The 226927-nt window shown below is 72.3% G+C and carries 201 protein-coding genes and 6 pseudogenes (2 of these 207 cut by a window edge); 118 read left to right on the forward strand and 89 right to left on the reverse strand.

Translation table 11 applies throughout. The features are described from left to right. Positions 1-206 carry the end of a PDZ domain-containing protein gene (locus FBY22_RS07565; RefSeq protein WP_142143462.1) on the forward strand. It extends 379 nt beyond the left edge of the window, so the window shows 206 of its 585 coding nt (coding positions 380-585); the start codon falls outside the window, past its left edge; it ends in the stop codon at positions 204-206. On the opposite strand, the gene FBY22_RS07570 is transcribed toward FBY22_RS07565, so the two are convergent. Then, entirely contained in the window at positions 199-954 is a 756-nt protein-coding gene (locus FBY22_RS07570; protein WP_142143464.1) for a metallophosphoesterase, read from the reverse strand. The two genes, FBY22_RS07565 and FBY22_RS07570, sit on opposite strands and share 8 nt — an antisense overlap. A 136-nt stretch (positions 955-1090) precedes the next feature. On the opposite strand from FBY22_RS07570, the gene FBY22_RS07575 reads away from it, so the two are divergent. The 3 genes from FBY22_RS07575 (at position 1091) to FBY22_RS07585 (ending at position 3944) form a co-directional block, all read left to right on the forward strand. Beyond that, entirely contained in the window at positions 1091-1717 is a 627-nt protein-coding gene (locus tag FBY22_RS07575; RefSeq protein ID WP_142143466.1) for a LysE family translocator, read from the forward strand. A 117-nt stretch (positions 1718-1834) separates the two neighbouring features. Beyond that, complete coding sequence (locus FBY22_RS07580; protein WP_142143468.1) at positions 1835-2962, forward strand: aminopeptidase P family protein; 1128 nt, start codon at positions 1835-1837, stop codon at positions 2960-2962. Between the two features lie 46 nt (positions 2963-3008). Then, a complete protein-coding gene (locus tag FBY22_RS07585; protein ID WP_142143470.1) occupies positions 3009-3944 on the forward strand; it encodes an aminoglycoside phosphotransferase family protein in 936 nt (311 codons plus the stop codon). 36 nt (positions 3945-3980) lie between these two features. Here the strand turns inward: FBY22_RS07585 and treZ are convergent, their stop codons facing one another. Further along, positions 3981-5726: a malto-oligosyltrehalose trehalohydrolase gene (gene treZ, locus FBY22_RS07590; RefSeq protein ID WP_142143472.1), complete on the reverse strand. Its 1746-nt coding sequence runs from the start codon at positions 5724-5726 to the stop codon at positions 3981-3983. A 173-nt stretch (positions 5727-5899) separates the two neighbouring features. Between treZ and FBY22_RS07595 the strand changes: the two genes are divergently transcribed. The 3 genes from FBY22_RS07595 (at position 5900) to FBY22_RS07605 (ending at position 8395) form a co-directional block, all read left to right on the forward strand. Continuing rightward, complete coding sequence (locus tag FBY22_RS07595) at positions 5900-6451, forward strand: DUF1707 and FHA domain-containing protein (RefSeq protein ID WP_142143474.1); 552 nt, start codon at positions 5900-5902, stop codon at positions 6449-6451. 160 nt (positions 6452-6611) lie between these two features. Next, positions 6612-7976, forward strand: coding sequence for a M14 family zinc carboxypeptidase (locus tag FBY22_RS07600; RefSeq protein WP_142143476.1), 1365 nt, complete (start codon positions 6612-6614; stop codon positions 7974-7976). Then, positions 7973-8395 carry an SSI family serine proteinase inhibitor gene (locus tag FBY22_RS07605; RefSeq protein ID WP_142143478.1) on the forward strand — a complete coding sequence of 141 codons (423 nt, stop codon included), beginning with the start codon at positions 7973-7975 and terminating at the stop codon, positions 8393-8395. The genes FBY22_RS07600 and FBY22_RS07605 overlap by 4 nt, the downstream gene beginning before the upstream one ends. 60 nt (positions 8396-8455) lie before the next feature. Here the strand turns inward: FBY22_RS07605 and FBY22_RS07610 are convergent, their stop codons facing one another. Both FBY22_RS07610 and lpdA read right to left on the reverse strand, forming a co-directional pair. After that, the gene (locus tag FBY22_RS07610) at positions 8456-9706 is read right to left on the reverse strand and encodes a M14 family zinc carboxypeptidase (protein WP_142143480.1); all 1251 of its coding nucleotides are present in this window, start codon (positions 9704-9706) and stop codon (positions 8456-8458) included. A gap of 140 nt (positions 9707-9846) precedes the next feature. Further along, a pseudogene (gene lpdA, locus FBY22_RS07615) lies at positions 9847-11361 on the reverse strand (dihydrolipoyl dehydrogenase). An 89-nt stretch (positions 11362-11450) separates the two neighbouring features. Here lpdA and FBY22_RS07620 point away from each other — a divergent pair. Further along, the gene (locus FBY22_RS07620; RefSeq protein ID WP_142143482.1) at positions 11451-12362 is read left to right on the forward strand and encodes a LysR family transcriptional regulator; all 912 of its coding nucleotides are present in this window, start codon (positions 11451-11453) and stop codon (positions 12360-12362) included. A 20-nt stretch (positions 12363-12382) separates the two neighbouring features. On the opposite strand, the gene treY is transcribed toward FBY22_RS07620, so the two are convergent. Beyond that, positions 12383-14737: a malto-oligosyltrehalose synthase gene (gene treY, locus FBY22_RS07625; protein ID WP_142143484.1), complete on the reverse strand. Its 2355-nt coding sequence runs from the start codon at positions 14735-14737 to the stop codon at positions 12383-12385. A gap of 90 nt (positions 14738-14827) precedes the next feature. Then, positions 14828-16951 (reverse strand): glycogen debranching protein GlgX, encoded by a 2124-nt coding sequence (glgX, locus tag FBY22_RS07630; RefSeq protein WP_142143485.1) that lies wholly within the window; start codon positions 16949-16951, stop codon positions 14828-14830. Between the two features lie 179 nt (positions 16952-17130). On the opposite strand from glgX, the gene FBY22_RS07635 reads away from it, so the two are divergent. The 4 genes from FBY22_RS07635 (at position 17131) to FBY22_RS07650 (ending at position 21497) form a co-directional block, all read left to right on the forward strand. Continuing rightward, positions 17131-17943, forward strand: a complete 813-nt coding sequence (locus tag FBY22_RS07635; RefSeq protein ID WP_142143487.1) for a Tat pathway signal sequence domain protein — start codon at positions 17131-17133, stop codon at positions 17941-17943. Positions 17944-18001: 58 nt separating this feature from the next. Continuing rightward, entirely contained in the window at positions 18002-19321 is a 1320-nt protein-coding gene (locus FBY22_RS07640) for a copper amine oxidase (RefSeq protein WP_142143489.1), read from the forward strand. A gap of 103 nt (positions 19322-19424) precedes the next feature. Further along, positions 19425-20672 (forward strand): SAV2148 family HEPN domain-containing protein, encoded by a 1248-nt coding sequence (locus FBY22_RS07645; RefSeq protein WP_142143491.1) that lies wholly within the window; start codon positions 19425-19427, stop codon positions 20670-20672. Positions 20673-20774: 102 nt separating this feature from the next. Further along, positions 20775-21497 carry a 3'-5' exonuclease gene (locus tag FBY22_RS07650; protein ID WP_142143493.1) on the forward strand — a complete coding sequence of 241 codons (723 nt, stop codon included), beginning with the start codon at positions 20775-20777 and terminating at the stop codon, positions 21495-21497. 25 nt (positions 21498-21522) lie between these two features. Here the strand turns inward: FBY22_RS07650 and FBY22_RS07655 are convergent, their stop codons facing one another. Further along, entirely contained in the window at positions 21523-22443 is a 921-nt protein-coding gene (locus FBY22_RS07655; RefSeq protein WP_142143495.1) for a DMT family transporter, read from the reverse strand. Positions 22444-22537: 94 nt separating this feature from the next. Between FBY22_RS07655 and FBY22_RS07660 the strand changes: the two genes are divergently transcribed. Further along, on the forward strand, positions 22538-23446 hold the full coding sequence (locus FBY22_RS07660) for a LysR family transcriptional regulator (RefSeq protein WP_142143496.1): 909 nt from the start codon (positions 22538-22540) through the stop codon (positions 23444-23446). Positions 23447-23462: 16 nt separating this feature from the next. On the opposite strand, the gene FBY22_RS07665 is transcribed toward FBY22_RS07660, so the two are convergent. Continuing rightward, a complete protein-coding gene (locus FBY22_RS07665) occupies positions 23463-24326 on the reverse strand; it encodes a phosphotransferase enzyme family protein (RefSeq protein WP_142143498.1) in 864 nt (287 codons plus the stop codon). 186 nt (positions 24327-24512) lie between these two features. Between FBY22_RS07665 and FBY22_RS07670 the strand changes: the two genes are divergently transcribed. The 3 genes from FBY22_RS07670 to FBY22_RS07680 are packed head-to-tail and all read left to right on the forward strand — an operon-like array spanning position 24513 to position 27564. Further along, a complete protein-coding gene (locus FBY22_RS07670; protein ID WP_142143500.1) occupies positions 24513-25454 on the forward strand; it encodes a carbohydrate ABC transporter permease in 942 nt (313 codons plus the stop codon). After that, the gene (locus tag FBY22_RS07675) at positions 25451-26284 is read left to right on the forward strand and encodes a carbohydrate ABC transporter permease (protein ID WP_142143502.1); all 834 of its coding nucleotides are present in this window, start codon (positions 25451-25453) and stop codon (positions 26282-26284) included. Before FBY22_RS07670 ends, FBY22_RS07675 begins: the two co-directional genes overlap by 4 nt. Beyond that, the gene (locus FBY22_RS07680) at positions 26284-27564 is read left to right on the forward strand and encodes a sugar ABC transporter substrate-binding protein (RefSeq protein ID WP_142143504.1); all 1281 of its coding nucleotides are present in this window, start codon (positions 26284-26286) and stop codon (positions 27562-27564) included. The genes FBY22_RS07675 and FBY22_RS07680 overlap by 1 nt, the downstream gene beginning before the upstream one ends. An 88-nt stretch (positions 27565-27652) precedes the next feature. Here the strand turns inward: FBY22_RS07680 and FBY22_RS07685 are convergent, their stop codons facing one another. Further along, positions 27653-29908: an MMPL family transporter gene (locus FBY22_RS07685; RefSeq protein ID WP_142143506.1), complete on the reverse strand. Its 2256-nt coding sequence runs from the start codon at positions 29906-29908 to the stop codon at positions 27653-27655. 408 nt (positions 29909-30316) lie between these two features. Between FBY22_RS07685 and FBY22_RS07695 the strand changes: the two genes are divergently transcribed. From FBY22_RS07695 to FBY22_RS07710, 4 genes are read left to right on the forward strand one after another with little or no spacing between them, the layout of a single operon-like run. Beyond that, entirely contained in the window at positions 30317-30865 is a 549-nt protein-coding gene (locus FBY22_RS07695; protein ID WP_142143508.1) for a DUF1697 domain-containing protein, read from the forward strand. Between the two features lie 52 nt (positions 30866-30917). Next, entirely contained in the window at positions 30918-31940 is a 1023-nt protein-coding gene (locus FBY22_RS07700) for a ketopantoate reductase family protein (RefSeq protein WP_142143510.1), read from the forward strand. Between the two features lie 25 nt (positions 31941-31965). Then, positions 31966-32559, forward strand: a complete 594-nt coding sequence (locus tag FBY22_RS07705) for a TIGR03086 family metal-binding protein (protein ID WP_142143512.1) — start codon at positions 31966-31968, stop codon at positions 32557-32559. 55 nt (positions 32560-32614) lie between these two features. Next, positions 32615-33241, forward strand: coding sequence for a DsbA family protein (locus FBY22_RS07710; protein WP_142143513.1), 627 nt, complete (start codon positions 32615-32617; stop codon positions 33239-33241). 20 nt (positions 33242-33261) lie between these two features. On the opposite strand, the gene FBY22_RS07715 is transcribed toward FBY22_RS07710, so the two are convergent. From FBY22_RS07715 to FBY22_RS07775, 14 genes are all read right to left on the reverse strand, one after another. Further along, positions 33262-34011, reverse strand: a complete 750-nt coding sequence (locus FBY22_RS07715) for a sirohydrochlorin chelatase (RefSeq protein WP_142143515.1) — start codon at positions 34009-34011, stop codon at positions 33262-33264. 6 nt (positions 34012-34017) lie between these two features. Next, positions 34018-34902 carry an ABC transporter permease gene (locus FBY22_RS07720; RefSeq protein ID WP_142143517.1) on the reverse strand — a complete coding sequence of 295 codons (885 nt, stop codon included), beginning with the start codon at positions 34900-34902 and terminating at the stop codon, positions 34018-34020. Then, on the reverse strand, positions 34889-35674 hold the full coding sequence (locus FBY22_RS07725) for an ABC transporter ATP-binding protein (protein ID WP_142143519.1): 786 nt from the start codon (positions 35672-35674) through the stop codon (positions 34889-34891). Before FBY22_RS07725 ends, FBY22_RS07720 begins: the two co-directional genes overlap by 14 nt. A 71-nt stretch (positions 35675-35745) precedes the next feature. Beyond that, complete coding sequence (locus tag FBY22_RS07730; protein WP_142143521.1) at positions 35746-37074, reverse strand: sulfate adenylyltransferase subunit 1; 1329 nt, start codon at positions 37072-37074, stop codon at positions 35746-35748. A 2-nt stretch (positions 37075-37076) separates the two neighbouring features. Beyond that, a complete protein-coding gene (cysD, locus tag FBY22_RS07735) occupies positions 37077-38015 on the reverse strand; it encodes a sulfate adenylyltransferase subunit CysD (RefSeq protein ID WP_142143522.1) in 939 nt (312 codons plus the stop codon). After that, complete coding sequence (cysC, locus tag FBY22_RS07740) at positions 38012-38548, reverse strand: adenylyl-sulfate kinase (protein WP_142147428.1); 537 nt, start codon at positions 38546-38548, stop codon at positions 38012-38014. The genes cysD and cysC overlap by 4 nt, the downstream gene beginning before the upstream one ends. Positions 38549-38568: 20 nt before the next feature. After that, positions 38569-39279: a phosphoadenylyl-sulfate reductase gene (locus FBY22_RS07745; RefSeq protein ID WP_142143524.1), complete on the reverse strand. Its 711-nt coding sequence runs from the start codon at positions 39277-39279 to the stop codon at positions 38569-38571. Continuing rightward, positions 39276-39455: a hypothetical protein gene (locus FBY22_RS07750; protein ID WP_142143526.1), complete on the reverse strand. Its 180-nt coding sequence runs from the start codon at positions 39453-39455 to the stop codon at positions 39276-39278. Before FBY22_RS07750 ends, FBY22_RS07745 begins: the two co-directional genes overlap by 4 nt. Then, positions 39452-41149 carry a nitrite/sulfite reductase gene (locus FBY22_RS07755; protein ID WP_142143528.1) on the reverse strand — a complete coding sequence of 566 codons (1698 nt, stop codon included), beginning with the start codon at positions 41147-41149 and terminating at the stop codon, positions 39452-39454. The genes FBY22_RS07750 and FBY22_RS07755 overlap by 4 nt, the downstream gene beginning before the upstream one ends. A gap of 127 nt (positions 41150-41276) precedes the next feature. Continuing rightward, on the reverse strand, positions 41277-41360 hold the full coding sequence (locus FBY22_RS45685; protein WP_309486338.1) for a putative leader peptide: 84 nt from the start codon (positions 41358-41360) through the stop codon (positions 41277-41279). Positions 41361-41487: 127 nt separating this feature from the next. Then, positions 41488-42060: a GNAT family N-acetyltransferase gene (locus tag FBY22_RS07760; RefSeq protein ID WP_142143530.1), complete on the reverse strand. Its 573-nt coding sequence runs from the start codon at positions 42058-42060 to the stop codon at positions 41488-41490. A 17-nt stretch (positions 42061-42077) separates the two neighbouring features. Continuing rightward, on the reverse strand, positions 42078-43343 hold the full coding sequence (locus tag FBY22_RS07765) for a hypothetical protein (RefSeq protein WP_142143532.1): 1266 nt from the start codon (positions 43341-43343) through the stop codon (positions 42078-42080). A gap of 157 nt (positions 43344-43500) precedes the next feature. Continuing rightward, positions 43501-44817, reverse strand: a complete 1317-nt coding sequence (locus tag FBY22_RS07770) for a GAF domain-containing protein (protein ID WP_142143534.1) — start codon at positions 44815-44817, stop codon at positions 43501-43503. 351 nt (positions 44818-45168) lie between these two features. Continuing rightward, a complete protein-coding gene (locus tag FBY22_RS07775; RefSeq protein ID WP_142143536.1) occupies positions 45169-46803 on the reverse strand; it encodes an acyl-CoA dehydrogenase family protein in 1635 nt (544 codons plus the stop codon). A 166-nt stretch (positions 46804-46969) separates the two neighbouring features. On the opposite strand from FBY22_RS07775, the gene FBY22_RS07780 reads away from it, so the two are divergent. Genes FBY22_RS07780 through FBY22_RS07790 form a run of 3 tightly spaced genes read left to right on the forward strand, consistent with a single transcriptional unit; the run spans position 46970 to position 49802 of the window. Next, positions 46970-48106 (forward strand): YihY/virulence factor BrkB family protein, encoded by a 1137-nt coding sequence (locus tag FBY22_RS07780; protein WP_142143538.1) that lies wholly within the window; start codon positions 46970-46972, stop codon positions 48104-48106. A 54-nt stretch (positions 48107-48160) separates the two neighbouring features. Beyond that, positions 48161-49108, forward strand: a complete 948-nt coding sequence (locus tag FBY22_RS07785; protein ID WP_142143540.1) for an AraC family transcriptional regulator — start codon at positions 48161-48163, stop codon at positions 49106-49108. Positions 49109-49118: 10 nt separating this feature from the next. Next, entirely contained in the window at positions 49119-49802 is a 684-nt protein-coding gene (locus tag FBY22_RS07790) for a DUF6597 domain-containing transcriptional factor (protein ID WP_142143542.1), read from the forward strand. Here the strand turns inward: FBY22_RS07790 and FBY22_RS07795 are convergent. The 3 genes from FBY22_RS07795 to FBY22_RS43840 all read right to left on the reverse strand — a co-directional run bounded on the left by FBY22_RS07795 (position 49788) and on the right by FBY22_RS43840 (position 52089). Then, positions 49788-50186 carry a VOC family protein gene (locus FBY22_RS07795; RefSeq protein ID WP_142143545.1) on the reverse strand — a complete coding sequence of 133 codons (399 nt, stop codon included), beginning with the start codon at positions 50184-50186 and terminating at the stop codon, positions 49788-49790. The two genes, FBY22_RS07790 and FBY22_RS07795, sit on opposite strands and share 15 nt — an antisense overlap. Before the next feature lie 700 nt (positions 50187-50886). Further along, the gene (locus FBY22_RS07800; RefSeq protein WP_142143547.1) at positions 50887-51519 is read right to left on the reverse strand and encodes a VOC family protein; all 633 of its coding nucleotides are present in this window, start codon (positions 51517-51519) and stop codon (positions 50887-50889) included. A gap of 54 nt (positions 51520-51573) precedes the next feature. After that, entirely contained in the window at positions 51574-52089 is a 516-nt protein-coding gene (locus tag FBY22_RS43840) for a hypothetical protein (protein WP_160159861.1), read from the reverse strand. 39 nt (positions 52090-52128) lie between these two features. On the opposite strand from FBY22_RS43840, the gene FBY22_RS07810 reads away from it, so the two are divergent. Next, the gene (locus tag FBY22_RS07810; RefSeq protein ID WP_142143549.1) at positions 52129-52785 is read left to right on the forward strand and encodes a ThuA domain-containing protein; all 657 of its coding nucleotides are present in this window, start codon (positions 52129-52131) and stop codon (positions 52783-52785) included. Here FBY22_RS07810 and FBY22_RS07815 read toward each other — a convergent pair. Then, positions 52772-53338 (reverse strand): GNAT family N-acetyltransferase, encoded by a 567-nt coding sequence (locus tag FBY22_RS07815; RefSeq protein WP_142143551.1) that lies wholly within the window; start codon positions 53336-53338, stop codon positions 52772-52774. The genes FBY22_RS07810 and FBY22_RS07815 overlap by 14 nt on opposite strands. Before the next feature lie 66 nt (positions 53339-53404). After that, positions 53405-54457, reverse strand: coding sequence for a LacI family DNA-binding transcriptional regulator (locus FBY22_RS07820; RefSeq protein ID WP_142143553.1), 1053 nt, complete (start codon positions 54455-54457; stop codon positions 53405-53407). A gap of 322 nt (positions 54458-54779) precedes the next feature. Between FBY22_RS07820 and FBY22_RS07825 the strand changes: the two genes are divergently transcribed. Continuing rightward, the gene (locus tag FBY22_RS07825; protein ID WP_174267106.1) at positions 54780-56363 is read left to right on the forward strand and encodes a carboxylesterase/lipase family protein; all 1584 of its coding nucleotides are present in this window, start codon (positions 54780-54782) and stop codon (positions 56361-56363) included. A 107-nt stretch (positions 56364-56470) separates the two neighbouring features. Here the strand turns inward: FBY22_RS07825 and mmuM are convergent, their stop codons facing one another. Together mmuM and FBY22_RS07835 are read right to left on the reverse strand one after the other, a co-directional pair. Continuing rightward, positions 56471-57388 carry a homocysteine S-methyltransferase gene (mmuM, locus tag FBY22_RS07830; protein WP_142143555.1) on the reverse strand — a complete coding sequence of 306 codons (918 nt, stop codon included), beginning with the start codon at positions 57386-57388 and terminating at the stop codon, positions 56471-56473. A 98-nt stretch (positions 57389-57486) separates the two neighbouring features. Further along, positions 57487-59598, reverse strand: coding sequence for an autotransporter (locus tag FBY22_RS07835; RefSeq protein ID WP_142143557.1), 2112 nt, complete (start codon positions 59596-59598; stop codon positions 57487-57489). 188 nt (positions 59599-59786) lie between these two features. On the opposite strand from FBY22_RS07835, the gene FBY22_RS07840 reads away from it, so the two are divergent. Continuing rightward, positions 59787-60872 carry a family 43 glycosylhydrolase gene (locus tag FBY22_RS07840; protein ID WP_142143559.1) on the forward strand — a complete coding sequence of 362 codons (1086 nt, stop codon included), beginning with the start codon at positions 59787-59789 and terminating at the stop codon, positions 60870-60872. 14 nt (positions 60873-60886) lie between these two features. After that, on the forward strand, positions 60887-62296 hold the full coding sequence (locus tag FBY22_RS07845; RefSeq protein WP_142143561.1) for an RICIN domain-containing protein: 1410 nt from the start codon (positions 60887-60889) through the stop codon (positions 62294-62296). A gap of 12 nt (positions 62297-62308) precedes the next feature. Here the strand turns inward: FBY22_RS07845 and FBY22_RS07850 are convergent, their stop codons facing one another. Further along, entirely contained in the window at positions 62309-63985 is a 1677-nt protein-coding gene (locus tag FBY22_RS07850) for a rhamnogalacturonan lyase B N-terminal domain-containing protein (RefSeq protein ID WP_142143563.1), read from the reverse strand. 204 nt (positions 63986-64189) lie between these two features. On the opposite strand from FBY22_RS07850, the gene FBY22_RS07855 reads away from it, so the two are divergent. The 4 genes from FBY22_RS07855 (at position 64190) to FBY22_RS07870 (ending at position 68345) form a co-directional block, all read left to right on the forward strand. Beyond that, entirely contained in the window at positions 64190-65236 is a 1047-nt protein-coding gene (locus tag FBY22_RS07855; RefSeq protein ID WP_142143565.1) for a rhamnogalacturonan acetylesterase, read from the forward strand. 81 nt (positions 65237-65317) lie between these two features. After that, positions 65318-67009 (forward strand): DUF2264 domain-containing protein, encoded by a 1692-nt coding sequence (locus FBY22_RS07860; protein ID WP_142143567.1) that lies wholly within the window; start codon positions 65318-65320, stop codon positions 67007-67009. Positions 67010-67078: 69 nt separating this feature from the next. Continuing rightward, a complete protein-coding gene (locus tag FBY22_RS07865) occupies positions 67079-67447 on the forward strand; it encodes a VOC family protein (RefSeq protein WP_142143569.1) in 369 nt (122 codons plus the stop codon). A gap of 118 nt (positions 67448-67565) precedes the next feature. Beyond that, on the forward strand, positions 67566-68345 hold the full coding sequence (locus FBY22_RS07870; protein ID WP_142143571.1) for an isocitrate lyase/phosphoenolpyruvate mutase family protein: 780 nt from the start codon (positions 67566-67568) through the stop codon (positions 68343-68345). A 3-nt stretch (positions 68346-68348) separates the two neighbouring features. Here FBY22_RS07870 and FBY22_RS07875 read toward each other — a convergent pair whose 3' ends face one another. From FBY22_RS07875 to FBY22_RS07905, 7 genes are all read right to left on the reverse strand, one after another. Next, entirely contained in the window at positions 68349-69164 is an 816-nt protein-coding gene (locus FBY22_RS07875; protein WP_142143573.1) for an alpha/beta fold hydrolase, read from the reverse strand. Beyond that, positions 69157-69744 (reverse strand): TetR/AcrR family transcriptional regulator, encoded by a 588-nt coding sequence (locus FBY22_RS07880; RefSeq protein ID WP_142143575.1) that lies wholly within the window; start codon positions 69742-69744, stop codon positions 69157-69159. Before FBY22_RS07880 ends, FBY22_RS07875 begins: the two co-directional genes overlap by 8 nt. A 109-nt stretch (positions 69745-69853) precedes the next feature. Next, on the reverse strand, positions 69854-70654 hold the full coding sequence (locus FBY22_RS07885; protein ID WP_142143577.1) for an ABC transporter permease: 801 nt from the start codon (positions 70652-70654) through the stop codon (positions 69854-69856). A 4-nt stretch (positions 70655-70658) separates the two neighbouring features. Then, positions 70659-71462, reverse strand: coding sequence for an ABC-2 family transporter protein (locus tag FBY22_RS07890; protein WP_142143579.1), 804 nt, complete (start codon positions 71460-71462; stop codon positions 70659-70661). Between the two features lies 1 nt (position 71463). Continuing rightward, positions 71464-72471 (reverse strand): ATP-binding cassette domain-containing protein, encoded by a 1008-nt coding sequence (locus tag FBY22_RS07895; RefSeq protein ID WP_142143581.1) that lies wholly within the window; start codon positions 72469-72471, stop codon positions 71464-71466. Continuing rightward, positions 72468-73631 (reverse strand): sugar MFS transporter, encoded by a 1164-nt coding sequence (locus FBY22_RS07900; RefSeq protein WP_260844740.1) that lies wholly within the window; start codon positions 73629-73631, stop codon positions 72468-72470. Before FBY22_RS07900 ends, FBY22_RS07895 begins: the two co-directional genes overlap by 4 nt. A 102-nt stretch (positions 73632-73733) precedes the next feature. Further along, positions 73734-74984 carry a D-arabinono-1,4-lactone oxidase gene (locus FBY22_RS07905; protein WP_142143583.1) on the reverse strand — a complete coding sequence of 417 codons (1251 nt, stop codon included), beginning with the start codon at positions 74982-74984 and terminating at the stop codon, positions 73734-73736. 110 nt (positions 74985-75094) lie between these two features. Between FBY22_RS07905 and FBY22_RS07910 the strand changes: the two genes are divergently transcribed. The 7 genes from FBY22_RS07910 to FBY22_RS07940 all read left to right on the forward strand — a co-directional run bounded on the left by FBY22_RS07910 (position 75095) and on the right by FBY22_RS07940 (position 83606). Beyond that, positions 75095-76102: a hydroxyacid dehydrogenase gene (locus FBY22_RS07910; RefSeq protein WP_142143584.1), complete on the forward strand. Its 1008-nt coding sequence runs from the start codon at positions 75095-75097 to the stop codon at positions 76100-76102. Positions 76103-76205: 103 nt separating this feature from the next. Continuing rightward, positions 76206-76868 (forward strand): pyridoxamine 5'-phosphate oxidase family protein, encoded by a 663-nt coding sequence (locus tag FBY22_RS07915; RefSeq protein ID WP_142143586.1) that lies wholly within the window; start codon positions 76206-76208, stop codon positions 76866-76868. 58 nt (positions 76869-76926) lie between these two features. Then, positions 76927-78270 (forward strand): radical SAM protein, encoded by a 1344-nt coding sequence (locus tag FBY22_RS07920; RefSeq protein WP_142143588.1) that lies wholly within the window; start codon positions 76927-76929, stop codon positions 78268-78270. A 217-nt stretch (positions 78271-78487) separates the two neighbouring features. After that, entirely contained in the window at positions 78488-79978 is a 1491-nt protein-coding gene (locus tag FBY22_RS07925; RefSeq protein ID WP_142143590.1) for a cellulose-binding domain-containing protein, read from the forward strand. 216 nt (positions 79979-80194) lie between these two features. Next, positions 80195-81286, forward strand: coding sequence for a ribosome small subunit-dependent GTPase A (gene rsgA, locus FBY22_RS07930; RefSeq protein WP_142143591.1), 1092 nt, complete (start codon positions 80195-80197; stop codon positions 81284-81286). Positions 81287-81716: 430 nt separating this feature from the next. Further along, on the forward strand, positions 81717-83099 hold the full coding sequence (locus FBY22_RS07935; protein ID WP_142143593.1) for a bifunctional transcriptional activator/DNA repair enzyme AdaA: 1383 nt from the start codon (positions 81717-81719) through the stop codon (positions 83097-83099). Between the two features lie 6 nt (positions 83100-83105). Next, positions 83106-83606, forward strand: coding sequence for a methylated-DNA--[protein]-cysteine S-methyltransferase (locus FBY22_RS07940; protein WP_142143595.1), 501 nt, complete (start codon positions 83106-83108; stop codon positions 83604-83606). Positions 83607-83609: 3 nt separating this feature from the next. Here FBY22_RS07940 and FBY22_RS07945 read toward each other — a convergent pair whose 3' ends face one another. After that, a complete protein-coding gene (locus FBY22_RS07945; protein ID WP_142143597.1) occupies positions 83610-84092 on the reverse strand; it encodes a DUF456 domain-containing protein in 483 nt (160 codons plus the stop codon). 365 nt (positions 84093-84457) lie between these two features. Here FBY22_RS07945 and FBY22_RS07950 point away from each other — a divergent pair, with 365 nt between their 5' ends. Beyond that, complete coding sequence (locus tag FBY22_RS07950) at positions 84458-85867, forward strand: protein phosphatase 2C domain-containing protein (protein WP_142143599.1); 1410 nt, start codon at positions 84458-84460, stop codon at positions 85865-85867. 67 nt (positions 85868-85934) lie between these two features. Continuing rightward, positions 85935-87677: a pyruvate dehydrogenase gene (locus tag FBY22_RS07955; RefSeq protein WP_142143601.1), complete on the forward strand. Its 1743-nt coding sequence runs from the start codon at positions 85935-85937 to the stop codon at positions 87675-87677. Here FBY22_RS07955 and FBY22_RS44725 read toward each other — a convergent pair. Further along, the gene (locus FBY22_RS44725; RefSeq protein ID WP_260844741.1) at positions 87674-89644 is read right to left on the reverse strand and encodes a helix-turn-helix transcriptional regulator; all 1971 of its coding nucleotides are present in this window, start codon (positions 89642-89644) and stop codon (positions 87674-87676) included. The two genes, FBY22_RS07955 and FBY22_RS44725, sit on opposite strands and share 4 nt — an antisense overlap. Positions 89645-89865: 221 nt before the next feature. Here FBY22_RS44725 and FBY22_RS07970 point away from each other — a divergent pair, with 221 nt between their 5' ends. The 3 genes from FBY22_RS07970 (at position 89866) to FBY22_RS07980 (ending at position 92306) form a co-directional block, all read left to right on the forward strand. After that, on the forward strand, positions 89866-90486 hold the full coding sequence (locus tag FBY22_RS07970; RefSeq protein ID WP_142143603.1) for a hypothetical protein: 621 nt from the start codon (positions 89866-89868) through the stop codon (positions 90484-90486). 98 nt (positions 90487-90584) lie between these two features. After that, positions 90585-91046, forward strand: coding sequence for a hypothetical protein (locus FBY22_RS07975; RefSeq protein ID WP_142143605.1), 462 nt, complete (start codon positions 90585-90587; stop codon positions 91044-91046). A gap of 777 nt (positions 91047-91823) precedes the next feature. Then, positions 91824-92306, forward strand: a complete 483-nt coding sequence (locus FBY22_RS07980; protein WP_260844968.1) for an ATP-binding protein — start codon at positions 91824-91826, stop codon at positions 92304-92306. 53 nt (positions 92307-92359) lie between these two features. Here the strand turns inward: FBY22_RS07980 and FBY22_RS07985 are convergent, their stop codons facing one another. Then, positions 92360-93394 (reverse strand): DUF2637 domain-containing protein, encoded by a 1035-nt coding sequence (locus tag FBY22_RS07985; protein ID WP_142143607.1) that lies wholly within the window; start codon positions 93392-93394, stop codon positions 92360-92362. A gap of 530 nt (positions 93395-93924) precedes the next feature. On the opposite strand from FBY22_RS07985, the gene FBY22_RS07990 reads away from it, so the two are divergent. Then, a complete protein-coding gene (locus FBY22_RS07990; protein WP_142143609.1) occupies positions 93925-94734 on the forward strand; it encodes a GntR family transcriptional regulator in 810 nt (269 codons plus the stop codon). A gap of 70 nt (positions 94735-94804) precedes the next feature. Here FBY22_RS07990 and FBY22_RS07995 read toward each other — a convergent pair whose 3' ends face one another. The 3 genes from FBY22_RS07995 to FBY22_RS08005 form a co-directional block, all read right to left on the reverse strand. After that, positions 94805-95308, reverse strand: coding sequence for a DUF2231 domain-containing protein (locus tag FBY22_RS07995; RefSeq protein WP_142143611.1), 504 nt, complete (start codon positions 95306-95308; stop codon positions 94805-94807). Between the two features lie 97 nt (positions 95309-95405). Beyond that, on the reverse strand, positions 95406-96188 hold the full coding sequence (locus FBY22_RS08000) for a hypothetical protein (RefSeq protein ID WP_142143613.1): 783 nt from the start codon (positions 96186-96188) through the stop codon (positions 95406-95408). A gap of 151 nt (positions 96189-96339) precedes the next feature. Continuing rightward, a complete protein-coding gene (locus tag FBY22_RS08005; RefSeq protein WP_142143615.1) occupies positions 96340-98013 on the reverse strand; it encodes a PucR family transcriptional regulator ligand-binding domain-containing protein in 1674 nt (557 codons plus the stop codon). A gap of 345 nt (positions 98014-98358) precedes the next feature. Here FBY22_RS08005 and FBY22_RS08015 point away from each other — a divergent pair, with 345 nt between their 5' ends. From FBY22_RS08015 to FBY22_RS08035, 5 genes are all read left to right on the forward strand, one after another. Then, entirely contained in the window at positions 98359-99249 is an 891-nt protein-coding gene (locus FBY22_RS08015; RefSeq protein ID WP_142143618.1) for a xanthine dehydrogenase family protein subunit M, read from the forward strand. Then, positions 99249-99818, forward strand: a complete 570-nt coding sequence (locus FBY22_RS08020; RefSeq protein WP_142143620.1) for a (2Fe-2S)-binding protein — start codon at positions 99249-99251, stop codon at positions 99816-99818. Before FBY22_RS08015 ends, FBY22_RS08020 begins: the two co-directional genes overlap by 1 nt. A gap of 2 nt (positions 99819-99820) precedes the next feature. After that, the gene (locus tag FBY22_RS08025) at positions 99821-102208 is read left to right on the forward strand and encodes a xanthine dehydrogenase family protein molybdopterin-binding subunit (protein WP_142143622.1); all 2388 of its coding nucleotides are present in this window, start codon (positions 99821-99823) and stop codon (positions 102206-102208) included. A 171-nt stretch (positions 102209-102379) separates the two neighbouring features. Continuing rightward, positions 102380-103837 carry an NCS2 family permease gene (locus FBY22_RS08030; protein ID WP_142143624.1) on the forward strand — a complete coding sequence of 486 codons (1458 nt, stop codon included), beginning with the start codon at positions 102380-102382 and terminating at the stop codon, positions 103835-103837. 62 nt (positions 103838-103899) lie between these two features. Further along, positions 103900-105051 carry an XdhC family protein gene (locus FBY22_RS08035; RefSeq protein ID WP_142143626.1) on the forward strand — a complete coding sequence of 384 codons (1152 nt, stop codon included), beginning with the start codon at positions 103900-103902 and terminating at the stop codon, positions 105049-105051. A gap of 31 nt (positions 105052-105082) precedes the next feature. On the opposite strand, the gene FBY22_RS08040 is transcribed toward FBY22_RS08035, so the two are convergent. Beyond that, positions 105083-105523 carry an SRPBCC family protein gene (locus tag FBY22_RS08040; protein ID WP_142143628.1) on the reverse strand — a complete coding sequence of 147 codons (441 nt, stop codon included), beginning with the start codon at positions 105521-105523 and terminating at the stop codon, positions 105083-105085. A 96-nt stretch (positions 105524-105619) separates the two neighbouring features. Continuing rightward, positions 105620-106369 carry a YwiC-like family protein gene (locus FBY22_RS08045; protein WP_260844742.1) on the reverse strand — a complete coding sequence of 250 codons (750 nt, stop codon included), beginning with the start codon at positions 106367-106369 and terminating at the stop codon, positions 105620-105622. Positions 106370-106572: 203 nt separating this feature from the next. Here FBY22_RS08045 and FBY22_RS08050 point away from each other — a divergent pair, with 203 nt between their 5' ends. Both FBY22_RS08050 and FBY22_RS08055 read left to right on the forward strand, forming a co-directional pair. After that, positions 106573-107370: a YqjF family protein gene (locus tag FBY22_RS08050; RefSeq protein ID WP_142143632.1), complete on the forward strand. Its 798-nt coding sequence runs from the start codon at positions 106573-106575 to the stop codon at positions 107368-107370. A gap of 197 nt (positions 107371-107567) precedes the next feature. Then, positions 107568-108506 carry an MIP/aquaporin family protein gene (locus FBY22_RS08055; protein ID WP_142143634.1) on the forward strand — a complete coding sequence of 313 codons (939 nt, stop codon included), beginning with the start codon at positions 107568-107570 and terminating at the stop codon, positions 108504-108506. Positions 108507-108560: 54 nt separating this feature from the next. On the opposite strand, the gene FBY22_RS08060 is transcribed toward FBY22_RS08055, so the two are convergent. After that, a complete protein-coding gene (locus FBY22_RS08060; protein ID WP_174267108.1) occupies positions 108561-109721 on the reverse strand; it encodes a magnesium and cobalt transport protein CorA in 1161 nt (386 codons plus the stop codon). Positions 109722-109865: 144 nt separating this feature from the next. Between FBY22_RS08060 and FBY22_RS08065 the strand changes: the two genes are divergently transcribed. Genes FBY22_RS08065 through dmpI form a run of 3 tightly spaced genes read left to right on the forward strand, consistent with a single transcriptional unit; the run spans position 109866 to position 112201 of the window. After that, positions 109866-111005 carry a winged helix DNA-binding domain-containing protein gene (locus FBY22_RS08065; protein ID WP_142143636.1) on the forward strand — a complete coding sequence of 380 codons (1140 nt, stop codon included), beginning with the start codon at positions 109866-109868 and terminating at the stop codon, positions 111003-111005. 53 nt (positions 111006-111058) lie between these two features. Further along, complete coding sequence (locus FBY22_RS08070) at positions 111059-111925, forward strand: LysR family transcriptional regulator (RefSeq protein WP_142143637.1); 867 nt, start codon at positions 111059-111061, stop codon at positions 111923-111925. 45 nt (positions 111926-111970) lie between these two features. After that, positions 111971-112201, forward strand: coding sequence for a 4-oxalocrotonate tautomerase DmpI (gene dmpI, locus FBY22_RS08075; protein ID WP_142143639.1), 231 nt, complete (start codon positions 111971-111973; stop codon positions 112199-112201). 95 nt (positions 112202-112296) lie between these two features. On the opposite strand, the gene FBY22_RS08080 is transcribed toward dmpI, so the two are convergent. The 3 genes from FBY22_RS08080 to FBY22_RS08095 all read right to left on the reverse strand — a co-directional run bounded on the left by FBY22_RS08080 (position 112297) and on the right by FBY22_RS08095 (position 117107). Next, complete coding sequence (locus FBY22_RS08080; RefSeq protein WP_142143641.1) at positions 112297-113088, reverse strand: trypsin-like serine protease; 792 nt, start codon at positions 113086-113088, stop codon at positions 112297-112299. 209 nt (positions 113089-113297) lie between these two features. Then, positions 113298-116102, reverse strand: a complete 2805-nt coding sequence (locus FBY22_RS08090; RefSeq protein ID WP_142143645.1) for an AAA family ATPase — start codon at positions 116100-116102, stop codon at positions 113298-113300. 168 nt (positions 116103-116270) lie between these two features. Further along, a complete protein-coding gene (locus FBY22_RS08095; RefSeq protein WP_142143647.1) occupies positions 116271-117107 on the reverse strand; it encodes a response regulator transcription factor in 837 nt (278 codons plus the stop codon). A gap of 149 nt (positions 117108-117256) precedes the next feature. On the opposite strand from FBY22_RS08095, the gene FBY22_RS08100 reads away from it, so the two are divergent. Continuing rightward, entirely contained in the window at positions 117257-118930 is a 1674-nt protein-coding gene (locus FBY22_RS08100) for an AMP-binding protein (protein ID WP_142143649.1), read from the forward strand. Positions 118931-118965: 35 nt separating this feature from the next. Then, on the forward strand, positions 118966-120522 hold the full coding sequence (locus tag FBY22_RS08105; protein ID WP_142147438.1) for an AMP-binding protein: 1557 nt from the start codon (positions 118966-118968) through the stop codon (positions 120520-120522). Positions 120523-120597: 75 nt separating this feature from the next. Here the strand turns inward: FBY22_RS08105 and FBY22_RS08110 are convergent, their stop codons facing one another. Beyond that, positions 120598-121314 (reverse strand): hypothetical protein, encoded by a 717-nt coding sequence (locus FBY22_RS08110; protein ID WP_142143651.1) that lies wholly within the window; start codon positions 121312-121314, stop codon positions 120598-120600. A gap of 168 nt (positions 121315-121482) precedes the next feature. Here FBY22_RS08110 and gcl point away from each other — a divergent pair, with 168 nt between their 5' ends. The 10 genes from gcl (at position 121483) to FBY22_RS08160 (ending at position 133554) form a co-directional block, all read left to right on the forward strand. Next, positions 121483-123267 (forward strand): glyoxylate carboligase, encoded by a 1785-nt coding sequence (gene gcl / locus FBY22_RS08115; RefSeq protein WP_142143652.1) that lies wholly within the window; start codon positions 121483-121485, stop codon positions 123265-123267. 567 nt (positions 123268-123834) lie between these two features. Continuing rightward, positions 123835-124911, forward strand: coding sequence for an NAD(P)-dependent oxidoreductase (locus FBY22_RS08120; protein ID WP_260844745.1), 1077 nt, complete (start codon positions 123835-123837; stop codon positions 124909-124911). A gap of 3 nt (positions 124912-124914) precedes the next feature. After that, positions 124915-126432, forward strand: coding sequence for an FGGY-family carbohydrate kinase (locus FBY22_RS08125; RefSeq protein ID WP_142143653.1), 1518 nt, complete (start codon positions 124915-124917; stop codon positions 126430-126432). 206 nt (positions 126433-126638) lie between these two features. Further along, positions 126639-127100 (forward strand): ATP-binding protein, encoded by a 462-nt coding sequence (locus FBY22_RS08130; RefSeq protein WP_142143654.1) that lies wholly within the window; start codon positions 126639-126641, stop codon positions 127098-127100. A 398-nt stretch (positions 127101-127498) separates the two neighbouring features. Continuing rightward, entirely contained in the window at positions 127499-128854 is a 1356-nt protein-coding gene (locus FBY22_RS08135) for a sugar ABC transporter substrate-binding protein (protein WP_142143656.1), read from the forward strand. Between the two features lie 79 nt (positions 128855-128933). After that, a complete protein-coding gene (locus FBY22_RS08140; RefSeq protein ID WP_142143657.1) occupies positions 128934-129893 on the forward strand; it encodes a carbohydrate ABC transporter permease in 960 nt (319 codons plus the stop codon). Next, complete coding sequence (locus FBY22_RS08145) at positions 129890-130777, forward strand: carbohydrate ABC transporter permease (RefSeq protein WP_142143658.1); 888 nt, start codon at positions 129890-129892, stop codon at positions 130775-130777. The genes FBY22_RS08140 and FBY22_RS08145 overlap by 4 nt, the downstream gene beginning before the upstream one ends. Positions 130778-130883: 106 nt before the next feature. Beyond that, positions 130884-131918: a zinc-binding dehydrogenase gene (locus FBY22_RS08150; protein WP_142143660.1), complete on the forward strand. Its 1035-nt coding sequence runs from the start codon at positions 130884-130886 to the stop codon at positions 131916-131918. A gap of 80 nt (positions 131919-131998) precedes the next feature. Beyond that, on the forward strand, positions 131999-132820 hold the full coding sequence (locus FBY22_RS08155; protein ID WP_142143662.1) for a DeoR/GlpR family DNA-binding transcription regulator: 822 nt from the start codon (positions 131999-132001) through the stop codon (positions 132818-132820). Beyond that, a complete protein-coding gene (locus FBY22_RS08160) occupies positions 132817-133554 on the forward strand; it encodes an HAD family hydrolase (protein WP_142143663.1) in 738 nt (245 codons plus the stop codon). The genes FBY22_RS08155 and FBY22_RS08160 overlap by 4 nt, the downstream gene beginning before the upstream one ends. Positions 133555-134130: 576 nt before the next feature. Here the strand turns inward: FBY22_RS08160 and FBY22_RS08165 are convergent. Next, positions 134131-135024: a 2-hydroxy-3-oxopropionate reductase gene (locus tag FBY22_RS08165; RefSeq protein ID WP_142143665.1), complete on the reverse strand. Its 894-nt coding sequence runs from the start codon at positions 135022-135024 to the stop codon at positions 134131-134133. Between the two features lie 25 nt (positions 135025-135049). Continuing rightward, entirely contained in the window at positions 135050-135871 is an 822-nt protein-coding gene (locus FBY22_RS08170; RefSeq protein ID WP_142143667.1) for a TIM barrel protein, read from the reverse strand. A 109-nt stretch (positions 135872-135980) separates the two neighbouring features. On the opposite strand from FBY22_RS08170, the gene polX reads away from it, so the two are divergent. The 9 genes from polX (at position 135981) to FBY22_RS08215 (ending at position 144070) form a co-directional block, all read left to right on the forward strand. Next, entirely contained in the window at positions 135981-137705 is a 1725-nt protein-coding gene (gene polX / locus FBY22_RS08175; protein WP_142143669.1) for a DNA polymerase/3'-5' exonuclease PolX, read from the forward strand. Positions 137706-137751: 46 nt separating this feature from the next. Next, on the forward strand, positions 137752-138003 hold the full coding sequence (locus tag FBY22_RS08180; protein ID WP_142143671.1) for a hypothetical protein: 252 nt from the start codon (positions 137752-137754) through the stop codon (positions 138001-138003). After that, positions 138000-138368, forward strand: a complete 369-nt coding sequence (locus FBY22_RS08185; protein ID WP_142143673.1) for a helix-turn-helix domain-containing protein — start codon at positions 138000-138002, stop codon at positions 138366-138368. Before FBY22_RS08180 ends, FBY22_RS08185 begins: the two co-directional genes overlap by 4 nt. A gap of 124 nt (positions 138369-138492) precedes the next feature. After that, positions 138493-139005, forward strand: a complete 513-nt coding sequence (uraD, locus tag FBY22_RS08190) for a 2-oxo-4-hydroxy-4-carboxy-5-ureidoimidazoline decarboxylase (RefSeq protein WP_142143674.1) — start codon at positions 138493-138495, stop codon at positions 139003-139005. A 3-nt stretch (positions 139006-139008) separates the two neighbouring features. Continuing rightward, positions 139009-139404, forward strand: coding sequence for a hydroxyisourate hydrolase (gene uraH, locus FBY22_RS08195; RefSeq protein WP_142143676.1), 396 nt, complete (start codon positions 139009-139011; stop codon positions 139402-139404). Positions 139405-139408: 4 nt separating this feature from the next. Next, positions 139409-140356: a factor-independent urate hydroxylase gene (gene pucL / locus FBY22_RS08200; protein ID WP_142143678.1), complete on the forward strand. Its 948-nt coding sequence runs from the start codon at positions 139409-139411 to the stop codon at positions 140354-140356. 109 nt (positions 140357-140465) lie between these two features. Then, the gene (locus FBY22_RS08205; RefSeq protein ID WP_142143680.1) at positions 140466-141845 is read left to right on the forward strand and encodes an 8-oxoguanine deaminase; all 1380 of its coding nucleotides are present in this window, start codon (positions 140466-140468) and stop codon (positions 141843-141845) included. Between the two features lie 280 nt (positions 141846-142125). Continuing rightward, positions 142126-143457, forward strand: a complete 1332-nt coding sequence (locus tag FBY22_RS08210; protein ID WP_142147442.1) for a nucleobase:cation symporter-2 family protein — start codon at positions 142126-142128, stop codon at positions 143455-143457. Further along, a complete protein-coding gene (locus FBY22_RS08215) occupies positions 143450-144070 on the forward strand; it encodes a TMEM175 family protein (RefSeq protein ID WP_142143682.1) in 621 nt (206 codons plus the stop codon). The genes FBY22_RS08210 and FBY22_RS08215 overlap by 8 nt, the downstream gene beginning before the upstream one ends. Here the strand turns inward: FBY22_RS08215 and FBY22_RS08220 are convergent. After that, entirely contained in the window at positions 144024-144638 is a 615-nt protein-coding gene (locus FBY22_RS08220) for an exonuclease (protein WP_142143684.1), read from the reverse strand. The genes FBY22_RS08215 and FBY22_RS08220 overlap by 47 nt on opposite strands. A 94-nt stretch (positions 144639-144732) precedes the next feature. On the opposite strand from FBY22_RS08220, the gene FBY22_RS08225 reads away from it, so the two are divergent. Beyond that, positions 144733-145386, forward strand: coding sequence for a GNAT family N-acetyltransferase (locus FBY22_RS08225; RefSeq protein WP_142143686.1), 654 nt, complete (start codon positions 144733-144735; stop codon positions 145384-145386). Here the strand turns inward: FBY22_RS08225 and FBY22_RS08230 are convergent. From FBY22_RS08230 to FBY22_RS08240, 3 genes are all read right to left on the reverse strand, one after another. Continuing rightward, entirely contained in the window at positions 145307-145729 is a 423-nt protein-coding gene (locus FBY22_RS08230) for a thioesterase family protein (protein WP_142143688.1), read from the reverse strand. The two genes, FBY22_RS08225 and FBY22_RS08230, sit on opposite strands and share 80 nt — an antisense overlap. 64 nt (positions 145730-145793) lie before the next feature. After that, a complete protein-coding gene (locus FBY22_RS08235) occupies positions 145794-146435 on the reverse strand; it encodes a hypothetical protein (protein ID WP_142143690.1) in 642 nt (213 codons plus the stop codon). A gap of 101 nt (positions 146436-146536) precedes the next feature. Then, positions 146537-147745, reverse strand: coding sequence for a pyridoxal phosphate-dependent aminotransferase (locus tag FBY22_RS08240; protein ID WP_142143692.1), 1209 nt, complete (start codon positions 147743-147745; stop codon positions 146537-146539). 81 nt (positions 147746-147826) lie between these two features. Here FBY22_RS08240 and FBY22_RS08245 point away from each other — a divergent pair, with 81 nt between their 5' ends. Beyond that, positions 147827-148453, forward strand: coding sequence for a winged helix-turn-helix transcriptional regulator (locus FBY22_RS08245; RefSeq protein WP_142143694.1), 627 nt, complete (start codon positions 147827-147829; stop codon positions 148451-148453). A 46-nt stretch (positions 148454-148499) separates the two neighbouring features. Here FBY22_RS08245 and FBY22_RS08250 read toward each other — a convergent pair whose 3' ends face one another. From FBY22_RS08250 to FBY22_RS08260, 3 genes are read right to left on the reverse strand one after another with little or no spacing between them, the layout of a single operon-like run. Beyond that, complete coding sequence (locus FBY22_RS08250; RefSeq protein WP_142143696.1) at positions 148500-149309, reverse strand: hypothetical protein; 810 nt, start codon at positions 149307-149309, stop codon at positions 148500-148502. Next, complete coding sequence (locus FBY22_RS08255; RefSeq protein ID WP_142143698.1) at positions 149309-150574, reverse strand: VWA domain-containing protein; 1266 nt, start codon at positions 150572-150574, stop codon at positions 149309-149311. The genes FBY22_RS08250 and FBY22_RS08255 overlap by 1 nt, the downstream gene beginning before the upstream one ends. Before the next feature lie 45 nt (positions 150575-150619). Beyond that, positions 150620-152119, reverse strand: a complete 1500-nt coding sequence (locus FBY22_RS08260) for an IucA/IucC family protein (protein WP_142143699.1) — start codon at positions 152117-152119, stop codon at positions 150620-150622. Between the two features lie 94 nt (positions 152120-152213). Between FBY22_RS08260 and FBY22_RS08265 the strand changes: the two genes are divergently transcribed. The 3 genes from FBY22_RS08265 to FBY22_RS08275 are packed head-to-tail and all read left to right on the forward strand — an operon-like array spanning position 152214 to position 154943. After that, complete coding sequence (locus FBY22_RS08265) at positions 152214-153725, forward strand: IucA/IucC family siderophore biosynthesis protein (RefSeq protein WP_142143701.1); 1512 nt, start codon at positions 152214-152216, stop codon at positions 153723-153725. Between the two features lie 22 nt (positions 153726-153747). Continuing rightward, complete coding sequence (locus FBY22_RS08270; RefSeq protein WP_142143703.1) at positions 153748-154653, forward strand: HipA family kinase; 906 nt, start codon at positions 153748-153750, stop codon at positions 154651-154653. Next, on the forward strand, positions 154650-154943 hold the full coding sequence (locus FBY22_RS08275) for a SelT/SelW/SelH family protein (protein ID WP_142143705.1): 294 nt from the start codon (positions 154650-154652) through the stop codon (positions 154941-154943). The genes FBY22_RS08270 and FBY22_RS08275 overlap by 4 nt, the downstream gene beginning before the upstream one ends. Here the strand turns inward: FBY22_RS08275 and aceB are convergent. Both aceB and FBY22_RS08290 read right to left on the reverse strand, forming a co-directional pair. After that, a complete protein-coding gene (gene aceB, locus FBY22_RS08280) occupies positions 154933-156558 on the reverse strand; it encodes a malate synthase A (RefSeq protein ID WP_142143707.1) in 1626 nt (541 codons plus the stop codon). The genes FBY22_RS08275 and aceB overlap by 11 nt on opposite strands. A gap of 184 nt (positions 156559-156742) precedes the next feature. Then, the gene (locus tag FBY22_RS08290) at positions 156743-157342 is read right to left on the reverse strand and encodes an NTP transferase domain-containing protein (protein ID WP_142143710.1); all 600 of its coding nucleotides are present in this window, start codon (positions 157340-157342) and stop codon (positions 156743-156745) included. Positions 157343-157561: 219 nt separating this feature from the next. On the opposite strand from FBY22_RS08290, the gene FBY22_RS08295 reads away from it, so the two are divergent. Continuing rightward, the gene (locus FBY22_RS08295) at positions 157562-157849 is read left to right on the forward strand and encodes a DUF5955 family protein (RefSeq protein WP_174267189.1); all 288 of its coding nucleotides are present in this window, start codon (positions 157562-157564) and stop codon (positions 157847-157849) included. A 42-nt stretch (positions 157850-157891) separates the two neighbouring features. On the opposite strand, the gene FBY22_RS08300 is transcribed toward FBY22_RS08295, so the two are convergent. Next, the gene (locus tag FBY22_RS08300) at positions 157892-158683 is read right to left on the reverse strand and encodes an IclR family transcriptional regulator (protein WP_142143714.1); all 792 of its coding nucleotides are present in this window, start codon (positions 158681-158683) and stop codon (positions 157892-157894) included. A gap of 272 nt (positions 158684-158955) precedes the next feature. On the opposite strand from FBY22_RS08300, the gene allB reads away from it, so the two are divergent. Next, complete coding sequence (allB, locus tag FBY22_RS08305; RefSeq protein WP_142143716.1) at positions 158956-160296, forward strand: allantoinase AllB; 1341 nt, start codon at positions 158956-158958, stop codon at positions 160294-160296. Between the two features lie 49 nt (positions 160297-160345). Further along, entirely contained in the window at positions 160346-161461 is a 1116-nt protein-coding gene (gene alc, locus FBY22_RS08310) for an allantoicase (RefSeq protein ID WP_142143717.1), read from the forward strand. A gap of 223 nt (positions 161462-161684) precedes the next feature. On the opposite strand, the gene FBY22_RS08315 is transcribed toward alc, so the two are convergent. Next, positions 161685-162440, reverse strand: coding sequence for an SDR family oxidoreductase (locus FBY22_RS08315; protein WP_142143719.1), 756 nt, complete (start codon positions 162438-162440; stop codon positions 161685-161687). A 108-nt stretch (positions 162441-162548) separates the two neighbouring features. Here FBY22_RS08315 and FBY22_RS08320 point away from each other — a divergent pair, with 108 nt between their 5' ends. The 3 genes from FBY22_RS08320 to FBY22_RS08330 all read left to right on the forward strand — a co-directional run bounded on the left by FBY22_RS08320 (position 162549) and on the right by FBY22_RS08330 (position 164617). Continuing rightward, entirely contained in the window at positions 162549-163355 is an 807-nt protein-coding gene (locus FBY22_RS08320) for an AIM24 family protein (RefSeq protein ID WP_142143720.1), read from the forward strand. Positions 163356-163472: 117 nt separating this feature from the next. Beyond that, positions 163473-164099: a dihydrofolate reductase family protein gene (locus FBY22_RS08325; RefSeq protein WP_142143722.1), complete on the forward strand. Its 627-nt coding sequence runs from the start codon at positions 163473-163475 to the stop codon at positions 164097-164099. Positions 164100-164230: 131 nt separating this feature from the next. Continuing rightward, complete coding sequence (locus FBY22_RS08330; protein ID WP_142143724.1) at positions 164231-164617, forward strand: ribonuclease domain-containing protein; 387 nt, start codon at positions 164231-164233, stop codon at positions 164615-164617. A gap of 49 nt (positions 164618-164666) precedes the next feature. Here FBY22_RS08330 and FBY22_RS08335 read toward each other — a convergent pair whose 3' ends face one another. Next, entirely contained in the window at positions 164667-164867 is a 201-nt protein-coding gene (locus FBY22_RS08335) for a hypothetical protein (RefSeq protein WP_142143725.1), read from the reverse strand. A 169-nt stretch (positions 164868-165036) separates the two neighbouring features. Here FBY22_RS08335 and FBY22_RS08340 point away from each other — a divergent pair, with 169 nt between their 5' ends. From FBY22_RS08340 to FBY22_RS08350, 3 genes are all read left to right on the forward strand, one after another. Further along, the gene (locus tag FBY22_RS08340; protein WP_399210736.1) at positions 165037-166296 is read left to right on the forward strand and encodes a sensor histidine kinase; all 1260 of its coding nucleotides are present in this window, start codon (positions 165037-165039) and stop codon (positions 166294-166296) included. Between the two features lie 67 nt (positions 166297-166363). Further along, on the forward strand, positions 166364-167044 hold the full coding sequence (locus FBY22_RS08345) for a response regulator transcription factor (protein WP_142143729.1): 681 nt from the start codon (positions 166364-166366) through the stop codon (positions 167042-167044). Positions 167045-167116: 72 nt separating this feature from the next. After that, positions 167117-168301 (forward strand): cytochrome P450, encoded by a 1185-nt coding sequence (locus FBY22_RS08350; protein ID WP_142147444.1) that lies wholly within the window; start codon positions 167117-167119, stop codon positions 168299-168301. A 651-nt stretch (positions 168302-168952) separates the two neighbouring features. Here the strand turns inward: FBY22_RS08350 and FBY22_RS08355 are convergent. After that, positions 168953-169975 carry a Gfo/Idh/MocA family oxidoreductase gene (locus FBY22_RS08355; RefSeq protein WP_142143731.1) on the reverse strand — a complete coding sequence of 341 codons (1023 nt, stop codon included), beginning with the start codon at positions 169973-169975 and terminating at the stop codon, positions 168953-168955. Between the two features lie 129 nt (positions 169976-170104). Here FBY22_RS08355 and FBY22_RS08360 point away from each other — a divergent pair, with 129 nt between their 5' ends. The 5 genes from FBY22_RS08360 (at position 170105) to FBY22_RS08380 (ending at position 177852) form a co-directional block, all read left to right on the forward strand. Next, positions 170105-170842, forward strand: coding sequence for a GntR family transcriptional regulator (locus tag FBY22_RS08360; RefSeq protein WP_174267190.1), 738 nt, complete (start codon positions 170105-170107; stop codon positions 170840-170842). Between the two features lie 174 nt (positions 170843-171016). Next, positions 171017-172165 (forward strand): ROK family glucokinase, encoded by a 1149-nt coding sequence (locus FBY22_RS08365; RefSeq protein WP_142147448.1) that lies wholly within the window; start codon positions 171017-171019, stop codon positions 172163-172165. After that, positions 172162-172743: a sugar kinase gene (locus FBY22_RS08370; RefSeq protein WP_142143733.1), complete on the forward strand. Its 582-nt coding sequence runs from the start codon at positions 172162-172164 to the stop codon at positions 172741-172743. The genes FBY22_RS08365 and FBY22_RS08370 overlap by 4 nt, the downstream gene beginning before the upstream one ends. 100 nt (positions 172744-172843) lie before the next feature. Beyond that, positions 172844-175669, forward strand: coding sequence for a DEAD/DEAH box helicase (locus FBY22_RS08375; protein ID WP_142143735.1), 2826 nt, complete (start codon positions 172844-172846; stop codon positions 175667-175669). Then, on the forward strand, positions 175666-177852 hold the full coding sequence (locus FBY22_RS08380; RefSeq protein WP_142143737.1) for an SWIM zinc finger family protein: 2187 nt from the start codon (positions 175666-175668) through the stop codon (positions 177850-177852). The genes FBY22_RS08375 and FBY22_RS08380 overlap by 4 nt, the downstream gene beginning before the upstream one ends. A gap of 13 nt (positions 177853-177865) precedes the next feature. Here the strand turns inward: FBY22_RS08380 and FBY22_RS08385 are convergent, their stop codons facing one another. Beyond that, positions 177866-178195, reverse strand: a complete 330-nt coding sequence (locus tag FBY22_RS08385; RefSeq protein ID WP_142143738.1) for a cupin domain-containing protein — start codon at positions 178193-178195, stop codon at positions 177866-177868. A gap of 433 nt (positions 178196-178628) precedes the next feature. Between FBY22_RS08385 and FBY22_RS08390 the strand changes: the two genes are divergently transcribed. Genes FBY22_RS08390 through FBY22_RS08400 form a run of 3 tightly spaced genes read left to right on the forward strand, consistent with a single transcriptional unit; the run spans position 178629 to position 181461 of the window. Further along, complete coding sequence (locus FBY22_RS08390; RefSeq protein WP_142143740.1) at positions 178629-178925, forward strand: FeoA family protein; 297 nt, start codon at positions 178629-178631, stop codon at positions 178923-178925. Next, positions 178922-180871: a ferrous iron transporter B gene (locus FBY22_RS08395; protein ID WP_142143742.1), complete on the forward strand. Its 1950-nt coding sequence runs from the start codon at positions 178922-178924 to the stop codon at positions 180869-180871. Before FBY22_RS08390 ends, FBY22_RS08395 begins: the two co-directional genes overlap by 4 nt. Further along, entirely contained in the window at positions 180868-181461 is a 594-nt protein-coding gene (locus FBY22_RS08400) for a NifU family protein (protein ID WP_222127749.1), read from the forward strand. Before FBY22_RS08395 ends, FBY22_RS08400 begins: the two co-directional genes overlap by 4 nt. Here FBY22_RS08400 and FBY22_RS08405 read toward each other — a convergent pair. From FBY22_RS08405 to FBY22_RS08425, 5 genes are read right to left on the reverse strand one after another with little or no spacing between them, the layout of a single operon-like run. Next, positions 181424-182059, reverse strand: a complete 636-nt coding sequence (locus tag FBY22_RS08405) for a vitamin K epoxide reductase family protein (RefSeq protein ID WP_260844747.1) — start codon at positions 182057-182059, stop codon at positions 181424-181426. The two genes, FBY22_RS08400 and FBY22_RS08405, sit on opposite strands and share 38 nt — an antisense overlap. Further along, positions 182056-182838: a respiratory nitrate reductase subunit gamma gene (gene narI / locus FBY22_RS08410; RefSeq protein WP_142143746.1), complete on the reverse strand. Its 783-nt coding sequence runs from the start codon at positions 182836-182838 to the stop codon at positions 182056-182058. The genes FBY22_RS08405 and narI (FBY22_RS08410) overlap by 4 nt, the downstream gene beginning before the upstream one ends. Continuing rightward, the gene (gene narJ, locus FBY22_RS08415; RefSeq protein WP_142143748.1) at positions 182835-183626 is read right to left on the reverse strand and encodes a nitrate reductase molybdenum cofactor assembly chaperone; all 792 of its coding nucleotides are present in this window, start codon (positions 183624-183626) and stop codon (positions 182835-182837) included. The genes narI (FBY22_RS08410) and narJ (FBY22_RS08415) overlap by 4 nt, the downstream gene beginning before the upstream one ends. Further along, positions 183623-185146 carry a nitrate reductase subunit beta gene (gene narH / locus FBY22_RS08420; protein WP_142143750.1) on the reverse strand — a complete coding sequence of 508 codons (1524 nt, stop codon included), beginning with the start codon at positions 185144-185146 and terminating at the stop codon, positions 183623-183625. The genes narJ (FBY22_RS08415) and narH (FBY22_RS08420) overlap by 4 nt, the downstream gene beginning before the upstream one ends. 1 nt (position 185147) lies before the next feature. Continuing rightward, entirely contained in the window at positions 185148-188843 is a 3696-nt protein-coding gene (locus FBY22_RS08425; protein WP_142143752.1) for a nitrate reductase subunit alpha, read from the reverse strand. Between the two features lie 403 nt (positions 188844-189246). Between FBY22_RS08425 and FBY22_RS08430 the strand changes: the two genes are divergently transcribed. The 4 genes from FBY22_RS08430 to FBY22_RS08445 all read left to right on the forward strand — a co-directional run bounded on the left by FBY22_RS08430 (position 189247) and on the right by FBY22_RS08445 (position 193784). Beyond that, positions 189247-190107 carry a DUF2249 domain-containing protein gene (locus FBY22_RS08430; RefSeq protein ID WP_142143754.1) on the forward strand — a complete coding sequence of 287 codons (861 nt, stop codon included), beginning with the start codon at positions 189247-189249 and terminating at the stop codon, positions 190105-190107. Positions 190108-190147: 40 nt separating this feature from the next. After that, positions 190148-190648 (forward strand): hypothetical protein, encoded by a 501-nt coding sequence (locus tag FBY22_RS08435; protein WP_142143756.1) that lies wholly within the window; start codon positions 190148-190150, stop codon positions 190646-190648. Between the two features lie 895 nt (positions 190649-191543). After that, entirely contained in the window at positions 191544-192797 is a 1254-nt protein-coding gene (locus tag FBY22_RS08440; protein WP_142143758.1) for a TIGR04053 family radical SAM/SPASM domain-containing protein, read from the forward strand. A gap of 6 nt (positions 192798-192803) precedes the next feature. After that, positions 192804-193784 carry an Acg family FMN-binding oxidoreductase gene (locus FBY22_RS08445; RefSeq protein WP_399210745.1) on the forward strand — a complete coding sequence of 327 codons (981 nt, stop codon included), beginning with the start codon at positions 192804-192806 and terminating at the stop codon, positions 193782-193784. 24 nt (positions 193785-193808) lie between these two features. Here the strand turns inward: FBY22_RS08445 and FBY22_RS08450 are convergent, their stop codons facing one another. After that, on the reverse strand, positions 193809-194273 hold the full coding sequence (locus tag FBY22_RS08450; protein ID WP_142143760.1) for a pyridoxamine 5'-phosphate oxidase family protein: 465 nt from the start codon (positions 194271-194273) through the stop codon (positions 193809-193811). A gap of 409 nt (positions 194274-194682) precedes the next feature. Here FBY22_RS08450 and FBY22_RS08460 point away from each other — a divergent pair, with 409 nt between their 5' ends. From FBY22_RS08460 to FBY22_RS08495, 9 genes and pseudogenes are all read left to right on the forward strand, one after another. Then, entirely contained in the window at positions 194683-195012 is a 330-nt protein-coding gene (locus tag FBY22_RS08460) for a hemerythrin domain-containing protein (RefSeq protein WP_260844748.1), read from the forward strand. Positions 195013-195020: 8 nt separating this feature from the next. Then, complete coding sequence (locus FBY22_RS44730; RefSeq protein WP_260844749.1) at positions 195021-195164, forward strand: hypothetical protein; 144 nt, start codon at positions 195021-195023, stop codon at positions 195162-195164. Positions 195165-195267: 103 nt separating this feature from the next. Then, a complete protein-coding gene (locus tag FBY22_RS08465; protein ID WP_142143764.1) occupies positions 195268-198975 on the forward strand; it encodes a nitrate reductase subunit alpha in 3708 nt (1235 codons plus the stop codon). A gap of 1 nt (position 198976) precedes the next feature. Next, a complete protein-coding gene (narH, locus tag FBY22_RS08470; protein ID WP_142143766.1) occupies positions 198977-200650 on the forward strand; it encodes a nitrate reductase subunit beta in 1674 nt (557 codons plus the stop codon). Further along, positions 200647-201294, forward strand: coding sequence for a nitrate reductase molybdenum cofactor assembly chaperone (narJ, locus tag FBY22_RS08475; protein WP_142143768.1), 648 nt, complete (start codon positions 200647-200649; stop codon positions 201292-201294). The genes narH (FBY22_RS08470) and narJ (FBY22_RS08475) overlap by 4 nt, the downstream gene beginning before the upstream one ends. After that, a complete protein-coding gene (gene narI / locus FBY22_RS08480) occupies positions 201291-202058 on the forward strand; it encodes a respiratory nitrate reductase subunit gamma (protein ID WP_142143770.1) in 768 nt (255 codons plus the stop codon). Before narJ (FBY22_RS08475) ends, narI (FBY22_RS08480) begins: the two co-directional genes overlap by 4 nt. 148 nt (positions 202059-202206) lie before the next feature. Further along, positions 202207-202314: pseudogene (locus tag FBY22_RS44735) on the forward strand (3-oxoadipate enol-lactone hydrolase); the annotation flags it as partial. A 627-nt stretch (positions 202315-202941) separates the two neighbouring features. Further along, positions 202942-203235 (forward strand): annotated as a pseudogene (locus tag FBY22_RS44740) (hemerythrin domain-containing protein); the annotation flags it as partial. A gap of 485 nt (positions 203236-203720) precedes the next feature. Continuing rightward, positions 203721-203915, forward strand: a complete 195-nt coding sequence (locus FBY22_RS08495) for a DUF2795 domain-containing protein (protein ID WP_142143772.1) — start codon at positions 203721-203723, stop codon at positions 203913-203915. Here the strand turns inward: FBY22_RS08495 and FBY22_RS08500 are convergent. Next, positions 203912-204909: pseudogene (locus FBY22_RS08500) on the reverse strand (IS481 family transposase). The gene FBY22_RS08495 and the pseudogene FBY22_RS08500 sit on opposite strands and share 4 nt — an antisense overlap. 62 nt (positions 204910-204971) lie before the next feature. Here FBY22_RS08500 and FBY22_RS08505 point away from each other — a divergent pair. Further along, a pseudogene (locus FBY22_RS08505) lies at positions 204972-205301 on the forward strand (IS630 family transposase); the annotation flags it as partial. 7 nt (positions 205302-205308) lie between these two features. Here FBY22_RS08505 and FBY22_RS08510 read toward each other — a convergent pair. After that, positions 205309-205800, reverse strand: a pseudogene (locus FBY22_RS08510) (DinB family protein). 344 nt (positions 205801-206144) lie between these two features. On the opposite strand from FBY22_RS08510, the gene FBY22_RS08515 reads away from it, so the two are divergent. Next, positions 206145-208634 carry a molybdopterin oxidoreductase family protein gene (locus FBY22_RS08515; protein ID WP_142143774.1) on the forward strand — a complete coding sequence of 830 codons (2490 nt, stop codon included), beginning with the start codon at positions 206145-206147 and terminating at the stop codon, positions 208632-208634. Next, positions 208631-209122 carry a hypothetical protein gene (locus tag FBY22_RS08520; protein WP_142143776.1) on the forward strand — a complete coding sequence of 164 codons (492 nt, stop codon included), beginning with the start codon at positions 208631-208633 and terminating at the stop codon, positions 209120-209122. The genes FBY22_RS08515 and FBY22_RS08520 overlap by 4 nt, the downstream gene beginning before the upstream one ends. On the opposite strand, the gene FBY22_RS08525 is transcribed toward FBY22_RS08520, so the two are convergent. Further along, positions 209119-210411 carry a PP2C family protein-serine/threonine phosphatase gene (locus FBY22_RS08525; RefSeq protein WP_142143778.1) on the reverse strand — a complete coding sequence of 431 codons (1293 nt, stop codon included), beginning with the start codon at positions 210409-210411 and terminating at the stop codon, positions 209119-209121. The two genes, FBY22_RS08520 and FBY22_RS08525, sit on opposite strands and share 4 nt — an antisense overlap. Before the next feature lie 288 nt (positions 210412-210699). On the opposite strand from FBY22_RS08525, the gene FBY22_RS08530 reads away from it, so the two are divergent. Beyond that, a complete protein-coding gene (locus tag FBY22_RS08530; RefSeq protein ID WP_260844751.1) occupies positions 210700-210870 on the forward strand; it encodes a hypothetical protein in 171 nt (56 codons plus the stop codon). A gap of 49 nt (positions 210871-210919) precedes the next feature. Then, positions 210920-211120, forward strand: a complete 201-nt coding sequence (locus FBY22_RS08535) for a hypothetical protein (protein WP_142143779.1) — start codon at positions 210920-210922, stop codon at positions 211118-211120. A 73-nt stretch (positions 211121-211193) separates the two neighbouring features. Here the strand turns inward: FBY22_RS08535 and FBY22_RS08540 are convergent, their stop codons facing one another. The 12 genes from FBY22_RS08540 to FBY22_RS08595 form a co-directional block, all read right to left on the reverse strand. Beyond that, positions 211194-212090, reverse strand: coding sequence for a glycosyltransferase family 2 protein (locus FBY22_RS08540; protein WP_142143781.1), 897 nt, complete (start codon positions 212088-212090; stop codon positions 211194-211196). Beyond that, positions 212087-212953 carry a glycosyltransferase family 2 protein gene (locus tag FBY22_RS08545; RefSeq protein WP_142143783.1) on the reverse strand — a complete coding sequence of 289 codons (867 nt, stop codon included), beginning with the start codon at positions 212951-212953 and terminating at the stop codon, positions 212087-212089. The genes FBY22_RS08540 and FBY22_RS08545 overlap by 4 nt, the downstream gene beginning before the upstream one ends. After that, positions 212950-213900, reverse strand: a complete 951-nt coding sequence (locus FBY22_RS08550) for a glycosyltransferase family 9 protein (protein ID WP_142143785.1) — start codon at positions 213898-213900, stop codon at positions 212950-212952. The genes FBY22_RS08545 and FBY22_RS08550 overlap by 4 nt, the downstream gene beginning before the upstream one ends. Continuing rightward, complete coding sequence (gene rfaE2 / locus FBY22_RS08555) at positions 213897-215315, reverse strand: D-glycero-beta-D-manno-heptose 1-phosphate adenylyltransferase (protein ID WP_142147453.1); 1419 nt, start codon at positions 215313-215315, stop codon at positions 213897-213899. Before rfaE2 ends, FBY22_RS08550 begins: the two co-directional genes overlap by 4 nt. Positions 215316-215317: 2 nt before the next feature. Continuing rightward, positions 215318-215905, reverse strand: coding sequence for an SIS domain-containing protein (locus FBY22_RS08560; protein ID WP_142143787.1), 588 nt, complete (start codon positions 215903-215905; stop codon positions 215318-215320). Next, positions 215905-217122 (reverse strand): glycosyltransferase, encoded by a 1218-nt coding sequence (locus FBY22_RS08565; RefSeq protein WP_142143789.1) that lies wholly within the window; start codon positions 217120-217122, stop codon positions 215905-215907. The genes FBY22_RS08560 and FBY22_RS08565 overlap by 1 nt, the downstream gene beginning before the upstream one ends. Further along, positions 217119-218075: a glycosyltransferase gene (locus FBY22_RS08570; RefSeq protein WP_142143791.1), complete on the reverse strand. Its 957-nt coding sequence runs from the start codon at positions 218073-218075 to the stop codon at positions 217119-217121. The genes FBY22_RS08565 and FBY22_RS08570 overlap by 4 nt, the downstream gene beginning before the upstream one ends. Continuing rightward, positions 218072-219061: a glycosyltransferase family 9 protein gene (locus tag FBY22_RS08575; protein WP_142143793.1), complete on the reverse strand. Its 990-nt coding sequence runs from the start codon at positions 219059-219061 to the stop codon at positions 218072-218074. The genes FBY22_RS08570 and FBY22_RS08575 overlap by 4 nt, the downstream gene beginning before the upstream one ends. Further along, on the reverse strand, positions 219058-219651 hold the full coding sequence (locus FBY22_RS08580; RefSeq protein WP_142143794.1) for an HAD-IIIA family hydrolase: 594 nt from the start codon (positions 219649-219651) through the stop codon (positions 219058-219060). The genes FBY22_RS08575 and FBY22_RS08580 overlap by 4 nt, the downstream gene beginning before the upstream one ends. Next, entirely contained in the window at positions 219648-220652 is a 1005-nt protein-coding gene (locus FBY22_RS08585; protein ID WP_142143797.1) for a glycosyltransferase family 2 protein, read from the reverse strand. The genes FBY22_RS08580 and FBY22_RS08585 overlap by 4 nt, the downstream gene beginning before the upstream one ends. Positions 220653-220655: 3 nt before the next feature. Beyond that, positions 220656-222290 (reverse strand): carbamoyltransferase C-terminal domain-containing protein, encoded by a 1635-nt coding sequence (locus FBY22_RS08590; protein ID WP_142143799.1) that lies wholly within the window; start codon positions 222288-222290, stop codon positions 220656-220658. 181 nt (positions 222291-222471) lie between these two features. Next, positions 222472-223434: an NAD-dependent epimerase/dehydratase family protein gene (locus FBY22_RS08595; RefSeq protein WP_260844752.1), complete on the reverse strand. Its 963-nt coding sequence runs from the start codon at positions 223432-223434 to the stop codon at positions 222472-222474. 161 nt (positions 223435-223595) lie between these two features. Between FBY22_RS08595 and FBY22_RS08600 the strand changes: the two genes are divergently transcribed. Together FBY22_RS08600 and FBY22_RS08605 are read left to right on the forward strand one after the other, a co-directional pair. Continuing rightward, complete coding sequence (locus FBY22_RS08600; RefSeq protein WP_142143802.1) at positions 223596-224780, forward strand: Vms1/Ankzf1 family peptidyl-tRNA hydrolase; 1185 nt, start codon at positions 223596-223598, stop codon at positions 224778-224780. A 61-nt stretch (positions 224781-224841) separates the two neighbouring features. Next, the gene (locus FBY22_RS08605) at positions 224842-225264 is read left to right on the forward strand and encodes a DUF2795 domain-containing protein (RefSeq protein WP_142143804.1); all 423 of its coding nucleotides are present in this window, start codon (positions 224842-224844) and stop codon (positions 225262-225264) included. A 13-nt stretch (positions 225265-225277) separates the two neighbouring features. On the opposite strand, the gene FBY22_RS44745 is transcribed toward FBY22_RS08605, so the two are convergent. Then, positions 225278-225757: a hypothetical protein gene (locus tag FBY22_RS44745; protein ID WP_260844753.1), complete on the reverse strand. Its 480-nt coding sequence runs from the start codon at positions 225755-225757 to the stop codon at positions 225278-225280. Between the two features lie 300 nt (positions 225758-226057). On the opposite strand from FBY22_RS44745, the gene FBY22_RS08620 reads away from it, so the two are divergent. Continuing rightward, on the forward strand, positions 226058-226927 hold the 5' portion of the coding sequence (locus FBY22_RS08620; protein WP_142143806.1) for a DNA topoisomerase IB. It continues 165 nt past the right edge of the window; only the first 870 of its 1035 coding nucleotides appear in the window; its start codon is at positions 226058-226060; its stop codon lies off the right edge, out of view.

The raw sequence follows: 226927 nt of genomic DNA on the forward strand, positions 1-226927 counted from the left end.
GCGTTCATGTCCCCGGTCCCGGCTACGCGGCCGGCCTGGTCCGCGGTGACGTCCTCCTCGCCCTCGACCGGACCCGCATCGACTCGGCGGCCGACCTCGCCCGCGCGGTCGCCCACGCCCGCCCCGGCACCCGGGTGGCCCTGATGATCCGTCACCGAAGCGGCGGCTACCAGCAGTTGATCGCCGTGCCCGGCGTCGTCACATGACCACCCGGAAGTGCGTGGTCAGGCGCCCGGTGTCGCCCAGCACGTGAAAGGCGAGTCCGACCGGGGCGTCCCGGTCGGCAGCGCCCTCGCCCTCCCACGGCAGGCGCAGCGTCCACGTCACCGCGGGGCCGACGACCAGCGGCCGCCCGGCGAAGACACTCGCGGCGCCGGTGTGCGCGTGACCGGTGATCAGCCCCGCGATCTCCGGCCGCCGCTCCAGCAGTGCCGCCAGCCGGCCCGGTCCGGCCAGCCGGCCGGCGTCGGGCAGGGAGTGGTGCAGGACGGCCGGCGGGTGGTGGAAGGCGAGCAGCACGGGCAGGCTCCCGTCGAGTTCCTGGAGGGTCGCCTCGATCCAGTCGTACGTCTCCTCGTCCAGGGCCCCCTCGTCCCGCCCCGGGATGCTGGAGTCGCACATCAGCACCGCTCCCTCGTCGAAGACGTGCGCGCTGTTGGCCGGCCCGTCCGCCGCCGGACGCCCCAGCAGGGCCTTGCGGTACGGCCCCCGGACGTCGTGGTTGCCGGGGCAGGTCAGCACCGGGAACGGCGCCCCGCCGTCGCGCAGCCCCAGGATGCGGGCCGCCTCCTCGTACTCCGCCTCCGTCCCGTGGTCGGCGATGTCGCCGGTCACCAGCAGTGCGTCCACCCGGCCCGGCAACCCCCACGGCCGGTCCCGCACCCGCTCGGCGCGCTCCGTCGCCCGCCGGCTTCCGTCGAGATGCAGATCGCTGATGTGTGCGAGTACGAGCACGGGCGTGTGCCTCCCGAGAGCTGACTAATGGCTTACGCGCATCTAAGCATTAATGACTAATGGTTGGCGAGGCTCTTGACGTTAGGCGCGGGAAAAGCGCTGGTCCCGGAACCCGGCCCGGGCCACGATGGCCCTCATGCTGAGCACCCTCCTCGCCTTCCTCGGCGCGTGCACGCTCATCGCCGCCTCGCCCGGGCCCAGCACGGTACTGATCGTCAGACAGTCGCTGCGCAGCCGTCGCTCGGGCTTCCTGACCGTTCTGGGCAACGAGACCGGGGTCTTCACCTGGGGCGTCGTCGCCGCCTTCGGGCTGACCGCGCTGCTCGCGGCCTCCGAGGTGGCCTACGGCGTGATGCGCTTCGCCGGCGCGCTCGTCCTGGTCGTCTTCGGCGTCCAGGCGCTGCGGCGGGCCCGGCGTACCGGGGACGGCGAGGAGGCCGAGGACCTTGGCGAAAGTCGCGTCAGGACCGGCTGGGCCGCCTACCGCGGCGGACTGCTGCTCAACCTCGCCAACCCCAAGGCCGCCGTCTTCGCCATGTCCTTCCTGCCGCAGTTCGTGCCCACGGGCGCCCCGCACCTGCCCGCCATGATCGGCCTCGCCGCGCTCTGGGCGGTCTACGAGGTCGGTTACTACGGCCTGTACGTATGGTTCGTGGGCCGCCTGCGCGCCGTGCTGTCCCGTGCCGGGGCGCGCAGGCGCCTGGAGCAGGTCTCCGGAGGCGTGCTGCTGCTCCTCGGTGTCCGGCTCGCCCTGGAGGGCTGAGGCGGTGAGCGACGAGGCGGTCGAAAGATCCGCAGACCGGTCGCGCCGCCCCCGGTGTACGGGCAGGATGCTGCCCGTAGTCCCTTGTGGTCCCTTCACCCGACCAGGGAGGCCCGGATGACCGGCAGCACGCCCGCGCCCTTCACCGCCGACGACTACCGGGCCCGCATGGACCGTGCGGCGCGGGCGGCGGCCGACGCCGGGCTCGCCGGGCTCCTCGTGGCCCCGGGACCGGACCTGGTGTGGCTGACCGGCTACGCGCCCCCCGCGGCCACCGAACGGCTCACCCTCCTGGTCCTCGCCCCCGGACGCGCCCCCGTCCTGGTCGTCCCCACCCTGGAGGCCCCGGACGCGGCGAAGGCGGCCGGCGCCCCGGCCCTGAGCCTGCGGGACTGGACCGACGGCAAGGACCCCTACGCCGCCACCGCCGCCCTCCTCGACGTCGACGGGCGCTTCGGCATCAGCGACAACGCCTGGGCGATGCACCTGCTCGGCCTGCAGCGGGCGCTGCCCGGCACCACGTACGCCTCGCTCACCCAGGCTCTGCCGATGCTGCGGGCCGTCAAGGACGAGGCGGAACTGGAACTGATGGCAGCCGCGGGCGCGGCTGCCGACGCGACGTTCGAGGAGATCCGGAAGGTTCCCTTCACCGGCCGCAGGGAGTCCGAGGTCGGCGCCGATCTCGCCGACCTGCTGCGGCGGTTCGGCCACTCCCAGGTCGACTTCACCATCGTCGCCTCGGGACCCAACGGCGCCAATCCGCACCACGAGGTCGGCGACCGCGTCATCGACCGCGGCGACATGGTCGTCCTCGACTTCGGCGGCCTGAAGGACGGGTACGGCTCCGACACCTCCCGCACCGTGCACGTCGGCGAACCCACCGACGAGGAACGCCGGGTGCACGACCTCGTGCGCGAGGCCCAGGAGGCCGGCTTCCGGGCGGTCCGGCCCGGGGCCGCCTGCCAGGACGTCGACCGGGCCGCCCGCACGGTCATCGAGGCCGCCGGGTACGGCGAGTACTTCATCCACCGGACCGGGCACGGCATCGGCGTCACCACGCACGAGCCGCCGTACATGATCGAGGGCGAACTGCAGCCCCTCGTGCCCGGCATGTGCTTCTCGGTGGAACCCGGCGTCTACCTGCCCGGCCGCTTCGGCGTGCGCATCGAGGACATCGTGACGGTCACCTCGGACGGCGGCCGCCGCCTCAACGACACCGACCGCGAGATGGTCATAGTGGACTGAGCGATCCATGAGCCCCCGTACACCCCCGAGTGACAACGGCGCGACCATGACCCAGGCACCGACACCCACCGCGGACACCGTCCGCCGACTGGTCAGTTCCCTGCTCAAGGACGGCACGGGCGCCGCCGGGCCAGAGGTGCGGCCGGTCGCCGAGGGCGGTGGGCACTCCACCTGGTGGGTCGGCACCCGCCACGTCCTGCGCCTCGCCCCCGACCGCGACGCCGCGCTGCGCCAACGCCGCGAACTGCGCCTGCGGGACCTCGTGCGCCCGCACCTCCCGCTCGCCGTGCCGACCAGCGTCGCGCACGGCGAGTGGGCGCCCGGGCTGACGTACACGCTCGACACCAAGGTGCCCGGTGGCACCGCCGAGCGGCACGACGTGTCGGCCGTCGGCGAGGCCGACCTGGCGGGACTGCTCACCGGGCTGCGCGAGGTGCCCGCCCGGCAGGCCGAGGCGCTCGGCGTCCCGCGTGCCGCCCCGCGCTCCCTGGAGGTGCTGCGCAGGGCCGCGGAGAAGGCCGCCGTGCGGCTGGCAGCGGCCGACGAGTTCGACCCCGCACGCCTCCACCAGCTCACCCCGCCGGCCGCCGTCCAGCTCGCCGCGCAGCCCGGCACCGCGGTCCTCGTCCACCACGGCCTGCGCGGCGAGCACCTGGTCGTCAGCGCCGACGGCCGGGTCCGCGGCGTCCTCGACTGGACCGCCGCGGCGATCGGCGACCCCGCGGAGGACATCGCCGGTCTCGCCGTCGCCGTCGGCTCCCCGGCCGCGGTCCGCGCCGCCACCCTCGCCGGCTACGGCGCCCGCCCCTGCCTGCGAGGCCTGTGGCTGGCCCGCTGCGACACGGTGATCCACCTGGCCCGTCAGCTCGACGCCGGCGACAAGGCCGCACTGCCGCTCCTGCAACTCCAGCTCCGTCATGCCTGGGAGGCCATCCTCCTGGAACGGGTGACGGAACTCAGAGGCGAGGACACGGGGGCGTAGCGCCTGCCGGGTGCCCTGCACCGCCCGCCCCCGCGCTCACCCCTGCAGCAGTACCACCGCGGACTCGCCAGGTACGTGCAGTACGCCGTCGGCGCCCGGCGGCTGAACCGGTTCCCATGCGGCCAGTACGCGCGCGTGGCGCGGTCCGAGCGGGATCGCGGCCGGGGCCTTGGCGAGGTTCACGGCGACGCGTACGTCCCCGCGCCGGAAGGCCAGCCAGCGTTCCCGCTCGTCGTAGGCCACCTTGGTGTCGCCGAGGTCGGGGTCGGTGAGGTCGGCCTGTTCGTGCCTGAGGGTGATGAGGCGGCGGTACCAGGCGAGCACGCGCGCGTGCGGGTCGCGCTCCGGCTCGCTCCAGTCGAGGCAGGACCGGTCCCGCGTCGCCGGGTCCTGCGGGTCGGGCACGTCCTCCTCGGCCCAGCCGTGCGCCGCGAACTCCCGCCGCCTGCCCCGCCGTACGGCCTCCGCGAGCTCGGGATCGGTGTGGTCGGTGAAGAACTGCCAGGGCGTGCCCGCGGCCCACTCCTCGCCCATGAACAGCATCGGCGTGAAGGGCGCGGTGAGGGTGAGCGTGGCCGCGCAGGCCAGCAGGCCGGGGGAGAGCGTCGCGGACAGCCGGTCGCCCTGGGCGCGGTTGCCGACCTGGTCGTGGGTCTGGCTGTAGCCCAGCAGCCGGTGCGCGGCCACGCGCGTGCTGTCCAGGGGACGCCCGTGGTGACGGCCGCGGAAGCTGGAGTACGTGCCGTCGTGGAAGTAGCCGCGGGTCAGCGTCCTGGCGATCGCGGCCAGGGGAGCGCGCGCGAAGTCGGCGTAGTAGCCCTGGGACTCACCGGTCAGCGCGGTGTGCAGGCAGTGGTGGAAGTCGTCGTTCCACTGCGCCTGCAGGCCGTATCCGCCCTCCTCGCGGGGCGTGATGAGCCGCGGGTCGTTCAGGTCGGACTCGGCGACGAGGAACAGCGGCCGCCCCAAGTCCGCGGAGAGGGTGTCCACCGCCGTCGACAGCTCCTCCAGGAAGTGGCACGCGCGGGTGTCCTTCAGGGCGTGCACGGCGTCGAGCCGCAGCCCGTCGATCCGGTAGTCCCGCAGCCACGCGAGCGCGCTCTGCAGAAGGTAGTCCCTGACCTCGTCCGAACCCGGCGCGTCCAGGTTCACCGCGGAGCCCCACGGGGTCTGGTGCGTGTCCGTGAAGTACGGCCCGAACGCCGGCAGGTAGTTGCCCGACGGCCCCAGGTGGTTGTGTACGACGTCCAGGACCACCCCGAGACCCAGCTCGTGCGCCCGGTCGACGAACCGTTTCAGCCCCTCCGGGCCGCCGTACGGCTCGTGTACGGCCCACAGCGACACGCCCTCGTAGCCCCAGCCGTGCCGTCCCGGGAAGGGACACAGGGGCATCAACTCGACGTGTGTGACACCGAGTTCGACAAGGTGCTCGAGCCGCTCGGCGGCCGCGTCCAGGGTGCCCTCACGGGTGTACGTGCCCACGTGCAGCTCATAGAGCACCGCACCCGGCAGCGAACGCCCGGTCCACTCGGCGCGCCAGTCGTACCGGCCGTGGTCGACGACCGCGCTCAGCCCGTCCGGGCCGTCCGGCTGCCTGCGCGAGCGTGGGTCGGGCAGCACGGGACCGTCGTCCAGCGCGAACCCGTACCGCGAGCCGTCCCGCGCCTCCGCCTCGCCGCGCCACCAGCCCTCCCGTTCAGGATCGGGTTCCAACGCGCGCGTGACGTCCTCGCACTGGAGCGTCACGCGGCCGGCCTGTGGTGCCCACACCTCGAACTGCACGGACGGTTCCCCTTCGTCTGCTCACCGTGATGTAGCCCGTCCATGGTGCTTCAAACGAGATCAATCCGCTTTCCAATGACCTCTTTTACGGCGGGTCTCGCCCCGCACGCACGCGTGGCGGCCGTATTCTCGTTTCCTGGACACCCGGGGTTCACTGACCGACAATCACCAACGTGACGTCGTCCTTCGAGTTCAACACGTACCCCGCGCGGCTTTCGGACGCGGAGCGCGACAAGGCGCTGAAGGTGCTCCGCGACGGCGTCGCCATGGGACGGCTGTCGCACGACACGTTCATCCGCCGCATGGAGCTGGCCCTCGCGGCCCGCGGTTCGGACGAGCTCGCCGTCCTCACCGCCGACCTGCCCCAGGAGAGCCGCGTCTCCCGCCTGGTGTTCGGCACCGTCGAGGCCGTCTCCGGCTTCACCGTGCGGCTGCGCAGGGCCTGGCAGGCCGAGCGCCTGCCCAAGCTGCTGCTGCCGCACCCGGCGGGCGGCCACCCGCTGCGGATAGGTCGGGATCCGGCCAACGGACTGCGGCTGACGCACGAGACGGTCTCACGGGTGCACGCCGAGCTCAGCCGGCAGGGCGGCATGTGGGTGCTGCGGGATCTGGGCTCCACCAACGGCACGACGGTCAACGGCCGGCGGGTCATCGGCGCCGCCGTCGTCCGCGAGGGCGACCAGGTCGGCTTCGGACGGATGTCCTTCCGGCTCGCAGTCGACTGACGGGCGACTGAGCCGGACCTTAGCTTTGGCCTGAGCATGACACCGGGTTGACCTGGTGTGATGGCTCAAACCCGGTTCCTCTCCGCGGTGTTGACGTACCCCGCAACTCGTGACTGACTGTGCGTACGCCATGTACGTCAGGTGAACCGACGGCACCGCATTGTGGAGGTGTGCCCTGCCGCCCCTCCAGCGCTACCCGACCGTCGACGAACTCGGCGCCCGGGCGGCCGCACTCGTCGCCCGCCACCCGCGCGACGCACGGCTGCGCCGCGTGGGCACCTCGCGCGCGGGCACTCCCATGTGGCTGCTTTCCATCGGTCACGGCAGCCGCCAGGCCCTGATCGTCGCCGGCCCGCACGCGAACGAACCCGTCGGCGGCGCCACGGTCCTGCGCCTGGCCGAACGCGCGCTCGCCGACCCCCGCTACACCGAGGGCGCCGACGCCACCTGGAACCTGCTGCTCTCCCTCGACCCCGACGGCCTGCGCCGCAACGAGGGCTGGCTACGGGGCCCGTACACCCTCGGCCGCTACTTCCGGAACTTCTTCCGGCCCGGCTTCCACGAACAGCCCGAATGGCTGCCCGACGGCGCCGCGGGCGCCGCGCTGCCGGAGACCCGCACCCTGCTCCACCTCCAGGACGAGCTGCGGCCCTTCCTGCAGTGCTCGCTGCACGGCGTCGACGTCGGCGGCGGGTTCGTCGAGCTCACCCACGACCTGCCCGGCCTCGCCCAGCGCGTCGCCGGCACCGCCGCCCGCCTGCGCGTCCCGCGCGAACTCGGCCCCTACGACACCTTGTACTGGCCCTGCCTGGGGCCCGCCGTCTACCGCATCCCGCCGCCCCGCATCGGCGACCTGGCAGCCGCCATCACCGAGGCCGCCGTCGAGTCGACCTGGTACCACCCCTACCGGTACGGCACGGTGACCGCCATCGTCGAGGCCCCCATGTGGGGAGTGGCCGCCGTCGAGGACGGCTCCCCGCCCGCCGACGCGACCGGCGTGCTGCGCACCGTCAGCCACACGCTGCGCCACGACACACGGTTCCTGGAGCGGCTCCTGGCGGTGGTCCGGCCGCACCTCGCGGACGTGCCGGACGCGGCCCGTCTGCTCGCGCCGGTGGACGACTATTTACTGGTCTGCCCCGGCCTCGCCGACACGTGGGACCCCGACGTCGCCGACGGGGCGCGCCCGCTTCCGCCGATGAGCACCGCCCACCTGGCCGCGCTGCGCATCGCCGGACGGCGGCTCGCCCTGCGAACGGCCGGTCTGCTGCACCAGCTCGTCACGAGCGCCGGACGCGATCCGGCGGACGTACTCCCGGAGCTGGACCGCCTGATCGACGAGTGGTGCGTCGACTACCGCGACGGCTGCGGCGCGCGCTGGATACCGGTCACGCGCCAGGTGGAGTACCAGTCCCGGGTGGTGCTCGCCGCGTTCGAACTCGCCGTCCAACAGGCGCCCGCGTGCTCCCGTTCGGGTGAGTCGGGGTGGGGTTCCCAGGCCGCCGTGCCGATGCATCTGGAATGACGATCAGCACCACAGCGAAAGCGGTACGGGGCGGTCTGCTGACGGCCGTCCTCCTCCTGGCCGGCGCGGCCCCGGCGCAGGCGGCGGCCGCGCCGCCCTACCCGCTCTCCGGCGACTACCTCTACCTCACGGTCACCAAGGGCGACGCACGCTCCAGCGACACGCGGGGCACCCTCCTCATGTGCGACCCGCCCCAGGGGCACACGCTCGCCGCCGAGGCGTGCGCGGAACTGTCCGCGGCGGACGGCGACATCGCGGCACTCCCGCCCAAGAACGTCTTCTGCCCGATGGTCTACGCGCCGGTCAGCGTCCACGCGCGCGGGACGTGGGACGGCCGGCAGATCGAGTACGCGCAGACCTTCCCCAACGGCTGCGCGATGTCGGCGCGCACGGGCTCGGTGTTCGCGTTCGGTGACTGAGGGGCGACCGCCGAGGGCTGACGGCACGCGCGCGTGACCCGCGGTCTCGCGGCCCGGGGCTCAGGCTGTGCGGTCGCGCGCGTGCAGCGCCGCGGCCACGACCGTGCGGGCCTGGTGCTCGATCTGGTGCTCCAGCGGGACCCAGCGGGCGCGGAAACTTTCCGCGAAGGCATCGCTCCACGTCGCCACGAGCCGCTCCATGCGCGGCGCCGCACGGTCGTCACTCTCCTGCAGGACCCGCAGCAGCATCGCCGCCGCCCTCAGCGGCAGCCGCCGCCCGAACGCGTCCACGCTGCCGACGTACGCCATCGTGTCGTCGGCGGGCGGCGTGCGCATCCAGTCCTCGGCCAGCCCCGGGACCAGGTCCAGTGCCCATCTCGCCGCCCGCAGCAGCGGCCCGTCGACACCCTCCAGGCGCGGCAGCGCGTCGGCGAGGACCCGTTCCACCTCCAGGGCGTCCCGCAGCAGCCGGCTCGCCAGCCGTCGTATCGCCTCGGCGGGCGCGGGATGCGGCGCCGGATCGTCCACCAGGTCGCTCGCCCACATCGGCACCTCCACCACCGCGGTCAGACCGCCGTAGCGGTGGGTGCGGTACCAGGTGCTCCGCCGTGCGTCGTCCGGCATGCTCGGATACGCGGCGCCCGCTCCGGGCGAGGGCATCACATGCACGCCGGGCCCGGACGCCGCCCAGCCCACCGCGTCCGAGGCGCCCGTCTCCACCGGGATGTGCAGCTCCGCCGCGGACTTGGCGAACGGCTCGGCGAGCCCCGGCACGTCCCTGGTCAGCTGCACCCAGGTGCCGCCCAGGTCCGTCCCGTGCAACGTCACCTGCAGATACGGGCGCAGCTCGTCGATGACCCGGGTCAGCGTCCGCGTCTCGGGCGGCAACCGGTCCGGCGGCAGCACCGACGGCGCCCACTCCGGCTGCTCCTCGGCCGCCGGCCGGAAGAAGCCGAGGTGGTAGTCGAACAGGCTGCGCGGCGCCGGGGTGACGTGCAGGCTCGCCCCGTCCGGGTCCGCGCACAGCAGGAAGTGCCACGAGGTGTCGGTGCGCAACTCCCGCTCCCGCAACACACGTTCGGCCAGGGCGAGCAGGGTGGGACCGCCCGTGGGCTCGTTGGCGTGGGCGCCGGCGACGACCAGTACGGCCCGCCGGGCACGGCCCACGGACAGCAGATACAGGGGCCTGCCCGCGCGGGAGACACCCACTTGCCTCAGCGCGCACAGGGTGGGTCGATGAGCGGCCAACGCCCTTGCGGAGGAGATGAGTTGGATCATGGTGGGGTAGCGCAGCACCGGCAGGAGACTCACCCCCGTCACATCCGCCCGGCCTCGCAATCCGCAGTACCCCACGGCCGCCGGGAACTGTCAAGCCGGCCCCCGGGTCGGCTCCAGGGGGCGCTCGGATGCATTCACCGCCGACGTGACGGGGCGTCGCCGTGGGACCCGGCTCACTGCTGGTGCAGTCCGCGTCCGGCCAGTGTCAGGAACGCCTCCCCGACCGCCTCGGACAGCGTGGGATGCGGGTGGACGTGCCGGGCGACGTCCGAGGCGTACGCGTCCCAGCCGACGATCAGCTGGCTCTCCGCGATCATCTCGGAGACGTGCGGTCCCACCAGATGCACACCGAGCACCTGACCGCCGCCGGCCTCCGCGACACCTTCACCATGCCGCCCTGCCCGTGCACCATGCCCTTCGCCACCGCCGTCAGCGGCATGGTGTTGACGGCGACCTCGTGCCCACGCGCGCGTGCCTCCCCCTCGCTCAGCCCCACGGCCGCGGTCTGCGGGGACGAGTACGTCAACCCTGGGGACGGACGCGTAGTCGACCGGGACGGACTCCACGCCGGCCAGCGTCTCCGCCACCAGCAGCCCCTCCGCGAACGACGCGTGCGCCAGGCCCAGGGACGGCGGCGGCAGCAGGTCGCCCACGACGTGGACGCCGGACACCGCGGTCTCCAGCCGCGCCCAGTCGGCGGGTGCGACGAAGCCGCGCGTCTCCGTCCCCAGTCCCGCAGCGGCCAGGTGCAGGCCCTCGGTGACCGGAGCCCGCCCCACCGCCACCAGCAGCCGCTCCACCTCGACCGTGCGGGTCTCGCCGCGGGCCGTGCGCACGCGTGCGCGTACGCCGTTGCCCAGCAGCTCGGCGTCCAGCAGCCGGGCACCCGCCTGAACGTCGATGCCGCGCTTCTTCAGACCGCGTGTCAGGTGACGGCTCACGTCGGCGTCCTCCAGCGGCACGATGCGGTCCGCGGCCTCCACGAGCGTGACCTCCGCGCCCATGGAGCGGTGGAACGAGGCGTACTCGACGCCGATCGCACCGCCACCGAGCACCAGCACGGACGCCGGGAGCCCGGGCGCGAAGAGCGCGTCGTCGCTCGTCACCACGCGCCGGCCGTCCGGCTCGAGCCCCGGGAGGGTGCGCGGGCGCGAGCCCGTCGCCAGGACGATGCCGCGGCGCGCGGCGAGGTCGTGCGCGCGGGGCGCGGGTTCGGTGGGAGCGCCGGTCGCCGGATTGTGCGCGCCTGGCGCGTGCTGACTGCTCACGCCGGGCGTGGAATTTTCACGCACGCCCTCGACGCGCACCGTGCGCTTTCCCGTCAGGCGCGCGCTGCCCCGCACGACCCGCACGCCGGCGTGCGCGAGATGCGCCTCCACGCCCCGGTGGTTGCGCGTCACGATGTCGTCGCGCGTCGCGACCAGCGCCGACCAGTCCACGGCGTCCAGGCTCGCCTTCACACCCCACCGTTCGCGCGCCTCGGCGATGCCGTCGACGAGTTCGGCGGCGTGCAGCATCGCCTTGCTGGGGATGCAGCCGCGGTGCAGACAGGTCCCGCCGACCTTGTCGCGCTCCACGAGAACGACGTCGAGGCCGAGGGCGGCGGCGCGCAGGGCGGTGCTGTATCCGCCGGTGCCACCGCCGATGACGACGACGTCCGCGGTGCTGGGGTCTCTTGAGTTGTCCATGCCCCCAACCGTCCGCCCCGCCCTTGCCATAAGTCCAAGGCAATGTTCTTCTGGATCCGATGCAGCATGTTTATGGATCGGGGGCGGCGATGAGCCTGCGGCAGATGGAGTACTTCCTGGCGGTCGTCGAGGAGGCCTCGTTCACCCGCGCGGCCGAGGTGCTGCACGTCTCCCAGCCCGCGCTGTCGCACCAGATCAAGGCGCTGGAGCGTGCGGTGGGCGGCGCGCTCCTGGAACGCATGCCGCGCGGGGTGCGCCCGACCCCGATGGGCCGCGCCTTCCTGCCGCACGCCGAGCACGCCGTCCGCAGCGCCGCCCAGGCCCACCGCGCGGCCCGTGCCGCCGCCGGTGCCGAGGGCGGCGAACTGCACGTCGCCGCCGTCCACTCGGTGGCGGTCGGCGTCCTGCCGGACGTCTTCGCCCGCTGGCGCGCGGCGCATCCCCAGGTCCTGCTGCACCTGCACGAGTACGCCACGACGCAGGCCCTGGAGGAGGAGGTCGAGCGCGGCACCGCGGACCTGGCCGTCGGGCCCGCCCCGTCCGACTGGCCCGGCACCGTCGTGCCCGTCGGCGAGGAGGAGGCGGTGCTGGTGGTCCCCTTCGACGACCGTTTCGCGGGCCGTACGACGGTGACCCTGCCCGAACTGGCCGACCGCCACTGGATCCGCTGCGCGATGGAACCGGTGGTCCACGGCGAGCGCTTCCTCGACCGGGCGTGCGCCCGCGCCGGCTTCCGGCCGCGCACCGCCGTCTGGACGGAGCACACCTCGACGGCCGTGCGGATGGCCGCCGCCGGAGTCGGGGTGTGCCTCGCGCCCTCCCACATCGTGCGCGGCGCGGTCGGCGAGGACGGCGCGGTCCTCTCGCACGCCCCGTCCTGGACACGCGAGACGACGGTCTTCGCACGCGTCCCACCGACCGGCGCCGCCGAGGCATTCGTGGAGCTGCTGCGAGCGACCTGGCCGAAGCCCGCGGCTCCGGGCTCACACGCGCGCGTCTAGCGCGGCCCCACGCCACGCGGTCAGCCCTCGTCGGCCCGCTCCAGCAGCACCACCGGCAGTCGTGCGAAAAGGTCCTCCACGCGTGCGTGGCCCGTGAACTCCCGCTCCGGAGCCAGTACGTCCGACCACCGTCCGGGCGGCAGCGGCAGCAGTGTGTCCTGCCAGCCCCCCGCCTCCGCCAGCCGCAGCGACAGGCGCGTCACGGCCGTGACGACCTCGCCGGAGCGCGCGAACGCCAGACAGTGCTCCGCCGCCGGTCCCTCCGCCGTCAGCGGCGTGTACGTGGCCGTGTCCCCGAAGGCGGCCGGCCGCCGTGCGCGCAGCCGCAGCGCGGCCTCCGTCAGCGCCCCCTTGTCGCCGGGGTCCTCCGGCGGGTACCGCACCGGCCGCCGGTTGTCCGGGTCGACGAGGGCCAGGTACTCGCTCTCGGTGCCCTGGTAGACGTCGGGCACGCCGGGCATCGTCAGATGCACCAGGGCGGTGCCAAGCACGTTGGCCCGGATGTGGGGCTCCAGCTCGGCGCGCAGGGCGGCGACGTGCTCGGCCGGCGCCCCGCACGGGCCCGCCGCCACGAACGCCGCGACGGCCTCCTCGTAGGCGGGCTCCTGTTCCGTCCAGCTGGTGAACAGGCCCGCCTCGCGCACGTGCTTCAGCAGCGCCTGCTGCACCCGTTCCCCGTCCGCGGGGCCGAGCCCGAACACCGTCTGCCAGGCCGCCCACGCCAGCTGCGCGTCCGGCACGCTCTCCTCGGCGTGGGTCACGTCGGCCAGCAGGTCCGCCCAGCGCCCGGGGCACTCCGTGAGCACGGCCAGCGCCGCCCGCACGTCGGCGCTGCGCTTGGTGTCGTGCGTCGAGACGACCGTCCCGGTCGTCGGCCAGTCGCGCTGCACGCGCGCGCAGTAGGCGTGGAAGTCGTCCGGGGACACCGACGGACTCCCCGGCTCGCCGCCGACCTCGTTCGCCGACAGCAGCGGGACGTAGCGGTAGAACGCCGTGTCCTCCACGGACTTGGCGCGCAGGGCCGAGGCCGTCTGGGCGAACCGCGTGAAGAACTCGGCCTGCTCGGGACCGGCGTCGGCCCGCCCGAGCACCAGGTCGCGCACCACGTCGACCGCGCCGGCCTCCTCCGGGACGGCGAAGGCGCCCCGCGCCTCGGCCGCGGCGTCCTCGGTGACGACCAGGGCCGGGTCGCCGGAGGTGTAGGGCCGGTAGACCTCCAGCCGGACCAGGAGTTCCTGCAGAGCCGTGCGCAGCGCCCAGGGGGCACGGTCGCGCAGGGCGGGGTCCGGGGCGGTGGCGCAGACCTTGACCGCCGCCCGGGTCAGCCGGTCGACCTCGGTGGCCAGCTCGTGCGTGAGCACCTTGTACGCCGCCCGCCGCACCGTCGCCGCCCAGTCGCCGCCCCGGTCCGTCTGCGGGGCGGCGAAACGCCGGTACAGGCCCAGCAGCTCCCCGCACCCTGCCGGGTCGGTGAAGAGCCCGTCGATGCGGCGCAGGGCGTCGTAGCCGGTGGTGCCGGCGACGGGCCAGGAGGCCGGGAGGGGCTCCGCGTCCGCGAGGATCTTCTCCACGACTGTCCAGCGGCCGCCGGTCGCCTCGTGCAGCCGCGCCAGGTAGGCGTCGGGGTCGGCGAGCCCGTCAGGGTGGTCCACGCGCAGCCCGTCGACCACGCCCTCGCGCAGCAGCTGCAGGATCTTCGCGTGCGTGGCCTCGAACACCTCGGGGTCCTCGACCCGCACTCCGATCAGCTCCGAGATGCTGAAGAAGCGCCGGTAGTTCAGCTCGGTCCGGGCCAGCCGCCACCACACGGGCCGGTACCACTGGGCGTCCAGGAGCTGCGGCAGGGGCAGCTCCTCGGTGCCTTCACGGAGCGGGAAGGCGTGCTCGTAGTAGCGCAGTACGTCACCGTCGACCCGCAGCTCGTCGACGACCGAGCCGAGCGGGCCGCCCAGCACCGGCAGCAGCAGCTGGCCGTCCTGTGCCTCCCAGTCGATGTCGAACCAGCGCGCGTACGGCGACTTGGGGCCCTCGCGCAGGACCTCCCAGAGGGCGTGGTTGTGGCGCGGGGACATCGCCATGTGGTTCGGCACGATGTCGACGACCAGGCCGAGGCCGTGCTCGCGCGCGGTGCGGGCCAGGGCGCGCAGCCCCTCCTCGCCGCCGAGCTCGTCGCGCACGCGCGCGTGGTCGACGACGTCGTAGCCGTGCGCCGAGCCGGGCACGGCCTCCAGGACGGGGGACAGGTGCAGGTGCGAGACGCCCAGGGAGGCCAGGTACGGTACGGCCGCCGCCGCGGCGGTGAACGGGAAGTCGGGCTGCAGCTGGAGCCGGTAGGTGGCCGTGGGCACCGCGGGGTCGGGTCGCACAGATGTCATGCAGACCTACGTACCCGCCCCGCGGCTCTTCGTGTCATCCCGTGCGCCGAGAGCCCGCGCGGGTGCCCGGCCGGCGGCCGGGCACCCGCTCTAGACCGGCCGCTGCAACACGGTCAGGCTGCGGTCCACCAGGGTCAGCCGGTCGCCGGCCGTCACCTTCGGGCCCTCCGCGGGCGGTACGCCGTCCGCGCGGGCGGTGTCGACGACGACCTGCCACTGGCGGCCGTGGTTGACCGGGACGACGAAGTCCAGCGGCTCGGGCGAGGCGTTGAACATCAGCAGGAACGAGTCGTCGGTGATCCGCTCGCCCCGGGCTCCGGGCTCGGAGATCGCGTTGCCGTTGAGGAACACGGTCAGCGCCGACGCCTGCGCCGAGTCCCAGTCCCGCTGGGTCATCTCCCGGCCCTCCGGGGTGAACCACGCGATGTCGGACAGGTCGTCGTGGGTGCCCTCCACGGGCCGTCCGTGGAAGAAGCGGCGGCGCCGGAAGACGGGATGGTCCTTGCGCAGCCACACCATCGCGCGCGTGAAGGCCGGCAGCCCGCCGTCGTCCTCGTCCTGCTCGGTGGCGGGCCATTTCACCCAGGACAGTTCGTTGTCCTGGCAGTAGGCGTTGTTGTTGCCGTCCTGGGTGCGGGCGAACTCGTCGCCGTGGCTGATCATCGGCACGCCCTGGGACAGCATCAGGGTGGCGACGAAGTTGCGCATCTGCCGCGCCCGGAGTTTCAGCACCTCGGGGTCGTCGGTCGCGCCCTCCGCGCCGCAGTTCCACGACCGGTTGTGGCTCTCGCCGTCGCGGTTGTCCTCGCCGTTGGCCCGGTTGTGCTTGTCGTTGTAGGACACCAGGTCGTGCAGGGTGAAGCCGTCGTGGCAGGTCACGAAGTTGATCGAGGCCAGCGGGCGGCGGCCGTCGTCCTGGTAGAGGTCGGAGGAGCCGGTCAGCCGGGACGCGAACTCCGCGAGGGCCCGCTGCTCGCCGCGCCACATGTCGCGCACGGTGTCGCGGTACTTGCCGTTCCACTCGGTCCACAGCGGCGGGAAGTTGCCCACCTGGTAGCCGCCCTCGCCGACGTCCCAGGGCTCGGCGATCAGCTTCACCTGGGAGACCACCGGGTCCTGCTGCACCAGGTCGAAGAACGACGACAGCCGGTCGACCTCGTGGAACTGCCGGGCCAGGGTCGCCGCGAGGTCGAAGCGGAAGCCGTCGACGTGCATGTCGGTCACCCAGTACCGCAGCGAGTCCATGATCAGCTGCAGGACGTGCGGCGACCGCATGAGCAGCGAGTTCCCGGTGCCCGTGGTGTCCATGTAGTAGCGGGGGTCGTCGGTCAGCCGGTAGTACTGCGGGTTGTCGATGCCCTTGAAGGACAGCGTCGGGCCCAGGTGGTTGCCCTCGGCCGTGTGGTTGTAGACGACGTCGAGGATGACCTCGATGCCGGCCTCGTGCAGCGCCCGGACGGCCGACTTGAACTCCAGGACCTGCTGGCCGCGGTCGCCCCAGGAGGCGTACGCGTTGTGCGGGGCGAAGAAGCCGATCGTGTTGTAGCCCCAGTAGTTGTTCAGGCCCATGTCGACCAGCCGGTGGTCGTTGACGAACTGGTGGACCGGCATCAGCTCCAGCGCCGTCACGCCGAGCTCCACCAGGTGCTCGATGATCACGGGGTGCGCGAGCGCCGCGTAGGTGCCGCGCAGCTCCTCGGGCAGCCCCGGGTGCTGCATGGTGAGGCCCTTCACATGGGCCTCGTAGATCACCGTCTCGTGGTAGCCGCGGCGGGGGCGGCGGTCGTCGCCCCAGTCGAAGTACGGGTTGACCACGACCGACGTCATCGTGTGCGGCGCCGAGTCCAGGTCGTTGCGCCGGTCTGGTGCGTCGAAGTGGTAGCCGTAGACCTCCTCGCCCCAGCGGATCGAACCGCTGATCGCGCGCGCGTACGGGTCGAGCAGCAGCTTCGCCGAGTTGCAGCGCAGCCCGCGCTCCGGGGCGTACGGGCCGTGCACCCGGAAGCCGTAGCGCTGGCCCGGCATGATGCCGGGCACATACGCGTGCCGCACGAACGCGTCGCTCTCGCGCAGTTCCACCGCCGTTTCCGAGCCGTCGTCGTGCAGCAGACACAGCTCTACTCGGTCCGCGGCCTCCGAGAAGACCGCGAAGTTCGTGCCGGCGCCGTCGTACGTGGCACCGAGTGGATACGCCTCGCCAGGCCAGACCTGCATGGATACGACTCTTTCAGGTGGAGCGCGCCCCAGGTGGCGCCTTGGCGTCGAGTCTCCCCGAAAGTGATGGAACCACCTATGACTTACGCCCCTCTTACCGATCGACCTGGCATACGCGGTATGCCGAACCAGTGGGGCAGACACGTACTCCCGTGACCAAGGGGGAGTAGGGGGAAGATGTGCGCAAGATAGTGCACCGCCATCTGGGCAAGGTGGTGGCCGGTGCGGCCATCGCGGTGGCCGGGACCGCCGTGATGGTCGGGATCACGCTGCCGGGGACGGCAGGGGCGGACGAAACGGGAGGGAAGACGGGCACCCGGGCGGGGCAGCAGGCCGGCCAGGGGCAGGACGGGGCGGTACCGGCGGGCGTCGTCGAGCAGGCGCCGGCCCAGGGGGACAAGGGCAAGGGCGGTGATCCGCTGACCGACGACGAGATGAAGCGCGCCGAGCAGATCGCCGCGAGCCGGCAGCTGCTGAAGTCCGCCGAGAACGTCGACGGCAAGCGCGGCCCGCAGCGCCTGACGGTCGACCTCGCCGACCCGGAGAACGACGAGACCGACGACCCGTCCGCGCCGCGGCGGGCCGACGTGACGTTCTACGACTACAGCAACGACACGCTCGTCACCAAGACCGTCAACCTCGACACCGGCAAGGTCGAGGACACCGGCGTGCAGCACGGCGTGCAGCCGCCGCTGAGCCGCGCCGAGAACGCCGAGGCGGCCACGCTGCTGATCGCCGACCCGCTCGGCAAGGGCCTGCGGGCCGATTACAAGGACGCCACCGGCAAGGACCTCACCTCAGCCGACCAGCTGCTGCTCAACGGCGCCGTCTACCGTGCCACGCCGGGCGCCCAGCCCGCCGTGCTCGACAAGTGCGGCGAGCACCGTTGCGTGCGGCTGTTCCCCAAGGTCGTCAACGGCCCGTGGATCGACGCGAGGTCCTTCGTGATCGACCTGAGCGCCCACAAGGTCGCCCAGCTCAAGCGCGGCTGAGCCCGCACTCCATCCACTTTTCCAACTTGCTCCTCCTGTGCAAGGGAGTCACCTCGTCATGCCCGTCAAGAGAATGAGCCGCGCCCGCACCCGGGCGGCCGTGGGCCTGTCGGTGGCCGCGCTGGCCGCCGGCGCGACCACCGGAGCCGCCCCGGCCACCGCCCAGCCGAGGACCGCCGGCGCGGCGGCCGCCGACTGCAGCGCCGCCTACAAGATCGAGCAGAAGCTCTCCAGCGGCACCACCTGGCGGATGTGCTGGCGCTACGACAGCAAGGCAGGGCTGGTCCTCGACAACGTCTCCTACCAGCCCAAGGGCGAGAGCGCGCCGATCAAGGTCCTCAACAGCGCCCGGCTCGCCCAGATCGACGTCCCCTACGACGACGGCAGCGTCGAGTACGACGACCTCACCGGCTTCGGCTTCGCCCAGGGCCTGATGAACCTCGCGCCCGGCGAGTGCCCCGGCGGCACCATCAAGACGGTCAAGGTCCCCGACGCCTGGGACCCGCAGCACCCGAACGTCAACGGCCTGTGCACCACCACGCGCTCGCGCGGGCACGCGTACCGGATGCAGGGCGACACCGCGAACAAGGTCTACCAGGCCCAGGGCAAGGACCTGCTCGTCTACACGGTCAACCAGGTCGGCTGGTACGAGTACATGACCGAGTGGCGCTTCCAGGACGACGGCACGGTCAACATGAACGTCGGCGCCACCGGCAGCCTGTCCTACGACGACTACGACGCCGGCGACGGCCGCGGCTGGCCGCTGGGCAAGGGCGCCAAGGCCTACGCCACCAGCCACAGCCACAACGTCTTCTGGCGGCTCGACTTCGGCCTCGACGGGTCCTCCAAGACGAAGGTCGAGCAGTACGACTCGACCGTCAGCGCGCCCGCGCACGGCCAGGAGGCGCCGAGCGCCAAGACCACCCGCACCAAGGTCGCCAAGGAGCTCGGCGGCGACTACAAGGCCTACCGCTGGTGGCGGGTGGTCAGCGCCACCGGCAAGAACAAGGACGGCCACGCGCGTTCGTACGAGGTCGTCCCCGGCCCCACCACCAAGTACGCGGGCCGCAGCTTCACCAAGCACGACGTGTACTTCACCGAGTACAACAAGTGCGAGCAGTTCGCCACCAACAACACCGGCAACTGCCCCGCCGGAGCGGGCAAGTCGGTGGAGAAGTGGGTCAACGGCCAGACGCTCACGCACCCGATCGTCTGGATGAACGTCGGCTTCCACCACATAGCGCGTGACGAGGACCAGCAGCCCATGCCCATCCACTGGCAGGGATTCTCCATCGCCCCCAGGGACGTGACCGCTATGAATCCGCTCACTCCGGACGAGCTCTCGTGGCAGAACGGCCACTGGCGGCCGCGTAGTTGAGAAACGACCCTGTCCATCCGGCTGCATCGCCGACCGCTCCCGGAGTACCCTTCCTTGATCGTTGGCAAGGGGAGTGCTCGGGGGAGCGGAAGGCGGTGCGCGGGTGGGCTCGGGAGGGCTGGAGTTGCCCCCTGGTGACGAGGGTCACGAGGGGAACTCCGCAGACGTCCCGCCCGGCACGGTGTCCCTGGCCAGGCCGATGGAGACGACGTCCATCGGACCGGAGCTGGACTGGGACGCCGACGCCTGGCGCGAGGTGCGTACGCGCGCCCAGCGGGCCGGCCGGGCCTACATCTGGCTGAACCTCGTCGAACAGCGGCTGCGCGCGGTCGTGGCCGCTGTTCTGCGTCCCATCTACGAACCCGTCCACGGCGACGAGTGGGTGATCGCCGCGGCCGGGCCGGCGGGCCAGGAGTGGGTGCAGCGCGCGGTCGCGGTCCGCGAAGTCAGCCGACGCAAGGGCTACTTGCTCGATCCGGCCGACGACAACGTCCTCAGCTTCCTCACCCTGCCCCAGCTGCGCGAGCTCATGGTGCAGCACTGGCCGTGCTTCGAGCCCTACGTCGACGACCGCCGCGACGTCGAACTCGCCCTGGACGAGCTGGAGGTGACCCGCAACGTCGTCTCCCGCAACCGGGCCCTGTCGGAGGCCGTCCTGAACCAGGCCGAGCGGGCCTCGGCCAGGCTGCTGGACGCCCTCGGCGCGGGCGGTGACGTGCCGTCGGCCCGCCGCCTGCCGGTCGACGCGGTCGAGGACCTGGTGGGCGACCGGTACGCCGACGTGGTCGCCGTACACCCCGACCGGGTGCGGCTGCTGCGTCAGTTCCCCGCCGAGGACATCTTCGGCGGCGCCCGCCGTCTCGACGCCGTCGGCATCGGCCTCAACCTGCTCGTGCAGAACTTCTCCGGCCGCCGTCTGGTCCGTCTTGCCGAGGCCGGCTGCCGGGTGCGGCTGCTGTTCCTCAACCCCGCCTCCAGCGCGGTCAAACGGCGCGAGCGGGAACTCGGCATGAAACGCGGCGAACTGAGCCGCGCGGTCGAGATGAACATCCTGCACATGCGCCGGGTCCGCTCCCGGCTGCGCGACCCGGGCGCCTTCGAGATCCAGGTCTACGACGAGACACCGCGCTTCTCCGCCTACCTCGTCGACGGCGACGGCGCGGACGGCGTCGCCGTCGTGCAGTCCTACCTGCGCCGGTCCCGGGGGATGGAGGCGCCGGTGCTCGTCCTGCGCAACGGCAGCCGCGTGGTCAAGTCGGACGAGAAGAACGAAGGGGTCGACAGTGGTCTCTTCCCGACATACCGCGAAGAGTTCGAAACGACCTGGGTGGATTCGCGTCCCGTGTCCTGAACTGTCCGAAGCGGCAAGCGGAATGCGGTCCTCTGATTGTCAGTGGCGCATGGGAAGGTGGAGACCACTGGGGGAAAGCACGACCAAGAAGGGGGGCCGCCGATGGCCTGGCACCGGGAACTGCTGATCGGCTTCGACCTGGAGACGACCGGTACGGATCCGCGCGAGGCGCGCATCGTCACGGGGGCCGTGATCGAGGTCAGGGGCGGACAGCCCATGGGGCGCCGGGAATGGCTGGCGGATCCGGGCGTGGAGATCCCGGCCGACGCGGTGGCCGTGCACGGGATCAGCAACGAGCGGGCGACCGCCGAGGGCCGCCCGGCCGACCAGGTGGCCGACGCCATCGCGGACGTGCTCACCTCGTACTGGACAGCGGGCGTCCCGGTCGTCGCCTACAACGCCGCCTTCGACCTGAGCCTGCTCTCCGCCGAGTTGCGCCGCCACGCACTGCCCTCCCTGAGCGACCGCCTCGGCGGCCTCGACCCCGCGCCGGTCATCGACCCGTACACCATCGACCGCTGGGTCGACCGGTACCGCCGCGGCAAGCGCAACCTCGAAGCGGTCTGCGCGGAGTACGGCGTCCCCCTGGAGGCCGCCCACGACGCCTCGGCCGACGCCCTCGCCGCGGCCGGCCTGGCCTGCGCGATAGCCGACCGCCACCCCAAGATCGCGGCCCTCGGCCCGGCGGAACTGCACCGCCGCCAGATCGAGTGGTACGCGCAGTGGGCGGCGGACTTCCAGAGCTTTCTGCGCCGCAAGGGCGACGCGACGGCGGTGGTCGACGGGACCTGGCCGCTGCGGCAACTGACGGACGAACCGGTCTGACGGGCGGCCGTCGGGCCGCCCCCGATCAGCCGCCCACGGGGCTCGCGACAAGGAGGTCCGGGCTCTCCGTGCGCCGTCGGCGGTCCGCGCGTTCCACGGACTGCCCCCAGTAGGTGCCGGCGACGAGCAGGGCCGCGCCGAGGACGGTGAGCACACCGTAGCGCTCGCCGCCGAGGGCGACGCCGGCCGCGACGGCCCAGACCGGTTCCGTGCCCAGCAGCAGGCTGGCGCGGCTGGCGGAGGTGCGCTGCACGGCCCAGGTCTGCGCGAGGAAGGCGAACACGCTGCAGAACAGGGCGAGATACACCAGCTGCGTCCAGGTCGCCGCGCCGGCCCGGGACAGCGCGGGCAGACCGTTCGCGGCGCCGGGCAGGAACAGGCAGGTGCCGACCAGAGCCTGCACGGTCGTCAGATGCAGCGGACGGACGGCCCGGCCACCGGTGAGCCGCCCGACGAAAGCGACATGGCCCGCCCGTATCACCGCGGCGCCCAGCATCAGGAGGTCACCGAGGCGTGGGGTGTGGAATCCGTTGCCGGACATCAGCAGCCCGACGGCCAGGACGCACACGCCGGCGGCTGCGAAGTAGGAGGCGGGCAGCGCGCCGCGTGAACGGTCCAAAAGCGGGGTGAGCACGATGGTGAGGCTGATGATCAGCCCCGCGTTGGCGGCACTGGTGTGGGCGACGCCGTACGTCTCCACGACCAGGACCGCGGCCTGCGTCACGCCCAGCGGAAGCCCGGCCCGAAGCTCGTCCCGGGTCCATGGACGCGGTCCCCGGCGGGCGGCGACCAGCCCCAGACAGGCCAGCGCGGACAGGGCGTACCGCGCGAACAGCACCGTCAGGACGGGAAGCGCGAAGGTGGCGGTCTGGGCGGAGAGATAGCTCGAACCCCAGACGACGGCGACAAGGAGGAGCACGGCATCGGTGCGGCGGACGTCGGTCATCCGCCCACGGTGCACCGGAACGGTCCCTGAAGCCCAGTACCACTTCCTGAAACGATCTTTTAGAAGAACTACATCGACTTCCTACACTCGGACCATGGACGAACGTCAGTTGCGGATCCTGCGGGAGCTCGGCGAGCTGGGCAGTGTCACGGCGGTCGCCGAGGCGCTGCTGGTCACCCCTTCGGCGATCTCCCAGCAGCTGCGGCTGCTGCAGCGGTCGATCCCGGTGCCGCTCACCGAGCGCCAGGGGAGACGGCTGGTGCTCACCGACGCCGGTCAGGCGCTGGCGAGGGCGGCGATCGAGGTGGAGACGGCGCTGGCCCGGGCCCGGCACAGCGTCGGGGAGTTCCTGGACCAGGGGGCGGGCGAGGTCTCCGTGGCGGCGTTCCACAGCGCGGGCACGACGTTCTTCCCCCTCCTCCTGCGCGCGCTCACGGGGCCCGGCGCCCCGGTCGTCAGACTCGCCGACGAGGACGTGGCCCAGGAGGACTTCCCCCGGCTCACCCGCGAGTACGACCTGGTGCTCGCCCACCGCCTGGTCCACGCCCCGCCCTGGCCGGACACGGTGACGGTGACCACGCTGCTGCGCGAACCCCTCGATGTGGCGATGCCCGCCGACCACCCGCTGGCCGCCAAACGCCGAGTCACCCCGCGCGATGTCGCCGACCAGCCGTGGATCACCGTCCACGACGGCTTCCCGGTCCTGGCGACGATCGAGGCGATCGCGGCCGCGGCCGGCCGGCGCCTTCGACTCGTCCATCGCATCAACGAGTTCACGGTGGTCGCCGAGGCGGTGGCAGCCGGCGGCGGCCTCGCCCTGATGCCCCGCTGGACGATGCGACCGCATCCGGAACTGGTCCTGAGGCCCCTGAGCGGCGTGCGGGCCAGACGCCACATCGACGTCCTCCACCGCCCCGAACGCGCGGCCCGGGCAGCGGTGCGATGCGTCCTCACCGAGCTTCGCCGGGCGGCGCACACGATCCGGAACGGCGAGACCGCCTAGACCGGCACGGCCTCGGTCAGAACGGATACCACCGCACGCCCTCGTCCCCGTCCCGCAGCGACGCCACCCTGCGCCGGAACTCGGCCAGCGCATTGGGGTTGCTCGGCGCGTGCTGGGCCACCCACGCACAACTGGCCGTCTCCCTGGCGCCGCGCAGGACCGAGCACCCCTCCCACTCCCGTACGTCCCAGCCGTACGCCTCGGTGAACGAGTCGTAGGCCTCGGCCGCCAACCCGTACCGGTCCCGGGAGAGTGCCATCACCACCAGATCGTGCTCACGGAAGTCCGAGGCGAAGGTCTCCAGATCCACCAGCACCGGCCCGTCGGGACCGACGTGCACATTGCGGGGCAACGCGTCCCCGTGGATCGGCCCCGGAGCCAGCCGCGGCGTCAACGCGCCCGCGGCCGCAGCGAACCCGTCCCGCCGCTCGCGCAGATACGCGGCGTCGGCCGGGTCGATCGCGTCCCCCGCGAGCCGCAGCCACCGCTCCACCCCGCCCAGCAGTTCACGCGGCGGCAGCGCGAACGCGGGCGCGGGCAGGGCGTGGACCACCCGCAACAGTTCGGCCAAATCCCGGGGTTCGGCGGGCCGCACCGCGTCCGGCATCCGCTGCCACACGGTCACCGGGTGCCCCTCGACCAGCAGCGGCTCCGGCCGCGCCGCCCGTACCGCCGGCACGCCGGCCTCGGCCAGCCACAGCGCGATGGCCAGTTCGCGCCGCGCCCGGTCGAGCAGCTCCGCGTCCCGGCCCACCTTGACGACCAGGTCACCGGCGGCGAACACGGCGTTCTCGCCGAGGGCGAGGAGCCGCGCGTCCCGTGCCGGGCCGGGCAGCACGTCCGCCGCGGCCAGTACGTCCCGCGCCCGTGCCTCGTCCATCGTCCGCCTCCCATGTCCGCGTATGCACCGGTGGACGGCGTCGAGAACGCGCCATCCATCGGCCAGTCTCGCATTCGCACAGGTCGGGGGGTGTGCGCGCTGCCTTGACGGCGCATGCCTCCTTCACGACCATGACACGGGCCCGCCGGGTGCGAACGTCACGAGCCGTGCGAAGGAGCCGATGACGTGACCTTGGTGACCGCGACGAAGCGGTCGGCGCAGCGCACGCCGCGCGCCGCCGGCGGCCCGGACCGGCCGCTCCGCGACCGCGGGGCCTGGTTCCTCGTCCTGCCCGCGCTGATCCCGATCCTCGTCCTGAGCGTCGGACCGCTGCTCTACGGCATCCTGCTGGCCTTCACCGACTCCCAGTCGGGCCGCACCCAGCCCACTCGGTGGATCGGCGGCCTCAACTTCCAGGACCTGCTGCACGACACACTGTTCTGGGAGTCGTTCCGCATCGGACTGGTGTGGGCGGTCGGCGTGACCGTGCCGCAGTTCCTGCTGGCACTCGGCCTCGCCCTGCTGCTCGGCCAGGACCTGCGGCTGAGGTGGCTGGCCCGTGCCCTGGCGATCATCCCGTGGGCCATGCCCGATGTGGTCGTCGGCATCATGTGGCGGCTGGTCTACAACCCGGACGCGGGCGTCCTCGCCGAGACCCTGCACGACCTCGGCCTCGGCGGCGGCCACGACTGGCTCAGCGGTCTGGGCACCGCCCTGCCCGCGGTGATCGTCGTGGGCGTCTGGGCCGGCATGCCGCAGACCACGGTGGCACTGCTCGCCGGCCTGCAGAACACCCCGCGCGAGCTGCACGAGGCCGCCGCCGTCGACGGAGCGGGCGCCTGGCGCCGCTTCCGCACGGTCACCTGGCCCGCCCTCAGACCGGTCGCCCTCGCCATCACCGCCCTCAACCTCATCTGGAACTTCAACTCCTTCGCCCTGGTCTACGTCCTGACAGGCGGCGGTCCCGGGGGTCGCACCCGGCTGCCCATGCTGTTCGCCTACGAAGAGGCCTTCCGCTACGGCCAGTTCGGCTACGCGGCGGCGATGGGCTGCGTGATGGTCGCCGTGATCTCGGTGCTCCTCGCCCTGTTCCTGGTGGGCCGGCTCAGGGGAGGCGACGACCGTTGAGGACCTCGACGACCGCGCGGGCCGGCCAGTACGCGGCCCTGCTCGCCTATCTCGCCTTCCTGGCCTTCCCGTTCCTCTGGCTGGTCTCGACCGCCTTCAAGTCGCCCCGCGAGCTGGGCAGTCCGCACCCGACCTGGATCCCGCGTCATCCCACCCTCGACAACTTCCGACAGGCCTTCGACGCGCAGCCCCTGCTGCACGCCGCCCTCAACTCCCTGCTGGCCGCCGTCGGTGCCGCCGTCGTCGCCGTGGTGATCGCGACCCCGCTGGCCTACGTCATGGCCCGCCGCCGTACCGCGCTGACCCGGGGCGCCACCGGGTGGGTGGTGGTCAGCCAGGCGTTCCCCCTGGTCCTGGTGATCATCCCGCTGTTCCTGGTGCTGAAGAACCTCCGGCTGATCGACTCCCTGGCGGGGCTGACGCTGGTGTACGTGGTGTGGGCGCTGCCGTTCGCGCTGTGGATGCTCGCCGGGTATGTACGGGCGGTGCCGGCCGAGGTCGAGGAGGCGGCGGCCGTCGACGGCGCCGGGCGGGCCCGCACGCTCGTCTCGGTCGTCGCGCCGCTGCTCGCGCCGGGCATCGTGGCGACGGGGCTGTTCGCCTTCGTCACAGCCTGGAACGAGTTCTTCTTCGCGCTCGTCCTGCTGAAGACACCGCAGAAACAGACCCTGCCGGTCGTCCTCACCCATTTCATCGGCGCCGAGGGTGTCGCGGACCTCGGCCCGCTCGCGGCGGCCGCCTTCCTCGCGACACTGCCCTCGCTGGTCGTGTTCGCGGTCGTGCAGCGACGTATCACCGGCGGCATGCTCACCGGGGCGGTGAAGAACTGATGCGCGCCAGACTCGTGACCCTCGTTGTCCTGGTCCTGCTGCTGGCCGGCTGCACGGGCGGCGGCGGCCCGGCGGACGGCGGCCGGATCACCCTCCGCTTCCAGTCCCTCGCCTGGCAGCAGGAGTCCGTGAAGGCCAACAAGGAGCTGGTGAAGGAGTGGAACGCCGCGCATCCGGACGTCAAGGTCGAGTACGTGCAGGGCAGTTGGGACAGCGTCCACGACCAGCTTCTCACCTCCTTCGAGGGCGGTGAGGCCCCCGACGTCATCCACGACGCCTCCGACGACCTCGCCGACTTCGCCTACGGCGGCTACCTCGCCGACCTGCGCGGACTGCTGTCGCGACGCCTGAAGTCCGACATCCCGCAGCGCAGTTGGCGCACGACGACCTTCGGTGACGGCGTGTACGGCGTGCCGTTCCTCCAGGAACCGCGGGTGCTCGTCGCCAACGCCACCTGGCTGAAGAAGTCGGGAGTGCGCATCCCGACGCCCCAACACCCATGGACCTGGGTGGAGTTCAGGCAGGTGACGAAACAGCTGAGTGGCGACGGCAGGTACGGCGTCGCCTGGCCCCTCAAGGAGCCCGTCTCCGCGACCCTCAACCTCTCCCTGTCGGCCGGCGGCGAGCTGTTCCACCGGGGCGCGGACGGCAAGGTGACCGTCCGTTTCGGGGCGGCCGACCAGGTGGTGCCCCGCACCGTCCACGACCAGGCGAACACCGACCACAGTGCCTCGCCCACGACCCTGGGCAGCGGCGGCTCGGACACCCTGCCCGGGTTCTTCGGCGGCAAGTACGCGATGGTCCCGCTCGGCTTCTCCTACCGCCAGCAGATCGCCCAGCAGGCCCCCAAGGGCTTCGCCTGGCAGGTGCTGCCCGCCCCGGCCGGAGCGGACGGACCCGCCCAGGGCGTCAGCCCGCAGACGCTGTCCATCGCCGAGGACAGCCCGCACAAGAAGGAGGCCGCCGCGTTCGTCGACTTCCTGCTGCGGCCGCGGAACATGGTGCGGCTGGCGCTCGGCGACTGGATGCTGCCCACCGGCACCCGGGCCCTGAAGGACCCCGCCCTGCACACCGCCGAGAACGGCTGGGCCACCGGCACCGCCCTCGCCGCCCACCTCCGCTCGGCGCCCGCGCAGTCCGTCCGCGGCTACCCGGAGTGGAAGGACAAGGTGGCTACCCCCGCCTTCCAGGAGTACTACAGCGGGGCGATCGGTCTCGCCGAGCTGCGCCACCGCCTGGAAAAGGACGGCAACCTGGTCCTCGCCCGTTACCAGCGCTGAACCGTCCACCGAACTCGGCCGCGCGCGGGCGTGATCGAGGGCCCGCTGGTTCCCCCGGGAGACCAACGGGCCCTCAGCATGGGCGGGTTCAGACCCTCACGGGCTCACCCTCGTCCTTTGCCGCGTGCGTGATGGCGTCTGGCGCCTCGTCGTGCGTGAGGTCGGGCATCCGGTGCAGCCACTTCGGCAGGTACCAGTTGCGCTCGCCCAGCAGCGCCATCACGGCCGGCAGCAGCACGCCCCGGATGATCGTCGCGTCGATGAGCACCGCGGCCGCGAGGCCCACGCCCATCTGCTTCATGGACTGCATGGACAGCGTGCCGAAGATCGCGAACACGGCGACCATGATGACCGCGGCGCTGGTGACGACACCGGCCGTGGTGACCACACCGTGGTGGATCGCTTCGTTCGTCGTACGGCCCCGCAGGCGTGCCTCGCGGATCCGGGAGACCACGAACACGTGGTAGTCCATGCTCAGCCCGAACAGGATCACGAACAGGAACAGCGGCAGCCAGGTGATGATCGCCCCGACGCCCTCCGCGCCGACCAGGGAGGCACCCCAGCCGTGCTGGAAGACGGCGACGAGGATGCCGTAGGCGGCGCCCACGGACAGGAGGTTGAGCACGATCGAGGTGATCGCGATGGTCAGCGAGCGGAACGACAGCAGCATCAGCGCGAAGGCGAACACCACGACGAACGCGAAGACCGGGACGACGGCGCCGCCGAGCTGGTCGTTGAAGTCCTTCGAACCGGCCACCTGGCCGGTGATCGGGGCCTGGACGCCGTCCACCTTGCCCAGCGTGGCCGGCCGCACCTCGTCGCGCAGCTTCTCCAGACTGGCGCCCGCCTTGTCCAGGTCGGACCCGCCGACCAGCGGGACGTAGACGTAGGCGATGTTCTGCGCGTCGTGCAGGGTGATCTGGACCGGGCCGCGCGAGGCGCCCGAACTGATCGCCCGCTCCTTGAAGTCGGCGAGCGCGCTCTTGACCTCGGGGGCGTTGATGTCCTTGGCCTTGACGACCGCCTCGGCCGGCTCGGAGCCGCCCGGGAAGGCGTCGTTGACGCGGTTGTACGTCTGCACGATCGGCAGCGAGTCGCCGAACTCCTGGTCCAGCGTGAGGTTCTGGGTCTTCATGCCGAGCGCGGGAGCGGCGACGGCGAGCAGCGCGCCGGCCGCCACGACCACCGACACCAGCGGCCTGGCCAGCACCGCGCGCACGACGGTGCTCCAGAACCGGCTCTGCCCGCCCGAGCGGGCGGCCCGGCGCTGCATGGCCTTGCGCAGGAACGGCACGCGTCCCTTCTCGACCCGCTCGCCCAGCAGCGACAGCAGGGCCGGCAGCACGGTAACCGAGCCGACCATGGCGACGGCGACGACCATCAGCGAGGCCAGGCCCATGCCCTCGAAGGTGGCGAGCCCCGTGAACAGCATGCCCGCCATCGCCACGCACACCGTGATGCCCGAGACGATGATCGCGCGGCCGCTGGTCGCGGCGGCGACCCGCAGTGCCGTCTGTCCGTCGCGTCCGGCGGCCCGCTCCTCCCGCTCACGGCGCAGGTAGAACAGGCAGTAGTCGACGCCCACGGCCAGACCGACCAGCAGCATGACGGAGTTGGCGGTATCGGTCATCGGCTGGACGTGGCTGACGAGGCCCATCAGGCCCATCGTCGCCATGATCGCGGTGATCGCCAGGGCCACCGGCAGCAGCGCGGCCACCAGGGCGCCGAAGGCGATGAGCAGAATGCCGAGGGCCACCGGCACCGCGGAGTACTCGGCCTTCTGGAAGTCGTCCCCGAACGCGTCGTCGAAGGTCTTGCGCATGCTGGCGCCGCCGATCTCCTCGATCCGCAGCGACCCGTGGTCCTTCTGCACCCCGGCGACGGCCTTCAGCACCGGTTCCACCCGGTCGCCCGCGGTCTCCGCGTCGCCGCGCATGTCGAACCGCACCAGCGCGCTGCGCCCGTCCTTGGAGATCGTGTCCGTGGTGTACGGCGACTTCACGTCCGTGACCCGGCCGGTGGCATCCACGGCCTTCACGACCGCCGCGACCGCCGACCGGAACTCGGCGTCGGTGGCCTTCGGGCCGCTGTCCTTCGACTGGATCAGGACGGTCTCACCGGCCGGCTCCTTGATCCCCGCGTCATCGATGATCCGGGCGGCGGTGTGCGTCTCGCCCTTGAGCTGGTCGCTGTCCTTGAGATCCACCCGGCCGGCCGCCGAGCCGAGTCCCATCGCCAGGACGACGAACAGCACCCAGATCCCCACGGCGGCCCATCGGTGCCGGGCACTCCAGCCGCCCGCCCGGGCGGCGATGCCCCGCACCCGCGATTCCTCGTTCCCCATGACGGGCCTGCCCCCTCGTGAGCGGTGACAGCCCCGTGCCGCCACCTTCCGTTTCGAAGGTATGGGCGAGGTAAGGCCGTCTCGTCGTGCTTCCCGGTGAAGTGCCGTGGCCGGAACTCATCCCCACGGACCCGGTGCCCTCACCGCTGGGGAGGACCGCGGCCCCCTACATCTATCCGGGCTACTCGGAGGTAGTGATCAGGGTGGCCGCGCCTGCCGTGGAGTGTCCGGTCCACCGGTCTCGCTCCTCTTTGTGATTACGAAACCTTGTTGAACAAGTCACAGCTGCGTGTAGCTGTTGCCGTGGGCCCACCCGGTCGGCCAGAGTTTCGCGCAGTCCGCCCCCACGCGGACCTGGCCGTCGTGCCCACCCCCACGGGGCACGACGGCCGTCCTAGGGTGTGCGCCATGACGACGACGTACGCGGCGCTGCTGCGCGGCATCAACGTGGGTGGCAAGAAGAAGGTCCCTATGGCCGAGCTGCGGCAGCTCATGGAGGGCCTCGGACACGACGCCGTACGTACCCACCTGCAGAGCGGGCAGGCCGTGTTCGCGTCGGATCACGGCGACGAGGAGTCCCTGGCCGCCGAGCTCACGCAGGCCATCGAGCAGCACTTCGGCTTCCCCGTCGACGTGATCGTGCGCGACCACGCCTATCTGAAGGCGATCGCCGAGGACTGCCCCTTCCCGGCCGCCGACCTGGAGGCCAAGCAGCTGCACGTCACCTACTTCTCCGCACCGGTCACCGCCGACCGGTTCGCGGAGATCGACCAAGAGGCCTGCCTCCCGGAGGAGTTCCGGCTCGGCGACCGCGCCCTGTACCTCTACGCGCCGGACGGCCTGGGCCGCTCAAGACTCGCCGAACTGCTCGCGAGGCCCCGCGTCAACAAGGGCCTGATCGCCACCACCCGAAACTGGAACACCGTGGTGAAACTGGTGGAACTCACGGCGGGTTGAGCGCGCGGGGGCCCGGGCCGCCGGTGGTCGGGCCGTGTGCGAGGCTCCTGCCATGCGCTACATCATCATCGGAGCGGGCGCCGTCGGCGGGGCGATCGGCGGGCGGCTCGCGGGGGCCGGGCACGAGGTCGTCGCGGTTGCCCGCGGCGCGCAACTCGCGGCGCTGCGGGAGAGCGGGCTGCGGCTGACCGTACCGGACGGGCAGCACACCTACCGGCTGCCGGCCGTCGAAGGCCCGGGCGAGCTGGGGGAGTTGCGGGCCGACGACGTCCTCGTCCTCGCCGTCAAGACGCAGGACACGGTGGCCGCCCTGCGGGAGTGGGGGCCCGCGCCGGTCGACGGCGGCGGTACGGCCGCCGAGCGGCTGCCGCTGCTGTGCGCCCAGAACGGCGTGGAGGGACAGCGGCTCGCCCTGCGCGTCTTCCGGCACGTGTACGGCGTCTGCGTGTGGCTGCCCGCGACCTTCGTCGAACCGGGCCGCGTCTCCGCAGCCGGCGCCCCGCTCACCGGCATCCTGCACCTGGGCCGGTATCCCCACGGCACCGACGAGACCGCCCGGCGCATCGCCGCGGACCTGGACAAGACGCGGTTCCTCGAGGCGCCGGTGGTGCCGGACGTGTCGCGCTGGCAGTACGCCAAGCTGCTGTCCAACCTGGCCAACGCGCTGGAGGCGGTCTCCTCGGCCGCCGGTGACAAGGCGGGGGAGCTGTACCGGCGAGTGCGGGCCGAGGGCGAGGCCGTGCTCGACGCCGCCGGGATCGCGTACGCGAGCGTCGAGGAGCAGCGGGCCACGCGCGGCCACAAGGTCGACCTGGTCCCGCTCGACGGCGCGCCGCGCGGCGGCGGCTCCTCCTGGCAGTCGCTCAGCCGGGGCACCGGCACCATCGAGGCCGACTACCTCAACGGCGAGATCGCGCTGCTGGGCCGGTTGCACGGCGTACCGACCCCGCTCAACGACCTCCTCCAGCGGCTCGCCAACACCTTCGCACGCGAGCACCGGGCGGCCGGCTCGATGCCGGTCGAGGAACTGGTCCGGCTCGCCGACGAGGCTGTCGCGTTTGTTCAAGAGTCCTGAGCGCCCCTTTCCTAGCGTGGGGCGCATGACGTACGACGACCCCAAGCACCTGCACACGTACATGACCGAGTGCGCCGCCGAGGCGGCCCGCGTGGCGCGCGGCGTCCCGGCGGCCCGCCTCGGCGAGCCCACCCACTGCCCCGACTGGGACGTCCGGGCCCTGGTCAACCACTGGGTCCTCTACACCTCCCACGGTCTGGAGCACCGCGCCCTGCGCAAGCAGCTCCCCGAGGAGCTGACCGCCCGCGACTTCACCGCCGACCCGGACTGGGCCGAGGCCTACGCCGCCCAGCTGGACCGCGCCGTCGCCGCCTGGGCCGATCCGGCGGTGTGGGAGGGCGAGGTCGACCTGGGTATGGCCAAGATGTCCGCTCTCGACATCGCCTCCATGGTCGTCAAGGAGATGGCGGTGCACGGCTGGGACGTGGCCGCCGCCACCGGCCAGCGGTTCCGGATCTCCGACGACGCGGCCCGCTTCATCCTCCACGTGGTCGAGAAGCACGGCGACATCTACCGGCAGTACGACGGCTTCGCCGACCCCGTGCCGGTGCCGGACGATGCCCCCGTCTTCGACCGGGCCCTCGCCGCCAGCGGGCGCGACCCCAAATTGGGCCAATGAAAACGTGAACAATTGGGGCGGGACCCTGTGCCGCCTCGGGACTAGCGTCGACGGTATGACCGACACCGCACCCATCCCCGTCGACTTCTGGTTCGACCCCGCCTGTCCCTTCGCCTGGATCACCTCACGCTGGCTGCTGGAGGTCGAGCGCGAGCGCGCGCTCGAGCTCCGCTTCCACGCGATGAGCCTGTACCTGCACAATATCGGCAACGAACTCCCCGACTGGTACCGGGAGTTGGTGGACCGTTCGATCGGCCCGGTGCGGGTGGCCGTGGCCGCGGCGGAGCGGCACGGGGAGAAGGTGCTGCGCGATCTGTACACCGCGTTCGGCACCCGCATCCACGTGGGCAAGGCCGACTCCACCGACCGCTTCGCCGCCGTGATCACCGAGTCCCTGGCGGAACTGGGCCTGCCGGCCGAACTGGCCGCCGCCGCGCACGACCCGTCCTACGACGAGGCAGTCCGCCGCAGTCACGAGGCCGGCGCCGAGCCCGACTCGGGCGGTTATGTCGGCACGCCCACCCTCCACGTCGACGGGACGGTGTGGTTCGGCCCCGTGCTGCGGGCCGTTCCCCGAGGGGCCAGGGCGGCCGCGCTCTTCGACAGCTTCCGCGTCCTGGCCACCGATCCCGACTTCTTCGAACTCAAGCGCACCCGCACGGGATCGCTCCGCTTCGACTGACGGCCCGGGCCGAGCGCTGGTCAGGCGCCGAGAGCCGCCAGCGCCGGTGCGCGCACCGCGTCGTAACGTTCCAGCAGCACGCGGGCCACCTCCGGCGCCGGACCGAGGACGTCGGCGAGCACGTCCCCCTCGGCCGCGCCCCGCGCGATGCGGTCGGGAAGGAAGCCGGGGGCCAGGACGTACGGAGCGACGGCCACCCGCGCGCAGCCCAGGGCCCGCAGTTCCCGTACCGCGTCCTCGGTGCGGGGCAGAGCAGCGGAGGCGAACGCGGGTCGCACGGCGCACCAACCGGTGTGCCGCCACTCCCGCGCGATTTCTGCGATCACCGCGATCGCCTCCGGGTCGGTGGACCCCGCCGAGGCCAGCACGACCCCGGTCGAGGACTTGTCGGCGGGCGACAACCCCGCCTCGTACAACCGCCGTTCGAGGGCGGTCAGGAGCAGCGGCGAGGGGCCGAGCACCTCCGCCTGACGGATGCGCAGGCGCGACGGTGCCTCCCGCAGGACCGCCGGGATGTCGGCCTTCGCGTGGAACGCGCGCGTCAACAGCAGCGGAAGGGCCACGACTTCACGGACGCCGTCCGCCGCCAGCGACTCCAGGACTCCCTGCACGGACGGGATGTTGAAGTCCAGGAAACCGGTCTCCACCCGGACCTCCGGGCGCAGCGCGCGCACCTCGCGGACCAGGGCATGCACCGTCGCGGCATGCCGCGGGTCACGGCTGCCGTGCGCGATCACCACGAGGACGGGGCGGGCGGACGTCGTACGCATGGAACCTCAGTTCCTCACGAGCAGGCCGCGGCTGCGCAGGACCCAGCGTTCGAGGGGGCTGAATACGATCAGGTCGATGGCGATGCCGACGAAGAGGATGAGCAGGATGGCTTCGAAGACCATGGCCATGTCGGAGGCGGTGCGGGCGTTTTCGAGGAGTTGGCCGAGGCCGACGCCGAGGTCGGGGAAGCTGGCGATGATCTCGGCGGCCATGAGGGAGCGCCAGGAGAAGGCCCAGCCCTGTTTCATGCCGGCGACGTAGCCGGGCAGGGCGGCGGGCAGGGTGATGTGCCAGGTGCCCTTGAGGCCGGTGGCGCCCATGGTGCGGCCGGCGCGCAGGAAGAGCGGGGGGACCTGGTCGACGCCGGAGACGAGGCCGTTGGCGATGGAGGGGACGGCGCCGAGCAGGATGACGGCGTACATCATGGAGTTGTTCAGGCCGAGCCAGATCACGGCGGGGGGTACCCAGGCGACGGAGGGCAGGGACTGCAGGCCGGACAGGATGGGGCCGATGGCGGCGCGGATGAACTTCACGCGGGCCACCAGCAGGCCCAGCGGGGTGCCGATGAGCAGCGCGAGGCAGAAGCCGAGCAGGCCCCGCGAGACGCTCGTCCAGATGTAACCCAGCAACGTGCCCTCCAGCCACGACTGGCGCAGCACGTGCCAGACGTCGGCCGGCGAGGGCAGCTTGCTCGGGTCGTCGACGATCCCGAAGGAGATCAGTCCCTGCCACACCACGAGCACCACGGCGATCGCCGTGATCGGCGGCAGGACCTTGTTGACCAGGGTCTGGCGCAGGGACGCCCGTCCGGTGGTGGTGGTCTCCAGGGCGTCGAGGCCGGCCTCGACGCTCCCGGCGTCCTGGGCCGGTGTCGTGTCAGTGCTGGCCATGGCGGCGGATCTCCCCACGCAGTACATCGGTGATCTCCAGGGACAGCTCGGCCACGGGTGCGTCCTCGATACGGCGCGGCTGGGGGATGCCGACCCGCCACTCGCGGGCGATACGGCCCGGGCGCGAGGACAGCAGGATCACCCGCTGCGCCAGGCGTACGGCCTCGCGCACGTTGTGGGTGACGAACAGCACCGACAGGCCCGTCTCGGCCCAGATGCGGGTCAGTTCGTCGTGCAGCACGTCCCGGGTGATGGCGTCCAGCGCGGCGAAGGGCTCGTCCATCAGCAGCAGCCGGCTGTCCTGGGCGAGCGCCCGGGCCATGGCCACGCGCTGGCGCATGCCGCCGGACAGCTCGTGCACCCGCTTGCCGTGCGCGCCCTTGAGCCGCACCAGCTCCAGCAGCTCCTCGGCCCGCCTGCGTCGCTCGGGCTTGGGAACTCCGCGGAGTTTGAGGGCGAGTTCGATGTTCTTGCCCGCGCTGAGCCAGGGGAACAGGGCGTGTTCCTGGAACATCAGGGCCGGGCGGCCGTCGGTGGTGATGGTGCCGGCGCTGGGTTCGTCCAGGCCGGCGACCAGGTTGAGCAGGGTGGACTTGCCGCAGCCGGAGGCCCCCAGGAGGGTGACGAACTCGCCCGGGGCGACATCGAGGCTGATGTCGTCCAGGACGAGCTGCTGCCCGGCGGGGGTCGCGAAGGACTTCGAGACGTGCGCGATACGGGCGGCGTGCTCGACCGACTCGTCGGCCTTGGCGAGCGTCGTGATCGTGGCCATGGTCGTCACCTCCTGGGAATCTCGTCGTGGCCGTGGCGGGGAGGGCGGCGGACCGGTGCCGCCCGGGACGGTCAGAAGTCCCAGCCGTCGTCCTCGGACTCGTCCTTGACGGGCTCCGGGGACGCGAACGACTCGCCGACCATGCCCGCGGTGAGCGTGGTGCCGTCGCTGGGGTCGATCAGGATGAACGAACCCGTGCGCCGGGAGTCCGCGTAGGAGTCCACCGGCAGCGGCTCCGCGGTACGGATCTTCACGCGGCCGATGTCGTTGGCGACGAGCTGCCCGGGGTGCGGGTGCAGGGACAGGTCGTCGAGCGTGAGCCGGGACGGGATGTCCTTGACGATCGCCTTCACCGTGCGGGTGCCGTGCTTGAGCAGGACACGGTGGCCGACGGTCAGCGCGGCGTCGGCGACATGGCAGACGGTCGCCTCGATGTCCTGCGTGGTCGCCGGGGCGTCCTTGCTGGGCACGATCAGGTCACCGCGCGAGATGTCGATGTCGTCCTCAAGCAGGAGCGTCACCGACTGCGTCGTCCAGGCGACGTCGACCGGCTCACCGAGCAGGTCGATGCCGGCGATCCGAGAGGCGCGGCCGGACGGCAGGACCGTCACCGCCTCGCCCACGTGGAACGAACCGGCGGCGATCTGCCCGGCGTAGCCGCGGTAGTCGGGGTGCTCGGCCGTCTGCGGGCGGATCACGTACTGCACGGGGAGGCGGGCGTGGCAGTGGCTCAGGTCGTGGGTGACCGGGACCGTCTCCAGGTGCTCCAGGACCGTCGGGCCGCCGTACCAGTCCATGTTCGCGGACGGCTCCACCACGTTGTCACCGGCGAGCGCGGAGATCGGGATCGCGGTGACCTCGGGCACGCCCAGTTCGAGGGCGTACGCCGTGAACTCCTCGGCGATCGCCGCGAAGACGGACTCCTGGTAGTCGACGAGGTCCATCTTGTTGACGGCGAGGACCACGTGCGGGACCCGCAGCAGGGCCGCGATCGCCGCGTGGCGGCGGGTCTGCTCCACGACGCCGTTGCGGGCGTCGACCAGGATCACCGTCAGCTCGGCCCTGGAGGCACCCGTCACCATGTTGCGGGTGTACTGCACGTGGCCGGGGGTGTCGGCGAGGATGAACCGCCGCCTCGGCGTGGCGAAGTAACGGTACGCCACGTCGATGGTGATGCCCTGCTCGCGCTCGGCCCGCAGACCGTCGGTGAGCAGCGCGAGGTCGGGGGCGTCCTGGCCGCGGCTCGCGGAGGCGCGCTCGACGGCCTCCAGCTGGTCGACGAGGACCGACTTGGAGTCGTGCAACAGCCTTCCCACCAGAGTGGACTTGCCGTCGTCGACGGAGCCCGCCGTCGCGAAACGCAGAAGGGTGGTCTCGGAGATTTCCGTGGTCGTGCTCATGCTTAGAAGTACCCCTCGCGCTTACGGTCTTCCATTGCGGCCTCGGACATCTTGTCGTCGGCACGCGTCGCGCCGCGCTCGGTGAGCCGGGAGGCGGCGATCTCCGTGATGACCTGCTCCAGCGTCACGGCGTCCGAGTCGACGGCGCCCGTGCAGGACATGTCGCCGACCGTGCGGTAGCGCACGAGGCGCTTCTCGACCGTCTCGCCTTCCTTGGGGCCGCCCCACTCGCCGGCCGTCAGCCACATGCCGTTGCGGGCGAACACCTCGCGCTCGTGCGCGAAGTAGATCTCCGGCAACTCGATGCCCTCGCGGGCGATGTACTGCCACACGTCCAGTTCGGTCCAGTTGGACAGCGGGAAGACGCGGACGTGCTCGCCGGGCGCGTGCCGGCCGTTGTACAGGTTCCACAACTCGGGCCGCTGGCGGCGCGGGTCCCACTGCGAGAACTCGTCCCGCAGGCTGAACACCCGCTCCTTCGCCCGCGCCTTCTCCTCGTCGCGCCGCCCGCCGCCGAACACCGCGTCGAACTTCTCCGCCTGGATCTTCTCCGTCAGCGGCAGCGTCTGCAGCGGGTTGCGGGTGCCGTCCGGGCGCTCCTTGAGGACGCCGCGGTCGATGTAGTCCTGTACGGAGGCGACGTGCAGCCGCAGCCCGTGCTTGGCCACCGCCCGGTCCCGGTAGTCGAGGACCTCGGGGAAGTTGTGGCCGGTGTCCACGTGCAGCAGGGAGAACGGCACCGCGGCCGGGGCGAAGGCCTTCAGCGCCAGGTGCAGCATGACGATGGAGTCCTTGCCGCCGGAGAACAGGATCACCGGCCGCTCGAACTCGCCCGCCACCTCGCGGAAGATGTGCACCGCCTCGGACTCCAGCGCGTCCAGGTGCGAGAGGGCGTACGGAGCCTCCGTGCCCCCCTCGGTCTCGGCGACGGTCGTCGTCATGCCAGTCCCCTCTCGGTGAGCAGCGCGTGGACCGCGGCCGCGGACTCCTGGACGGTCTGGTGCTGCGACTCGATGCGCAGGTCGGGCGACTCGGGCTGCTCGTAGGGGTCGTCCACACCCGTCAGCCCGGTCAGTTCGCCGGCCGCCTGCTTGGCGTACAGGCCCTTGACGTCACGCACGGAGCACACCTCGACCGGGGTCGCGACGTGCACCTCGATGTACGGCGCCCCGCCGTCCTGGTGGCGCTTGCGCACCGCCTCGCGGCTGTCGGCGTACGGCGCGATGACCGGGACCAGCGCCTTGACGCCGTTGCGGGCGAGCAGTTCGGCGAGGAAGCCGATGCGCTGCACGTTGGTGTGCCGGTCCTCGCGGCTGAAGCCGAGGCCTGCCGAGATGAACTCGCGGATCTCGTCGCCGTCGAGCACCTCGACGCGGTGGCCCTCCTCGCGCAGCCGGCCGGCCAGCTCGTACGCGATGGTGGTCTTGCCGGCACTCGGCAGACCCGTGAGCCAGACGGTGGCTCCGGTCGTCACCTGCAACTCCTCAGTCGTCGTCATGCGTGCAGCCCGCACTCGGTCTTGGCCCGCCCGGCCCAGCGGCCGGCGCGCGCGTCCTCGCCCTCGAGCACCCGGCGGGTGCAGGGGGCGCAGCCGACGGAGGCGTAGCCGTCCATCAGCAACGGGTTGGTCAGGACGCCGTGTTCGGCGACATAGGCGTCCACGTCGTCCTGGGTCCAGCGGGCGATCGGGGAGATCTTGACCTTCTGGCGCTTCTCGTCCCAGCCGACGACCGGGGTGTTCGCCCGGGTCGGGGACTCGTCGCGGCGCAGGCCGGTCGCCCAGGCGAGGTAGTCGGTCAGGCCCCGCTCCAGCGGCTGCACCTTGCGCAGCTTGCAGCACAGGTCGGGGTCGCGGTCGTGCAGCTTCGGGCCGTACTCCGCGTCCTGCTCGGCGACCGTCTGACGCGGGGTGAGCGTGATGACGTTGACGTTCATCACGGCCTCGACCGCGTCGCGGGTGCCGATGGTCTCCGGGAAGTGGTAACCGGTGTCGAGGAACACCACGTCGACGCCGGGCATCGCGCGGGAGGCGAGGTGGGCGACCACCGCGTCCTCCATCGACGAGGTCACGCAGAAACGCTTTCCGAAGGTTTCCACCGCCCACTGGAGGATCTCCAGCGCGGAGGCGTCCTCCAGGTCTCGGCCGGCCTGCTCGGCGAGCGCCTTCAGGTCGTCGGTCGTCCGTTCTTCCGTCACCGCGGTCATGTCCGATCTCCCCCTGCTTCGGAGTGCTGGAGGCCCCGGGCCAGCAGCCCGAGGAACTTCAACTGGAAAGCCCTGTTGCACGCGGCGCATTCCCACGCGCCGTGGCCCTGCTCGCCCGGACGGAGGTCCTCGTCGCCGCAGTAGGGGCAGTAGAAGGGGGCGGCGCGCTCGCTCACGACAGGGCCTCCTCGGAGGCGCGCGCGGCCCAGGCCGCGAACCGCTCGCCCTCCGCGCGTTCCGCCTGGAACCGCTTCAGGACGCGCTCGACGTAGTCGGGCAGCTCCTCGGAAGTGACCTTCAGACCGCGCACCTTGCGGCCGAACCCGGCCTCCAGGCCGAGCGCGCCACCGAGATGCACCTGGTAGCCCTCGACCTGCTCGCCGCGGTCGTTGAGGACCAGCTGGCCCTTGAGACCGATGTCCGCCACCTGGATACGGGCGCAGGCGTTCGGGCAGCCGTTGAGGTTGATGGTGATCGGCTCGTCGAAGTCCGGGATGCGGCGCTCCAGTTCGTCGATCAGCGCGGAACCGCGCTGCTTGGTCTCGACGATGGCGAGCTTGCAGTACTCGATGCCGGTGCAGGCCATGGTGCCCCGCCGGAACGGCGACGGCTTGGCCGTCAGGTCGAGCGCCTCCAGGGCCTCCACCAGCGGCTGGACCTGCGCCTCCTCGACATCGAGGACGATCATCTTCTGCTCGACGGTGGTCCGGACCCGGTTCGAGCCGTGCGCCTCGGCCACCTCGGCGATCTTCGTCAGCGTGGCGCCGTCCACGCGGCCGACGCGCGGGGCGAAACCGACGTAGAAACGGCCGTCCTTCTGCCGGTGCACACCGACGTGGTCGCGCCAGCGGCCCGCGGGATCGGCGGGCGCGGGGCCGTCGACCAGCTTGCGGCTCAGGTAGTCGTCCTCCAGGACCTGACGGAACTTCTCCGGGCCCCAGTCGGCGACGAGGAACTTCAGGCGGGCGCGGTTGCGCAGCCGCCGGTAGCCCCAGTCGCGGAAGATGCCGACCACGCCGGCCCACACCTCCGGGACCTCCTCCAGCGGCACCCAGGCGCCGAGCCGGACGCCGAGCTTGGGGTTGGTGGACAGGCCGCCGCCGACCCACAGGTCGAAGCCGGGTCCGTGCTCGGGGTGTTCGACGCCGACGAACGCCACGTCGTTGATCTCGTGCACGACGTCCAGCAGCGGGGAGCCGGAGATCGCCGTCTTGAACTTGCGCGGCAGGTTGGAGAACTCCTTGCTGCCGATGTAGCGGTCGTGGATCTCCTCGACCGCCCACGAACCGTCGATGATCTCGTCCTCGGCGATCCCGGCGACCGGCGAGCCGATCACGACACGCGGGCAGTCGCCGCACGCCTCGGTGGTGGACAGCCCGACGGCCTCCAGCCGCTCCCAGATCTCCGGCACGTCCTCGATGCGGATCCAGTGCAGCTGGATGTTCTGCCGGTCGGTGATGTCGGCGCTGCCGCGCGCGAACTCCTCGGAGATCTCGCCGATCACCCGCAGCTGCCGGGTGGTGAGGCGGCCGCCGTCGACGCGGACCCGCAGCATGAAGTACTTGTCGTCCAGCTCCTCCGGCTCCAGGATGGCGGTCTTGCCGCCGTCGATCCCGGGCTTGCGCTGGGTGTACAGGCCCCACCAGCGCATACGCCCGCGCAGATCGCTGGGGTCGATCGAGTCGAAGCCACGCTTGGAGTAGATCGTCTCAATGCGTGTCCGCACATTGAGACCGTCGTCGTCCTTCTTGAACTGCTCGTTGCCGTTCAGCGGAGTGAAGTGCCCCGCGGCCCACTGACCCTCGCCACGGTGACGGCTCACCTTGCGGCGGGAAGTCGCGGCGGCAGGGTTCTGCGGGGAGGCGGCCATGGTGATTACGTCCTTCGGGACAGGCGGAAAGCGGCTCTGGCCTGCGCGTACGTGCGCATGGGCATGCGTGCGCGTCTTTGCGCAGGGAAAGAGGAGATGTCAGAAGATGTCGGGCGGCTCTGAGCTGTCAGCTCGCCGGACAGATGGCGCTGGACATGCGGCCGAGGTCGACGTGCCGCCGACTCACCAAGGCAATTCCAGTTCCAGACATGACGGAAGCGTGTCACGGCGATCTGGACACAGTCCAGCTTCGTCCATGATGCGGACACCCTTGTCCCGACAGGTGAGACAAGAGTGTCGTCGATCACATACTGCGCACGGGCTCTTGTCCGTGCAGGTCAGACGCGGTAGGCGCCGGGCCACGGCCCGGGAGCGGCCACCTCGGTCTGCTCCTCGACCTTGGTGTCGAAGAGCCTGAAGCCCCTGCGCAGGTAGTTGTCCATGGCGTGCCGCCCGTCCAGGCTGCAGGTGTGCAGCCAGACCCGCTTCGTGCGGGCCAGCCCCGGCCAGCGGTCCGCGAGGTCCCAGGCGCGGGCGGCGCCGTACGACAGCAGGTGCCCGCCGATCCGGCGGCCCCGGAAGGCGGGGATCAGGCCGAAGTAGACGATCTCCACGACCCCGTCGTCCTGCGGCTCCAGCTCCACGTACCCGGCGGGCGTGCCGCGGTCGTAGGCCACCCACGTCTCCACACCGGCCCGCCCGAGGTGCTCCTCCCATCGGCCGTACGTCCAGCCGAGCCGGTCGATCCAGCGGATGTCGCCGCCGACCGACGCGTACAGGAAGCGACTGAACTCGGGGGAGGGGACCTCGGAGCGCACGATCCGCACGTCTCCCTCCGGCGCGGCGGCCGTCAGGAGGTCGGTCGGGGCGGTCTGCTCCAGGGACCAGGTGGTCACGGGGATGTTCGTCATGCCCGCCAGGGAATCATCTAGCCCAGAGATCTGTCGATCGAGCTCAGCGGCAGCGCGTAGAGCATCCGCCCGGACTGGGACCACACCTCGCCGGTCTCCTCCCAGTAGGACAGGGAGCCGGCCCGGCCGCTCCAGCAGCTGGTGGACTCGTCGGTGCCGCACTCGGTGGCCCGCGCGTCGCGGGTGTTCTGCCGCCACAGCGTGCCGTGCCCGGCCGGGTCGTCCGCGGCGCGGTCGAGATACCAGTTCGAGCCGTACGACAGGACGCCGCCGACGTCGGTCGTCTTCGTCTCGTACGCCCGGGTCGCCGACGCCTCGCCGGCGGCGTCCGTGGCCAGCAGCCCGGCGCGGGCCGGGTCGGAGCTGAACGCGTAGCGCCACAGGCGGGTGTGCCGGCCGCTGTCCGAGGACACCCGTTCGCTCGCGACCAGGCTGTCGGGCGCGGTGCTGCGGTCGAGGGAGATCGCCTCGGGGCGGGCGGCTCCGGCGGCCGCGCGGTAGGTGCCGATGGCCGGCAGCACGTACCGGTATCCGTTTGCCGCCCAGCCGCCGGGCACCTTGCCGACCCGGCCACTGTCGACGGTGGCCCGCTGGACGCGGTGCAGGTCGTAGACGTACAGGCCGTCGGCGGTGGTGACCAGCAGCTTGCCCTGGTACCAGGTCATGCCGGACACGGCGGAGGTCAGCCCCCGGTAGTCGCGGCCGCCGTCGACCGGGACGGCGAGCAGGGCCCAGGTGTAGACGAGGTTGTCGGGGTCGTCGGCGTCGACGAAGGCGACCCGGGCCAGACCCGGCGCGCCCGCCCGGCCGGCGTGCGCCCAGCCGGACAGCAGCACCCGGTGTTCGCCCCAGTGGCCGTCGTCGTCCGCGTCGCCCGAGGTGGTGACCGCTCCGGCCCGCCAGCCGCGGGTGTCGGCGGCGTCCCAGCAGTACGCGCGCGTGGCCGCCGGCTCCACGGGCAGCGCGGCGCGGTCCGCGGTCGTGCAGTCGGCCGGCGTGCGCAGGGAGTGGTCGGCGTCGTCGAGGACGGCGCGCACGCCGACGGGCCTGCCCATCTCGGAGGCGAGCCGGTCCAGCGTGGCCTCGGGCACCAGCCGCTCCCGCAGCCGGAACTCCGCGGCGGAACCGGCGAGGGTCTTCAACCCCCCGGGATCCTTGCTGACCGTGGCCTGTGAGGCGCTGATCATGGTGGCCGCCGCGGTGAGCGCGAGGGCGGTCCCGGCCAGGAAAGCGCGCAGCGCACGGCCCCGCTTCTGCCGACGGTGCCTGCCACGTTGCTTCATAGGTCCTCCCGAGGCGAGCCAACTGCGTTCATTGGTCCGTGTGTTGACCAAAGGAGCAGGTGGGGTGGCCCGTAGAGGGATGCTACGGCAGTTCGGGGCGGCCCAGGGCTAAGACCCTGCAAATATGCGGAAGATGCTCCCTCGATGCCCCGCGATGTCACTCGGAGGGAGCGGAAGGACACATTCCCGGCGTGTCGTCCGGCGTGCGCTGCCCGATCACCGCCGGTGCCGTCGAGTGCGGCAACAGGTCCCGCGGGTTGGCCGGCAACAGCACCTCCACGTCGGCGCCCTCGGCGAAGCGGTAGGGGCGGTGCTCCAGCAGCCCGCCCAGGTAACGCCGTACCCGCGACATCTCGGCCCGGACCGTCACCGTACGGGCCGGGTCCCCGAACACGTCCTCGGCCAGGCCCGCCGCGCTCCGGCCGTCGCGGTGCAGGGCCAGCAGATACAGCAACTCGGCGTGCCGCGGACTCAGTTCGTGACTCCATGAACCCGCACTGCCGGACACCGTCACCGTCCAGCGGCGCGGCCGCGTCAGATCCAGCACCACCCCGGTGGCCGTCCGCGGCACCGGCTCGTCCGAGACCCGGATCAACCAGCCCCCGGCCAGCGGCTCCACCGTGCACAGCCCGAACGGCGGCAGCCACCGACGGCCCGTCGAGAGGGATTTGGGCAGGAAGGTCCGGCTCGTGTACGGCATCCCCGTCACCGCCGCCGTCCAGCCGTCCCGGTCCACCGCCAGGGCCCGGCCGCCCACCCGGGCCAGCACCGGGGCCGCCACCGAGCGCAGCCGTTCCAGTGAGCCCAGATGCAGTTCGCGCAGCTTCGACTCGGCGAGCTTGGCCACCGAGTCGACCCAGGCGAGGGTGGCCGGATGCATCGTCTCCAGCGGCCCGCTGACGTCCACGACACCGAGCAGCCGGCCGTCGCGCGGGTCCGTGATGGGCGCGCCGGTGCAGGTCCAGGACGTCTGCGAGCGCACGAAGTGCTCGGAGGCGAAGACCTGCACGGGCCGGCGGGCCACCACCGGGGTGCCGATGCCGTTGGTGCCGATGACGCTCTCCCGCCAGTCGGCGCCGAGTTCAAAGCCGGTCCCGTCGGCCTTGCGCAGCACCGGCGAACTGCCCTCCCGCCACAGCACCCGGCCGTCGGGGTCGGCGATCACCATGATGTGGTGGGCGGTGTCCGCGACCGACAGCAGGCCCTCGCGCAGCACCGGCAGCACATGTCTGAGCTCCGAGGCCTCCCGGCGGCGCCGCACCTCCTCCTGGGACAGCAGCCCGGTGCGGAAGTCGTGGTCGGGGTCGACGCCGCTGCGCAGCATGCGTCCCCAGGACTGCTCGATGACCGGGCGGGGTGCGACCGGCGCGCGCTGCCCGGAGAGCGCGGCGGAGCGGACGTCGCTGAGTACCCGTGCCGCGCGAGCCGTGTCCACCACCGCGAGTTGCGTCACGTCCGTCGGCGTGAGTGCCACTGGTCCTCCCGGAGGGAACATCCTGACTGTCCGTCCAATAGTGCCGTTCGTTCATGACGGACGGACACAGTCCGGCCACAGACAGCAGCAAGTTGCAACCCCCTGCAACCCTGGTGAACGCTCCCGGCTTGTTTGAATATTGAGCGACGCCGTCCCGAGCGGCGTTCGCGGCCTCGACCGGGCCAGTGCGGCGGGGGTGGTGCCGTGTCGGCGCAGCACCACCCCCGCCGTGTGCCTTCGGCGATCGGGCCGGCCTCGCCTCGGGGGTGGGGGCTTGGGCGCGACGGCGGGTGCGGGTCCGTCGTGGCTGGTCGCGCAGTTCCCCGCGCCCCTGGGTCCGCCGGCCTTGAGTCAGTCGGTAGGCCGGGCCCGATTCACCACCGGCTTCAGGTTCAGGGTGTGGGGCAGGGTGCCGAAGGCCGCGCCGGCGTCGCCGCCCAGGCGGGAGGCGCAGAAGGCGTCGGCCACCTCTGGGGGTGCGAACCGCACCAGGAGCGAACCCTGCAGGACCAGGGCGAGCCGTTCCGTCAGGCGCCGGGCGCGGGCCTCGATGCCGTCCAGGTCGGCCAGGTCGGTCAGCAGGTTCTTGATCGCCTGGTCGAGGCGGTGGTCGGCGCCCCGGGCCCGGCCCACCTCCTGGAGGTAGGCGTTCAGCGCCGTCGGCTCCCGGCGCAGGGCGCGCAGCACGTCCAGGGCCTGCACGTTCCCGGCGCCCTCCCAGATCGAGTTCAGCGGCGACTCGCGCGCCAGCCGGGGCAGCCCCGACTCCTCGACGTAGCCGTTGCCGCCCAGGCACTCCGCGGCCTCGACGACGAGCGGCGCGCACCGCTTGGTCACCCAGTACTTGGCGGCCGGCACCGCGAGGCGCAGCAGTGCCCGCTCCTGCTCGCCGCCGTCGTCGCAGGCGGCCGCGAGGCGCAGCGCGAGGGTGGTCGCCGCCTCGGACTCCAGGGCGAGGTCGGCGAGCACGTTGCGCATCAGCGGCTTGTCGACGAGTTTGCCGTCGAAGGCCTCGCGGTACGTGCAGTGGTGGACCGCCTGCGCCACCGCCTGCCGCATCAGACCGGCCGAACCGAGCACGCAGTCCAGCCGGGTCGCGGCCACCATGTCGATGATGGTGCGTACCCCGCGTCCCTCCTCACCGACCCGCCGCGCCCAGGTCCCGTCGAACTCGACCTCGGCGGAGGCGTTCGAGCGGTTGCCGAGCTTGTCCTTGAGGCGCTGCAGGAGGAAGACGTTGCGGGAGCCGTCATCCAGGACGCGGGGCACGAGGAAGCAGGTGAGCCCCTCCGGTGCCTGGGCGAGGACCAGGAAGCCGTCGGACATGGGCGCCGAACAGAACCACTTGTGCCCGGTGAGCGCGTACGTCCCGTCCTCGGCGAGCGGCGTCGCGGCCGTCGTGTTGGCGCGTACGTCACTGCCGCCCTGCTTCTCCGTCATGCCCATCCCGAACAGGGCACCGGCCTTGAGACGGGCGGGCCGCAGCTCGCGGTCGTAGATCATGGACGTGAGTCTGGGTTCCCAGACGGCGGCGAGGTCCGGGTCGGTGCGCAGCGCGGGGACGGCGGCGTGGGTCATGGACAGCGGACAGAGGTTGCCGGCCTCGACCTGCGTCCACACCAGGAACGCGGCCGCTCTGCGCACATGGCCCGCGGGACGGGCCCAGGCCGCCGTCAGCCCGGCCGCGACGCCCTTGCCGAGCACGCGGTGCCAGGCCGGGTGGAACTCGACCTCGTCGACACGGTGGCCGTGCCGGTCGTGGGTGCGCAGCCGGGGCGGGTTCTCGTTGGCCTGCGCACCCCACTCCTGCACCTGGGCCGACCCGGAGGCCCGGCCGAGCGCGGACAGCTCGGCGTGGATCTCGTCCTGAAGGTCGGGGGAGACATGCCGGTCGACGGCCTCGCTGAGGACGCGGTCGGCGCGGTAGACGTCGTAGCCGGTCAGGGGAGGGGGCTGGTTGGACACGGTGTGCGTGGTGCCTGCCATGCCGCGAAAGTACCCCGTCTCGGCGCCGGCCAGCACAACTCCGCCGAGGACATTCCGGCCAACGGGGACATGACACAGGTGCGGCCGTGCCCCGGGCGCGGGATCCGGCCGTGTCGCCCGGGGCCGGGGGATGAGTGCACTCGGACCTGCCGGATACCGTTAGGTCGTGCAGCCAGCAAGTGAGTCCTCGCAGCGGCCCTCCGGCCGTCTCCACCGGGCGCGTGCCCTCTACCGGAACGTCTCCAAGCGCCGGACCGCCTGGCTGCTGCTCAAGGACACCGTCAACTCCTGCATGGAGTACCGCATCCTCGGCCTCGCGGCGGAGGCCGCGTTCTTCACTCTGCTGTCCGTGCCGCCCCTGCTGCTCAGCCTCATCGGCCTGCTCGGCTACGTCGACGCCTGGACCGGCACCGACAGCATCTCCAGCCTGGAGACCAACATCCTGAACGCCTCGCGGACCGTCCTGTCCGACAAGGGCGTCAACGAGATCGCCGTGCCGATCCTGCACGACGTGATGAAGGGCGGCAGACCCGACGTCATCTCCATCGGCTTCCTGTTCGCCCTCTGGTCGGGCTCCCGCGCGGTCAACGTCTTCATCGACACCATCACCGTGATGTACGGCCTCGACGGCGTGCGCGGCATCGTCAAGACCCGGATCGTGGCGTTCCTGCTGTTCCTCGCGGCCCTGGTGATCGGGTCGGTGGCGCTGCCGCTGATGGTCGCGGGCCCGGACGCGGTGGTGCGGATCGTTCCGTGGTCGGAGACGGTGGTGCAGGTCCTGTACTGGCCCGTGGTCATCATCCTGTCGATCGTCTTCCTGACCACGCTCTACCACGTGTCCGTGCCCGTGCGGTCCCCGTGGATCGAGGACGTGCCCGGCGCGCTGGTGGCGCTGGCGATGTGGGTGGTCTGCAGCTTCGTGCTGCGCATCTACCTCACCAACACCATCGAGGGTGCCTCCATCTACGGCTCCCTCGCCGCCTCCGTCGCCGTGCTGCTGTGGATCGGGGTGGGCGCCTTCGCCGTGCTCGTCGGGGCCGCGGTCAACGCGGCGATCGACCGGGTGTGGCCGGCCGCGGCGACGGCCGCGGCCCGCGCCGCCAACGAGCGGCTGCGCGAGGCCCAGCTGGCCGAGCACGTGGCCCGTGCCGCGGCCGGGCACGACACCGACCCCGAGGACCCCGACATGCCCTCGGAGTTCCCCGAACGCTGGTCCCGCTTCCTGCCGCCCGAGGACGTCACCTCGCGCCTGCGCACCCACGTCAAGAGCACCCACCCGCCGCACAAGCCGGAGAGCTCCTGAAGGCTCACGCCGAGCCGTCCGCCGCCTCGGCCGCGCGCGTCTACGCTGACCGCCATGGACGCCCTCGCAGGTCTGCTGGAAGGCCCACGCGCGCGTGGCGCCTTCATGATCCGAGCGTGTTTCGATCCGCCCTGGGCCGTGCGGGTGGAGGACCGGGCCCCGCTGACAGTGATGCTCATGGTCCGCGGCGACGCCTGGGTCACCCCGAACGCGGGGAAGCCGGTGCGGCTGCGGGCCGGTGACCTCGCGATCGCCCGCGGACCCGATCCGTACACCTGCGGCGACGATCCCGGAACGCGGCCGCAGGTGGTCGTCCTGCCGGGGGCGGAGTGCAGCTACCCCGACGGGCGGTCGCTGAACGGCACCATGGACCTGGGCGTGCGCACCTGGGGCACCCGGCCCGACGGCTCGGCCGTCCTGCTCATCGGCACCTACCTGTGGCAGGGCGAGGTCGGCGGACGCCTGCTGGACGCCCTGCCGCCGCTGCTGGCCCTCACCTCCGACATGTGGCCGTGCCCGCTCACGCCGATCCTCATGGAGGAGATCGTCCGCGACGAACCGGGGCAGGAAGTGGTCCTCGACCGGCTCCTCGACCTGCTGGTCATCGCCGCGCTGCGGGCCTGGTTCGGCCGCCCCGAGGCGGCGGCGCCCGCCTGGTACCGGGCGCTGGCCGATCCGGTGGTGGGGCGGGTGCTGCGGCTGGTCCAGGACGACCCGGCGCACCCGTGGACCGTAGCCTCACTGGCCGCCAAGGCCGGGGTGTCCCGCGCGGCCCTCGCCCGCCGCTTCACCCTGCTCGTGGGCGAGCCCGTGATGACGTACCTGACCGGCTGGCGGCTGGCCCTGGCCGCGGACGCGCTGCGCGACACCGGCGACACCCTGGAGACGATCGCCCGCCGCGTCGGCTACGGCAGCGGGTTCGCCCTGTCCAGCGCGTTCAAGCGGGTCTACGGAGTCAGCCCGCAGGAGCACCGGGAGCGGCCGGCGCAGGCGCGCGCGTAGGCTGGCGGGCGTGTACGAGGAGAGGCCCTCCCGGCTCACCGGAGCGGTCGTGTGGCGCAACACCCCGGCCGAGGCCGGCGTGGGGCGGGTGCTGCCCGACGGCTGCATGGACCTGCTCTGGCACGACGGCCGGCTGCTCGTCGCCGGGCCCGACACACGCGCGTACGTCACCGACGGCGCGCCCGGACTGTGGGCGGGCGTCCGGTTCTTCCCCGGCACCGCGCCCTCGATCCTCGGCGTGCCCGCGCACGAACTGCGCGACCGGCGCGTCGAACTCGCCGCGCTGCGGCCCGCCGCGGAGGTCCGCCGCCTCACCGCACTGGTCGCCGCGGCCCCCGAACCGGCCCTGGGCCTGGAGGAGTCGGCGTTGCGGCTGGCCGATGCCGGCGCGTCCCCCGACCCGCTGCTACGACACCTCGTCACGGCCCTCGACGCGGGCCGTCCCGTCGGCCGGGCCGCCGACGAACTGGGGCTCACGGCCCGGCAGTTGCACCGGCGGTCGCTGGTGGCCTTCGGGTACGGGCCCAAGACGCTGGCCCGGGTGCTGCGGCTGCAGCGGGCCGTGGGGATGGCCCGGCAGGGGGTGCGGTTCGCGGAGACGGCCGCCCGGGCCGGGTTCGCCGACCAGGCCCATCTGGCGCGTGATGTCCGGGAGTTGGCGGGGGTGCCGCTCGGCCGGCTACTGCTGGGGTAGCGGCGCGAACAGGTCGACGCCGTTGCCGTCCGGGTCGTGCACGACCGCGTACCGCTGGCCCCAGAAGGCGTCCCACGGCTTGAGCTCGCCGTGGTGGCCGGCGGCGACGAGGTCCTCGTACAGCGCGTCGACCTCGGCGGGCGACGCGCACCGGAAGGCGAGCGCGATCCGGCCGCCGCCGCTCGGCGGCCGCCACCCGGGGTGGAAGGAGCGGATCGTCTCCTCCGTGTCCAGGGCGAGGGTCGCCCCGCCGGGCAGTTCGGCCTCGACGTGCGGCTGGTCCTCGGCACCGTCGGGGAAGACGAGGCCGAGGCGGCGGTAGAAGGCGAGTGAGGCCGCCATGTCCGAGGCGACCAGGCCGATCACGGCGAATCGTGGAGTCATGCGGCCACCGTAGGCAGAGGGCCGGACGACGGTCTTGAAGGAATCGGACGAACCCGACCGGGATCGTGGCACCGACGGGGAGGGTTGGTGACCGACGGGACGGGGCGGGGTGGGCCGGGATCGATGGAACCGGACGGGGTGGGCCGGTGATCGGGGGGACTGGGCGGGGTGGGGCGGTGATCGGTGGGTCCGGGCGGGGTGGGCCGGTGACCGACGGGACGGGGCGGGGCGGGCCGGGATCGATGGGTCCGGGCGGGGCGGGCCGGTGACCGAGGGGTCCGGACGGGGCGGGCCGGTGACCGAGGGGACCGGACGGGGTGGGCCGGTGACCGAGGGGACCGGGCGGGGAGGGCCGGGAATCGAGGGGACCAGGCGGGGAGGGCCGGGGATCGCCGGCACCGGCCGGGGAGCCGGAGGTCGACGGAACCGGCCGACGGGGATCGACGGGTCCGGGCGAGAGGGCCGGAGGTCGACGGAACCGGCCGGGGGGGGATCGACGGGTCCGGGCGGGAGGGCCGGTGATCGATGGAACCGGACGGGGTGGGTCGGTGATCGGTGGGACCGGGCGGGGAGGGTCGGGAATCGAGGGGACCAGGCGGGGGAGGCCGGAGATCGACGGAACCGGGCGGAGAGGGCCGGGGATCGACGGAGTCGACACGGGCGGCCGGAGATCTCGGGAGTCGTCAGGGATGGCCGAGGTTCAGGAGAAGGTGACGGGGCCGCGCGGGGTGTCCACGGTGAAGGTGAGCGCCACCGGGCCCTCGGTCAGGGGGAGTTCGGCGCCCACGGCGGCCAGCAGTGGGCGGATCTGGGCCGGGTCGGGGGCGCTCGCCGACAGCCGGAGCAGCGGGGTGACGGGCAGCCCGGAGGCCGACGGGTGGACGGCGGACCCCCAGTCGATGAGAAAGGGCACCAGACCGGAGGGGTGCTGGGTGTCACCGTCGGTCAACCGCCACCGCAGCAGGCTGCCGTCGGGTCGGCGGCGGCTCATCGGGCGGATGTCGCCGGGATCGTAGCCGCGGGCCCGGGCGGACATGACCGCGGCGTCCAGGTCGGGCGGGCTGAGGGCCCAGGTCACCGTCCGTGCTGACGCCAGCTCGTCGACCGCGAACGGGCGCGGGCCGTCCGGCTCCGTCTGCTCAGGGTCCGGCCCGATGATCTCCAGGTAGCTCGAACCACCCAGCGCCACAAGGAAATTGCGCGTACCGAGGCCGACATGGGCGCCGCCGGGAGCGGGCGGGACGCCGGTGCGCCGCGCGAAGTCGGCGACCGTCGCCGCCAGGTCGGGGGTGGCGAGGACGAGGTGGTCCAGACGCGCGGGGATGACGTTCATCGAAGTCGAGGCTAGAGGGCGAGGGGCCTGCGATGGAACACCTGTGCGGTGGCCTCAGCAGGAGAACCGGGCGTCGATCTCGGCGGCCGTCATGGGCCCCTCCCGCGTCCAGTACTTCCCCGCGGGGACCCGGGCCGCCCTGACCTTCCGGACCTCGAAGACGTCTCCGGTGCCGTCGTCGCCGCCCGCGTAGACGACGGACACGTCGAGCCACTTCGGCAGAGTCGCGGGGGGCGCCTTCGGATGTGCCGTACGGAAGTCGTCCGCCGCCCACAGCGTCACCGCACCGGTCCGGCCCTCGGCCGTCCTCGGACCCCGCGCCCGCCACAGCAGGTCCTCGGAATCGCTGTCGTACACCTCGACCGTCCGCACCGTGTCACCGGCGCAGACGGGCGCCTTGAAGGACACGCGTGAGCCGTCGACGCGCAGGCCCACCAGGATGGTCGTCTCCGGATCGGACATCCGGTACACCATGTACTCGAAGGCGCCCACGGCGCCGAGCACGACGACGAGGATTGCCGACCCCATCAGCACGAAGGGCCACACGGGTCTCTTCCGGTACTCGTTCACCGGCGGGAACACCCCCGGTCCCCGGCTAGGCTCGCGCTCATGGCCCCCCGACTCCTCGTCTACACGCGCACTGCCGACTACCGCCACGACTCCATCCCCGCCGCCGTCGCCGCCGTACGCGCGCTCGATGATCTCGAAGTGGACCATAGCGAAGATCCCGCCGTCTTCGAGAGCCCTCTGCACGGCTATGCCGCCGTCGTCTTCCTCTCCACCAGCGGCGAGGTGCTCACCCCGGCGGGGCGGGAACGGCTGGCCGCCTTCGTGGAGGGCGGCGGTGGGTTCGCCGGGGTGCACGCGGCAGCCTGCACGGAGTACGAGTGGCCGTACTACGGCGAGTTGCTGGGTGCCCGATTCGACCGGCACCCGGCCCACCAGCCGGGACGGGCCGTCGTGGAGGACCGCGCGCATCCGGCCACCCGCCACCTGCCCGCCGTCTGGGACTTCACCGACGAGTGGTACGACTTCCGTACCAACCCCGGTGACCGGGTGCGGGTGTTGGTGAGCGCCGACGAGTCGTCGTACGAAGGCGGCGGCATGGGTGCCGACCATCCTCTGGCCTGGTGTCGGGAGCAGGGCGCGGGCCGGGTGTTCTACACCGCCCTCGGACACGCCGCCGAGGCCTACGAGTCGCCGGAGTTCCGGGAGCATCTGCGCGGCGGCATCGGCTGGGCGGGGCGGACGCTCACCGAACCGTAGCGCCGTCGGCCGGCCGCGCGGGGCGGTTCAGGCGCCAGACGACGTCGATGCCGACGAGCGAGGGGGTCTCCGGCGCGGCCCGCTCGTGGCCGATCTCGGTGAACCCCAGACGGCGTGGGACCGCGCCACTGGCCGTGTTGGCCACGTCGTGGGTGATCTCCACGTACTCCACGCCCGGCAGGGCGAACATCTCGTCGACCAGGGCCGCCGTCGCTCTCGTGGCGATGCCCCGGCCGGTGGCGGCCGGGTGCAGCCAGTACCCCATCCGCCATCTGACGGGCGCGTCCACGCGGTAGGTCTGGCACATGCCGACGAGCGTGCCGCCCTCCGCGATGGCGTAGTTGTAGGCCTCGTCGGCAGCCCACTTCGCCTCGGCCTTCGCGAGGAAGTCGCGGGTGCTCTCCTCGCCGTGCCGGGCGACCCAGCCCATCCACGGGCGCAGGTGGTCCACGGACTCCTCGATCAGCCTGAACGCCGGGGCGAAGTCGTCCTGCGGCCGCCAGCGTCGCAGCACCAGGCCGCCGCATTCGATGAACTGACTCGGTCGCTCCATGACAGCCATGATCGGTTCGCGGCACGCGCCACCGCAACGGGGTGCGAAAACGGGCCGCATCACCGGTTACGACCGTGTCATCGGCGCGCGTGCCGTGCTCGCCCGCTGCACGAGCCGCGTCGACAATTCCGTACGCGTGCCCTCGGGGCGGTCGCCCTCCATCATGCGGACCAGCAGATGCAGGGCCGTCGCCGCCATCTCCGCAAGGGGCTGACGGACGGTGGTGAGCGCGGGACTGGCCCAGCGGGACTCGGGCAGATCGTCGAAACCCACGACACTGACGTCCTCGGGCACCCTCAACCCCCTTTCGGTCAGCGCCTCGTAGACCCCGAGGGCCATGCGGTCCGAACAGACGAAAACCGCCGTCGGGGGCTCACGCAGGTCCAGCAGGTCCAGCATGCGGCGATGGGCGACCGACTCGTCGAAGCCGGCGTGGCGGACGTACTCGGGACGGTGCCGGATGCCCGCCGACGCGAGGGCGGAGCGATAACCGGCGACCCGCGCGCTGCTGCACATCTTGCGCTGGTGGCCGGCGATCACCGCGATGCGCTCGTGACCGAGCGCCAGAAGGTGCTCGGTCGCCGTCACACCGCCCTGCCAGTTCGCCGCGCCCACGGACACGACACCCGGCGGCGGTTCCAGCACCGGATCGATCAGGACGTAGGGAATGCGGTGCTGGTCCAGCCAGGCGTACTGCGAGGGAGTCAGTTCGGACAGGTTGAACAGCACCCCGGAGGAGCCGCGCGCGATCAGCTTGTCCAGCCAGCCGCGCTCGGGCCGCGCACCCCGGGTCCGGGTCAGCCCCGCCGAGACCACGACCTCCAGCCCGGCGTCGTGCGCCGCCCCCTCGACTCCCTGCAGGATCGCGCCCGACCACGAACTGTCGAGCGAGTGCACGACCAGGTCGACCAGGCCGGGCACCTTCGCCGCGTCGAACCGGGGTCTGCGGACGTAACCGAGGCGGTCCAGCGCCTCCGTCACCCGACGGCGGGTCTCAGGAGCCACGTCCTCCCGGCCGTTGACCACCTTGGACGCGGTCGGCACGGAGACCCCCGCCTCGCGGGCCACCACGGCCAGTGTGGGACCGGCGGCCACGCCGGCACTCCCCGTACGGACCATAGGGAACCACCTCTCCGGCCCGCCCGAGGGCCATGAAAAGTTTCGACAGGTGCGCGACAGTAAGCGCTTCCTACCCTAGGTTCACCGGCTGGGGCGGGGAAGAGGTCGGACTTCGCCAGGTCTTCACAGGCCTTGGCTTTCGAAACTTCGAACGTGGTGGGTGGGGGCCGGGTCTCCGGCGGCCACTACCACCGAAGCGGCCTCGGCTACCGGAATGTACGCCAAGTAGCCCTCGTATCGCACTCTGCACCGGAATACCGCCGGGATCTGTGGTGCTCTGTTGTTACCGGTGCAGTAGCGCGGTGAGGAGGCTGGTGGGCACATGACGGCAGCAATCCAGACGGACCCCGTGGTCGCCACCCCGTACGGGGCGGTACGCGGTCGGTTCGAGCAGGGGATCGCGGTGTTCCGGGGCATCCCGTACGCCGCCCCTCCCTTCGGCCCCCGCAGGTTCCGGCCGCCCGTCCCGCCCGAGCCCTGGGACGGCGTGCGCGACGCGGGTTCCTTCGGGCCGACGGCGCCGAAACCGCCGTACTCCGAAGCCTTCGACAAGTACCTCTCCGACCCCGTCGTGCCGGGCGACGACTGCCTGAACCTGAACGTGTGGACTCCGGAACCGGGCCCGGGGGCCGGGCTGCCGGTCCTGGTGTGGCTGCACGGCGGCGCTCTGACCAGGGGTTCGTCCGGCGTGCCCGTGTACGAAGGGCGGACCTTCGCCCGCGACGGCGTCGTCTTCGTCTCGGTGAACTACCGACTCGGAGTCGAGGGCTACGGACTGTTCCCGGACGCCCCCGCCAACCCCGGCCTGCGCGACCAGCTCGCCGCCCTGCGCTGGGTGCACGAGTCGATAGCCGCCTTCGGCGGCGACCCGGACCGCGTCACCCTCGCCGGACAGTCCGCGGGGGCGATCAGCGTCGGCGCCCTCCTGGCCGCCCCGCAGGCGCAGGGGCTCGTGCGGCGGGCGGTCCTGCAGAGCGGGCCGCCCGAGGCGTTCGAACGGGACAAGGTACGGCGCATGGTGCGCCGTATGGCCACACGCCTGAAGATCCCCGCCACCGCCGCCGCCTTCGCCGACGTCGACCGCGAGCTGCTGCTGCGCACCCAGGCCGAGGTGGGCAGACTCAGCAGCCCCGTCCTCGGCGGCCCCTCCTTCGGCATCGTCGTCGACGGCGACCTCGTCCCGCGCGACCCCCTGGACGCCGTCGTCGACGGCGAGGCGGCCAGCGGCGTCGACCTGATGATGGGCTGGACCAGCGAGGAGTACCGCCTCTGGCTCGTCCCCGGCGGCCTCCTGGAACGCGTCGACCGGCTCGGAGCCGTCGCCCTCGCCGGTGCCATGGCCCGCTGCCGCTGCGGTACCGAGGTGCCCCGCGGCTACCGCGCCCTGCACCCGGGGGCCGGCACCGCCGAGATCGTCGGCCAGATGGTCACCGACCACCTGCTGCGTCGCCCCCTGCACCGCCTGGCCGACGCCCGCCCCGGCGGCTCCTGGGTGTACGAGTTCGCCTGGCCCTCGCGCCTGCCCGGTCTCGGCTCCTGCCACGCCCTGGAACTCGGCTTCGTCTTCGACAGCGGCGATGTACCGGAGTCCCGCAAGCTGGCCGGCGACGGGGCGCCGCAGGAACTGGCCGACGCGATGCACGGCGCGTGGGTGGGGTTCGCCGCCGACGGCGACCCCGGCTGGGAGGCCTGGGACCCCCGGCATCCGGTACGGATCTTCGACGCCGGCGAGCCCCGCACGGCGTACGGCCCGCGCGACGCCGAGCTCGCGCTGTGGACGGCGGCCGAAACCACGCCCGACGAGCCGCCCGGCACCGGCGAGCCCGACCCGACACTCGCACGGGCGGCGGAACTGCGCGCGACGATACGACGGCTGCGCCGCTCAACCGGAGTGCGCCGCACCTGAGCCGGTCCCTGAAGTCGCCGTGCAGGACGAGCGCCGGACCGGGGCCGAGGCCATGGGCACGATGGGCGGCCGGACAGCCGCGCTCCCGGTCCTGGGCAGGTGTTCCGTCAGGGCGTCAGCGCCGCCGCGATCCCGGTGATCGCCTCCGGCCCCACCCGGCAGCACCCGCCGATCAGCCGCGCCCCGGACGCACGCCACCCCGTGACCTCCTCGGGCGTGAAGCTGGAGCGCCCGGCCCAGGCGCGGGCCCCGGCGTCCCAGGCCTCCCCGCTGTTGGGGTAGACGACCACCGGCTTGCCCGTGACGCGCGCGGCGATCCGGACCGCGCCGTCGACATCCTCCGGGGCACAGCAGTTCACGCCCACCGCGATCACCTCGTCCACGTCGGCGGCCAGGGCGAACGCCTCCTCCAACGGCTGCCCGGCCCGGGTGTGCTCGCCGTCCGCGGTGTACGACAGCCAGGCCTGCACCCCCAGCCCCCGCACCACCCGCAGCAGCGCCCGCGCCTCGTCGGCGTCCGGGACCGTCTCCAGGGCGAGCACGTCGGGACGGGCCGCGGCCAGTACCTCCAGGCGCGGCCGGTGGAAGTCGGCGAGCTCGTCCACGCTCAGCCCGTACCGGCCCCGGTACTCGGAACCGTCCGCGAGCATCGCCCCGTACGGGCCCACCGAGGCCGCCACCCACAGCGGCCGGGCGACCCCCTTCGCCGCCGCCCGCCGCGCCGCCTCACGCGCCGACTCCACGCTCAGCGCGAGGAGTTCGGCCGCCCTCTCGCGGCCGATCCCGCGCTTGGCGAAGCCCTCGAACGTGGCCTGGTAGCTGGCGGTGATCGCCACGTCCGCGCCGGCCTCGAAGTACGCGAGGTGGGCCTCGGTGATCGCCTCGGGCCGCTCGGCGAGCAGTCGCGCCGACCACAGCTCGTCGCTCAGGTCGTGCCCGGCAAACTCGAGCTGATTGGACATTCCGCCGTCGAGGACGACGGTTCCGGAGGCCAGGGCGGAGGCGAGGGAGGTGTCGCTGGTCATGCCACGAGGCTAGGCGAAGGGCGGACCGCCGGCCGCGATCGTCCACTCAGTGAGCACGGTGACCAATAGGTGGGATGCCTGGCTGCCGCGCCTGCGGGTCACTCCCGTGCCGCATGTCTCCCGCCGCTCCGGCGGTCGCCGTGCCCTCGCCGTCGGACCACCGGTACCACGAGCCCGAAGAGCATGCCCAGTGCGAGTACGTACGGCCACGAGCCCAGGCCGCTGCTCGCCGTGTCGGCGGGGTGCGGACCGGCCGCCGCGGCCGTGCCGGACGGTCCGGAGTGCCCGGCCTTCGGCGTGGGAGATGGTTCGGCGGCCGTCAGGGTCACGTCGTTGCCGTCGCCGCCCCGGTAGCTGATCCGGTAGGTGGTGCCGGCGAGCTTCAGCCGGGCACCTTCCCCCAGGCCGGTGAACGCGCCCTCGGTCCGCGCCCCGCCGCCGTGGTCGAGGACGGTGATCACGCGCGCCGATCCTGCCGCCGCGGCCGAGAAGTCGAGGGCGCCCGCCAGCCGGACGGCACCGGACACCCTCAACGGCCGCTTTCCCAGCACAAGTTCGCCCTTATGGCGCTGCGTGAAGGTACCGGCGATCCTCAGCCCGCCAGCGACCACCCCGTCATTGGTCACCGCGCCCCGCACGGTGCCCTCACCGCTCAGCGAGGTCGCCACCCGCAGCCCCGCCCGCCCCGCGTCCAGCCGCGCCGACGCCGAGGTGAGCCGAATCGCCTTGCTGTGCAGCAGGGTCGCCCCACCGCGCAGCGCCAGCGTGCCCTTGCTGATGGTCGTGTCACCGGTGTACGTCACCTCGCCGCCGGTCAGCGTGGTCGTCGCCGCGCCCGACTGCACCAGGGAACCCGACCCGCCGATCCGCGACAGGGACACGGGAGTCGACGCGTTCCGCACGACGAGCGTGCCGTCGTCCACCACCCGGCGGCGGTCCGTGCCCGTCAGCAGGGAGCCGTCACGGCTGCCGTCGGCCCCCAGTCCGAGCCGCAGCACCGCGCCCTTCTCCACGGTCGTGGAGCCGTCGTAGTACTGCTTGGCCGCGAAGGTCACGTCGTTCCCGGGGGTTCCCGCGATGACGACGTCCCCGGCGCCGGGCGTGGCGAGCGTGTCGTGGTACCGGCCGCCGCCGATCGGAGCGCCCAGGGTGACCGGCCCGTCGTAGTCGAAGGTCAGCTTCGAGCGGCGGCCGCTTGCCTCGTGCAGGTTGATGTAGACGGTGTCCTTGGTGCCCGGCATGAAGATCCGGTGGGTCGTGCCGTCGCCCCACCGCACGTCCGCGCCTTCGATGTTGGTGCCCCGCTTGTTCAACTGGTGGGCGATGGGGCGCCAGTTGAGGCCCGGGTCGCTCAAGGACGGAGCGGTGTCACCGCCCCGGTCGCTGTAGCTGTACTGGCCGGTGAGCACGACCTTGCTGCCTGGGCGGGTGTGGACGTTGACGTCGCTGCCGTACGCGCGCTCGTAGAAGTTCTGCCGAAGCGTGATCGTCCGGTACAGCGGGGTGTCGATGATCCAGGAGCCCTGGTTGAGGATCGCCCGGGCGCGGGGCAGTGCCACCGGGAACTCGGGGCGCCCGGCGGCCGTGCCGGTGCCGTTGTCGATGACGCCGGAGAAGGGCTGGGTGCCGGCCAGGTCGAGGGTGCCCCACATGCTGCGCGGCTGGGTCACCAGGCCGGAACCGCTGATCGTGCCGATGTTGAAGGTGCGGGTCAGCGACAGGCGCAGGGTGCCGTCGACCCGGATGTTGAGCTGGTTCAGCCGGAAACCGGGGGTGGCGTACGGGAAGTGGCCGATCAGGCCGGTGCCGCCGCCGGTGCCGTACTGCAGGGTCGTCCCGCGCTCGACCGTGATCGCGGGCGGGTCGGGGTCGGCGACCGTGGTGTACGGGTGGTTGCCGCCCGGCGTCCGCACGGTCTGCCGCTGCCGGGAGCGCGGCAGTGTGAAGTCGCTGTCCCTGGTGAGGACCAGGGTGCCGCCGCCGCGCACGGTGAGGGTGCCCTCGCCGCGGAAGACGCCGTCGTACGTCGTCGTCCCGGAGGGCACGGTGACCACCGTGTCGCCGGTGAGCGTCACGTCCCGGTCGGCGAGGACGTCGGCGGTCGCGTCACGGACGCCGGCCGCCGCGGCCGGGCCGCCGGTGGCGAGCAGGGCGGCCACCGCCGCGAGGGCGCCCGCGGCGGCTGATGTCTTGTGGATATGGCTGCGCACGCGGGTGGAGACGTCCCGGGGGCGCCGTCGATAACAGAAAACCGGCGCCACGACAGAAACCGGGAAAGCGCTTCCTGCAACTCACGTCAGACCCGTTGACCTCCAGGTTCCACACCCTTACCTTTTCGGCGTTCGTAATGACAGATGCCGTTTGGTATCTCGAACATTCCCCCCGAGAGGCAAGCCGTATGAGCCGCGATGACGACCTGCCCGCAAGTACCCCGCCCCCCACACGCCGCCTGATGCTGAAGGGAGCCGCGCTGGCCGCGGGCGCCCTGGCGGCGACCCCCGGTACGGCCGGCGCCGCGCCGAGAACGAAGACCGCCCCGCTCGTGAACCCGCTCGTCCGGCAGCGCGCCGACCCCTTCATCCACCGTCACGCCGACGGCTTCTACTACTTCACCGCCACCGTCCCCGAGTACGACCGCATCGTCCTGCGCCGCTCCCGCACCCTGAACGGCCTCGCCACCGCCGCGGAGTCGGTCGTCTGGCACAAGCACGCCACCGGGGTCATGGGCGCGCACATCTGGGCGCCGGAGATCCACCGCGTCGGCGGCAAGTGGTACGTCTACTTCGCCTCCGCCCCCGCGGAGAGCGTCTGGGACATCCGCATCTGGGTCCTGGAGAACGCCAACCCCGACCCGTTCAAGGGGACCTGGGTGGAGAAGGGCCAGGTGAGGACCGCCTGGGAGACCTTCTCCCTGGACGCCACCACCTTCAGTCACCGCGGCACCCGCTACCTCGTATGGGCCCAGCACGAGCCCGGCATGGACAACAACACGGCCCTGTGGCTGTCGAGGATGGCGAACCCGTGGACCCTGACGGGACCTCAGGTCCGCCTGTCGACGCCGGAGTTCGACTGGGAGTGCGTCGGCTACAAGGTCAACGAGGGCCCCGCCGTCCTCGCCCGCAACGGCCGCCTGTTCCTGTCCTACTCGGCGTCCGCCACCGACCACCACTACTGCATGGGCCTGCTCACGGTCGACGCGGACGCCGACCTGATGGACCCCGGCAACTGGTCCAAGTCCCCGACCCCCGTCTTCACCAGCAACGACACCACCCAGCAGTACGGCCCCGGCCACAACTGCTTCACGGTCGCCGAGGACGGCCGCAGCGACGTCCTCGTCTACCACGCCCGCCAGTACAAGGAGATCACCGGCGATCCCCTGAACGACCCCAACCGCCACACCCGGGTCCAGAAGCTCGGCTGGAATCCGGACGGCACCCCCGACTTCGGCATCCCCGTGGCCGACACGGCCGCCGACCGCAGCTGAGGAGAGTGTGTGAGATGAGACGTGTCCACGCGGTACTGCTCGCCCTCTGCCTGGGCCTGTTCGGCGCCCTCGCGACCGCGGGCCCGGCCCAGGCGGCCACCCAGACGATCACCAACGGCACGCAGTTCACCGACACTTCGGGCAACCCCGTGCACGCCCACGGCGGCGGGGTCATCAAGGTCGGCTCGTACTACTACTGGTTCGGGGAGGACCGCAACTCCGACAACACCTTCCGGTACGTGGACGCCTACCGCTCCACCGACCTGAAGAACTGGGAGTTCAGGAACCACGTCCTGACCCAGTCCTCCGCCTCCGAGCTGGCCACCGCCTACATCGAGCGCCCGAAAGTCATCTACAACGCTTCCACCGGCAAGTTCGTGATGTGGATGCACAAGGAGAACGGCGTCGACTACAGCCAGGCCCGCGCGGCCGTCGCCGTCTCCGACACCGTCGACGGCGACTACACCTACCAGGGCAGCTTCCAGCCGCTCGGGCAGTACATGTCCCGGGACATCACCACCTTCGTCGACACCGACGGCACCGCGTACATGGTCTCGGCGGCCAACGAGAACTACGACCTGCACATCTACCGCCTCACCGCCGACTACACGGCCATCGCCGGCCTGGTCGCCAACCCCTGGCCGGGCGGCCACCGCGAGGCTCCGGCGCTGTTCAAGCGGGGTGGCGTCTACTTCATGCTCACATCCGGAGCCACGGGCTGGAGCGCAAACCAGCAGCAGTACGCCACCGCGACCTCCCTCTCGGGCCCGTGGACGTCATGGACGAACGTCGGCGACTCGACGGCCTACAACTCCCAGACCGCCTACGTGCTGACGGTCACCGGCACCTCGGGCACCTCCTACCTCTACATGGGCGACCGCTGGGGCAACTCCTTCGGCGGCACGGTCAACGACTCGCGCTACGTCTGGCTGCCGCTGACCTTCCCCGGCTCGACCTCCATGTCCATGTCCTGGTACCCGGAGGTCACGGTCGACACCACCGCGGGCACGGTCGCCGGGACCGGTGCCACGTACAACACGCTCGTCGCCCGCAACAGCGGCAAGTGCGCGGACGTGCCGAACCAGTCCCTGTGGCAGGGCGTCGCCGTCAGTCAGTACACCTGCAACAGCGGCACCAATCAGAAGTGGTGGTTCAAGGACCTCGGAACCGGTTATTACGAGCTGATGGGCCGAGGCAGCTCCCTGTGCCTGCAGGAGAACGCCTCCAGTGTCACCCAGGAGAACTGCACCGGCGCCACCGCCCAGCAGTGGTCGGTGGTCACCTCCGGCTCCTACGTGAACATCAAGGCCCGCGCCACCGGCGAGTGCCTGGACGTGTCCGGCGCGTCCACCGCCAACTCCGCCGCGGTCATCACCTACACCTGCAACGGAGCCACCAACCAGCAGTGGACGCGCGGCACCTGATGTTCCGTCGGGTCAGGCCAGCAGGTCGATCGCGTCGATCGACGTGCCGGCGCTGAGGAAGGACGTCGTCCCCGAACCGCTCACCACGTTGATCTTCAGCACGTTGTACTGGCCGGTGTCCGTGAGCCAGGCACTCGCCGGAACGCTGTAGGTGAACGTGTGGTTGTTGCCCCGGTAGGAGCCCACGGTCAGCGACCGGGTGCTCGGCTGGGAGGGCGGTGAGGGGATCGACGACGTCCAGTCGTTGACCGAGATCTGCGGCCGTCCGTTGGCGTAGGCCGTCGTCACGCCGATCCGCAGGGTGTGCGCGGCGGCGGCCTGGGCGGCCGTCAGCCTGAAGTAGACGATGATGCCGCTGTTGACGTCCTTCCAGAGGTAGCAGGGGAAGGCGGAGGTCTCGGTGCCGCTGCCGACGACGACGTTCCCGGTCCAGGACGCGGCCCGGACGTCGGACGGGTGGGCGTACGTCATCAGGTCCGCGTTCTTGAAGCCGCTCGGCGTGCCGTTCCACTCGCCGATGCGCCAGATCGCGCTCGCGTTGCCCGGGTCGTTGGAGGCCGGGATCGCGATGGTGTTCAGGGTGGTCGTGCCACCGGCCGCGACCGTCACCGAAGCGGTGTGGACGGCCAGTTCGCCCTTGAAGACGGTCAGCGTGTACGTCCCCGGCAGGACGCCCGCGATGGAGAAGTAACCGTCCGACGACCTGGCCGAACCCCAGTACTGCGCAGTTGAGTTGGCCAGCCCCACGGTGTACGGGAACGCCGTGTTGCGGCCGGTGATGCCGACCCCGGCCACCTTGCCGCGCCCGCTCGCGGCCACGTACCCGGAGATGCCGAGCGCATCAGCCCAGGAGGTGGTGAGGTTGGCGTGGTGGAGCGAGGACGACGGCGCGCCGCCGTCGGTGAAGGCGATGACGTACGGGCCCTGGAGGCCGAAGCGCTGCGACTCCGTCTGGTTCTCGCCGTAGTAGAGGATCTCGTACAGGCCGCCACCGTCGGCGCTCTGGTGGCGCAGCAGCGAGCGGTAGAAGGGGCCGCCGGAGGCCTTCTCGTGGTTGGAGCGGACGACGTACAGGCCGACGCTTCCCGTGCTCCAGCCGATGTAGTCGTAGTCGATGACCCTGAGCTTGGAGTAGTGCTTGGAGCGGGTCTGTCCGTCGGACTTGGCGAAGACGTCCGAGGCCTCGATGGTGCTGGTCGTGTACGTGTAGGAGTCGGGCTCGTCGTTGAGGAACAGGCCCGCTTTGACGCGCACGATGTAGCGGGTCGCGGAGACCGAGTCGTCGGCCTTGTTGGTCCACAGGTAGACGTTGTTCTCGCCGCTGCGGGCCGCGTAGTAGTGCTTGAGCGTGCCGTATGCGACGGAGATCAGGATCGTGGAGCCGGACTGCTTGACGCTCACGGCGGAGGTGCCCAGGCCGGATTCGACGTGGGAGTTCTTGCCGCCGTAGCCCTGGTACTCCGTGCCCTTGTAGACCAGGGAGGTCAGGTCGCCGTTGGTCTTGCTGACCTTGAAGACGAGGCTCGCGCCGGTGTCGACGACGTAGTGGGAGCCGTCGTCGCTCCAGCCGAAGCCCGCGGCGGACGCGGACGGGGCGAGGGGTCCGGCGAGCGCCGCGGTGCCGACGGCGGCCGCGGAGCCGAGGACGAAGGTGCGGCGGCCGACCGGTCTGTTCGCGGTGTCGGACATGGGGGTGCCTCCTTCGGAGGGCGTGTGGGGGTTGCGGATGAGTGTGAGGGTGACAGTTGAATCGATTTTGCGAAAGGGCTTTCACTCAGTGGAGGTCGCCCATCTTGTGAAAATGCCCGAAGGGCTAGAAAGCGCTTGCCAGAGGGGGTACGGTCCAGCCGCCAGCCCTGTCGCCCAGTGGCGTCCCGTCGGAGGGATTCGCGAATGAGACGTTTCAGCCTCACCGTGTCCGCCGCGCTGATCCTGAGCGCCTGCCTGACCGCCCTACCCGCCCAGGCGCACGACGGCCCCGGTGCCCTCGGCATCGACGCCTGCACCGCCACCGCCTGCCACTTCGACGTCCCGCCCGGGACCTACGACGTACGGGTCCTGCTCGGCGGCGACGCCGACTCCGGCACCGCCATCGCGGGCGAGACCCGGCGCTCCCTGCTCCCCGAGACGTCCGTCGCGGCCGGCGAGCGCGTCGCCCGCAGCTTCACCGTCGACGTCCGCACACCGGAGGGCGAGCCGACCGGCCCCGACGGAACCCCCGGCCTGGACCTGGCGGTCGGCGGATCGGCGCCCGCCCTCGCGGACGTCCGCGTCACCCCGGCCGCCCGGCACACCCGCCAGATCGTGCTGATCGGCGACTCCACGGTCTGCGACCAGCCCGCCGACCCCTACTCCGGCTGGGGTCAGCAGCTCCCGCAGTTCCTGCGCAGGGGCGTGTCCGTCGCCAACTACGCCGACTCCGGCGAGAGTACGGTCACCTATCTGGGGAACCCGCGGTTGTGGGGCACCGTCCAGCCGCTGATCCGCCCAGGAGACCTGGTGCTCATCCAGCTCGCGCACAACGACAAGACCACGGACGAGACCACCTACAGAGCCAACCTGGAAACGCTGGTGACCGGGGTGAGAGACAAGGGCGGACGGCCCGTCCTGGTGACGCCGATCGTGCGACGGTGGTTCAATGCCGACGGCACCTTGAACAACAACACCGCACTGCTCGTCAATGGTCTCGGTGTGGACCATCCCGCTGTCATCCGGTCGGTCGCGGCGGCGGAGCACGTACCGCTCATCGACCTGACGGCGAAGACGAAGGCACTGGTGGAATCCCTTGGCGTCGAAGGCTCCAAGGCGATCTACCTCTACAACGAGAAGAAGGACAACACCCACACCTCCGTGCACGGCGCCACCGTGTACGCGGGCCTTGTCCGCGACGAACTCCTCGCCCAGCACCTGGTGCCCGGGGGCACGGTGCGGGTGGGATGAGCCCCTGGGGCGTCTCGACCGGAACCGGGGCGCCCCAGGTCCCCCTTCTCCAGTGCCGCCGTGAGCCGTGAAAGAGAGCCGATGCACCTGCCCCCCGCCGACGACGCCCGCAGCCCGTACACCGGTTACACCCGCGCCCACTGGGAGGCGGCCGCCGACGCCCTGCTCGCAGCGGTCGAGCCCTACGCCTCCGAGGGCGGCGCGCTCTACCACCTCCCCGGGGACCGCCAGAGCTGGTCCGGCCGTCTCTCCGACGGTCTGGAGGGCTACGCCCGTACGCTGCTGCTCGCGGCCTTCCGCCGGGACGAGACCGCGCTGCAGCGCTACGCCGAGGGCCTCGCGGCCGGCACCGCGGGCGTGTGGCCCCGCGTCGAGGACCGCGGCCAGCCCCTCGTCGAGGCCGCGTCGGTCGCCCTCGCCCTGCGCCTGACCCGGCCGCTGCTGTGGGACCGCCTGGACGACGGGGTACGGCAGCGGGCGGCGGCCTGGCTGGGCGACGCGCTGACCGCCGATGCGTGGCCCTGCAACTGGGAGCTGTTCCCCGTCACCGTGGGCGGATTCCTCGACGAGATCGGTTACGAGACGGCGGCCTCCCGCAAGGCGATCGACCACGGTCTCGCCCGTATCGAGGACTGGTACCTCGGCGACGGCTGGTACACCGACGGCGACGGCCGCAAGTTCGACTACTACAACGGCTGGGCGATGCACCTGTACCCGGTGCTGCACGCCTGGCTCGCCGACGACCCCCGGCTGCTGGAGCTCTACGGCGGCCGGCTCTCGCGCCATCTGGAGGACTACGCCCGCCTGTTCGGAGGCGACGGCGCGCCGATGCACCAGGGCCGTTCCCTCACCTACCGCTTCGCGACGACGGCCCCGGTGTGGCTGGGCGCCCTGTGCGGCCGTACGCCGCTGTCGCCGGGCGAGACACGGCGGCTGGCGTCCGGCGCGCTGAAGTACTTCCTGGAGCGGGGCGCGGTGGACGAGCGCGGCCTGCTCACCCTCGGCTGGCACGGCCCCGACCCGGCGGTCCTGCAGGGCTATTCGGGCCCCGCCTCGCCCTACTGGGCGAGCAAGGGCTTCGTCGGCCTGCTCCTGCCCCCGGACCACCCGGTGTGGACGGCCCCCGAGGAGCCGGGTCCGGCCGAGCGGGCCGACGCGGTCACGCCGGTCGGCCCGCCCAACTGGCTCCTCCAGTCGACGACTTCGGACGGCCTGGTACGCCTGCACAACCACGGCAGCGAGGACGTCCGCTACGACCCGTACTACACGCGGCTGGCGTACTCGACCGCGACGGCGCCCTCCTCCTCGTACGACAACAGCGTGTTCGTCGGGGACGATCCGAGCCGGACGGGGATCGAGCCGTTGGGCGTCGGGGAGGGCTGGGCGGCCTCCCGGCACACGACGGGCGGAGGAGCGCGGGTGACCAGTGCGGTGCTGGCGCGCGGGGCCGTGGAGGTACGGGCGCACCTGGTCTGCGGGGCCGAGCCGGGTACGACGGTGCGGGTGACCGGCTGGCCGACGGCGGAGCGGGGCCCGCGGGCCGAACTGGCGCCCGCGCTCGGCCTGTCACCGGCGCTGACCGGCACCACCGGCGACGGCGACACGCTCTTCGTCGCGCTGGCCCGCCTCACCGGTGAGGCGGACCCCGTGCCGCTGACCGAGACGGTCGACGTACGGGCCGACGGGCAGCGGGAGTTGAGGGTGCACTGGAGCGAGGGGCCCGAGCTGCGGGTGGTGTTCGGTGCGACGGCGGTCGAGGTCATCGCGGAGTGATCCCCTGGGGGCGGACCACCTCCGAATCTCCGTTGCCCGCGTCGGCCCGGCCGTCCGAGAATCCCTCCCATGACCTCTGCCATCCGCCACACCACCGTCGACTGCGCCGACGCCTACGCCCTCGCCGGCTTCTGGTCGCAGGTCCTCGGCCACCCCCTGCACCCGGATGACAAGCCCGGCGATCCCGAGGCGCTGATCGAGCAGGCGGGCCTGCTGTTCGTCACCGTGCCGGAGGGCAAGACCGTCAAGAACCGCGTGCACTTCGACCTCCAGCCGCAGGACCGCACTCGCGACGAGGAGGTCGACCGCCTGCTCGCGCTCGGCGCCACCCTCGTGGGCGACCACCGCAAGCCGGACGGCACCGGCTGGGCCACGTTCACCGACCCGGAGGGCAACGAGTTCTGCGTGGAGCGCAGTGCGGCGGAGCGCGCCGGCTGAACGCCGTCCATCCGGGGCAGGCGGCCGAACGCGCCCACACTTCGGCGACCGCCGAAACGATCGGGGCCTACCGTTCCCGTATGACCGAGCCCCCCGTCGGTGCGGTGGTGGAGCACCCATGACCGCCTTCGCCGACCTCCACCACGCCGATCAGCCCCTGTTCCTGCCCAACGCCTGGGACCACGCCTCGGCAACGGCCCTCGCCGCGCGCGGATTCCGCGCGATCGGCACGACCAGCCTGGGCGTCGCCGCGGCCGCCGGTCTGCCCGACGGCGCCTCCGCGACCCGCGACGAGACACTCCGGCTGGCCCGTACCCTGGGCGCCGGGCCCTTCCTGCTGTCGGTCGACGCGGAGGACGGGTTCAGCGAAGATCCGGACGCGGTGGGGGAGTTCGCGCGTGAGCTGGCCGCCGCCGGTGCCGTCGGGATCAACCTGGAGGACGCTCTCGGGCCGCTCCAGCGGCACGCCGCCAAGATCGCCGCCGTCAAGGCCGCGGCACCCGGCCTCTTCGTCAACGCCCGCACCGACACGTACTGGCTGGCGCAGGGCAACGAGACCGAGACGCTACGACGACTCGACGCCTACCAACAGGCGGGCGCCGACGGCGTGTTCGTCCCGGGCCTCACCGACCCGGAGACCATCGTCGCCCTCGTGGAGCGTGTCCGAGTCCCCCTCAACGTCCTCTACTCGCCCGCCGGCCCCAGCGTCCCCCACCTCGCCGACCTCGGAGTGCGCCGGATCAGCCTCGGCTCACTGCTGTACCGGCACGCGCTGGGGGCGGCCCTGGAGGCGGCGGCGGACATCGCGACCGGCCGCCGCCCGCTGGGCACGGCACCGTCGTACGCCGAGGTCGACGGCTTGCGGCGCCAGGGGACGCCCCCGAGCACCCTGCGCTAGGGCCTAGGCGGTCCGCGCCCGGCCCTCCGCATCCCGGGTGGCCAGCGTCGCCACGAGCCGCTCGGCGAACGCGACGGGGTGCTCGCCGGCCCCGACGTGCCCTCCGGGGAACTCGGCGAAGCCGGCTCCGGTGCGACCGGCGATGAACTCGGCCGTCCGATGGAGGAGTTGACCACGGGAGTCGGACCCCGCGGCGAGGGTGAGCCGGTCCGAGAGGGTGGCCAGGGCGGCCGGGTCGGGAGCATAAGAGGTGAAGTCCCGCACGACATGGGCGAGGAAGAGCGCCATCGGGTCGGCCAACTCCTCCTCCCTGGACAGCGGTCGATCCGAGACGGTCTCGCCCGGCTCCTGCCCGGTGAGCCCGGCGCCGAGCCGGGCGGCGGCCGCCCGCGGTCCGGCGGCGCGGTAGGTGTCGTACACCTCCCGGAACATGGCCCGGTGCCGCGCCCCGTCGGGCAGCACCCCCACGCAGGGCGGCTCGTGCGCGACGACGTGCCGCAGCCGCTCGGGACGGCGGGCGAGCAGGTCGAGCGCGGCGATCGCGCCGGAGCTGAAGCCGACGACGTACGCCGACTCCCCGTCGTCCAGCACCTCTTCGAGCACCCGGCAGGCGCCGTCGCTCCACTCCTCCACCCGCTGGTCGGCGACCGGCTCGCCGAGCCTGCCGTGCGCCAGCCCGAGCGGGTCGTACGTCACCACGGTGAACCGCTCGGCGAGCACGTCCGTCATCGGGCCGAGTCCCATCGGGTGTCCGGCACCTCCGGGGACGACCAGCAGGACGGGCCCGTCGCCTCGTCGGTCGTAGCGCGGTTCAGTCATCGTCGTGCGTTCCTTCCCGGGGCCAGTGTTCGAGGGCGATGTGCAGTGCGTCGACCGCCTTGTCCCAGGACCTGCGCACATCGCGCGGGGCACCGAAGCCGCCGCTCGCCTCCAGGGCGCAGTAGCCGTGGAAGGTACTGCGCAACAGGCGTACGGCGTCGGTGAGATCGGGTTCCTCCAGGCCGTAGGCGCGGAGCATGCCGTAGGTGATCTCGGCGGTGCGGCGCAACTCGGGGGAGTCGGCGACGAGGGACTGGTCGATGCGGATCTGGGTGGCCGCGTACCGTCCGGGGTGCTCCAGCGCGAACTCCCGGTAGGCGCCCGCGAAGGCGGCCAGCGCGTCCTTCCCGGCCCGGCCGGCCACGGCCGTCGCGATGCGGTCGATCAGCTCGCCGCCGGCCAGGAACGCCATCCGCGTCCGCAGATCCTGAAGGCTTCTGACGTGCGAGTAGAGACTCGCGTCCTTGACGCCGAAGTGCCGGGCCAGAGCGGAGAGCGTGACGTTCTCGAACCCCACCTCGTCGGCGAGATCGGCGGCGGCCGCGGTGACGCGCTCGGGACTGAGACCGGCCCTGACCATGACACCCACCCATTCCTAGAGGTCCTAGGAAAGAGCCTAGCTGTCCGAGTTTGCTGAGGGCCACCGATTAATCGGCGTCCCCGCGGTAGCCGTGCGGCATCCGCGCGGGTCAGCCGTTCACCCCCGTGTAGTGGTCCAGGCTCCACCGCCACAGCAGCCTCGCGGCGAGGTAGGCGAGTACGCCGAGCACGGGGGAGGCGGCCGCCAGCCAGTACGGGACACCCGTGTCGTGGCCGTGCCCGGTGAGGACGGCCGCCGGGAAGTAGGCGACGAACGCCAGCGGGATACCGAAGGTGAGCAAGCCGCCGACCGCCCTGGGCAGGACGTTCAGCGGGTAGCTGCCGAACGTGCCGAGCAGCTCCTCCAGCCAGCGGCTCCAGTAGTCGGCGGTCGGGAAGCGCAGGGACGCGGAGGCCACCGCCGTGAACAGGGCGGCCTCCAGCAGCATGCCGCCGACGAGGCAGACGACGAAATAGGTGATGCGCCCGGCGTTCCAGTCGAGGTGACTGCGGGACAGGGCGCCGATCATCAGCCCTGTGGCCACGGTCAGGTCACCGATCGCGTTGGTGGGGAAGTACTGCAGCTGCACCTGCCGGTGGACCGGCATGGGCCGCAGCAGGTAGACGTCGATCTGCCCCTCCTGGATGAACCGGCCGATGCCGTGCATCCGGCCCAGGACCAGGACGAACAGGCCGTGCGCCAGCATCCGCGTCGCCGGGATCAGCAGCACGTCGGAGCTGTCCCAGCCGCCCATCCCGGTGAACCGGGTCAGCAGCACGGTCGCGAACACGATCACCGACACCTGCCAGATCGCGCCGATCGCGATCATCAGCAGGAACTCGGTGCGGTACTCCAGCTGGGAGCGGAAGTTGAGGCACGTGACGCGCCAGGCGATCCGGACGGCGTTCATGACCTCAGCCTCCCTGGGAGATGACCCGGCGGGCGGCCCGCCGCCACAGGAACCGGGTGAACAGGTGGAGCAGCACGACCCAACCGGCCTGGATCGCCAACTGCAGTGGTGCGTCGGACAATTCGATGCGGCCGACGTACAGCGACAGCGGGACGTTGAGCGTCGCCTGGAAGGGCAGGAAGGTGCTCAGGGTCCGGAACCACGCGGGGAAGAACCACAGGGGGGCGTACACCCCGGACATCAGGTTCTGCGCGAAGATCAGGATGAGCATGGCGGCGCTGTTGCGCACGGTCCAGAAGCACATCTGGTCCAGCAGGAGCATGACGTGGTAGAGCACGAGCTGCCCGAGCAGCAGGCTGAGCACGAACACCCCGGCCACGGCGGCCGATCGGGGCGGTTCCACCACCCCGGCGGCGAGGCACACCGCGTATCCGGCCAGCGCCCACGCTGCCCCGTAGACCTGCTCGCCGAGGGCGCGCAGGGCGTGGTAGCGGGCGGGTGACAGCGGCCGCAGGTACCAGTAGACGATGGTGCCGAAGTGCATGTGCTGGATGACCGTGTCCCGGCCCGCGTACTGGTCCAACTCCCGCAGCCGGGAAGCGAGTACGGCCAGGACGGCGTAGGTGACGGCCTGCTCGCGGCTCATCCCGGCCGAGATCGGGGTGCGGTCGTACAGGCCGTTCCACAGAGAGGCGACCAGCACCACCTGGACGGTCAGCCGAACCAGCACGGCCGTCATCCGGTGCGGGGCGTGCAGTTCGCCGAGCGGGGTGACGCGGGCGGCGCGCCAGGCGTGCAGGACGGTCATCTCAGACCCCCTCGGCAACGGGTCCCGCGTGCACGTACGCGGCCCGCATCACGTCCTCCAGGTCCGCCTCGTCGATGGCGATGCCCGTCACCTCGTACCGCTCGATGACCGCCTTGAGCGCCTGGTGGACGGTGGGCGCGTCGGGTCCGTCCGGGCCGAACACGACCTGCGGGCCCTCCTGCCGCAGCAGCGCGATGCCCGGCGGCGGTACGACGTCGGTGTGCGCGTCGGCGAGGGTGGCCCGCACCTGCCAGGTCGAGCCGTACGTGCGGCGGATCTCGTCGAGCGTGCCGTCCATGACCAGCCGCCCGTGGTTGACGAGCACGACCCGCTCGGCGAGCCGCTCCACCTCCGTCATGTCGTGCGTGGTCAACAGGACCGTACGGCCGCGCTGTTCGACCTGGTGCCGCAGGAACTCCCGCACCTGCTCCTTGACCACCACGTCCATGCCGATGGTCGGCTCGTCCAGGAAGACCACCGGCGGGTCGTGCAGCAGCGCGGCGGCCAGGTCGCAGCGCACCCGCTGACCCAGGGAGAGATGGCGCACCCGGGTGTCCCAGAAGGACGACAACTCGAGGATGTCGTCGAACTCCTGCAGACGCGCGGCGTGTTCGGCCTTCGGCACCTCGTAGATGTCCCGCAGGATCGCGAAGGACTCCCGCACCGGCAGGTCCCACCACAGCTGGGTGCGCTGCCCGAACACCGCGCCGATGTTACGGGCGTTGCGCTCCCGGTCCTCGTACGGCACCACGCCCGCCACCCGGGCCTCGCCGGAGGTGGGGGTGAGGATGCCGGTGAGCATCTTGATGGTGGTGGACTTGCCGGCGCCGTTCGGGCCGAGCAGGGCGAGGAGTTCGCCGGGTGCCACGTCGAAGGAGATGTCGGAGACGGCGTGCTTGACGGCCCGCTCCGGGTTGACGAGGGATCTGAGGGCCCCGGCGAAACCGGGCCGGCGGACGGTGGTGTGGAACGAGCGGGACAGGGAGCGGACCTCGATGCTGCCGATCACTCGACGGACCTCCGGGTGAGCTGGATCAACCACACGGTCGCCACGAGCGAGGCGGCGGAGAGCAGCGCGAGCAGCCAGGGGACCGCGTGGATGCCCGAGACCTCGATGCCCGCTCCCAGCAGTGGGGGAGCCGCCACTCCGCCGACCATCGACGCGGCGATGACCCAGGCACCGGCGCGCCTCGCCTGGGGAAGCGCCCTGTTCAGCCAGGGCAGTCCGGTCGGGAAGACCGGCGCGATGAACAACCCGACTCCCGCGTACGCCAGCGGCGCCACTCCCTCCACCAGCGACAGCAGCAGACACGCGGTCATGCCGGCCGCGCACAGGGCGAGGATGCGTTCGGGGGAGTGCCGCAGGGCGATCGGCACGATGAGGAACCGGCCCGCGGTCAGCATCAGCCAGTACACGGACGTCGCCGAGGCGGCCACGGTCGCGCTGTAGCCGACGGTCTCCAGATGGGTGGGCTCCCAGCCGCCGACGCCCGCCTCCACGGCGACGTTGAGGACGTACAGGACGAGGAAGCCGAGCAGGACACGGGACAGGCCCAGCGAGCCCGGTCTCGACTCCACCGGCTCGACGGGGTCCGTGCGCACGCCGCTGGTGCACAGCGCCAGCGCCGCGGCGAGGACGGCACAACCGCCGAAGGCGTACGCGTAGTTCCCGGGCCCGGCCCATGCCACCACCGCCGGCCCCAGGACCGCCCCGATGCCGAAGTGGGCGTTGAGGACGTTCAGCATGGCCGTGGACCGGTCGCCGAAGCCGACCGCGAACAACTGGTTGAGGCCGTAGTCGATGCCGCCGAAGCCGAGACCGCCGAGGAAGGCGGCGGCCAGCGCGAGCGGCCAGGCCGGCGCCAGCGCGAAGCCCGCGCCGCCCAGCGCCATGAGGGCGTAACTCGCCGCCAGCATGGCCCTGTTGCTGATCCGGGAGTGGATCGCGTTGAAGGCCAGGACGCCGGCCACGCCGCCCGCGAAGTGCAGGCTCAGACCGAGGCCCGCGCCCGAGGGGGACAGGCCGAACTCCTCGCGCAGGCCCGGGACGGCGGGCCCGTAGAGCGCCTGGAGGATGCCGATGAGGACGAATCCGACGCAGGACGCGACCGCGGCCGGGCGGCTGAACAGCCGGCCGGCCGCACCGGACCGCACTTCCGTGTCCGCCACCCGATCTCCCCCGAAGAACTTCCGGCCGGGCCACGACGGCCACCGGCGCCGCGCCAGGCTATGACCCGGGCGGGCATTCGACAAGGGGTTAAAAAATGGGCCTTACAAAGCCTCCTCCAGTACGTCACGTACGAACGCGTTGCTGAACTTCCCCGCCGGATCCAGCTCCCGAGCCAGCGCCCGGAAGTCACCGAGCCGCGGGTAACGGCCCCGCAGCACGGCCGCCGGCACGGCGAACACCTTCCCCCAGTGCGGTCGCGCGTCGAAGCCGTCCAGGGCCTCCTCCACCCGCCGCACCACCGGGAGCACGGCCGCCGTGTCCTCGAACCAGGTGAAGTGCAGCGCCATGGTGTCGCGTCCGTACGCGGGGCTCAGCCACTGCGAGTCGGCGGCCACGGTGCGCACCTCGCAGGTCTGCAGCACGGGCGCGACCGTCCCGCGGATCGCGTCCAGGGCGTGCAGCGCGTCCTGGGCGTACTGCCTGGGCAGCAGGTACTCCGACTGCAGCTCGGCCCCGCTGCTCGGCACGAACTCCGCCCGGAAGTGCGGCAGCCGCTCGTGCCACGGCCCCGGCACCCCGAACTGCTCGGTGCAGTTGACCGCCGGCATGCCCGGCACGGGATGCAGCTTCTCGGTGGCGGGAGCCGCCCACGGGAAGCCGGGCAGCGGCTGGTCGGTGCGCCGCTTCAGCCACACCTGGCGGAAGCCCGGCTCGCGCCAGTCGGTGAACAGGCTCACGCTGTACGCGGCCGCCGCGACCTTCTCGAAGTCCAGCCCGGCGAGCGGCAGTTCGGTGAACACGTGCTGCTCGACCTCGTAGGTCGGTTCCAGGTCCAGGGTCAGGGCGGTGACGACGCCCAGGGCGCCCAGCGACGTCACGGCGCCGGCGAACCGCTCGTCGCCCCGCCCGACGGTGACCGTCGACCCGTCCGCCGTGACCAGCTCGACCTCCCGCACGGCCGACGCCAGCGAGCCGTTGCCCACCCCCGAGCCGTGCGTGCCGGTCGCCACCGAGCCGGCCACCGAGATGTGCGGCAGGGACGCCATGTTGGGCAGCGCGAGCCCGTGCGCGTCCACCGCGCGCGCCAGCTCCGCGTATCGGACGCCGCCCGAGACCCGTACCGTACGGGCCGCGGTGTCCACGTCGATCACCGGCGGCAGGGCGGCGATCGAGAGCAGGACACCCTCCGCGCCCGGCTCGGCGATCTCGTTGAAGGAGTGCCCGCTGCCCAGCACGCGCACCTTCGGACTGCCGGCCACGAGCGCGCCGAGCGCGTCGAGCGAGTGGGGGCGGTGCAGCTCCTTCGCCGTGTAGGTGATGTTGCCCGCCCAGTTGGTGACCGTCTGCGTCATCCCTGCCGTCCCTCCCGAGTAAGTGTGTGCACGTTGACCCTCTCATTCGCCGCCGCCTACCGTGGAGAGCGTTTTCTACAACTTCCTCGCGAGGCCGGAGGGCCACTCCCATGTCCGAGCGTCCCCCGGCGCTGTTCGCCATGACCGCCGGCAACCTGCCGCTCGTCTTCCCTCCGGAGGTGCTGGCCCGGCTGCGCGAGGCGGTGGACGTCGACCCGGACCTGATCGCCGAGGACTTCACCGAGGCGCGCGTGCGCGAGGCGCTCGCCCGCACCGAGATCCTGGTCACCGGCTGGGGCTGCCCCCGGCTGGACGCGGCCGTCCTCGACGCGGCGCCCCGGCTGCAGGCCGTCCTGCACTCGGCCGGCTCGGTCAAGGGCTTCACCACGCCCGAGGTCTGGCGGCGGGGCATCGCCGTCTCCTCGGCGGCCGACGCCAACGCCGTCCCGGTCGCCGAGTACACCCTCGCGATGATCCTTCTGGCCGGGAAGGACGTCCTCGCCGCCAGGGAACGCCTGCGCGCCGAACGCGGCCGGCACGGCTGGGGCGTCGTCCCCGGCATCGGCAACCACGGCCGCCGCGTCGGGGTGATCGGCGCCTCCCGCATCGGCCGCCGCGTGATCGCCCTGCTGGCCCCCTTCGACCTGCGCGTCAGCCTCACCGACCCGTACGTCACCGAGGACCGGGCGGCCGAACTCGGGGTGCCGCTCCTGCCGCTCGACGAACTGCTGCGCACCTCGGACGTCGTCACGGTCCACGCCCCCGAGACCCCGCGGACCCGCCACCTCGTCGGCCGCCGGGAACTCGCCCTGATGCCCGACGGGGCGACCCTGATCAACACCGCCCGCGGCAGCCTGGTCGACCACGACGCCCTCGTCGAGGAAGTGCGCGCCGGGCGGCTGAGGGCCGTCCTCGACGTCACCGACCCCGAGCCGCTCCCCGCGGACTCACCCCTCTACGACCTCCCCGGCGCCTTCGTCACCCCTCACCTCGCAGGTTCCCAGGGCAACGAACTCTCCCGGCTCGGCATGACGGTCGCCGAGGAGGCCGCCCGGCTGCTGGCGGGTGAGCAGCTCGCCCATCCGGTGGATCCGGGGGCGTTGGAGCGCGAAGCCTGAGCGAGGCTGGCGAGGCTGCGGATTTCGTGGCGATGTAGCTGTGCGGCAGCGCTATCCGCAAAGATATGGCACTTTGGGTGCGATATCGGTAGCGTCCTGCCGTATGACGCACGCACCGCTCCCGGAGACCGACCTCACCCGGCACCGCCGCCTGCGCGAACAGGGCAGCCTCGACCGTGCCGACCTCGACGCCATCCTCGACGCGGGGTTCGTGTGTCACCTGGGCGTGGTGGTCGACGGCCGGCCACTGGTCGTGCCGACGGTCTACGGGCGCGACGAGCGGCAGCTCTACCTGCACGGTTCGGTAGCCAGCCGCAGCCTCGCGGGCGGCACCCCGGTGTGCGTCACCGTCACGCACGTGGACGGGCTGGTCCTCGCCCGCTCCGTCTTCGAGCACGGCGTCAACTACCGCAGCGCCATGATCCACGGCGAGGCCCGCAAGGTCACCGACCCCGAGGAGAAGCTGGCCGGGCTGCGCCTGCTCACCGAACACGCGGCGCCCGGCCAGTGGTCGTACGCCCGCGGCCCCAACCGCAGGGAGCTCGCCGCCACCACCCTCCTCGCCCTCTCCCTCGAACAGGCCTCCGTGAAGATCCGTACCGGGGCCCCCGACGACGGCGACGGCCCCGACGCCGAGCTGGGCCTGTGGGCCGGCACCCTGCCGCTGACCCGGTCCTGGGGTGCCCCCGAGCCCGACCCGCTTCTGCCGCCCGGTCTGCCGATACCAGGACACATCGCGCGACGTGAGGGGACCCGGCACGGCTGAGCGCCGGGCGGAGGCATACGGTGGGGAGTCGAACGCCTGAGCCGGGAGGAGAGTCGGGATGGGCAGCCGTACCGCACTGGTCGAGGATCTGATGGAGCGGTTTCCGCAGGTACCGCGGGAAGCCGTCTTCAAAGAGGACCTGCTGCGTGGTGGTGTGGCCTTCGACCCCTCCGCGCTGAGCGACAACGAGGGCGGCGAGGTCAAGCCGAAGTCGTACTTCATCTTCTCCTTCGACCACGGGACCCTGCCCGAGCTCGGCGAGGCCGCCCTGCGCCGGCCCCCGGAGGAGATCATCCTCACCGGCGGCCCCTACGACCTGCGCCGCACCGTCGTCTCCGTGCGCGTGAACCCGTCCTCGCCGTACCGCGTCGCCGCGAACGACGAAGGAGTGCTCGGCCTCTACCTCGACGGCCGGCGCATCGCCGACGTCGGCGTGCCGCCCATGCCCGAGTACTACCGGCACACCCTGTCCAACGGGAAGTCGGTCATGGAGGTCGCCCCGACCATCCAGTGGGGCTACCTGATCTACCTCACCGTCTTCCGCGTCTGCCAGTACTTCGGCGCCAAGGAGGAGTGCCAGTACTGCGACATCAACCACAACTGGCGCCAGCACAAGGCGGCCGGGCGCCCGTACACGGGTGTGAAGGACGTCGAGGAGGTGCTGGAGGCCCTCGAGATCATCGACCGGTACGACACAGCCAAGGCCTCCACCGCCTACACGCTCACCGGCGGCGCGATCACCAAGACGGTCTCCGGGCGGGACGAGGCCGACTTCTACGGCCACTACGCCAAGGCCATCGAGGAGCGCTTCCCGGGCCGCTGGATCGGCAAGGTCGTCGCGCAGGCGCTGCCCAAGGACGACGTGCAGCGGTTCAAGGACTACGGCGTGCAGATCTACCACCCCAACTACGAGGTGTGGGACGAGTACCTGTTCAAGATGTACTGCCCGGGCAAGGAGCGGTACGTCGGCCGGGACGAGTGGCACAAGCGCATCCTGGACTCGGCGGACGTCTTCGGCGCGCGCAACGTCATCCCCAACTTCGTCGCGGGCGTGGAGATGGCCGAGCCCTTCGGCTTCAAGACGGTCGACGAGGCCATCGCCTCGACCACCGAGGGTCTGCGCTTCTTCATGTCGAACGGCATCACGCCCCGCTTCACCACCTGGTGCCCCGAGCCCACGACGCCGCTCGGCAAGGCCAACCCGCAGGGCGCCCCGCTGGAGTACCACATCCGGCTGCTCCAGGCCTATCGCCAGACCATGGAGGACTTCGGTCTGTCCTCGCCCCCCGGTTACGGCCCGCCCGGCCCCGGCCGCGCCGTCTTCTCCGTCAGCTCCTTCATGGACAGCCTTCCGGCGCGGGAGACGGAGGGCGAGAGTGCGCAGGAGACGGCGGAGGTGTGAGCGACCTCTGTGCACGGTGAGTCGAAGCGTGGTCTCCTTGCGTACATGAGGCCGGAGTTGTGGCCCGGCGGCGGTTCCACAGGGGTCTGTCAGGACAACTGAACACAGCGCTTGTCAGTTGTGAGAAAAACGTGAAAGGCTCCTGCCCTGCCGCGAGGTTCCCCCCAACTCCTTTGCCGTCATGGTGAGTTGACCTCGCTTTCAATGCAGGAGACCCATGCCCGACCTGCCGACCCCGAAGGACGCCGCCGAGGCCGCGCTGTTCTCCGAGTGCTGGGACGCGGTGCTTTCCTACGCCGACCTGTGCACCGCCGGCGCCACCGCGGCCACGCAACTCGCCTCCGAGGCGTTCGCGCTCGGTATACGCGAGGTCCGCGCCACCGAGACCGGACCCGTCGCCCGAAGCACCGGCCGCCGCTCACCCCGACTCCCCATGATCCCGCTGCTGTTGACCGCCGTGCGCAGCACGGCGGCCGACTGGGAGGAGGCCGGACAGGGCGACGACCTCGACCCCGACCTGCGCCTGTGGCTCAACTCCGAGAAGGCCACGCGCTACACCGGCCCGCCGCTGCAACGCCCGCTCGCCCTGCGCGCCCTGCGCGACCTGCAGGACGCGGACGCGACACTGCTGTGGCTCGCCGAGGTGGAGGCGCTGCCGTACTCCGTGGTGGCCCGCAGGCTCGGCCTCGACCCGGCGCTCGTCGGCGAGGAACTCACCGAGGTGCGCCGCCTGTTCCGCGACCGCTGCCACCGCGCCCACCTCGACATGCCGCTGGACGCGAACTGCCGCAGCTACGCCCGCCTCCTCGACGCGGTCACCCGCTCGCCCGGCGCCGACATCCCCGCCGACCTCTCGCGCCACCTCGCCACCTGCGTGGAGTGCGCCGAGGCCGCCGCCTGTCTGCGCTCGCACGGCGGCGGACTTCCCACGGCCCTCGCCGGCGGCGTGATCGGCTGGGGCGGCCTCGCCTACCTCGAACGCCGCAGGCGGGCCGCCGAGGTGCGGCTCGGCGCCGGGCGCCCCGACCCGGCCGAGAGCGAGCACGGCGAGCCCAGGTCCGGCGCGGACCGGGCGCGCACCGTGCGCAACGGCCTCCTCGTCGCCGCCGTCCTGGTCTCGCTGCTCGCGCTGGCCGTGTCCCTGATGCCGTTCGGCGGCGCGAACGGCGACATCACGGCGGGCGACACCCCGTCCGACAGCAGCCCCGTGGCCGCCCCCCGGCCCTCCCCGCCGCCCGTCACCTCCTCCCCGAGCGGGTCCTCCCGGTCCCCGTCCCCGACCACGACCGTCTCCGGGACGAGGACAGGCGACGACAAGAAGCCCGACCCCGAACCCCAGGGCACCTCGTCGTCCGCCGCGGGTGGCGGCGGTGCCACGGTGAAGGAGGCGGCCACCTGCACGGTCGGCTACGACCTGGTCAACGAGTGGCCCGACGGCTTCCAGGCCACCGTCTCCGTCACCACGACGAAGGCCCTGACCAACTGGAGCGTCGGCTGGTCCTTCGAGGACGGCCAGCAGGTCGGCCAGATGTGGGACGCGAGCGTCGCCCAGACCGGCTCCCGGGTCACTGCCACCGCCGCCGACTACAACAAGGCCGTCCCCGCGCACGGCACGCTCTCCTTCGGTTTCCTCGCCTCCTGGAAGACCAAGAACTCGCCGCCCCACGACTTCACGCTCAACGGGCGGCCCTGCGAGAAAACCGGTTGACGGGACACCGGCGCGGCGGGCTACTGTTGCGCCGGTTCCACAACGAGCCCTGAACAGGTTCCACAAGGAGCCCTGACCGGAGGAAAGAGGAGGTGTCGACCGATGGCTGTCTTTGCGACGAGCGCTGCCCGCATCCAGATCATCAAGTCCACCTCCGTGGCCGCCGGCTGACCACAGCTAACCCGTCGCCGGGGCCGCCCCTGTGAAGGGTCACCCTTGACTTCCAGTTCTGTCTTCTCCGCGCTCGCTCCCTACGGCTGGGACGAGGCATGGGCGGACGTGTTCGCCCCGTACGACACCGAAGGCCTGCTGCCCGGGCGCGTGCTCCGGGTCGACCGCGGTCAGTGCGACGTGGTCACCGCCGACGGGGTGCTGCGGGCCGACACCGCGTTCGTCACCCCGCACGACCCGTTGCGGGTCGTGTGCACCGGCGACTGGGTCGCCGTCGAACCCGGCGGCAACCCCCGCTATGTGCGCGCGTATCTGCCGCGCCGCACCGCCTTCGTGCGCTCCACCTCCTCCAAGCGGTCCGAGGGGCAGATCCTCGCCGCCAACGTCGACCACGCCATCGTCGCGGTGTCGCTGGCGGCCGAGCTCGACCTCGGGCGCATCGAGCGGTTCGTCGCCCTGGCCTGGGAGTCCGGCGCCCAGCCGCTCGTCGTCCTCACCAAGGCCGACCTCGTGCCGGACGCGGTGACGCGGGCCCACCTGGTCCAGGACGTGGAACTGTCGGCGCCCGGCGTGACCGTGCTGCCCGTCAGCGCCGTGGACGGCGGCGGACTCGACGTCCTGCGCGCCGCCGTCGGCGACGGCACCTCCGTGCTGCTCGGGCAGTCCGGCGCGGGCAAGTCGACCCTCGCCAACGCGCTCGTCGGCGCCGACGTGATGGACGTGAAGGCCATCCGGGACGTCGACGGCAAGGGACGCCACACGACCACCACCCGCAACCTCCTCGCCCTGCCCGGCGGGGGCGTCCTGATCGACACTCCCGGACTGCGCGGCGTGGGCCTGTGGGACGCCGAGAGCGGCGTCGGGCAGGTCTTCTCCGAGATCGAGGAACTGGCCCGACGCTGCCGCTTCCACGACTGCGCACACAGCGCCGAACCCGGCTGCGCGGTGCTGGCCGCCGTGGACGCCGGGGAACTCCAGGTACGACGACTGGACAGCTACCGGAAGCTGGTCCGCGAGAACCAGCGGATCGTGGCCAAGACCGACGCCCGGGCCCGCGCGGAACTGCGCCGCGACTGGAAGCGCAAGCACGCGGAGGGCAGGGCGGCAATGGAACTGAAGAGGGGCCGCCGCACCTGAGAGCCGCCGGAGGCCCAGGGCGCCGCTCCTTGGACGCGCTCTGGGCAAGCCGACGGGAGCCCGGCGTCACCGCGCGTCGAGGTCCTCCGACGGGCGGATGGCCGGGCGGATGGCCGGCCGGGGAGCGCCCTCGGGTAGTCGGTGGGCGGTTCGGGGCTGCCCGACGCGCGCTCGGGCCGGCGGCTGTCGGAGGCGTGCGCCTGAGAGCCCCCTCCGACGGGCGGATGCCCCATCGGGGCGCGCCGCTGCGGCGGTTGGTGGGCGGTCCGGGGGCTGCCCCGACGCGCGCTCTGGCGGGCGGAGGCGCTGCCCCGTCAGGGGGCCGATGGCCGGTCAGGGGTGCGCCTCCAAAGGGCGCCCTCGCCCGGCCCGGTGTCGTGTCCGATTTCCGCCAGCCCCCGGGCGGCGCGCGGCGCAGACTGGAGGAGTGATGGACGAGGACACCAGGTATGAGGCCGTGCGCAGTCGGGACGCTCGTTTCGACGGGGAGTTCTTCTTCGCCGTCGAGACGACCGGCATCTACTGCCGTCCCAGCTGCCCGGCCGTGACCCCGAGGCGCCGCAACGTCCGTTTCTTCGCGACGGCCGCCGCGGCGCAGGGCGCGGGCTTCCGGGCGTGCCGTCGCTGTCGTCCGGACGCCGTGCCGGGGTCGGCCGAGTGGAACGCTCGCGCCGACGTGGTGGGGCGCGCCATGCGGCTGATCGCGGACGGCGTCGTCGACCGCGAGGGCGTCGCAGGGCTCGCCGGGCGGCTCGGCTACAGCGCCCGGCAGGTGCAGCGGCAGCTGACCGCCGAGCTCGGGGCCGGGCCGGTCGCCCTGGCCCGGGCCCAGCGCGCGCACACCGCGCGGGTGCTGGTGCAGACGACCGAACTGCCGATCACGGAGATCGCGTTCGCCTCCGGGTTCGCCAGCGTCCGCCAGTTCAACGACACCGTCCGCGAGGTGTACGCCTCTACACCGAGCGAGCTGCGGGCCGCCGCGCCCCGGCAGCGGGGCCGGCGCCCCGCCGCGGGGATCCCGTTGCGGCTCGCGTACCGGGGGCCGTACCAGACCGGTGCCGTCTTCGACCTGCTCGCCGAGGAGGCCGTGCCCGGCGTGGAGGAGGTGGTCGGGGAGCGCGGCCGCCGCACCTACCGCCGTACCCTCCGCCTCCCGCACGGCACCGGAGCCGTCGCCGTCGACGAACGGGCGGGCGCGTCCGCGGCGGCGTCCGCGGCGCATCCCGGCGGCTGGCTGGAGGCCCGGCTGCAGCTGACCGACCCGCGCGACCTCACCACCGCCGTCGGCCGGCTGCGCAGGCTGTTCGACCTCGACGCCGACCCGTACGCGGTCGACGAGCGGCTCGGCGCGGACCCACGGCTCGCACCCCTCGTCACCGCCCGCCGGGGCCTGCGCTCGCCGGGCGCCGCCGACGCGGACGAGGCGGCGGTACGGGCCCTGGTGGGGTCGCGGGCGAGCGAACGGCTGGTACGGCGCTACGGCAAGGCACTGGACTCGCCCTCCGGCAGCCTCACCCACCTCTTCCCGGAGCCGGCGGTCCTCGCCGAGGCCGAACCCGAGGGCACCCTCGGCGCACTCACCGCCGCCCTCGCCGACGGCGCCCTGCGTCTCGACCCGGGCGTCGACCGCGACGAGGCGCGGACCGCACTGCTCGCCCTGCCCGGCATGGACTCCGGCACCGTCGCCGAGATCCGCACCCGCGCCCTGGGCGACCCCGACGTCGCCCCGCCCGGCCTGGACGTCCCCGACGCCTGGCGCCCCTGGCGCTCGTACGCCCTACGACACCTGCGCGCAGCAGGAGAGTTGGACTGAACCGCGATGACCACCCTGTGGACCCGTGTCGACAGCCCCGTCGGCGCCCTGCTGATCACCGCCGACGCCACCGGCGCCCTGACCTCGGTCTCCGTGCCTGGGCAGCGCAACGGGCGTGAGGTGGAGGCGAGTTGGCGGTACGAGCCGGCCCTCTTCCGGGAGGCCGAGGAACAGCTGGACGCCTACTTCGCCGGTGATCTGAAGGACTTCCGGCTGCCGTTCAGCACCGCGGGCAGCGAGTTCCGGGAGCGGGTGTGGGCCGCCCTGGACTCCGTCCCCTACGGCGCCACCACGACCTACGGAGAGATCGCCGCGCGGATCGGGGCACCCCGGGCGGCCGTACGGGCCGTCGGCGGCGCGATCGGCGCCAACCCGCTGCTCATCGTGCGGCCCTGCCACCGGGTGATCGGCGCGAACGGCGCGCTGACGGGGTACGCGGGCGGCCTGGAACGAAAGGTGCGCCTGCTCACCCTGGAGGGCTGCCTGGAGCCCGCCGGTTCCCCCTGACGGTCACCCCCGGATCACCACGCCCAGCCACGTCCCGGCGATCAGCAGACAGGTGAAAAGCTCCGCCAGCACGCTGGAGCCGCCCGAGCGCATCGCGGTGCGCAGGGCCGCCATCGCCTCGCCGTGCCCGCCCAGACGCAGGCGTTCACACAGGTAGATGCCGCCCATGAAGCCGGGGATCGCGCCCAGCACGGGAAACAGCAGGAAACCGAGGAACGCGCCGGCCCCCGCGTACACCCACATCCGCGGGGTCGCCCCGCTCGCCCGCAGCCGTCGGGGCGGCAGCGCCCAGCGCACGACCTGGGAGAGGAACAGCGCGACCGTCGCGCCGACCAGGACCCACCAGGCGACCGGTCGCGGGTCCTTCAGCGCCCACCACAGGATCGCGGCCCACACCAGCCACGACCCCGGCACCCCGGGCACCAGCACCCCGCACAGGCCGAGCAGGAGGACCAGGCCGACCAGCACGAGGTCCCACACTCCCATGAGCCCAGGGTGCCCGACGGGAGCCGAATGTGCAGGTCAGGATCGCTCCCGAGGCACCCAGCGCCGTTCGCACTCCGCCAAGGCGACGGCACGGCCCTGTCGGCCCCGCCCGTCTGCGGCGCAGTCCCGGGCCTGCTCACAGCTCATCTCCACTCCGTCGGCGCACCGTCGGCACGCAGGGGATCCGGGCCCGGGGCACCCCGGTGGTCGCCGGGCGGCTCTCCCGTGGGGGGTGGAGCCGCCCGGCGACGTCCTCCGTACCCCTGTTCGACGACTCACTCGACACGCCGTTCGACACGGCGTGCCGTGCGGGATTTTCCCCATGCCCCGTTTTCATCCGGCCCCCGCGGTGGACAATTAGGGGCATGAGTCAGCAGGGGGGAAGGCCCACCGGGCACGACGACGACTGGTGGGGACAGCTGTACGACGACTCCACCGAGGACACGGGGCCCACCCCCGCGGCCGACACTCTGGACGACCGGTTCGCCTCCGCGGCGGGAGCGGTGCACACCGGGGCGGGGGAGCGGGGCGAGGACACCGATCCCGCGACGGGACCCGGGGTTCCGCAACAGCGCTCCGGGAGCACCGAGACACCGCCTCCCGAACAGCCGCCGTCCAGCAGGACCTCCACGGCAATCGGTACGGCGCTCCCCGCTCCGCCCGGAGCCCCCGCACCACCGCCCCGGCCGCCGGCGGACCCGGCCCCGGGGACCCGGGCCCAGGACATCCCGCCCCCGCCACCGGCCCAGGACGACTCCCCGCACCCGCCCCACGCGGCCACCCACCTGGACCTCCCCGCCTTCCCCCCGCTCCCCGTCGACTACGTGGGCTCCGGCCCCCCGACCTACGACGCCGAACCCACCGCCCTCCCGCCCGCCGACCCCGACGACCTGGACGACCTGGTCGCCGACACCGTCCTCGACGGCGCCCGGTACGGCTCCTGCACCCTGCGCGCCGCCTCCGCCCGCGGCGACTCCGCCCGCTACCGCGGCGAACCCCGCCGCGACTCCCTCCTCACCGCCCGCTTCGGCACCGCCGAGCACGCCCTGGTCCTCGTCGCGATGGCCACCGGCGCCCGGGCCACGCCCGGCGCCCACCGCGCCGCCGCCGAGGCCTGCCACTGGATCGGCAGGGCCGTGGGCCGCAGCCACGCACGGCTCGCCGAGGACATCCGGGCGGGCAGGCGCGGCGACCTGAAGTCCGGCCTGCACCGCCTCACGGACCGCAGCCTCGGCAAACTCCGCGCCAGTGCCGCCGAACAGGGCGTCGACCCCGAGGAGTACGCGGCCACCCTGCGCTGCCTGCTGCTGCCCGCCGACCCGGAGTGCCGTACGCGCGTCTTCTTTGGCGTCGGTGACGGCGGACTGTTCCGCCTCAGGGACGGTGAATGGCAGGACATCGAGCCCCGCGTCACCGACGTCACCGGCGAACCGGTCGTCGGCTTCGGCTCACTGCCGGCCGAGACCCCCGAGGGCGACCGCCTGACGATGGACCTGGGCATCCCTACACCCCCGAGCCCCTACGAACCCGCCCCGGAACCACCCCGGGAACCCTTCCGCTTCCGCGCCTCCATCGCCCACCCGGGTGACACGCTCCTGATGTGCACCAGCGGCTTCGCGGAACCGCTGCGCGGCGAACCGGACCTGTGCCGCCATCTGAAGGGCCGGTGGTCCGCCCCCACCCCGCCGGGGCTCGCCGCGTTCCTCGCCGACACCCAGGTCCGCGTCAAGGGATACGCGGACGACCGTACGGCCGCCGCCGTGTGGGAGGCGTGACGCGGCGCGTTGTGAATTCATGTAACCCGTAGGGACCTGTCGGAGACCGAAGGGGCATGAGAGCACCATGGCCAAGCAGAACGTCGCCGGACAGTTCGTCGACATCCTCGTCCGAGCCGGAGTCAAGCGCCTGTACGGCGTCGTCGGCGACAGCCTCAACCCGGTCGTGGACGCCGTGCGCCGCAACGCCGCCATCGACTGGGTGCACGTCCGCCACGAGGAGACCGCCGCCTTCGCTGCCGGCGCCGAAGCCCAGATCACCGGCAAGCTCACCGCGTGCGCCGGCTCCTGCGGCCCCGGCAACCTGCACCTCATCAACGGCCTGTACGACGCCCACCGGTCCATGGCCCCCGTGCTGGCCCTCGCCTCGCACATCCCCTCCAGTGAGATCGGCCTCGGCTACTTCCAGGAGACCCACCCCGACCAGCTGTTCCGCGAGTGCAGCCACTACAGCGAGCTCATCTCCAGCCCCAAGCAGATGCCGCGCCTGCTGCAGACCGCCATCCAGAACGCGGTCGGGCGGTCGGGCGTCGCCGTCGTCTCCCTGCCCGGCGACATCGCCGACCAGCCCGCCCCCGAACGGGCCGCCGAGAGCGCGCTGGTCACCTCCCGGCCCACCGTCCGGCCGGGCGACGCCGAGATCGAAAAGCTGGCCGACATGATCGACCGCGCCCAGAAGGTCACCCTGTTCTGCGGCAGCGGCACGGCCGGCGCCCACGCCGAGGTCATGGAGTTCGCCGGGAAGATCAAGTCACCCGTCGGCCACGCCCTGCGCGGCAAGGAGTGGATCCAGTACGACAACCCGTACGACGTCGGCATGAGCGGACTGCTCGGCTACGGCGCCGCCTACGAGGCCACCCACGAGTGCGACCTGCTGATTTTGCTCGGCACCGACTTCCCCTACAACGCCTTCCTGCCCGACGACGTGGCGATCGCCCAGATCGACGTCCGGCCGGAACACCTGGGCCGCCGGTCGAAACTCGACCTGGCCGTCTGGGGCGACGTGCGCGAGACCCTGCGCTGTCTGATCCCACGGGTCAAGGAGAAGACCGACCGCCGCTTCCTGGACCGCATGCTGAAGAAGCACGCCGGCGCCCTGGAGGGCGTGGTCAAGGCCTACACCCGCAAGGTCGACAAGCACGTCCCCATCCACCCGGAGTACGTGGCCTCCGTCCTCGACGAACTCGCCGACGACGACGCGGTGTTCACCGTCGACACCGGCATGTGCAACGTCTGGGCCGCCCGCTACATCTCGCCCAACGGCCGCCGCCGGGTCATCGGTTCGTTCTCGCACGGCTCCATGGCGAACGCCCTGCCGATGGCGATCGGCGCGCAGTTCACCGACCGCGGCCGGCAGGTGGTGTCGATGTCGGGCGACGGCGGATTCTCCATGCTGATGGGCGACTTCCTGACGCTCGTGCAGTACGACCTGCCGGTCAAGGTCGTCCTCTTCAACAACTCCTCGCTCGGCATGGTCGAGTTGGAGATGCTGGTCGCCGGGCTGCCCTCCTACGGCACCACCAACAAGAACCCCGACTTCGCGGCCGTGGCCCGCGCGTGCGGTGCCCACGGAGTGCGGGTGGAGAAGCCCAAGGACCTCGCCGGGGCCCTGAAGTCCGCCTTCAAGCACAAGGGCCCCGCTCTCGTCGATATCGTCACCGACCCCAACGCCCTGTCCATCCCACCGAAGATCAGCGCCGAGATGGTGACGGGCTTCGCCCTGTCGGCGTCGAAGATCGTCCTGGACGGCGGTGTGGGCCGGATGCTCCAGATGGCCCGCTCCAACCTCCGCAACGTCCCGCGGCCCTAGCTGTCGTAGGGGACCCAGGCGCGGTCGCCGGAGTCGTTCGTGCCGTACCAGTAGCGCGGCATGTCCGTGATGCCGCTCGTGTGGAACGGGCGGCCGTGGTCGTCGATGCGGATCGTGCCCTTGCGGCCCTGCGAGGACCAGTCGAGTTCCAGGTACCAGCGGGCGTCGTGGGCCCGCGTCGTCGCGTCCACGAGCAGCACCTCGGGGTCCTGGGCGGAGACGCGGTAGGGGAAGTGCACGGCGGGGATGGTGTGTTCGCTGTCGGCGCCGTCCTTCGGCCTGGCGACCGGCCGGTCGGCGTCGAGGTTCACGGTGAAGCTGCGGGGCGTGAGTTCGCCGCCGCAGCCCTGCTCCATGGCGTAGGAGTTGCCGGTCAGGGGCTCCCCCCGGCCGACGATCCGTACCCGCAGGGCCTCCAGGACGACGGCCGTCGACGAGCGCCCCTGCACGGAGACCTGCACCAGGGTCTGCCGCCCGTGCACCGCGCCCTGCGTCGCCGCCCAGGTCCCGGCGTCCTGCTGGACCGGGGGCGGGGGCACCTGGGCGGGCGGCTTGTCGATGACGTAGTCGTGGCCGCAGCCTCCCTGCCACACCTGGGAGTCCACGGTCCAGGCGAGGGGAAGTCCGGTGGGCCGCCCGCCGGTCCCGCCGGTCCCACCGGAACCGCCGCCGGGGGCGGCCGAGGCGGTGGGGTTCTTCCCGGCCTCGGGTGAGGACGAGTTCGGGGCGGTGGTGGGGGAGGAGCCCGCCGACGGCTTCGCCGGGCGCCACGGCGCGCCCGGAGCCGTCGTCCGGGGCGCCGTGCTGCCGTGCGGCGCCCGCGCCTGCGGCGAACGGTCGTCCGAGAGGGCCGACAGACTCCCCAGAGAGGCGAGCAACGCACCCACCACACCGACGGACACCATCACCCGCCGACGCCGATACCCGGAACGCGGGCCCGCCACGGGGGCGGACGCGGGCGCGGGTTCGGGTGCGGGCCCGGCAGCCGCCCCCGCACCCGAACCCGGTTCCTGCGCCGCATCCAGCCCTAACGCCGCGTCCGGTTCCTGCGCCGCATCCAGCCCCAACGCCGCGTCCGGTTCCTGCGCCGCATCCGGCCCCTGCGCCGCAACCGCGCACTCCGTCGCACCCGGCCTGTCCGCCGTAACCCGGTACTCCGTCGCACCCGCCCCGTCCACCGCAACGGCGTCTCCGGTGGCGGGCGGCTCGTCCGTCGGCGTCGGTTCGTTCGCCGCAGGCGCGTTCCCCGGGGCGCCCGGCCCCGTCGTCGCAGGAGGGGTCTCCGGGACACCCGGCCCGATCACCGTAGGCGTGTCCTCGGGGGCGCCCGGCCCATCCGCCGCAGGCGAGCCCTCCGGGGCACCGGGCCCGGCGGTCGCAGCAGTCTCGTCTGCCGGCCCTGGCCTGGTTGCCGCAGCAGTCTCCTCTGCCGCCCCCGGCCCGGTGGCCGCAGCCGTCCCCTTCGCCGCGGTCGTCTCTGCCGCCCCCGGCCCGGTGGCCGCAGCCGTCCCCTTCGCCGCGGTCGTCTCTGCCGCCCCCGGCCCGGTGGCCGCAGCCGTCCCCTTCGCCGCGGTCGTCTCCGCCGCCCCCGGCCAGGTGGCCGCAGCCGTCACCCCCGCCGCCGGCCCGGTGGCCGCAGCCGTCACCCCCGCCGCCCCCGGCCCGGTCACCGCAGCCGTTTCCTCCGGTGTGCCGCCCCCGGTCGGCCGGGGGCGTTGGCGGGCTGCCGCGGCTCGCAGCCACAGGCGGTGCAGTTCCAGGCGTTCCTCCGGTGTCGCCGCGCAGAACGCCGCGAGGCGCTCCACCGGCGCGTACTCCTGCGGTACCGCCTCCCCGGCGCAGTAGCGGTGCAGCGTGGAGGTGTTCATGTGCAGGCGCCGGGCCAGGGAGCCGTAGCTCCGGTCCGTGCGGTCCTTCAGCCGGCGCAGCAGCGCCGCGAACTCCTCGACCTCGTCCCCAGCCGACACCGTTCCCCCGTCGTCGCGTCGCGTCCCCGTATCCCAGGCACTCCATATACCTGCACGTCAGATGGGCTGGGATGGTTCCACCGTCGCCGAAGGGGCGGCGGACGTTGCGCCGGACTCCGCCGACAGCCGATGCTCTTGGTGTCGCACCGACCGGGGCCGGACCGACCTTCCGGCGTCGCGGCGACAGCCCACACCCATGCACTCACTCACGGGGGACACCCATGCCCAAGCGCACCCGAGCAGGTGTGCTCGTCGCACTCGCCGCCGCGGGCCTCGCCGCAGGCACCGCACTCGCCCAGCCGGCGGGCGCCGCCACCAAGGCGCCCGGCTTCCTGGCGGCCGCCGACCTTCCGCCGTACGCCTCGTCGTCCTGGACGGCCGGCAAGGTCACCGCCGGCCTGTCGGAGGCGGTGGAGGTGGACCGCTGCCTGGGCCTGGTGCTGAACGACGACCGGGGCTCCTGGTACCGGGAGTTCCACACCGACCTCGACGCGCACGCCGTCCAGGTCAGCGTCGAGTCGTCGACCACCGGCGCGGCCAAGGCACGGTTCGCGCGGCTGAACAAGGACATCGCGTCCTGCGCGGCACGGACCGAGAAGGCCGACCCGGACCTGAAGGTCACGTTCAAGGACTACGGCACCCTGCCCGTGGAGGAGGGCGCCCACGTCTACGGCCTGCACACGGAGGCCTCCTGGGGCGCGACCGACATCCGCCTCCTCGCGGTCGGCCGGGACGGCAAGACCGTGACGGTCGTCGACTGGGGACGGATGGGCGGCTTCAAGGACGCCCCGGTGAAGGCCTTCAAGAAGACGGCCACCAAGGCCGTCGACAAGCTCCACTGACCGCACGACCCGGGCCGCCCTCCTGCCACGGGGGTCAAGAGGGCGGCCCACCGACCACCCGACACGCACCGCACACTTCGAGCAAACGGGGAAATCACATGAACAGCAAGACCCGCACCGCCCTGTCCGCCGGCGTCCTCGCCGTCGCCCTCGGTCTCGGCGCCACCGCCCAGGCCTCCGCCGGCGCCCCGCGCAGCGTCAGCGGCAAGCCGTCGGACGACATCACCCGCGTCGCCGACTTCTACGGCACCTACATCGACGCGGTGACCGACGAGGACAGCGGCAACCTCGGCCAGGCCCTGCGCGCCCACTACCTCACGCCCGCGTTCCAGAAGCAGCTGGCCGCCTGGGAGGACAGGGAGCACGCCGACGGCGTCCTGCGCGCCCAGAACGTCCCGCTCGCCTGGAAGGTCACCGACAACGGCACCACGAAGAACCACACGGAGGCCGTCGTCACCCTCACCTGGAGCCGCAACAGCACCACCAAGGTGTACGTCGACGTCACCCGCGACACCCACCAGATCTACCGCATCGGCGCGAAGGCGCTCGGAGCGAAGTAGTCACTCCGGTGGCGATCGCACAATGAGGATGCGGAATGGCCGCGGCCCGAAGGAGAACCGACCTTCGGACCGCGGCCGTTCCGGCGTGTGCGTCCGGTCCCGGCTCGGTCACCAGGTCGGAGACAAGCGGATTCAGGCCACTTTCACGAGCCGCAGGCGTTCGGCCGCGGGGGCGAAGAGGTGCGCGCACGGCCCAGGACCGGCTGCCACGGGGTTTCGTCGTGTACGGCGGGCTCGGCAGACGGGAATCGGTAGTTGGGGCGATCCCCGGCGGTCAGGACGCTGCCCGGACGTGCAGGCGCGGAGCCGGACGGCACGGCCGTACCGGCGCCCGCGACGTCGTGCGGCAGGCCCTCGACCTGGGCCTCCGGCCCGCCGCCCAGGACCCCGGGGCAGACGGTTCGACCAGGGCTTTCGGCAGGTCGTGCCGCCCGCGAAGGACTCGCGGGCGGCACGGCGGCGTTCCCTTCCCCGGCACACGGGCGCGGCCGGCGAGACCCGCTCGCCGCGGTGCACGGGACGCGCGAAATGGCTCATGGCAAGTTCCGGACGCCCTTCCCCGCGTGCGCGGTCGCCGCGCGCGGCGGTCCCCTCGTGGCGCGGACGGTCCCGGCGGCTTCCTCCCAAAGGCTCCTCCACCCGGCCGGGAGGGCCCCAACCTTGGCCGAACACCTGGTCGTTGAGGAGACGACATGACTGGCGCGTGTGGCATGGGGCATGGATCCCGTGAACGTGTTCGACAAGGAGGGGACCGACATCGGCACGCGGGCGGGGGTCATGAAGAGGCAGGCACGAGGGGGCGGTCCCATGGCGATCGGGGCCTCCTCGGCTCAGACGGTGGAGGAAAGGTCGGACGGCGTCCCGGCACCGGAGCAGCCGTCGCAGCTACGGCAGAGACTCGGACGGGCGGACCTGAAGGCGGTGCCCGAGGCGCGCAGGGCGCTGCGCGAGTTGTTGCGGCACTGGGGCAGGCCCGGACGGTCGGAGATCGCGGAGCTGCTCACCAGCGAACTCGTCACCAATGCGCTCATCCACACCGACCGGGAAGCGGTGCTCACCGCCACCGTGGGATCGCATGGACTACGGGTGGAGGTACGGGACTTCGTCGCCCGCAGGCCGCGGCTGCGCGTGCCGGTGGCCGACGACGGTACGAACGGCAGGGGCCTGGTACTGGTGCAGTCCCTCGCGGACGCCTGGGGGGTGCGGGCGCACGGGGTGGGGAAGGCCGTGTGGTTCGAACTCGAGGCGGAGGCCGCCTGAACGGGGAGGGGGCGTGGCCCACAGGCCACGCCCCCTCCCCATGACGGCCGTCTCTAGCCGAACTGCTGCTCGAGGTCCTTGAGCTTGCGCTCCAGGGAGTCGAGGCGCGGCAGGGCCATTGTGTCGTCCTCCGCGGTGAGGTCGACGGTCACCGGGTCAGAACCGCCCTTGCGGACGGGCTGCAACGAGGGACGCTGGCGTACGGGCAGCGGCTCCGGCGCGGATATGGCAGGCTCCGCGGTGGCCTGCGCGGAGGCCCGCTCCAGGGCCTGCGGCTCGGGCCGGCCACGGCCGACGAACCCGCGGTGGCCGCGGCTGATCGCCTTGAGCTGGGCGCGCTCGAGGCGGTCCGCCTCGCGCCGGCGCAGCCGGTTCTCGTCCTTCTGCCGCTTGTCCTCGCGGACCTCTTCGACCGCCTCGTCCAGGCTGCGCACACCCTCCAGGAGCATGAGCGACCAGGCCCTGTAGGTCTCACGGGGCGCCCGCAGCCAGCGGACGATACGGATCTGCGGCAGCGGACGCGGCACGAGACCCTGCTCGCGCAGGGCAGCGCGGCGGGTCTGCTTCAGCGCGCGGTCGAACAGGACGGCCGCCGAAAGGGACATGCCGGAGAAGAACTGCGGCGCGCCCGCGTGGTCGATACCCCTGGGCGCGTGCACCCAGTTGAACCAGGCCGCGGCGCCCGCGAACGTCCACACCAGTATCCGGGAGCCGAGGGCCGCGTCACCGTGGCTGGCTTCGCGCACCGCGAGCACGGAGCAGAACATGGCCGCGCCGTCCAGGCCGAACGGCACCAGGTACTCCCAGCCGTCGGTGAGGCCGAGGTTCTGCTGGCCGAAGCCGACCAGGCCGTGGAAGGAGAGTGCCGCGGCGACCGCCGCACAGCAGAACAGCAGAACATAGGAGGCGGTGGCGTACAGAGCCTCCTTGCGCCTGCGGCGCTCCTCGCTGCGCTCCCACGAGTCGTCCTTCGCGTGCTCCCCGCCGGACCGCTTGCTGCGCGCGAGCACCGCCACCGCCGCCAGCATGCCCAGGAGCAGTACGGCGCCCGGAAGCAGCCAGTTCAGCGATATGTCGGTCAGTCTCATCTAGGGGTCCCTTGCATTGGGATAGGGCGTAACGCCCGCCATAGTGGCCCAATCCCACCGGCCCTCAGGGGGTTTCGGGGCAAGAGGCCGCCAAGGAAGTGCAAGGGGATGCCCAGGGCGGCGTTCTGCTCGAACTGCCGCTTGAGGGGCGGGAGTTGAGTTCGAATAAGACTACCCGTACGGATGGTTCTTCGGAAAGTTCCTGCGACAAGTGAGGAAGTTGTGAATCACCTGTAACCGAAGGGGCGGTCTCGTCGCGGCGATCTTACGGGACCGGCGCGGAGGTTGTACCTCCGGGGTCCTCAACTGGCGTCCGCGCCCGACGGCTTGGCCGTCGGCGACGCGACAGGCGGTCCGGCGTGCCGTGCGCGGGGCGATGCCTCTCCGGGCCGGGGTCGGAGCAAGGCAAGCCTTGCCTTATTCAAGATAATCGGGATTTGAACTGACGGCTTGTGCGCTTATGGTGCTTGACGGACGAGTAACAACCCGCCGTAATGACCCCAAGTACCGACACGTCCGGAGGAGGACCCGTGAGGCAGAGCGCACAGGGCTCGGCGCGTACGGGGATCCCGCAGGCCGGCACGGACGTGCCCAGGGTGCCGCCGCAGCCGGCCGCGGCCGACGTCGACCGGGAACGGGGCCTCGCCGCGGGCGGGGGCACGCGCGGCGAGCACACGCACAGTGAGCACCCGATCACCGCGCCGCGCCCGGTCCAGCGCGCCTCCGTGCGGGGGCAGATCCTCACCGCGCTGCGCACCGCTCTGGTGACGGGCGAGCTGCGTCCCGGCGAGGTGTACTCGGCGCCGGCCCTGGGCGAGCGCTTCGGTGTCTCCGCGACACCGGTGCGCGAGGCGATGCAGCAGCTGGCGCTGGAGGGCGCGGTCGAGGTGGTGCCCAACCGCGGCTTCCGGGTGGTGGAGCGCGGGACCCGGGAACTGGCCGAGCTGGCCGAGGTGCGGGCGCTGATCGAGGTGCCGGTGATGCTGCGCCTGGCCCGTACCGTCCCGGTGGAGCGCTGGGCGGAGCTGCGCCCGCTCGCCGAGGCGACGGTCCGTGCCGCGTCCTCGGGCTGCCGGGCGACGTACGGGGAGTCGGACCGCACCTTTCACCGGGCGATGCTGGCCCTGTCCGGCAACGAGCAGCTCGTCCGCATCGCCGACGACCTGCACCGCCGCGCCCAGTGGCCGCTGGTCGGGGCTCCGGCGTCGCGCGGGCGCGCCGACCTGGTGGCCGACGCGGCGGAGCACACGGCACTGCTCGACGCACTGATCGCCCGGGACCTGGACGTCGTGCGGGCGCTGGTGGGGGAGCACTTCGCGGGGGCGGCCCGCCCGCGCTGAACCGGCATGGTGCGTGCGGGAGTTCCCACCGACCGGAACCCCCGCACGGCCCGTTCCGCCGCGGCGGGGATCAGTCGTCCCCGTCGCCCGATCCGGTGGCGGTCTTCGAGTAGCCGTCGTGCCAGGCGGCCTTCGCGCCGGAGTCGCCGATGCGGTACACGTCCACGACCGCGCCCGCCGCCACGGCGACCGACAGCACCGCGGCCGCGATCCGTATCAGCGACGCCGACCGGTTGCCCGTCTGCTCGGACGGCGTCCGCCGCGTCGTCCACCACACCGCCGCCGCCAGCACGAACAGGCCCAGTGCCCAGGGCAGCAGCCCGTCACCGAGCTCCGCGTGCCGCCGTACCAGGGCGTTGCTGCCGACGTGCTCCTCCAGCCACTCGCCGGCGCTCGTGGTCAGCGGCACGCTCGCCAGGGTGACCAGCGCGAGCACCGGCAGGGCCACACCCATGCGGCGCGCGACCGCGGGCCACAGGGCACTCGCCACGACCGCCAGCGCGGTCAGCGGTACGAGGACGACGACGAAGTGCACCAAAAGGACATGTGCGGGCAAGCCATTGACCAGGCTCATCGAGGCGCTCCTATGAGGGGGTTGGGCGCGCCACACTGGCACAGCAACCTCTCAGCTTCCTCTCAGTCACCTCTAGGCCAAGGCGACCGCGCGCGCCTCAGGCCGTCGCCGCGTCCGCCGCGGGAGGTGCCAGTTGGCGGGCCAGCCATGTCGGTACGCCGCCCAGCAGCCGGAACAGCCGCCGGGCCTCCTCCCGCAGCCGTGACGCCTCGGGCTCGGCCTCCGCGTCCGCCAGTGACGCCAGCGCGGGCGCCGTACCGACGAGATAGCCCAGCTCCTCCCGGATGCGCAGCGACTCGGCGAACCCGTGCCGGGCCTCCGCCAATTCCCCTTCCCGCAGGGCCAGGCCCGCGAGATGGCGCCAGGTGAAGGACAGCAGCAGGGGGTCGGAGTGGGCGGTGGCGCCCGCGTGCGCGCGGCGGTACGCGGCCCGCGCGGCCTGTGGGGAGCCGGTCAGGTTCTCCGCCAGCAGCCCGCGCCGGAAGTCCAGCAGCGGCCGCCCCGCCGCGCCCGGCGCGATCAGCGCCGCCGCCCGGCCGAGCGCGGCCCGCGCCTCGTCGGCCCGGTCGCGCACGGAGTGCAGCGTCGCCGCGTACGCCAAGTACCCGCGTTCACAAGCGGCCGCGCCCCGCTCGTCGTCGGTGTGGGCGAGGGCCTCCGCGGTGCGCAGCGCGTCCTCGGCCGCCTCCCAGCCCTGCTCCGTGTACAGGCACTTCTCCACGAGGAGCGCCGCTCTCTGCAGCGCGGAGCCGGCGGTGACCGGCTCCAGCAGCGCGGCCGCGTCGACCCAGCAGGCCCGTGAACGCAGCCGCCATACCGCGGTCTGGAGGGGATCGTCACCTGCGGTCGTTCCGGTACCAGACATGGCGGTATGCGCCACGTTGCCCTCCCCGAGCACGCCATCGAGCCTTGGTTGGTGGCCGCATCTCAGCACGAATCCGGTCGCTCGGCCAAGGGGCTGGGTGAAGGATTTCACAAAGTCGTGGGACCCGGGCGGCACTTGGTGCCATTCGGCGCCCCCGTCGGACGTCTCAACTCATGCGCAATGCCAGGAAGAAATCGAGCTTGTCCTCCAGTCGGGACAGGTCGCGGCCCGTCAACTGCTCGATCCGCCCGACCCGGTAGCGCAGCGTGTTGACGTGCAGGTGCAGCCGGGTCGCACACCGTGTCCAGGAGCCGTCGCAGTCCAGGAACGCCTCCAGGGTGGGGATCAGCTCGGCGCGGTGCCGGCGGTCGTAGTCGCGCAGCGGGTCGAGCAGGCGCGCGGTGAACGCCCGCCGCACGTCGTCCGGCACGAAGGGCAGCAGCAGCACGTGCGAGGCGAGTTCCTGGTGCCCCGCCGCGCACACCCGTCCCGGCCGCGCGGCGGCGACCCTGCGCGCGTGCCGGGCCTCCTCCAGCGCCCCGCGCAGTCCCTCCGCCGAGTGCACGGCCGCGCTCACCCCGAGCGTGACCTGCCCGTCGTCGTCGAGACCGGCCGACAGCGGCTCCCGTACGGACTGCAGGAGCGCGTCGGCGAGGATCCCCGTCTCCGAGCCGTCGTGCTCCGCGGAGACCGCCGGGAGCGGTACGAGGGCGACGGCCTCCTCCCCGGTGTGCGCGACGGCGATCCGGTCCGAGGGCTCGGGGCCCGTCGCCAGCGGGTCGACCAGGATCTCCTCCAGCAGCGACTGGGCGACCGGGCCGGCCTCGACCCCGGCGTCCCGCCACTCGACGCGGGCCACGACCACCTGCCAGTGCGGGGCGGCCCCGAGGCCGGGCAGCAGGACCGGGGCGGCCACCCGGAGGCGGGCGGCGATCTCGGCGGGCGCGGCGCCCGTCTGCACCAGCTCCAGCACCTCCTGGGCGAGGCGGCGCCGGACCGTGCGGGCGGCGTCCCGGCGGTCGCGCTCGACGGAGATCAGCTGGGTGACGCCCTGCAGGAGGTCCAGGCGCTCGGCGGGCCAGTCGCCCGCGTCCGCCTCGACGGCCAGCAGCCAGTCCGACAGGACCGTCTCCCGGACGTCCCGGGCGGCCTGCGGGGAGCGGCCGCTGCTGTGGATGGGGAAGAGCGAGTACGTCGCCTGCCCGACGCTCAGCCGGTGCGGTCCGCGGCGGCCGGTGCGGGTGGCGGCGAGGTGCTCGGCGGCCAGCTCGGCGCAGACGTCGGGGGGCAGGGCGGGCCCGCCCACCTTGGAGCCGGCGATGAGCCGGCCGGTGGGGGAGAGCACCCAGGCTCTGAGGTCCAGGTCGGAGCCGAGCAGGTCCAGGACCACGTCCGGGCCGCCGCCGGCCGGACCGGAGGTCATCATCCGGCGATGCCGGTCGACCACGGCCGCGAGGTCCCCGGCGCGCTCACCGCTGACCTGCCGCACCACGTGCTCGGTGATCGTCGCGAACGCCACCGACTCGTGCACCGCGAACAGCGGCAGCCGGTTGCGGGCGCAGGCCACCACCAGGTCGTCCGGGACGTCCCCGAGCTCCGCCTCACCGGCCGCCAGGGCGGCGACACCGGCCTGAACCAGGATCCGTACGAAAGGCTCCGAGTCGTCGGCGTCGCGCCTCCAGGCCAGCCCCGTGAGGACCAGCTCGCCGCCCGACAGATAGCGGCTCGGGTCCCGCAGGTCGGTGGTCATGACGCCCCGGACGGTGCGGTCCAGCTCGTCCTCGCCACCGAGCAGCCTCAGGCCCAGCGCATCGGTGTCCACAAGTGCGCGCAGCCGCATTCTCGTCGCCGCCGTTCTATGTCTCGAAATCTACGATGAATCCAGAGGGTGGCCGTGGAGAGAAGTCCGCCGGACGGCACGGAAGCCGCACCCTCGATCGCCGGGCCGTCTCCTGCGTTTCTACAGGAAAACAGGGAGGTAACTGAGAGCCTCCGTTCATACGAATCTACAAGATGCCCGCCCTGGCCAGCCAACTCCTTCATGGTTTCCGTGACTGACCCCCATGGAGTACGGCGTTGTGTACTGACCCCACTCCGCGTGAACAGCACATGAACGAGCCGGTCCCGCCGCACCGGAAGTGGCTCAATTCCGTACCACCAACGAGACGAAGAAGAGAGCCGGTCCATGGACTTCCTTCGCCCCGCCAGCTGGGAGGAGGCGCTCGCCGCCAAGGCCGAGCACCCCACCGCTGTGCCCATCGCGGGCGGCACCGATGTGATGGTCGAGATCAACTTCGACCACCGGCGGCCCGAGTACCTGCTCGACCTGAACCGCGTCACCGACCTCACCGAGTGGGAGGTCGGCGAGGACACGGTGCGCCTCGGGGCCTCCGTCCCGTACACGAAGATCATGGAGCACCTGCGCGCCGAGCTGCCGGGTCTCGCCCTCGCCTCGCACACCGTGGCCTCCCCGCAGATCCGCAACCGCGGCGGCGTCGGCGGCAACCTCGGCACCGCATCCCCGGCAGGCGACGCCCACCCCGCCCTGCTCGCGGCCGGTGCCGAGGTCGAGGTCGAGTCGGTGCGCGGCACCCGCCTGATCCCGATCGACGCGTTCTACACCGGCGTGAAGCGGAACGCCCTCGCCGCCGACGAGCTCATCAAGAGCGTGCACATCAAGAAGGCCGACGGCCCGCAGCAGTACTCCAAGGTCGGTACGCGCAACGCGATGGTGATCGCCGTGTGCGCCTTCGGGCTCGCCCTGCACCCGTCGTCGCGCACCGTCCGCACGGGCATCGGTTCCGCGGCGCCCACCCCCGTCCGGGCGAAGGCCGCGGAGGAGTTCCTGAACGCGGCGCTCGAAGAGGGCGGCTTCTGGGACAACGGGAAGATCATCACCCCGTCGGTCGCCAAGCAGTTCGCGGAGCTGTGCTCCGGCGCCTGCAACCCGATCGACGACGTACGCGGCACCGCGAGCTACCGACGCCACGCGGTCGGCGTCATGGCCCGCCGCACGCTGACCTGGACCTGGGAGTCGTACCGCGGCGCCCGCCGCACCACCGAGGGAGCTGCGTGATGCGTGTCAACTTCACCGTCAACGGACGCCCGCAGGAGGCCGACGACGTGTGGGAGGGCGAGTCCCTGCTGTACGTGCTGCGCGAGCGCCTGGGCCTTCCCGGTTCCAAGAACGCCTGCGAGCAGGGCGAGTGCGGTTCCTGCACGGTCCGCCTGGACGGCGTGCCGGTGTGCTCGTGCCTGGTCGCGGCCGGACAGGTCGAGGGCCGTGACGTGGTGACCGTCGAGGGCCTCGCGAACCACGCCAGGCAGCGGTCCTGCGGTTCCTCGTGCGGCACCTCGCCGGACGAGGCCAAGGCCTGGCAGGCCGAGGGCACCGACTCGCAGACCGGCGAGGGCACCGAACTGGCCCCGATCCAGCAGGCGTTCATCGACGCCGGCGCCGTCCAGTGCGGCTTCTGCACACCCGGCCTGCTGGTCGCGGCCGACGAGATGCTGGAGCGCAACCCGAACCCGACCGACGCGGACATCCGCGAGGCACTGTCGGGCAACCTGTGCCGCTGCACGGGCTACGAGAAGATCATGGACGCGGTCCGCCTCGCGGCCGCCCGGCAGGGAGAGGCGGTCTGACCATGGCTTCCCCCAGCGGAACCCCCACGAAGATCACCCAGGGTGCGCAGACCAAGGGCGGCATCGGCGAGTCCACGCTCCGCCCGGACGGCACCCTCAAGGTCACCGGTGAGTTCGCGTACTCCTCCGACATGTGGCACGAGGACATGCTCTGGGGCCAGACCCTGCGCTCCACGGTCGCGCACGCCGAGATCGTCTCCATCGACACCGCTGAGGCGCTCGCCACCCCGGGCGTCTACGCCGTCCTCACCTACGACGACCTGCCGACCGAGGTGAAGAACTACGGCCTGGAGATCCAGGACACCCCGGTCCTCGCGCACGGCAAGGTACGCCACCACGGCGAGCCGGTCGCGCTCGTCGCCGCCGACCACCCCGAGACCGCCCGCCGCGCCGCCGCCAAGATCAGGGTCGACTACCGCGAACTGCCCGTCATCACCGACGAGGCCTCGGCGACCGCGCCCGACGCGATCCTCGTCCACGAGAACCGCGACGACCACCACGTCGGCCACGTCCCGCACCCGAACATCGTCCACCGCCAGCCGATCGTCCGCGGCGACGTGGAGGCCGCCCGCCGGCGGGCCGACGTGATCGTCGAGGGCGAGTACACCTTCGGCATGCAGGACCAGGCCTTCCTCGGCCCCGAGTCCGGTCTCGCGGTGCCGGAGGAGGACGGTGGCGTCCATCTCTACATCGCCACCCAGTGGCTCCACTCCGACCTGCGCCAGATGGCGCCCGTCCTCGGCCTGCCCGAGGACAAGGTGCGGATGACGCTGTCCGGCGTCGGCGGCGCCTTCGGCGGCCGCGAGGACCTGTCGATGCAGATCCACGCCTGTCTGCTGGCCCTGCGCACCGGCAAGCCCGTCAAGATCGTCTACAACCGCTTCGAGTCCTTCTTCGGGCACGTCCACCGCCACCCGGCCAAGCTGTACTACGAGCACGGGGCCACCAAAGACGGCAAGCTCACGCACATGAAGTGCCGGATCGTCCTGGACGGCGGCGCCTACGCCTCCGCCTCCCCGGCGGTCGTCGGCAACGCCTCCTCCCTCTCCGTCGGCCCGTACGTCGTCGACGACGTCGACATCGAGGCCATCGCCCTCTACACCAACAACCCGCCCTGCGGCGCCATGCGCGGCTTCGGCGCGGTCCAGGCGTGCTTCGCGTACGAGGCGCAGATGGACAAGCTGGCGAAGGAACTGGGCATGGACCCGGTGGAGTTCCGCCGGCTCAACGCCATGGAGCAGGGCACGCTCCTGCCGACCGGGCAGCCGGTCGACTCCCCGGCCCCCGTCGCCGAACTCCTGCGTCGTGTCAAGGCGATGCCCATGCCGCCGGAGCGCCAGTGGGAGTCCAGCGAGGGCGCGGACGTACGGCAGCTGCCCGGCGGTCTGTCCAACACCACCCACGGCGAAGGCGTCGTACGCGGGGTCGGCTATGCCGTGGGCATCAAGAACGTCGGCTTCTCCGAGGGCTTCGACGACTACTCCACCGCAAGGGTCCGCATGGAGGTCGTCGGCGGCGAGCCCGTCGCCACCGTGCACACCGCGATGGCCGAGGTCGGCCAGGGCGGTGTCACCGTCCACGCGCAGATCGCCCGCACCGAGCTGGGCGTCGCGCAGGTGACCATCCACCCGGCCGACACCCAGGTCGGCAGCGCCGGCTCGACGTCCGCCTCCCGGCAGACGTACGTCACCGGCGGCGCCGTGAAGAACGCCTGCGAGCTGGTGCGCGAGCGGGTGCTGGAGATCGGCCGCCGCAAGTTCGGCACGTACCACCCCGCCTGGGCGACCGCCGAGCTGCTGCTGGAGGGCGGCAAGGTCGTCACCGACGGCGGCGAGGTCCTCGCCGATCTGGTGGACGTCCTGGAGGGCGAGGTCGTCGAGCTGGAGGAGGAATGGCGGCACCGGCCGACCGAGCCCTTCGACCTGCGCACCGGCCAGGGCAACGGCCACGTCCAGTACTCCTTCGCCGCACACCGCGCCGTCGTCGAGGTCGACACCGAGCTCGGGCTGGTCAAGGTGATCGAGCTGGCCTGCGCCCAGGACGTCGGCAAGGCGCTCAACCCGCTCTCCGTCATCGGCCAGATCCAGGGCGGTACCACCCAGGGTCTCGGGGTCGCGGTGATGGAGGAGATCATCGTCGACCCGAAGACGGCGAAGGTCAGGAACCCCTCCTTCACGGACTACCTGATCCCCACCATCCTCGACACGCCGACCATCCCCGTCGACGTGCTCGAACTCGCCGACGACCACGCCCCGTACGGGCTGCGCGGCGTCGGCGAGGCTCCCACCCTGTCGTCCACCCCGGCCGTCCTCGCGGCGATCCGGAACGCGACCGGTCTGGAGCTGAACAGGACGCCGGTACGGCCCGAACACCTCACGGGCACGGCGTAGGCAAGTCCCTCCGGGCGGCGCGGGAACGTCACATTCCGACGTGCCGCCCGGACCAACCCGTTCGTTCGTCTCGGGCCGTCCCCCGGGTCGTGCGGCCGCAGCACCTTCCCAAATCCCGCACCAGTCACAGCAGTTCGCGGGTGCCCCTTTGAACCTTGGGAGTAGGCCCACATGACCCAGCAGTCACTGGAGCCGCAGACCGTCTCGGAGGACGCGGGCGCAGGAACCCGCGTCCCCGCCGGACGGTCGTGGCTCGACCGGTACTTCCACATATCCCGGCGGGGATCCACGGTCGCGCGCGAGGTCCGCGGCGGCGTCACCACCTTCATGGCGATGGCGTACATCCTGCTGCTCAACCCCCTGATCCTGTCCGGGAAGGACGCGGCGGGGGACACGCTCGGCCAGAAGGCCCTGATCACCGCGACCGCGTTCGCCGCGGCCTTCACCACGCTGCTGATGGGCTTCGCCGGCAAGGTCCCGCTGGCCCTCGCCGCCGGCCTCTCCGTCTCCGGCGTGCTGTCCTCGCAGGTCGCCCCGCAGATGACCTGGCCGCAGGCCATGGGCATGTGCGTGATCTACGGCGTCGTCATCATGCTGCTGGTCGTCACCGGACTGCGCGAGATGATCATGAACGCGATCCCGCTCGCGCTCAAGCACGGCATCACGATGGGCATCGGCCTGTTCATCGCCCTCATCGGCTTCTACAAGTCCGGATTCGTGCACCAGGGCAAGGCCACCCCGGTCACCCTCGGCCCGGCGGGCGAACTCGCGGGCTGGCCGGTGCTGTTGTTCGCCGGCACCCTGCTGCTGATCTTCATGCTGCAGGCCCGCAACTTCCCCGGCGCCATCCTCGTCGGCATCGTCGGCGGCACGATCGTCGCGGCGGTCCTGAACGCGGCCGGCGTCATCGACCCCAGGCAGTGGGCCAACGGCGCCCCCGAACTGCACGGCAGCGCCGTGTCGATGCCCGACTTCTCGCTCATGGGGCACGTCGAGTTCGGCGGCTGGGGCAAGGTCGGCGCGATGACCGTCGGCATGATCGTCTTCACCCTGGTGCTCGCCGGGTTCTTCGACGCCATGGCCACCATCATCGGCGTGGGCACCGAGGCGAAACTGGCCGACGACAAGGGCCGGATGCCGGGGCTGTCGAAGGCGCTGTTCATCGACGGCGCGGGCGGCGCGATCGGCGGCGTGGCCGGCGGCTCCGGCCAGACGGTCTTCATCGAGTCGGCGACCGGCGTCGGCGAGGGCGCCCGCACCGGGCTCGCCTCGGTCATCACCGGAGTGTTCTTCGCGGCCTGCCTCTTCTTCACCCCGCTGACGGCGATCGTCCCGCAGGAGGTCGCGTCCGCCGCCCTGGTGGTCATCGGCTCGATGATGCTGATGAACGCCCGGCACGTGGACTGGGCCGACCGCGCCACCGCGATCCCGGTCTTCCTGACCGTCGTCGTGATGCCGTTCACGTACAGCATCACCGCCGGGGTCGCCGCGGGCGTCATCTCCTACGCCGCCATCAAGGCCGCCCAGGGCAAGGCGCGCGAGATCGGCGCCTTCATGTGGGGCCTGACGGCGATCTTCCTGGTGTACTTCGCGCTCAACCCGATCGAGAGCTGGATGGGCGTGCACTAGACGCCGCCGGAAACCCGCCCTCGCCAACGCCCTCCACCCGACCCCCCGAAGGAGACCGACAGATGCTGGACATCGCCGAGGAGCTGAACCGGTGGGTCGAGCGGGGCCGCGACTTCGCCGTGGCCACCGTGGTGGCCGTCGGCGGCAGCGCCCCGCGCCGGCCGGGTGCCGCCCTCGCGGTGGACACCGACGGCACGGCGATCGGCTCGGTCTCCGGCGGCTGTGTGGAGGGCGCCGTCTACGAGCTGTGCCGACAGGCGCTGGAGGACGGTGAAACCGTCCTGGAGCGCTTCGGCTACAGCGACGAGGACGCCTTCGCCGTGGGCCTGACCTGCGGCGGCGTCATCGACGTCCTCGTCGCCCCGGTGCGGGCCGGCGACCCCGCCCGCCCGGCGATCGTGTCCGCGCTGGCCGCCGCCGCCCGGGGGGAGGCGGCGGCGGTGGCGAGGATCGTGTCCGGGCCGAAGGACCTGCTGGGCCGCGCGCTGGTGGTGCGGTCCGACGGCTCCCACGACGGCGGTTTCGGCGCCCATCCGGAGCTGGACCGCACGGTCGTGGGTGAGACGGCGGCCTTCCTGGACGCCGGCCGGACCGGCACCCTGGAGATCGGAGAGCAGGGCTCTCGTTGCGGAGCACCGCTCACGGTCCTTGTGGAGTCCTCCGTCCCCCCGCCCCGCATGATCGTCTTCGGTGCGATCGACTTCGCGTCGGCGCTGGTCCGCGTCGGCAAGTTCCTGAACTACCACGTCACGGTGTGCGACGCCCGACCGGTGTTCGCCACCCGCACCCGCTTCCCGGAGGCCGACGAGATCGTCGTCGAATGGCCCCACGAGTACCTGGAGCGCACGCCGGTCGACGGCCGTACCGTCCTGTGCGTCCTGACCCACGACGCCAAGTTCGACGTCCCCCTGCTGAAGCTCGCGCTGCGCTTGCCGGTGGCGTACGTCGGCGCGATGGGCTCCCGCCGCACCCACCTCGACCGCAACGAGCGGCTGCGCGAAGTGGGCGTCACGGAACTGGAGCTGGCCCGGCTGCGGTCGCCGATCGGCCTCGACCTCGGCGCCCGTACGCCGGAGGAGACGGCCCTGTCGATCGCCTCCGAGATCGTCGCCGCCCGGCGCGGCGGCAGCGGCGTCTCGCTGACCGGCGCGCACACCCCGATCCACCACGACCCGGCCTCGACACCGCCGCGGCGGATCGACTCGGTGGCCTGAACTCCCGCACCCCGCACGGCCGTCGGGGCCGTCACCGCATTCTCAGCAGCCGGTTCGCCGCGCGTCCGAACATCAGGCGGGCCGATTGTTCCAGGAGCGGGTCGAAGAGGCCGGGCAGCAGCCGGACCGCCAGTTCCTCCCGCCACACCACGTGGGCCCGCCCTCCCGGCCCCGGCCGTACCTCGATCTCCGCCCAGCCCCTCACCACCCGGCCCCGCTTCTCCAGACGGCACATGCCGGGCTCGTCGTGCGTCGGCGGACGCCACACGGTGACCTCCATCCGGTCGTCGAAGGCCAGCGGGCCGAGCCCCGAGCGGGCCACGAAGACCGTGCCCTCGCCCGTCGGTGCAGGCGTGAGCACCGAGACCCGGGTCAGCGGGACCACCTCGCCGTGCCGGGGCCAGTCGGTGAGGCGGCGCCAGGCCTCGGGCGGGGAGAGCGGCGCCGTGCGTTCGAGCAGGAAGTTGACCACGTGCCGATCGTAGGGAATCCGCGCTGCTCACAGCTCCCTTCGGGGGCACGTCACGCACATGGCGCAGCGCGCGCGGTACGACAGGTCGCGGGCCGCTCAGCCGTACACCGGTACGAGCACCCCCACCAGCAGCAGCGACAGCGCGACCTCGACCATTCCGACCACCACCGGCCGGACCCGGCCCAGCGCCGGCACGACCAGGGTCCGCAGGAGACAGACCGCGAAGAAGGCGGCAACCCAGGGGGACAGGAAGCAGGCCACGACCAGCGCCCCCGCGTGGTACGCCCGTGACGCCCACAGGTAGGCCCGGCTGTCGCGCTCGCGGATCATGGTCTTGACGTGGAACACCGTTCCGGCGAAGTAGAGCAGGCACACCAGGGCCGGCTGCCAGGCCTGCCCGGCCGTGCCGCCGCCGAACAGCACGGCCACCACGAGCATTCCGCAGGCCGGCACCACGGCGGCCAGTCCGTTGGCCAGAGCCCGCTCCCGGTTGTGCCGGGCGTACCAGCCGTTGACGGCCAGGAACGGCAGCGCGCAGGCCGCGGCGAGCAGCAGCCAGGGCGCGTGCACGACGAGCGCCAGGCCGAGCGGCAGCAGGGCGGCGGTGAAGACCAGGGCGGGGCGGACATGACGTCGGGCCGCCCTCGGGTTGCGCGAGAGGCGCTTCAGCCGCAGCCACTGCTGGACGTGGTAAGCGGCGAGATAGCCGAGCAGCCACGCGGGCAGCAGGACGGCGTCCCAGGGCGTCGGCGTGGCGATCAGCATGCCCGCGAGGAACGGCACCACCAGCATCGCCCAGGCACCGTGCTGCTGCGGAAGCCAGCGCCGTACGGCACGAGAAGCCATGCTGTCCATCCCCTTCCCGGCCGTACGGACGTGGCTCCCTCAGCCTGTCACCGCCCGGCGGCCGAACCGGGGTGCATTGGTCCCCTTCCGACGGGACCAAGGTCCTTCTCCCGGGCACAGCCGCGGCTCCGTCTCGCCTCCCCGCCCCGTCCGGGCCAGACCCGGCCGGACGGGCGTTCGGGCCGCCCGGGCATACTGGCGCGATGCCGCCCCTCCGAGAGCCCCGGCCTCCGGGTCCCGTCCCGCCGGAACCCGTCACCGCGGACGCGCCGGGCGAGATCCCGCGCCCCCTGCTCACCCAGTCCTGGCTCGACCTGACCTTCCTGCACTGGGCCGCCGACCCGGCCGACGTCGGCGGGCTCCTGCCGCCCGGCACGGTCCCCGACACCCTGGACGGGGTCACCTATGTCGGCCTGGTCGCGTTCCGGATGCACCGCGTGGGCTGGCTGCACCTGCCCGGCGTCCCCTACCTGGGCACCTTCCCGGAGACCAATGTGCGGCTGTACTCGGTGGACGCGCACGGGCGGCGCGGGGTGGTGTTCCGCTCGCTCGACGCCTCCCGGCTGATCCCCGTGGCCGTGGGGCGGCTCGGCTTCCGAATGCCGTACCTGTGGTCCCGCATGACCGTCGAGAGGAACGCGGGCCCGGACGGCGACACCGTCACCTACACCAGCTCCCGCCGTCTGCCCGGACCGCGCGGCGCGCACAGCCGGATCACCGTACGGGTGGGCGAACGGATCGCCCGGCCGACGGAGCTGGAGCACTTCCTGACCGCGCGCTGGGGCATGCACGGGGCGTTCTTCGGCCGCCCCACGTACCTGCACAACGCCCACCCCCGCTGGACCCTGCACCGCGCCGACCTGCTCGAGTGCGAGGAGGACCTGGTGGCCGCCGCCGGCCTTCCCGCGCCGGTGGCCGAGCCGGTGAGCGTCCTGTACTCACCGGGCGTACCGGCCCGCTTCGGCCGCCCCTCCCGCCCGGCCGGCATCCCCACGCCCTAGCGGATTGAGCCCCCGCACCCCCGAGAATCCGGGCGGACGGCGCCCCTGCATCCTCCGACCGGGCGTTGGACAGCACCGGTATCCATGCTGCCGGGATACGGCCCTTGTGTACGAATCGGCGCACTCTGCCTGGCGGTGGGCGTGGCTCCGGCGGACGATGGTGGTGCTGACCGGAACAACTCTCCTAGGGGGCCGACATGGCTGTGGAAATCCCTCCCCTGGTGAAACCCTCCAGGCTCAGAAGTCGAGGGGGCCTGTTGGGCGAATGCCTTTCAGAGTTCCTGGGGACGTTCGTCCTCATCTCCTTCGGATGCGGCGTGGTCGCCATGGCGGTCGCGGCACTGCCCGGATCCGGCCGGACCTCGGGACCCACGACGATCTTCGTCGCGGCGGGGGACTGGCTGCTCATCACCTGGGGCTGGGCCATGGCGGTCGTCTTCGGCGTGTACGTCGCCGGCGGCGTCAGCGGGGCCCACCTCAACCCGGCCGTGACCCTGGCCTTCGCGGTGCGCCGGAAGTTCGCCTGGGCCAAGGTCCTGCCCTACTGGGGGTCCCAGCTCGTCGGGGCGTTCACCGGAGCGGCCCTGGTCTACGGCGTCTACCACAACGCGATCAGCACCTTCGACGGCGCGATGAAGGGCCCGAAGACCAACGGCCACACCTTGGCCTCGTTCTCGATCTTCGGCACCTTCCCGGCGCCCTACTTCCACGGCGGGATCTGGGGGCCCTTGATCGACCAGATCGTCGGTACCGCCTTCCTGGTGATGCTGGTCGTAGCCCTGATCGACCTGCGCAACACGGCGGTGCAGGCGAACCTCGGTCCCCTGCTGATCGGCCTGGCGGTCGCCGCCATCGGCATGTCCTTCGGCGCGAACGCGGGGTACGCCATCAACCCGGCCCGCGACTTCGGCCCCCGCCTGTTCACCTGGTTGGCGGGATGGAAGGAGCTGGCGTTGCCAGGCTCTCTATCGGGTGCCTTCAGCGCCTACTGGTGGATCCCGATCGTCGGGCCGTTGATCGGCGGCGTCATCGGTGTGCTGGTCTACGACCTGTTCATCGGAGACGTCCTGCACCTCCGCGCCAAGATGGGCGAACTGCCCGAGCCGGGCCGGACGCGCCCGGTGGTGGAGGAGTAGGCCGGGGAGACACACGGTCGGGCACCGTGCTCACCGAGCCCGGCGCCCGACCGTCTAGAGCCAGTCCCGGCGCTTGAAGATCACGTACAGGCCGCCGCAGATGACGCCCATCAGGCCGATGGCGAAGGGGTATCCGAAACTCCAGCTCAGTTCGGGCATGTGGCGGAAGTTCATGCCGTAGATCGTGCCGACGAGGGTGGGCGCGAACAGGATCGCAGCCCATGAGGAGATGCGCTTGATCTCCTCGTTCTGCTCGAACCCAGCCTCCGCCAGCGCTCGCATCTCCGCGTTCTGCTGCTGGGTCACCAGGGTCGCGTTGACCGTGAGGATCTCGGTGAGGGCCTGCCGGAAGCCGTCGACGCGCTCGCTGGTGTGGGTGACGTGGTCGGCGACGTCTCGCAGATAGCGCTGGAGTTCCTCGTCGGTCTCGTACTTGGCGAAGCCCGCCATCAGACCGTGCAGCATGCCCACCAGGGGGCGGGTGGCGCGCTGGAACTCGACCATCTCGCGGGAGAGTTCGTAGATGCGGCGCGAGACCTCGGGGTCGCCGCGGAAGACCTCGGTCTCGATCTCGTCGATGTCGTTCTGCACGCCGGCGACGACCGGGGCGTACCCGTCGACCACCGCGTCGAGTATGGCGTACAGCACCGCTTCCGGGCCGAGTTTGAGCAGGTCCGGCGACTCCTCCATGCGGTGGCGCACGGCGGACAGGTCGGGGGCCGCGCCGTGCCGCACGGTGATCACGAAGTCGGGTCCGACGAAGACGTGCAGCTCGCCGAAGTCGACCTCTTCGGGGGCGTCCAGGTAGCGGGCCGCCCGCAGCACGACGAACAGCGTGTCGCCGTAACGTTCCAGTTTCGGCCGCTGGTGGGCCTCCATCGCGTCCTCGACCGACAGCGGATGGAGGTCGAACTCGGCCGCCAGGGACAGGAGTTCACTCTCGGTGGGACGAGCGAGACCGATCCAGGCCATCCCGGACGGGGCCTCGCGCAGTTCCCGGAACGTCTCCGCCAGCGTGCCCGGGGAGGAGACACGGACGCCGTCGCGGTACAGGGCCGCCTGTACGACGCTGGCGACCTCCGGCGCCTCCGCGGCCGCGGACGTGGGCGATGGGGGAGCGGTCTCGGCCGGCGGGGTCTGCGGAGTCGTCAGGGCGCGACGCAAGACGGACTTCACGGAGTTTCTGGGGGCCGGACGGGCGCGTCGCTCGGACATGCGGCTGCCTCCCGGGTCGAACCTGCGGCTGCGCGATCTGAGGCAGGATATACGGGGCAAACGACGCCGGGGTGGCGAGAGCCCGCCGGATTCGGTGAGAGTCGCGGACAGAGCCTGTCCGCAAGCCGGACTAGCGTGCACGACATGACCAGGACGACTCCCGCCCGCACGCGGCGCGCCCCGAGGGCGGGCGCCGCCGACGCCCCCGTACTCGGCCCGCGCGCGCTGAACCGCGCGACCCTCGACCGGCAGCTGCTCCTGCGCCGGGCCCCGGTGTCCGTGGCGGCCGCCGTCGGGCATCTCCTGGGGCTCCAGGCGCAGAACGTGAAGCCGCCGTACTACGCGCTCGCCGCCCGCCTCGACGGCTTCGCCCCCGAGCACCTCTCGGAGCCGATGGCCGCCCGCGAGATCGTCCGTATCGTCACGATGCGCTCGACCATCCACACCCACACCGCCGACGACTGCCTCACTCTGCGTCCTCTGGTGCAGCCCGCCCGTGACCGTGAACTCATCCACTTCCGCAAAGGACTCGTGGGAGTGGACCTCGGCCGCCTCGCCGCCCTGGCCCGGGACCTCGTCGAGGCCGAGCCCCGCACCATGAAGGAGCTGCGCGAGGCCCTGGCCGCCGAGTGGCCCAAGGCCGATCCGCAGGCCCTCGGCACCGCCGCCCGTTGCACCCTGCCCCTCGTCCAGGTCACCCCGCGGGGCCTGTGGGGCAGAAGCGGCCAGGTCGCCCTCACCACCGCGGAGCACTGGCTGGGCCGCCCCGCCGGGGAGGCCCCCACGCCCGACGCCGTCGTTCTGCGCTACCTCGCCGCCTTCGGCCCCGCCTCCGTCAAGGACATGCAGACCTGGGCCGGCCTGACCCGCCTGCGGGACGCTTTCGAACGGCTCCGTCCGGAGCTGCTCACCTTCCGCGACGCCGACGGCACCGAGCTGTTCGACCTCCCCGATGCCCCGCGCCCCGACCCCGAAACTCCTGCCCCGCCCCGGTTCCTGCCCGAGTTCGACAACCTGCTCCTCTCCCACGCCGACCGCACCCGCGTCGTACCGCCCGAGTACCGGGGCCGCAGCTGGGTCGGCAACATGGCCCACCGCACCTTCCTCGTCGACGGCTTCCTCGCCGGCGTGTGGAAGCCGGAGCGGGACGCGCTCGTGATCGAGCCCTTCGGCCGGCTCACCAGGGCACAGCGGGCGGACCTGGCCGAGGAGGGCGGGCGGATGCTGGCGACCATGCACCCGGGGACGTCGTACGACATCCGCTTCGGCACGGTGATCCAGTAGCGCGTGTCCGCTCACGTGAACCAGGCCCCCGGCGTCCCCTCTAGAGTCGGGCCATGGAACTGCGGCAGCTCAGCTACTTCGTCACCGTCGCCGAGGAGCTGCACTTCGGGCGGGCGGCCGAGCGGCTGCACATCGTGCAGTCCGCGGTGAGCATGCAGATACAGCGTCTGGAGCGGGAGTTGGGCGCCGAGCTGTTCGACCGCACCCCGCGCCGGGTGCGGCTGACATCGGCGGGGGAGCGGCTGCTGCCCAGGGCGCGGGAGGTGCTGGCCGCCGCGGACCGGGCCCGCGCGGCCGTCGCCCCGCCTCCCGGTCTGAGGGTCGGCACCAGTACGGGCATGGGCGCGCACCTGGACCGGGTGCTCGCCGCGTTCGCCCGCCGCGCGCCGGAGGTGCCGGTGGAGCTCTTCTCGCTCCCGGCCGCCGAGCGCCTGGCCCGCGTCGCCGGCGGACACCTGCACGCCGCGTTCGTACGGTCCGTCGACCCCGTCCCCGGCGTCCGTGTGCTGCCGCTGTGGCCCGACCCCCTGGTCGCCGCCCTCCCCGCCTCCCATCCGCTCGCCGGCCGAGCGGAGATCGACCTCGGGGAACTCGCCGAGCTGCCGCTGAGCCTGACCGAGCGGCGCAACAACCCCGCGCTGGTCGACCTGGTCGTCGGCGCCTGTCACGAGGCCGGTTTCGAGCCGCTGCCCGGCCCGGCGAACGGCTCCCTGCAGGACACCCTCGCCACCATCGGCAGCCGCCCCGGCTGGACGGTCGTCTACGCCTCCCACGCGCGCGTGCTGCACAGCCCGCGGGTGGCCTTCGTCCCGTTCCGCCCCCCGGGCCTGGCCCTGTCGACGGGCCTGGCCGTCCCCGTCTCCTCGCCCGTCCCGCACCTGGACAATCTGCTCCTGGCCTGCGGCGATCACGAGAGCTGATCGCTGCGGTCGCGGTCTGCCCCTTGGTCGCGCCGGCCCGGCGCGATGGACTGGGCTCACCCGAACCAACAGGGAAAACAAGGGAGTTCAGCCATGCCGATCGTCACCGTCCAGCAGGGCCCGCGCGACGCCGAGCTCAAGCGGGAGCTCGTCCGGCGCGTCACCGACGCCTTCGTCGACGCGTACAGGATCCCGCCGGAGACCGTGCAGGTCTGGATCCACGAGGTCCCGGCGGACAGCTGGGGTGCCGCGGGCACGCTCACCGCGGACAAGTAGCGCGCCCATGGATAGGGGGCGCTGCGAGCTGCTCGTGGTAGCTCGCAACGCCCCCTGGTCACTCACCTGAGGGGTGCTCAGGAGATCTTCTGGGGCTAGGAGTTGACCTGCGCCGTCACCAGGCTGGAGAAGGTGGTCAGCCGGGTGTAGACACCCGGGTAACCCGCCTCGGCGCAGCCGTTGCCCCAAGAAGTGATCCCTGCCAGGACGCCCCCGATGAGCAGGGGACCGCCGCTGTCGCCCTGGCAGGTGTCTGTGCCGCCGGAGGTGTATCCGGCGCAAACCATGTCGGACTGGACGAAGTCCGAACCGTAGGAGCTCTTGCAGCCGGCGTCGGACACGATCGGGACGGTCGCGGTCCGCAGCTGGTTGGACGAGCTGCCGTTCTCCGACGTGGTGCCCCAGCCGAGAATGCGGGCGGTGGTGCCGGCCGCGTACACCGAGGTGTCGGAGGAGGAGACGTACGAGGCCTTGGTGTACGGCATCGACGTCGAGAGCGTGAGGACGGCGACGTCGTCGCCGTTGGTGGCGTCCGTGTAGGACGGGTTGATCCAGATCCTGCTGACCCGGCTGACGGTGCCGTTGGTGCCGTTCAGGTACGTGCGGCCGCCGACGACCCTGACGCTGCTCGTGGTCTCGCCGACCATGCAGTGCGCCGCCGTGACCACCTTGGTCGCGGACACCAGGGTGCCGCCGCAGAACTGGTTCTGCGAGGCGTCCGTGATCTGCATCATGAACGGGTACGCGGTCGTCGTGGTCGTGGTACCGCCGACGATGGGCTGGGGGGCGGCGACAGCGGTGGGGGCGCTGATCAGTGCCGTCGCTGCGGCCGCAGCGGCCGCCGCTACCACGGCGGCGGTCTTTCTTGCGCGGTCGATCCCGAACATGAGTCTCCTCAGTGGGGGTTGCCGGTGGGGGTCGCGCGGGTGGTGTGGGGGTGCTGCACGGGGGTCGCGGGACCGACCCCCGTATGCCCGGGCGAGCGGCACGCCCCAAAAACTAGGACCCGGCACACCCTCGTCCCAATGAGGGAACCCCCTAGGGGGAGTTGGGCAGGGAAAACCCTCGGTCGCCGCTCAGTAAACCCGGACGAACCTCACTTCGTACGGCGCCCCGCCGCCAGTCGGACGATATCCACCCGAGAGCGGATGCCGAGCTTGCGGTAGACCCGGGTGAGGGTCGCCTCGACCGTCTTGACGCTGATGAACAGACGCGCGGCGATCTCGCGGTTGGTCGCGCCCTCCATGACGAGCGCGGCGACCTGACGCTCCATCGAGGCGAGGCCCTCCAGGCCCTCCGACGCGGGAGCGGGGGGATTCGGTTCCACCCGGCCCGCGACCGCGGCGGCCTCGGCCTGGCGCAGCCACGGCAGCGCCCGGCAGCGGCGGAAGAGCCGGGCCGCCTCGTCGTACGACGTCGGGCCGGGCCGGCCCGAGTGCAGCCCGGCGAGCGCGAACGCGGCTCGGGCCTCCTCCAGGCCGTAGCCCAGCTTGGCCAGCCGGTCCTGAGCCGACGTCAGCTGGGCGACGGCGGCCTCCTGGTCGCCGCGCGCGGCGCGCACCAGCGCCTCGGCCCGGTCCAGCACGGCGAGCATGCTCTCCCGGCCCAGCCGCAGCGCGTGCGCGCGGGTCTCGTCGACGACCCGCTGCGCCTCGTCGAGCTCCCCGATGCGCACGAGGGCCTCGGCGAGGTCCCCGTGCCAGCGGCCGCGGGCCGGATCGGTGATGCCGAAACCGTTCTCCAGCTCCCGCACCCGACGCAGGGAGGCCACCGCCCCCTCCGCGTCCCCCGCCACCAACTGGGCCTGCCCGAGCGCGGTCAGGCCCCGCGAGATGTACATCTGGTCCCCGGCCTGCTCGGCGAGTTCCACCGCCTCCCGGCCCAGCTCCAGCGCCCGCTGCACGTCTCCGCCGGCGGCCTCCGCGAGGGAGGCGAGCACGGCGGAGGGCATCTCGCCGATCCCGGAGTCGCGCGCCAGCCGCATGCTCTCGCGGGCCAGGTCGAGCGCCCGCCCGCAGTTCCCGGAGCGCAGTTCGGTGTCGGCGAGCAGGCGCACGAAGTGCACCTCGCTCTCGACCATGCCGCGCCGGCGCACCTCGCGCAGCAGCGCGCTGACGGTGGCCCGGGCGTCGGGCAGCTCGTCACTCATGATCAGCCAGCGGTAGCGGGCCATGCCGGCGCCGTTGTGATGGCAGGTCACCTGCGGGTCCTGCGGCTCCATCAGGGCCCGCTTGATCGTCTCGGGGGCGGCCGGGTGGCCCATCAGGGCCTCGGTCTGCGCCTGGAAGGACAGCGCGAGGAGCTCGGTGCGCCGGTCGCCGGCCCGGGCAGCGAGCTCCGCCGCGTGCGCGGCCTCCTCGCGGCCCTTGGCGAAGTCGCCCTCGACGACCAGGCCCCGCCAGGCCAGCTGGTAGTGGACCAGGGCGAGCAGCCGGGGGTCGTCGCCGGCGTCGGCGAGCACCTGCGGGTAGACGGTGTCGACCTCGCCGAGCGCCTGCCCGGCCGCCTCGATCACCACCATCCAGGCCCGCACCCGGTCCGCGGGCGAGGTGGCCCGGGTCAGCACCTCGCGGGCGATGTCCCGGGCGAGGTCCACCTCACCCGCGGTGATCGCGTCCTCGGCGGCCTGGAGCCGGCGCTGATCCGGTCCGGGCTCGTCGTCGGCCGGGGTGTGCAGGGCGGCGAGCAGCCCCAGCGAGGCGGCCGCCGAGGGGGCGCCGCGGTCCCGGGCGAGGGCGGCGGCCTCGGCGAGCCGGGCCGCGGCCTCCGGATCGGTGCCGGTGGTCGCGAGCGCCAGATGCCGGGCCCGCTCGATCGGGTCGGAGGCGGCCGTGGACAGCGCCGCGTGCACCGCGCGCCGCTCCTGCGCCGGGGCCTCCGCGTACAGCGCGGCCGAGATCAGCGGGTGCGCGAAGCGTACGGCCGGGCCCTCCGGGTCCGTCGCCAGCAGACCCAGCTCGGCCGCCCGGGCCGTCTCGGCCTCGGCGTTCTCACGGCCGGCCGCGTGCAGCAGGGCCAGGGTCGGGCGGGCGCCGGCGCTGGCGACCAGAAGGGTGCGGCGGGCCTCGTCGGACAGGGCCTCCAGCCGGTTGAGGACGAGGGCGCGCAGCGAGGTCGGCACCGGCAGGGGCTCGCCGGGCCGGGGCGCGGTCGGGTTCTCGGCCAGGGCGCGGCCCAGTTCGAGGGCGAAGAGCGGGTTGCCGCCGCTGGTGCGGTGGATGTCGCGCACCGTGGAGCGGGGCAGGCCGGTGTAGCCGCGGTGGTCGAGCAGGGCGGAGACCTGGGCGCGGGAGAGCGCGCCGAGCCGGACGGCGAGGGTGTCCGGCGGCGAGGAGCGCAGGTGGCGGTCGTACTCCTGGCCCTCCGTGCGCACCGCGCTGAGCAGCTGCACGCGGGTGCCGCCGAGGCGGCGGGCGGCGAAGCCGAGGAGTTCGGCGCTCGCGGAGTCCAGCCACTGCAGGTCGTCGGCGACGACCAGGACGGGGCCGTCGGCGGTGAGGGCGCGCAGGGCGGAGAGCACCGCCAGGCGCAGGGCGAGGCCGTCGCGCTGGAGGGTGGACTCGCCGCCGCCCAGCGCCGACTCCAGGGCCGTGCGCTGGGCCGCGGGCAGCTTGTCGGACACGTCGTCGAGGACCAGGCCGAGGAGGTCGGCGAGCGCCAGGAACGGGAGGTGGGATTCGGACTCGGTCGCCGAGCAGCGCAACACGGTGCCGGCCGATGTCCCATATTCGGATGCCAATGCCCGCAGGACGGTGGACTTTCCTATTCCGGCGGGGCCGTGGAGCAGCACGCTGCCGCCGCGCGCGAGCTGCTCACGCGCCGCGGCGACCAGCTCGTCCCGGCCGATGACCAGGTCGGGGCGGCCTCTGGCAGGCTCCTTGAAGTCCCGTCGCAAGGTCACCGCTCCCCTCCGTGTGTCGTGTCCGAGCCAAATTCTAGGCAACGACTGTTTGGAATTCGGACGGACGAGGTGGTGAGGGATATAACAATGGCGCAGCACTGCCGAATTCAAAGCGCCGTCGAATGAATAGCCGGCTGCCCGGGGCACCCCCGGTCCGTGGGAGGGACCCTACGGCAGCAGCCCCGCCCGGCGCGCCGAGGCGACCGCCTCACCCCGCGTGTGAGCGCCCAGTTTGCGCATCGCCGAGCGCAGATAGCTCTTGACCGTCTCCGGCCTGAGCCCCAGCCGCTCCGACGCGTCGGCGTTCGTCGCGCCGGCCGCCAGACAGGTCAGCACGTCCAGCTCGCGCGGTGCCAGGCGCACCTCGGTCCGGACGGGCTCCGGCGTCAGCAGCCGGCAGGCGTCGAGGAGTTCCGTCCGCAGCGCCGGGTCCGCGATCCGCGGCGCCAGCGCCCGCAGGGCCGTGTGCGCCTCCCGCACCTGCTCCCAGACGGCGCCCGACGCACGCTCCCGCACCGGTTCGGCGCCGGCGGCCGCCGCGAGCAGCCCCCTGACCTCGTCCCGGACCACCAGCGCCTGCTCCACGTCCCGCGCCGCCTCCATCGCCGCGCCCAGCGTGCGGTCGCCGAGCGGCTCGGCCGTGCGCAGGGCGCCGTACAGCACACCGCGCACCCGGCGTCGTACCACCACCGGTACCGCCAGGATCGAGCGCAGCCCCTCGGTGGCGACCGGGATGTCGTACTCGTGGCTGATCTGCTTCGCCGAGGAGTAGTCGGTCACCGCGCACGGCCGCGCGAGCGCGACCGCACGGCCGCCGAGGCCGTTGCCCGAGGTCACCGGGAGCCCGCTGAGCGCGGGCGTGCTGTTGCCGCTCAGTTCGCTGATACGCACCCGCCGCCGGCCGGGTTCCACCAGGCCGCCGAAGGCGACCGGCAGTCCGGTCGCGCGCCGCAGTCGTACCAGCGCGTTGCGTATCTCGACCGCCCCGGCCGCGTCTGCTGTCACCTGCTCGCCCTTTCCTGCAGCCTGGGGTCCCTGCCCCGGGGGCCCCGGTCCCACGACGCACCCCCGTTCGGGGGTGGTGAGACCTGCATCACGGATTACACGATGGCAGAGAGCCGCCCGGCAATGGTCCGGTATCGAGGAGGAGCGAGATGACGACCGCGACGGAGGCCTTTCGTAGCGCGCGGGACTTCCTGCTGGAACACCGCGAGGACTACGCGAAGGCGTACGAGGGCTTCGGCTGGCCCCGGCCCGAGCGCTTCAACTGGGCGCTCGACTGGTTCGACGTCATCGCCGAGGGCAACGACCGGACCGCGCTGCACATCGTCGAGGAGGACGGCACCGAGGTGCGCGTCTCCTTCGCGGAGATGTCCGCCCGCTCGGACCGCGTCGCGAACTGGCTGCGCGACCGGGGAGTCCAGCCCGAGGACCGCATCCTCGTCATGCTCGGCAACCAGACCGAGCTGTGGGAGACGGCCCTGGCGGCGATGAAGCTGCGGGCCGTCGTCATCCCGGCCACCCCGCTGCTCGGCCCCGCCGACCTGCGCGACCGCGTCGACCGGGGCCGCGTCAAGCACGTGATCGTCCGGGCCGAGGACACCGCCAAGTTCGACGACGTGGCCGGCGCCTACACCCGCATCTCCGTCGGCGGCCTGCCCGAGGAGGGCTGGGAGCCGTACGAGGACGCCTACGCGGCCCCCGCCGAGTTCCTCCCCGACGGGCCCACCCTCGCCGACGACCCGCTGATGCTGTACTTCACCTCCGGCACCACCGCCCGCCCCAAGCTGGTCGAGCACACCCACACCTCGTACCCGATCGGCCACCTGGCGACCATGTACTGGATCGGGCTCAAGCCGGGCGACGTGCACCTGAACATCTCCTCGCCCGGCTGGGCCAAGCACGCCTGGTCCAACCTCTTCGCGCCCTGGAACGCCGAGGCGACCGTCTTCATCCACAACTACACGCGCTTCGACGCGGCACGGCTGATGGCCGAGATGGACCGCGCGGGCGTGACCACCTTCTGCGCCCCGCCGACCGTCTGGCGCATGCTCATCCAGGCCGACCTCACCCAGCTGCGGAACAGGCCGCGCGAGGCCGTCGCCGCCGGGGAGCCGCTCAACCCCGAGGTCATCGAGCAGGTCCGCCGCTCCTGGGGTGTCACCATCCGCGACGGCTTCGGCCAGACGGAGACGGCCGTGCAGGTCTCCAACAGCCCGGGACAGAAGCTGAAGACCGGCTCCATGGGCCGGCCGAGCCCCGGCTACAAGGTCGAGCTGCTGGACCCGGTGACCGGCGCCCCCGGCGCCGCCGAGGGCGAGATCTGCCTCGACCTGTCGGCCCGGCCCGTCGGCCTGATGACCGGCTACCACGGCGACCCCGACCGTACGGCGGAGGCGATGGCGGGCGGCTACTACCGCACCGGCGACATCGGCTCCCGCGACGCCGACGGCTACATCACCTACGTCGGCCGCGCCGACGACGTCTTCAAGGCCTCCGACTACAAGATCAGCCCCTTCGAGCTGGAGAGCGCCCTGCTGGAGCACGAGGCGGTGGCCGAGGCGGCCGTCGTGCCCGCCCCGGACGAGGTGCGCCTCGCCGTGCCCAAGGCGTACATCGTGCTCGCCGAGGGCTGGCAGCCCGGGCCCGACACCGCGAAAGTGCTGTTCGAGCACTCCCGCGAGGTCCTGGCGCCGTACAAGCGCATCCGCCGCCTGGAGTTCGCGCCGCTGCCCAAGACCGTCTCCGGCAAGATCCGCCGCATCGAGCTGCGCGAGGCCACCGCCGCCGGGTCGGACTCCGAGTACCGCGAGGAGGACTTCCGGTGACAGAGCCGTCGTACAGCCACGGCACGAGCACCACAATGCTGCTCGGCGACACCATCGGGGCCAACCTGGACCGGGCCGTCGCCGCCTGGCCGGACCGCGAGGCCCTCGTCGACGTGCCCTCGGGGCGCCGCTGGACCTACGCGCGGTTCGCCGCGGACGTCGACCGGCTGGCGCAGGCGCTGCTCGCGAGCGGCGTCGCCAAGGGCGACCGGGTCGGGATCTGGGCGGTCAACTGCCCGGAGTGGGTGCTGGTCCAGTACGCCACCGCCCGCATCGGCGCGATCATGGTGAACATCAACCCGGCCTACCGCACCCACGAGGTGGAGTACGTCCTCAAGCAGGCCGGCATCTCCCTGCTCTTCGCCTCCCTCAGCCACAAGAGCAGCGACTACCGGGCGATGGTCGGCGAAGTGCGCGGCCGCTGCCCGGAGTTGCGGGAGGCCGTGTTCATCGGCGACCCGGGCTGGGAGGCGCTGCTCGCCCGCGCGAACCCGGCGCCGGCGCCGTACCCGGAGCTGTCCTGCGACGAACCGATCAACATCCAGTACACCTCGGGCACCACGGGCTTCCCCAAGGGTGCCACCCTCTCCCACCACAACATCCTCAACAACGGTTACTTCGTGGGGGAGATGATCTCCTACAGCGAGCAGGACCGGGTGTGCATCCCCGTGCCCTTCTACCACTGCTTCGGCATGGTCATGGGCAATCTCGCCGCCACCTCGCACGGCGCCTGCATGGTGATCCCGGCCCCTTCCTTCGACCCGAAGGCCACGCTGGAGGCCGTCCAGCGCGAGCGCTGCACCTCGCTGTACGGCGTACCGACCATGTTCATCGCGGAGCTGAACCTTCCCGACTTCGCCTCCTACGACCTCTCCTCGCTGCGCACCGGGATCATGGCGGGCTCGCCCTGCCCGGTGGAGGTGATGAAGCGGGTGGTCACCGAGATGAACATGGCCGAGGTGTCGATCTGCTACGGCATGACGGAGACCTCGCCAGTCTCCACCCAGACCCGGCGCGAGGACGACCTGGAACACCGCACGGGCACCGTCGGCCGCGTCCTGCCGCACCTGGAGGTGAAGGTCGTCGACCCGGCCACCGGGATCACCCGGCCACGGGGCAGCGCGGGCGAGCTGTGCACCCGCGGCTACAGCGTGATGCTCGGTTACTGGAACGAGCCAGAGAAGACCGCCGAGGCCGTCGACCCGGGTCGCTGGATGCACACCGGCGACCTGGCGGTGATGCGCGAGGACGGCTACGTCGAGATCGTCGGCCGCATCAAGGACATGATCATCCGGGGCGGGGAGAACATCTACCCGCGCGAAATCGAGGAGTTCCTCTACGGCCACCCCAGGATCCAGGACGTCCAGGTCGTCGGCATCCCGCACGAGAGGTACGGCGAGGAGGTCCTGGCCTGTGTCATCCCCAAGGACCCGGCCGACCCGCTCACCCTGGAGGAACTGCGCGCCTTCTGCGAGGGCCGGCTGGCGCACTACAAGATCCCCAGCAGGCTCCGGATCCTCGAGTCCTTCCCCATGACGGTCTCGGGCAAGGTCCGCAAGATCGAGCTCAGGGAAACATACGCGGGCGACTGAGGCGCCACGGAAAGGGCGTGGGGAACTGCGCGACCGGCCCCCACCGTCCCGAGGTTCCCCACCGGCCGTGATCTGTCACCGTCCCCCCAGCGGAGCGCCCCGGTCGAGTTCGTCCGCAAGGCCGTTGACCGGCTGCGCGGTCCCGGTGAGGTCCAGGACGAACAGGGGGACGCCCAGGTCGTCGGCGCGGGCGCGGGCGTCGCCCGCGTACCCGGCGAGGGAGAAGTAGACGCAGCCCGCCGACTCCGTCATGGCCGTCAGCCACAGGCACTCCACGTCCCGCAGCGAGGCCGGGCGCACGGTCGGGTCGACCTGGGCCAGCAGCCCGCGGGCGGCGAGGCCGACACCCGACGGCGGCCGCTGGTCGGCGCGGCGGAGATCCCGATAACCGAGCCGGCGCAAGTAGAGCGCGGCCGCCGTCACCGCGTCCCGCGCCGTGCGGATCTCGACGGGCGGGACGCGGGGCCGCTGCTGTCGCGGGCCCGCCGCCTCCGTGCCGCCGGCCCCCGCCGCGGCGTCCGGCGCCGCGCTTCCACCGGTCACCGGGACGCGCAGCACAGTCCCGCACGGGCAGCCCAGTTCCGGGTAAGGCCATTCGTCCCGGCGGCCGCAGGCCCCGCACCGCAGGCTCATCCAGTCCTCCGGGCGCACGGCATGGGTCACGGCCGTCGCCGTCCCGTGCCGGTCCAGCTCCGGAGTGACCGTCGCCCCGCACGGGCACGGGAACGACGGCGCCGTGTAGAGGTGCTCGCGCCGGCACGCCGGGCAGCACACCGAGAGGTTCTCGGTCATGCCTCACATCGTCCTCCCGCGCACCCCCGCTTGTCCGTCCCTTGACTGCCTTCCCGCACCCACTTACATTGCTTCCAGATAGTAGAAGTTAGTTTCCACTATACGGAAGTGACTCACCGCGGGGCGCGACGGGAGTGCTCATTCCGACAGCCGAGGCAGGAGTACTCGATGGCACGTATGACCGCTGCTCGCGCGGCAGTTGAGATCCTCAGGCGCGAGGGCGTCACCGACGCGTTCGGGGTGCCCGGCGCGGCGATCAACCCCTTCTACGCGGCGCTCAAGGCCTCCGGCGGCATCCACCACACCCTCGCCCGCCATGTCGAGGGCGCCTCGCACATGGCCGAGGGGTACACCAGGACCCGCCCCGGCAACATCGGCGTCTGCATCGGCACTTCGGGCCCCGCGGGCACCGACATGATCACCGGCCTGTACTCGGCCATCGGGGACTCCGTTCCGATCCTGTGCATCACCGGCCAGGCCCCGACCGCCGTGATCCACAAGGAGGACTTCCAGGCCGTCGACATCGCCTCCATCGCCAAGCCGGTCACCAAGATGGCGGTGACCGTCCTGGAGGCCGCGCAGGTTCCCGGCGTCTTCCAGCAGGCCTTCCACCTGATGCGCTCCGGCCGCCCCGGCCCTGTCCTGATCGACCTGCCGAACGACGTCCAGTTGACCGAGATCGAGTTCGACCCGGAGACCTACGAACCGCTCCCGGTCTACCGCCCGGTCGCGTCCCGCGCCCAGATCGAGAAGGCGATCGGGCTGCTGAACGCCTCCGAGCGCCCGCTGATCGTCGCCGGCGGCGGGGTCATCAACGCGGACGCCTGTGAACTGCTGGTGCAGTTCGCCGAGTTGACGGGAGTTCCGGTCGTCCCGACGCTGATGGGCTGGGGTGTGCTGCCCGACGACCACGAGCTGAACGCCGGCATGGTGGGCCTGCAGACCTCCCACCGGTACGGCAACGCGACCTTCCTCGAGTCCGACTTCGTCCTCGGCATCGGCAACCGCTGGGCCAACCGCCACACCGGAAGACTGGACGTCTACACGGCCGGCCGGACGTTCGTCCACGTCGACGTCGAGCCCACCCAGATCGGCAGGATCTTCGCCCCGGACTACGGCATCGCCTCCGACGCGAAGGCCGCGCTGGCGCTGTTCGTCGAGGTGGCACGGGAGTTGAAGGCGGAAGGCCGGCTCCCCGACCGCTCGGCGTGGGCGGCCTCGGCCCAGGAGAAGCGGGCGACGCTCCAGCGCCGTACACACTTCGACGACATCCCGATCAAGCCGCAGCGCGTCTACGAGGAGATGAACAGGGCCTTCGGGCCGGAGACCCGGTACGTCTCCACGATCGGCCTCTCGCAGATCGCCGGCGCCCAGATGCTCCACGTCTACCGGCCCCGCCACTGGATCAACTGCGGCCAGGCCGGCCCCCTCGGCTGGACGATCCCGGCCGCGCTGGGCGTCGCCAAGGCCGACCCCGAGGCACAGGTCGTCGCGCTCTCCGGCGACTACGACTTCCAGTTCATGATCGAGGAGCTGGCCGTCGGTGCGCAGCACAAGATCCCGTACGTCCATGTCCTGGTCAACAACTCCTACCTGGGCCTGATCCGCCAGGCGCAGCGGGCGTTCGACATCGACTTCCAGGTGAAGCTGGAGTTCGAGAACGTCAACTCGCCCGAACTGGGCGTCTACGGCGTCGACCACGTCAAGGTCGCCGAGGGCCTGGGCTGCAAGGCGATCCGGGTGACCGACCCGGCCGAGCTGGGCGAGGCCTTCGAGCAGGCGAAGAAGCTCGCGCAGGAGTACCGGGTCCCGGTCGTCGTCGAGGCCATCCTGGAGCGCGTCACCAACATCTCCATGTCGACGACCAACGACATCGGCAACGTCGTGGAGTTCGAGGAGGTCGCGACCGAGCCGGGCCACGCCCCGACCTCGATCAGGACGCTGAAGGTCTGAGTCCCGGGGGCCCGTGCGACCGACGGCCGAAGGGTGGTCCAGCCAACTGGCTGGACCGCCCTTTCGCGTGCCCGGCTCCCCCGAACCGTCCCCCGTTTCCCCCGTACCGGTGCCCGCCGCCCCCGTGCCGGCGGGCCCCGTGTGACGAGAATGTGCCCAAGGCCGGGGGCAGTTGAAGCCCCTTGACCCGTGTTCAGAGCTGAATTTGAGGTTTGCGTAGACGTCCTACGTCCCCACGCGTACGCGCGTAGCGCCCCTCGCGCCCCTCAGGGCTCCCTACTGGTGCTCCGACAGCCCCGGCCAGTCGTCCGGCCCCCCGCTCCACCGGGACACCGCATGACGGCATCGCTGCCCACGGCCGGTCAGGCCGACGGTGGTGTGCCCGCCCGGGCCGGCAACCTGTGTCGGGCCGCCTTCGATGACGCCTCACCGCCACCGCGGCGGCTACCACCGCAAGGTCCCGATTTCCCGGCCGGTGCGTCGCCGACATCGCTCTGCGGGTCCTCCGGCGGCGGCGGTCCCGCACCCGCCGGCCCCCTGCGTGGGACGATCGGGGCGGTGGTCGGTATGGCTTCGGTGCGCGAGGAGACCGCGGTGCGCGTTCTGGTCGTCGGGGATCGTTTCATTCCTGCCGGGAACTACGCCGAGGCCCTGGCGGAGGTGTGCGGCCCCCGCTTCGGCCCGGTCCGCCGCGTCGACTGGCCGGGGACCAAGGCCGAGCAGCACGCGGCGCAGCAGACCATGGAGTGGCACGGGGCCGGGGCAGTGGCGGTGCCCCGCGAGATCGTGGGCGCGGTGGGGAATGCCGAGGTGCTGGCTGTGCACTTCGCGCCGGTGCCCCGGGAGGTGCTCCAGGCTGCCGGTCGGTTGCGCGCCGTCTGCGTGGCCCGTGCGGGCGTGGAGAACGTCGACGTCGCCGCGGCGACCGCCCGCCGCGTGGCCGTCGTCCCGGTGTTCGGGCGCAACGCCACGGCCGTCGCCGAACTCGCCATCGGGCTGATGCTCGCGGAAGCGAGGGACATCGCCCGCGCCGACGCCTCCGTCAAGGCCGGCGGATGGCGGAAGGACTTCGGTGGCCCCGGCCGGGAGATCGGAGCCGGCACCGTCGGCCTGATCGGTCTGGGCCATGTGGGACGAGCGTTCGCCGAGCGGATGCGTGGCTTCGGCGCTCGCCTGATCGCGTACGACCCGTACGTGCCCGACGACGTGCTGGCGCACCACGGTGTCGCGCGGGCAGGTGACCTGGACACCGTCTTCCGCGAATCCGACGTCGTGCAGCTCTTCGCCCGGCTGACCGCGGAGACCGAGCGGTTCATCGGCGCCCGGAGCTTCGCGCTGATGAAGCCGACCGCCTACTTCGTGAACACCGCGCGCAGCCGCCTGGTCGACACCTACGCCCTGTACGAGGCCCTGGCGAACCGCCGTATCGCCGGGGCGGGGCTCGACGTGCACGACCAGGAGCCGCTGCCTGCGGACAGTCCCTGGCGCTCGCTGGACAACGTCACGATCACCACGCACTACGCCGGCGACACGACGACCACAGCGCTGCGTTCGGCGCGGCTCGTCGCCGAGGTGATCGCCGAACTCGCCACGACCGGCCGGTGCGCCGCGGCGGTCAACGCTCGCGAACTGGGGTGGGTGTGAACAGTGGCACGTGAACTGGTGCTCGGCGTCGACGCGGGACACACCGTGACCAAGGCCGTGCTGTTCGACGCCGGCGGCCGAGCGGTGGCGCGGAGCAGCTGCACGCTGCCGCTGAAGACCCCTCGGCCCCGCTGGATCGAGCGGGACATGGACGACGTATGGCGGACGGCGCATCAGGCCATCGCCGCGTGTCTCGCCGAGGCCGGCCCCGAGGCGGGGCGGGCCGTGGCCGCGGTGGGGCTGGCCGGGCACGGCGACGGGCTGTATGCCGTCGACGAACAGGGCCGGCCGGTGCGGGCCGCGATCGTGGCGATGGACACGCGCGCCGAACCGTTGCTGGCGGAGTGGCGGGGCACCCCGGTCTGGTCCCGTGTCCTGGAGCTGTCGGGCACCGTGCCCTTCGCGGGTTCCCCGGCCGCCCTGCTGGCCTGGCTCGCCCGCCATGAGCCCGCGGTGCTCCAGCGGGCCCGTTGGCTGCTGTCCTGCAAGGACTGGCTGCGCCTGAAGCTGACGGGGTCGGTGGCCACCGACCCCACCGACGCCAGCGCCTCCTTCACCGACATGCGGCACGGCGGCTACTCGCCGGAACTCCTCGACCTGTACGGCCTCGGAGCGCTCACCGGCATGCTGCCGCACGTGCTGGACTGCGGCGCGGTGAGCGGAACCGTCACCCGCGAGGCCGCGGCGCTCACCGGCCTCACCGTCGGCACCCCCGTCGCCATGGGAGCCCACGACGTCGATGCCGCGGCGCTCGGGCTCGGCGGCACGACACCGGGTGAACTGTGCCTGATCGCCGGGTCGTTCAGCATCAACCAGGTGATCAGCGAGAGCCCCGTCGTCGATCCGCGCTGGCAGGTCCGTCACTTCGTCCGCCCGGGGCAGTGGATGATCATGTCCACCTCGCCCGCGTCGGTGGTGAACCTGGAGTGGTTCCTGCAGGTCATGGGCCCACCGGCCGAGCACCGGGGTGGTATCCACGAGGCGATCGGCCGGGAGGTCGAGGCGTGCCTGGACGGTCCGTCGGAGGTGTTGTTCCATCCGTTCGTCTACGGCTCCCCGCACCCGCGGCCCACCTCCGGGACGTTCCTCGGTCTGCGCGGCTGGCATGGCCGCGGCCATCTGTTGCGGGCCCTGATGGAAGGCGTCGTTCTCAACCATCGCTGGCACGTCGACGCGCTCTGCTCGAAGCTGCCGGTCACCGGGGCGGCGGCCCGTCTGACCGGCGGCGCCGCGCGCAGCGAGGTGTGGAGCCAGATGTTCGCCGACGCTCTGCGGCGCCCGGTCGTGGTGACCGATGTGGAGGAGAGCGCCGCCAGGGGAGCGGCCCTGCTCGCGGCCACAGCCGTCGGGCTGCTCGATGACGTGACGGACCGTCGCGCCGCTGCCCGCGTGCTCAGGCGCCACGAGCCCCACGCCGGCCGGGCGGCGGTACTCGACGAGGCGTACCGGGTGTACCAGGAGGCGTTGGAGGTGCTCGGACCGGTCTGGGCCCGCCTCGCAGCACCCGGGGCCACGGAGTGAGTGCGGAGCCTCCTTCCCCCACTTCAGTCCGAGCGGTGATATCTTAACATATTTTCTGGGATTTATTGGCTGAAAATATTGAATAATAGCTGGCGTGCGCGTAGAAAGAGCCTCACGACAACGCTCGCGGTCGTCCCGGTCTGTGGCCCCGTTTCACCTGTCACCCGACGTGGCATCACGTTTCCCCAGCTCGAAAGCTCCCGATCATGTCCTCCCATACTGCACTCCCGATCCTTACCGGACCGAGGGCCCCGATCCTGGCCCACCGCCCGAAGGTCCAGTTGACGCTTCCGGCCCAGGAAGCACTTGTCGGCTGCCTGCGTGCCACCGCCGCCGATCTGCTCACCCGCTGGCGACTCTCGGACGACGAGCGGGACGCGGCCGTCCTGATCGTGGGAGAACTGGGTGCGAACGCGGCCACTCATGGACGCAGCGAGATGTCGCTGTGCATGATCCATGGCCCGGAGGCGCTGTGCATCGTCGTCAGCGATCACGGGGAGCCCTCGCCGTCTCGCTCACCGTCCGTGGGCGGTGAGCCGGACGAGTGCGGCCGTGGTCTCGACATCGTCCATGCCCTTGCCGCCTGCGTCGACCTGCGGCACGACAGTCACGGGACCTCGGTCGTGGCCTGGCTGGCCATCCGCACCGCCTCGCGACGGGCTGCCTGACCCGGGCGGCGGTGTGTGCTCGCCGACCCGAAGATCACCGATGCCGTCGCGGCTGAGCCGTCCGGTGTCGTGCGCCGAGGCGAGTGCCCCCGAGGTGAAGGCATCGCCCGCTCCCGCGTCGAGCGGAACCAGGACGCCCCGGCCCTGTGAGTGGCGCCTGGACGATAGATTCGGGAAACTTTTCTCGCAAGATGTGTTAACAACGGGGCAGTACTCTGCTAATAATTCGGTCATCGACATCGCGGCCGACACCCCAGGCCGCAGGCACATCACTCCCCGGCTGATCTCAGTCGACGCCCCGACGCATCCTGCCAAGCGGCCGTCCGGGCGACGAGCGGCGCCGCCAAGGGATCCCCCCACGCCGTATCCCCGACCCACCCGCACGAGAGGTCCCCCTCATGCCATCGACCAGATACGCCCTCATCGCCGGCGCCGCCGCCACCGCCCTGCTAGCCACGGCCTGTTCCGGAGCGGGAGCCGGCGGTTCCTCCGGTGGCGGCGGCAAGCGCATCAACGTCCTGATGGTCGGCAACCCGCAGATGGAGGACATCGCCAAGCTGACCAAGAGCACGTTCACCAAGGACACCGGTATCAAGGTGAACTTCACGGTCCTGCCGGAGAACGAGCTGCGCGACAAGGTCACCCAGGACATCGCCACCCAGGCCGGCCAGTACGACGTCGCCACCATCGGCGCCTATGAGGTACCGATCTGGACCAAGAACGGCTGGCTGCACGAACTGGGCTCCTACGCCGACAAGGACACGGCCTTCGACAAGGCCGACCTGCTCAAGCCCATGGTGCAGTCACTGTCCGGCGCCGACGGCAAGCTGTACGCCCTGCCGTTCTACGGCGAGTCGTCCATGCTCATGTACAACAAGGACGTCATGAAGGCGAAGGGCGTCACGGTGCCCGAGCATCCCACCTGGCAGCAGATCGCCGACATCGCGGCCAAGGTCGACGGCGCCGAGCCCGGCATGCGGGGCATCTGCCTGCGCGGTCTGGCCGGTTGGGGCGAACTCGGCGCGCCGCTGACGTCCGTGGTCAACACCTTCGGCGGCACCTGGTTCACCAAGGACTGGAAGGCGCAGGTCGACAGCCCCGCGTTCAGGAAGGCCACCAACTTCTACGTGGACCTGGTCAAGAAGCACGGTGAGGCCGGTGCGGCGCAGTCCGGCTTCACCGAGTGCCTCAACGCCATGAGCCAGAAGAAGGTCGCCATGTGGTACGACGCGACCAGCGCCGCCGGTTCGCTGGAAGACCCCGCCTCCAGCAAGATCGCCGGTCACGTGGGTTACGCCTATGCTCCGACCGTTCAGACCAAGAGCAGTGGCTGGCTGTGGGCCTGGGCGTGGGCGATGCCCAAGACCACCAAGAACGCGGATGCCGCGGCGAAGTTCATGCTGTGGGCATCCAGCAAGAAGTACGAGAGCCTGGTCGGCGACAAGCTCGGCTGGGCCCGGGTCCCCTCCGGCAAGCGGGCCAGCACGTACGCCATTCCGCAGTACCAGAAGGCCGCCGGGTCGTTCGGTGACATCACGCTGAAGTCGATCGAGGGTGCCGACCCGGCCAACCCGGGCACCCAGCCGCGCCCGACGGTCGGCGTCCAGTACGTGGCCATCCCGGAGTTCCAGGACCTGGGCACGAAGGTCACCCAGGAGATCTCCGCCGCCATCGCCGGCAAGACCAGCGTGGACAAGGCCCTGAACGACGGCCAGAAGCTCGCCGCGGACGTCGCCAAGAACTACCAGAAGTGACCTTCATCGCCCGGCCGGCCCTCGCGTCGGCCGGGCACCGCTTCCCCCACCCCGGCCGTCATCGGCGGAGGAACCATCCATGACCACGCTCACCGCCCCACCCAAGACAGCATCGCCACCCGTCCGCCCACGCACATCCCCGCGTGCCGGCGCGTGGAAGCGCCGCATCCCGCTGCTGCCGGCGCTGATCTTCACGATCATCGTGACCCAACTGCCCTTCGTGGCCACGCTGGTGATCTCCACCCTTCAGTGGAACATCCTCAAGCCGGGCGAGAGGCACTTCGTCGGCCTGTCCAACTTCAAGTTCGTCTTCACCGACGAGCGGCTGCGCACCGCGGTCCTCAACACCGTCGTCCTCACCGCGTCGGTGGTGCTCATCAGCGTCGTCCTGGGCCTCGGTCTGGCCATGCTGCTGGACCGGCGGTTCCTCGGCCGGGGCCTGGCGCGGACGATGCTCATCGCTCCGTTCCTGGTCATGCCGGTCGCGGCGGCACTGCTGTGGAAGCACGCGATCTACAACCCCGACTACGGCCTGCTCAACGGCACCCTGAACGCCGTATGGCGACTGTTCGGAGCCGCCAACGGCCCCACGGTCGACTGGGTTTCGTCGTATCCCATGCCCGCCGTCGTCATCTCCCTGGTCTGGCAGTGGACACCGTTCATGATGCTGATCCTGCTGGCGGGTCTGCAGGCCCAACCCGGTGACGTGCTCGAAGCGGCCCGCATGGACGGGGCGTCGGCGCTGCAGACCTTCCGCCACATCACGCTGCCGCACCTGCGCCAGTACATCGAACTGGGCGTCCTGCTCGGCACCATCTACGTCGTGCAGACCTTCGACGCGGTCTACACGATCACCCAGGGCGGCCCCGGTTCCCAGACCACCAACCTGCCCTACGAGATCTACCTGACCATGTTCCGCAAGTACGAGTACGGCCAGGCGGCCGCCGCCGGCGTGGTCGTCGTCCTCGGCTCGATCGTGATCGCGACCTTCGCGCTGCGCACCATCGCGTCGCTGTTCCGCGAGGAGGTGTCCCGATGACCGCTCACACGGCAGTCGCCGCCCCCGGGGCGAGGTTCAAGAAGATCCTGCGCCGCAAGGACGACCATGGCGGCGCCCCCCGGCTCTCCCCGCTGTGGACGTTCGTCGCCTGGCTGGCCACGCTGGCGTTCTTCGCACCGGTGGCCTGGATGGTGCTCACCTCCTTCCACCGGGAGGCGGACGCGGCGACCAACCCGCCGACTCCGTTCGCGCCGCTCACCTTGGACCAGTACAAGCTGCTGTTCAGCCGGGACATCACGCCGTTCCTGCTCAACTCGGCCATGGCCAGCATCATCTCCACGATCCTGGTGCTCGCCCTGGCGGTGCCGACGGCCTACGCGCTGTCCATCAAGCCGGTGCGCAAGTGGACGGACGTGATGTTCTTCTTTCTGTCCACCAAGTTCCTGCCGGCCATCGCGGCCCTGCTGCCGGTGTACCTGATCGTCAAGGACGCCGGGATGCTCGACAACGTCTGGACACTGATCGTCCTCTACACCGCCATGAACCTCCCCATCGCGGTGTGGATGATGCGCTCCTTCCTCGCCGAGGTCCCCAAGGAGATCCTGGAGGCCGCCGAAGTCGACGGCGCCAACCTGCTCACCGTGCTGTGGCGGATCGTCGCCCCCGTCGCCATGCCCGGACTCGCCGCCACCGCGCTGATCTGCTTCATCTTCAGCTGGAACGAGTTCATGTTCGCGGTCAACCTCACCGCGACCAACGCCTCCACCGCACCGGTCTTCCTGGTCGGCTTCATCACCAGCGAAGGCCTCTTCCTCGCCCGGCTCTGCGCCGCCGCCACCCTCGTCTCCCTGCCCGTGCTCATCGCCGGTTTCGCCGCCCAGGACAAGCTCGTCCGCGGCCTGTCCCTGGGAGCCGTGAAGTGAAAGCAGCCGTCATCACCCGGCCCGGGGCGGGCATCGGCCGCAAGATCCAGGTCCGGCCCGGCCTCGTCGCGTCGTGAACGCCCCCCACCGAACGGAACCCGCCACCATGACCGAGCAGATCCGCCGCGTTCTCGTCCGCTCCCTCGACGACATCACCCTCGAGCTGGTGCCCGCCCCCGTCCCCGGGGACGGCGAACTCCTCGTACGCACCACGGTCGTCGGCGTGTGCGGCTCCGACACCCATGCGGCGGCCGGCCACCATCCCTTCATCGACCTGCCCTACCGCCCCGGTCACGAGGCGGTCGGCGTCGTTGCCGCGGCAGGCAAGGGTGCAGAGGACTTCGCGCCCGGCGACCGGGTGCTCATCGAACCCAACCTGTACTGCGGCCGGTGCGCCCAGTGCCGTTCCGGCCGCTACAACATCTGCCAGGAGCTGAAGGTGTTCGGCTGCCAGACGGCCGGCGCCATGACCGACCTCTTCACCATCCCGGCCGACCGCGTCCACCGCGTCCCCGACGGCATGACCGACATCGAGGCCGCTCTCGTCGAGCCCCTGGCCACACCGGTGCACGCCGTCGCCAAGGCCGGTGACCTCACCGGCCGCACGGTCGTCGTCCTCGGCGCCGGCCCTATCGGCCTGCTGGTCCTCGCCGCCGCCCGGCACGCGGGCGCCGCCAAGATCGCCGTCACCGATCTGCTGCCGGGCAAGCGGGATCGCGCCCTGCGCCTCGGCGCCGACGTGGTCCTGCCCGCCGACTCCGCCGATCTCGCCGACCAGGCCTGTCATGTACTCGGTGGACCGGTCGACGTGGTCTTCGACTGCGTGGCGCGCGAGCAGTCCATCGCCCAGGCCACCGACCTGGTCACCAAGGGCGGCGCGATCATCGTCGTCGGAGTCGGAGCCGCAGGGACCACCCCCGTGCGCCTCGACCTGATCCAGGACCGGGAGATCCGCATCGAAGGCACCCTGATGTACACCGGCGAGGACTACCGCACCGCCATGTCCCTGATCACCTCCGGTGCCATCGACACCGCCGAGATCGTCACCGCCACCTACCCCATGGAGGAGGCCGCCAAGGCCTTCGCCGCGTCCGTCGACCCCGAGCAGGTCAAGGTGCTGGTCACCGTGGGAGGTGTGTAGGTCCGGAGGACGGACGGTCGGGCCTTCACCGGCCCTTGTGGGAAACTGCGAGACCGGAGCGAAACGGGAGGAGGGGCGCCGTGACCGCCAGAACGCGACTGTCACAGGCCGCCGTCGAGGAGCGGCGACAAGCCGTGCTGGGGTACGTCGCCGACCACGGCGAGACCCGCATCGACGACCTGGCCCGGCACTTCGACGTCAGCCTGATGACCATGCACCGGGATCTGGACGACCTCGCCGGGCGCCATCTGCTGCGCAAGGAACGCGGCAGGGCCGTCGCCTTCCCCGCCCTCACCATGGAGACCGCCACCCGCTTCCGTGAGAACAGCGCCCTCGCCGCCAAGAACGCGCTGTGCGCCGCCGTGACTGCCCGGATCAGGTCGGGCAGCACGGTGCTCATGGACGACTCGACCACCCTGTTCCCCCTGGTCCCGGCACTGGCCCGGCTGGACCAGCTGCACGTGGTCACCAATTCCGTCGGCCTCGCGCAGCGCCTCGGGTCCGCGCCCGGCGTGAGGGTCACCCTGCTGGGGGGCCACTACCGCGGCGACTTCAACTCCTGCACCGGTCCCACCGTCACCCGCGCCCTGTCCCAACTCCGCGCCGACCTCGCCCTGATGTCCGCCACCGCCGTCCTGGAGGGGCGGCTGTTCCACCCCCTGAGCGACTACGTCGAGGTGAAGCTGGCCATGCTCGCCTCAGCCGAACAGGCGCTGCTCCTGGCCGACCATTCCAAGTTCGGCAAGACCGCCACGTACGCGTACGGCACCGTCGCCGACTACCACACCGTCGTCACCGACACCGGCACTCCCGACGCGGAGATCGCGGCCATACGCGATCTCGGAGTCCCCGTCGAGAGGGTCGAAGTCGCCTCGATCGAACCCGAAGAGTCCACCCCGTGAACCACACGCTGTTCGAAACTCCGAGCGTCCACCGCCTCACCGAGGCCGAGATGGCCGCTCCCGTGCCTCCGGTCCAGGCCGTCCTGCTCGACTTCAGCAACACGATCTTCCAGATGATCGACCTGGAGACGTGGCTGCGCCGGGTCGGTGCCGCCACGGGCCGCCTCGCCGTACTCGACGAGCCCGGCGCGGTGGCCGAGATCTCCGATCGGTTGCGCACCGCCTTCCGGCTGCCCTCCGTCGTCGCCCTGCAGGAAGGCCGCGACCTCTCCGCGGAGCGGCACCGAGGCGCCATGCGGGGATGGTGGGAGCAGGTCGCCTTCTTGCGCGGCGCGGAGGAGGCGGCCTACCGGGAACTCACCGCGCCGGACGCCTGGCTCCCCTATCCCGACACCGAACCGGTCCTGCGCGCCCTGCGCGGACGCGGCCTGCGCGTCGGCATCGTCAGCGACTTCGCCTGGGACCTGCGCACCCACCTCGCCCACTACGGGCTCGACGCCTTGATCGACACCTGCGTCATCTCCTACGAGCAGGGCCGCGAAAAACCCGACCCGGAGCTGTTCCTCAAGGCCTGCGCCGACCTCGGGGTCGACCCCCGCGCCACCCTCATGGTCGGCGACAACCCGGTCCGCGACGGCAGTGCCGCCGCCTGCGGTCTGCGCACCTACATACTCCCGGCGGAACACCGCACCGGCGAGCGCGGCCTGGCGGACGTGCTGAGACTCGCGACCTGACGGCCCCGCCGCGTCTCCCGCCCGGCTCGGGCACCTGCTCTGCACGGTGCCTGGAAATGGTCGGCGCGGAACCGGCGGAGGTGGGCGGGGGCCCACGGCGGCCCGCAAGGCGCCGCTCCGCACCCGGAAAGCCGGGAGGCGCCGGATGCGGGACGTCCCGCATCCGGCGCCTCCCGGCCGGTGAGGTATTCGCTTGTGGCCGTCCGGGGGCGCGAGGCTGAGCGCGACAGAACGTTCGCGCCGCCGGACGGAGTCCGGTTCCACCAGAAAAGGGCAGGGACCGCGGCGGAGGCGACGGAACCGGGCGCTCCTCCCCTCAGGTCGAAGAAGGAGGCCCCGGGACCTTCACCACCGCACTGGCTCGCACACCGCCGCGGTCCTTGCCTCGCCCGCGCGCCGCCGGCCGGCCACCCCTCATCCGGGCCGTCCGGCGGTCGCGGGCTGTCTGTCGCCGGTCCTCGCGCAGGGCGTGGACCCGCTTCCTGCATTGGTGGATTCCGGGCGGCGCCCCCGCCTGGGCGCGACAGGACAGATGTCGGCGGCGGCGCCGCCCGGAAGCTTCGGTGACGCCCTGGGTCAGACCTGGGCGCCGGAGAGCCGCTCGACGGCCCGCAGGAGCGAGGAGTGGTCCAGGCCGCCGTCGCCCTGCGCACGCAGGGAGGCGACCAGCTGGGCGACCACGGCACCGACGGGCAGGGCGGCGCCGACGTTGCGGGCGGCGTCGGTGACGATGCCCATGTCCTTGTGGTGCAGGTCGATGCGGAAACCGGGCCTGAAGTCGCGCTGGAGGAAGTTGTCCTTCTTGCGCGTCAGTACGGTCGAGCCCGCCAGGCCCCCGTTGAGCACGTCCAGCGCGGCCTTCAGGTCCACCCCGGACTTCTCCAGGAACACGACGGCCTCGGCGCACGCCTGGATGTTCACGGCGACGATCAGCTGGTTGGCCGCCTTCACGGTCTGGCCCGAGCCGTGCGGACCGCACAGCATGATCGTCCTGCCCAGCGCCTCGAAGATCGGCTTCGCCTGTTCGAAGTCGGCCTGCTCGCCGCCGACCATGATGGACAGCACGGCCTCGACGGCGCCGGCCTCGCCGCCCGACACGGGGGCGTCCAGCACGCGGACACCCTTGTCCGCGGCGGCCTTCACCAGGTCCACGGAGGTCTGCGGGGTGATGGACGACATGTCGATCAGCAGCGCGCCGGAGCGGGCGTTGTCCAGGATGCCGTCGGGGCCGTATGAGATGGCCTCGACCTGCGGCGAGGCGGGAACCATCGTGATGATCACGTCGGCGTCGCGGACCGCCTCGGCGATCGAGCCGGCTGCGGTGCCGCCGGCCGCGGCCAGCCGGTCCAGCTTGTCCTGCTCCAGGGTGAAGCCGGTGACGTCGTAACCCGCCTTGATCAGGTTCTCGGACATGGGGGAGCCCATGATGCCGAGGCCTATCCAGGCGATCTTGGGAAGCGTGTTGCTCATGGGGAACTGCCTTTCGGTGCGGGGGTCAGCGGGGCAGCCAGTCGAAGGCCTCGGCGCTCGGGCGGTCGCCCGGCTTGTACTCGAGGCCGACCCAGCCGTCGTAGCCCGCCTTCTTCAGCCGGTCGAGGAGGTCTTCGAGGGGCAGTGAGCCCGTGCCCGGGGCGCCGCGGCCCGGGTTGTCGGCGATCTGCACATGGCCGGTCTTCGCGGCGTACCGCTCGATCACCGCCGGCAGGTCCTCGCCGTTCATGGACAGGTGGTAGAGGTCCATGAGGAACTTTGCGTTGCCGAGCCCCGTCGCCGCGTTGACCTTGTCGACGACGCCGACCGCGGCCGGGGCGCTCACCAGTGGATACAGCGGCGATTCAGGCGCGTTGAGGGCCTCGATCAGCAGGATCGCGCCGATGCGGTCGGCCGCGCGGGCCGCGAGCACCAGGTTCTCCAGGGCCAGCGCGTCCTGCTCGGCCGGGTCGACGCCCTCGACGCGGTTGCCGTACAGCGCGTTGAGCGCCCGGCAGCCCAGTGAGGCGGCGAAGGAGGCGGCCACGTCGATGTTGGCGCGGAACCGCTCCGACTCCTCGCCCGGGACCGACAGGGCGCCGCGGTCGGGCCCCGGCAGCTGTCCGGCGTAGAAGTTCAGGCCCGTGAGCTTCACGCCCGCGTCCTCGATCGCCCCCTTCAGGGCGTCGAGCCCGGGCTGCTCGGGGGTGGGGGAGTCGACCCAGGGCCACCACAGCTCGACCGCGGTGAAGCCGGCCGCGGCGGCGGCCGCGGGGCGCTCCAGGAGCGGGAGTTCCGTGAAGAGGATCGACAGGTTGACGTTGAAGCGCTGCTCTGCGAATCCCATGCGGGTCGGCGCTCCCTTCCGTGTCGAGTGATTCCGTAATGCGGAAGTTTGTTTCTGCTCAACGGAAGACTGCCTGTGGCGGGGGAGGGCTGTCAAGTACTCTGGGGGTGTGGCCCGGTCCAACGACGAGGTCGCCGCGCTGCTCCAGGAGTACGCCGACCTGATCTCGATCACCGGCGGAGACGCGTTCAGGGCACGCGTCTACGAGAAGGCCGCGCGGGCGGTCGGCGGCCACCACGCGGACGTCGCCACCCTCGACCTCAAGGGCCTGCAGCAGATCCCGAACGTCGGGAAGTCCATCGCCCTGAAGGTCCGCGAGTACTTCGACCACGGCAGCGTCACGGCGGTGGAGGAACTGCGGGCGAAGATCCCCGCCGGGGTCCGCCGGCTGACCGCCATCCCCACGCTCGGCCCGAAGAAGGCGATGGCGGTCTACGAGGAGCTGGGGATCTCCTCGGTCGACGAACTGGCCGACGCCATCCACCGGGAGCGGCTGCGCGACCTCAAGGGCTTCGGGCCGAAGACCGAGGAGAACATCCTCCACGGCATCGAGCTCCTGCGGTCCGCCGGCGGCCGCGTCCGGCTCGACGTCGCCACGGGCCTCGCCGCCGACATCGTCGCAGCGCTGTCCGCCGTGGAAGGCTGCCTGCGCTGCGCGTACGCCGGATCGCTGCGCCGCTGCCGGGAGACCATCGGCGACATCGACGTCCTCGCGGCCGCGCTCCGGCCCCTGCCGGTCATGCGGGCGTTCACCGCGCTGCCGTACGTCAGCGAGGTCATCGGCACGGGCGAGAAGAAGACGTCCGTGCGCACCACGCAGGGGCTCAACGTCGACCTGCGCGTCGTGCCGCCGGACTCCTGGGGCGCCGCCCTGCAGTACTTCACCGGCTCCAAGGCCCACAACATCCGCACCCGCGAGCGGGCCGTGCACCACAGGCTCAAGCTCTCCGAGTACGGGCTGTTCGACGTCGAGACCGGCGAGAAGATCGTCTCCGAGGCCGAGGAGGAGGTGTATGCCAGGCTCGGCCTGCCGTGGATCCCGCCGACCCTGCGCGAGGACCGCGGCGAGATCGAGGCCGGGCTGCGCGGCGAGCTGCCGGACCTCGTCACCGAGGCCGACCTCCGCGGCGACCTGCACAGCCACACCGACCTCACCGACGGGCTCGCCCCGCTGGAGGAGATGGTCGAGGCGGCCGCCGCGCGCGGCTACGCCTACTACGCGATCACCGACCACGGCCCCGACATGGCCATGCAGCGCATGACCGACGAGCGGATGCTGGCCCAGCGCGAGCGGGTGCGCGCGCTGGACCGCGCCCACGGCGGGATGCGGCTGCTGCACGGCACCGAGCTGAACATCGGGCCGGACGGCGGGGTGGACTGGCCCGCGGACTTCCTCGCCGGCTTCGACCTGTGCGTGGCCTCCGTCCACTCGCACTTCAACCAGGACCCGGACACCCTGACCCGGCGGCTCGTGCGCGCCTGCGAGAACCCGTACGTCGACGTCATCGGCCACCCCACCACCCGCCTCATCGGCAGACGGCCAGGCATCGACGCCGACCTCGACGCGGTCTTCGCCGCCTGCGCCCGCACCGGCACGGTCCTGGAGATCAACGCCCACCCGGACCGCCTCGACCTGCGCGACGAGGACATCCTGCGGGCCAGGCGGTACGGGGTGAAGTTCGCCGTGAACAGCGACGCCCACGCCGTGCCGCACCTGGCCAACATGCGCTACGGCATCGGCACCGCCCAGCGCGGCTGGCTCACCGCCGACGACGTGATCAACACCTGGCCGGAGCGCCGGCTGCGGGCCTTTCTGCGTGGGGGGCGGCGGTGACCGGGAGGGCTGCCCGAAAGGTCGTGCGGCGCGTTAGGTTGAGCCCGTGCGATTGAAAGTGGAGTTCACGACCGAGCCCTTCGACCTCGACGAGGCCCCCGCGCACGCCGTCGTCGCCCGAGAGGTCGTCGAGGCCGCCGAGCTGGACGCGGTGGACGTCGGCCCCTTCGGCAACACGGCGGAAGGCGGCGCCGACGCGGTACTGACGGCCGTGGACGCCCTGCTGCGCAAGACCCTCGAGGCCGGCGCCACCCGTGTCACCCTGCAGCTCAACGTGATCGGGGAGGGCGGGGAGTGACCGGCACCGGGGACGAACCGTTCATCACGGCCGTGAAACCGCTGGTCGACGCCATGGGCGGGGAGATGCTGCCGCCCGACGAGGCCGGCCCGGACGACGTCGTCCTCGCTTGGGAGGGCGCCGACGCGGTCGCCGTACGCCTGCCGCAGCTCGCGGACTCCCTCGATCACATCCTGGCCGCCATGGAGCGCAAGCAGGGCAAGCCCCTGGCGGACCTGGACCGCAAGGCCAAGCAAGAGGTCGTACGGATACTCGAGGCGCGCGGCGCCTTCTCCGTGCGGCACGGCGTGGAGACCGTGGCGAGCGCGCTCGGCGTCAGCCGGTTCACGGTCTACAACTACCTCAACCGCGACAAGCAGGGCTGAGCATCGGCTTCACGGGTTTGTCACCCCGAATTTTCAACAAAGTGTTGACGGCTTGTCGCCGCAAGGCGTTAGCTGTTCCGCAGCCCGTTCAGCACGAAGGCCCTTCGCGGCCACGGAGGCTCCCGTGACTTCGACTTCCACGCCCCCGGGCCTGGCCCGGTTCAACGCACTTCAGGAGCCCGCGGCCCACGCCGCCCTCCACGAGGTGTGTGCCTCCACCGCCTGGGCGAAGCGGGTGCTGGCCGCCCGCCCCTACACCACCGCGGAGGACCTGTACGCCGCCGGCGACGCCGCCATGGCCGAGCTGACCACGGCCGACCTGGAAGAGGCCATGGCCGGCCACCCACCCATCGGCCGGCCCAGGCCCGGCGACGCGACCTCCGCCCGCGAACAGCGCGGCATGGCCGGAGCCTCCGAGGAACTCCGGGCGCGGATGCTCGAACTGAACCCCGCCTACCAGGAGAAGTTCGGTCATGTCTTCCTGATCTGCGCCACCGGCCGCACCGCCGAGCAGATGCGCGACGCGATCGAGGAGCGGCTCGGCAACCCGCCCGAGCGGGAGCGGGAGATCGTCCGTACCGAGCTCGGCAAGATCAACCGCATCCGACTGGCACGACTCGTCGAAGAGGACGCCTGACCCATGAGCACCAGCACCACCGCTTCCGTGTCCACCCACATCCTGGACACCAGCGTCGGCCGCCCCGCCGAGGCGGTCGCCGTCCATCTCTCCGCCCGCAGCGGGCGCGAGGCGGACTGGCGGGACCTCGGCGGCTCGGCGACCGACGCGGACGGCCGGTGCAAGGACCTGCCGGCGCTGCCGGAGGGGACCACCCACGTACGACTCGACTTCGCCGTGGAGCCGTACTTCGAGAAGAAGCAAGCCGATGCGCAGCAGGACGCCCCCGCGAATCGGGACAGCGGACCCGGTGTGTTCTTCCCCGAGGTGGCGATCACGTTCGCCGTCGTGCCGGGCGAGCATTACCACGTACCGCTGCTGCTCAACCCGTTCGGCTACTCCGTTTACCGAGGGAGCTAGCTAAATGACCGTCAATTCCCGCCCTGCCCACCCGGTGATGCTGGGACAGAACCAGTACGGCAAGGCCGAGAACCGAGTCGTGAAGATCACGCGGGACGGCGCCACCCACCACATCAAGGACCTCAACGTCTCCGTCGCCCTCTCCGGCGAAATGGACGAGGTCCACTACTCCGGCTCCAACGCCAACGTCCTGCCGACCGACACCACCAAGAACACGGTGTTCGCGTTCGCCAAGGAGCACGGCATCGAGTCGGCCGAGCAGTTCGGCATCCACCTCGCCCGGCACTTCGTGACCTCGCAGGCGCCCATCCACCGGGCCCGCATCCGCATCGAGGAGTACGCCTGGGAGCGGATCGCGGCCTCCGAGGCCGACTCGCAGTTCATCGGCGCCGACGAGGTCAAGCACTCGTTCGTCAGGAAGGGCCAGGAGACACGGCTGACGCAGATCACCTACGACGGCTCGTCGTGGGAGGTCATATCCGGGCTGAAGGACCTGACGGTGATGAACTCGACCAACTCCGAGTTCTGGGGCTACGTCAAGGACAAGTACACGACACTGAAGGAGGCCTACGACCGCATCCTGGCCACCTCGGTCTCGGCGCGCTGGCGGTTCAACTGGACCGACGACCAGCAGAAGGCGCCCAACTGGGAGAAGTCCTACGAGCAGACCAGGAAGCACATGCTCCAGGCCTTCGCCGAGACCTACTCCCTGTCGCTGCAGCAGACGCTCTACCAGATGGGCTCGCGGATCATCAACAACCGCAGCGAGATCGACGAGGTCCGCTTCTCGCTGCCGAACAAGCACCACTTCCTCGTCGACCTGGAGCCCTTCGGGCTGAAGAACGACAACGAGGTGTACTTCGCCGCCGACCGGCCCTACGGCCTGATCGAGGGGACGGTCCTCCGGGACGGCTGCGAGCCGAAGATCCCGGTGGACCTCACCAACCTGTAAGAACTGCACCATGCGGCACCCGCGGCCGGTGCGTCGCCCGAACCGGCCGCGGCACTCAAATCTCCGGGGTCCTGCCGTGCCCTCTCCACCGAAGCGCAAAGGACGAACCATGGCAGCAGACCGGCGCATCGTCATCGAGAACTGTGCGATCGCGACCGTCGACGCCGACGACACCGAGTACGCGCACGGCCACGTCGTCATCGCCGGCAACCGCATCGAGACGCTCGGCGCGGGCAGGGCCCCCGAGGGCCTGGAGAACGTCGACCGCCGTATCGACGCCACCGGCCACCTGGTCACCCCCGGACTGGTCAACACCCACCACCACTTCTACCAGTGGATCACCCGGGGCCTGGCCACCGACCACAACCTCTTCGACTGGCTCGTCGCCCTTTACCCGACGTGGGCGCGCATCGACGAGCGGATGTGTTACTCGGCGGCCCAGGGCTCCCTCGCGATGATGGCCCGCGGCGGCGTCACCACCGCCATGGACCACCACTACGTCTTCCCCAAGGACTCCGGCGACCTGTCCGGCGCCATCATCCGCGCCGCCCGCGAGACCGGCGTCCGCTTCACCCTCGCCCGCGGCTCCATGGACCGCAGCGAGAAGGACGGCGGCCTGCCCCCGGACTTCGCCGTCGAGACCCTCGAAGGCGCCCTCGCCGCCACCGAGGCGACCGTCAAGGAGCACCACGACTCCTCCTTCGACGCGATGACCCAGGTGGCCGTGGCCCCCTGCTCGCCCTTCTCCGTCTCCACCGAACTCCTGCGCGAGGGAGCCGAGTTGGCCCGCCGCCTCGGCGTGCGCCTGCACACCCACGGCTCGGAGACCGTCGAGGAGGAGAAGTTCTGCCACGAACTGTTCGGCATGGGCCCGACCGACTACTTCGAGTCCACCGGCTGGCTCGGCGAGGACGTGTGGATGGCGCACTGCGTCCACATGAACGACTCCGACATCGCCGCCTTCGCCCGCACGAAGACCGGTGTCGCCCACTGTCCCTCGTCGAACGCCCGCCTGGCGGCCGGCATCGCCCGCGTCCCGGACATGCTGGCGGCCGGCGTCCCCGTCGGCCTCGGCGTCGACGGCACCGCCTCCAACGAGTCCGGCGAACTGCACACCGAACTGCGCAACGCCCTGCTCATCAACCGCCTCGGCGCCCACCGCGAGGCCGCCCTCAACGCCCGCCAGGCCCTTCGCCTCGGCACTTACGGCGGCGCCCAGGTGCTGGGCCGCGCCACGGAGACCGGCTCGCTGGAACCCGGCAAGCTGGCCGACCTGGTGCTGTGGCGGATGGACACCCTCGCCCACGCCTCCATCGCCGACCCGGTCGCCGCGCTGGTCCTCGGCGCGGCGGCCCCGGTGACCGCCTCCTTCGTGGGCGGCCGGCAGATCGTGGAGGAGGGCCGCCTGCTGCACTTGGACGAGGACGCGATCGCCCGCTCCACCCGCGAGCAGGCCCGGCGTCTGGCGCGGATCGCCGCGCAGGGCTGAACCAGCCGAAGATCTCCGGTCGAGGGGGACGGCCCTCGACCGGTGGCCGTGGACCCAGCGGGTTCCGCGGCGGCCGTCTCCGGGGCGCACGTGGACGCGTGCGCCCCGGGCGGTCACCGTCCCCGGCCCACCAGGGCCCCCGGTCCCGCACGACCGTGCACCACCTCCATGAAACCCACGTCGGAGCCGACGTGTTACCCGCCCGGAGGAGCCGCCCGTGTCCGCCACCTGCCCTGTCGACGGGACCCACCCCGTCGACGAGAAACTCCCCGCCCTGAAGATGGCGACCACCGGTCTGCAGCACGTGGCCGCCATGTACGCGGGAGTCGTCGCCCCGCCCCTGATCGTCGGCGCGGCCATCGGCCTCTCCGCCACCGACCTCACCTTCCTCACCGGCGCCTGCCTGTTCACCGCCGGCCTGGCCACCTTCCTGCAGACGCTGGGGGTATGGAAGATCGGCGCCCGGCTGCCCTTCGTCAACGGTGTCACCTTCGCCGGGGTGGCCCCGATGACGGCGGTCGTCGCCTCCACCAAGGACAAGACCGAGGCCCTGCCCATCATCTACGGTGCGGTGATCGTCGCCGGACTCCTCGGATTCCTGGCCGCCCCCGTCTTCTGCAAGGCGGTCCGCTTCTTCCCGCCCGTCGTCACCGGCACCGTCATCACGCTGATAGGCGTGTCCCTGCTGCCGGTCGCCTTCGGCTGGGCACAGGGGCCCAACCCCGGTGCCGAGGACTACGGTTCGGGCAAGTACCTGACCCTGGCCGCCGTGACGCTCCTGCTCGTACTGCTCCTGCGCCGCTTCACCCGGGGCTTCGTCAAGCAGATCGCCGTCCTGCTCGGCATGGTCGCGGGCACTTTGGTCGCGATCCCCTTCGGCGTCACGGGCTTCGGCCCGGTGGCGGACGCGGACGTGATCGGCTTCCCGACGCCCTTCCACTTCGGCGCCCCGCAGTTCCACCTCGCCGCGATCCTGTCCCTGTGCGTGGTGATGGTGGTGTCGATGACCGAGTCGACCGCCGACATGCTGGCGCTCGGCGAGATCGTCGAACGCCCCGCGGACGAGCGGACCATCGCCGCCGGCCTGCGCGCCGACACCCTCGGCTCGGCCCTCAGCCCCCTGTTCAACGGCTTCATGTGCAGCGCCTTCGCCCAGAACATCGGCCTGGTCGCCATGACCCGCATCCGCAGCCGCTACGTCGTCGCCACCGGCGGAGGCTTCCTGGTCCTGATGGGGCTGTGCCCGATGGCCGCCTCGCTGATCGCCGTCGTACCGCGCCCGGTGCTCGGCGGCGCGGGCGTGGTCCTCTTCGGGTCGGTCGCGGCCAGCGGCATCCAGACCCTTGTCAAGGCGGGCCTGGACAAGGACAACAACGTCCTGATCGTCGCCGTCTCGCTCGCCGTCGGCATCATCCCGATCACCGCGCCGGAGTTCTACCATGCCTTCCCCGAGACGGCGCGGATCGTGCTGGACTCGGGCATCTCGACGGGCTGTGTGGCCGCGGTGGCGCTGAACCTGGTCTTCAACCACCTCGGCAGGGGCCGTGACGCACAGGAGGTGACACACCCGATGGAGGCGCCCGCGATGGTGCACGCTGTCCCCCATGAATGAGTCCGGCCGCGTCGAGGCCTTCAGCGACGGCGTCTTCGCCATCGCCATCACCCTGCTCATCCTGGAGATCAAGGTTCCGGAGGTCGGCGAGGACGGCGGGCTGTGGCACGCCCTCGGCGCGCAGTGGCCGTCCTACGCCGCCTACGTGGTGAGCTTCCTGGTGATCGGCATCATGTGGATCAACCACCACCAGCTGTTCGGATACGTCGCCCACGTCGACCGCACGCTGATGTTCCTGAACCTGCTGGTGCTGATGGTGGTGGCCGCGGTGCCCTGGCCGACCGCGATGCTCGCGCGGTACCTGCGCGAGGACACGCCCTCGCACGTCGCCGCGGCCGTCTACAGCCTGGTCATGGTGGCGATGGCGCTCGCCTTCCAGGCCCTGTGGTGGCACCTGACCCGTACCGGGCACCTCTTCGACGACCGCGTCGACGTCGCGGCGGCCCGCGCCACCCGGGCCCGCTTCGCCCTCGGCTCCCTCGGCTACCCGGTCACGGTGGGCCTCGCCTTCGTCTCGGCACCGCTCACCCTGGCCGCGCACGGCCTGCTCGCCCTGTACTACGCCTTCAACCAGCTGCCGGTGCCGACCCGGACGGACCCGGCCAGTTCATGAGGTTGGCCAGCAACTCGGCCTGCTCGATCGCGCCGTCCAGGGCGTGGTGCGTGTGCCGCCGGCGCGAGAGCAGCTGCCGGGGCATCGTCCCCTTGGCGACCGCCCGCAGCGGCAGCCCGGCCTTCGTCGCGTACAAGGTCTTCATGTCCAGGCAGCCCGAGTGCCCGACGGCGCTCGCGCCGGTGAACCGGATCAGGTACCAGTACAGGAACGTCCAGTCGTACGGGGCCGGGTAGCCGCACATCACGGGCTGCGCCCCGGCGCACACCTCACGCACCCAGTCGCCGAACTCGGCGAGAGCGACGGCCGGTTCGGCTCCCTCGGTCCTCAGCCGCTCCCGGTCGAGCCCGCTCACGGCGAGCGCCTCCGGCACGAACTCCTCGCTGATCGGCCGCAGTTCGCGGTAGAAGGTCAGCTCCTCGGGGTCGGCGGCGGCGAAGCCGTCGGCGTCCTGCGTCCCGGCGACCGCGGCACCGAGGCTCAGCATCGAGTACGGCCCCGGGATGGGGCCGTCGGCCTCGATGTCGACGGAGATGTAACGGCTGGGCCTGACGCGACGTGCGGACATGACCGCGGATCATCGCAGGCGAACACGGCCGGCCGCATCCGATTTCGGCCCCCGGGCGCCCCTCGCCCCGACCGGGCCGTCGTAGGCTCCCCGCATGGAGAGGATCACCGCACTGCTGACGGCGCCCGCCACTTCCTCGGCTCCGGCGCTGACGCTGCGCCCCTGGGAAGCGGCCGACGCCCCCGCGCTGCTCGGGCTTCGGGGCGACGAAGCCCTGCGGCGCTGGACGAATTTCGCCGTCGAGGACGAGGACGGCGCGGCGAGCTGGGTGCGGGAGCAGCGGCGTGGCTGGGAGACGGGCGAGCGGTTCGCCTTCGCCGTCGCGGAGGCCGCCGCCGACGGCACGGACGGGGACGCGCCCGTCGGCCACGTGGTCCTCAAACGCCCTGCCCCCGGCGCCCCTTCGGCGGAGGTCGGCTACTGGACCGCCGCCCGCGCCCGCGGCCGTGCTGTCGCGCCGCGGGCCCTGGAGGCGCTGACGGACTGGGCGTTCGCCGTGTTCGCCGCCGACGGTCTCGCCCGCCTCGAACTCGTGCACCAGACCGACAACACGGCGTCCTGCGCGGTCGCGCGCAAATGCCGCTACGAACTCACCGCGGTGCTCCCTGCGGAGCCGCCCGCCTTCCCCCGCGACGGGCATGTGCACGTGCGGACCAGGGAGGCTTGGGTCAGAGGCCGAACAGCTCCGGCCGGTCCGTCAACGCCCGGAGGTACCCCCGGGGATCGGCGATCAGTCTGCGCTCCTTGAGGTCCAGCAGGCCGCCGACCGACAGCAGCTCGGCGGAGACCGTGCCGTCCGTCTTGGTGATGGTCTGCGCGATCCGGAACGTCTTGCCCTCGCCCCATTCGAAGCCGCAGGTCACCGACACCTCGTCGCCCGCGCGCAGCTCGCGCAGGTAGTCGACGGTCGTCCGCAGGGCAACCGGCCCGACCCCCTTTGCCAGCAGTTCGGCGGGGCCCACTCCGGCGGCCTGGAGTATGGACCAACGGGCGTGCTCCGCGTACTGCAGGTACACGCTCTGGTTGAGGTGGCCCAGTGCGTCTGTCTCGTATCCGCGGACGGTCACCGGGACGGAAAACGGCTCGCTCACTGCGTTCCCTTCGCGTACTGACTCTCGTGCCGGGTGTGACGATCACCTGATCTTGGCATGTTCATCACGCCCGGCGCGGGGAGGCCAGTAGATACCGTCTTCCTGTGCGCGGCTCCGCGTACTCGCCCACCTGCCAGCCCGCCCGCTCCAGCGTCGCCGCACAGGCCCGCCGGGCCTCCTCCGCCGGCTCGTACACGGCGACCGCCTCCGGCTGCGGTGTCGCGCGCACCCGGTAGCCCTCCGGGCCCGCTCCGGCCGGACGGTGCCCGGCCGCCTCCAGGGCAAGCGCGGCCGCCCGCACCAGATGCGTGCGCTCCCAGCCGCAGGGCCGGTCCGTGGCGCCGTCCCGGTTGGTCATCCGGCGCAGCTCCAGCAGCCCCTGCCAGGCGCTGTGCACCTCGCGGACCCGGGCCGGTCCGGACTGCGGCGCCTCCTCCTCGCCCCCGACCCGCGCGGCGAACCCGCCGCCCGCGGGCGCCTCGGGCTCGGGTTCGGCAGGCGCGTCGGCCTCCCCGGCCTCCCCGGCCGCCCGTATCCGGTGCCCGGCCGGCGTCAGGAAGTGGTCGTGCGGCGGCCGCGGGTGCCGGAACGCGAGCCCCCGCTTCACCAGCGCCGCCAGCTGCGTCTCGGTGCCCCGCAACCGGCCGGTGACGGGATCGGCGGCGTCGATGACACGCCGCTGCGCGGCGGTCGGCGGTCGTGTCACGGCGTGCTCCTCCCGGCCTCGGGCCCTTGTTCCCACCTGCTTCGAAGGCTACGACGGGGGTCTGACAACCGGCGCGCGGGGGCGTTGGCGGGGCGGTGCCGTTACTGCCGATAACCGCTGAGGAACCGCCCGATCCGGCCGATCGCCGCCTCCAGCTCGTCGGCGTGGGGCAGGGTGAGGATGCGGAAGTGGTCGGGGGCGGGCCAGTTGAAGCCCGTGCCCTGCACGACCTGGATCTTCTCCCGGAGCAACAGGTCCAGGACGAACTTCTCGTCGTCGTGGATCTTGTGCGCCTTGGGGTCGATGCGCGGGAACGCGTACAGCGCGCCCTTCGGCTTCACGCAGGACACCCCGGGGATCTCGTTGAGCTTCTCCCAGGCCACGTTGCGCTGTTCGTACAGCCGGCCGCCCGGTGTGGTCAGCTCGCGGATGGACTGGCGGCCGCCGAGCGCGGCCTGGATGGCGTACTGGGCCGGCGCGTTGGCGCACAGGCGCATGGAGGCCAGCATGGTCAGGCCCTCCAGGTAGTTCTTCGCGTGCTGCTTCGGGCCGGTCACCACCAGCCAGCCCGAGCGGAAGCCGGCCACCCGGTAGGTCTTCGACAGGCCGCAGAAGGTGAGGACGACCAGGTCGGGGGCGAGGGCCGCGGCGGAGTGGTGGACGGCGTCGTCGTAGAGGATCTGGTCGTAGATCTCGTCCGCGAACACCATCAGGCCGTGTCGGCGGGCCAGGTCGAGGATGCCCTCGACGACCTCCTTCGGGTAGACCGCGCCGGTGGGGTTGTTGGGGTTGATGATGACCACGGCCTTGGTGCGGTCCGTGATCTTCGACTCCATGTCGGCCAGGTCCGGGTTCCAGTCGGACTGTTCGTCGCAGAGGTAGTGCACCGCCTTGCCGCCGGCGAGGGTGGTGACCGCCGTCCACAGGGGGAAGTCCGGGGCGGGGATGAGGATCTCGTCGCCGTCCTCGACCAGCGCCTGTACGGCCATCGACACCAGCTCCGAGACGCCGTTGCCGAGGAAGACGTCGTCGACGTCGACCTCCAGGCCGAGGGTCTGGTAGCGCTGGGCGACCGCCCGGCGCGCGGACAGGACGCCGCGCGAGTCGGTGTAGCCGTGTGCCTGGGGGAGCATCCGGATCATGTCCTGGAGGATCTCCTCCGGCGCCTCGAAGCCGAACACCGCCGGGTTGCCGGTGTTCAGGCGCAGCACGCTGTGGCCCGCCTCCTCGAGTGCGTTGGCGTGCTCGATCACCGGGCCGCGGATCTCGTAACAGACCTCGCTGAGCTTGTTCGACTGCCGGAACTCCATGCGCCCCTCCGGTATCTGGTGTTGCTTGGTTTTACCAAGTGTGTGCTTGGAAAGTCCAATGACATGTCTAGACTGCGTCGCATGTCACGACGCCGAAGCTACGACCAGTACTGTTCCGCCGCCCGCGCGCTCGATGCCGTCGGCGACCGCTGGACCCTGCTGATCGTCCGGGAGCTGCTGGCCGGACCCCGCCGCTACACCGACCTGCACGCGGACCTGCCGGGCGTGAGCACGGACGTACTCGCCTCACGGCTGAAGGACATGGAGCGCGACGGGCTGACGACCAGGCGCCGGCTGCCGCCGCCCGGCGCCGCCTACGTCTACGAACTCACCCCGCGTGGGCGGGAGTTGCTGCCCGTGCTGCAGGCCCTCAGCGTGTGGGGGCAGCGGGAGCTGGGGGAGCGGCGGCCCACGGACGCGCTGCGCGCCCACTGGTTCGCGCTGCCCCTGCTGCGGGCGCTGGAGGGCGAAGGTCTCGTCGAAGTCGGCCTGGACGAGGGCGACTTCCACCTCTTCGTCGGCGCCGAGGTAGGCCCCGTGTACGGCGACGGCCGCGCTCCCGGTGAGCCCGACGCGCGGCTCGTCCTGGACGCCGGGACGTGTGCGGCCATCGCGCGCGGGGAGTTGAGCCTGCCGGACGCGGTACGGGACGGACGCGTCACGGTCACCGGCGACGGCACCCTCGCCAAGTCCCTGCGGGACGCATGAGAAGAGCCCGCCGTACCGGAAGTACGGCGGGCTCCCCGACGGGCCGTCAGGCCCCGGGCGGCACCCGCGAGGGCCGTCCCGAACCGCGGGTCAGCGTGTAGCCGCCGATCCCGGCGAGCGCGGCCAGCACCGCGCCGATCCCGGTCCACACCCAGCGGTCCGACCACCAGCCGGACGTCCAGCCGCCGTCCGGCTCGATGCTGGACAGCACCGCCGCCTTCGACGAATCGCCGTCCTCCGAGTCGGACGTGGACGCCACCGCGATGCCCGGCACCAGCGGCTTCGCCAGTGAGCCGTCCACCGCCGCCGAGCCGCCGATGTCCTTGGAGCCGACCCGCACGGAGGCGTTCACCGGTTGGCCGAGGTCGCCCGTCGTCAGGTTCAGGGCCGTCAGCCGGATGTAGTAGGTGCCCGGCAGCGGGTCATTGGCCCACGGCTCCGACCAGGCGCGGACCGTGCGCAGCACGCAGGCCAACTCGACCGTGGTGGTGCCCTGTTCGGCGGTGCGCGTCTGCGCACCGTACTGGCAGGACTGGCGGCGGCGCAGGCCGTCGTAGACGTCGACCTGCCAGGTCTGGGCAGCGTGCGAGGCCGGCAGCTTCACCGTCGCCTCGACCGTGGGCCGTTGTCCGGCGTCCGCGGGGAACGACCAGTACAGGTAGTCACCCGTGGAGGCACTCGCCGTGGCCCGCTGCCCCTGGTCGACCTCGGCCGCCGTGCGGAACGACGTGCCCGCCGACGTCGGCGCCGAGTCGTCGCCCGAGGCGCTCGGGGAGGGGGAGGAGTCCGCGACGGCCGGGGCGACCGTCAGCCCGAACAGCAGCGCAGCCGCGCCCAGCATCCTTGTGATCCGCATCAGTTGGTCCTCCAGACCGCGACCCGCCAGCGCGACAGCCAGCCCCACAGCAGACCGGCGACGAAACCGACCAGCACCAGCACTCCCAGCAGCCACCAGCCGCGCCCGAGACCGAAGGAGGCCACGTCGCTCGCCTTCGAGGGGCCGTCGACGACGTCCACCGTCAGCTCCAGCGGCATACCGGGCGTGGCCTTCACGCCCGAGGCCGCCGAGAAGGAGTTGGTCACCTGAAGGCACACCGTCTCGGCGGGGGCGTCGTCCGCGTCGCTCTCCGCCTTCGGATAGCGCAGGCCCGTCGAGATCACGTCCGTACGGCCGTTGCCCGCCGACTCGCCCCGCACGATCTCCCGGCCGTGCACCGTGACCGCCCGCAGCAGCACACCGTAGGACGGGTTCACGGCCCGGTCCGCCGCCACGCTCACCGAGGCGCGCAGCTCCTTGCCCGGGTCGACGTCCACCTTGTACCAGCGCTGCTGCCCGAACTCCTCGCGGTCGGTGTACAGACCCGACTTCAGCGTCGGGGCGCTCGTGCACTGCGCGGCGCCCTCGGTCGCCACCGGCGTCACCACGGGGTCGGCCGCCCGGTCGACCAACTGGTTCACCTTGTCGGTGAGTTCGTCGGTGTGCTCGACCGAGGTGTACGTGCCCCCGGTGGCCTCCGCGATACAGCTGAGCTGCTTGTTCAGCTTGGTGCTGGGGACCAGGCCGAGGGTGTCGATGGTCATGCCGATGCCCTTGGCCGCTATCTCGCGGGCCACCTCGCACGGGTCGAGCGGGGCGCAGGTGTCCTCGCCGTCGGTGATCAGCACGATCCGCTTGGAGCCGTCCCCGTCGGCCAGGTCGCCCGCGGCCTTCAGCAGCGCCGGGCCGATCGGCGTCCAGCCGGTCGGCGAGAGGGTCGCCACCGCCGTCTTGGCCTCGGTGCGGTCCAGCGTGCTGACCGGGTACAGCTGCGCGGTGTCCTTGCAGCCCGTCTGTCGGTCGTTGCCCGCGTAGTCCGCCCCCAGCGTGCGGATGCCGAGCTGGACGTCCTCGGGCGTGGCGTCGAGGACCTCGTTGAACGCCTGCTTCGCCGCCGCCATCCGGGTGCCGCCGTCGATGTCCCGGGTCCGCATGGAGCCGCTGACATCGAGGACGAGGTCGACCTTCGCGTTCGCCCCGCTCGTGGGTTCGCCGGCCTCCGCCGCGGCCGGGAAGGCGAGCCCGGCCGCCAAGGTGGCGAGCAGGGCGCACACTCCCGCCGCCAGCCGTTGTGTTCTGATCATCGGCGGATCCTATTGATCAGGTGGGCCGTGATCCAAAACGACCGGTCAGCGCAGGGGGTTGGGCAGCACGGTCCACTGGTCCCCGGGTGTCCCCGGCGACATCCGCATCAGCGTCAACGCCTTCGCCGGGACGGGCTCTTCGAGCAGGGCCACGGTGTCGGGCGTGCGCGGCAGATCGCGGACGGCCGTCTCGAGTGCCGCGCCTAGCCTGGCCGCCGATCCCGCCGTACCGGCCAGGGCGCCCGCCACCAGGGAGCCGAACAGCTTGCGCCGCAGGGCAATCTCGTCGTCCGTGACGATCCGTCCGCTCAACTCCGGGACCGGGACACCATGCCGGGCGAGCCGTGCCGGGCTGACGCGGATGTCGGCGAGATCGCGGTAGACCAGCCGCAGCGGGGCACCCGTGTCGGAGAGGACGACCAGCAGGTTCTGACCGTGCGCCTCCAGAGCCACACCGAGTTCCAGCAGGCGCAGGCCGACGGTGAGGGCGAGGCGGGTGAACTCGGCGAGCCAGGACGGCGACGACGGCAGTGCAGTGGTGGCCAGCGCCGCCACCGGCACCACCCGCTCACCCCTGTCCGTCGCCGCGTACGTCTGCGGCGACTCCCGCAGCACGGCCGCGAGATCGGGCGAGTCCGCCGTCGCCGCGCCCAGCGTCCGGGTGACGTGCAACAAGCCGCCCGAACGGGCCGCCAGCGACTCCCCGAACGCCGACAACGTCGCCGACAGGCCCACCGAGTAGCCCGAGATGTCCCGCACCGAGGACGTCAGCCGGGCGGTGAGAGCGGTCTTGACGTGCGGCCCGCCCGGCACGGCGAGCGTGCGCAGCGACATCAGCGGGTGCGCGGCGAACCCGCCCTCGCAGCTCCGCTTGAGCACATGCGCCGCCTGCCACGGATGCACCGGAAGCAACAGCCGCCCTGCGTCCCGCAGTTCCTCCGGCCAGACCCCCGTCACCAGGCACTCGTCCGGGCGCACCGGTACCGTCCCCAGCTTCACCACCGGCCGGTGCTCGGGCCCGTACGCCAGCTGCTCGGCGACCGAGAAGCCGGGCCGGGAACGGCAGTTGGGGTGGTACGGATGCCCGTCCACCACCCGCTGCTCCCACTCCCAGCCGGTCGTCGGCCACTCTTGCGCGAGCGGCATCCGGTCGGCCCGCGACAGCGCCGTCGAGGCCACGCTGTGCCCCAGCTCCGCCGCGAAGCCGGTGCCGTGCGGCACGGCGAGGTCGGTCATCAGCCGCGCCGGATCGTCGTACGCCGTCCCGTCCAGTCGTACGACGGTGACGTACGCGTCCGTCGTGTACGGGTCCGCGGCCGGCCCGTGCAGCCGGCGGCCGTCGCCGAGGCGCAGGGTGAGGCCCTCCCGGCCGGTTTCCCGTCCCGCGATCCAGGGCAGCGGCTCGTGCGCGAGCGCCCGCCACAGCCGGGTCAGCACGGCCGCCCGGGCACCGGGCAGCTCTGCCGCGTACCGTGACAGCAGGCCGGGGCGTACGACGGCCAGCTCGTCGGCGACCTCGGTCTCCGCGGGACGGGGACGGTCCACGGGCGTGCTCCTCGGGTACGAATAGGGCGTCACGGGCAGGTGGCGACGGCGTACATACTGATCATCTTCTCCCGAACGGACCTTCAGGGAACGAGTGGATCGCGTGGATCTCATCCCCCCTCATGCCGGCCACGACGCCGACCGCGCCGACGCGTACGCGGCCGTGCCGCTCCTCAACTGTCTGCTGCGTGAGGTGGCGGAGCCCGTGTCCGGCACACCGGCCCCGGACGCCCGGGCGCCCCGCACATACCGGCTGCCCGGCACCGGCCGTCTGCTGCGGGTACGCGGCGAGCGGCGTCCGGCCGGTCCAGAGGTGTTCGCGACGGGACACTGGCACCGCATCGGCCACACCGAGCTCGTCAAGCTCGTCGGCGAGGAACTGCGCCGGCACACCGGCCTGTCCAACCACGAACTGCCCGCCGAGATGATCGACAGCCGCGACGCCGTGGCCGCGCTGCTCGCCGCCCGCGCCCGGGCGACGGTGCCCGAGGACCCGTACCTGCGCTCCGAGCAGTCCCTCATCACCGGCCACCCCCACCACCCGGCGCCCAAGGCGCGCGGCGGCGGTCCGGTCGCCGGCTGGCTGCCGTACGCCCCCGAGGCGCACGCCCGCTTCCCGCTGGTCCTGCTCGGCGTGCGCGAGGACACGGTCGTCGAGGAGGGCGACACCTCGGCCCTGGACGCGCTCGGCGAGGCGCCGCCCGGCTACCGGATGCTGCCGGCCCACCCCTGGCAGCTGGACCTCGTGGACCTCGCGCCCGCCTTCGCCGACGGCCGCCTGCTCCGGCTGGGCACGACCGGCTTCGACGCCTGGCCGACGGCCGCGATCCGCACGCTGTACGCCCCCGCGCACGACCTGTTCCTGAAGTTCAGCCTCGACGTCCGCATCACCAACGACATCCGCCGGCTGTGGCGCCACGACCTGCTGAGACTGCGCCGGACCGACACGGCCGTCACGGCCGCGTTCGCCGCGATGGGCGGCCCGGCCGCCTGGCTGGGCGACCGCGGCTACCGCACCGCCGGATTCGCCTTCGAGGAACTCGCCGTCCTGGTGCGCGACGGACTGCGCGGTCATCTGCTGCCCGGCGCGACCCCGCTGCTCGCCGCCGGCCTGGTGGAGGGCTTCGCGGGCAGCCCGCTGGACACGGCCGAGCATCCGGCGGCCTGGTGGGAGGCATACCTGAGCGCCGTCGTGCCACCGGCCCTGACCGCCTTCTCGGAGCACGGCGTCGTCCTGGAGGCCCACCTGCAGAACACGCTGGTCGCCGTCGACGCGGACGGCACCCCGGTGCAGGCCCTCTTCCGGGACGCGGAGGGCGTCAAGCTGCTACCGGAGGTGTCCCGGGCGGCCGGCTGGGAGCGGCTGGTGTACTGCCTGGTCGTCAACCACCTCACCGAGGTCGCGGGCGCCCTGGCCGAACGCCGGCCCGGCCTCGACCCCTGGCCCGCAGCCCGCCGCGAACTCGCCCGCCACGACCTGCCCGAGGTCACCGGTCTCCTCGCAGCCCCGACCCTGCCCGGCAAGACCAACCTGCTGCTGCGCTGGACGGGCGCGGACGGCGCGGACGCCCGCTACCTGCCGCTGCCGAATCCGCTGGTCGGGTGAGCGCTGGCATACCCTGGCGGGTGTGCTGCGCGACGTGACTGCTGTTCGATACGTGACCCCGCTGCGGTCCGGCGGCTCCGTGCCCGGAGTCGTCGAGGCCGACGACCTGGGCACGTACGTCGTGAAGTTCACCGGCTCCGCGCAGGGGCGCAAGGCGCTGGTCGCCGAGGTGATCGTCGGTGAGCTGGCCCGCGCGCTGGGGCTGCGCTTCCCCGAACTGGTCCTCGTGCACTTCGACCCGGCGATCGCCGACGGCGAGCCGCACCAGGAGGTCCGCGACCTGCATGCCGCGAGCAACGGCCTCAACCTCGGCATGGACTACCTGCCGGGCGCCAAGGACTTCACCCCCGACCTCGCCAAGGTCTTTCCGGTGGACCCCCTGGAGGCGGGCCGGATCGTCTGGCTCGACGCGCTGACCGTCAACGTCGACCGCACGGTCCACAGCTCCAACCTGATGGTCTGGCCGACCCTGGGCACCGTGCCCCCGCGCCTGTGGCTCATCGACCACGGCGCCGCCCTCGTCTTCCACCACCGCTGGGACGGCACCGACCCCGCCAAGGCCTACGACTTCCGCCACCACGCCCTCGGCCACTACGGCCCGGACGTGCGCGCCGCCGACGCCGAGCTCGCGCCCAGGGTGACCGAGGAACTGCTGCGCGAGGTCGTCGCGGAGGTCCCCGACGCATGGCTCACCGACCACGCCTCGCCCGCCGAGGCCCGCGAGGCCTACGTGGGCTACCTGCACGCGCGCGTGCGGGCCTCACGGCAGTGGCTGCCCACCGACTTCCCCAGCCGGGACGAACTCGCCGCTGAGGAGGCCCTGCGGGCGGCCAAGAACCAGCAGGGACGCCCCGCGTGGCTCCGCCAGGTCCCCGACCTGCACGGCAAGCCCGCGGCCGAACAGGATTGGTCGGTGCACCTCGGATGAGTGGCCGGGTCGAGATCGAGTACTGCACCCAGTGCCGCTGGCTGCCGCGTGCCGCCTGGCTGGCGCAGGAACTGCTGACGACCTTCGAGGCGGAGCTGACGGAGCTGGCGCTGAGGCCGGGCAAGGGCGGGGTGTTCGTCGTGCGCGTGGACGACGAGGTCGTCTGGGACCGCCGCGAACACGGCTTTCCCGAGCCGACGGCGGTGAAGCGGGCCGTACGCGACCGAGTGGCCCCGGGGAAGTCCCTGGGCCACTCGGACACGGTCCCGCAGGAGGACGTCAGCCCTTGAGCTGCTGGTACGCGGGCAGGGTGAGGAAGTCCGCGTAGTCCTCGTCGAGGGAGACCGTCAGCAGCAGGTCGTGGGCCTGCTGCCAGTGGCCGGCCGCGAAGGCCTCCTCGCCGATCTCGCCGCGGATGTTGTCCAGTTCCTCGGCGGCGACCTTGCGGGCCAGCTCGGGGGTGGCCTTCTCGCCGTTCTCGAACTCGACGCCCGCGTTGATCCACTGCCAGATCTGCGAGCGGGAGATCTCGGCCGTGGCCGCGTCCTCCATCAGGTTGAAGATGGCGACCGCGCCGAGACCGCGCAGCCAGGCCTCGATGTAACGGATGCCCACCTGGACGGCGTTGACCAGACCGGCGTACGTCGGCTTCGCCTCCAGCGAGTCGATCGCGATCAGGTCGGCCGCCTCGACGTGCACGTCCTCGCGCAGCCGGTCCTTCTGGTTGGGCCTGTCGCCGAGGACCTTGTCGAAGGACTCCATGGCGATCGGGACCAGGTCGGGGTGGGCGACCCAGGAGCCGTCGAAACCGTCGTTCGCCTCGCGGTCCTTGTCGGCGCGGACCTTTTCGAAGGCCACCTTGTTCACCTCGGCGTCCCGGCGCGAGGGGATGAAGGCCGCCATGCCGCCGATGGCGTGCGCGCCGCGCTTGTGGCAGGTGCGGACGAGGAGTTCGGTGTACGCCCGCATGAACGGGGCCGTCATCGTGACCGCGTTGCGGTCCGGCAGGACGAACTTGGCGCCGCCGTCACGGAAGTTCTTGACGATGGAGAACAGGTAGTCCCAGCGGCCGGCGTTCAACCCGGAGGCGTGGTCGCGCAGTTCGTAGAGGATCTCCTCCATCTCGTACGCGGCCGTGATCGTCTCGATCAGGACGGTGGCGCGGATGGTGCCCTGGGGGATGCCGACGTAGTCCTGTGCGAAGACGAACACCTCGTTCCACAGCCGGGCCTCGAGGTGCGACTCGGTCTTCGGGAGGTAGAAGTACGGGCCCTTGCCGAGGTCGAGCAGGCGCTGGGCGTTGTGGAAGAAGTACACGCCGAAGTCGACGAGGGCGCCGGGGACCTGGGTGCCGTCGGCGTCGACGAGGTGCCGCTCGTTCAGGTGCCAGCCGCGCGGGCGCATGACGACCGTCGCCAGCTCCTCGTTCGGGCGCAGGGCGTACGACTTGCCGGACGTCTCGTCCGTGAAGTCGATGTTGCGGGTGTAGGCGTCGGCGAGGTTGACCTGGCCGAGGACCACGTTCTCCCAGGTCGGTGCGGAGGCGTCCTCGAAGTCGGCGAGCCAGATCCGCGCGCCCGAGTTGAGGGCGTTGATGGTCATCTTCCGGTCGGTGGGACCGGTGATCTCCACGCGGCGGTCCTCGAGTGCCGCGGGGCAGGGGGCGACCTTCCAGGAGTCGGCGGCGCGGATCGCCGCGGTCTCCGGCAGGAAGTCGAGGGTGGAGGTGCGGGCGATCTCGGCGCGGCGCTCGGCGCGGCGGGCGAGGAGTTCGTCACGGCGCGGCGTGAACCGCCGGTGCAGCTCGGCCACGAAGGCGAGCGCCGCCTCGGTGAGGACCTCCTCCTGCCGGGGCAGGGGCCCGGCGTCGACGATGGCCAGCGGGGACGGCGCTGGTGTGGACATGAGCTGTCACTTCCTTCAGCGGTGGCACCGGGTGCCAGTCGTTCCGGGTACGGCGAGCAACACCCCGGGAGCAGCAGGGCGCTTCTGAGCAGTGGATACTAGTTTCCTCATCGTGGAACTTCAATGATTTGTTGATGTCGAGATTCTCCGGGTCGAGCAAAGGTGGCGCAGGGTGCCACCCCGCTCACTCAAGGTGGATCAGATCGGCCTCCGTGTCGATGTCGTACGGCCGTGCCACGTCCCCGCACTCGACGAGCGTGATCGCCTCCTGATGCGCCCGCAGGTAGGCGCGGGCCCCTCGGTCCCCGCCGGCGCTCTCGGCGATCCCGGCCCAGTGCGAGGCGCCGAGCAGGACCGGATGCCCGCGCACCCCGTCGTACGCGGCGGACACGAGCGAACCGTCGTCCTCCTGGGCGGCGAGTACCCGCCGCACCGCCTCCACGCCGATCCCCGGTTGGTCGACGAGGAGGACGAGGGCGGCCGAGGCGTCCGTCCCGGCGAGCGAATCCAGCCCGGCCCGCAGCGAGGACCCCATGCCCTCCTCCCACGCCGGGTTCTCCACGACCACGCACCCGCCCAGCTCCGCCCGCCGGCGCACGTCGTCGGCCCGCGCCCCGAGGACCACGTGGACGCGGGCGCAGCCGGCCGCGCGCAGCACGCCGACCGCGTACTCGACGAGCGGCCGACCGCGGTGTTCCAGCAGCGCCTTGGGCCGTCCGCCGAGCCGTCGGCCGCCCCCGGCGGCGAGGAGCAGCCCGGCCGCTTCGCGCTCTTTCTCCGTCATGCGTCCTGCATACCTGACGCACGGGCGAGTGCCCGGTTTCCAGGGGCTGAATTTCGGTCCGCACTGTGGCGCGCCCCGCACCGGGTGGCGTTTACTGACCCGCGTCCCCCGGCGCCCGACCAGGGCCACGGGACCGCTCGGCGGGAGCACCATCACACGACGGCGTACCAGGGCGTGCGAGGGGGGAGAGCTGTGTTGCGGAGCTTGGGGCAGAGACCGGTGACCGGCAGCGACGAGGATCCGATGGTGGCGGGACTGCGGTCCGCCGTGTCCAGGCTGCGCCGCGAACTCGCCGCGCATCCGGCGGAGTTCCCCGACCGCTGCATCGCCGAGGACGAACTGGCCGCCCTCGCGGCCATGACGATCGACGGCGCCCCGGAGATCCCCCGGCTGCGCCGCTCGTTGCTGCTGCTCGCCGGCGCCATCGGATCGGTCAGCGCACTCTCGCCCGGCCTGTCGGAGGTCCGCGACGCCGTGGAACTCTTCGGGGAGCCGCCCCGGCGGTGACGGGACGTCACGTCCCGTCCGCCGAGGACTTCTTGGTCCGGGTCAGCCGCCGGTGCTCGCCAGCGCCTGCGACAGCTCCACCGCCACCTGCTGCAGCACCGGCACGATGCGTTCCGTCGCCGCCTCCGTCACCCGGCCCGCCGGACCGGAGATGGAGATCGCGGCGGAGGTGGGGGAGTCGGGCACGGACACCGCGAGGCACCGCACCCCGACCTCCTGTTCGTTGTCGTCGATCGCGTACCCCTGGCGCCGTACGTCCTCCAGGGCCGCCAGGAAGCCCTCCGGCGTGGTGATCGTCCTGTCGGTCGCGGCCGGCATGCCGGTGCGGGCGAGCAGCGCGCGGACCTCCGCGTCCGGGGTGTTCGCCAGGAGGGCCTTGCCCACGCCCGTGGAGTGCGGCAGCACCCGGCGCCCGACCTCGGTGAACATGCGCATCGAGTGCTTGGAGGGCACCTGGGCGACGTAGACGATCTCGTCGCCGTCGAGCAGGGCCATGTTCGCCGTCTCGCCGGTCTCCTCGACCAGGCGGGCCAGGTAGGGGCGGGCCCAGGTGCCGAGCAGGCGGGAGGCCGACTCGCCGAGGCGGATCAGACGGGGGCCGAGCGCGTACCGGCGATTCGGCTGCTGGCGGACGTACCCGCAGACCACGAGGGTGCGCATCAGGCGGTGGATGGTGGGCAGCGGCAGCCCGCTGCTCGCGGACAGCTCGCTGAGGCCCACCTCGCCGCCCGCGTCGGCCATCCGCTCGAGCAGATCGAAGGCGCGCTCGAGGGACTGGACCCCGCCACCGTTGGACTTGGCGGAGTCGGTGGTGCTGGCGCTGGACGTCGGCACGGCGCGTTCCTTTCGGGACTGGCGGGAGGGGCCAAAGCCTACCCGGCAGTCGGTTGACTCCCCGCTCGTACGTAGCTACGTTCTGCTTGCTGGAATTCTAATTCCGCTTTATGGAAACGTCCAGAGTGTGGGCGTCGGGAGTCCTCCGGGGAAGTGTGTCCTTGACGGCGTCGGGGCGGGAGTGAAGACTCCTTCAACAGAAAGTTGAATTCCGTTACGTGGAAGTAAATCCCGTTTCCTGGACGTAACGGCGGCGGCAGAAAGGGGTCCGGGTGTCCGACGTGGAACTGGTGCTGCGCTCGACACGCGTCATCACGCCCGAGGGGACGCGCGCCGCCTGCGTCGCGGTCGCCGGCGGCACGATCACGGCCGTACTGCCGTACGACGCCGAAGTGCCGTCCAACGCCCGCCTGGAGGACCTCGGCGACCACGTCCTGCTGCCCGGTCTGGTCGACACCCACGTGCACGTCAACGACCCCGGGCGCACCGAGTGGGAGGGCTTCTGGACCGCCACGCGCGCGGCGGCGGCCGGCGGCATCACCACCCTCGTCGACATGCCGCTCAACTCCCTGCCGCCCACCACGACGGTCGCCCACCTCCGCACGAAGCAGGCGGTCGCCGCCGACAAGGCGCACATCGACGTCGGCTTCTGGGGCGGCGCCCTGCCCGACAACGTCAAGGACCTGCGCCCGCTGCACGAGGCCGGCGTCTTCGGCTTCAAGGCGTTCCTGTCCCCCTCCGGCGTGGACGAGTTCCCGCACCTCGACCAGGACGGGCTCGCCCGGTCGCTGGCCGAGATCGCCTCCTTCGGCGGCCTGTTGATCGTGCACGCCGAGGACCCGCACCACCTGGACGCCGCCCCGCAGCACGGCGGCCCCCGCTACGCCGACTTCCTCGCCTCCCGGCCGCGCGACGCCGAGGACACCGCCATCGCCCAGCTGATCGACCAGGCCAGACGCCTCGACGCGCGCGTGCACGTGCTGCACCTGTCGTCGAGCGACGCGCTGCCGCTGATCGCCGCCGCGAAGGCGGACGGCGTCCGCGTCACCGTCGAGACCTGCCCCCACTACCTCACCCTGACCGCCGAGGAAGTCCCGGACGGCGCCAGCGAGTTCAAGTGCTGCCCGCCCATCCGGGAGTCCGCCAACCAGGACGTGCTGTGGCAGGCGCTGGCCGACGGCACCATCGACTGCGTGGTCACCGACCACTCCCCGTCCACGGCCGACCTGAAGACCGACGACTTCGCCACCGCCTGGGGCGGCATCTCCGGCCTCCAGCTGAGCCTGTCCGCCGTGTGGACGGCGGCCCGGGGGCGCGGCCACACCCTGGAGGACGTGGTCCGCTGGATGTCCTCGCGGACGGCCCGACTGGTCGGCCTCGACACCCGCAAGGGCGCCATCGCCCCCGGCCGCGACGCCGACTTCGCGGTCCTCGCCCCCGACGAGACCTTCACCGTGGACCCGGCGGCCCTCCAGCACCGCAACCGCGTCACCGCGTACGCCGGCAGGACCCTGTACGGCGTCGTGAAGTCGACCTGGCTGCGCGGCGAACGCATCGTCGCCGACGGCCAGTTCACCGACCCGAAGGGCCGCCTGCTGACCCGTGTCCCCTGAACCGCCCGCACCCGCGGCGGCCGACTCCCGAAAGGACCCCCTGATCACCGTGACGGCGATTCCGAGTTTCACCGGCGACGCGAACCCCTACGGAGGCGGTGACCCGTACGCGGACTACCGCACCGCCGACTTCCCCTTCACCCGGTACGCCGACCTCGCCGACCGCCGCCTCGGCGCCGGTGTCATCGCCGCCAACGACGAGTTCTTCGCCCAGCGGGAGAACCTGCTGGTGCCCGGGCGCGCCGAGTTCGACCCCGAGCACTTCGGGCACAAGGGCAAGGTCATGGACGGCTGGGAGACCCGCCGCCGACGCGGCGCGGACGCCGGGCACCCGTGGCCCACGGCCGAGGACCACGACTGGGCGCTGGTCCGCCTCGGCGCGCCCGGCGTCGTCCGGGGCATCGTCGTCGACACGGCCCACTTCCGCGGCAACTACCCGCAGGCGGTGTCCGTCGAGGGGACCTCGGTGCCGGGCTCCCCGTCGCCGGAGGAACTCCTCGGGGACGACGTGAAGTGGACGACCCTCGTGCCGCGCACACCCGTCGGCGGCCACGCGGCGAACGGTTTCGCCGTCTCCGTCGAACAGCGCTTCACCCACCTGCGCGTCAACCAGCACCCCGACGGCGGCATCGCGCGGCTGCGCGTGTACGGCGAGGTCGTACCGGACCCCGCGTGGCTGACGACGCTCGGCACGTTCGACGTCGTCGCCCTGGAGAACGGCGGCCGGGTCGAGGACGCCTCCGACCGCTTCTACTCACCGGCCACCAACACCATCCAGCCGGGCCGCTCCCGCAAGATGGACGACGGCTGGGAGACCCGCCGGCGCCGCGACCGGGGCAACGACTGGATCCGCTACCGGCTCGCCGCGCAGTCGCAGATCCGCGCGATCGAGATCGACACGGCGTACCTGAAGGGCAACAGCGCGGGCTGGGCGTCGGTGTCGGTGCGCGACGGCGAGGACGGCGACTGGACCGAGATCCTCCCGCGCACCCGCCTCCAGCCCGACACCAACCACCGCTTCGTCCTGCCGTCCCGGGCCGTCGGCACGCACGCGCGCGTGGACATCTTCCCGGACGGCGGCATCTCCCGCCTGCGGCTGCACGGCTCCCTCACCGAGGACGGCGCCACCCGCCTGACGACCCGCCACCAGCAACTCGGCACCTGACCGACACCAGCGCCCACCGACCGGCCTTCCCGGGCGCACCGGGGTTCCGGTTCCGGTGCACCGTGCCCGTGTCGGGTGGCGGTGGCCGCCGTGGACGGTGAGCCGGAACAGCCCGGGGTGGCGGCGGCTGACGCGTCCCGGGCGCACCCGTCCCGTCGGCCCCGGGCACGCGTGTGTCACGCGGGGCGGTGTTCGGCGGCGGCGTCGACGTGTCCCGCGCGCTTCACGCCGCGTGGCCGCCGTCGACCGCGAACTCCGCTCCGGTGACGTACTGCGCGGTGGCCAGGTGGGCGACCGTCGATGCCACCTCGTCGGGTGTGCCGAACCGCCCGACCGCGGTCATCGCCGCCTGTGCGGCGGCGTACGGGCCGTCCGCCGGGTTCATGTCCGTGTCGGTCGGGCCGGGGTGCACGATGTTCGCCGTGATCCCCCGCGCACCCAGCTCGCGGGCGAGTGCCTTCGTCAGACCGACGAGGGCCGCCTTGCTCGTCGCGTAGAGGGTTCCACCGGGACCCGGCACGCGCTGCGTCATGCACGTACCGATCGTGATGATCCGGCCGCCCGGGCGCATCCGCGCTGCCGCCGCCTGGGAGGTCAGGAACACCCCGCGCACGTTCACGGCCAGCACCCGGTCCACGTCCGCGAGCGAGAGGTCCTCCAGCGGCCCGAGCACCCCCACGCCGGCGTTGTTCACCAGCACGTCCAGCCCGGCGAGCAGCTCCTCGGCGCGCTCCACCGCCCCGGCCGCCTCCGCCGCGTCCCCGGAGTCCGCACGCAGGGCCACGGCCCGCCTCCCCAGGGCCTCCACACGCCGGACGACGTCCTCGGCGGCCTCCTTGCCGTTCACATAGGTCACCGCCACGTCCGCGCCCTCCCGGGCCAGCCGCACCGCCGTCGCCGCGCCGATGCCGCGGCCGCCCCCGGTGACCAGGGCGACCTTGCCGTTCAGAGTGCCGTGGGTCTTCGCATGAGTCGTCATGGGTCCATCCCAGCGGCCGCCGCACGCGCTCGCTGGCGGCCCCCGGACACCTACCTCGGACGGCCGAAGCCGCGGAACTCCGCGCGCCCCCTCCGACGTTCTCCGGGTGTGACACTTCAGCAAGAGATCGTCGGCAACGCCATGCAGATGGCGGTGGTCGGCCTGCAGCCGGGCCAGACCGTGTACTGCGAGGCCGGCAAGTTCCTGTTCAAGACGACCAACGTGACCATGGAGACCCGCCTCTCCGGGCCGTCCGGCGGGGGCGGGCAGCAGCAGGGCGGCGGCATGGGCGGCATGCTGCGCCAGGCCATGGGCACCGCCATGCAGGCCGGCCAGCGCATGCTCGCGGGCGAGTCGCTGGCGTTCCAGTACTTCACCTCGCAGGGCGGCGAGGGCACCGTCGGCTTCGCGGGCGTCCTCCCCGGCGAGATGCGCGCCCTGGAGCTGGACGGCACGCGCGCGTGGTTCGCCGAGAAGGACGCCTTCGTGGCCGCCGAGTCCACCGTCGAGTTCGGCATCGCCTTCCAGGGCGGCCGCACCGGCATGAGCGGCGGCGAGGGCTTCGTCCTGGAGAAGTTCACCGGCCGCGGCACGGTCATCATCGCGGGCGCCGGTAACTTCATCGACCTGAACCCGGCCGACTTCGGCGGCCGCATCGAGGTCGACACGGGCTGCGTCGTCGCCTTCGAGGAGGGCATCCGCTACGGCGTCCAGCGCATCGGCGGCCTCAACCGCCAGGGCATGATGAACGCCGTCTTCGGCGGCGAGGGCCTCTCGCTGGCCACCCTGGAGGGCAGCGGCCGCGTCATCCTGCAGTCACTCACCATCGAGAGCCTGGCCAACGCCCTGAAGAAGGCCCAGGGCGGCGACAAGCAGGGCCCGACCGGAGGACTGTTCTCCACGCACGCCGGATGAGCCCCGGCCGCTCCACGCGCGCGATGAGCCACGGCCGCCGGCGAGCGATGAGTTGCGGGCGCCGACGGGGTCTGAGGTGATGACAACAGACCCATCACCAGGAAGCAGGCACCCGTCATGGGCAAGCTCGTCTCCACGATCTTCGTCACGCTCGACGGCGTCTACCAGGCGCCCGGCGGTCCGCAGGAGGACACCCGGGGCGGCTTCGAGCACGGCGGCTGGAGTTTCGTCTTCGGCGACGAGGACTTCGGCCGGTTCGTCACCGAGGTCTTCGACCGCTCCGCCGCCTTCCTCCTCGGCCGCCGTACGTACGACATCTTCGCGGGCCACTGGCCGAAGGTGACCGACCCGGCCGACCCCATCGCGGCGAGGCTCAACGCACTGCCGAAGTACGTCCCCTCGTCCACCCTCACCGACCCCTCCTGGGCCGGCACCACCGTGCTGAGCGGCGACCTGGCCAAGGAGGTCACCGCCCTCAAGGAGCGCACCGACAGCGAGCTCCAGGTGCACGGCAGCGGCGCCCTCGTCCGCTCCCTGCTCGCGCTCGACCTCGTCGACACCCTCCACCTGCTGACCTTCCCCGTGGTGCTCGGCTCCGGCCTGCGCCTGTTCGAGGAGGGCGCGCTTCCGACGACGTTCCGGCACACGGCCGGCCGCATCACCTCCACCGGGGTCTCCCTGCAGACGTACGAGCCGGCCGGACGGCCCGAGTACGGCTCCTACGCGTTGCCGGAGAACGGCTGACCGACGCGTTGTGAGGGCCGTGTGGCGGCACGCGACCCCGCGTTAACTCGCGGAAAACACATCGGACTTGACGGGAAAATCCACTGAGTTGTCATTGACATGCCACTGTCTACGCGCGTCATCATGTCGGCATGAGATTCCCCCCACGCGCCACCCGTGTCGGCGCCGCGGCCGCCCTTCTGTCCGCCCTGCTCGTGGGCGGCACGGTCGCGGCGACTCCGGCGTCCGCCGCGGTCGGCACCATCTGCTACGGCGACCTGCCCTCCCAGGCGTACGACACGCTCGACCTGATCGCGTCGGGCGGCCCCTACCCGTACTCGCAGGACGGCACCGTCTTCCGCAACTCGGAGGGCGTCCTGCCCGGCCAGTCGTCCGGCTACTACCACGAGTACACGGTCAAGACGCCCGGCTCGTCCACACGCGGCGCCCGCCGCATCGTCACCGGTGAGGAGTACCAGGAGGACTACTACACCTCGGACCACTACGCCACGTTCGACCTGATCGACTTCGGCTGCTGACGACGTCCGCGCGCCGGGCCGGGCGCCCGGCCCGGCGCGCGGCCCTCGCTCAGCCGGACTTACGGCTCTCCGCCGCTGCGAACAGAGCGAAGGCCAGCACGACCAGGGCGAGGCTCGCGTAGACCCCGTGGCGGTCGAGGAAGCCGACCCTCTGCACGAGACCCACATGCCAGTGGGTGAACTCGTGCACCAGACCCAGCACGCCCTGGACCAGGGCGAGGAAACCGAGTAGCTCCAGCAACTGCTTCATGGCACGACCCTCGCCCCGCGGACCCCCCACGCACATCGGCCGCGGGGCGGGCCGTGACCGACGCGGGTACGGCCTCCGCGCGGCCGTCCGCGCCGAAAGTCTGCGGTGCCGCGACTTTGGTCGGCGATCGCCCGTGAAGGGAGGTGCCGGGGGCCGCGGCTGCGTAGATTTGAAGACCGTGAGGGACGACAGACCGACGCCGGCCGTGGCGGGCGTCGCAGTGCGGCGCAGATGGCTCTTCCCGTCCGCCCTGCTCCATGAGATCGACCCCGACGCCGGGCGGTCGGGGCGGCCCCGGCGCACCGCCCGCGACTGGATCGTCGACTTCACCTGCTTCCTGCTCGCCGCGGCCATCGGCCTCGCCGCCGCCGACACCCTGAACGGCGACCCGCACACCGCGCACTCCCTCGCCGTCCTCGACCAGGTGCTCGGCGCGCTGGCCTGCGCGGCGGTGTGGCTGCGCCGACGGTGGCCGCTGAGTCTGGCCGTCGCGATGATCCCAGTCGGCCTGCTGTCGGACACCGCGGGCGGCGCGGCCATGATCGCTCTCTTCACCCTCGCCGTGCACCGGCCCTTCCGGTACGTCGCCTGGATCGGCGGTGTCCAGCTCGCGCTGGTCCCGCTGTTCTACTGGATGCGCCCGGACCCCGACCTGCCGTACGCGGGAGCGGTCGCCTTCGCCGAGCTGCTCAGCGTCACCGTCATCGGCTGGGGCATGTTCGTACGGTCCAAGCGGCAGCTCATGCTGAGCCTGCGGGACCGCGCCCGGCGCGCCGAGACAGAGGCGCGGCTGCGGGCGGAGCAGGCGCAGCGACTGGCCCGCGAGGCCATCGCCCGGGAGATGCACGACGTACTCGCCCACCGGCTGACGCTGTTGAGCGTGCACGCGGGCGCCCTGGAGTTCCGGCCCGACGCACCCCGGGAGGAGGTCGCCCGGGCGGCCGGTGTCATCCGGGAGAGCGCGCACGAGGCGCTGCAGGACCTGCGCGAGATCATCGGCGTACTGCGCGCGGGCGAGCCCGACGAGACGGGGCGCCCCCAGCCGACGCTCGCAGCGCTGGACACGCTGGTCGCCGAGTCCCGCGAGGCCGGCATGAAGGTCACCCTCGACAGCCGCGTCACCGACCCCGCGGCCGTCCCGGCCTCCGTCGGCCGCACCGCCTACCGCATCGCCCAGGAGGCCCTGACCAACGCCCGCAAGCACGCTCCCGGCACGGAGGTCACGGTGACGGTGACGGGCGCCCCCGGCGAGGGCCTGACGGTGACCGTGCGCAACCCCGCGCCCGAGGGCGCGGTGCCCCCCGTCCCCGGCTCCGGGCAGGGCCTCATCGGGCTGACGGAGCGGGCCACCCTGACCGGGGGACGCCTGGAACACGGCGCGGACGCGCACGGCGGCTTCCGGGTACGGGCATGGCTGCCCTGGGGATGAGGGCGTCGAGACGATCGTCACGCAAGGGCGCCAACACCCATGACCGCGACCGTGATTACGTAAGCCCATGACTGCGATCAGACTGCTCCTCGTCGACGACGACCCCCTGGTGCGGGCCGGCCTGTCACTGATGATGGGCGGTGCGGACGACATCGAGATCGTCGGCGAGGCCGCCGACGGCTCCGAGGTCGAGGCGCTCGTCGACCGCACCCGGCCCGACGTCGTCCTCATGGACATCCGGATGCCGTCGGTGGACGGTCTCACGGCCACGGAGCGGCTGCGCGCCCGCAAGGACGCCCCGCAGGTCGTCGTCCTGACCACCTTCCACGCCGACGAACAGGTCCTGCGCGCCCTGCGCGCGGGGGCCGCCGGGTTCGTCCTGAAGGACACCCCGCCCGCCGAGATCGTCGACGCCGTGCGCCGGGTCGCGACCGGCGACCCCGTGCTGTCGCCCACCGTCACCCGCCAGCTGGTGGAGCACGCCGTGGGCAACGCCGCCGACACGCGACGCGCACGCGCGCGTGAACGCGTCGCACTGCTCAACGACCGCGAACGCGAGGTCGCCGTCGCGGTCGGCCGGGGTCTGTCCAACGCGGAGATCGCCGCGGACCTCTTCATGAGCGTCGCCACCGTCAAGACCCACGTCTCCCGCATCCTCGCCAAGCTGGACCTCAACAACCGGGTGCAGATCGCCCTGCTGGCCTACGACGCCGGCCTCCTGGAGGAACCGGGGGACAACGGGCACTAGAGCCGGCCGTCGCGCGTTGTCCCGGTACCGGGGACCACCGGCGGGGGACGGGGGAGGGCGGGTTTGAGCCACATGGTGGAAGTGATCGACCTTGGGGAGTTCGGTGACGGCTTCCGCACCGATCCGCATCCGGTCTACGCGCGACTGCGGGAGCGCGGGCCGGTGCACCGGGTGCGTCTGCCGGGGGTCGACGCCCACTACGAGACCTGGCTCGTCGTCGGCTACGAGGAGGCCCGCGCGGCGCTCGGCGACCCGCGCCTGGCCAAGGACGCCGGCAGGATCGGCACGGAGTTCCTCGACGAGGAGCTCATCGGCAAGCACCTGCTGGTCACCGACCCGCCCCAGCACACCCGGCTGCGCTCCCTGGTCTCCCGCGCCTTCACCGCGCGCCGCGTGGCCGAACTGCGGCCGCGGATACGGCAGATCACCGACGAACTGCTCGACGCGATGCTGCCGCGGGGCCGGGCCGACCTGGTGGACTCCTTCGCGTACCCGCTGCCGATCACGGTGATCTGCGAGCTGCTGGGCGTGCCGGAGATGGACCGCGGGGAGTTCCGCCGCATGTCCACGGAGGCGGTGGCGCCGAGCAGTCCGGAGGCCGAGTACGACGCCTTCGCGCGGCTCGCCGCCTATCTCACCGAGCTGATCGAGGACAAGCGGTGCGCGGGCCCGACCGGCGACCTGCTGAGCGACCTCGTCCGCACGACGGCCGAGGACGGCGACCGGCTCTCCCCCGGCGAACTGCGGGGCATGGCCTTCGTCCTGCTGATCGCGGGCCACGAGACGACGGTCAACCTGATCAGCGGAGCCGTGCACACCCTGCTCAACCACCCCGACCAACTCGCCGCCCTGCGTGCCGACATGAGTCTTGTCGACGCGGCGGTGGAGGAGACCCTGCGGTACGAGGGCCCGGTGGAGAACGCCACGTTCCGGTTCGCCGCCGAGACCCTGGAGATCGGCGGCACGAAGATCATGCGGGGCGACGCCGTGATGATCGGCCTGAGCGCCGCCGACCGCGACGCCTCGCGCTACCCCGTCCCGGACCGCTTCGACCTCCGCCGCGACGCCCGCGGCCACCTGGCCTTCGGCCACGGCATCCACTACTGCCTGGGCGCCCCGCTGGCCCGCCTCGAAGCCCGCACGGCGATCCGGACCCTGCTGGAGCGCGCCCCCGATCTCGCCCTCGACGGCCCACCCGGCGACTGGCTGCCCGGCATGCTGATGCGCGGGGTCCGCAGCCTCCCGGTGCGCTGGTAGCCGCGGTCACCGCCGGGCGGGGAGCCCGGTCGCCGCTACCCCGCGCCAGACAGGCCGCCCGAGGCACCGCCCCGCGGGCTTGGCGGACCTGGGGCGCCCTCGGTGCTGGGTGGTTCAGCGGCCCTGGGGTCGAGTCGCGCCGGGCGGGATGTCCGTGGTGCTGACTCGTGCGGGGCGGTTTGGCGGGGTTGGGGCGCCCTCTGTGCTGGGCGGTTTGGCGGGGTTGGGGCCCCCTCGGTGCTGGGTGGTTCAGCGGCCCTGGGGTCGAGTCGCGCCGGGCGGGATGTCCGTGGTGCCGACCCGCGCCGGGCGGTTTGGCGGGCTTGGGGCCCTTCCGCGCCGGGCGGCCGACCGCGCTCGGCGGCTCACCAGGCTGGGCGGCTTACCACGCCACGCTGCTTACCGCGCCCGGCGGCTTCGCGGGCCTGGGGCCCTTCCGTGCCGGGTGGTTCAGCGGGCCTGGGGCCGACCCGCACCGGACGGGATGCCCGTGGCGCCGACGTGCGCCGGGCGGGTTCGCGAGCCTGGGGCCTCACCGCCCCGGGCAGCTCACCGCACCAACCTGCCCACCGCACCAAGCTGCCCACCGCCCCGGGCGGCTCACCGCACCAAGCCGCTTACCGCCCCAAGCTGCCCACCGTGCCCGGCCGCTCACCGGAACGCCGACTCCACCCGGCCCGGGATTTCCGCGAGTACCACCGGTCTGCGTTCTCGTCGGGAGATCTCGCAGGCCTCGGCGATCCTGAGGGCCTGCAGTGCCTCGCGTCCGTCGCACGGGTTCGCCCGTTGCCCGAGCACGACCTCGACGAAGGCGCCCAGCTCGGCCTCGTAGGCGGGTCCGAAGCGCTCCAGGAACCCCGACCACGGTTTGTCCGCGGCGGGCGGGCCGGTCGGCTCCGTCGAGGCGATCGGCGTGCGGTCGTCCAGGCCGACGACGATCTGGTCCAGCTCCCCGGCCAGCTCCATGCGGACGTCGTACCCGGCGCCGTTCAACCGCGTCGCCGTGACCGTCGCGAGCGTGCCGTCGTCGAGGGTCAGCAGCGCCGCGCCCGTGTCGACGTCGCCCGCCTCCCGGAACATGGGCGGCCCGGCGTCCGACCCGGCCGCGTACACGTCGACGACCTCGCGCCCCGTCACCCAGCGCAGCATGTCGAAGTCGTGGATCAGGGTGTCCCGGTACAGCCCGCCGGACAGCGGCAGCCACGACGGCGGGGGAGGGGCCTGGTCGGACGTGAGGGCGCGGACGGTGTGCAGCCGCCCGAGCCGGCCCGAGCGCACCGCGTCCCGCGCGCCCTTGTACCCGGTGTCGAAGCGGCGCTGGAACCCCATCTGAAGAATCGTCCCGGCGGTCTCGACCTCGGAGATCGCGTTGAGCGTGCCCGGCAGATCCAGGGCGATGGGCTTCTCGCAGAAGACCGGGAGCCCCGAGCGTGCTGCCCGACCGATCAGTTCGGCGTGGGCGGCGGTCGAGGCGGTGATCACCACGGCGTCGACGCCCCATTTGAAGATCTCGTCCACGCCCGGCGCCGCCGTCTCCCCCAGGCGGAGCGCGAGCTCCTGGGCCCGCGCGGGATCCGCGTCCGTGAGGATCAGGGACCCCACCTCGCGATTGCGGCTCAGCGTGTTCGCATGGATGGTGCCGATCCGCCCCGTACCGATGACCCCGATGCGCATGAAAACAAAGTGAGGGTTTGGTGGTCGCGCTGTCAATGCGTATGTCCGGACAATCGAACTACACAACTTCCCGTCAACAACGTGTGGAGCTACGCTCGGCGCGTGCCGAAACCTGAAGTGGACCCGACCGTGTCGCTCGAACTCAGCGTGGACCGGAGTTCTCCCGTCCCGCTGTACTTCCAGCTCTCGCAGCAGCTCGAGGCGGCGATCGAGCACGGAGCGCTCACGCCCGGCAGCCTGCTGGGCAACGAGATCGAGCTGGCGGCCCGGCTCGGCCTGTCCCGCCCCACCGTCCGCCAGGCCATCCAGTCCCTGGTCGACAAGGGCCTGCTGGTGCGCCGCCGGGGGGTCGGCACCCAGGTCGTGCACAGCCAGGTCAAACGCCCGCTGGAACTCTCCAGCCTCTACGACGACCTGGAGGCGGCCGGCCAGCGCCCCGCGACGAAGGTGCTGGTCAACGCCGTAGTCCCGGCGACCGCCGAGGTCGCCGCGGCCCTGGGCGTCGCCGAGGACAGCGACGTCCACCAGGTGGAACGGCTGCGCCTCGCGCACGGCGAGCCGATGGCGTACCTGTGCAACTTCATCCCGCCGGGCCTGCTCGACCTGGACACGGCGCAGCTGGAGGCCACGGGTCTGTACCGGATGATGCGGGCCGTCGGCATCACCCTGCACAGCGCCCGGCAGACTATCGGTGCGCGCGCGGCCACCCTGGCGGAGGCCGAGCGCCTCGCCGAGCAGGAGGGCGCCCCGCTGCTGACGATGCAGCGCGTCACGTTCGACGACACGGGCAGGGCGGTCGAGTACGGCACGCACACGTACCGGCCGAGCCGCTACTCCTTCGAGTTCCAGCTGCTCGTGCGGGGCTGAAGTCCCGTCTCGGATGTGGGGTCTGTCATAAAGTCACGACAATTGCACGCCCCGAGGAGTGCGCGCGGAACCGCGCCACCAGCCGCGTCGCACCGCCGGCCGGCACGCGACGCGTGACCCCGCTCGCTCCCCCGCTCGGCACCCAGCGTGAGCGTGCGGCACAATCGGGCCTTGATGAGCACCTACGGCAACTTCACGGCCCCCATAGGCTCCCGGCGTGCCCCGGCCCTGCGCACGGTCGGCACCCGCGAGCGCCGCTCGCACCTGACCGCACCCCGCGTGCCGACGGTCGGCATCGACATCGGGGGCACCAAGGTCATGGCAGGCGTCGTCGACGCCGACGGCAACATCCTGGAGAAGCTCCGCACGGAGACCCCGGACAAGTCCAAGAGCCCCAAGGTCGTCGAGGACACCATCGTCGAGCTGGTCCTGGACCTGTCCGACCGCCACGACGTGCACGCCGTCGGCATCGGCGCGGCCGGCTGGGTCGACGCGGACCGCAACCGCGTGCTGTTCGCCCCCCACCTGTCCTGGCGCAACGAGCCGCTGCGCGACCGCCTCGCCGGGCGCCTCGCCGTGCCGGTCCTGGTCGACAACGACGCCAACTCCGCCGCCTGGGCCGAGTGGCGCTTCGGCGCCGGCCGCGGCGAGGACCACCTGGTCATGATCACGCTCGGCACCGGCATCGGCGGCGCGATCCTGGAGGACGGCCAGGTCAAGCGCGGCAAGTACGGCGTGGCGGGCGAGTTCGGGCACATGCAGGTCGTCCCCGGAGGACACCGCTGCCCGTGCGGCAACCGCGGCTGCTGGGAGCAGTACAGCTCCGGCAACGCCCTGGTCCGCGAGGCCAAGGAACTGGCCGCCGCCGACTCGCCGGTCGCGTACGGGATCATCGAGCACGTCAAGGGGCAGATCGGTGACATCACCGGCCCGATGATCACCGAGCTGGCCCGCGAGGGCGACGCGATGTGCATCGAGCTGCTGCAGGACATCGGGCAGTGGCTCGGCGTCGGCATCGCCAACCTCGCCGCGGCCCTCGACCCCTCCTGCTTCGTCATCGGCGGCGGTGTCTCCGCGGCCGACGACCTGCTCATCGCCCCCGCCCGCGACGCCTTCAAGCGTCAGCTCACCGGCCGCGGCTACCGCCCCGAGGCCCGTATCGTCCGCGCCCAGCTCGGCCCGGAGGCCGGCATGGTGGGCGCCGCCGACCTCGCCCGGCTCGTCGCCCGCCGCTTCCGCCGCGCCAACCGGCGCCGGGTCGAGCGCTACGAGCGTTACGCCCGGTACACCGAGGGCCGCCGCTCCACCCGGGACACCGCATGACGGCATCGCTGCCGCGTCAGGCGGCGCCCCCGGACGAGCCCGGGCAGCCCGCCGAGGACCGCCGGCACATGATCCGCCGCAGGGCGCTCACCCTGCTCATCATCGTGCTGCTCATCGGTGTCCCGGCCGGCTATCTGGTGATCTCCGCGAACCAGAGCCGCAACAGCGGCAAGGACAAGGAGGCCAAGTACTCGGCGACCGGCCTCACCAAGGGCTGGCCGTCGAAGGTCCAGCGCCGCATCTACCAGGTCCCGATGCCGCACCCCTCCGGCAAGGTCGCCTACTACGAGACGAACAACTGGAAGACCAGCCGGCTCTACGTCCAGTTCCAGACCCCGGTCCGCAACCTCGACGTCTTCCTCCACGACATGGGCGTCAGCCGCGCCGACCTCAAGCGCGACGACATCACCATCAGCGCGCGCGACCAGAAGATCACCGGCTGGCGGTTCACCCGCCCCGGCCCCTGGTACGGCCTGGTCCACAAGCAGAAGGACCCGGCGCCCACACAGGACGTCATCGTGAACATGTCCGACGCGAACAACCCGTTCTTCTACGTCGTCTCCCGCACTGTTCCGTAGGCAGTCGGCCCCGGCCGGGCCGTCGGGGCCGACTGTCAGACCCCGCCCGTAGAGTCGAAGACGTCTGATCCGACACACGGGCCGGGAGGTGACAGGTCGTATGGGCGACACGGCTGTGGTGGCCGAACACGCGGGAGCGGGGATCCCCGTCCGCCTCGCCGCCGTCTTCCTGCCCGCGCCCCTGCCCAGGGACGGCCGGATCGCCTTCTGGGACCCCGACGGCGCCCCGCTGCCCGCCGAGGACACCGAGCTCACCGTCGTACGACCGCACGGCGCGTCCGGCGTCCGGCGCAGGAGCGCCCCAGCGCTGACCCTTCCCGTCGGCGAGGCCCTGCCCCTCCTGGTCGGCGCCCGCCGTGACCCGGCCGCCCACCCCGCCACCGCCTGCTGGGGAGCGGTCGCACTGCACGCGCTGCGGCTCGTCGCCCGCGGCCGGCTGCTGCCCGGCCTGACGGCCACCGGCCACGACGCCTGGCGGGCCGGCCCCCTGGACCCCGACGACATCGCGCACCTCAGGGCGGTCGCCGCCGCCCTGCCCCACGAGGGCCACGCGGTCCCGCTGCCCGGCCCCGGCCCGCTGCTGCTGCCCGAGCCGGAGGCGCTGATGCGCGCCTTCCTGGACGCGGTCGCGGACACCCTTCCCCGCACTCCGGCCGCCCCGCACGCCTGCGGCAGGCCGTTCGCGGACCGCCGCCCGCAGCGCCTGCCCGACGCCCAGGACTGGGCCGCGGAGGTCGCCGCCGGCATGGACGCCGGCGTGCGCATCTCCCTCCGCCTGGACCTGTCCGCCTACGAGCTGTTCGACGGCGAGGAGTCGGTGCGCACGGCGGGTGCAGCGATCGTCCAGGTGCACAGCCTCGCCGACCCCACCCTCGTCGTCGACGCGGCGGCCTTGTGGGCGGGCGAGGCGGACGCCGCGTTCGGCCCACGCGCACGCGTGGACGCCGCCCTCGCCGTGCGGCGCGCGGCCCGCATCTGGCCGCCCCTGGACCGGCTCGCCGAACAGGACGTGCCCGACGTCCTCGCCCTGCACGACGAGGAGCTGGGCGACCTGCTAGGGGTGGCGGCGACACGTCTCGCGGCGGCGGGCGTCGCCGTGCACTGGCCCCGGGACCTGGCCCAGGACCTCTCCGCCGCCGCCGTGGTCCGCCCCGCCCCGGGCTCGGCGACCGACGGCACGGGCTTCTTCGAGAGCGAGGAACTCCTGCAGTTCCGGTGGCAGTTGGCGCTCGGCGGCGACCCGCTCACCGAGGCCGAGATGGACACCCTCGCCGAGGCGCACCGCCCGGTCGTCCGCCTCAGGGACCGCTGGGTGCTGGTCGACCCGGCCCTGGTCCGCAGGGCCCGCAAACGGGAACTCGGCCTGCTCGACCCGGTCGACGCCCTGTCCGTCGCCCTCACCGGCAGCGCGGAGGTCGACGGCGAGACGGTCGAAGCGGTCCCGGTCGGCGCGCTGGCCACCCTGCGCGAGCGCCTCACCACCGGGGTGCGCCCCGCCGAACCCCCGGCCGGCCTGCACGCCACCCTGCGCGACTACCAACTGCGCGGCCTGGCCTGGCTGGACCTCATGACCTCCCTCGGCCTCGGCGGCTGCCTCGCCGACGACATGGGACTCGGCAAGACGATCACGGTCATCGCGCTGCACCTCAAGCGCGCCCACCGCGAACCGACCCTGGTCGTCTGCCCGGCCTCCCTGCTCGGCAACTGGCAGCGGGAGATCACCCGCTTCGCGCCCGGCGTCCCCGTCCGCCGCTTCCACGGCCCCGACCGCAGCCTGGAGGACCTCACCGGCGGCTTCGTCCTCACCACCTACGGCACCATGCGGACCGCGGCACCGCGCCTCGCCGAGCAGCGCTGGGGCATGGTCGTCGCGGACGAGGCACAGCACGTCAAGAACCCGTACTCCGCGACGGCGAAGGCACTGCGCACCATCCCCTCGCCGGCACGCGTGGCCCTCACCGGCACGCCCGTCGAGAACAACCTCTCGGAGCTGTGGGCCCTGCTCGACTGGACCACGCCCGGTCTGCTGGGCCCCCTGAAGTCCTTCCGCGCCCGGCACGCGCGCGCGGTGGAGAACGGCGAGGACGCCGAGGCCGTCGAGCGGCTCGCCCGCCTGGTCCGGCCCTTCCTGCTGCGCCGCAAGAAGTCCGACCCGGGCATCGTCCCCGAGCTGCCGCCCAAGACGGAGACAGACCACCCCGTACCGCTCACCCGTGAACAGGCCTCGCTGTACGAGGCGGTGGTCCGGGAATCGATGCTGGCCATCGAGACGGCGGAGGGCATTGCGCGCAGGGGCCTGGTGCTGAAGCTGCTCGGCGCGCTGAAACAGATCTGCGACCACCCCGCCCTGTACCTGAAGGAGGAGACGGCCGCCGTGACCGACGGCCGCCTGCTCGCCCGCTCCGGCAAACTCGCCCTCCTGGACGAGCTGTTGGACACGCTGCTCGCCGAGGACGGCTCGGCGCTCGTCTTCACGCAGTACGTCGGCATGGCCCGGCTGATCACCGCCCACCTGGCCGCCCGGGCGGTCCCCGTGGACCTGCTGCACGGCGGCACGCCCGTCCCCGAGCGGGAACGCATGGTGGACCGCTTCCAGGCCGGCGCGACCCCGGTGCTGGTGCTGTCCCTGAAGGCGGCGGGCACCGGCCTGAACCTCACCCGCGCCGGCCACGTCGTCCACTTCGACCGCTGGTGGAACCCGGCGGTGGAGGAGCAGGCCACCGACCGCGCCTACCGCATCGGCCAGACCCAGCCGGTGCAGGTCCACCGCCTCATCACGGAGGGCACGGTCGAGGACCGCATCGCCGAGATGCTGGAGGCCAAGCGCGCCCTGGCCGACGCCATCCTCGGCTCCGGCGAGTCGGCACTGACCGAACTGACCGACCGCGAACTCTCCGACCTGGTGTCCCTCAGGAGGCCGTCATGACCCCGAGCCCGGCGGACGAGGCCCGCCGCGCCCTGCGGGAGGCCCGGGAGCGTCGGCTGCGGGACGGGGAGGAGGGCGCGGGAGGCGAGACGCGGACACCGGCGCCGGACCGACCCGCATCGCCCGACGGTCCAACCGCCGTCGCAGGTGCGGAAGAAGGGGCCGCACCCGGAGGAGCGGTCGAGGAGGTGTCCATGGCGGGCGCTCCCGCGACGGGAGAGGAGCCGTCCGGGCAGCCTCGGCACGGGCAGGCCCGCCCGGGTGATGCCGCGCGTGCGGCACTGCGGCGGGCCCTTGCCGCCGACGCCCGGCCCGGCGCGGAACCGTCCGCGGCGGAGCAGGGCGACCCTGCCGGCGAGGGCGGAGCGGAGCGCTTCCTCGGCGAGGAGGAGACCGAGTCGTCCGGCGGCCGGCAGGCCGGGGGTGCCGACGCGGCGCAGCCGTCCCTGGCCGCCTCGGGCGGCCGGCGCGCCGACGCCGGCGCTGACGGGGTGCGGCCCGCGGACGCCGCACGCGAAGCGTTGCGGGCCGCCCGCAGCAGGGCGCGGCGGGACGAGGAGGCCGGTGAGCGGGCGGGGGGTCTGCCCGCGTGGGGGCCGCGTCGCGCCGAGCGGACGGCCGAGGCGACGCGCGGGGGAGCGGTCGGGCGGTCTTCGACGGGCGAGGCGACGCGCGGAGGCGCGGTCGGGCGGCCTTCGACGGGCGAGGCGACGCGCGGAGGTGCGGTCGGGCGGTTCCCGGGTGGTCAGGCGCATGCCGTGCGGGACTTGCTGGCCGGGGCGTTCCGGATGCCTTCCGACGAGGCCCCACCGGAAGACGAGACCACGCGCGGCGAGCGCACCGGCACGGGAGGTTCGGCCGACGCGGACGTCCCGCCCACCGCCCCTGACGTTGTGCCCACCTCTCCTCCGCCGGCCCCGTCCATGGCCGCCCCGTCGCGCGACGGGGAGTTGCGGCGCACGTTCCCCGCATTGCCGCCCCCGGCCTCCGGGGCGTTCGCGCGGACCTGGTGGGGAAACGCGTGGGTCACCGCCCTGGAGGAAGGCGCCCTGGACGCCAAGAGGCTGGCCCGCGGCCGGAGTTACGCCGAACAGGGGCACGTGGACGCCATCACCGTCACGCCGGGCCTGGTGCTCGCGTACGTGCAGGGCAGCCGCCCGCGCCCGTACCGGGTGCAAGTGCGGCTGCGCACGCTGGAGGACGCCGACTGGCAGCGTTTCCTGGAAGCCGCCGTCGAGCGGACCGGACACATCGCCGCGCTCCTCGACAAGGAGCTGCCGCATTCGCTGGCCGACTGCGGGGTGCCGTTGCTGCCGGGTCCGCACGACCTCGACCCGCACTGCAGCTGTCCCGACCGCGGCCACCCCTGCAAGCACGCCGCCGCCCTGTGCTACCAGACGGCCCGGCTGCTCGACGCCGACCCCTTCGTGCTGCTTCTGCTGCGCGGACGCGGCGAGCGAGAACTGCTCGACGCCCTCTCCCGGCTGAACGCGGCCCGGGCGGCCCGCGCCGCCCAGGAGCGCGAGCCGGCGCGGCTCCCCGGTGTCCGAGCCGCCGAGGCCGTCCTGGCGACGGGGCAACTCCCGCCCCTGCCACCGCCGCTGCCCGTGCCCCCGCACCCCGGGCAGCCCCCCGTCTACCCGGCGGCACCGGGCGGCCCCGACCCCTTCGCGCTGGACCAGCTGGCGACCGACGCCGCCGCCCGTGCGCACGCCCTGCTCAGTACCGGCCGCGATCCCGTGGCCGAGCTGACGCTGTGGCAGGACGCGGTCCGGGTCGCCGCCGCCCGCCCGGGTTCCGGCCTCACCGCGGCCACCCGGTCCCTCTACGCCTCGTTGGCCTCCGCGTCCGGCCGCACCCCGGCCGAGCTCGCGCGGGCCGTCGCCGCCTGGCGGCAGGGCGGTCTCGAAGGACTCGCCGTCCTGGAGGAGCCGTGGGACCCGCCGGCCGGCCGCTTCGACCGCGCCCGTCCCCTCCTCCTCGCCGCGGACCTCCCGGCCTTCCGCCCCTGGCACAACCACCTCACCCACCCGCGCGGCCACGTCCAGCTCCGCCTCGGCCGCGACGGCCTCTGGTACGCCTACGAGTCCGAGCCGGGCCACGACGACTGGTGGCCGCGCGGCACGCCGGACCTGGACCCGGTGGGGGCGCTCACCGGCCTGGGCGCGCCGAACGACCTCTGAAAGAGCCGTGCCGTCAGGCCTTGGCGACGGTGAGCAGTACGACGGCGTCCTCGACCGCGCGCAGGCTGTGGCGGGCGTCGGGGATGGCGATGAGGTCGCCGGTCCTGCCGTCCCAGGACGTGTCGCCGCTGATGAGGCGGACCCGGCCGCGCAGGACCAGCAGGGTCGCCTCCCCGGGGCTCTCGTGCTCGGCCAGCTCGGTGTCGGCGGTCAGGGCGAGGACGGTCTGGCGGAGGACGTGTTCGTGACCCCCGTACACGGTGGTGGCGCTGCGGCCGGTGGCGGCGGCCGCGGCGCGTTCGAGGTGTTCGCGGGCGAGAGCGTCCAGTGACAGTTTCTGCATGGTGACCAGTGTCCGTGCGGCAAGGGGCGGCGGCCAGCGCGGGCACAGATGTCGGCAGCGCCGCACAGGACCAACAGCCCCCGTCGGTAGGGCTGTTCGGCACGTGTGCCGCCCGCGCAGGTCGGCGATGCTTCTTCCCGGAACCGGACGGCAGGAGCCGCGGAAGGCCGCTGACACCCGTGCGCCGAGCGTTCTCCATACCCGAAGGCCGCGGGTGGGAGCGGTGGCCCGCCGTCCCGGTCACAGCCGGCCGCCTCCCGTGCCGGGGAGGCGGCCGGACCACTGCCCGGCCGGGGACCGGGCAGGGCCCGGTGGTCCTGGCCCAAGGGACCGAAGGGCCCGCGTTCCAGGGCCGTGAGACCGACCTCTGCGCCAGGCGAGTGAGGTTAGCCTTGCCTCACAAGCCTCCCGGCGCGATGGGGTGGAGACGCACATGAGGGCTGTCGACGAGACCGACGAGATCGGCGTGACCGACGAGGTCGACGCGGCCGCGCCGCGCTCTCTGGCAGATCTGGACCCCGGGGCGCGGGCGGCGGTGACCGAGGTCCTCGGCCAAGGCCCCGCGGTCGTCCGGCGTCTGCACGACCTCGGGTTCACACCCGGGGCGGTGGTGGAGGTCGTACGCCGTGCTCCGCTGCGCGATCCGGTCCTGTACCGGGTCAAGGACTACGAGGTGTGCCTGCGCCGGACCGAGGCGGCGTGCGTGCGCGTCACCGGGGTGGAGCGGTGAGCGCCGGCTGCCACGACGCCGACGGCCGGCGGGTGACCGAGACCGGAACTCCCCGGATCGCCCTGGTCGGCGCCCCCAACTCGGGCAAGACCAGCGTCTTCAACGGGCTGACGGGCCTGCGCGCCAAGACCGGCAACTACCCCGGCGTGACCGTCTGCCGTTTCGTCGGAACCTCCCGCTCGGGGCGGCACCGCCACGTCGTGGAGGATCTGCCGGGCACCTACAGCCTGGAACCGATCAGCCCCGACGAGCAGATCACCGTTGACGTCCTGGACGGCCGGTCGGCGGGAACGGAGCGCCCCGACGCGCTGCTGGTCGTGGTGGACGCCACCACGCTGCGCCGTTCCCTGGGGCTCGTCGCCCAGGTCCTGGCCCGCGGGCTGCCCGCCTGCGTGGTGGTCACCTTCACCGACGAACTGGCCCGCCGACAGGGTCTGTTGAACGTCGACGACCTCGCGCGGGCCCTCGGCGTGCCGGCGCTGCCCGTGGTGGGCCACCGCGGCTTGGGCATCGCGCGGCTGCGCGAGCTGCTCAGCACCTGGCGCGGCTGGCCGACACCGGCCGTGCCGCCGCCCACCGACGCGGGCGAGCGGGACGCCTGGACGGAATCGGTCCTGGCCTTCGCCGGCTACCGGCCCCCCGAACGCCACCTGGTCACGCAGCGCGTGGACGCGGTGCTCCTGCACCCGGTGTGGGGGACCGTGGTGTTCTTCGCGGTGATGGCGCTGTTCTTCCAGACCGTCTTCACACTGGCCGCCCCCGTCCAGAACCGCGTCGAGGCGTTGTTCACCTGGCTGTCGGGCCAAGTGGACGCCCACGTCGGCAATCCATGGCTGTCCGGACTCCTGGGCGACGCCCTGATCGGCGGTGTGGGCGGCGTGGTGGTCTTCCTGCCGCAGATCATGCTGCTGTTCCTGCTCCTGGCCCTGCTGGAGGGCGTGGGCTACATGGCGCGGGCGGCGTTCCTGATGGACCGGGTGATGGCCCGCTTCGGACTGGAGGGCCGCGCGTTCGTGGCGCTGCTGTCGTCCTTCGCCTGTGCCGTCCCCGGCATCATGGCGACCCGCACCCTCCCCTCGGCCAGGGACCGCCTGGCCACGATGATGGCCGCCCCGCTGATGACCTGCTCGGCGCGGCTCCCGGTGTACGTCCTGCTCATCGGCCTGCTGGTGGACCCCGGGACCCGGGTCGGCCCGTTCGGCGCGCAGGGCCTGGTCATGTTCGGCCTGTACCTGCTGGGAGCCGTCTCCGCGATGCTGGCCGCCTGGGCGTTCAAGAGGATCGGCGACCGCGGCGGCGCGGCCGTGCCGTTCTTCATGGAGATGCCGCCCTACCGGCTGCCCGCCCCGCGCGCGGTGCTGGTCGCGATGTGGTCCTCCGCGCGGGCCTTCCTGCGCAAGTGCACGACCGTCATCGTCGCCACCAGCGTCCTGCTGTGGCTGCTGCTGAACCTGCCCCTGCACACGGACGCGCAGCTGCGCACGGCCGGCGTCGACACCACCGACGCCGTGGCGGTGTCCGCGTACACCGTCGACCACAGCTACGCCGCCGGCCTGGGCCGCCTGGTCTCCCCGGTCTTCGACCCGCTCGGCTTCGACTGGCGCATCAACGTCGGCGTGCTGTCCGCCCAGGCCGCCCGCGAGACCTTCGTCGCCACCCTGGGCCAGGTCGCCGCCGCCGAGGACCCCGAACAGCCGCAGCAGGCACTGCGGTCCATGACGCACACCGGCGGACCCCGCGCCGGGGAACCGGTGTTCACCGCGCCGACCGTCGCCGCCCTGCTGGTCTACTTCGTCTACGCGCTGCAGTGCATGGCCACCGTCGCCGTCCTGCGCCGGGAGACCGGGACCTGGCGATGGCCGGCGACCGCCTTCGGTTATCTGACCGTCCTGGCCTGGCTGATGGCCTACCTGGCCCGCACGGTCACCGTGCTGCTGGGCGGGTGAGCCGCGCCATGGTCCCCCTGCACCCCCAGCCCACGGGCCGGCCCGACGAACTGCGCTGGATCGTCCCGGCCGGGACACTCACCGGCACCGGCGCGCTCGCCCGGGTACCGGCGGCGCCGGCCGCGCTCCTCGCGGACGGCACCCTCGCCGCGATCTCCCTGGAGGCCACGGCGGTCGTCACCCGTCTGGGGCCGGGCCGCACCTGGGCCGAGGACGGCCCCCGGGTACGTACCGCGCTGCACACGGCTCTCGAGGACCCCGCCGGATGGATCGTGGACGCCGGCGCGGGCCCCGGTGCCGACGACGCCGCGCTGTACGGGGTGGTGGTCGAGGTACTGGCCGGTGAGACGGGCGACTTCGTCCGCTCCCACGGCGGTGGCATCGACCTCGTCGACGTGACGGACGGCGTCGTCACCGTCTGCCTCCGCGGCGCCTGCCACGGCTGCCCCGCCTCCTGGCTCACCCTGCACCAGCGGCTGGAGCGCCGGATACGGCAGCGCCATCCCGCGCTGCGGGAGGTTCGCGACATCGCCGCGCCGCCGGGCTCGCCGCTCAGACCAGGCCGCTCCAGTAGGACCAGAAACGGGTGAGCACCAGCATCACGATCACCCCGTACCAGCCCGCCAGCAGCAGCCCGTGGGTGTCCCGCAGGACCGTGACCACGCCGCGAGGCGCGCGCAGGATCCCGCGTTCCAGGCAGTGCAGGGTCAGGTACCAGAACAGGGCGATGGTGACCACCCAGACCCCGGCGCAGTAGGGGCAGAGCTTGTTCAGTTCGTACAGGGACTGGCCCATCAGCCAGTGGACGAAGACCACTCCGACCAGTGCCCCGGCGTCCAGCGCGAGCCACAACCGGGGGTGCAGACGGGCCCCGGCCAGCACGGCGACGCCCAGAGCGGCCACGGCGGCGAAGGCGCCCAGCCCGAGCAGCATGTTGGGGAACCCGAAGAGACTGCCCTGGGCGCTGGACATGACGCTGCCGCAGCTCACGACGGGGCTGATGTTGCACGGCGGCCGGTAGGCGGGGTTCTTCAGCAGCCGCCAGTCGTCCACCGTGAGCTGGAAGGAGGCGAACCAGCCGAGGACCCCGGCCACGAGCATGACGTAGCCGGTACGGCGTCCGGCGCCCACCGCGCGCGTACGCGGGGCGGGCACCGTGTCCGGGGCGGGTGCGAGGTCGCCGCTCATGCCGCGCGGCGCGAGCCGGAGGAGGACTCCGTTCGGACGGCCGACGCCGGGGCGGGCGGTGTGCCGGCCCGCCGCCGGTAGACCAGGTAGGGCCGAACGAGATAGCCGACCGGGGCGCTCCACACGTGCACGAGCCGGGTGAAGGGCCAGGCGGCGAAGAGCAGGCAGGCGCTCAGGGCGTGCAGCTGGAACAGCAGCGGCGCCCCGGAGATCGCCTCGGGCTGCGGGCGCAGGGTGAAGACGCCGCGGAACCAGACGGAGACGGTCTCCCGGTAGTCGTAGCCGCCGCCGAGGACGTTGTGCACGGCGGTGGCGCTGAAGCCCAGCAGGACCGTGAGGGAGAGGAGGGGGAAGAGCAGCTTGTCGCTGCGGTCGGTGGTGAGGCGGATCCGGCGGGCGAGCAGCCGGCGGGCGCACAGCATGCCCAGGCCCGTGACCATGGCGACCCCGGCGACCGAACCCAGCGCGACGGCCGTGGTGTGGTAGGCGTGTTCGCTGATCCCGGCCGCCTCCGTCCAGGACGCGGGGACGGCGAGGCCGACGACGTGTCCGGCGATCACGGCGAAGGCGCCGAGGTGGAACAGCGGGCTGCCCCAGCGCAGCCAGCGGTGCTCGAGCAGCTGGCTGGTGCGCGAGGTCCACCCGAACTGGTCCTGGCGGTACCGCCAGACGTGCCCCACCACGAACACGGCGAGGCAGATGTAGGGGAACGCGGTCCACAGCAGCAGATCGGTGCTGCTCGCCGCGGCGGTGGCCGACAGGGTCAGCGGGGCGTTCATCGGGGGCCTTCCGTACGGCTGGTCGGGGCGGGCGGTACCCGGGTCGGCGGGGCGGGCGGCGGCGGCACGAAGGTGCCCGGAGGCGCGAACTCGCCGTCTCCGTAGGTGCCGTAGGGGTCCAGTCCGACGTCCTCGTTGGGCGGGCCCTCGGCGACGAGCCGGGCCACCGCCTCCCGGTCGGCCTCGGTGGGCGGCGGCAGCAGGGTGAGCAGCGAGGCCAGGACGTGCCGGTAGGGCGAGTCGGCGTCGGTCAGCGCCCGGTGGATCAGCTCCAGCCCTCGGCGGTGCTGGCGCAGCGGTGCCTCACCGCCACCCGGGCCCGCCAGGGCGGCGAACTCCAGGACGACCGGGAGGTGGTCGGGCACCTCGCCCCCGTCGGTGTCCCAACCGGCCGCGCGGTAGCGTTGGTTCAGGGTGAGCAGGGCCATGCCGCGGCGCCGGGTGTCGCCGTGCAGGTAGTAGGTGAGATAGAGGCTGCTCTTGCGGCGCAGGTCGAACATCTCGACGTAGTGCCGTTGCAGTGCCTCGGGCTCCTGCGCGGCGAACCAGTCGGTGAAGCGTGCCAGGTACTCCGCCGCCGGGGTGTCCGGCAGGGCCGCCACCACGGTCGTCAACTCGGCTCGTGAATCGGTCAGTTCCTCGTCCGGGTACTGCAGCAGCAGCGACACCAGCCGCAGGGTCAGTGCCCGGCCGGCGGTCTCCTCGGGCGTGAGCCGACCGGGCCGGCGTACGGCGGCCCGGACGCGGGTGCGCACGAGCGCGGGAATCGTCGTCGGCAGGGGGCTCATGCTCGTCCTCCGTCGGATGCGCGGCGCAGGGTGGGGATGCCGAGCATCACCTTGCGGGGCTGGGGGTCGCCGGTGGTCTCCACCGGGCAGCGGTTCTCCATGGCGCTCAGCGCGGCCGCGTCCTCCTTGTGCGCGGCCGGCACGACGTAGCGGTCGGCGTACTTGGCGACGGCGAGCAGCCGGTGCAGGTCCTCGGCCTCTCCGGTGGTGAGCCCGACGGCCGCCAGCGCCTTCTCGTCGGCCTGCTCGCCGAGTGTGCGCGAGCGCATGTGGGAGCGGAGCGCGGTGAGTTTCATCAGCACTCCGGCCACCACGTCGGTGTCGCCGGCGGTGAACAGCTCCGCCAGGTACTCCAGCGGGATGCGCAGCCGGGTGACGGCGGCGAAGACGTGGTCGGGGTCGTCCTGGTCGCCGCCCGCGCCGGTGACGGCGTCCAGCACCGGGGACAGCGGCGGCACGTACCAGACCATGGGCAGCGTGCGGTACTCCGGGTGCAGCGGCAGGGCGACCCGGTAGCGGCAGACCAGGTCGTACACGGGGGAGCGGCGGGCGGCCGCCAGCCAGTCCTCCGGAATGCCCGACTCCCGTGCTGCGGCGATCACCTCGGGGTCGTTCGGGTCGAGGAAGACCCCTCGCTGGGCGTCCAGCAGGTCCTGTTCGTCGGCGGTGGCCGCGGCCTCGCCGACGCGGTCGGCGTCGTACAGGAGCAGTCCGAGGTAGCGCAGTCGGCCGACGCAGGTCTCCGAGCAGACGGTCGGCTGGCCGGCCTCGATGCGCGGGAAGCAGAACGTGCACTTCTCGGCCTTGCCGGTGGCGTGGTTGACGTACACCTTCTTGTACGGGCACGCCGTCACGCACATCCGCCAGCCCCGGCAGCGGTCCTGGTCGACGAGGACGATGCCGTCCTCGGTCCGCTTGTACATCGCGCCCGACGGGCAGGCGGAGACGCAGGCGGGGTTGAGGCAGTGCTCGCACAGGCGGGGCAGGTGGAAGAGGAAGGTCTGCTCGAACTCGAACTTCACCTTCTGCGCCCACTCGCCGGAGAGGTTGGGGTCGCCGCCGGCGTGTTCGGGCGCGCCGCCCAGGCCGTCCTCCCAGTTGGCGCCCCAGGTGATGGCGGTGGGCCGGCCGGTCAGCACGGAGCGGGGGCGGGCGACCGGGATGTCCTGCCCGGCCGGGGCGCCGACGAGGTTGTCGTAGTCGTAGGTGACCGGCTCGTAGTAGTCCTCGATGGACGGCAGGTCGGGGTTGGCGAACAGCGACAGCAGCCGCCTGACCCGGCCGCCGGAGCGCAGGACGAGCCGTCCGCGCTTGTCGAGCATCCAGCCGCCCTTCCACTGCTCCTGGTCCTCGTAGCGGCGCGGATAGCCGACTCCGGGCTTGGTCTCGACGTTGTTGAACCAGGCGTACTCCACGCCGGTGCGGTTGCTCCACGTCTGTTTGCAGGTGACGGAACAGGTGTGGCAGCCGATGCACTTGTCGAGGTTCATCACCATCGCCACTTGGGCCAACACACGCATGTCAGTACTCCACGTCCTGCGAGCGACGGCGGATGACCGTGACCTCGTCGCGCTGGTTTCCGGTCGGGCCGTAGTAGTTGAATGCGTAGGTGAACTGCGCGTAGCCGCCCGCGAGATGGGTGGGCTTGAGCAGCAGCCGGGTCAGGGAGTTGTGAATGCCGCCCCGCTTGCCGCTGACCTCGGTCTTCGGCACGTTCACGTTGCGGTCCTGGGCGTGGTACATGTACACCGTGCCCTCGGGCATGCGGTGGGTGACCACGGCGCGGGCGGCGACGACGCCGTTGCGGTTGTAGGCCTCGATCCACTCGTTGTCCTTCACGCCGATCTTCTCGGCGTCGGTGGTCGACATCCAGATCACGGGACCGCCGCGGGACAGGTCGAGCATGTACTTGTTGTCCTGGTAGTTGGAGTGGATGGACCACTTCGAGTGCGGGGTGAGGTAACGCACCGTCACCTCCGCGCGTCCGTCCCGCAGCTGCTCGTCCCCGTAGTGCCGGGGCGTGTTCAACGGCGGCCGGTAGACGGGCAGTTGCTCGCCCAGCTCGGTCATCCAGTCGTGGCTGACGAAGAAGTGCTGGCGGCCGGTGAGGGTGTGCCATGGCTTGCGGTGCTCGGTGTTGATGACGAACGGCGAGTAGCGCCGCCCGCCGGTCTCCGAGCCCGACCACTCGTAGGAGGTGATGACCGCCCGGGGCTGGGTGCGGGTGTCGGCGAACGTGATCCGTTCCGCCTCCCGCTCGGCGGAGAGTTCGACCAGTCCCTCGCTGCCCGTCTGCTCCTGCAGCCGGCGGAAGCCCTCCGTGGCCAGGCGTCCGTTGGTGGTGCCGGACAGGGCGAGGATCGCCTCGCACATGTCGGTCGCGGTGGCCAGCGACGGGCGGCCGGCGGCCACACCCTCGCGGACGGTGCCGTTGCGGTGGCGCAGGTCCTCGATCTCCCGGTCGGGGTGGACGGTGACGCCCTTGGTGGTCGTGCCGAGCGTGTCGAGGAGCGGGCCGACCGCCCGCATCTTCTGCGCCACGGCCGTGTAGTCGCGTTCGACGGTGACGAGCTTCGGCATGGTCCGGCCCGGGACGGGCTCGCACTCGCCGGCCTTCCAGTCCCGCACCACACCGCCGGGCTGGGCGAGTTCGTCGGGGGTGTCGTGCTGCAGCGGCACCGCCATGACGTCGGTGCGCGTGCCCAGGTGCTCGACGGCGAGCTCGCTGAACCGGTCCGCGATCGTCAGGAAGGTGTCGTAGTCGGTGCGCGCCTGCCAGGGCGGTGCGATGGCCGGGGTGAAGGCGTGCACGAAGGGGTGCATGTCCGTCGACGACAGGTCGTCCTTCTCGTACCAGGTCGCGGCCGGCAGGACCACGTCGGCGAGCAGGCCGGTGGAGGTCATCCGGAAGTCCATCGCGACCAGCAGGTCGAGCTTGCCCTCGGGCGCCTCGTCGTGCCAGACGACCTCCTGCGGCCGGTGCTCGGGCGGGGTCTCGGCGGAGCGGACGGCCGCGTCCGTGCCCAGCAGATGGCGCAGGAAGTACTCGTTGCCCTTGCCGGAGGAGCCCAGCAGGTTGGCCCGCCACACCGTCAGCACGCGCGGGAAGTTGGCCGGGTCGTCCGGGTCCTCCACGGCGAACCTCAGCCGCCCCGACTTCAGTTCGTCGACGACGTGCTCGGCGACCGGTCGCCCCTGGGCCGCGGCCTCGTCGGCCAGGTCCAGCGGGTTGCGGTCGAAACCGGGGTGGCCGGGTGTCCAGCCCAGCCGTACCGCCTGCGCGAGGGTGTCGGCGAACCCCTTGCCCTTGAAGCGGCCCGAACCGAGCGGCGACGCCAACTCCTCGGGCCCGAAGGCCTCGTAGCGCCACTGGTCGGTGTTCAGGTACCAGTACGAGGTGCCCGCCATGTGCCGAGTGGGCCGCTGCCAGTCGAAGGCGAACGCCAGATGCTGCAACCCGGTGACGGGACGGACCTTCTCCTGGCCGACGTAGTGCGCCCAGCCGCCGCCGTTGACGCCCTGGCAGCCGGTCATCGTCGTCAGCGCCAGGAACGCGCGGTAGATGGTGTCGGAGTGGAACCAGTGGTTGGTCCCGGCGCCCATCGCGATCATCGAACGGCCCTGCGTGCGCTCCGCGTTGCGGGCGAACTCACGGGCGATACGGGCGGCCTGCTCGGCCGGCACCGAGGTGACGGTCTCCTGCCAGGCCGGGGTGTACGGCTGCGAGGCGTCCTCGTAGGAGGTGGGCCAGCTGCCCGGCAGGCCGGGGCGGTGGACACCGTACTGGGCGAGCATCAGGTCGAAGACGGTGGTCACCAGACGGCCGCCGACCGTGCGGACCGGCACCCCGCGCGTCATCACCGAACCGCCCTCGGTGGGGCCCTCGTCGAAGCGCGGCAAGGCGATCTCGGCCGTCTCATCGGCCGAACCCAGCAGGCTCAGCTCCGGTATGACATCGCCGAGTTCGAGGTTCCAGCGGCCCCGCTCGGCCTCCCCCCAGCGGAAGCCGAGCGAGCCGTTGGGCACCACCGGTTCACCGGTGGCCGCGTCCAGGAGCACCGTCTTGGACTCCGCGTGCTCCGTGTCGTGCCCGAGGTCGGCCGCGGAGAGGAACCCGTCCGGGACCAGACCGTGCTCGCTCTCGCGCAGGGTCACCAGGAACGGCGCGTCCGTGAACGACCTCAAGTAGTCGCGGAAGTATGGAACTTCACGGTCGACCAGGAACTCGCGCAGGATCACGTGCCCCATCGCCATGGCCAGCGCCCCGTCCGTGCCGGGATGCGGGGCGAGCCATTCGTCGGCGTGCTTGACGTTGTCGGCGTAGTCCGGGCTCACCGCGACGACCTTGGTGCCGTTGTAGCGGGTCTCGGTCAGGAAGTGCGCGTCGGGCGTGCGCGTCACGGGGATGTTGGAGCCCCACATCACCAGGTAGCCGGCGTTCCACCAGTCGGCCGCCTCGGGCACGTCCGTCTGGTCGCCGAAGACCTGCGGCGAGGCGATCGGCAGGTCGGCGTACCAGTCGTAGAACGACAGCAGCGTGCCGCCGATCAACGACATGAACCGGGCCCCCGCGGCGAACGACGCCATCGACATCGCCGGGATCGGCGAGAACCCCGCGACGCGGTCGGGCCCGTACTCCTTGACGGTGTGCACCTGCGCGGCGGCCACCAGCTCGGCCACCTCGTCCCAGTCGGCGCGCACCAGACCGCCCTTGCCGCGCGCCCGCTTGTAGGCGCGGGCCTTCGCCGGGTCGGAGGTGATCTCCGCCCACGCCGCCACCGGGTCGCCCAGCCGCCGGCGCGCCTCGCGCCACAGCTTCAGCAGCGCGCCCCGCACATACGGGTAGCGCACCCGGCTGGGCGAGTACGTGTACCAGGAGAACGACGCGCCCCGGGGGCAGCCGCGCGGCTCGTACTCCGGGCAGTCGGCGCCGATCGACGGGTAGTCGGTGGCCTGGTGCTCCCAGGTGATGATGCCGTCCTTGACGTACACCATCCACGAGCAGGAGCCCGTGCAGTTCACGCCGTGCGTGGAGCGCACCACCTTGTCGTGCGCCCACCGCTCCCGGTAGAAGCCCTCCCACTTGCCGTCGTTCTCACCGAACACGGCCCGGCCGTCGGCCGAGACCTCACGCCGCGTCAGCAGCCGACGGGCCGCGAGCGGCCAGCCCTGCTCGCCGCGCGGCCGATCCCGCCGAGCGTTTTGATCGTTCTCCATGGCTCGGAACGCTAGGCGGCGCGTCCCCTGGTGCGCCTGGGGCCGGCGGTCCTGGCCGGGCGGCCTTCCGGCCCAGTTCCGGCGGTGCCGACAGGGCCCAATGGTCCCCATGGTGGGGTCCGGTCGGCGGGCGAGGAGGGTGGGCCCGGCGATGCATTCTGAGCACTGATCGAACCGCGGATGCCAAGGCGCGGCCACGACCGCGCGCCGTACTCGTCGGCGGCCGTCACCCCGTCCCAGGCCGCCTGGGTCACGGCGAGCACGGAGTGTGCCGCCCGGATCGGTCGTGCGTCCGGCCGCCTCGCGCGGCCGGACGCGTCCGCCCCGCGTCGGCGCGCACCCGTGGCCGCCGCCACCCGAACCGGCCGGCCACGCCGGCCGTCGACCCGTTGGAGACACCGTCATGAGCGTGCTCACCGTCGCGTCGGCCCCCGAGGACGCCGTCGCTCTCGAGGGCGCCGAGGCCCACCAAGCCCGTACGGCGGCGGAACTGGCCGGGCGGGTGGCGCTGCTGACCACCGCGGCGGGCACCGACCCGAGCGCGGCCGAGCGGGTCCGCGCCGGTCTCGTGGCCTTCTGCGACCGGGAGGTGCTGCCGTACGCGGCGGCCGAGGAGGCCGTCCTCTACCCCGTCGCGCGGACCATGCCCGACGCCCGGCTGCTGATCGTGAGCCTGGTGGCCGAGCACCGCTGCCTCGCCGCGCTCGTGGACGCGATGCGCGAGGCGGCGCCGGCGGACGCGGTGGCCGAAGCCCGGGCCCTGCAGGTCCTGTTCGAGGAACACAGCGCCAAGGAGAACGGCCTGGTGCTGCCCCTGCTGGCCATGGCCCCCGGCGTCTCCCTGGCCACCCTCCTCACCCGACTCCACGACCGCCTTCCACCGGCCCCGGGCACGGAACGGGACGGCGCCCCGACGCACGGCCGGCCGGAGACGGCGAAGCCCGGGAAGACCGGCGGCTGCGGCTGCGGCGGTGCGCCGGAGACGGCGAAGCCCGAGGAGGCGTCGGGCGGTTGCGGCTGCGGCGGTGCGCCGGAGACGGCCGCTCCCGAACTCGACGTCCGCGCCGTTCCGCACGCCCTGCGCCACGCCACCGTCCTCGGCGCCCTCGACGCCGTCCCCGCGGGCGGCGCGATGGTGCTGGTCGCGCCGCACGACCCGCTTCCGCTGCTCGCCCGGATCGAGGAGCGGCACCCCGGAGTCTTCTCGGTGGAGTACCTGGAGCGGGGCCCCGAAACCTGGCGGCTCCGGCTCGGCCACCGCTGACACCCCTTTCACCACCCCGAGTTACGAAGGAAGACCCGTTATGAAGGCTGCGCCCCGCCGGACCAACGCCCTGATCGGCCTGGTCGGCATCGCCCTGTCCGCCGCCGGGCCCGTCATGCTGCTGCGAGGCCGCAGCGGCCGCAAGGAGATACGAGCCGAACTGACGGCACAGCGGATCGCCTTCCCGGACCACGGACTTCCCGCCCACCTGGCCCGCTTCACCGGGTGCCGGGTGGAGACCGGTCACGAGGCCCACGCCTACGCCGATCTCATCAAGGACCATCTCGCCCAGGCGACCGGCGGCCGCACCTACGCGGAGATCACCGACGAACTCCACGCCGGCGGAGGCGAGGACGACAAGCTCGCCCAGCTGCGGCAGACCGCCTTCATGGGGGAGACCCTGCGCGGCTCGCTGCTGTCCGCCTGCCAGGCCTGGCACCTGACCACCCTCGTCATGGGCCTCGGCACCCTGCTGACCGCCACCGGAGCAGCCCTCCTGGCCACCGCCACCGGCCTGGAATCCCAGCCCCGCCGCCCCTGACCGACCGGCGCCACCGGCCCACACGGCCGCCCCGCCGCCCCTGACCGACCGGCGCCACCGGCCCACACGGCCGCCCCGCCGCCCCTGACCGGCCGGCCGGACGCCCGGCCGCGCCGCGCCTCACCGTCCGGCTCCCCGCCCCTCACCGGCCGGTGCGGCCGCCGCCCCCGGCCCGGATGTGGAGCCCCGCGGCCGGTGACGGGCCGGCATCCGGATCCTCACCGGTCCGGCGCCGGTCGCCACAGCCGGCCGGACGTCCGGCTCCCCGCCCCTCACCGGCCGGTGCGGCCGCCGCCCCCGGCCCGGATGTGGAGCCCCGCGGCCGGTGACGGGCCGGCATCCGGATCCTCACCGGTCCGGCGCCGGTCGCCACAGCCGGCCGGACGTCCGGCTCCCCGCCCCTCACCGGCCGGTGCGGCCGCCACCCCCCGGCCCGGATGTGGAGCCCCGCCGCCGGTGACGGGCCGGCATCACCGGTCTGCCAGCGCCCGGCCTGACCGTCCGGCGTCACCGGTCTGCCGGCCCGGCCCGACCGTCCGGCGTCACCGGTCTGCCGGCGCCCGGCCCGACCGCTCCTGACCGTCCGGCGTACCGGTCTGCAAGCCCAGCCCCGCCCGCCGCCCCTGACCGGCCGTAGGTCAAGGGACCCTCGGCCCCTCGGAGGGGACTGGTCGGCCGCCGCGCCGGACCGTGTCGACTCCGCATGATGATCACGACCGACCCGGAGGTATCCCGTGCACCACCGCAAGCCGCGCCTGTGCGGCCGTTTCCGTCGCCGTCCCTCGGCACAGGCGCCGCGCACGGTCCGAGCCGGTCATCGTCCGGCCGCCCGCCTCGTCTGCCCTGACTCCAGGGCGGCCGGACACAGTCTCCGGGCTCGGGGGAGGGCGGGCAGGTGAGCACCGCCGTACGGGCCGTGCGCCGTCAGCGGCACGACGCGGCGGAGCGCCCGTTCATCGTCATCTGGGAGTCCACCCGGGCCTGCCCGCTGGCCTGCCTGCACTGCCGGGCCGAGGCCGTGCCGCGCCGTGACCCCCGCGAACTGGACACCGCCGAGGCCAAGGACCTGCTGCGTCAGGTAGCCGAGTTCGGGCAGCCCGCCCCGCTGTTCGTGATCACCGGCGGGGACCCGTTCCAGCGCCCCGACCTCACCGAACTCATCGCCCACGGCAGGCGGATCGGGGTCCGGGTCGCCGTCTCGCCTTCGGGCACCCCCACGCTCACCGAGGAACGGCTGCGTGCCGTGCACGCCGCGGGCGCCTCCGGGCTCTCGCTCAGTCTGGACGGTTCCACCGCCGAGGTGCACGACACCTTCCGCGGGGTGCCCGGCGTCTACCGCTGGACCCTGGACGCCTGGGACACCGCCCGCTCCCTCGGCATGAAGGTGCAGATCAACACCACGGTCGCCCGGCACAACCTGCACGACCTCCCCGACATCGTCCGGCTGGTCGCCGAGCACGGGGCGATGCTGTGGAGCGCCTTCTTCCTGGTGCCCACCGGCCGCGGCCGCGACCTCGGCGCACTGACCCCGGCCGAGACCGAGGACGTGCTCAACTTCGTCCACGACGTGGGCCTGACCGTGCCCGCCAAGACCACCGAGGCCCACCACTTCCGCCGCGTCGCCCTGCAGCGCCGAATCCTCGCGGACCGCGGCGAGGACCATGTCGCGGTCCTCGGTCTCGGACCCCTGTACCGCGAACTGCGCGACCGGGCCGCCGAGTTGGGCCTGAACGCCGAAGTGCGCCGGGTGCGGCGCCCGCCGCTGGACGTCAACGCCGGCCGCGGATTCGTCTTCGTCTCGCACACCGGCAGCGTCCACCCCAGCGGCTTCCTGCCGCTCAGCGCGGGAAACGTGCGCACGTCGCCGCTGACGTCCGTCTACCGCACCTCGCCGCTGTTCACCGGCCTGCGCACCCCCGACATGCTCCAAGGCCGTTGCGGGGCTTGCGAGTTCCGCGAGGTCTGCGGCGGCTCGCGGTCACGGGCGTACGGCGTCACCGGCGACCCCTTCGCCGAGGAGCCGTGGTGCGGCTACAGGCCCGGCTCCTTCCCCCACCAGCGGGAGCTGGCCGCGCTGCTGAACGGGGAGGCCGGCGAGGAACAGGCGGGAGGCGGCGGCCGCCCGCACCGCAGCAGCTGCAAGGAGTGAGGACCCGTGCTGTACGCCCCAAGCCCCGCCCTGGACTCGGCCACCGTGGAGTCGCTGCTCGCGGCGGCCGTGGCGGCCCCGTCGATCCACAACACCCAGCCGTGGCGCTTCCACGTGGACCCCCGCGACCGGCTGCTCGAGGTCCACGCGGTGCCGGAGCGGACGCTGCCGCTGACCGATCCCACCCACCGCGCCCAGCACCTGTCCGTGGGCGCCGCCGTCTTCAACCTCCGGCTCGCGGCCGTCCACCACGGACTGCGGCCCGAGGTGGCGCTCCTGCCGGACCCGTGCGAACCGGGGCTGCTGGCCACCGTACGGCTGACGGCTCCGTCCGCCGGGGACGACCGGCTGCCGGACCACGGCCTGTACGCGGCCATCGCGCGCCGGCGCACCAGCCGGCTGCCGTTCACCGGGCGCCCGGTGCCCGACCCCGTCGTGGCGGAGATGGTGACGGCCGCGCACGCCGCCGGAGCACGCCTGCACCTGCCGGACATCGCCGGGACGAGGCGGCTGCTGCGGCTGACCGCCGCGGGCGAGGCACGCAACCACGCCCACCCCGACCGCACCGCCGAAACCCGGACCTGGCTCAGGACGCCGGGGTCGGACATTCCCTACGGCATCCCCGTCACCGCCCTCGGCCCGCCCGACGCGGCCGCCCGGATACCGATGCGGGACTTCACCGGCCGGCTGCCCGGCCCCCGCCTGCCCGCCCTGGGATTCGAACGTCATGTCCAGACGGCCCTGTTGTGGACGTCGCACGACCGCCGGGAGGACTGGCTGCGGGCGGGCCAGGCACTGCAGTACGTCCTGCTCACGGCGACCGCCCACGGCCTGCGCACCTCCCTGCTGCACCAGGCCATGGAGTGGCCCGACCTGCGCAGGGCGGCGGCCCTGCCACGAGCCGGGCGGTGCCATCCGCACATCCTGATCAGGTTCGGCTACGGGCGGGACGGCGCCCGCACCCCGCGCAGCGATCCGCGGGGCTGACCCCCACCGGGGACGGCACGACGTTCAGGTACCGGTCCCCGCGGGGTGCGCGGCGCCGGCACCGTTCGGCGCCTCGTCGAGGGCTCCGTTGAGCTCGCGCCCGGTGACCATCTCTGCCTCGATCCGGACGAAGACGCCGTCCCGCGGGGGCATCCAGGAGATGGGCCCGGTCCGGGACAGCCGCTCGTGCTCGGCCGGGTCGGTCACCACGGCGGCCCGGCCGGTGACGATCACGCTCCAGCCGGAGCGGGTGACCGCGTCGAACTCGTCCGCCTCGAAGGCGACCACGACGCCGTCGACGGCCCGTACCAGGTCCGAGGAGGGTGAGGTGTACATCAGGACGGCGGAGTCCGCGTCGAGGGAGAAGTTGATGGGCGTGACCGCGGGCAGCGCCTGACGGGTGTACACGACGCGGCCGACCGGCACCTTGGCCAGCAGGCGCAGACTCTCCTGTCGGTCGAGTGCGCGGAAGCTGTCTGACTGGAACATCCGTCCATCGTCGGCTGGCGTGTACGAAGCGGGTAGGGCCGACCGGCCCTTGGCGCGTGTGTCGAAAGTCCCGCCCGCCCGACGGCGTCCGGCACGCACGCTCGCGGCGGTGCTGAAACGCGCGAACAGCTCCGCTGTCAGGGCGCTCCGGCGCCTTGCGATCGCACGCGCCAGACGCCGCGGGGCCCGCCCTTCGGGCGGACGACGGGACTTTCGACACACGCCCCAGTGCGGCAGGCGGGACGTCCGTCCTCCGTGGGGGACCGTCGGCCCCTGCCGCCGGCGGATCCGGGGGCGCACTGTGGTGGACGGAGCGCCGTTTCGGCGTGGGCGTCCCGGCACAGGGGAGCCGTGGGCGTCCCGGCACAGGAGCCGTCTGCGTCCGGCACAGGAGTGAGGAGAGACACCGGTGTGCGAGTACTGCGGCTGCCAGTCCCTGGCGTCCATCGACGAGCTGACCCGTGAGCACGACGAGGTCGTCCGTCTGATCAGCCACCTCCGCAGCGCCCACCAGGACGCCGACGTGGCGCGGATGGCCCGGGTCGCCCGCGAGATCACCGCCGTGCTCGGCCCCCACACGCGGGTCGAGGAGCACGGACTGTTCCCCGCGATGGCCCTCGACTTCCCGGAGCAGATCGCCGCCCTGGAGGCCGAGCACCGCCACATCGAGTCGGTGCTCGCCGAACCGAGGCCGCCGACGGCGCCGCACCGTCCGATCCGTCCTGGCCCGAGCGGCTGATGGCGGCGATGGCCGTGCTGCGCGACCACATCCTGAAGGAACAGGACGGGGTCTTCCCGGCCGCGCTCGCCACCCTGGGCACCGAGGAGTGGGAAGCGGTCGAGAAGGTACGCGCGCAGGCGGGCGGCGCCCTGTCCGGGCCAGCCGTTTGACCCACTGCTGTTGACCTTCCCGGGGGCGTCGGTCGTAGAGTCGTGAACGGCCGGACTCGATCACGACTCGAACGGGCCTGCACGCCCGGGGCGGAGTGGCACGGTGGGCACGGAAACCAGCCGGACACGCGCGGGCCTCGACGGCGAACTGACGGACGCCCTGGTGCGCTCACGCCGGTTCTTCACCCGGGCGGAGGTCTCCGAGGACCTGCGCACCCTGCACCGCAGCGGCGGGCGCCAGGCGGACGAGTTCTACCGGGACCGCTGGTCGCACGACAAGGTGGTGCGCTCCACGCACGGCGTGAACTGCACCGGCTCCTGCTCGTGGAAGGTGTACGTCAAGGACGGCATCATCACCTGGGAGGCGCAGCAGACCGATTACCCCTCGGTCGGCCCGGACCGCCCCGAGTACGAGCCGCGCGGCTGCCCGCGCGGAGCGGCGTTCTCCTGGTACACCTACTCGCCCACCCGGGTGCGCTACCCGTATGTACGCGGCGTGCTGCTGCGGATGTACCGCGAGGCCAAGGCCCGCCTGGGCGACCCGGTGGCGGCCTGGGCGGACGTCGTCTCCGACCCCGAACGCGCCCGCCGCTACAAGCAGGCGCGCGGCAAGGGCGGCCTGGTCCGGGCGAGCTGGGACGAGGCGGTGGAGATGGTGGCCGCCGCACACGTGCACACGATCAAGGAGTACGGCCCCGACCGGCTGGCCGGCTTCTCACCGATCCCGGCGATGTCGATGGTCTCCCACGCGGCCGGAGCGCGCTTCTACTCACTGCTGGGCGGGGTGATGCTGTCGTTCTACGACTGGTACGCCGACCTTCCGGTGGCCTCGCCGCAGGTCTTCGGCGACCAGACGGACGTACCGGAGTCGGGGGACTGGTGGGACGCCGGTTACCTGATCATGTGGGGCTCCAACCTGCCCGTCACCCGAACCCCGGACGCGCACTGGATGGCCGAGGCCCGTTACCGCGGCCAGAAGGTGGTGGCGGTCTCCCCGGACTACGCCGACAACGTCAAGTTCGCCGACGAGTGGCTCGCGGCCCGGCCCGGCACCGACGGGGCGCTGGCGATGGCGATGGGCCACGTCGTCCTCAAGGAGTTCTTCGTCGACCGGCCCACGCCGTACTTCACCGACTACGTCAAGCGGTACACGGACCTGCCCTTCCTGGTCACCGTCGAGGAAGGCGAGGACGGCACGTACACGCCGGGCAAGTTCCTGACCGTGGCCGACCTGGGCGGTGAGCACGCCGCGACGGAACACGCCGAGTTCCGCACCGTGCTGCTGGACGGCGCCACCGGGCGGCCCGTCGTGCCGAACGGCACCCTCGGTGACCGCTACGGCGAGACGGGCGCCGGCAAGTGGAACCTGGACCTCGCCGGCGTCGACCCGCTGCTGTCCGCCGAGGGCGCCGGCGAGGAACCCGTGCCGCTGGAGCTGCCCCGCTTCGACACCGAAGGCGGCACGGACCGGCTGCGCCGCGGGGTGCCGGTGCGACGGGTGGCCGGCCGCCTGGTGACCACCGTCTACGACCTCCTGCTCGCCCAGTACGGCGTGGCCCGCGCCGGACTGCCCGGCCGCTGGCCCACCGGTTACGACGACGCGAGCGAGCCGTACACCCCCGCCTGGCAGGCCGCCGTCACCGGCGTGGACGCGGGCAAGGCGGCCCGGATCGCCCGGGAGTTCGCGGCCAACGCCGAGGAGTCCGGCGGCCGGTCCATGATCATCATGGGGGCGGGGACGAACCACTGGTTCCACTCCGACACCATCTACCGCGCCTTCTTGACGCTGACCACGCTGACCGGCTGCCAGGGCGTCAACGGCGGCGGCTGGGCCCACTACGTCGGCCAGGAGAAGGTCCGCCCGCTCACCGGCTACTCGGCGATCGCGACCGCGGCCGACTGGAACCGGCCGGCCCGGCAGATGATCCAGACCGCCTACTGGTACCTGCACGCCGACCAGTTCCGTTACGACCCGTTCTCCGCCGACACCCTCGCGGCGCCCGGCGCCGGCGGCCCGTTCGCCGGGAGGACCACCGCCGATGTCATCGCCGCCTCGGCGCGCATGGGCTGGATGCCGTCGTACCCGACCTTCGACCGCAACCCCCTCGACCTGGCCGACGAGGCCGAGGCGGCGGGCCGTCCGGTCGCCGAGCATGTGGTGGACGAGCTGACAGCCGGCCGGCTGGGGTTCGCGGGCGAGGACCCGGACGCGCCCGAGAACTTCCCGCGGGTGCTCACCGTGTGGCGGGCCAACCTGCTCGGCTCCTCGGCGAAGGGCAACGAGTACTTCCTCAAGCACCTCCTGGGCACGGAGTCCTCGGTGCGCGCCGCCGAGGCCCCACCCGAGGCCCGCCCGAGGGACGTGGTGTGGCGCGAGGAGGCCCCGGCCGGAAAACTCGACCTGCTGCTGACCCTGGACTTCCGCATGACCAGCACGACCGTCTTCTCCGACGTCGTGCTGCCGGCCGCCACCTGGTACGAGAAGCACGACCTGTCCAGCACGGACATGCACCCCTTCGTGCACGCTTTCAACCCGGCCATCGCCCCGCCCTGGCAGACCCGCACCGACTGGGACGCCTTCCACACCCTCGCCCGCGAGTTCAGCCGCCAGGCCGCCGGACACCTCGGCACCCGCAAGGACGTGGTGGCCGCGCCGCTGCTGCACGACACTCCCGACGAACTGGCCAACCCGCACGGCCGGGTCCGCGACTGGAAGGCCGGTGAGTGCGAGCCCGTGCCGGGCCGCACCATGCCCAGGCTCGTGACCGTCGAGCGGGACTACGGCGCGATCGCCGACAAAATGGGCGCCCTCGGCCCCCTGCTGGACTCCCTCGGCGCCACCACCAAGGGCGTCACCTTCCACGTGGACAAGGAGCTGCAGTACCTGCGGCACAAGAACGGTGTCGTACGCGGCTCGGCGGCCGACGGCCGGCCCTCGCTCACCCGGGACGTGGACGCCTGCGAGGCGATCCTCGCCCTGTCCGGCACCACCAACGGCCACCTGGCGACCCAGGGCTTCCACACCCTGGAGGCCCGCACCGGACGGCAATTGGCCGACCTGGCCGCCGAGCACGAGGGCAAGCAGATCACCTTCGCGGACACCCAGGCGGCCCCCGTCCCGGTCATCACCAGTCCCGAGTGGTCCGGCTCGGAGACCGGCGGCCGCCGCTACTCCCCGTTCACCGTCAACGTCGAACGCCTCAAGCCCTGGCACACCCTCACCGGCCGCCAGCACTTCTACCTCGACCACGACTGGATCGCCGCCCTGGGCGAACAACTTCCCGTCTACCGGCCGCCGTTGGACATGCACGCCCTGTTCGGCGAACCACAGGTGGGGGAGAACGGCCGACTCGGCCTGACCGTGCGCTACCTGACCCCGCACAACAAGTGGTCCATCCACTCCGAGTACCAGGACAACCTGTTCATGTTGTCCCTCTCCCGCGGCGGCCCGACGATCTGGATGAGCACCCAGGACGCGGCCAAAGTGGGCGTGCGGGACAACGACTGGGTCGAGGCGGTCAACCGCAACGGCGTCGTCGCCGCCCGCGCGATCGTCTCGCACCGCATGCCCGAGGGCACTGTCTACATGCACCACGCCCAGGACCGGCTCATCGACGTGCCCCGTACCGAGACCACCGGCCGGCGCGGCGGCATCCACAACTCCCTGACCCGGCTGCTGATCAAACCCACCCATCTCATCGGCGGCTACGCCCAGTTGTCGTACGCCTTCAACTACCTCGGCCCCACCGGCAACCAGCGGGACGAGATCACCGTCATCCGCCGCCGCGCCGACCAGGAGGTGGAGTACTGACATGCGTGTCATGGCCCAGATGGCGATGGTGATGAACCTCGACAAGTGCATCGGCTGCCACACCTGTTCCGTCACCTGCAAACAGGCGTGGACCAACCGCACCGGCGTCGAGTACGTGTGGTTCAACAACGTCGAGACCCGCCCCGGACAGGGCTACCCCCGCCGCTACGAGGACCAGGACACCTGGAAGGGCGGCTGGGAACTCAACAAGAAGGGACGGCTCGCGCTGAAGGCGGGCGGCCGGTTCAGGAAACTGATCCAGATCTTCTCCAACCCCGTACTGCCCACCCTCGACGACTACTACGAGCCGTGGACGTACGACTACGAGACCCTGACCAACGCCCCGCTGCAGGAGCACACCCCGGTCGCCCGCCCCAAGTCCCTGATCTCCGGCAAGGACATGAAGATCGCCTGGTCGGCGAACTGGGACGACGACCTCGGCGGCTCCGCGGCGACGGGCGAGAAGGACGTGCTGCTGCGGGAGATCTCCACGAAGATCAAGCTGGAGTTCGAGCAGAGCTTCATGTTCTACCTGCCGCGCATCTGCGAGCACTGCCTCAACCCCTCGTGCGCCGCATCCTGCCCCTCCGGTGCCATCTACAAGCGCACCGAGGACGGCATCGTCCTCGTCGACCAGGACCGCTGCCGGGGCTGGCGGATGTGCGTGACGGGATGCCCGTACAAGAAGGTGTACTTCAACCACCGCACCGGCAAGGCCGAGAAGTGCACCTTCTGCTTCCCGCGCGTCGAGGTCGGCCTGCCCACCGTCTGCTCCGAGACGTGCGTCGGCCGGCTGCGCTACATCGGCCTCGTCCTCTACGACGCCGACCGGGTGCTCCAGGCCGCCTCCACGCCCGACGAGAAGGACCTCTACGAGGCCCAGCGCGACGTGCTCCTCGACCCCGCCGACCCGGAGGTCGTCCGTGAGGCGGAGCGGGCGGGCATCCCCCGCGACTGGATCGAGGCCGCCCGGCGCTCCCCGGTCCACGCCCTGATCAACACCTACAAGGTCGCCCTGCCACTGCACCCGGAGTACCGCACCCTGCCGATGGTCTGGTACATCCCGCCGCTGTCGCCGGTCGTCGACGCCGTCCGGGACACCGGCCACGACGCCGAGGACCACACGAACCTCTTCGCCGCCGTCGACGCCCTGCGCATCCCGGTGGACTACCTCGCCCAACTCTTCACCGCCGGCGACCCCGGCCCGGTGGACGCGGTGCTGCGCCGCCTGGCCGCCATGCGCTCCTACATGCGCGACATCAACCTCGGCCGCGAACCGGACGCGTCCATCCCCGAGGCGGTCGGCATGGGCGAGGAACAGATGTACGACATGTACCGGCTGCTGGCCCTCGCCAAGTACGACGAGCGCTACGTCATCCCGCCCGCCCACGCCGAACAGGCCCACCAGCTCGAGGAACTGGCCACCGAGTGCAGCCTCGACTACGAGGGCGGCCCGGGCATGGGCGGCTCCGGCCCCTTCGGCGAGACCTCCGGCGGCGCCGCGCCGATCGCGGTGGAGAACTACCGGGCCCTGCGCGACCGGCAGACTGCGGAGACCCCCGCGGCCCCCGTGGACAAGGCCACCCGGGTCAACCTCCTCAACTGGGACGGCAAGGGCTCCCCGCCCGGCCTGTTCCCGCCCACGGAGGACGACGGGAACGGCTCCGCGTCATGAGGCCGACCGCCGCCGACCTCCGTGCCGCCCTGGTCTGGCAGGCGCAGTCGCTGCTCCTGGCCTACCCCGACGAACAGCTCCCCGACCGCCTCACCCTGGCCCTCAGGGTCGCCGCCGCCCAGCCCGGACCGGTCGCACGCCCGCTCAGGCGCTTCGCCGAGCACGCCGCCCGTACCCCGCTGCCGGAGCTGGCCGCCGACTACGTCGCCACCTTCGACCACCGCAAACGCTGCTGCCTCTTCCTGACGTACTACGCACACGGTGACACCAGGAAACGCGGCCTCGCCCTGCTGCGTCTGAAGCAGACCTACGCACGGGCCGGGTGGCGGCTGACCGAGGAGGAACTGCCCGACCACCTCGCCGTCGTCCTGGAGTTCGCCGCCGCCGAGCCCGCCCTCGGAGACCGGCTGCTCGACGAACACCGCGCCGGACTGGAACTGCTGCGGCTCGCCCTGCGCGACGCCGCCTCCCCCTGGGCGGACGTCCTGGAGTCCGTGTCCGCCACCCTGCCGGCACTGCGCGGCGACGAACGCGAGGCCGTCATGCGCCTCGCCGCCCAGGGGCCGCCCGAGGAACAGGTCGGCCTCGACCCGTACGCACCCCCGCAGTTCCTGCCCGACCCCACCATGAGGGGCTCCCGATGACCATGTCCGCCCAGCCCCTCACCGTCGCGGCCGGCACCGGCACCGGCGCCGTCCTGCTGTGGGTCGCCCTGCCCTACGTCGCCCTCGCCGTGTTCGTCCTCGGCCACGTCTGGCGCTACCGCTACGACAAGTTCGGCTGGACCACCCGCTCCTCCCAGCTGTACGAGCGCCGCCTGCTGCGCATCGGCAGCCCGCTGTTCCACTTCGGCATCCTCGTCGTCCTGCTGGGCCACATCGGCGGTCTGGTCATTCCCAAGAGCTGGACGGAGGCGGCGGGCATCGGCGAGGACGCCTACCACGCCTCGGCCGTCGTCCTCGGCACCATCGCGGGCGTGTGCACGCTCGGCGGACTGGCGATCCTCGTCTACCGCCGCCGTACCGTCGGACCCGTCTTCTCCGCCACCACCCGCAACGACAAGGCCATGTACGTCCTGCTGACCGCGACCATCGTGCTCGGCCTGTCGGCCACCGTGGCCGCCAACCTCGTCGGCGGCGGATACGACTACCGCGAGACCATCTCCCTGTGGTTCCGCGGCGTCTTCTCCCTGCGCCCCGACCCCAACCGGATGACCGGCGCCCCCGTCCTGTTCCAGCTGCACGCCGTCAGCGCCATGCTGCTCTTCGCCGCCTGGCCCTTCACCCGCCTCGTGCACATGCTCACCGCCCCGCTCGGCTACCTCACCCGCCCCTACATCGTCTACCGCAGCCGCGACGACCGGCTCGGCGCCCGCGCCCCCCGCCGCGGCTGGGAACGCATCGGGTGACCGGCCCGCCCGCGCGGTCGTGCCGTGGGCGGCGGCCGGAGCGGAGATCATCCGGAGCCCGGAACGCCATGCCACTCCCCAGGCCTTCACCCGATCCCACCCGCATTCTCACGACCTGCGTCTGAGGGGCACAGTCGGATGTGGGAGCGTGAGTCGGGTGAGTGAGAGTTCGTCCAACACCCTGCAATACCGCTTCGACGGGCCGGAAGACGCCCCTGTCCTGATCCTCGGTCCGTCCCTGGGCACCACCTGGCACAGGTTGTAGGGACCGTCCAGGGGTGTCTACGCCAGTCCATCGGGGGCGCGAAACGGCAGGTCAGGGCCTCGGAGTCCGAGAGTGTCCGCCCAGTTGGTGACAGCTGTGTGATAGCGCGTGACACCGCGAAGCCCCGTTGGAAACCATGGCGACGGGGCTTCTGCGCGGAGCCGCGAGACGGAGGCCCCACCGGAGCACTTCGGTGGGGCCTGCGGTGAGACCGGCTGCGCCGGCGGGCGGATGCGGTCGCCACCTCATGCAAGTCCGCGTTCCTCCGGCGCCTTCACGGGTGCGCCTGATTTGCGATCGCGTCCTAGTTCGATGAGGCGCCCCTCATTCACTAGGAGTCGTCGTCACAGAAGGCGACGTACGGGGGACTGGGCGTTGGCGGGGCGGACGCCGGCCTGGCCCCGCCTGCTCTCGGACGGCCCGTGGCAAGACCCGCGGCCCAGCGGGCGCGCCCGGCCGGTGTGACGGCCGTGTCCGGGGGCAGGGCGACACCCGCGACCACGGGGCGGCGAACTCGCGTGCCCGGGCGCCACCCGTCCGCGCGTACCGCCGCACCGGCCCGCGCAGGTCAGCCCCCCCCCAGACGGTGCGGCTCCTCGCCGGGGATGCATCCGCCGGGGCTGCGAGCCCTCGGACAGCAGGTTCGACTCCCTCGTCAGCCGGCTGAAGACGTCCGTCACCGACCACGTCGCGGACGAGGAGAACCGGCTGTTCACACTGCTGGCCGATGCGTGCTCCGCGGAGGCTCTGGAGGAACTCGGCGAGAAGGTCAGGGCGGCGAAGAAGACGGCACCCACCCGTCCTCACCCGTCCGCACCGGACACACCGCCCGCCAACAAGCTTCTGGCGCCCGGCACCGGCATGGTCGACCGACTGCGCGACATGCTCACCGGTCGAGGTCGGCAAGGGTGAAGCCGTAGCGGCAGGTTGCTCCGCGAGAGGCGACGATGCGATGGCTTCCGGCTTGCTGGTCTCTCCGTCCGCGCAGGCGTCTTCCTGCAGCCACCGCAGTGCACGGGACCTGACGGCTGCGTTTCCGGAGACAGCCGAGGCCGCCGAAGCGTTCGGGGAGGGCGTCGTCCTTGACGGTGAGGCTGTGATCCACCCTGACGGCCGGCTCGACTTCGCCACCCTCCACCCAGCGCATCACTCGAGCGAGCTGCGTGGGAGGCGGATGAGCCTTCCTGGCCGTGACTGAGTCCCTTGTGACGAATCTGTGCACCCCTTTACCGCGGTGCCCAAGAACCACATGGAATGGATGAGGTCCTGCACTCACCGGTGTGGCATACCCGTCCCGCGATCCTCCCTGTTGTTGAATCCACCGGCAGGCGAGGACCCAAGGCGGGACGCGGCGGGCAAACTCGCCTTCCATACGGCTCAGCAATGGAGAGGTAACCATGGCAGACATCAGCCCGATCGACATGCAAAAAGCTCTGAAAGGTGCCAACTACCCGGCCAGCCGCGACGACCTCGTGGCGCTGGCCAAGCAAAACGGTGCGGAAAACGATCTCATCGAGAAGCTGTCCAGTTCTGGAGCAGAGCAGTTTGACGGCCCCAACGATGTCCAGAAAGCCGTGTTCGACGAGGACTAGTTGTACTGACCCGTGAGGTTGGGGACGCGGCTGGCGGGTGGTTGCTCTTTCAGCGCGGTGTGTCCGCGGTGGTGATTGTAGGTGTGCAGCCACTGCGGGAACGCTTCCCGACGGTCGGCTTCGGAGCCGTAGGGACGGGCGTAGGCCCACTCCTCCAGCAGGGTGCGGTTGAAGCGTTCGACCTTGCCGTTGGTCTGCGGCCGGTAGGGTCGCGTGCGCTTGTGAGCGATCTGGGCCGCTGCCAGCGCATCGCGCCAGTCGCGTCAGCGGTAGCAGGAGCCGTTGTCGGTGAGCACCCGCTCGACGGTGATGCCGGCCTGGGTGAAGAGGGCGTGGGCCCGCTGCCAGAAGCCGGTGGCGGTCTCCTTCTTCTCGTCGGTGACGATCTCGCTGTAGGCGAGGCGGGAGTGGTCGTCGACGGCGGTGTGCAGGTAGCTGTAGCCCAGGTTGGGGCGGCCGTGACGGGTGCGGGGCCGGGCGGGGTCGCGGTGTGCGGAACTGTTCCGGCTGCCCCGGGCTCTGCCGTCGGCCTTGTGACCGCCGCCGTCGGGGATGTTGCCCAGCTTCTTGATGTCGACGTGGATGAGTTCGCCGGGCCGGTCGCGTTCGTAGCGGCGCACGACGCGGCTGGTGGCCCGGTCCAGATGTGTCAGGCGGGCCAGACGGCAGCGGGTGAGGACCCGGTGCACGGTGGACGGCACCAGGTGCAGGAAGTGCGCGATGCGGGCCGGTCCCACCGGCGCAACAGGCGGACCTTGATGATCCGTCGCTCCGTGCGGGTCGGCGTGCAGCAGGGGCTGTGGCGGGGGCGACTGGGGCGGTCGGCCATGCCGGCCTCGCCGAGCTGCCGGTAGCGGTCGGCCAACCGCTGGGCCGTCGTGGGCGAGACCTGGAAGCGTTCGGCGGCCCGCCGCAGTGGCCAGCCGTCCTCGACGGCGCAGCGGGCCAGGCGCAGGCGGCCGGTCTCGGTCAGGGGTGCATTACGGTGGGGCACGAGGGCCTTTCTGGTCGCCGGTGCAGATGTCGCAATCCACACCAGGCCAAGAAGGCCCTCCCCACTACCTGCGCAGCCTCTACCCGCCCCAGGTCCGTATCGCGATCGTCTGCGACAACTTCTCCCCGCTCCTGACCACCAAGAAGTGCCAACGCGTCGGCACCTGGGCCACGGCGAACAACCTCGAAATCGCCTACACCCCCACCAACAGCTCCTGGCTCAACCGCATCGAGGCCCAGTTCACCGCATTGTGCTACTTCACCCTCGACGGCACCGACCACGCCAGCCACAAGGAACAGGGCAGCATGATCCGCCGCTACATCATCTGGCGAAACGGCCACGCCGACGACCAGCGCCTACGCGCTGTCGTCGACAGGGCTAATGCTGCCTGATCCGGCGCTACACGCCGGTGGTGCCATCGATGCGTTCCCGGACCAGGTCGGCGTGGCCGTTGTGGCGGGCGTACTCCTCGATCATGTGGACGTAGATCCAGCGGAGGTTGACGTCCTGCTCCATGAAGCGGCCCGTATCGGTCAGAGCACGGTCGGCGCAGTGCTCGCGGGCGCGGGCGATCTCCGCGTGCCAGGTGGCGAGGGCGTCACTCAGGGCGGCGCCCGCAGCAAGGTCGAAGCCGCCGTCGGGGCCGTCCGGGTCGGCCTGCGGGTCGTAGATGGGCGGGGCCTGTTCTCCGGCGAGCACGCGGCGGAACCAGTTCCGCTCCACCTCCGCCATGTGCTGGACCAGGCCGGTCAACGTGAAGCCGGACGGCGGCACGGACGCAACGGCGGCCTACTTATTGTCCAGACCCTCGCACTTCATGGCCAGTGTGGTGCGGTGAAAGTCGAACCAGCTTTCAAGCGTCGTGCGCTCGTCGGCGTTCAGGGGCGGCATAGGGCGATCGATGGCGCTCACCGGTCGATTATCGCCAGCGGCCGAAGCCGTCGACAGGCGGGGCCTCACTACAGGGCGAACGTTGCCTGATGCGGCACTAGCTGTGCGCAAAGCAGCCGGCGCCGCTGTCCTCTTGCCGTGCTGTCAGGGCACGCGGGCTGACCGTTGGCGATCAGGCTCCTCATGCCCCAGCTCGTGCGGGCAGCATTCGCCGGGGCGGGGCGCGAATACTTTCCAGCACACCGACTGCATTGAGGAGGAGCACCGGCGTTACGGGCGCGCGATGCCGGGTACCGATGATGCGGTCGGCGCGGCGGGTGCCGGCTGTGATGGAGAGGTCCGGCATGGACGCTTCGGTGGACCGCATCGCGCAGCCGTGGGGCGGCCGTACTCCGTATGGGCGCCACGAGGTGTGGCCCGCGCGGGTGGACACTCATCTCAAGGAGGGCGTCGCGCCGGATGACGTTCAGCGATGGGTGCAGACCGCGTCGATTCTGCACTCCGACGGCGATGCGATGGACATCGCGGTCATGGACGGTCGCATGGTCGGCGTCCGGGGACGCGCGCAGGACCGGGTGAACCACGGCCGCCTCGGGCCGAAGGACCTGTTCGGCTGGCAGGCCAACGCCTCTCCCGACCGGCTGACCCGGCCGCTCGTCCGTGTGGAAGGCCGTCTGGTCGAGACCGACTGGGCGACCGCCATGGACCGGATCGTGTCCCGCTCCCGGACTCTTCTGCAGGAGAAGGGCCCCGGTTCGATCGGCTTCTACACCACCGGCCAGCTGTTCCTGGAGGAGTACTACACGCTGGCGGTGCTGGCCCGCGCCGGCATCGGCACGAATCACCTGGACGGCAACACCAGGCTCTGCACCTCCACGGCCGCCGAGGCGCTCAAGGAGTCCTTCGGCTGCGACGGTCAGCCCGGAAGCTACGACGACGTCGATCACGCGGACGTCATCGCGTTGTACGGGCACAACCTGGCCGAGACGCAGCCGGTGCAGTGGATGCGCATCTTGGACCGGCTCGACGGCGCCAATCCGCCCCGCTTGGTCTGCGTGGACCCCCGGTCGACGCAGGTGGCGCGCCGGGCCACCGTGCACCTCGCCCCGCGCGGCGGCACCAACGTGGCGCTGCTCAACGCGCTGCTGCACGAGATCATCCGCACCGGGCATGTCGATCACGAGTACATCGCGGCTCACACCGTCGGCTTCGAGGAGCTGGAAGCACGGGTCGAGGAGTGCACCCCCGAGTGGGCGGCCGGCATCTGCGACGTCCCGGCCGCGCGCATCGGCGAGGCGGCGGAGGTCATCGGCTCGGCCGACCGGTTGCTGTCGACGGTCCTGCAGGGCGTCTACCAGTCCCACCAGGCCACCGCGGCCGCCGTGCAGATCAACAACATCCACTTGATCCGCGGCATGCTCGGCCGGCCGGGAGCGGGTGTGCTGCAGATGAACGGCCAGCCCACCGCCCAGAACACCCGGGAGTGCGGCGCCAACGGTGACCTGCCGGGCTTCAGGAACTGGGAGAACGACCAGCACGTCGCCGACCTGGCGAAGGTGTGGAACGTCGAACCGAAGCAGATCCCGCACTACGCGCCGCCCACCCACGCCATGCAGATGTTCCGCTACGCCGAACAGGGCTCGATCCGCATGCTGTGGATCAGCGGCACCAACCCCGCCGTTTCCCTGCCCGAGCTGTCCCGCATCCGCTCGATCCTGTCCCAGGAGCGGCTGTTCGTCGTGGTGCAGGACCTGTTCCTGACCGAGACCGCCCAGCTGGCCGACGTGGTGCTGCCCGCCGCGACCTGGGGTGAGAAGACCGGGACGTTCACGAACGCCGACCGCACCGTGCACCTGTCGGACAAGGCCGTCGATCCGCCGGGCGAGGCCAGGCCGGACCTGGACATCTTCCTCGACTACGCCAGGCGCATGGACTTCCGCGACAAGGACGGCGGCCCGCTGGTCCACTGGCACGACCCGGAGTCGGCGTTCGAGGCGTGGAAACGGTGCAGCGCCGGCCGGCCGTGCGACTACACCGGCCTCACCTACGACAAGCTGCGCGGCCCGACCGGCATCCAGTGGCCGTGCAACGAGGACGCACCCGACGGCACGGAACGGCTCTACACCGACGGCATCAGCTGGGCGCACCCCGACCAGTGCGAGACGTACGGCAAGGATCTCCTCACCGGTGCGACGGACAGTGTGGTGGAGTACCGCTCCCTCAATCCGGACGGCAAGGCCATGATCAAGGCCGCCGCCTACATGCCGCCCCATGAGGAGCCCGGTGCTCAGTACCCGTTCCAGCTCACCACCGGGCGGACGATCTATCACTTCCACACCCGGACCAAAACCGGGCGTGCCCCCCAGCTGAACAAAGCCGCGCCCGACGTATGGGTGGAGGTGTCCGCCACCGACGCGGACGAGCGGGGTCTGAACGAGGGCGATCTGGTGGAGGTGGCCACGCCCCGCGGCGCGCTTCGGGGACGGGTCCGGGTCACCGACATTCGGCCGGGACTGCTGTTCGTGCCGTTCCACTACGGCTACTGGGACACCCCGGCCGGTCACGGCCCGGACGAGAAGACACCCGGGCGCGCCGCCAATGAGACGACCGTCACCGACTGGGACCCGGTTTCCAAGCAGCCGTTGTTCAAGACAGCCGCGGCGGCTCTCACCCTCGTCGAACGCGGTGGGGGCCAGGCTGCCCCCGCGCCGACCACCACCGCGTCCGTGCCGTCACGGAGCGGCGGCGTTCCGGCAACGGCGGGAGGCCCTTCGGCGAGCGTGGTGGAGTCGGACGGCGCCACATGGCATGGACGTGAGGAGGGAAGCCGGTGAACGGCATCACCCTGACCCTGCGCGTGCTGCACCACGGCGAGAAAGATCTCGCCAGGCACCTGGTCACGGTGGCGGAACGTCATCGCACCGAGCACGAGATCCACCACGTCGCCACCGACCTGGCCCTCTGGTCCCGTGAACACGTCCAGCGACTGGCCGACACCGGTCGCCACTATGGCGTGAAGCTCGGTGAGCCGCCTGACTCGTCCGACCCGGGTGTTCTGGCGACATTCAGGGAGAAGGCGGCGAAGGCCATGGGCCACCGGCCCGAGCCCGGTCTGCTCCTGCTGCGCGACCTGCGGGAGCTGCATCTGGGAGCGACCGAGAACTCGCTGCACTGGGAGATGCTCGCCCAGGCGGCCCAGTCCACCAAAGACGACCGGCTCCTGGCCCTCGCCTCGTCCTGTCACCCGCAGACCCTGCGGCAGATGCGTTGGTCCAACACCATGATCAAGAACATCTCACCGCAGATCCTGACCAGCCTCTAGCCGGCAACCGGCGGCAGACGGAGGGCCAGGATTGCTACATCGTCACTGCTGTCCTGGGCCAGGCCGGACAGCAGTTCGTCACAGAGGACGTCCAGGGGTTCGCGGGCGAGGGCGGCGGCGTGCTGGCGCAGCCGGGTCAGACCGCGGTCGAGGGATTCGCCGCGGCGTTCGATCAGGCCGTCGGTGTAGAGAAGGAGTGTGCCGCGGGCCGGCAGTGCTTCGGCGGCGTGGGGGCGGGGGAGGCGGGGATCGACGCCGAGGAGGGGACCGTGACCGTCGTCCAGGTACCGCGTGTCGCCTTCGTAGGTGATCAGCAAGGGAGGCGGGTGGCCGGCGTTGGCGTACTCCAGCGTCCAGGGGCCTGCTTCCGGCCCGGTCATGAGCGCGTAGACGCAGCTGGCGGTGGCCCCGCCGTAGAGGCTGAGGTAGGCGCGGTCCAGACGGTGCAGGATGTGGCCGGGCGGTTCTTGCCGGTCGCAGGCGATGCCACGCAGCATGTTGCGAAGGTGGCTCATCGTTACGGCTGAGCGCAGGTCGTGTCCGGTGACGTCCCCGATGATGAGTGTGGTGGCACCGTTGGGCAGCAGGAAGCTGTCGTACCAGTCACCCCCGACCTCCGCCGTGGTGCGGGACGGCGTGTAGCGGGCGGTCAGCTGCAGATGGCGGGGAAGTTCGGGCAGCAGGGAACGCTGCAGGCGCTCGGCGATGCGCTGGGTCTCCTGGTGCAGGCGTGCGTTGTCGACGGCCAGAGCGATGCGGTGGGCGAGATCATCCACCAGGGCGAGGTCCTGCTCGCACAGAGCTGCCCGCCCGCTCGTACGCGCGACGGTCAGAGCACCCAGCACCTGGCGGCGGGCCCGCAGTGGAGCGATGATCACGGAATCGGCGCCCATGTGCGCGAAGAGTTCGAGTTGGCGGGCGCGCAGTGGGTTGTCCGGGACCGTCTCGTGCGTCGCCATGCCGGTCAGCAGCAGCGGTCCTGCTCCCCGTAGGACGCGTGCCAGTGGGCCGGGATTGGTCTTGGGCAGGGGCGGCAGGCAGCCTTCCAGGGCGCTGGCGGGAAGGGCCATCGGGTCACGGTGCATGACACAGACGCGGTGCGGATGGTCCTGCTCGTCCTGCAGATCGACCACACACCAGTCACCGAGCCGGGGCACCGCGACCCGGCAGACCCGGCGCAGGCCCTCGTCGATGTCCAGCGTGCTCGACAACGCCGAGGTGGCCTCTGCCAGCAGCGTCAGCCGGTCCAGCGCCTGCTGCAGTATCTCGTCGACGTCATAGTCATCCATCGGTCTCTCACCCAGGTCGCGGCGGTGCACAAGAACACCGTTCCCATGATTGACTCCGCGGTGGTCGCCAGTCCACATCGGCTACCGCAGCGTAGTGATGGGACGGTCGGAGGATGGTCGGTGTCAGCCGGCATCGTGGGCCGGATGGTGAGCGGGCGGCCGGCGACGCCGGAGCGGACAAGGACGTGGTCGATGCGGCTGCCGGCGATGCCACTCCTGAATCGTCGCTTGGCGAGGCGGCTGCGCAGGCTGAGCCGGCGGAGCCGGAGGTCGAGGCTGTCCAGCCTGGTGTCCTGCACGCCCCGCCCGTGGGCCGTCGCCCTGCTGCTCGCGGTGTCCGTCGGAGCAGGTGTCCGGCATCACCACCTCCGAACCCTGGGTGATATGGCGTTCGCCGCCGACTGGCCCGTGACGCTGTACGTGGCGTTCCGGTTGCTGTGCCGCTGGACGGAGCCCTGAGCGTTGCCCCGGAAGGACGTGGGACACCCGTCCGCAGGAGGTGACCACCATGCCGGAACCTGGAAGCAAGAAGTACGACACCAAGCGGGCGAGGTTGCGCAAGGAGGCGGAGCGGTCGGGGATCTCCGACCAGGACGCCAACGCGGCGGCCAACGAGTCCCTGCAGCGGGAGCCGGAGCACCAGAGGCGCGGCCCGCGGACGGAACGTGGCCGGGGCCCGAAGGGCGAACGCCCGGAGAACACGGGCTGACCAGCTGTCCACGAACGGGGCGGGGACGCAGAGCGCGGCCCCGCCCCGTTCGTGTGCCCTGGTCCCGCGGGCTTCAGCCCACGTAACGGCGGGCGGCCGAGCGCTGCTGCGCCTCCTCCAGGATGCGCATCCGCGCCTCGATTTCCGTCGGCAGGACCCGCCGCTCGCGCAGCACCCACGGGAGGGCGGCCGCGGCCTCGGCGAAGGCCCGTAGAGACACCCTGTCGTGGGGGACCGTGCGGGCCAGGTACACGGTGCGGCGCAGCGCGGGTCCGGCCGGGCGGCGCAGCCAGGTGAACCAGAGGGTGTTGCGGATGCCGTGCGCCCGGCGCAGCGTCGGGTCCCGCACCGCCGACGGCTGGTGATGGACCGTCAGGTGGTCGGCGTATGTCAGCCACCATCCGTTCGCCGCCAGGTCGGCGGCGAGCAGTTCCTCCTCGCCGCCCAGCCACAGCCGGGGGTGGAAGCCGCCCGCGGTGCCGAAGGTGTCGGTGCGCAGGACGGTGGCGGCGGCCAGGAAGGAGCCCAGCGCGGGGCCGGGCAGCCAGTCCGGAGCGGGCACGGGCGAATTGCGCAGTTCCTCGTTGATCGGGTCCTCGGCGCTCCCTGGCTCGACCAGGATGCGGGCCGTGACGGTGGCGAGCGCCGGGTACCGGTCGAGGAGGTCGGCGGCGCCGGACAGGGCGCCGGGGCTCCACCAGGAGTCGTCGTCGCAGAAGGCCACGTAGGGCGTGCGGACTTCGCGGACGGCGAGGTTACGGCCGATGGCGCCGAGGTTGCGGCCGGGGCACAGCAGCCGTACCCGCGGGTGGTGGCGGGAGACCGCGTCGGCGGTGCCGTCCGTGGAGGCGTTGTCGACGACGATCACCTGCGGCTGTTCGGGGAGTTCGGCGAGGTGGTCGAGGGTGTGCAGGAGTTCGGGGCGGCGGTTGTGGGTGATGACGACGACGGTGGTGCGGGGGTCGGTCATGGCTGTGCTCCGTCCAGCGTGCGGGCGGCCTGCTCCAGGTGCGGGGGCAGGGGGCGGCGGGCGCGCAGGGCGGCCGGCAGGCGCGTGAGGGTCTGGCGCAGGGCCTGCCGGGCGGTCGGGTCGCGGCGGGCGTCGGCGGCCAGGTCCCGGGTGCGGGCGAGGGCGTGGGGCAGGGGGCGGCGTAGCCAGGCGGTGAGGAGTTCGTTGCGGCGCTGGACGGCCGGGCGGCCGTTGCGGGGCGCCGGGTCCGGGTGGTGGTGGGCGATGACGTCGGGGCAGTGGGTGACGCCCCAGCCGCGTGCGGCGAGGTCGTAGGCGAGGAGGGTCTCCTCGCCGCCGAAGAACAGCAGGGGGTGGAAGCCGCCCGCGTCGAGGTACGCCTCGCGGCGGACGACGGAGGCGCAGGCGAGGAAGCCGAGGACCTGGGTTCCGGGCAGATCCCGAGCCACACCTAGCGGGGAGGCGGTGAGGACGTCGTTGAGGGGGTCGGGTTCCTCGGCGGGGCCGACCAGGGTGGCGGCGGCGATCAGGCCGAGGCGTGGGTGGGTGTCCATCAGCTTGGCCGCGGTCTCCAGGGCGCCGGGTGCCCACCATGAGTCGTCGTCGCTGAACGCCAGGTACGGGGTGCGCAGTCGGCGAACGCCGTCGGTGCGGGCGAGCGCCCCCCGGTTGAACGGCAGGGACAGCACCTGCACCGTGGGGAAGTCGTGGGCGAGCCGGGCGCGGGTGTCGTCGGTGGAGGCGTTGTCGACGACGAGGATCTCCGGCTGCTCGGGCAGGTTGAGGAGCCGGCCCAGGGTGCGGGCCAGGCTCGCCGACCGGTTGCGGGTGGCGATGACGATGCCTATGGGCGCTTGGTTCATGGGGTGTCGGGGAGCTGGTCGAGGGCGTGCAGTACGTCGTCGGTGGCGATGCGCAGCAGTGCCGGGTCCGTGCGGCGGCCGTGCGGGTCGCCGTCCTGGCCGGGGTGCCACAGCACGCGGTGGCGGGGGTCGGGCGGCGGGCCCCAGCGGCTCGGCGGGACCGGACCGAACAGGGTCACCGAACTGGTGGCGTGGGCGACGGCGAGGTGGGCGATGCCGGTGTCGCCGCTGACGACCGCGGAGGCGTCGGCGACCAGCGCGGAGAGCCGTTCGAAGGGGAGGCCGCCGCCGAAGGTGTCGGTGTCGGGCAGCCGCGCCTGCTTGGCGAGGCGGGCCACGAGGTCGTCCTCGCCCGCTCCTCCGGTGACCACGACCCGGTGGCCGCGCTTGCGCAGGGCGGTGGCGACGGCGGCGTAGCGGTCGACGGGCCAGCATCGGGAGGGGGCACCGGCGCCCGGGTGCAGTACGACGGCCCCTGGCGCGGGGGAGGCACTCTGTGGGCGGGGCAGCCGTAGGTCGGCCGGGTCGGCGGGGACGCCGTAGAACTCCAGGAAACGGCACCAGCGGTCCCGCTCGTGTTCCTCCGCCCGCCAGCGCGGACCGTCGATCTCCGGGTTGTCCGGGTGGGCGAAGGCGAAGAGGCGGCGCGGGCACAGCGCCTGGAGCAGGCGGTGGCTGGGCGGTCCGTTGCCGTGCAGGTCGACGGCGATGTCGGGTGGCGGGCCGGCCCAGTCGAGGATGCGCGGTACGGCCCGGCCGGGGGCGGAGGCGGGCAGCAGCCGGTCGACGGCTCCCGTCGCCGCGGCCACCGGTTCGAGTTCGGCGGGGGCGGCCAGCACCAGCTCGTGGCCGGGAAAGGCCCGTCGCAGGGCGCGCAGGGCCGGGACCCCGGCAAGGAGGTCGCCGAGGCCGAGGGCGCGCAGGACGAGCAGGCGGGGGCGCGTCATCGGGCACCCGCCGCCGCCCGGTCCAGAAGCGTGGTCGAGGACCGCCCGGCGAGGTACGGCAGCAGCACCGCCTGCCCGCCCCACTCCTGCAGCAGCGCCGCCTCGGGCAGGTCGGCGCCGGTGTAGTCGCTGCCCTTGACCCAGACGTCGGGCCGCAGGTCGGCGAGCAGCTGTTCCGGGGTGTCCTCGTCGAACACGGCCACAGCGTCGACGCAGGCGAGGGCGCGCAGTACCCGGACCCGGTCGGCGAGCGGATTCACCGGTCGGCCCTCTCCCTTGCGGCGCCGTACCGACGCGTCCGAGTTGAGGCACACGACGAGGCAGTCGCCGATCCGCCGGGCGGCCTGGAGCAGGCCGACGTGCCCGGCGTGCAGCAGGTCGAAGCAGCCGCCGGCGGCCACGACGATACCGCCGGCCGCTCGCACCCGGGCGATCACGGTGTGCGGGTCCGGGTCCGTGTGGGGGTCCGCGCCCTCCTCGCCGGACGGACGCGGGTCCGCCTCGGGGGAGGCGCCGTCGGCCAGTCCGCCCGCGCCACCCGCGGCGACGAACCCGGTCGCGGCGGCGACGGCGCCTTCCACCGCCTCGCCGACGAGTGTTCCGTCGGCCAGCAGGCCGGCCGCCGTGGCGGCGAACCGGTCGCCGGCACCGCAGGGGTCGCCGTGATGCGCGGCGGGTGCAGGGACGAGCAGGGGGTGTTCGCCGTAGGACAGCAGGGCGCCGCGCGCGCCCATGGTCACCGCGACACAGGCAACCCGCCAGTGCCGAACGAGCGCGGCGGCCTCGCGGGCGGCGGCGCGCAGGTCGCTGCCCGGCGCCTCGGTGGTGTTCTGGTCCGCGGCGGTCGCCGCGAAAGCGTGCGCCTCCGACCGGGCGGGAGTCACCAGCCGTGTCCCCGGCACCGGCGGTCCGCCGCGCGGGTGCGGGTCCCAGACGACGGGCGGGCGTTCGGCCAGTACGTCGCGCAGGGCGTCGGCCGCGCCCCGGCCGTAGTCGGAGACCAGGACGGCCGGGGCCGAGCGGACCGCCTCGCGGGCCTCGTCGGTGGCCTCGCGGACGCGGCCGTCACCGCGGTCCAGCCGCACGACCGGGCGGCCCTGCGCCAGCACGCGGGTCTTCTCCGCCAGCCCACCGGTCAGCGGCAGGCCGATCACCTTCACCCGGCCGCCGAGCAGCCGGCGCAGCTCCTCGCTCGCCGGGTCGTCGCCCACGCCGGTGACCAGGGTGACCTCCCGGCCGTCGCGGGCGGCCAGGCAGGCCGCGAGAGCGGCGCCGCCGGGCCGCGCCCGCCGGGTGTGCTCGGTGACGACGGGTACGGGCGCGTCGGGGGCGAGCCGGTCGGCGGTACCGGTCAGGTCGCGGTCGAGCAGGGCGTCGCCGACCACGACGAGCGGGGACTTGCCGGAGCCCGCCATGGTCACCTCCCGTTCCTCTCCACGGCCGCGTCGAACGCCTCGCACACCATGTGCACCGCCACCAGGTGGAGTTCCTGGACGGTCGCGGTGGAGGAGCCCGACACGCACAGTGCCTCGTCGCTGCAGGCCACCAGAGGGTTGGGGGCCGGGCCGGTCAGCGCCCAGACGGTCAGGCCCGCCGCGCGTCCGGCGTCGGCGGCGGCCAGCAGGTTGGCGCTGGCGCCGGAGGTGGACAGCAGCATCAGGATGTCGCCGGGGCGGCCGTGGGCGCGGACCTGGCGGGCGAACACCTCGTCGACGCCGTAGTCGTTGGCGATGGCGGTGGTGGAGGAGGTGTCGGCGTGCAGGGCGATCGCGGAGAACGGCGGGCGGTCGTCGCGGTAGCGGCCGACGAGTTCGGCGGTCAGGTGCTGGGCCTGGGCCGCGCTGCCGCCGTTGCCGGCGGCCAGCAGCCGACCGCCACCGCAGAGAACGGCGGCGAGTTGCCCGCCCCACCGCTCGGTGAAATGGGCCCGTTCACGGAACCGGACCAGGGCGTCGAGCAGTTCGTCGCAGTGCGCGGTGACGGACGATTCGGCGTGGGTGCTCATCAGGCGACCTCCGTACGCAGTTCACGGCCCAGGGCGGTCTGCCGGTAGACCTGTTCCGCTCCGTCCGCGACGCGCCGCCAGGTGTAGCGGGCCAGCACACGCTCGCGGCCGGCCGCGGCGAAGCGGCGGCGCCTGCGCTCGTGTCCGAGCAGGTCGCGCGCGGCGTCGGCGATCGCCGGGGCGTCGCCCGGCGGCACGAGCCGTCCGGTGCGCCTGTCGGCGACGGTGTCCCGGTGGCCACCGACGGCGGTGGCGACGACGGGTGTCCCGCAGGCCATGGCCTCCAGCGGAACGATGCCGAAGGGCTCGTAGACGGGAGTGCACAGGACCAGGTCCGCGCCGGCCATGAGCGCCGGCATCCGGCGCGGTTCGACGGCGCCGAGCAGGCGCACCCGGTCGGCCACGCCCTGCTCCTCGGCCAGTTTCAGCAGCCGCCGGGCCTCGGGTTCGGTGTTCAGCCGGTCGGAGGGCGGGCCGCCGGCGATGAGGAGTTCGGTGTCCGGGATCCTGGTGAGGGCGCGGATCGCCTGGTCGTACCCCTTGCGGGGGACCAGCCGGCCGCAGGCGAGCAGCCGGTGCCGCTGCTCGCGCGCGGGGGCGTCGGCGGTGTCCGCCCCGGGGTGGAAGTGGTCGGCGTCGACGCCGCACGGCACCACGGACACCCGGCTGGAGGACACCCCCATGGCAGCGAGCTCCTGAACCTCGTCGGTGCAGGTCGCCAGGATCCGCTCGCACGTATGGGCTATCTGACGTTCGATGCCGATGCGTTCGATCGGGCTGGTGTCGTCCCGGCCCTGGTGGCGTCGCTTGACGGTGCCCAGAGCGTGGAACGTCTGGATGACGGGGATGCCATGCGGGTGGGCGCCGATCTGGGATGCCATGCCGGACATCCAGAAGTGGGCGTGCACCACGTCGGGCCGCTCCCGCAGCCAGACCCGGGACAGGTGGACGGCGAAGGCGGGCATGTGCTCGAACAGGGCGTCCTTGGGTATGGCCTCGGGTGGCCCGGCGGGCACATGCTCGACGACGGCGCCGCCGGGCAGGGGCACACGGTCAGGCAGGTCGGCGGAGTCACGCCGGGTGTAGACGGTGACGTCGTGGCCACGACGCGCCAACTCCTCCGAGAGGCGGGCGACATACACGTTCTGGCCACCGGCGTCGACACCGCCGAGCGCGGCGAGCGGACTCGCGTGCTCGGACACCATGGCGATCCTCATCGGGTCACCTCCTTCAGCAGCCGCTCCCAGTCGTCCAGGAAGCGGGACAGTCCGTAGCGGGCGAGCGCCGCCGCGCGTGCTCTCTCGCCGACCGTGCGTGCGTGCAGCGGGTCGGCGACGAAGTCGCGGACGGCATCGGTCAGTACATCGATGCGGTTGGAGACCACTCCGGCGCCGGGCGGCACGGCCTCGGTCACCTCCGTGGTCGCCAGCGCGACCACGGGCATGCCCAGGTGCATCGCTTCCAGCAGGGACAGACCCAGTGACGTCCAGCGGACCGGATGGAGGTAGAGGCGGCGCCTGGCCATCGCCAGGTGCAGCTCGCGTTGGACGAGTTCATGTGAACGGCAGCGCTCGGGCGTGAGACCCAGGTGGCCGGCGAGGCCGGCGGTCCTCATGCCGAAGACGTCCAGCGCAGCCGCCTCGGCGAATGTGGGCAGCAGATCGGTGCCGGTCGTACGGCCGCGCCGGATCGGCTCGTTGACGGCGACGGCCGCGTGCGGGATCTCGCCGGTCCACAGGGGACCGGGGTCGACGATGCCGTGTTCGATGACGGTGGTCTCGGTGTTCCCGGCGTCCCACATCAGGCGGTTGAAGTGGGTGACATGGACCAGCGGCACGCCGGGCAGGTCGGCGGCCGGGTGCCGGGTGTCCGGTACTCCGGGGGAGCCGTGGGGGGCGTTGTGCTCCAGGTACACCATGGGCGGCCGCCGGCCCAGCCACTGCTCCACGAGGGTGTACTCGTGCGGGCGTTGCAGGATCACCACGTCGATGTCCGCGTCCCGCAGCCGCTCCGGCGGGAGCTCGATCACCGACTGAGGCCAGTCGAAGGTGCGGGCACGGCCGAGACCGTCGGGCCCGCGGTCCGGGGTGACGGGGACGACGTAGGTGTGCGGGCCCTGCACGAAGGCCGTGGTCCACGACCCGTGCACGTGCCAGATCAGGATCCTCATTCCGCGACCATCACCTTCTCCACGGCGGCCACCACATCCTCGGCGCTCACCGACTCCAGGCACGGATGGCCGGGCACCGGGCACTGCCGGGCGCGGCTGTCCGCGCAAGGCGCGCCCTGGTCGCCGAGCAGCACGTACGGGACGCCGTAGGGCCGCCAGCGCTCGGCCGGGACGACCGGGGCGAACAGGGAGACGACGGGGGTGCCGACGGCGGCGGCGAGATGGGCGGGCCCGGTGTTGCCGGTGACGACGGCCCGCGCCCCGGCGAGCACGCCGGCCAGTTCCGCGGCGTCGGTACGGCCGCCGAGGTCGAGACCGTGCTCACCGGCGACGTACGCGGTCAGCTCGCGCTCCCCCCGGCCGCCGGTCACCACGACCCGCTGTCCGGCCGCCGCGAGTTCACGCACCGCCTCGGCGCACCGCTGCCGGCTCCAGGCCCGGGCGGGGACGCTGGCACCGGGATGCAGCACGACGTACGGCTCAGGGCCGGTCAGCCGGAGGGCGTTGGGCGGGGGCAGCACGCGCAGCCGGCCGTCGTCGACGCGGGGGAAGCCCGCGGCCTGGGCGAGGTCGAGCGCGGCTTCCACCTCATGGGCGTGCGGGGCGCGCTGGTGGCGTACGTCGAGCAGCGAGCCGGGGTAGTCCACGCTGTCGGCGGCGATGTGCGCCACGCCGGCCAGGCGCAGCAACAGCGCTGTGGGCAGCGGGGACTGGTGGAAGGAGGTGAGGACCAGCGCCGCGTCGGCGTCGATCGTGTCGACGAGCAGCTCGACCTCTCCGCGGCCGACCGCCGGGGGCGTGAGGCCCACCCAGGGCGCGTCCCAGACGAGGACGTCGTCGACGCCCGGCAGCATACGGGCGGCGGGGGCGCCGAGCCGGCCGCACAGGACGGTGACGTGGTTGGCCCGAGCGGCTACAGCACGGATCGCGGGCCCGGCGAGCAGCACGTCGCCAAAACTGTCCAGGCGGGCCACGAGGGCTCTCATCGGATCCTCCCGGTGGTGCCGTAGGCGGCCTCCACGGGCCGCTCCTCGGTGAGGCCCCGGCCGAGCGGCAGCCGTCCGGACAGCACCGCCCGCACGGCGGTGGACAGGTCGGGTGCCACGTGTCCAGCAGCCGCGATCTCCTCCGGCCGGGTCTGCACGGTGGGGACGAGGACGCCGAGGGCACCGGCCCGGCGGGCGGCCTCGACGTCGGCGCCGATGTCACCGATCACGGCGATCCGCTCCGGCGGGGTGCGCAGCCGGTCGGCGGCCAGAAGGATCATGCCGGGACGGGGCTTGCGGCAGTGGCAGCCGTCCTCGGGGCCGTGCGGGCAGACGGCCCACACGTCGAAGGGGCCGAGCAGCTCGTCGATCCGCTCGTTGACCCGGCGGACGTCGGCGGTGGAGAGCAGCCCGCGCGCGATGCCGGACTGGTTGGTGACCACGCCGGTGCCGATGCCCCGGGCGCGCAGCAGGTCGAGCGCCCGGCGGGCGCCGCCGACCGGGCGGACCAGGTCGGGGTCGCCGTTGTAGGGAACGTCATGGACGAGGGTGCCGTCGCGGTCGAACAGCACGAGGTCGATCTCGTTCACGGCGCCACCTCCAGCCAGGGGGCGGCGTCGCGGTGGCGCCACATGCCGCTGAACCAGTGCCAGGTGGCCGCGGGCGGGATGAGCACGCTGGTGGCGAGCATGGTGTTGACCTCGTGCCGGGTGCGCGGGCCGGGCGCGATGCGCGCCCAGGCGAACTCGCCGGTGCCGGCGGCCCAGCTGAGCGCTGCCGCCGCGGCGGCCCGGCGGTGCCCGGTCAGGGCGAGGGCGCAGGCGGCCAGGCCGGTGGCCGTGACCGCGAGATGGTTGCGCAGCCGGCCGCGCGGTGCCATGGCCCGGTGCCACCAGCCGGGTCCGTGAAGGCGCCGCATGAGGGCGTCGTCGGCGTTGCCCCGCTGGGCTCGCAGTGACACCCAGCGGTCGGCGGGCCGCACCGGGTGCTGGGTGGTGCGCCGCCCCTGCCGGATCCGCCATCCGGCGTCCAGCACCCGCAGGGCGAGGTCGGCGTCCTCGCGGAAGGCCCGCCGGAACCGCTCGTCGAAGCCGCCCACCTGCTTCAGCGCCTCTGCGCGAAACGCCATGTCGGCGGTGATCCAGCGCGCCTGAGCCAGTCCCGCGGTGCCGCGCTCCCAGTCGGTTGGGCGGCGCTCACCCGGAAGCGGCACGGCGATGACGCCCTGCACGCCGCCGGTCTCGGGGCTGGCTTCCGCCAGGTCCTGGGAGAGCTGGTCGCACCAGTGCGGTCCGACCTTTACGTCGTCGTCGAGGAAGGCGACCCAGGGTGCCGTGACCGCGCGCGCTCCGCTGTTGCGGGCGGCGGCGGGCCCGCGCCCGCCACTGTGGATCACCAGGGTGCGCTCGCGCAGCTCGCCTAGAACGCTCAGCGGGTGTTCCAGCGCGTCGGGGTCCGGCTCGGGCTCGGGCCGGTCGTCGACGAGGACGATCTCCTCGGGCTTCGGACCGGTCGCGGCGGCCAGTGCGGTCAGGCAGTCGGCGAGCGTGTCGCGGACCAGGGTGGGGATGACGACGGCGTACGCGGTCATGGGTCAGGCCCTCCCGAACATCACGCCCCGGCGCACCACGAAGGGTCCGATGGCAAGCAGGTCCACGGGAGCCGAGCCGAAGCACTCCAGGGCGTCACGCGGGTCGTCGACCATGGGTCGCCCGGCGGTGTTCAGGCTGGTGTTGACCACGACGGGCAGCCCGGTGCGCTCCTCGAAGGAGCTCAACATGCGCGCCACGAGCGGCTCCTGGCGGGCGTCGACGGTCTGGATGCGGGCGGTGCCGTCGACGTGCACGACGGCCGGGATACGGTCGCGCCACCGGTCCGCGACGTCGTGCACGAACAGCATGTACGGGCTGGGCAGCGGGCCACCGGAGAACAGCTCGTGGGCGCGTTCGGCGAGCACCATGGGCGCGACCGGCCGGAACTCCTCGCGGCCCTTGACCCGGTTCAGCCGCTCCAGGTTCTCCGCCCGGCCCGGGTGGGCCAGCAGGGAACGGTGGCCCAGGGCGCGCGGCCCGTACTCGCTCCGTCCCTGGAACCAGGCGACGACGCCGTCCCGGGCCAGCTCCTCGGCGACAGCCTCGGCGATGTCGGAGGGCTCCTCGTACGGCACGCCGGCCTCCTGAAGCCAGGCGCGGATCTCCTGGTCGCTCCAGCCGCGGCCGAGGTCGGCGCCGGACATGGGCTCCGGGTTCTCCGCCAGGTGCAGGGCCCCGCCGAGCGCGGTCCCGGCGTCACCGGCGGCGGGCTGTACCCAGACGTTCCGGTACGGCCCACGGGCGGCGATCTTGGAGTTGGCGACGCAGTTGAGGGCGACGCCGCCGGCCAGGGCGAGGGCCTCGCCGCCGGCCTCGCGGTGCAGCCAGTGCACGAGTTCGAAAAGGACCTCTTCGAGGACGGCCTGGGTGCTGGCGGCCAGGTCGGCATGGTCCTGGGTCCACGGCTCGTTCTTGCCGCGGGGCGGGGCGAGCGCGGCCCAGTCGACGCCGTGGGCGCGGAAGCCGCCGTCGCCGGTGGCGTGCACGTACTGCCGCAGCTGGGGCAGGAAGCGGGGCTTGCCGTAGGAGGCGAGCGCCATCACCTTGTACTCGTCGCTGCTGCGCAGGAAGCCGAGGTGCTGGGTCAGGTCCTCGTAGACCAGGCCGAGCGAGTGGGGCAGCGGCTGCGTGAAGAGCGTGTCGAGCTTGCCGTCGTCGTAGCGGCCGGCCAGGTGGGAGGCGCACTCGCCACGGCCGTCCAGGACGAGGACCGCGCTGTCCGGGTGCGGCGCGGCGCGTCCGGCGGAGGCGGCGTGCGCGACGTGGTGCGGGACGAAGACGACCCGCTCGGGGTCCAGGCCGGGAAGCGCCTCGGCGAGGAACTCGGGGGCGCGCCGGGCGTAGTCCTGGCGCATCGGGTCCCAGGGGTCGTCCAGCCCCATGTCGGCGGCGGGCCGGGCGAGCTTCGGGTCGTAGGAGTAGGTGACCGCGTCCAGTTCCTCGGGCCGAACGCCGGCATGCTCCAGGCACCAGCGGGCGGACAGCTCGGGCAGCTCCCAGGCGGAGAACGGCACCGGGCGTTTGCCGTGTTTGCGCCGACTGAAGCGCTCCTCCTCGGCGGCCGCGACCGTGCGGCCGTCCACGACGAGGGCGGCGGCGGGATCGTGGAACAGGGCGTTGATTCCAAGAATGCGCATAGGTGCTCCGTCCCGGGCGGCGTGCGACGTCACTCTGGTCTCGGCGAGTGCCGCACTGCGGTTGTCTCAAACCTGTGGAGACAGCTCATCCCGGGATAGGCCAGATCTGTCACGGTATGTGGTGATTTGTTACGATAGGTGTCGCCGCCGCGGGGGCTGCGTTCACACGCCAAGCGCTGCCTCAGGCGGCCGCGGACCGCGAGAACCAGCCGATCGTCCGCTTGAGGCCCTCGGTCCAGTCCACGCGCGGCTGCCATCCGAGCCGCTCACGGGCCAGCCGGGTGTCGGGGCGGCGTCGGCCGGGGTCGTCGACCGGACGTTCGACGAACCGGATGCGGGAGGAGGAACCGGTGATCTCGACGATGCGGCGGGCGAGGTCGAGCATGGTGATCTCCTCACCGCCGCCGATGTTGACCGGGCCGGGTTCACCGGAGGCCGCCAGGGCCAGGACGCCGTCCACGGTGTCGTCGACGTAGCACAGCGAGCGGGTCTGGCTGCCGTCACCGGCGACGGTCAGCGGCATGCCGTCCAGGGCCTGCGAGATGAACGCGGGGACGGCGCGTCCGTCACCGGTGCGCATGCGCGGGCCGTAGGTGTTGAAGATGCGGACGATGGCGGTGTCGGTGCCGTGCACCTGGCGGTGGGCGGTGACCAGGGCCTCGGCGAAGCGCTTGGACTCGTCGTACACGCTGCGCGGGCCGACCGGGTTGACGTTGCCCCAGTACGTCTCGCGCTGCGGGTGCTCCAGTGGGTCGCCGTACACCTCGGAAGTGGAGGCGAGGAGGAACCGGGCGCCGTCGGTCCGGGCGCGTTCCAGCGCCAGGCGGGTGCCGGTGCTGCCGACGTCGAGGGTCTCCAGCGGCAGCCGCAGGTAGTCGGCGGGCGAGGCAGGGCACGCGAAGTGCAGCACCACATCGAAGCGGCCGGGCAGTGCCTGCCAGGCCGCGGGGTCGGTGGCGTCTGCGCGCACGAAGCGGAAGCCGGCCTGCTGCTGGAGCACGGCCACGTTGCTCCGGGACCCGGTGGCCAGGTTGTCGAGGCATACGACGTCACACCCGGCGTCGAGCAGCCGACCGCACAGATGCGACCCGACGAATCCGGCGCCGCCGGTCACCAAAGCCCGGCGCCAGGTCTGTCCGCTCACGGGACTCTCCTCGCTCTTCGGTTCACTTGCGTGTCCGCTTGAGTAACCAAACCCGACGGTTGCATGCCTGGAGCCCCGGTGCATGCGTGGAGCCCCGGGTGTCCCTCGCCGCCGCTCGGGCACCCGGACCGAGACCCCACCGGGACGAACGAGGAGGAAACGTGCAACTGTCATTCCTGGAACCACTCTTCGACCGGCCCGGCCCTTGGGCCACCGTCTACTTCGACCCCGGCGAGAACGACGAGTCGGGTGCCAAGCGGCGCGAGCTGTCCGTACGGGACGTCTGCCGGACGCTGGAGGGGCAGGGGGCCGACGCGGAGACCATCAGGGCGGTACACGACGTCCTGATCGACATGAGCCCCGCCGAGGACCCGGCGGGCCGGGTGGTCTTCGCCACCGGTGGCGAAGTGGTGCTCAGCCATCGTCTTGCCCGGCCGCCGCAGCGACATCTCGCGTCCTGGGCTGTGCTGCCCCGGCTGATCCCGCTGTTGGAACTGTGCGGCCAGGACCCCGCCTGCCTCGTGGCGTACATCGACCGGACCGGCGCGGACTTCGAAGTGCGCGGGGCGGCCGGGCCGCGGGACGCCGGGCGGGTGGAAGGGCGGCAGCGGCCGGTGCACCGCACGGCCTCGGCGGACTGGTCAGAGCGGCACTTCCAGCTCAAGGTGGAGAACACCTGGGAGCACAACGCCGGCGAGATCGCCGAAGCGCTGGGCGCGGCGTACGAGGAGTGCGGCGCCGAACTGGTGGTGCTGGTCGGTGATCCCCGCGAACGGCCCGCGGTGCACGAGAGGCTCCCCGACGCCGTCCGCGCGGTCACGGTGGAGACCGAGCACGGAGGCCGCGCCGCCGGCTCGTCCTCTCCCGCCCTGGAAGAGGCCATCGAGCAGGCCCGGCACCAGCACACCCGCCGTCGCGTCGAGGAGGCGCTGGACCGCTTCCGCGCCGGACGCGTGGGCACCGACCGGCCGACGGACGCGGTCGAGGGCGTCCCGGCCGTGGTGGAGGCGGCACGGGAGCACCGCATCGACACGCTGCTGATCCGGCCCGAAGGATCCGACCTGGGCCGTGAGACGTGGGTGGGCGCGCAGCCCGACCAGGTCGCGGTGCGCCGCACCGACGCGCAGACCCTGGGCGAGAGCGATCCCGTCCCCGTACGCGCCGACGACGCGCTGCTGCGTTCGGCCGCCGTCACGGCCGCCGACGTACTGGTCGTCCCTGCTGCGGATCCTTTGGAGACCTCGGATGGTTCGGACGGTTCCGAGGGGTCGAGGGAAGACGCCGACATCCCGGTCGGCGGTCTCGGCGCCCTGCTGCGCTGGACATACGAGCCCACCGCGGGGTGACGACAGCAGACGGACGGTGACGGTAACGACGGCCCCCTCGGAAAAACGGAGGTGTTCGACAATGGAGCGAGGCAGCAACCCGGTCGGTCCGCGCAAGGACGACGAGATGAAGCACGAGCTGGAGGGCCTGCTGCGGTCCGGCCGGGCCACCCACGCGGAGGAGGGCAACGACCCCGAGCCGCCCGCCGACGACGACCTGCGCGTTGACGCGAGCGGACCGGTGCCCCCGCCCGGCGAGGAGCGTGACCGGGCTCGGGCGGAGACGGAAGCGGACTCTCTGCGACGGGAGTTGGCACGCCACCTGGACCGTACGGCCTTCCCGGCCGACCGGCGGACCGTACTGGACGTCCTGGCGGCGCACCACGCGCCCGGCCCCGTGCTGGAGGCGGCGCGGAGCCTGCCGGACAGCGGCTCCTACGCGAACGTGACCGAGATCGTCGACGCGCTCGGCGGCGCACCCGGCACGGGGCGTCGGACAGGCTGAGACACAGGGTGTCTCACGCCCCGAGTTTCGACACCATGGTGTTCAAAGTGGCGGCCAAGGCGTCGAGTTCGCGTTCCGAGCGGGCGCCCGGCGGTACCTGACGGGTGAGCTCCTCGCCGGAGACGACCTCAAGGGCACCGGCGTAACGGCCGGACCCGAGGTCGTCGGCGGGCACCACTTGGGCCCGGCCCTCCACAACGACGAGGGTCGGCCCGTCGTCGCGGGCTTCGAGCAACTCCCGCACATGCTCCCGCGTGACCGGCCCGGGCCCTTCGCCACCCTGTGCGGCCTGTGCGGACTTCTCGACCCCGGCAAGAGGGTCGCCCTGTGCCGTTCCGTTCTGTGACGGGTAGCCCCCGGCAGCACTTGCCGTGCCCGGCAGGACCCGCTCCCGTGCCTGGCTCTCCCCACCGGAATGAGCCCCCGGCTCCTCGTCGGTCCGCGCCCGGGCGTACCTGTCCGGCTCTTCCGCGGAAGGTGTCTGCTCGCTCATCGGTGCATCTCCACACATTCGCCGGAAGGCAGTGACAACGTCACCTCGCCACCTCGCCGATGTGCGCATGCGGCCCTCCGGAAGGTCCGTGCGCAAGGCTCCACGAGTACCCGGACCCCACGGCCCCATCCGTGGGCGGGTTCCGGGTCGGCGTCCCTCGGAAAGCCGGGATACGGGGTAGGAGAAAAGAGGAGCATGCGCCGGCTGAGCACTGGACGGCAGGCCGTGCACCGTACGCGTCGGCACCTCCCTCGCGGCAGGTGCGTCCAAGGAGGTTCGAGTGCGTCCAAGGAGGTCGGAGTGCGTCTTCACCACAGCCGTCCCACTGACCCCGGGTACCGCCGCCTGCGCCACGGACGCGGCTTCCGTTACCTCGACGCCCACGGTGAGCCGCTGCGCGATCCCGACGAGCTGGCCCGTATCCGGGAGCTGGTCATACCGCCGGCCTGGTGGGACGTGTGGATCTGCACCCGGCGCAACGGGCATCTGCAGGCCGTCGGTACCGACGCCGCCGGACGCCGCCAGTACCTGTACCACCCGCAGTTCCGTGCTGAGCAGGAGCAGGCCAAGCACGAGCACGTGCTGGATGTCGCCGAGTCCCTGCCCGCGGTGCGGGAGGCCGTCGAGGGGCATCTGCACGACCGCGGACTGACCCGGCAGAGGGTCCTTGCCACCGCCGTGCGCCTGCTCGACCTCGGCTTCTTCCGCATCGGCAGCGACCGCTACACCGAACTGAACAACAGCTACGGCCTCACCACGCTGCTGCGAGAGCACTCCCGCTGCCAGGCCGGCGCGATCCTGTTCGCCTACACCGGTAAGCACGGCAAGGAGATCGTCCAGACCATCGCGGACCCTGCCGCCTGCCGCAGCCTCACCGCGCTGCTGCGGCGCCGGGGCGGCGGTGAACGGCTCCTGGCCTACTGGGACCGGCAAGCCTGGCACGACGTGAGCGGTGATGATGTCAACGCGTACCTCAAGGAACTGACGGGCCTCGACATCACCGCCAAGGACTTCCGAACCTGGCACGCCACCGTCCTGGCCGCCGTCGCACTGGCCGTCTCGCAGCCCGTCGCACGCAGCGAGACCGCCCGGCGCCGTGCCATCGCCCGGGCGGTGCGCGAGGTGTCCGGCTACCTCGGCAACACACCGGCCGTCTGCCGGGCTTCCTAC

It is taken from the genome of Streptomyces sp. SLBN-31, from assembly GCF_006715395.1.
GTDB lineage: Bacteria > Actinomycetota > Actinomycetes > Streptomycetales > Streptomycetaceae > Streptomyces.

Bases quoted from the DNA above. Each gene is read 5' to 3' on its own strand.
- FBY22_RS08145 (WP_142143658.1), top strand. From the start codon at position 129,890: ATGACCGCTCACACGGCAGTCGCCGCCCCCGGGGCGAGGTTCAAGAAG.
- FBY22_RS08215 (WP_142143682.1), top strand. From the start codon at position 143,450: ATGAATGAGTCCGGCCGCGTCGAGGCCTTCAGCGACGGCGTCTTCGCC.
- FBY22_RS07650 (WP_142143493.1), top strand. From the start codon at position 20,775: ATGGCCTGGCACCGGGAACTGCTGATCGGCTTCGACCTGGAGACGACC.
- FBY22_RS07950 (WP_142143599.1), top strand. From the start codon at position 84,458: ATGAGTCAGCAGGGGGGAAGGCCCACCGGGCACGACGACGACTGGTGG.
- FBY22_RS08005 (WP_142143615.1), bottom strand. From the start codon at position 98,013: ATGCGGCTGCGCGCACTTGTGGACACCGATGCGCTGGGCCTGAGGCTG.
- FBY22_RS07820 (WP_142143553.1), bottom strand. From the start codon at position 54,457: ATGGTCCGTACGGGGAGTGCCGGCGTGGCCGCCGGTCCCACACTGGCC.
- FBY22_RS07605 (WP_142143478.1), top strand. From the start codon at position 7,973: ATGACGATCAGCACCACAGCGAAAGCGGTACGGGGCGGTCTGCTGACG.
- FBY22_RS08105 (WP_142147438.1), top strand. From the start codon at position 118,966: ATGCTGCTCGGCGACACCATCGGGGCCAACCTGGACCGGGCCGTCGCC.
- FBY22_RS07980 (WP_260844968.1), top strand. From the start codon at position 91,824: ATGAAGAGGCAGGCACGAGGGGGCGGTCCCATGGCGATCGGGGCCTCC.
- FBY22_RS08550 (WP_142143785.1), bottom strand. From the start codon at position 213,900: ATGACGCGCCCCCGCCTGCTCGTCCTGCGCGCCCTCGGCCTCGGCGAC.
- FBY22_RS08250 (WP_142143696.1), bottom strand. From the start codon at position 149,309: ATGCGGATCACAAGGATGCTGGGCGCGGCTGCGCTGCTGTTCGGGCTG.
- FBY22_RS08050 (WP_142143632.1), top strand. From the start codon at position 106,573: ATGCCGCCCCTCCGAGAGCCCCGGCCTCCGGGTCCCGTCCCGCCGGAA.
- FBY22_RS07955 (WP_142143601.1), top strand. From the start codon at position 85,935: ATGGCCAAGCAGAACGTCGCCGGACAGTTCGTCGACATCCTCGTCCGA.
- FBY22_RS08335 (WP_142143725.1), bottom strand. From the start codon at position 164,867: ATGAAGCAGTTGCTGGAGCTACTCGGTTTCCTCGCCCTGGTCCAGGGC.
- FBY22_RS08515 (WP_142143774.1), top strand. From the start codon at position 206,145: ATGGACGCTTCGGTGGACCGCATCGCGCAGCCGTGGGGCGGCCGTACT.
- FBY22_RS07880 (WP_142143575.1), bottom strand. From the start codon at position 69,744: ATGGTCAGGGCCGGTCTCAGTCCCGAGCGCGTCACCGCGGCCGCCGCC.
- FBY22_RS07730 (WP_142143521.1), bottom strand. From the start codon at position 37,074: ATGAGCACGACCACGGAAATCTCCGAGACCACCCTTCTGCGTTTCGCG.
- FBY22_RS07665 (WP_142143498.1), bottom strand. From the start codon at position 24,326: ATGGACGAGGCACGGGCGCGGGACGTACTGGCCGCGGCGGACGTGCTG.
- FBY22_RS07920 (WP_142143588.1), top strand. From the start codon at position 76,927: ATGGGCAGCCGTACCGCACTGGTCGAGGATCTGATGGAGCGGTTTCCG.
- FBY22_RS07760 (WP_142143530.1), bottom strand. From the start codon at position 42,060: ATGACGAACATCCCCGTGACCACCTGGTCCCTGGAGCAGACCGCCCCG.
- FBY22_RS07890 (WP_142143579.1), bottom strand. From the start codon at position 71,462: ATGACCGTCCTGCACGCCTGGCGCGCCGCCCGCGTCACCCCGCTCGGC.
- FBY22_RS08385 (WP_142143738.1), bottom strand. From the start codon at position 178,195: ATGCAGAAACTGTCACTGGACGCTCTCGCCCGCGAACACCTCGAACGC.
- FBY22_RS07995 (WP_142143611.1), bottom strand. From the start codon at position 95,308: ATGAGCCTGGTCAATGGCTTGCCCGCACATGTCCTTTTGGTGCACTTC.
- FBY22_RS08495 (WP_142143772.1), top strand. From the start codon at position 203,721: ATGGCAGACATCAGCCCGATCGACATGCAAAAAGCTCTGAAAGGTGCC.
- mmuM (WP_142143555.1), bottom strand. From the start codon at position 57,388: ATGACCAGCGACACCTCCCTCGCCTCCGCCCTGGCCTCCGGAACCGTC.
- FBY22_RS08570 (WP_142143791.1), bottom strand. From the start codon at position 218,075: ATGAGGATCCTGATCTGGCACGTGCACGGGTCGTGGACCACGGCCTTC.
- FBY22_RS08365 (WP_142147448.1), top strand. From the start codon at position 171,017: ATGAGCACCTACGGCAACTTCACGGCCCCCATAGGCTCCCGGCGTGCC.
- FBY22_RS08205 (WP_142143680.1), top strand. From the start codon at position 140,466: ATGGCAGCAGACCGGCGCATCGTCATCGAGAACTGTGCGATCGCGACC.
- FBY22_RS08060 (WP_174267108.1), bottom strand. From the start codon at position 109,721: ATGTCCGAGCGACGCGCCCGTCCGGCCCCCAGAAACTCCGTGAAGTCC.
- narH (WP_142143750.1), bottom strand. From the start codon at position 185,146: ATGCGTGTGTTGGCCCAAGTGGCGATGGTGATGAACCTCGACAAGTGC.
- FBY22_RS07970 (WP_142143603.1), top strand. From the start codon at position 89,866: ATGCCCAAGCGCACCCGAGCAGGTGTGCTCGTCGCACTCGCCGCCGCG.
- cysD (WP_142143522.1), bottom strand. From the start codon at position 38,015: ATGACGACGACCGTCGCCGAGACCGAGGGGGGCACGGAGGCTCCGTAC.
- FBY22_RS08370 (WP_142143733.1), top strand. From the start codon at position 172,162: ATGACGGCATCGCTGCCGCGTCAGGCGGCGCCCCCGGACGAGCCCGGG.
- FBY22_RS07700 (WP_142143510.1), top strand. From the start codon at position 30,918: ATGCGCTACATCATCATCGGAGCGGGCGCCGTCGGCGGGGCGATCGGC.
- FBY22_RS08430 (WP_142143754.1), top strand. From the start codon at position 189,247: ATGAGCGTGCTCACCGTCGCGTCGGCCCCCGAGGACGCCGTCGCTCTC.
- FBY22_RS08045 (WP_260844742.1), bottom strand. From the start codon at position 106,369: ATGGCTTCTCGTGCCGTACGGCGCTGGCTTCCGCAGCAGCACGGTGCC.
- FBY22_RS08240 (WP_142143692.1), bottom strand. From the start codon at position 147,745: ATGGAGTTCCGGCAGTCGAACAAGCTCAGCGAGGTCTGTTACGAGATC.
- FBY22_RS07585 (WP_142143470.1), top strand. From the start codon at position 3,009: ATGACCCAGGCACCGACACCCACCGCGGACACCGTCCGCCGACTGGTC.
- FBY22_RS07975 (WP_142143605.1), top strand. From the start codon at position 90,585: ATGAACAGCAAGACCCGCACCGCCCTGTCCGCCGGCGTCCTCGCCGTC.
- FBY22_RS08275 (WP_142143705.1), top strand. From the start codon at position 154,650: ATGAGTGGCCGGGTCGAGATCGAGTACTGCACCCAGTGCCGCTGGCTG.
- aceB (WP_142143707.1), bottom strand. From the start codon at position 156,558: ATGTCCACACCAGCGCCGTCCCCGCTGGCCATCGTCGACGCCGGGCCC.
- FBY22_RS08165 (WP_142143665.1), bottom strand. From the start codon at position 135,024: ATGAGCAACACGCTTCCCAAGATCGCCTGGATAGGCCTCGGCATCATG.
- dmpI (WP_142143639.1), top strand. From the start codon at position 111,971: ATGGACTGGGCTCACCCGAACCAACAGGGAAAACAAGGGAGTTCAGCC.
- FBY22_RS08605 (WP_142143804.1), top strand. From the start codon at position 224,842: ATGGAGCGAGGCAGCAACCCGGTCGGTCCGCGCAAGGACGACGAGATG.
- FBY22_RS08345 (WP_142143729.1), top strand. From the start codon at position 166,364: ATGACTGCGATCAGACTGCTCCTCGTCGACGACGACCCCCTGGTGCGG.
- FBY22_RS07870 (WP_142143571.1), top strand. From the start codon at position 67,566: ATGACCGCCTTCGCCGACCTCCACCACGCCGATCAGCCCCTGTTCCTG.
- FBY22_RS08220 (WP_142143684.1), bottom strand. From the start codon at position 144,638: ATGTCCGCACGTCGCGTCAGGCCCAGCCGTTACATCTCCGTCGACATC.
- FBY22_RS44730 (WP_260844749.1), top strand. From the start codon at position 195,021: ATGGCCGTGCTGCGCGACCACATCCTGAAGGAACAGGACGGGGTCTTC.
- FBY22_RS07705 (WP_142143512.1), top strand. From the start codon at position 31,966: ATGACGTACGACGACCCCAAGCACCTGCACACGTACATGACCGAGTGC.
- FBY22_RS08070 (WP_142143637.1), top strand. From the start codon at position 111,059: ATGGAACTGCGGCAGCTCAGCTACTTCGTCACCGTCGCCGAGGAGCTG.
- FBY22_RS08255 (WP_142143698.1), bottom strand. From the start codon at position 150,574: ATGATCAGAACACAACGGCTGGCGGCGGGAGTGTGCGCCCTGCTCGCC.
- FBY22_RS08590 (WP_142143799.1), bottom strand. From the start codon at position 222,290: ATGCGCATTCTTGGAATCAACGCCCTGTTCCACGATCCCGCCGCCGCC.
- FBY22_RS08290 (WP_142143710.1), bottom strand. From the start codon at position 157,342: ATGACGGAGAAAGAGCGCGAAGCGGCCGGGCTGCTCCTCGCCGCCGGG.
- FBY22_RS08055 (WP_142143634.1), top strand. From the start codon at position 107,568: ATGGCTGTGGAAATCCCTCCCCTGGTGAAACCCTCCAGGCTCAGAAGT.
- FBY22_RS08150 (WP_142143660.1), top strand. From the start codon at position 130,884: ATGACCGAGCAGATCCGCCGCGTTCTCGTCCGCTCCCTCGACGACATC.
- FBY22_RS08225 (WP_142143686.1), top strand. From the start codon at position 144,733: ATGGAGAGGATCACCGCACTGCTGACGGCGCCCGCCACTTCCTCGGCT.
- FBY22_RS08585 (WP_142143797.1), bottom strand. From the start codon at position 220,652: ATGACCGCGTACGCCGTCGTCATCCCCACCCTGGTCCGCGACACGCTC.
- FBY22_RS08525 (WP_142143778.1), bottom strand. From the start codon at position 210,411: ATGGATGACTATGACGTCGACGAGATACTGCAGCAGGCGCTGGACCGG.
- FBY22_RS08140 (WP_142143657.1), top strand. From the start codon at position 128,934: ATGACCACGCTCACCGCCCCACCCAAGACAGCATCGCCACCCGTCCGC.
- FBY22_RS07905 (WP_142143583.1), bottom strand. From the start codon at position 74,984: ATGACGCAGACGGTCACCAACTGGGCGGGCAACATCACCTACACGGCG.
- FBY22_RS07985 (WP_142143607.1), bottom strand. From the start codon at position 93,394: ATGAGACTGACCGACATATCGCTGAACTGGCTGCTTCCGGGCGCCGTA.
- FBY22_RS08325 (WP_142143722.1), top strand. From the start codon at position 163,473: ATGGGCAAGCTCGTCTCCACGATCTTCGTCACGCTCGACGGCGTCTAC.
- FBY22_RS08540 (WP_142143781.1), bottom strand. From the start codon at position 212,090: ATGACCGACCCCCGCACCACCGTCGTCGTCATCACCCACAACCGCCGC.
- narH (WP_142143766.1), top strand. From the start codon at position 198,977: ATGCGTGTCATGGCCCAGATGGCGATGGTGATGAACCTCGACAAGTGC.
- FBY22_RS08110 (WP_142143651.1), bottom strand. From the start codon at position 121,314: ATGACCGAGAACCTCTCGGTGTGCTGCCCGGCGTGCCGGCGCGAGCAC.
- FBY22_RS08080 (WP_142143641.1), bottom strand. From the start codon at position 113,088: ATGTTCGGGATCGACCGCGCAAGAAAGACCGCCGCCGTGGTAGCGGCG.
- FBY22_RS07875 (WP_142143573.1), bottom strand. From the start codon at position 69,164: ATGACTGAACCGCGCTACGACCGACGAGGCGACGGGCCCGTCCTGCTG.
- FBY22_RS07815 (WP_142143551.1), bottom strand. From the start codon at position 53,338: ATGGAGCGACCGAGTCAGTTCATCGAATGCGGCGGCCTGGTGCTGCGA.
- rfaE2 (WP_142147453.1), bottom strand. From the start codon at position 215,315: ATGGCGGGCTCCGGCAAGTCCCCGCTCGTCGTGGTCGGCGACGCCCTG.
- FBY22_RS07860 (WP_142143567.1), top strand. From the start codon at position 65,318: ATGCACCTGCCCCCCGCCGACGACGCCCGCAGCCCGTACACCGGTTAC.
- FBY22_RS08565 (WP_142143789.1), bottom strand. From the start codon at position 217,122: ATGAGGATCGCCATGGTGTCCGAGCACGCGAGTCCGCTCGCCGCGCTC.
- gcl (WP_142143652.1), top strand. From the start codon at position 121,483: ATGGCACGTATGACCGCTGCTCGCGCGGCAGTTGAGATCCTCAGGCGC.
- FBY22_RS08030 (WP_142143624.1), top strand. From the start codon at position 102,380: ATGACCCAGCAGTCACTGGAGCCGCAGACCGTCTCGGAGGACGCGGGC.
- FBY22_RS08545 (WP_142143783.1), bottom strand. From the start codon at position 212,953: ATGAACCAAGCGCCCATAGGCATCGTCATCGCCACCCGCAACCGGTCG.
- FBY22_RS08375 (WP_142143735.1), top strand. From the start codon at position 172,844: ATGGGCGACACGGCTGTGGTGGCCGAACACGCGGGAGCGGGGATCCCC.
- FBY22_RS07855 (WP_142143565.1), top strand. From the start codon at position 64,190: ATGAGACGTTTCAGCCTCACCGTGTCCGCCGCGCTGATCCTGAGCGCC.
- FBY22_RS08450 (WP_142143760.1), bottom strand. From the start codon at position 194,273: ATGTTCCAGTCAGACAGCTTCCGCGCACTCGACCGACAGGAGAGTCTG.
- FBY22_RS07710 (WP_142143513.1), top strand. From the start codon at position 32,615: ATGACCGACACCGCACCCATCCCCGTCGACTTCTGGTTCGACCCCGCC.
- FBY22_RS07680 (WP_142143504.1), top strand. From the start codon at position 26,284: ATGCGCGCCAGACTCGTGACCCTCGTTGTCCTGGTCCTGCTGCTGGCC.
- FBY22_RS07865 (WP_142143569.1), top strand. From the start codon at position 67,079: ATGACCTCTGCCATCCGCCACACCACCGTCGACTGCGCCGACGCCTAC.
- FBY22_RS08065 (WP_142143636.1), top strand. From the start codon at position 109,866: ATGACCAGGACGACTCCCGCCCGCACGCGGCGCGCCCCGAGGGCGGGC.
- FBY22_RS08120 (WP_260844745.1), top strand. From the start codon at position 123,835: ATGGCTTCGGTGCGCGAGGAGACCGCGGTGCGCGTTCTGGTCGTCGGG.
- FBY22_RS08245 (WP_142143694.1), top strand. From the start codon at position 147,827: ATGTCACGACGCCGAAGCTACGACCAGTACTGTTCCGCCGCCCGCGCG.
- FBY22_RS44745 (WP_260844753.1), bottom strand. From the start codon at position 225,757: ATGAGCGAGCAGACACCTTCCGCGGAAGAGCCGGACAGGTACGCCCGG.
- FBY22_RS08020 (WP_142143620.1), top strand. From the start codon at position 99,249: ATGCGTGTCAACTTCACCGTCAACGGACGCCCGCAGGAGGCCGACGAC.
- FBY22_RS07795 (WP_142143545.1), bottom strand. From the start codon at position 50,186: ATGACTCCACGATTCGCCGTGATCGGCCTGGTCGCCTCGGACATGGCG.
- FBY22_RS07800 (WP_142143547.1), bottom strand. From the start codon at position 51,519: ATGAACGTCATCCCCGCGCGTCTGGACCACCTCGTCCTCGCCACCCCC.
- FBY22_RS07825 (WP_174267106.1), top strand. From the start codon at position 54,780: ATGACGGCAGCAATCCAGACGGACCCCGTGGTCGCCACCCCGTACGGG.
- FBY22_RS08170 (WP_142143667.1), bottom strand. From the start codon at position 135,871: ATGGGATTCGCAGAGCAGCGCTTCAACGTCAACCTGTCGATCCTCTTC.
- narI (WP_142143746.1), bottom strand. From the start codon at position 182,838: ATGAACGCCCCGCTGACCCTGTCGGCCACCGCCGCGGCGAGCAGCACC.
- FBY22_RS07850 (WP_142143563.1), bottom strand. From the start codon at position 63,985: ATGTCCGACACCGCGAACAGACCGGTCGGCCGCCGCACCTTCGTCCTC.
- FBY22_RS08015 (WP_142143618.1), top strand. From the start codon at position 98,359: ATGGACTTCCTTCGCCCCGCCAGCTGGGAGGAGGCGCTCGCCGCCAAG.
- FBY22_RS07765 (WP_142143532.1), bottom strand. From the start codon at position 43,343: ATGAAGCAACGTGGCAGGCACCGTCGGCAGAAGCGGGGCCGTGCGCTG.
- FBY22_RS08135 (WP_142143656.1), top strand. From the start codon at position 127,499: ATGCCATCGACCAGATACGCCCTCATCGCCGGCGCCGCCGCCACCGCC.
- FBY22_RS45685 (WP_309486338.1), bottom strand. From the start codon at position 41,360: ATGTCTGGAACTGGAATTGCCTTGGTGAGTCGGCGGCACGTCGACCTC.
- FBY22_RS07620 (WP_142143482.1), top strand. From the start codon at position 11,451: ATGAGCCTGCGGCAGATGGAGTACTTCCTGGCGGTCGTCGAGGAGGCC.
- uraH (WP_142143676.1), top strand. From the start codon at position 139,009: ATGAGCACCAGCACCACCGCTTCCGTGTCCACCCACATCCTGGACACC.
- treY (WP_142143484.1), bottom strand. From the start codon at position 14,737: ATGACATCTGTGCGACCCGACCCCGCGGTGCCCACGGCCACCTACCGG.
- FBY22_RS07575 (WP_142143466.1), top strand. From the start codon at position 1,091: ATGCTGAGCACCCTCCTCGCCTTCCTCGGCGCGTGCACGCTCATCGCC.
- FBY22_RS07885 (WP_142143577.1), bottom strand. From the start codon at position 70,654: ATGAACGCCGTCCGGATCGCCTGGCGCGTCACGTGCCTCAACTTCCGC.
- FBY22_RS08535 (WP_142143779.1), top strand. From the start codon at position 210,920: ATGCCGGAACCTGGAAGCAAGAAGTACGACACCAAGCGGGCGAGGTTG.
- FBY22_RS07695 (WP_142143508.1), top strand. From the start codon at position 30,317: ATGACGACGACGTACGCGGCGCTGCTGCGCGGCATCAACGTGGGTGGC.
- FBY22_RS07775 (WP_142143536.1), bottom strand. From the start codon at position 46,803: ATGGCAGGCACCACGCACACCGTGTCCAACCAGCCCCCTCCCCTGACC.
- FBY22_RS08560 (WP_142143787.1), bottom strand. From the start codon at position 215,905: ATGAGCACCCACGCCGAATCGTCCGTCACCGCGCACTGCGACGAACTG.
- narI (WP_142143770.1), top strand. From the start codon at position 201,291: ATGACCATGTCCGCCCAGCCCCTCACCGTCGCGGCCGGCACCGGCACC.
- FBY22_RS08035 (WP_142143626.1), top strand. From the start codon at position 103,900: ATGCTGGACATCGCCGAGGAGCTGAACCGGTGGGTCGAGCGGGGCCGC.
- FBY22_RS07640 (WP_142143489.1), top strand. From the start codon at position 18,002: ATGCCCGTCAAGAGAATGAGCCGCGCCCGCACCCGGGCGGCCGTGGGC.
- FBY22_RS07715 (WP_142143515.1), bottom strand. From the start codon at position 34,011: ATGCGTACGACGTCCGCCCGCCCCGTCCTCGTGGTGATCGCGCACGGC.
- FBY22_RS08350 (WP_142147444.1), top strand. From the start codon at position 167,117: ATGGTGGAAGTGATCGACCTTGGGGAGTTCGGTGACGGCTTCCGCACC.
- FBY22_RS08425 (WP_142143752.1), bottom strand. From the start codon at position 188,843: ATGGAGAACGATCAAAACGCTCGGCGGGATCGGCCGCGCGGCGAGCAG.
- FBY22_RS07655 (WP_142143495.1), bottom strand. From the start codon at position 22,443: ATGACCGACGTCCGCCGCACCGATGCCGTGCTCCTCCTTGTCGCCGTC.
- FBY22_RS07810 (WP_142143549.1), top strand. From the start codon at position 52,129: ATGGCCCCCCGACTCCTCGTCTACACGCGCACTGCCGACTACCGCCAC.
- FBY22_RS08405 (WP_260844747.1), bottom strand. From the start codon at position 182,059: ATGAGCGGCGACCTCGCACCCGCCCCGGACACGGTGCCCGCCCCGCGT.
- narJ (WP_142143768.1), top strand. From the start codon at position 200,647: ATGAGGCCGACCGCCGCCGACCTCCGTGCCGCCCTGGTCTGGCAGGCG.
- glgX (WP_142143485.1), bottom strand. From the start codon at position 16,951: ATGCAGGTCTGGCCTGGCGAGGCGTATCCACTCGGTGCCACGTACGAC.
- FBY22_RS07840 (WP_142143559.1), top strand. From the start codon at position 59,787: ATGAGCCGCGATGACGACCTGCCCGCAAGTACCCCGCCCCCCACACGC.
- FBY22_RS07785 (WP_142143540.1), top strand. From the start codon at position 48,161: ATGGACGCCCTCGCAGGTCTGCTGGAAGGCCCACGCGCGCGTGGCGCC.
- FBY22_RS07910 (WP_142143584.1), top strand. From the start codon at position 75,095: ATGTCCGAGCGTCCCCCGGCGCTGTTCGCCATGACCGCCGGCAACCTG.
- FBY22_RS07845 (WP_142143561.1), top strand. From the start codon at position 60,887: ATGAGACGTGTCCACGCGGTACTGCTCGCCCTCTGCCTGGGCCTGTTC.
- FBY22_RS07725 (WP_142143519.1), bottom strand. From the start codon at position 35,674: ATGGCCACGATCACGACGCTCGCCAAGGCCGACGAGTCGGTCGAGCAC.
- FBY22_RS08330 (WP_142143724.1), top strand. From the start codon at position 164,231: ATGAGATTCCCCCCACGCGCCACCCGTGTCGGCGCCGCGGCCGCCCTT.
- FBY22_RS07915 (WP_142143586.1), top strand. From the start codon at position 76,206: ATGACGCACGCACCGCTCCCGGAGACCGACCTCACCCGGCACCGCCGC.
- narJ (WP_142143748.1), bottom strand. From the start codon at position 183,626: ATGAGCCCCCTGCCGACGACGATTCCCGCGCTCGTGCGCACCCGCGTC.
- FBY22_RS08315 (WP_142143719.1), bottom strand. From the start codon at position 162,440: ATGACGACTCATGCGAAGACCCACGGCACTCTGAACGGCAAGGTCGCC.
- FBY22_RS08100 (WP_142143649.1), top strand. From the start codon at position 117,257: ATGACGACCGCGACGGAGGCCTTTCGTAGCGCGCGGGACTTCCTGCTG.
- FBY22_RS08435 (WP_142143756.1), top strand. From the start codon at position 190,148: ATGAAGGCTGCGCCCCGCCGGACCAACGCCCTGATCGGCCTGGTCGGC.
- FBY22_RS07945 (WP_142143597.1), bottom strand. From the start codon at position 84,092: ATGGGAGTGTGGGACCTCGTGCTGGTCGGCCTGGTCCTCCTGCTCGGC.
- FBY22_RS08355 (WP_142143731.1), bottom strand. From the start codon at position 169,975: ATGCGCATCGGGGTCATCGGTACGGGGCGGATCGGCACCATCCATGCG.
- FBY22_RS08575 (WP_142143793.1), bottom strand. From the start codon at position 219,061: ATGAGAGCCCTCGTGGCCCGCCTGGACAGTTTTGGCGACGTGCTGCTC.
- FBY22_RS07935 (WP_142143593.1), top strand. From the start codon at position 81,717: ATGGACGAGGACACCAGGTATGAGGCCGTGCGCAGTCGGGACGCTCGT.
- FBY22_RS08210 (WP_142147442.1), top strand. From the start codon at position 142,126: ATGGCGACCACCGGTCTGCAGCACGTGGCCGCCATGTACGCGGGAGTC.
- FBY22_RS08390 (WP_142143740.1), top strand. From the start codon at position 178,629: ATGAGGGCTGTCGACGAGACCGACGAGATCGGCGTGACCGACGAGGTC.
- FBY22_RS07745 (WP_142143524.1), bottom strand. From the start codon at position 39,279: ATGACCGCGGTGACGGAAGAACGGACGACCGACGACCTGAAGGCGCTC.
- pucL (WP_142143678.1), top strand. From the start codon at position 139,409: ATGACCGTCAATTCCCGCCCTGCCCACCCGGTGATGCTGGGACAGAAC.
- FBY22_RS07660 (WP_142143496.1), top strand. From the start codon at position 22,538: ATGGACGAACGTCAGTTGCGGATCCTGCGGGAGCTCGGCGAGCTGGGC.
- FBY22_RS07940 (WP_142143595.1), top strand. From the start codon at position 83,106: ATGACCACCCTGTGGACCCGTGTCGACAGCCCCGTCGGCGCCCTGCTG.
- FBY22_RS08025 (WP_142143622.1), top strand. From the start codon at position 99,821: ATGGCTTCCCCCAGCGGAACCCCCACGAAGATCACCCAGGGTGCGCAG.
- FBY22_RS08380 (WP_142143737.1), top strand. From the start codon at position 175,666: ATGACCCCGAGCCCGGCGGACGAGGCCCGCCGCGCCCTGCGGGAGGCC.
- FBY22_RS07685 (WP_142143506.1), bottom strand. From the start codon at position 29,908: ATGGGGAACGAGGAATCGCGGGTGCGGGGCATCGCCGCCCGGGCGGGC.
- FBY22_RS08130 (WP_142143654.1), top strand. From the start codon at position 126,639: ATGTCCTCCCATACTGCACTCCCGATCCTTACCGGACCGAGGGCCCCG.
- FBY22_RS07580 (WP_142143468.1), top strand. From the start codon at position 1,835: ATGACCGGCAGCACGCCCGCGCCCTTCACCGCCGACGACTACCGGGCC.
- FBY22_RS07755 (WP_142143528.1), bottom strand. From the start codon at position 41,149: ATGGCCGCCTCCCCGCAGAACCCTGCCGCCGCGACTTCCCGCCGCAAG.
- FBY22_RS07925 (WP_142143590.1), top strand. From the start codon at position 78,488: ATGCCCGACCTGCCGACCCCGAAGGACGCCGCCGAGGCCGCGCTGTTC.
- FBY22_RS07720 (WP_142143517.1), bottom strand. From the start codon at position 34,902: ATGGCCAGCACTGACACGACACCGGCCCAGGACGCCGGGAGCGTCGAG.